Origin of the sequence: Pseudarthrobacter sp. C4D7 (assembly GCF_013359725.1) — a bacterium.
In the GTDB taxonomy this organism is placed as follows: Bacteria; Actinomycetota; Actinomycetes; order Actinomycetales; family Micrococcaceae; genus Arthrobacter.
Genome location: NZ_JABFMW010000003.1, coordinates 1 through 227978, shown reverse-complemented (window position 1 = coordinate 227978; position 227978 = coordinate 1). Strand labels below are relative to the sequence as shown.

Sequence of the window (227978 nt, the reverse complement as noted above, 5' to 3'; positions counted from 1 at the left end):
TTGCTGGCGTAGTAGAACGGGCAGTCGGGCTGGAGCTTCTGTTCCTTGACGGCCTCGGCAGCGCAGCCGTCCAGGAATTCCCTGACCTTGGCGGCAACATCGTCCTTCAGCTTGTCCGTGGCCTGGGTCAGCAGGTTCAGGGGCGCCACCGGGGCGTCCTTGGCCGTGACCGTGGCGCGCGTGGCCGGTGCGGAGAAGTATTGCCCGTCCAGGGAAGCCTCGTACTCGCCGGGGTAGAACACGGCGAAGGAATTGCGGCCATTGGGCATGTTCACCGGGATGCCGTTCACCACGGCCTCATTGCCGTTGACCACGGTGATATCAACGGTGGGCAGCCGGGACGGGACGAACGCCCAGGTGTTGAAGAACAGCCACTCGGTGCCGGTCTTCTGCAGCAGGAATTCACTGTGGAGCCGGCTGCCGTCGATGGTGTACTCCATGGGCACCATCACCTGGTTGCCCGGGCGCTCCTGGGGGTCCCCGATGCTGATGTTCGAAAGCCGGGAGGCGGCGGTCTGCAACCCGCTGCCGTCCAGCATGGCGGCGTTGCTGGGCGGAACCGCGGCCCGCAGGAGTCCGAGCGCACGCCCGCCATCCCCGCTCCGGAGCGCGTCAAGGTACTCCCGGACCGGCTGCTGCGGGCTGGCCACGGTGTTGTTCACAACGTTGATGGCCACGATGGCTCCGGCGACGGCAAGCATGAGGCCCAGCAGCCATCCGGCCGCGATCCTCACCAACGCTTGACTCATCTGCACGTTCTACACAGTAACGTCAGTGCGGACGCACTCTAAAGTTGGCGTCCCCCTAATCCGGCGCACACCCCCTACGTAACGCCCGACGGCGGCGGCCAGGATCCGGGCCATCAGGAGCCTCGGCGAAGTCCCGGGGGCACCGGTGGCAAGGTCAGCGGCGACGGCGGCGGGAGGACGTTCCGAACACGCCGCGAAGCAGTTCGCGGCCCAACTGGGTGCCCATGGACCGGGCCATGCTCTTCAGCCCGCCGCCCAGGGCACCACCGAGGACGCCACCCAGGTCGCCCATCATCCCGCCAGGCTGCGGCTCCGGCTGGCGGGGCTGCGATGGGCGCGTCCGGGGTGCCTTGGCCCGGGACTGGCGCGGCTCGGGTGTCCGTGGCTCGTCATACTGGGGCTCGCTGTATTGCGGTTGGGGCGCCTGCGCGGGCCTGCTGCTGGGCCGGCCCAGGATTTCTTCCTCGATCCGGCGGGCCTCGGCGTCGACGTCATACGCACCAGGAGCGGCAGGAGCACCGGTAGCGCCGGCGTTGGCGGGAGCTCCGCCGGCAGGAGGTGCGGATGCTGCCGGTCCCGTGGACGCCGCGGCTTTGCCGGTGAGCTTCTCGTAGGCGGAGGGGTTGTCCACGGCGGTCCCGTATTTGCCCAGCAGCGCCGAACCGGCCACGGTGCTCCGGACCAGCGCGTCCTCGCTGGGACCCATGTCGGATTCGGGGGCGCGCAGCCGGGTGAGGGCCACCGGGGTGGGTGCGCCCTTCTCGTTCATGACGGTGATGACAGCCTCACCGATGCCGGCCGAGGTCAGGGTCTCTTCCAGGTCGTAGTCGCTGACCGGGAACGTGGACACGGTGGCCTTGAGTGCCTTGGCGTCCTCGGGGGTGAACGCGCGCAGGGCGTGCTGGACCCGGTTGGCCAGCTGGCCCAGGACATCGGCGGGGACATCCTTGGGTGTCTGGGTGACGAAGAAGATGCCCACGCCCTTGGACCGGATCAGCCGGACCGTGGTGGTGATGGCGTCCAGGAAGGCTTTGCTGGCGCCGTTGAACAGCAGGTGGGCTTCGTCGAGGAAGAACACCAGCTTGGGCTTGTCCAGGTCGCCGGCTTCGGGGAGGTCCTCGAACAGGTCCGCCAGCAGCCACATCAGGAACGTGGAGAACAGCATGGGTTTGGTCTGCAGGGTGGGCAGTTCCAGGCAGGTGACCACGCCGCGGCCGTCGGGGGCGGTGCGCAGCAGCTCGGCCGTATCGAACTCGGGTTCGCCGAAGAACTTCTCCAGCCCCTGCGCCTCCAGGTTGATGATTTCGCGCAGGATCACGCCCGCGGTGGCCTTGGACAGGCCGCCGAGTTCCTCCAGCTTGTCCTTGCCCTCGTCCGAGGTGAGGAACTGGATGACGGCGCGGAGGTCCTTGAGGTCGATCAGCTCCAGGCCGTTCTTGTCCGCAAAGTAGAACACCAGCTGCAGGCTGGACTCCTGGGTGTCGTTCAGTTCCATGATCCGGGAGAGCAGGATGGGCCCGAACGAGGTGATCGTGGCGCGGACCGGTACCCCGTTGCCGTCGCCGCCCAGGGCCAGGAACTCTACGGGGAACGTCTTGCCTGACCACGCCTGGCCGATGCTGTCGGTGCGGGCCTTGAGTTTGTCGCTGCCGGCGGCGGCCGTCGCCAGGCCGGAGAGGTCGCCTTTGATGTCGGCCAGGAACACGGGCACGCCGGCCGTGGAGAGCTGTTCGGCCATCATGTGCAGCGTGACGGTCTTGCCGGTGCCTGTGGCGCCGGCCACCAGCCCGTGCCGGTTCATCATGGCCAGCGGCAGCCGCACCGGCGCGTCTTTGTGGAGTTCGCCGTCGATGATGGCGGCTCCCAGTTCGATGGTGGCGCCTTCCAGCGTGTAGCCCTGCTGGATGGTGGCAAGCTTCTCTGCTGTGGTTTTGGTGGCCATGGCGCTAGCTTAGCGGCGGGTGCGCCTGATGCGGCGGCATCCGGCCGGTCAGTTCGCCCGTGCGTCCCGTGGGACGGTGGGCAGTTCCTTGGTGAAGGCCAGCGGCCCGATGGTTTCCGGGTCCGCGTCCAGGTCGAACTGCGCCTGGTAGCCCGTGTTGAGGTAGAGGTGCTTGGCTTCCGGCTGGCGCGGCCCGGTGGTGAGATACAGCCCGGTGTAGCCGCGGGCAGCGGCGAGGGCTTCGAGCTCGGCCAGGACCAGTCGGGCCAAACCACGACGGCGGTGGGCTGAGTGGGTCCAGATCCGCTTCAGTTCCGCCGTGGTGCTGTTGTACCGGCGGAACGCGCCGCCGGCGATCGACTCACCGTCCTCCTGGACGATCAGGAGCGCGCCGTCCGGTCCCTCGAATTCCGCTGCGGGGTAGCGGGCCAGTTCCTCTGTGGCAGCGCCCCGTCCGAACAAGTCGCCATACCGGGTGTCATATTCGACCGCGAGCTCGTCCAGGAGCGGCCGGACCCGAGGATCGTGCATGGGCAGGCTGAGGACCGAGAGGCTGGCGGGATCAAGGGGTTTGGGCTGGAGGCCGGGTTCTGCGGTCACTGGTGGTTCCTTGTCAGGGTCAGTTCTTTCCGGCGGGTGCCGGTTGGTGAGCGGCTGGTTCTGGACTCATTGTGGCGGAGTCCGGGGAAGAAATGTCCCGGGCAACACCGAGGATGCTCCGGGCCAGGGCATCGTTTTCGCGGAACGGCGCCGCGTTTGTGTTGGGCCGGGCGAAGGCGCCGGCACCCCAGCCGGATGTTCCCGGTCCGATGCCGAACAGGGTGGCCTGGGCCCGGCCCTCCGCGTCCACCACGTGGTGCCCGGGCGAGACCAGCAGCTTCCCGGTGGAGTGGATGCCGTCCGAGGTCAGCAGTTGCTGTTCGCTGCCCAGCCCGCCGTCATGCAGCGAAGAAAGCACCGGGTTGAGGGAGCGGGCCACCGACGTGGCCGGCAGCCGCGCCTCGATCAGCGCGGTGGCGGAAACCGAAACGCCGGACTGTGGGGACGTGGCGCGGAAGGTGCCGCTGGCGTCGTCGGTGGATACCTCCAGACCGGGGCCGATGAACTGCAGCAGCCCTGCGCGGTGCAGCGCCAGCATCTGGTGGAGGCGGTGCGGCGGTGGACCGGAGTCCACGAAGCTGAAGAAGCCGTGCCACCAGCCGTGGATGACCTGCTGCGAGCGGGCATTGAGGCGTTCCGCCGGAACCACGCGTCCCACCTCCATGTACACATGCAGCAGGGCCAGGAACAGGGCCAGGGTTTCCGGATGGTCCGGGCCGTCCCGTAAAGAGAGATCGTGCTCTATATACCCGGCCACGGCGTCCTGCAGCTCCTGGTGGCCGGCAAAGTGGACACCGTCGAAGGGCCGGTCCAGCCGCTCCAGGTCCAGGTGCAGGCCCGGGTCCGGCACGGCAGCCGCCACGAGGTCCGTGCGCTCGCCGCTGTACCAGTCCACCCCCGCATAACGGGCGGCAAACACTTCCCATTCCATGGCTGCGCGTTCCGGGCTGCCCGTGAGGAGTTCGCGGTAGTAGCAGTAGCCTGCTTCCTTGGCAATGAGCGGCCAGAGGTGCTGCCGGAAGTCCAGTTCGCCGTGGGCGTCCAGGAGGGCGTCCACGGCACCAGCAGTGAAGAACCGCAGCGGCCCCGGAGCCTGGCCGCGCAGGGGTGCGGAAATCTTGGAGTGGTACGGAACCCCACGGCGCGACCCTGCCCACAGCCGTGGTTCCCGTCCGGACGGAAGGTAGCGCAGCCCGCCGTCGTCCGTTTCCTGGAACCTGCCGCCGCGCCCCTCCATGAGCAGGACCAGCAGGTCAACAAACGCCAGGCCCATCCCGGCGACAATCACGTCCTGCCCGGCGGCGATGGGGGAATAGTCGACGTCGGTGGTGTAGCTGGGTGCCGCGTGGTAGCCGCCGTGCCGGGCGGCGAAGTCCGCGAACATGGCGGAGGCGGCGTCCGGGCGGGAGTCAGTGTGCCCCAGGGCGGTGACGACAATGTCTGCGTGCAGCGTCCGGCCATTGGCCAGCTGCACCTCATGGCCGCCATCCACAGCGGCAATGCCGAGGGCAGTGGTCCGGTGCACCGCCACGCTGCGGCCCAGCGACTTGGCGGCCCGGCGGAAGAACCACTCCAGGTACTGGCTCTGCAGCCGGCGGGTGGGGAAGGTGGTGCCCGTCAGCGCGCGGAGCTGGTCCCACAGCTGCTGCGGGAAGTCCGGCACGTCGATGATGGTGGCATCCAGGACGCCTGCGGCCCACTCGGCCAAACCGGGGCCGGGGGCGGCGGGGCCGGCGCAGTCCACCGACTCGTCCGTGAACATGGTGATGTCCTCCGCCATGGAGTTCAGCAGGAGGCCGGGGTCCTGGTCGTACCGCCAGATCCGGCCCGAACCGGGGACGTGCGGCTCCACCACATGGATCTGCAGCGGGCCCGCGAAGACGTCAGGCCGGTTGGCCGCTATCCGTTCCAGCACACCGGCCGTGCGCGGTCCGCCGCCAATGAAGACGATGGCCGGGATGGTGGCTGGCATGGATGCTCCTGACAGTGGGGGCTGGGATTGAGTGCCCATGCTAGGCAGCCGTGACGACGGCGGTCGAGCGCCTGGTCACGGCCGTTAACTCCGCGTCACGGCGCGTTACGGGACGCAAAGAATCGACTCATGACGCCGTACGAAGCCCCGTGAACTATTGCAACCGGCCGCCTTGCTGGCCCGTTCCGGCCGGTCCTAGATTTGCAGCCAGCAAGGGGCCGAACGGTCCCACCCGGGGCAACGGCCCGTCCGGATCCCACGACGAGAAGCGAGGTGGCACATGAGTTCAGCAGCAACGACCGTGGCGCAGTCACAACAGCCGCAGCCGGCACCGCCGGCGGAAACGCCACCGAAAACCCGGCGGCCCGAAGATGGGGCGGCCGCCCGGAAGGCCCCGGACTACTCGTCCTACCGGGTGGTGGCAGCAAAGCATCCGTGGCGCTGGGTGGGGACCGCCGTCGTCGCGCTCGGCGTCCTGGCCGTGGCATGGTCGCTGGCCACCAATCCGCGCTGGGAGTGGGGGGTTGTGGCCCAATGGTTCACCGCCCAGTCCGTGGTCAACGGCCTGGTGGAAACGCTGAAGCTGACCGCCATCTCCGGCATCCTGGGGTTCGTGCTGGGCTTCATCCTGGCGCTCATGCGGCTGTCCGCATCGCCCCTGCTGGTCTCGGTGTCCTGGACCTTCTCCTGGATCTTCCGGTCCACGCCGCTGCTGGTCCAGATGCTTCTTTGGTACAACCTGGGCTACCTGTACGAGAAGATCAGCTTAGGGATCCCGTTCACCGATGTCCGCTTCTTCGAGGTCCAGACCACCACACTGATCAGCCAGTTCGCGGCAGCAGTGCTGGGGTTGACCCTGAACCAGGCGGCGTACTCGGCGGAGATCATCCGCGGCGGCATCCTGTCCGTGGACCAGGGCCAGCTGGAAGCCGCGGCCGCCCTGGGCATCCCGGCCTGGCGCCGTTCCACCCGGATCGTCCTGCCGCAGGCCATGCGCGCCATCCTGCCCACCGCGTTCAACGAGATCATCGGCCTGGTCAAGGGCACCTCGATCGTCTACGTCCTGGCCTACTCCGAGCTGTTCTACACGGTGCAGGTCATCTACAACCGCACGCAGCAGGTCCTGCCGCTGCTGCTGGTGGCCACGCTCTGGTACATCGTGATCACCTCCGTGCTGAGCGTCTTCCAGTACTACATCGAACGGCACTACTCCAAGGGCGCGGTGCGGAACCTGCCGCTGACGCCCCTGCAGAAGGCCCGCAAATTCTTCGCCACCCACGCGGCAGTCCCCACCCGGAGGAACTTCTGATGACTGAGACCCTTACCGCCCCCACGGCCACCCGCGGCCTGGTGGAGATCACCGGCGTCCGCAAATCCTTCGGCCCCACGGAAGTCCTCAAAGGCGTCAGCCTCACCGTGGAACCCGGGGGAGTAGCCGTGATCGTGGGCCCCTCCGGATCCGGCAAGTCCACCCTGCTGCGCACCATCAACCACCTGGAGAAGGTGGACGGCGGCCACATCACCATCGACGGCCGGCTGGTGGGCTACGAAGTCCGCGGCGACCGGCTGCACGAACTGCGGGAAAAGGAGATCCTGAAACAGCGCACCGACATTGGCATGGTGTTCCAGAACTTCAACCTGTTCCCGCACCTGACCGCGCTGGAGAACGTGGCGGAAGCGCCGGTCGTCGCGCACCAACCCGGCAAGGCGCGCCGCTCCAAGGCGGAAGCCCGCCGCCGCGGCCTGGAACTGCTGGACCGGGTTGGCCTCAAGGACCGGGCCGACGCCTACCCGCGCCAGCTCTCCGGCGGCCAGCAGCAGCGCGTGGCGATTGCCCGCGCCCTGGCCCTGGACCCCAAGATCCTGCTGTTCGACGAGCCCACCTCCGCCCTCGACCCGGAGCTGGTCAACGAGGTCCTGGACGTTATCCGCGAACTGGCCACGTCCGGCACCACCCTGATCGTCGTCACCCACGAGATGGGCTTCGCCCGCGACGTGGCGGACACCGTGGTGTTCATGGACCAGGGCCAGATCGTGGAACAGGGCACCCCGCAGGACATCTTCAGCAACCCCCAGGAACCGCGCACCAGGAGCTTCTTCTCCAAGGTGCTCGAACCGGCCTTCAACATCTAAGGAACACCCATGGCTCTCCCCACCAGCGGCCGCCGCCGCGCACCCGCGGCGCGTCCCGCCGTCGTCCTCCTTGGCACCGCACTCCTTGGCGCAGCCGCGCTCGCCGGCTGCGCCGACCCTGGCGCCTCCGCTGCCGGCAACCCCAGCGGAGGGGCGCAGGCGACGGCGGCCCGCAACGGCGTCGTCTACAACACCTCGCCGGACCAGCAGCGGATCCGGGCGGACAAAGACCCCGCGCTCGCCGCCGAGGTCCCGGAACTGATCGGCAAGGACGGCAAGCTCACCGTCGCCACCACCGCCGGGTCCATCCCGCTGTCCTTCCACGCCACTGACGACAAGACCCCCATCGGCTCCGAGCTGGACATCGCCCAGCTGGTGGCCGACAAACTCGGCCTGGAACTCGACGTCCAGGTCACGTCCTGGGAGAACTGGCCGCTGAAGACCCAGTCCGGCGACTTTGAGGCCGTCTTCTCCAACGTGGGCGTGAACAAGGACCGGGTGAAGCTGTTCGACTTTGCCAGCTACCGGGCCGCGTACATGGGGTTCGAGGCCAGGAAGTCCGCCACCTACGACATCAAGGGCGCAGACGACATTTCCGGCTTGAAGATTTCCGTGGGCTCCGGCACCAACCAGGAGAAGATCCTGCTGGCCTGGAACAAGGAACTGGAGGCGAAGGGCAAGGCGCCGGCCACGCTGCAGTATTACTCGTCCGACGCCGATACCATCCTGGCGCTGTCCTCCGGCCGGACGGACCTGAACATCGCGCCGTACCCGTCCACCGTGTACCGGGAGAACACCCGTGACGACCTGAAAGTGGTGGGCAAGGTCAATGCCGGCTGGCCGTCCGAGACCCTGGTGGCCGCCACCACGCTGCGTGGTAACGGGCTAGCTCCGGTGATCTCCGAGGCCCTCAACGAGGTCATCAAGGACGGCTCCTACGGGAGGGTCCTGGAACGCTGGGGCCTGGCAGAGGAAGAACTGCCCGAATCCAAAACCATCACAGCGGAAAACTACTACGCCCCAGCACAGGCTACGGCCGCTCCCTCACAGGCAGGAAAGGCATCATGACAGCAGAACACGCCGCCCGGCCAGGCTTCCTGGCGATCGAGCTCGACGGCGCCGGCTGGGACGGCGCGGACCTCACCCGCGCAGTGCTGGCAGCAGAGTCCGCGGGCTTCCACGCCGCCACCTTCACCGACGCCCCCGGACCGGGACGGACGAACGCGCTGCAGCGGGCCGCGTTCGCGGGGCCGGTGTCCCGGACCATCGCCCTGGTCCCCGAAATTGACACTGTATATACGGAGCCGTTCCACGTTTCCACGCAGCTGGCCAGCCTGGACTACGTCTCCGGCGGCCGCGCCGGGTGGATCGTCACTGCGGCTGAATCCCCGGAGGCCGCTGCCGCCGTCGGCCGTTCCTCCGTCACCGGCCCCGCGCTGGGACAGGAGGCCGCAGCGTCCATCGAGGTATCCCGCCGGCTCTGGGATTCCTGGGAGGACGACGCCGTGATCCGCGACGTCGCCACCGGCCGATACATCGACGTGGACAAGCTGCACTACGCGGATTTCGAGACGCCTGCCGGCTTTGCCGGTGCCGGCTACTCCGTCAAGGGGCCATCCATCATCCCGCGGCCGCTGCAGGGGCAGCCGCCCGTGCTGGTCCCGGCGTCGCTGCTGGATGCCGTTGCCGTGGATGCCCTGGACGCCGTGCTGGTGTCTGCACCCACCCCGGAACTGCTGGCTGCCGAGGTCCGTGACGTGCGCGCCCGGGTGGGTGCCCCGGTTTCCGTGATTGCCGAGCTGGAGGTCGTGCTGGACGCCCGCGGGCAGGCTGCGGCAGCGCGGGGTGCATCGTTCGACGGCGGCCGGGCAGCTTACGCAGGTTCCGCAGCCGGCCTCACCGACTTCCTGGCCGACCTTCTAAAGGAGGCCGACGGCGTGCGGCTGCACCCGGCGTCGCTCTTTGTTGACCTGGAGGAACTTGGCCGCCTGGTGCTGCCGGAACTGCGCCGCCGCGGGGCACTCCGCCCGGTGGTGCAGGACGGCACCTTCCGCGGACTGCTGGGCCTGGACCGTCCGGCCAGCCGCTACGCAACTGCCGCTGCGCCTGCCGGTGCCGGAAAGTAGGGGAAAACAATGACACAGCACACCCGTGCTAAATCCGACGTCTTTACGCCGAGCGGCCAGATCCAGTTCGGCGTCTTTTTCCAGGGCGTCAACTCCGGCACCATCTGGAAGGCCCTGGAATCAGGCTCGCAGACGGACTTCGAATCCTTCCGCCGCGTCGCCCAGACCGCCGAGCGCGGGCTCTTCGCCGCGTTCTTCCTGGGCGAAGGGCTGCGCCTGCGGGAACACCTGGGACGCCCGCACGCCCTGGACGTAGTGGGCCGCCCGGATGCGCAGACCATGCTGGCCGCCCTGGCTTCCGTCACAAAGAACATTGGCCTGGTGGCCACCCAGAACACCACGTACAACGATCCTGCGGACCTGGCCCACCGGCTGGCCTCGCTGGACCTGATTTCCGGCGGCCGTGCGGCGTGGAACATCGTGACCACGGACAACGCCTGGACCGGGGCGAATTTCCGCCGCGGCGGCTACCTGGACCACGCGGACCGGTACAAGCATGCAGAGGCGTTCGTGGAAACGGCCAAGCTGATCTGGGATTCGTGGGAAACGCCGGATGGCCCTGCCCGCCGGGTGCACCATGAGGGCCGGCACTACACGGTGGATGTGACGCCGCGGCTCCCGCGGAGCGCCCAGTACCGGCCGGTGCTGTTCCAGGCCGGAGACTCGCCCGAAGGCCGGAACTTCGCTGCCCGGCAGGCGGACGTCATCTTCTCCGCCCACCCCAAGTTCGATGATGCCGTGGCGTTCCGCAAGGACCTCGTGGAGCGGTCCCTGGCCGCCGGGCGCGGGGCAAACGCCGTCCAGATCATGCCGGCCAGCGAGTTCATCCTGGCGCCCACCGCTGCCGAGGCGGCGGAGAAGAAGGAGTGGGTGCGGAGCCTGCAGATCGGCCCGCAGCAGGCGGTTGCCTATCTGGAGCAGTTCTGGGGCCGCGAGCTTTCCGCCTACGATCCGGACGGGCCGCTGCCGGAGATCGACCCGGTGGTGGAGGAAACATCCGAAACCCGCGGCAGCGGTTTCCACGGCGCCAAGGCCCGGCAGCTGGCGGACCAGTGGCGGGCCGAGGCCAAGGACAAGGGGCTGTCCATCCGGCAGTTTGTCACCTCCAAGACCGCTCGGACCGATGCCACCTTCACAGGCTCCTACACGGCGGTGGCGGACCAACTGGCCGGCTACGCGCGGGTGGGCGCCGTGGACGGGTTCAACATCTCGCCGTGGCTGGTCCCCAGCGGGCTGGATGACATCGTGAACCACCTGGTGCCGGAGCTGCAGGAACGCGGCGTGTACCCCACGGAGTACCGGGGCGCCACGCTCCGAGAACATTTGGGGCTGGAGCTGCCGGTACGCCTGCCTGACGGGGCCTTTGCGGAGGTCCGGGCCTGATGCGCTGGGCTGACTTTGCGGATCGGGGCGGTTTTGCCGGGAGGACCGGGCTCGCTGGAAGGGACGACGACGGCGGCGGGGTGGGTGCCGCCGTCGGCCCGTCCGCGGAGGCTGGTGCTGGCGTGGCTGGCGCGCCCGGGACCATTAGCTTGCAGCTGACGGTGTGGGAGCAGTGGGCCTAGGGCCTGCTGTGCTGAAAGGGGCTGACGGCCGGGCCGCTAGTCGGTTTCCGGGCTTTGGCAGTAAAAGCACGTGCGGGCGTCGCAGTCTTCCGCGGTTTCCTGCTCCGTTGGGCGCTCACTCATGTCGGTCCTTTCCGTGGGGGTGGTGAAGTAGTCCCCTTGCAAGGGTTTGCCCGGGACCCCTGCTGGGATCCCGGGCAAACACGTTGGGTGGTGGCCTGCCGGCCGGTTAGTGGGCCAGGGCCGGTTCGGCCAGCTGGATCTTTTCCGCCTCGGTGGGCACGAAGCCCGCCTGGAGTTCGGAGCGGAGCTTGGCCATGTCCAGCTCACCCTGCCACTTGGCGATGGCCACGCAGGAGACGATGTTGCAGACCGTGCTGGTGAGGGCGCGGGCCTCGCTCATGAAGCGGTCGATCCCAACGATGAGGGCCACACCGGCCACCGGCAGGGTGGGCATGACCGTCAGGGTGGCCACCAGGGCTACGAAACCACTGCCGGTGACGCCGGCCGCGCCCTTGGAGGTCAGCAGCATCATGCCGAGCATCAGCAGGATCTGGCCCCAGCTGAGGTGGATGTCGCAGGCCTGGGCGATGAACATGGAGGCGAGGGTGAGGTAGATGGCCGTTCCGGTCAGGTTGAAGGAGTAGCCGGTGGGGACCACGAGGCCCACAACGCTGCGGTCGCAGCCGATCCGCTCGAGCTTGGACAGCAGGCGCGGCAGGACCGGTTCGCTGGAGGAGGTGGCCAGGACGATCAGGAATTCGTCCTTGAAGTAGCGCAGGATCTGCCACAGGCTGAAGCCGGTAACCTTGGCCAGGATGCCCAGGCCCACCACCACGAAGACGATGCAGGCCGCGTAGAAGGCAAGGATCAGCATGCCGAGGTTGCCGATGGAGTGGGCGCCGTACTTGCCCACGGTGAAGGCCATGGCCCCGAAGGCGCCCAGGGGAGCTACCTTCATGATGTAGCCGAACATGATGAAGAGCAGCTTGTTGAAGCTGTTGACCACCTTCAGGGCCAGCTGGCCCGGTGCCCCGAGCTTGCTGAAGGCGAAACCGCACAGCATGGCAATGACCAGCACGGGCAGGACTTCACCGTCGGCGAAGGCGCCAACGAACGTGGTGGGGATGATGCTCAGGATGAAGTCCACGGGGTTGCTGCTGGGCAGCTGCGTGGTGTACTTCTGCGCCACCGAGGTATCCAGGTGGGTGGGATCGATGTGCATGCCGGCGCCGGGCTGGAACAGCGTCACCGCGGCCAGGCCCAGGGCCAGGGCGAGTGCGGTCAGGGCGTAGAAGAGGCCCAGCGAACGGATCAGGGTGGGGCCCACCTTCTTGGTGTCCCGCAGGGAGGTGATGCCTCCCACGATGGTGCAGAACACGATGGGGGCGATCATGAACTTCACGAGTTTCACGAAGCCGTCGCCGAGGGGCTTGAGGGACGAACCGAGGTCCGGCCACAGTGCGCCTACAACGACGCCGAGCGCGACTCCGATGAGTACCTGGACATAGAGGTGTCCGAGGATGGATTTGATCTTCATTGAACAACTTCCTGTTTGGTGCGGCCCTGGTGACGGGGCAAGGAGATGGAGGTTTTAGGCGGACAGTTCGGCGGCGGGGGCCACGTCGATGTCTGCGGTGGCGATGTGGCGGGCTGCCCGGTGGAGGGCCACTTCGCTGACGGCGCCGGTGTCATCGGTGATGATTTCGGCGGTGATCACGCCGGCGGGGGTCCCGATCCGCAGCAGGCGGGGGGTTCCGGTACCGGTGGAGGGTGCTTGGGCTGCTGCGGTGGCCACGACCGATGACTGCAGCGAGGATGCCAGGGCAACGGCCACGGCTGAGGTCAGGCCGATGGCCGGGTGCGGTGCGAGCATGGACAGCATCCGCACCCGCACGTCGTGGCTGCCGGCGGTGATGGTTGTTCCGTCCGCGGCGGTGTAATCGCCGGCAGGCGCCACAACCCCGACTTTCGGGACAGCGTTCTGCGGCGGATCCTCAGGCTTCCGCAGCCCCATGATGAGGCCGGCCGATGCCCGTGCCGCGATAAGGTCCGGCAGCTGGGCGCTGAGGTTGTCCGTCATCGAGGAAAGGTCGACGCCGGCCTGGTCGGCTGCGAGAAGCACGGCGGGGGCGCCGGCGTCCACCATTGTTGCGTCCAGGGCCCTGCCGTTGACCTGCAGCTGGTCCACCGGGTTGCCGGTGGGCAGCAGTGCTCCGGTGTTCTGGCCCCAGGGGCCGTGGAACGAGAGGCTGACGGGAACGCCGGCGGCACTGCTGCCCGGGACCCGGGCCAGGCCGGACTTGGGAATGTGGCCGCCGGGGGTGGGCACCGATCCGCTGAGCACGGCGCCGGAGGTGATGTGGCGCATGCGGACCTTGGTCATGCCGTCCCGGGCGGGAACGATGCCCGTCTGGACGGCGAACAGGGCAATGGCGGTGGCGCAGTTGCCGCAGTTGGAACTGAGCTCCACGGTGGGGTCACCGATTCCCACCTGGGCGAAAAGGTAGTCGAGGTGCGCCTCGGCGCCGGGGGTTGCCCAGATGACTGCAGCCTTCGACGTGGTGGATGTTCCGCCGCCCACGCCGTCCAGCTGCCGCGCGTCCGCTGCGCCGAAGGCGGCTGACAGCAGTGCGGGGATGTCCTCGCGGGTGGGGGCGTGGAGGGCCACGTCCCTGGCATCGAAGAGCCAGCACTTGCTGGTGCCGCCCCGGTACCAATGTCCTTTGAGTCCCACTGTATTTCTCCCTCGTAGCTTGCAGGTGCTCTACTTCACAGCGCCTTTGTACTTCTACGATCAGGGATCAGTGAGTTCAGCACAATCGAAAATAAATGGACGACTATCTACTTTTGCTAAACTCAAGCCATGGCAATCTTCGATCTGCACCGGCTGCATGTGCTCCGCGAAGTGGGCCGGTCCGGCTCCCTGACCTCTGCTGCCGCCGCCCTGTCCTTCACCACCTCCGCGGTCTCGCAGCAGATCGCGAAACTCGAGCAGGAGATGGGAGTGGTCCTCATCGAGCGCCATCCCCGGGGCGTGGTCCTCACCGAGGCCGGGCACGCCCTGCTGCACTACGCGGAGGATATCGACAGGACCGTCGAAGCTGCGCGGGCGGAAATGGGCGAGTTTGCGGGCCTTCGCCGGGGGCAGCTGCGGCTGGGGACCTTTCCGACGGTTGGGGCGTCGCTGATGCCGGATGTTGTCCTCGCCTTCCGTGCGCAGCATCCCGAGGTGGCAGTGACGGTTGTCAGCGCCCGCCGGGACGGCCTGCTGGAGCGGCTGCGGCGGCGGGAAGTCGAACTCACCTTGCTGTGGGACTACCCCTGGCAGCAGATCGACCATCCTGATCTGACCCTGGTACGGCTGATGAACGACCCAACGGTGCTGCTGGTACCGCGGGACCATCCGGCGGCAGGGCTGGGCTCGGTCCGCATCGGTTCCTTGAGCGACCAGGAATGGGTGGTGCGCGACGAGCACCCCGTGGCCGACGTCCTCAGCCGGGTGTGCCGCGATGCGGGGTTCGAGCCGCGGATCGCCTTTGCGGCCAACGATTACCAGGAGACCCAGGGCATGGTGGCGGCGGGCATCGGCATCGCCCTGGCGCCGAAGCTCGCGCTGACCGCCCTGCGGCCCGACGTCGTGGCCGTTCCGCTGGCCGGCTCCCCGAAGCGGCGGATCCTCCTTGCCCACTTGGCCAGCAGGCGTCTCAGCCCTGCAGCGCAGCAGGCGACGAAAGTGTTCCAGTCCATTGCCAAAGGGCAGGCTTCCTGACGCGGAAACGGCGGGCGTTTCTGCTTGGATCAGCGCTATTTATCGTCCGCTGAGTGCCTCCATTCCCTTTCGGCGTACAATTGTATACATTGGTATGCGGAAACAGCCTGAAGGAGGAAGCATTGGCCACTCCCATTCATCAACGGCTTCGGGAGGACGTTCTGGCGAGCGTCTTTGCACCGGACGAGCCGCTGACGGAGGCGAAGCTCACCGAGCGGTACGGTGCTTCAAGAACGCCCGTGCGGGAAGCCCTCCAGCGGCTGGAACAGGACGGCCTGCTCGAACGGCGCGGCAAGGCTGTTGTTGTCCGCACACACTCCGCTGAGGAGATCATCGACATTTACGAGTCGCGGATCATCCTCGAGCAGGCCGCCGCTTCCAAGGCCGCCACGAAGGCAACACTGCTGGACAAGCGGTCGCTCAACGCGCTGCTGCTGAAGATGCACCACCTGGATGTCGAAGACGGGCAGTTACTCGCCGAGACGAACCGGACCTTCCACACACAGCTGTGGCGCGCCACCCACAGCCCCTCGCTCATCAGCCTGCTGGAGCGGCTGGACCAGCAGGTGCGCCGGTATTCCTTCACCACCCTGACCTACCCGGGCAGGTGGCCGGCGGTGCTGGCGGCCTACACAGAGCTGCTGGCTGCCATAGACGAGGGCGACGCCGAGCGCGCGGGGGAGATCGCCGCCCGCCACATGACGGAGGCCTTGGCTATCCGGTTGAAGATGTACGCCGAGGATCCCCGGACGCTTTAGGCCGCACCAGCGGCCTGGCAACGTCCCCCAAAAGCCCGCCGGCAGATGTTCCTGCATACTCCATCGCAACAGGAAACCCGAAAGTCGGGCGCAGGGCATCAGCCGGTGCAAGAGGAGGGGCAGGCTCCAATGGGCCTGCCCCTCCTCGCTCTTTGTTGCCCGGCGTGCCGGGCCGGCTGCACTGGAACGGACGACGACGGCGGCGGGCGGGTGCCGCCGTCGTACCTTTCTGACGGCCGGCATGCAGCAGGCTCCCTCCGGACGCACAGCTACGGCACAGCAGGAACCGGCCCAGAGCATAGCCCCGTGCGGTTTCCTTGCATCATGACCACTTCACGCACACCCCGCCAGCCCGATCTTGACCAGCCGCACCCCGACCACGACCGGGGGCTGGAGTTCGACCTGAACACCCTGGTGAGCCGCCGGTCCCTGGGACTGTTCCTCGGTGCAGGCGGTGCGGTGGCCGCGCTTGCCGCCTGCACGCCGGCCGCAACCACGGGCTCCGCCTCGCCGGCAGCAACCACGGCGACGGCCGCCGCGTCCTCCGCGACGGCCACGGCCACGGACGCCACCACCACCGCCACCGCCACTCCGACGCTGACCAGGGCCATCGCTGAATGCGGCGTGGAAACCCCGCAGGAAACCGCCGGCCCCTATCCCGGCGATGGCTCCAACGGTCCCAACGTCCTGGAAGCGTCCGGGGTGGTGCGGCGGGACATCACGTCGAGCTTCGGGACTGCTTCCGCGAAGGCCGAGGGCATCCCGCTGACTTTCACCCTGACCCTCCTGGACAACGCCAACGGGTGCACACCGATGGCCGGGGCCGCGGTGTATGCCTGGCATTGCGACCGGGACGGAAAATACTCGCTGTATGACTCGAGCCTGAAGAACGAGAACTACCTGCGGGGCGTGCAGGAAGCCGATGCTATCGGGCAGGTCACGTTCACGTCGATCTTCCCGGGCGCCTACTCCGGGCGCTGGCCGCACATCCACTTCGAGGTGTTCGAGTCCATGAACAACGCAACGGCTGCCGGGCAGGTCCTGGCTGTCTCCCAGATCGCGCTGCCGCAGGCGGCCTGCGACGACGTGTACGCCACCGCCGGGTACGAGCGCAGCGTCACGAACATGACCCGCACCACGCTCAAGTCGGACAACGTGTTTGGCGACGACGGCGGCATCTACCAGCTGGCAACGATGACCGGGTCCGCCGCTGCCGGCTACACGGCGGGGCTCAACGTGACCATCTAGCGCGGCCCGCGGCGGCATGGGTACTGTGGGGCAACCATTCACCCTTGCCGGGGAGGCAGCCATGGGCGGCGTTTCGACCAGCAGCACCGACTACGAATTCCTGACCGTCTGGCGCGTGGCCGGAACACCGCGCGAGGTGGTGGACATCCTGGGCGACGCCAGCACTCTTCCCCGCTGGTGGCCCTCCGTGTATCTGGCCGTGGAGCCGCGGGATCCGGGCAGCCCGGACGGGACCGGCAGGTCGGTTTTCCTCCACACCAAGGGCTGGCTGCCGTACACGCTTACGTGGCAGCTCACCCTCACCGAGCCCGTCACAGAACAGGGATTCGCGCTCACCGCGCGCGGCGACCTCAACGGCTCCGGGCGGTGGACGTTCGAGCAGGACGGACCCGAGACTGTGGTCACGTACGAATGGCGGGTCAGCGCCGCCAAACCGCTGCTGCGGCGCCTGGGCTGGCTGCTCAAACCGGCCTTTGCAGCGAACCACCGGTGGGCCATGGCCCGCGGACAGGAAGCCCTGGCCCTGGAGTTGCGCCGGCGGCGGCCGGGCGCGGATCCGGCCACCATTCCGGAACCGGCAGGGCCCACGTTCGCACGTCTGTCCGGCTGGGTGCAGAAGCTGCGGCGGGCCTGACCGCGGCCGGAGAGTTTGGAGTCTTGCCGGCCGCTACTTCCAGTAACTGTCGACGCATTGCATCGGGTCTCCGCTGTTGTAACCCAGCTTCAGGGCAACTTCCCGCTGCGCGGCGGTGGGGTGGGTTGATCCCGGCTGGGTTGCCCCCACCGCGTTGAGCGCCGCCACGCCCTCCTCGAAATCCCCGGGCTCGAGAATTCCGTCGTAGTACGTGGTGTTCATCCACACCCCGGCGAAGCAGTCGGCGATGGCCTCCTTGTTGGAACCGGTGATGCCGGGCACTTTGCCCGGATAGTACTTCTCCCACTGGAGTGCCAGCTCGTCCTGCACGTTATGGCCGTACTCGTGGGCGATGATGATCGCAGCGGCAAAGTCACCGGCCTTCTTGCTGACGGTTCCCAACACGTCCCCGGTCCACATGCGCTGCAAGGTGGTCACGGGCAGGACGATCAACCCGTCCTCCGTTGTGCCCCGAAGGTTGTAATACGGATCCGAGGAGCAGTAGAAGGCGTTTGGATAATCATGGGCTACGGAGGCCGGCCCGCCGGGGCAGCTCATGACGTACGGGGGATCCTTCTCGTGGACGATCTTGTAGTAGACCGTTGGTGCAGCAAAGTTGTTTTCGACAAACCACTTGGTCCACTCCGTGTGAAGGTCGGTCATGATCCAGTCCACGTAACTCGTCACGGTGTACGAGTATCCCGTCCCGGTGACCTGGCTCTGGGGTGGCGCTGCCCCCAACGGAGCGGCGTCCACGGTGTCCAGGCAATCCTGGTCCGTCGACTGCGCGCATGAGTCCGAGGAGAACGTCGGCACCCCACTGCTGGAGGCGCTGTTCTCAGGGAAGGCCTCCTGGGTTTGGGTGGCCCTCGCCGTTGCCTGGATAAATTCGCCGTCCCAGTCCGGCTCGCCCTGGTTGCCAGCCTGGGAGCTCGTGGAATGTGCCGGATCCGTACGCCCGGGACTGCTGGCCGCGTCCGTCGCCGTGACCGTGGGTGTCTGAGTTGGGGCAGTCGGTTCCGGTGAGCTGGTTGCCGGTTTCGGGCTGGATGACACTGCGGGACTGGGCGCCTCTTTCGCGTCCGGCGGCCCCGATGAGCTGCAGCCGCCGGCACAGAGTGCCATGGCTGCCAGTGCTGCGAGCAGGGATGGCTTTGCGTGTCCGGGCATGTGCACCACCTGGGTGATGAAGATCTGGGGACGGCGGCACGGGCACCACCGCGTGTGGTCCGCTTGAGTGGTGCGGGCACTTAGTAAGCCAGGCTGGCCTCGACGTGGTTCAGGGTTTGAGCATGTGGCCGGGGCTGAGGCCATGTCAACGAGGCGGCCTACCCTTTTTCAATTTGGTGGATGGGTATGCGGGGGTGCCGTAGGCGTGCAGAAGTACGGGGGGAGTGCTGGAAGGCGCGACGACGGCGGCAGGGTGGGTGCCGCCATCGTACGCTTCCGCGGGGGTGCTTTCCTCCGTGACCGTCAGCCTGCAGCTGACAGTGTGGGGGAATCCTGCCGCTGGGTGACGCGCTGGATGAACTCGACCGTTTCGCGTTCCGTTTCGGCGCGGGTGGTGGGTTCGTTGTGCACCTCGTGCCGGACGCCGGGGAAGACGCGGGTGCGGACGTCCGCGTGGCCCGAATCCGCCAGGCGGTTGGCCACGTGGTAGGCGCCTTCGCCGTAGTTGGTCACGGGGTCCTGGTCGCCGGCGAGGATCAGGACGGGGAGTTCGGCGGGGAGCTGTTTGTACCAGTCGTCGTTGGTGACCTGGTCGTAGAGGTCCACGAAGCCCTGCAGGAACCGGGCGCTGAGCGGTGCGCCGAAGTTGTTGAACGGGTCCCGTCCGTGGTCGGCCACCACGTCAGCGTCCAGTGCCACCCAGGCGGTGGGGCCGGCGCCTTCGCCGAAGCGGCCCAGGAAGCCGTCGAACAACTGGGCCACCAGTTCCTGCGGCGCGGGATCGGCGCCGCGCTCGCCGGAGGCAAGCCGGGCCAGTTCCGGCCGGTTGATCCTTTTCTCGATGCCGCGCATCTGGGCGGCAATGCCGCAGAGGATCAGGCCGGACAGCTCGGTTTGCGGGTCCACGGCCATGCCGCGGGCGATCATGGATCCCCAGCTGTGGCCGAACACCACGTAGGGGAGCTGGGGGAGCGCCTCTTTGGCCTTGGCCTGGAGGGTGACCTCATCGGCGACCACCACGCTGGCGGCATCCTCGCCGGCGTCGCCCCAGGTGCCCTGCTGCATGGCCGTGCGCCCGTGCCCGGAGTGGTCGCCCGCCACCACGATGAAGCCCGAGTCCACCAGGGTGGAGATGAGGTGGAGGTAGCGGCGGGAGTGCTCGCCGAGCCCGTGGATCAGCTGGACGATGGCCTTGGGCTGCCCGATGGGTTCGTAGACCCAGGCCTGGATGGTGTCGCGGCCGTTGGCGGACGTGAACTCGATTTCCTGCAGTGACATATTTTCCTCCCGTGCCGGCGCCGTCGCTGGCTCTTGGCGAGCCTAACCATAATGCCGTCATGTGCGTCAATGATTGCTGGTTCATCTGAGCGGCTTCCGCCTAGTCTGAAACCAGTCCCGTCTCTTTGCCCTCGAAGGAAGCCGATGCCGCATCCCGATCGTCCCCTGCGCAAGCTGGGATTCCTCACTATTGGCCTGTTCGATCCCGCCAATCCGGCCGCGGGCCACGAGTCCACGCTGCAGATCATTGAGCTGGGGGAGCGGCTGGGGTTCGACAGTGCCTGGCTGCGCCACCGGCACCTGCAGTTCGGCATCTCGTCCCCTGTGGCGGTGATGGCGGCGGCCAGCCAGCGCACGTCCCGGATTGAGCTTGGAACTGCGGTGACGCCCCTGGGCTGGGAAAACCCGCTGCGCCTGGCGGAGGACCTGGCCACGGTGGACCTGCTCGCCGGAGGACGCATCAATCCGGGCGTGAGCGTAGGGGAGCCGATGCAGTACGACACCGTGAAGCACGAGCTGTACCCGGACACCGCGGATGTGGAGGATTTCAGCTACGCCCGGGTGGAGCGGTTTGCCCGTTTGGTTGCTGGGGAGCCGGTACGGGAGTTTTCCGGCAAGCAGGGCGTGGTGGAGGAGTTCTCCAACCGGGTGGAACCGCATTCACCCGGCCTGCGCGACCGGCTTTGGTATGGGGCTGGCAGCACGAAGTCAGCCGTTTGGGCCGGTTCGAATGGGTTCAACCTGCTCTCCAGCAGCGTGATCTTCCCCGACAAGGACCAGGAGCCTGACTTCGCCTTGGTCCAGCAGTCACAGATCCGGGCGTTCCGGGAGGCTGCTTTGGCTTCGGGGCATGCTGGGGCGCGGGTGTCCCAGGGCCTGGTGGTGATCCCCACCGACTCGGCGACTCCTGCCCAGCGGGAGAAGTACCAGCGGTATGTCGACGAACGCACTCCCCGCACTGCTGCTCCGCAGGGGCCGAGGGGCATAATGTTCGCGGCTGACCTAATCGGCACCAGTGAGGAGATCGCTGAACAGCTCTACGCGCACGCAGGCTTCCAGGAGGTGGACGAGGTGGCGTTCGCCCTGCCATTCAGCTTCGACCACGAGGACTATGTGCAGATCCTTACCGACATTGCCGGAAAGCTGGGGCCAGCCTTGGGCTGGACTCCGGGGAGCGATCACTCGGCGTCGTAGGCGGCGGTCTTGCCCTGTCCATCACCACGTGAAACTCGCAGGTGCACGCCCGGAACCGGACGTGCACCTGCACCGTGCGGAATGGGGTCAGGGCTGCTCGTAAGTACCGACCAGCCGTGCGCGGCCAATGCCGCGCGAAAAGATGTTGAACCCCAGGTAGGCGGGGCTGGCTTCAGCGGGGACGTCGAGCTTCTCCACATCCAGCGCGTGTACAACCACGTGGTAGTGGTGCACGCGGTGGCCTGAGGGCGGCGCTGCGCCCACGAAGCCGGGGAAGCCTGCGTCGTTCGCCAACTGCACAGCACCCTCGGGAAGCCCGGTCTCCGCTGCACCGGAAGACAGGGAGGTGGTGGACGCCGGCAGGTTAAAGGCAGCCCAGTGCCAGAAACCGCTTCCGGTGGGCGCGTCGGGGTCCAGGACGGTGACCGCAAAGCTCTTGGTCTCGGCAGGAAAGCCTGACCACGACAGCTGCGGGGACCGGTCCTGGCCGCCTTCAATGCCCATCTTGCCGCTGCGCTGTGCCGGGGAAAGCGTCTGACCGTCCTCGATGTCGGCGCTGGTCACCTGAAATTCCGGAAGCTGGGGAAGTTCCTTGTAAGGGTCACGGGATGTCTTTACGTGTTGTGCTCCTCGTTAATTGGTTGACGGTCCGTGTATTCCCCAAAGGGTGGGTTGATGGGCTCCAGTGATGGTGTCTGGGCGGTGGTCTCTGCCGTCACGCGGAGGCGCCGCTATAGGCCTGGTCCACCATGGCAGGACCGGCCGGAAGGCTACCGGAGGGGACAACGCGGCCGGCCTTTATGACGGTGCGGTTCCGGCTTCCGTCCCAGAGCACACAGGGCTCCTCGAAGGGATCGCCGTCCAATATCACCAAATCCGCGCACGCCCCCTCCGCGATCCGGCCCAGGTCGTCGCGCCGGAGCAGTGCCGCGTTCGTTGAGGTCGCAGAGCGGAGCGCGTCGTAGACACCCAGCACTTCGCACTGCAGGCGAAGCCCGGCCAGCTGTTCATCCTCAAGCTCCCCCATGAGGTCGGTGCCAAAGCCAATCCGGACCCCGGCGTCGCGCGCCAGAGTGACGGCCTTCTTGCCGGCAGCCAGGACCTCCTGGTTCTTGGCGGCGCCCACCTCGGTAAGGCCGATTTCGGCTCCGCGGCGGCCCATGGCGTCATACGTCACCAACGTGGGCACGAGGTAGACGTCGTGCTCCGCCATGAGCCGGGCGGTTTCAACATCCAGGAGGTTGCCGTGTTCGATGCAGCGGACCCCGTTCAGCACAGAATGGCGGATGGCTTCCGGCGAGTAGGCGTGCGCCGTGGCGTAACTGCCACGCCGGGATGCCTCTTCTGTGACCACTTGGATCTCGGCCGCACTGTACTGCGGCACACGGATCGGATCCACTGGGGAGATCACCCCTCCGGAGGTCATCAGTTTGATGGCGGTGGCGCCGGTCCGGAATCGGTGGCGCACCGCCAGCAGCAAGTCCTCAACGCCGTCCACCACCTCGCACAGGTGGCCGCCATGGAAGCAGCTTCCGTCGTTCGCAGCGCGGATGTCCCCGTGACCTCCGGTCTGGCTCAGCGCGGGACCGGTAAAGAAGTAGCGCGGACCGGGATACAGCCCTTCCTCGATAGCGGTTGCAAGGCCTATGTCACCCCCCGCCACGTCCCGGACTGAGGTGAAGCCCCTGACGAGCGCGGCCTCAAGTCTGCGGGCACCTGCCAGCGCGGAGTAGCTCAAGGGGCCGGTTTCGTTGACGGCAGAAGTCAGGCTGAGCGCATAGGCATGGAAGTGGGCATCGATGAGGCCGGGAATCACCACCCGGCCGCCCGCGTCGACGACGGTTTCTACGGCGGACCCGGCGCCGCCGCCTGCTTCGGCGTCGCCTATGGCGGTGATCCTGCCATCCCGGACGATGATGGAGCCTTCAACGAGTACGGCTGATTCGCCGTCGAAGATCCTGGCGTTCCGTATGGTCAGGTTTCCCTCAGAGTTGGGGATCATGTGCAGTGTTTCCTTCCTGTTTCAGGACGCAGGCTAGCTGGTGGCTGCCAGAGCATCTTCGAGGAGCCGGACAGAGCGTGACGCCACCTCTACGGCGGCGTCCACGGAAGACTGGTCATAGCTGCCTTCAGGGGCCAGGAAGTTCATGGAGCCGATGGTGCGGCCGCCGCTCACCACCGGAACATTGACAATCGCGCCGCACCCCAGCGATTCGATGGTTCCGGAGTCGAAGAAGAAAGCCTTGACCGCTTCCCGGTCAGCGCCCAGGAACGGCTGCTGGCCGATCAGGACCTGCTCCAGCCAGACCGGATTGGTGTCTCCCGCGAGGGTCTTCTTTCCGCCAACCGGGTAGACCTCGGGGTGCGTGGTGTAGATGCGCGCCATGCTGGTGCCTTCGTCGGCGATGACGGAGGCGGTGAAGAGACGGACGCCCACAGTGTCCCGGGCGGAAGCGTAGACGTCGTCGAAGGATTCAAACTGGGAACTCATGGGAGTCCTTTCTGGTTTCGTGGGGATCTTTGAAAGTCTGTTTCTCGTGTGCCGCGGCCCGCAGTACGTTGAGGATCAGGTGGACGGACAGCAACTCGGACGGATTGTCCAAGGGGACGCCCAGCTCCCGGGCACGGCCCAGCCGGGCCTGGAGGGTGTTGCGGTGCACATCGAGCGCCGCCGCAGCGAGGCTGACCGAGCTGCGGTGGTCAAGGAACGCCGCTGCCGCAGCCACTATCGCGTCCCTGTCAGGACTGGTCATTAGCCGCGGCAGGGTCAGTTCAGCCACCAGTGCCACGGCGTCCTGATCCACGAATGCGGTTGCGGCCGCTACGCCCAGGCCGGCGAAGCCCAGGACTGTGCCCTGTCCAGCAGACTGGGCGGAGACTGCTGCCAGCCGCGCCTCCTGAATGACGGACGGAAGCGGCGGAGCCTCCTCCACCCAGCGGGACAACCCGGCCACCAGGCCCAGCTCGGCCAGGGCAGGCCGGAGCCGTGTCTTGAGCCGTAGTTCGAGCTGTGCAACAACTGACTCGTGGGCGGCCGGAACAAGCGCTAGCCAGCCGCCGTCGACCTTGGCCAAGGGGCTGCGTGCAGCTACCTTTCGCCAGAGCAGCCTCAGCACAGCTGTCAGGTCGGGACCAGATGTGTTGGAGTCACCATGGCAGATCCATACGGCCACGTATCGTTCGTGCCGGCGCCAGCCCAGCTGTGAGAGGAGGTGCCGGTGGTCTTCCTCGAAGGTTGCGCCGGAAGAACCGCGGCTTTGGTTCAGCCCGGCCAGTGCCGCGGTGGGGACGGCACGGGCCGCGTCCCGGGAGTCGCCCATCAACCATGCGGCCTTGACGGAAGGGGCAGCGACTTCCAGGATTGAACGGACCAGCCGCAGGTTATGGACACCGGAGGCGGGTACGCGCGCGGTGAGGGCGGAAGGGACGGCGGCGTTGGCAGCCCCCACGTCAACCGTGATGACCTCGGCCTGGTCCCGCGGGTCCATACCGGCTGAGGCGAGGACCACGCCATCGTATTCCAGCGAGACGCCCACCCCGTCCAGTTCCCCGGAGATGGTACTGAGCACGTCAGTCAGCGTGCTGTCCTTGGCCACCGCCCGGGCGAACCGGGCGAGCTCCGCATCCACCACGGACAGGGCGGCGCCGATCTCGGCGGCCAAGGCCAACGCGACTCCGGCAGGGTTTCCTTCCGACGCCAGCAGGGTGATGCCCAGCCGTTCAGCCAGGCCGATCACGGCGCTGGAATATGTGCTTCCGGCCACGACGACGGCGCTGGCCCGCCGTTCCCAGGCATGCCGGAGGGCGGCGGATACGAGCCATCCACCAGAGCCCATTTCTGCAGACAGGACCACAACCGTATTCGGCCGCACCCGCTGGATCGCCTCAAGCTGGGAGACCAGAACGACGCTTTCGATCACTGCGCTGGCGGGGGTGAGGTACAGCGCCGTGGTGCCTCGCAGCGACCCGTGCGCCAGCAGCCCCGCAACGTCGAGCCGGGTGTCCTTCATCGGCCTAACCATGACGCCGCCTCGGATGCTTGAGCGGGATGCCGAACGCCGCCGGTTCGGCCAGGTCCAGCCCCGCCTCCGAATACCATTGCGGGGCGGCATTGAGTTTGAGCACATCCACCACGTTGCCCACCCGAAGGTCTTCCAGGCTGGCCACAGAGCCGTGCTCGGAGTTGAGCAGGGTCACCATGTCGGGGACAGCTGCCGCTACGGCACCGTCCACGAGCACCAGCAAAATCTCATTCTGGATCTCCAGCCGGATGATCTGCCCGGTGGTTTCATCCACCAGCGTCACGCTCGAGGGTTGGGCCGGAAGGCCCAGGTCGGTTGGGCGTGAAAGGCCTTCGATGTGGCTCACCCGCGCCCGTGCAATCCGGGTCACGCCCAGGAAGTCGGAAAGTGACAGGAATTTGCTCTCAGCCGACGTGTCGGCGTCGAGGATCTGACCTATGCGGATCATGCGGCTGACGGATCCGTGGACCCCGTGCTCTGCCAGCTGCCGCGCGGAGCATGGATACATCACGGTGGCGGCCCAACCACCCAGCTCGGTGACAAGTGCGCGGACCAGCGTCTCGGCGCGCTGCGGATCAGCTGCCTCCACCACGGCGCGCTCGCCGGTTACTCCCATAAGCGCTATGGGGCCGATAGCCACCCCGCCGATGTTCAACGTGGTCTGGCTGATGAGCGGAAAGACGCGCCCCATGGGATCGGAGTCGATCACAGGAAGGGAGGACTGCAGCCCCACCATCAGCGGAATGATTCCGTTGATGTTGGCAGCGGCGAGTGAATAAATTGCCCCCACTTTGCGCGCGAGCCTGGTTTCGATCGCCTCGATACAGCCGGTGAATTCGTCTCCTACGGGTGGCATATCAGCAATGAACAAGCCTTGGGTCACCATGCCGACAGCCACCACCAGGTCATCCGGGGCGAGCTCGTCCACGGTGATGAGCTCCACGGACCTGTCTTGCATCGCCTCCTGGATCATGCCGGCGTAGACGTGGATGGCGGTGGGATCGATGGCGCAGGCCAGGAAATGGGCGCCGGTTCTCAGGTGCCCCACGTCTTCGGGGCTGAGGATGGTGCTCATGCCGTGACCCCCAGGGCCTGGCCGGCCAACGGGTTCTCCTCGGAGCTGGACGTTCCGCCAGCAGCCCGGACCCGGATCCGAACGATTCCGGGGTTCCCGTAAGGCATGGCGAAGACGCTCGATTCGATGATGCGGGTGTCTGTAGGGCCGGCACCCAACTGCACTACAGCCGAGCCGGCTTCCTCCTCAGCCCGGTGCTGAACCCGCTGCAGTTCGGCCTGTCCGCTGACCCTCTCGAGCCTGTCGATCCACGCTGTCAGCGGTGTAGCGGCGCAGCCTATGAGGCTCAGGTCCGGGACACCCGGAAGTGTTGGCAGCAGGCCGTGTTCAGGCGGCGTGTCCTGGCTGGTGCGGATGTCGACGACCACTGAGGGGATGTCGGGCCGGACCGGATGGTTGGCCGTGTACGGTTCCACGATCGCCGCGTTGGTGGCGAGGCTTGCTTCATAGCCTTGCCGGATAAGGCTGTGGGCAACGGGCAGGCCGCTGCGGATGGTGCCCACACTGACACCCTCGTCGGTGCAGACAACCACTTCGCCGTCGCACAGCCCGCCCAGCGTTGCCGCGCCGAGGATCGCCATGGCAGGTTCCGGGCGGAGCGCATGCACGGGGGCTACCGCCAGCCGTGCCAGGGGCGCCCGGCCGCCGTCGTTCCTTGCATAGGACAGTGCGGCGGCGGGGAAGTGGCGCCTCCCGGCCTCTTCCAGCATTGCCGCCAGCTCTTCGCCTGATTCCATCAGGGCGCTGTTAAGGACGGCTGTGTAGTCACGGTCGCGGAACACGCTCGAGTAGAAATCACTGGAGATGCTGATCCGCATGTCGCTGTTGTTGGACAGGATGGCATCCGCGATGCGGGTTTCGTGCTCGGCGGAGGCAGTGGAGCCGACGGCGGTGATGGCTACGTTCCGCATGCCCCCGGACAGGATGGAGGGCAGTTCCAGCAGGAACTGGTTAAGGCCCAGCGGTGCCAGCGGCCGTCCCCGCAGGTCGTGGCCGCCGCGGACATGCACGGTCCTGGTGACTGCAGGCTCAATGCTCGCCGGCAACCTCGTGTTGTGGAACTGGTCCGCCGGAGGACGGGGAGAGATGTGGACAGCCATGACGTCTCCCGGCTGGGCCGCGGCGAGGACGCGTCCGACGTCGGCCGTTACGTCTGTGATCAGGCTTCCGAACTGCAGGCGCAAGGAGGACAGGACGCTGTCCAGTGCGTCAGCCAGGCTGCCGGCCTGCCGCTGTTCCGCCACCGAGACGACGGAGCGTCCCTCCAGGACGAGCGCCCGGCAACTGCTGCCCTGGAGCATCAGTCCTACCCGCATTGCCGGGCCTCCTGTTCAAGTTCCTGCCGGGCCCCAGCCCCGCGATACATCCATGTCATATCTCTAGGGTCCACCCTGGACGGTCATCTGGTGGATTTGCGGAAGAACAGTCCATCGGCTGCTACGGCCAGCAGGATGAGGACGCCCGTGACCACTTGCTGGTAGGTGGTATCCCAGTGCAGCAGGTTGAAGCCGTTGCTGATGACGGTGAGGATCATGACTCCCACGAAGGCCCTCCACATGGCGCCCTGCCCGCCCAGGATGCTGGTGCCGCCGATGACCACAGCGGCGATGGCGGTGAGTTCGATGCCGATGGCCATGGCCGGCTGCGCCGAGCCCGCACGCGAGGCCAGGATCATTCCGGCCATTGCCGAGCACAGGCCGCTGATGGCGAAGACCGCAACGTGGATGGAGCCGGTCCGGATGCCGCTGAGGCGGGCGGCTTCCTGGTTCCCGCCTACTGCGTAGATCCTGCGTCCGAATGTGGTGCGCCACAGAACGATGCCCAGCACGGTGGTCATCGCCAGCATCAAGACTGAACCGGCGGTGAGGCCGAAGAGGCTGGGCCAGGTCCAGGTCTGGAAGGAAGCGAGCTGCTCAGGCAGCGGTGCAACAATCGCGCCGCCGGTGATCACGATCGCCAGGCCCCGGTAAATGATGCTCACCGCCAGTGTCCCGATGAACGAATTGACCCTTGTGCTGACCACGATCAGCCCGGTGATCGTCCCCAGCAGGGCACCCACCAGCAACGCCCCGAAGAAACCGGCCGTAACGCCGAATTGCTGGGTGATCATCACGCCCGAGATGGCGGAGACCGCGAGGGTGGCGGTGGAGGAGAGGTCAAAGACCCCGCTGATGATGCACAGCGTGGCTGCCGCGGCGAGCAGGCCCACCACGGCGGCCTGGTCAAACAGGTTGATGAAGTTGCGGCCCGTAAGGAACGTTCCGGTGTTCAGGGCCAGGAACAGCATGATGGCGGCCAGGCCAAAAACGATCCCGAAGTCTTTGAAGTTCAGATTGAATTTTTTCTCTGCCGTCGAGGGCACGGCAACTGACGTTGTGGTCATGTGGATTCACCTATTTCAGAAAAGCGGAAGTCATGACTTCGTCGCGGGAGGCGTTTCGGTCGAACTCGGCAACGATGCGCCCGTGCCTCATGACATGGATACGGTGGGACAGGCCGAGCACTTCCTCGAGCTCGGAGCTGACCACGATGACTGCTGTGCCCTTCGCGGCCAGTTCGACGATGATGCTGTGGATCCGGGCCTTGGCGGCGATGTCCACTCCCCGGGTGGGTTCATCCACCAGGAGCACCGCCGGAGGGTTCAACAGCCATTTGGCGAAAAGTGCCTTCTGCTGGTTCCCGCCGGAAAGGTTGGCTACCGGCTGACCGGGGCGGGCGCCGCGCAGGTCAACGGACTTGCTGACGTCCTTGACGGCCGTCCTTTCCCGCTGGGCCTTGACGAAGCCGGCCCAGGAGCGTGCGGGCAGAGTGGAGAGGGCGATGTTCTCGGCCACCGGGCGGGACATGACCAGACCCTGTTCTTTCCGCGACTCGGGAATGAGGGCGATACCGGCTTTGATGGCGTCCCTGATGGAGCTGGGGCGGATGCGGCGGCCGTTGATTTCGACGTGGCCGCCGGTGGTCCGGTCTGCACCGAAAACTGCGAGGAGGGTTTCGCTGCGGCCGCTGCCCACCAGCCCGGCGATGCCCAGGATCTCCCCGCGGCGGACCTCAAAAGATATGTCCTTGACCTTGGCACTGGTCAATCCGGCTACCCGGACAACCGTCTCGGCTTCGGACGGAACCTGCGGAATGTCCGGGATGAGGAAGTCGACCTCCCGGCCGACCATGAGCCGCACCAGCGACTCCGGCGTATGGCCGGCGGCCTCTTCGGTGACGATGTGCTGTCCGTCGCGCAGAATGGTCACCCGGTCCACCAGTCCCAGGACTTCCTCCAGGTAATGGGAGACGATCAGGACGGTGGTTCCGGCGCGGGCCAGCCGTTTGACGACCTGCAGGAGTTTTTCCTTCTCCGCCTCGTTAAGGACTGCTGTGGGTTCGTCCATGCACAGCACCTTTGCCCCGCGGGCAAGGGCTTTCAGGATTTCCACCTGTTGCTGTTGTCCGATGGGCAGGTTCCCCACCGTCGCCCTCGGGTCCAGCTCAAAACCGGTCTCTTCCAGCAGCCGGGCAAAGTGCTCGCTGTCCCTGTTGGGGGAGAGGAGGCTTCCCCTGTTCGACCAGCGGCCCAGGAAGACATTCTCCAGCACTGACAGATTGGGGATCAGCGCCAGCTCCTGCGAGATAAGGGAAATCCCGTGTGAGATGGCGTCCCGGGGTGTCGTGATCCTGACCGGATGTCCGTCCAATTCCATGGTGCCGGAGTCCGCTGTGATGGCACCGCCCAGGATTTTGAGCAGCGTGCTCTTTCCTGCGCCGTTTTCCCCCATGATGCCGTGGATCTCCCCGGGGATTACCGACAGTGTGACGTCCTTCAGCACCTGCGTTGCACCATAGCGCTTGCCGATCCCGGAGACGGTGATTTCGGGGGCGGTCCTCCGGCTGGCATGCCCGGGTTTTTCCAACTGTTCTATAGCCATGTTGACCTCTGGAAATGGAAGGGAACTTAGGGCCAGGGTCCCCGGGGCCGAAGCGGTGAGGCTGCGGCCCCGGGGTGCCCCCGGAAAGGGGGCTGGGCTAGTCCGAGTACTTCGAGACGTAGTTCAGGGAATCCAGTGCTTCCTTGGTGCCCTTGCCGTTGTTGGGGGAGAGGCTTGCTTCGTCGATGGCGGTTTCCACCTGCTTGCCCCGCGCCTTGGCGAGCCCCAGTTCGGTGGCCTTGGCGCCGTTGGCCACGACGTCGCTGACATAGATGGAGAACCATTTACCGGACCGGACCGCTTCCACGTTGGATACGGACGCGCCGTTGCCGATGAACTTGATGTCACTCTTCCCGGCGGCCGCTGCGGCTCCTGTGATGGCCTGGGATGCGCCGATCACCACGTTGACGTCAGGGGTCGCCTGGGAGACGTTCTGGAACGCCTGCCGGCCGCTGTCCTGCGTGTAGCCGCCTTCCACGCTGGCCACGAGTTTGATCTTCGGATCGGTGGCCAGTTCCGCCTTCACGGCCTCGGTCCGGGCGTTGTCCAAGGGCAGGGACTTGAAGCCTTCAAGGTAGGCCACCTTGCAGGTGTCGCCCGGCACCTGGGCGCAGGCTTCCTTGCCCATTTCGCCGAGCATCTTGCCGTTGCGGGTGGGGAGGTCCACGATGCTGATGGCCCCGGGGATCTGCGGCTGGATGGTGTCGAACTTGGGCCCGATGACCGAGAATTCGACCACCACCGTGATGCCCGCCTGCACGGCCTGGGTCAACGGTGCAATGAGGGCCTGGTTGTCATTGGCCTGGACCACGATCACCTCGAATTGCTTGGAGGTGACGGCGTCCTGGATCTGCTGGACCTGGGTCTGGGCGTTGAAGTTGGAGTCCACGAAGGTAGCGCTGGCGTTGTTGGCTTTGGCCGCCTGTTCCACGCCGAGGTACGTGCCCTGGGCAAAGCCGTTGGATTTGGCGAAACCGAAGAATCCAACGTTGAGCTTCTGGTCTGCCTTCGCAGCCACTGCTTCTGCGGTGCTGCTCTGGGCAGGTGGGGTGCAGGCGGAGGTCAGCAGGGCAAGGCTCATAAGGGCCATCGCTGCGGCTGGACGTTTGGTGATTTTCACGGTCAATCCTTTCAATGCGGCGTTTAGTAGCCGTAGTGGGTCTTGGCGAATTCCTCGGTAATAAAGCCGTTGATGATGTCGTACTCAATGTCCTCGCGGGAGCGCTTGGCGACATCGCCGAAACCGCCGCCGCCCCCGACAGCCAGGCGAACCACGTCGCCGGCCTTGATTTTCCGAGCGTTGGCCTTCAGCGTCCGGACCTCATCCTGGCGGCCTGGGTTGATCACCACTTCCGGGCCCTGGGCGTCGGAGCCGCCGAAGAGGCCCCAGGCCGGTGTCTTGGACCTTTCGAACCAGAGACCCACCACGCAGTCGGCCAGGAACTCGTATTCACGGACCACTCCGTTGCCGCCGCGCCACTGCCCGGGGCCGCCGGAGTTGGGGCGGATGGAGTACTCGTTGATCCGCAGCGGGTAACGGGTTTCCATCATTTCGATGGGCAGGTCCTTGAGGGAACCGTTGACGTTGTTGATCATGGCGGATTCGCCGTCGGTACCCTGCCAGGCGCCCCAGCCGCCCAGGGTGGCTTCCATGCTCACGAAGTTCCGGCCGAAGCGGGGATCGAAGCCGGCGGCGGTGATGATCATCGAGTCGCCGTGGCTCGCGCTGGCCACGCGGTCGGGCATGGCGGGTGCCATGGCCTTGGAGACCAGGTCGATCAGCAGCCCCAGGTGGGAGAAGTACCACTGGCAGGGTGCAGGTGCCACGGCGCCGAGCACGGAGCCGGAGCGGACCTGGGTGGTCAGCGGGCGGAAGGATCCACCGTTGGAGTTGGAGTCCGGGCTGACCAGGAGCTTGTATCCGACGCGCAGGGCCGAGACGGCCTGGGCTGCGCCGCAGTTGACCGGGCCCATGGTCTGGTCGGCGGAGCCGGTGACGTCGAAGTCCACGGTGTCACCTGCAACGGTGATTTTCAGCCTGATGGGGATAGGGGTGTCCAGGTTGATGCCATCGTTGTCCAGCACGCCTTCGGCTTCGTAGACGCCGTCCGGGATGTTGCGGACGGTTTCGCGCTCGATCTCCTCGGTCTGCCGGAAGATTTCGTCGCGGGCGGCATCGAGTTGGTCCATGCCGTACCGGCCCACCAGTTCCTTCATCCGGGTGGTTCCCATCCGGAGTGCGGCGATCATCGCATGCATATCGCCGATGGTCTGGTAGGGGAAGCGCACGTTGGTGCGGATCAGGTCCACCACGGAGGTTTCGATGCCGGCCTCCATGAGCTTGACCGGCCCCATGCGGAAGCCCTCCTGGAAGATGTCTGTGGCATCCATGGAGCCACCCACATCCTTGGATCCCATGTCCATCCAGTGCGCGCGGGTGGCGGCGAAGCCCACAACCGATCCGTCGTTGAAAATGGGCGCGAAGATGGTGACGTCGTTCAGGTGCGTGCCGCCAAGGTACGAGTCGTTGAGGATCCACACGTCCCCTTCCTGCCAGACTTCGCGGCCGTACAGCTCTTCCACGGCAATGGAGCAGGTTTCGAGGTTGCCGAGGAACAGGGGGAGGCCGGCGGACTGTCCGAGGACGCGGTGTTCGGTGTCCAGCAGCGCCACCACGCAGTCCCCGCCCTCGTAGAGGATGGGTGAGTAGGCGGAGCGGATCAGGGTGGCGTTCATGTCATCCGCGGCGCTGGTGAGCGCGTTGCGGATGATTTCCACGGTTACGGGATCCAGGGTTTTGACTGCGGCGATTGTCATTGGTGGTACCTCAATTTCCTTCTGCGTCTTCAGTGCGGATGACCAGCGAGCCGAACTCGTCGACCTTGACGTTGAACCCTGGCGGCACCACGGTGGTGGCGGTCTGCTCCACGATGATGGCGGGACCTTCGAAGGCGTGCCCGGCGGCCAGGTCGTCGCGGCGGACCACGGTGGTTTCGTGTTCTTCGTGGTCAAAGACCACCCGGCGCACTTCGTGCTTGAACTCCGGGCTTTCTGCGGTTGCGAAGAGCGGTGCCTCCAGCCGGCCCAGGTCGCCCACGGCCTGCGTCCGCAGTGCCACGATTTCAATCGGGGCGCCGAGGTTGGAGTGCCCGTAGCGGTCGTGGTACATGGCGGAGAAGCGGGCGGCCAGGTTGGCTACGAAGCCTTCCGATTCGGGTTCGTCGGCGGAGGTCAGGGGAACGTTCAGCGAGAATTCCTGCGACTGGTAGCGCACGTCCACCGAGGCGCTGGTCCCTCGGCTTTCCTCGGGGACGCCCTCGGAGACAAGGGACTTCAGGCCCTCCGCTTCCATCCGGCGCAGGACACCGGCCATGTCGGCGACGTCGATGTCTTCATCGAGGAAGAAGTACGGCTCGGAGAAGTCCTTGCGGATGTTGGTCTGCAGCATGCCCCACGCCGAGAACGCGCCGGGGAACCGGGGAACCACGGTTTCGGGGATCCCGAGCTCCTTGGCGAGGAAGACTGCGTGCATCGGTCCTGCGCCGCCGAAGGCGACGAGGGCAAAGTCGCGCGGTTCGATGCCGCGGGAGATGGTGATGGTCCTGATGGCCTGGGCCATCTGGGAGTTGGCGACGTCGCAGATGCCTTCGGCCATGGCGATCGGGTCCAGGCCGAGCTGGTCGCCCACGGTTTTGAGGGCGGTGATGGCCGCTTCCCGGTCCAGGGCGACCTGGCCGCCGGCGAACCAGTCGGGGTCCACACGGCCGAGCACCAGGTTGGCGTCGGTGACGGTTGGTTCGGTGCCGCCGCGGCCGTAGCAGGCCGGGCCCGGGTTGGCGCCGGCGGACCGCGGGCCCACCCGGAGGCCGCCGGCTTCGAGCCATGCCACCGAGCCGCCACCGGCTCCCACGGTGTGGATGTTGACGACGCTCATGAGCATCGGCAGGCCTTCGAGGTGGGCTTCGGTGGACACGTCGGGTTTGCCGTCGACCACCAGGGAGACGTCGAAGGAGGTTCCGCCCATGTCGACGCCGATCAGGTTGCGGTTGCCGGACACGCCGGCCAGTTCGACGTCGCCCATGGCGCCGCCCACCGGACCGGACAGCAGCGTCTGCAGGGGACGCTTGCGGGCGGACTCGGCGGTGAGCACGCCGCCGGAGGACTGCATGATGTGCAGCGGGGCCTCCACGCCGCGGTCCGCGAGTTTCTCTTCCAGGTCCAGGAGGTAGTTGCGGACCACGGGGCCCGTGTAGGCCTCGACGACGGCGGAGGACGTGCGCTCGTATTCGCGCCATTCCTTGGCTGCTTCATGCGAAAGGGAGATGGTGAAGTCTTCGCCCAGTTCTTCGAGCAGGATTTCGCGGGCACGAAGTTCGTGGGCCGGGTTCTTGTAGCTGAACAGGAAGGCAACGGCCACGGCGCCGTATCCTTCGTCTAGTGCCCGGCGGGCCGCCTGGCGGACGGCAACTTCGTCGAGCGGCCGGATCTCGTGGCCTTGACCGTCGAGGCGGCCGCCGACGCCGATGACGTCCTTCCGCTCGAGGAGGGGAGCGGGCTTGCGGTACTGGGCGTTGTAGAGCTCCAGTCGGGGGCCGCGAGCGATGTGGTAGGAGTCCTCGACGCCGGCGGTGGCCAGCAGCAGCACGGGAACGCCGCGGCGCTCCAGGAAGGCGTTCAGGCCCTGGGTGGTGCCGTGCACCAGGAATTCGATGTCGGAAAGGTCGGTGACAATCGATTCGAGGCCGGCGATGACGCCCGCGCTCAGGTTGCCCGGTGTGGTGGATGCTTTGGTCGCCTCATAGGTCCCTGCGGCCTGGTCGTACGCCACGATGTCCGTAAACGTTCCGCCGATATCCATCGACACCCTGTAGTTCGGCATGTGTATCTCCTCATGGTTCTGGGGTGGAACTTGGTGTGTGGGAAATCACGTTAGAGAGCAGGGGTTTCGGGTGGGGGTGCGCCGTGCACAATCCAGGAGGAAGGAAAAGGGCTTGCTGCCCAAGAGGCCGTCCGGAAGGCCGGTTTCCCGGGGGTTTCAACTAGCCGAGAAAATGGGGGATGGAATTTGCGCGTGGTGCTTGACGCGCTCGGTGAGCCACTCTTCGTCCTTCACGGCGGACCGAATTGGGGCGGTGCTGGGCGGGCAGCCGGGCGCCGCTGCGTCCAGGCCCACCAGCAGCGCTATGCCTCACAGGCGGCGCGGTGAGTGGAAAGTGTCGTCGCCGAATTCGACTATCGGTCAACCGGGCTGGGAGGGCTGGTGACCATTCCGCTGACGCTGGGGATTACTGCTGATTGCCAAGCGCTCGCAGAAGCTGTTCGGCCGGCAGCGCGAGGTGGGGGAGCGGTTCCGGCAGAAGAACGCTGAGCTGTATGAGGCGAGTTTCGGGGCGCAGTTCGTTTCCGGGCTGATCATGCCGGCCATGACGTTCATCGGGAACCTGGTGTACGTGGGGATCGCCGTGGTGGGCGGCCTGCAGGTGGCCTCCGGTGCGATGCAACTGGGTGATGTGCAGGCGTTCATCCAGTACTCCCGGCAGTTCACCCAGCCGCTGGCGCAGCTGGGGTCGATGGCGAACCTGCTGCAGTCCGGGGTGGCGTCAGCCGAGCGGGTGTTTGAGCTGCTGGATGAGAACGAGGAGTCCGTTGAGCCGGCGCCGTCTTCCGGGCCGCTGTTTGGGCGGGGCGGCTGGTGTTCGAGGACATGTCGTTCTCGTGCTCGCCGGACAAACCGCTGATTAGTGGGTTGTCCTTGGTGGCCGAGCCGGGGCAGACGGTGGCCATCGTGGGGCCGACCGGAGCGGGCAAGACCACCCTGGTGAACCTAATGATGCGGTTCTACGAGCTGGACGGCGGGCGCATAACGCTCGACGGCGTTGACGTCACTTCGGTGGCGCGGCGCGAGCTGCGCTCGCGGATGGGGATGGTGCTGCAGCAGGATACCTGGCTGTTCGGCGGGACGATTCGGGACAGCATCGGGTACGGGTGGCCCGGGGTTACTTCGGAGGAGGTTCTGGAACGGCCCGGGCTACGTACGTGGACCGGTTCGTGCGGTCGCTGCCCGAGGGGTACGACGCGGTGCTGGAGGACGAGGGTGGGAACGTGTCCGCGGGGGAGAAACAGCTGCTGACGATTGCGCGGGCCTTCCTTGCGCGGACGTGGGTGCTGATCCTGGATGAGGCGACCTTTTTGGTGGACACCGGGACCGAAGTGCTGGTGCCGAAGGCAATGAGTGCGCCGCGGTCCGACCGGACTTCCTTTGTGATCGCGCACCGCCTGTCCACGATCCGCGACGCCGACCTCATCCTGGTGATGGAGGCCGGCCAGATCGTGGAACAGGGCACGCACGCTTCGCTGCTGGCTGCGGGCGGGGCTTACGCCAGGCTTTATGAAGCGCAGTTCGCGGCTCCGGTGGCGGAGGTTTAGCGTGCGGTAGATATAAAATTGCGGCGGCTCCGAGAACTCACAGCAGGAAACCGTTGGGTGCGCTCGGCCACGCCGATCGATTTTAGACCACGGCCTGAAGTGCCTCTGTCGGTTCGGACTTACAGTTCGTCGACGGTATCCTTGTACGGTGTCCGCTACCGACCGCTCCTCCACCGATGACAAAGAACTTCTTTATGCTATCGAAGGAGCCGAACGCTATAGGACACGAGCGCGCTCCGTGGCGACAATTACCGCAACCGGCGCAGGAGCGTTGGCCGCGGGACTCGTCCTGAATTCTACATCCAGCTTTTCCTTATTTTCCAAATTACTGGGTCTTCTATCGATTATCCTATTGCTGTTTGCCACAGCAGTTTTTGTCATAGCTTCTCTCGTGCACAGCCGTACAGCGGAAACCAACAAAGGAAATTGGTTCGGCATCTTTCTGCGTCCATGGGAGACCCTGTATTCGCCGCAATCCGATGCGAACGAATCGGGACTTATGCGACAATCAGATGCGGTTCTGACGCGCATACTGAAGGCAATGGATGCTGGTATGTGGCTGGCCGGGGCGGCAGTTGCCGCATTGGTCGTTGCACTGGTTTCAATTTCAGTATTACCCCCTCCAAGGCAATCCGTTGAAATAACGTTTGTTGGCGATCGGGCTCAATACGAAAAATGTCCCGACCTACCTCAGTCTTTTTCGGCGTCCGCACTAAAATCGGACCTTGAGAAAGAAGCGAAGTCCCTCCTCGTGAAGGTCGCTCCCGAAACATGCGGCCGAAATAACCGTGAAGAAGTTTCTTTATTCTTAAATCGCGAGAAGCTCCAAATTGTCCTCGGTAAAAGCCTGCCGTGAATATGCAGCTTGTTGTCGGCTGGAGAGCTGTTTTGCCTTTTAACGACTTAGGGTGGCGCGATTCGATCGACTACGTTGTGGGGGATCTGCAGCAGGAACATGGCCGAGTCTTGAGACCGGCATCTCATGCAGAAAATCACGTAGATATACTATTTGTTGCATATGTTGCTGTTGATCACGCTCGAATCGTTGATGAGGGGCTCTTGAATAAGTGCCTATCGAAGGCGGAAACGGATGTCGGAACTGTAATTCTTGTCGCCTGTGACAAGACTAAACGCGGAGCTGACGTCGATACCCATGGCGTCAGAGAGCTGCTTATTAGTCAGGGAGCAGCCTTCGGATCCGACCACCTGGCGTTTAGATTGCCGACTGTTGAACTCTTTCAGGATCAAGCAAGGGCTTGCATTGTCAGTCATGTCCGACGTATGGGCCTAATGACGTACAACGATGAACGTCCCGAGATTCCAACGACAAACAGCGGTTCGGCCAGTCTCATCAGAGCGGAGTATTTATGAGCAATATCAACCACGACATTGAGTGGATGGTGGCCGCACTGGCGCCTTGGGCTATATCTCCACACCCAAATTTTAGCGAAAATGCAATAACGCGGGTTTCCGAACTGGCGCTTGTTACCGAGCGGCGTGATCAGCGCGAGTTAGATCGCTACAAAGTAGAGGAAGTCCAAGATGGTCAAGAATGGCAAGTTGATCTTGTTAAGGCGGCCCGGGAGTCCCTCTTCGAGGAAACTCAAGAGTCGTCAACGGAAAGTCTTTGGAGATTGGCGCTGGACGCCCGCTTGCCATTGGGTGCGCGTGTCTCGGCTGCTCTATATGGCAGCCTTGGCCTAACCGAACTGGAACTTCCTAGTGTTGCCGCCGCTCGTCTCCTCGAACTGTTTGAGCAGCTGAGCGAGAGAAAAAATCCTAACGACCATTCGTCAAGTGCCCGTTTGGGGATTGCGGCAGTTCTCCAACAGCGCGTTGCCCGACTTGAAGACGCGTGTGGTTACACGGAAGCTCGGCTAGCAGTCGAAAGCGTATTAGAGTGGCTTCCCCTGGAGTCCGAAGCATTCGACTATGACTTTCCCGTTTCGCAAGGCATTAGTTGGTCAGCGTCAAAGGTTCAGAAGGATGTCGCGGCATCTCTGCGGTATCACGCCCTTGCTTCGAAGGCGCACCTCGAACAGTTGAGTGGCGACACGTGGGTTCAAGTAGTCAGGGGCCGAGGCAGCTGGGTGGATGAGCGCCTCAACTCACGTGTTGCGGAACGCGACGGAATGATGTTGCGTGATTCTTTTGAGACAACTTTCGAATCGACCACTGGAACGCGCTACTTGATGCGGGATGTGGCATCGGAGAAAGGTTATGCAGCTCTTTTAGTGGCAGAGCTCGCCGGGCATACCAGCCGGATTCGCAGCTGCCGAGAAGCTCTGGCGAAGGTGCTGCTACTTGAAGATCACGAAGATGTCCATAGCGCCCGTGAAGCCTTGCGGCTCCTACGGCAAAGCAGGGCCACAAAGTCGCTGCAGTCCGCATTGAAGTGGATCAGGAGTCAAGGACCCACCGCAGCCCTCGTAGCAGACGCCACGACAGTTATTAGTAGAGCCAGTAGCGATAGGTGGGTCACGGAAGCTGACCTTTCGGTAATGGAGGCCGCCGCCGATTTCTTGGCACCGCAAGACCTGAGTCGGGCCATAAAGGCCACCTTCCTTCTTTCGGAAACTGAGCAACTTTCAGGACGCGCGGATTGGGCTGTACAAGACAAGATATGGAAAACACTTGCTCGCCTGGTCCCAGGCAGCGGAGAAGACGACTTCATAGCAAGGCGAGCAGCCCAGCACTTGGCCAACCCCAAGCTGTTGGCTGAACCTTTTTCTAGTACCCTAGCTAAGGTCGTGGAGTCCATTGATTGGGCTTCAGTCGGTCCTGAGGCGATCAAGCTGTGGAAGGGATGGATTACCTCAGAGACTGAAGCAAAAGCAGACGTAGACGAACTGCGAAGTATTTCCGCTCACTTCATATTGGGTGGCGTCTCGAATTTTGGGACGCTCAAGGACCTCGAGCGTGCTGCATTTCTGGCTGATAATGGACTCCCGAGTGGCGAGAACCCTGAAATTATCGACGAGGCGCGCTCAAGTATAATTGCTGCCTTAGCGGCCGAGATCGAAGGTGCCCGCACCGGGGTTCTGTCATTTGGCGGCCTCTCCTCCAGCAATGTAGCCTCAGCCTTTGCATTCAGGTTTGCGGATAAGGAAGTGTGGATAGCGCTTTCGGATTTTTTGACGAACCCTCTCGTCGATGCCGTCTTCAAGGAAAAGGCCTTAGACCGTTTGGCAAGCAGGGCACAAGAGATCCCCGATCCCGTAAAAAAGGCGCTGCGACATAAATGGACTTCTGTGATCGAAGGGGCCCGCAGCGACCATTTTTTTGGTCCCAAGCCTCTGCCTGTTTTCGCTGCCGCAGTGCGATTGGGGAGTGCGCTCAAGATAATGTCACACTCAGACTCGCTGAGTTCAGTGCTTCGACTGGCGGCATCTGATGACCCGGCTAGAGTTGAAGCCGCTCGAACAATACCGTCTATTCTGTCGTCAGACGATGCAACCTGGGGGCATGTTATGTTGCTCCAGCTAGCGAGAGACAAACATCCGGAAGTTCGTGCCGAGGCAGGCCACTCGTTAGTCTTGTCATTGCGACAGAACTCCGAAATAACCCACTCCGTGAAGGCTCGCATTATCGAGCTCATAGCATCTGACGGAATTCGAGTGCCGCTGAGGATAATTCATGCCATTCAGATGATTGCCCCGAAGCATAGTGAACTTCTTCAGTTCGTAAAACCGGAGCTTGTGAGCCTAGATCAAGATGGTTCTCCGAGAATTATACGGTCGGCAGCACGGGAGGCCCTGGCGCGTATCGAGATAGCAGGCAGCAAAGAGACCACAAATGATTAACTGACGACGATTCGACTCATCCCCTACACGAGGCCATAGTAGGGAAGCGGCGAACTTAGCTGCCCCACGCTAAGAATCGCTCAGGGAGGAGTTTGAGTCCCATTTCGACCCAGCCAACCTCCGGACACGGAGTTGTGAGCTTGTTTGTCGCTGGCAGGTCGGCCCATATATGACTTAAACATCCGGGAGAGGTCCAGCGGAGTTGCAGGTGGGCCTTTATCCATAGGTGGCGTAAGTGCGGGACGTTTCTAATGGCACCGATCTGTGTTGAGGAGCCCCCGTCGTAGCACACTGACACACGAAGCAATGTTTCGGCGTGTCGCCCGTAACCTGTTTAAATGCCTCGTTTCGCACTGGACATCGAGTCCGTCCCCCGTCCCGCCCGGTCCCAGGAGCTGCTGGACGCCGTGAACCACCGGGTGGTCATTGCCGACGGCGCGATGGGCACCATGCTGCAGGGCCGTGACCTGCAGCTGGACACGGACTTCCAGAACCTTGAGGGCTGCAACGAGATCCTCAACGACACGCGCCCGGACGTCGTCGCGGACATCCACGACGCCTACTTCGCCACCGGCATCGACGCCGTGGAAACCAACACCTTCGGCGCCAACTGGTCCAACCTCTCGGACTACGGCATCGACGACCGCATCGAGGAACTGGCAAGAAAAGGCGCGCAGATCGCCCGCGAACGCGCAGAGGCGGCAGAAGAAACAGACGGCCGCATGCGCTGGGTCCTCGGTTCCATGGGCCCCGGCACCAAGCTCCCCAGCCTGGGCCACACCAGCTACGACTACCTCAAGCAGACCTTCGCCCTGCAGGCCGAGGGCCTCATCGACGGCGGCGCTGACGCGTTCCTCATCGAAACCAGCCAGGACCTCCTGCAGACCAAAGCCGCCGTCAACGGCTGCAAGCAGGCCATCGTCTCCAAGGGCATCCGCCTCCCCGTCTTCGTCGAGGTGACAGTCGAAACCACCGGCACCATGCTCATGGGCTCCGAAATCGGCGCCGCGCTCACCGCCCTGGAACCGCTCGGCGTCGACGCCATCGGCCTGAACTGCGCCACCGGCCCCGACGAGATGAGCGAGCACCTCCGCCACCTCGCCAAGCAGTCCTCCGTGGCCATCGCCTGCATGCCCAACGCCGGCCTGCCCATCCTCGGCGCCAACGGCGCGCACTACCCGCTCACCCCCACCGAACTCGCCACCGCGCACGAACAGTTCGTGCGCGAATTCGGCCTGGGCCTGGTGGGCGGCTGCTGCGGTACGACGCCGGAACACATGGCCGCCGTCGTCGAACGTCTTGCCCCCTTCCGCAACAAAGCCGTGGAGACCAAAGCAGACAACGCGCCGGCGAGAATCCCCGAAGAACGCGAGGCCGGCGTCGCGTCCCTCTACCAGCACGTGAACTTCGACCAGGAATCCGCCTACCTGGCCATCGGTGAGCGCACCAACGCCAACGGCTCCAAGGCCTTCCGCCAGGCCATGCTCGAGGAACGATGGGACGACTGCGTGGACATCGCCCGCGAACAGATCCGCGTGGGCGCGCACCTGCTGGACGTCTGCGTCGACTACGTGGGCCGCGACGGCGTGGCGGACGTTAAGGAGATCGTCTCCCGGTTCGCCTCGGCCTCCACCCTCCCGCTGGTCATCGACTCCACCGAACCACCCGTCCTGAAGGCCGGACTGGAACTCATCGGCGGCCGCCCCGTGGTCAACTCCGTCAACTACGAGGACGGCGACGGCCCCAACAGCCGCTTCGCCCGCATCATGCCGCTGGTCAAGGAGCACGGCACCGCCGTCATTGCCCTAACCATCAACGAAGAGGGCCAGGCCCGCACTACCGAGGGCAAGGTGGCCATCGCCTCCCGCCTGATCGATTCCCTCGTGGGTGAATGGGGCATGCGCGTCGAGGACATCATCGTCGACTGCCTCACCTTCCCCGTCGCTACCGGCCAGGAGGAAACCCGCCGCGACGGGATCGAAACCATCGAGGCCATCCGCCAGATCACCGCCAAATACCCCGGCATCAACACCACCCTCGGCGTCTCCAACGTCTCCTTCGGCCTGAACCCCGCCGCCCGCATCGTCCTGAACTCCGTGTTCCTGCACGAAGCCGTCCAGGCAGGCCTGACCAGCGGCATCATCGACGCCGCCAAGATCGTGCCGCTCGCCTCCCTCCCGGAGGAGCAGCGCAAGGTGGCCCTGGACCTGGTCTGGGACCGCCGCGAATACGACGCCGACGGCAACACCACCTACGATCCCCTCGCCAGCATGCTCGACATGTTCGCCGGCGTCGACACCGCAGCCCTCAAGGACCAGCGCGCCGCCGAACTCGCCGCGCTGCCCACGGGCGCTCGCCTGGAGCGGCGCATCATCGACGGCGAAGGCAAGGGCCTCGAAGCAGACCTGGACCTGGCCCGCAGCGAGGGCATGACCCCACTGGGCATCATCAACGACCACCTGCTCGAAGGCATGAAGGTGGTTGGCGAACGCTTCGGCGCCGGCGAAATGCAGCTGCCGTTCGTGCTGCAGTCCGCCGAGGTGATGAAGAACGCCGTCGCCCTGCTCGAGCCGCACATGGAGAAGTCGGACTCCTCCGGCAAGGGCACCATGGTGATCGCCACCGTCCGCGGCGACGTGCACGACATCGGCAAGAACCTGGTGGACATCATCCTCACCAACAACGGCTACAAGGTCATCAACATTGGCATCAAGCAGGGCATCGCCGAGATCATCGCCGCGGCGGAGCAGCACAACGCCGACGTCATTGGCATGTCCGGGCTGCTGGTGAAATCCACCGTGGTGATGAAGGAAAACCTCGCGGAGCTCCAGTCGCGCGGCCTCGCCAAGAAGTGGCCCGTGATCCTGGGCGGCGCAGCCCTCACCCGCGCCTACGTGGAACAGGACCTCGCCGAGCAGTTCGACGGCGTGGTCCGCTACGCCAAGGACGCCTTCGAAGGCCTGTCCCTCATGGAACCCCTGGTGCGCGTTGCCCGCGGTGAGTCCCCGGACGACGTCGGCCTGCCGCCTTTGAAGAAGCGCATCCACAAGGGCGGTGCCAAGTTCACGATCACCGAGCCCGAGGCCATGCCCGGCCGTTCCGACGTCGCCACCGACAACCCCGTCCCCGTGCCGCCGTTCTGGGGCACCCGCATTGTCCGCGGCGTCTCGCTGCACGACTACTCCGCGTTCCTCGACGAGCGCGCCACCTTCATGGGCCAGTGGGGCCTCAAGCCCGGCCGCGGCGAGGATGGGGCCTCCTACGAGGAACTGGTGGAACGCGAGGGCAGGCCGCGCCTGCGCTACTGGCTGGACCGCATCCTGGGCGAGGGCATGCTGGACGCGTCCGTGGCCTATGGCTACTTCCCCGTGGTTTCCGAAGGGGAGCAGGTAGTGGTGCTTCACCACGGCGAGGATCCCGACGGCGTCCTGGGCCAGGCCGGTCTGCTCGCCCCGGACGGTGGTTCAGGCGGTCCGATCGGCACCGACCGCCTGCGCTTCGACTTCCCACGGCAGCGCCGCGACCGGCACCTCTGCCTGGCCGACTTCGTGAAGTCCCGCGAATCCGGGCAGATCGACGTGCTGCCCGTGCAGCTGGTCACCGCTGGCTCCAGGATCGAGGAGTTCACGTCCAAGATGTTCGCGGCCAACCAGTACCGCGACTACTACGAGCTCAACGGCCTGGTCATGCAGCTCACCGAGGCGCTGGCCGAGTTCTGGCATGCCCGCATCCGCAAGGAGCTCGGCTTCGCGTCCGAGGAGCCCAAGGACACAGCAGGGTACTTCAAGCTGGACTACCGCGGTGCCCGGTTCTCGCTGGGCTACCCCGCCTGCCCTGACATGGAGGACCGCCGCAAGGTCACCGAGCTGTTGAAGCCCGAGCGCATGGGCGTCATCCTGAGCGACGAGCTGATGCTGCACCCCGAGCAGTCCACCGACGCGTTCGTGTTCCACCACCCGGAGGCCAAGTACTTCAAGGTGTGAGTTCGGCTGTGGCCCTGGGGACCGCGCTGCCGGCCCCGGCCTCCTATCATTCCGCGCCAGGCAGCGAGGCCAGTTCGGTCAGCGACCCATCGCGTCCCATGCCGAGGATGAAGTCCAGGTCCAACCGGTCCAGGAAGGCGTCATCGTGGCTGACCACGATGACGGCGCCGCCGTAGGCCCCGAGCGACTCCACCAGCTGGTCAACGCTCCGGATGTCCAGGTTGTTGGTTGGCTCATCCAGGATCAGGACTTGAGGCGGCGGGTCGGCGAAAAGCAGCCGGGCCAGGGAAACCCTGAACCGCTCACCGCCCGAGAGCGTGTGCACCGGCCGGTTCACGCTGTCGCCACGGAGGAGGAACCGAGCCAGCTGGTTGCGGATATCACCCGCAGGCACGTCCGGCGCGGCGTCCTGTACGTTTTCGAGGGTTGTTGCCTCTTCCCGCAGCCCGTCGAGCCGTTGACGCAGGTAGCCGGCGCGGTCCGTCAGCAGGCTTCCACCGGCTTCGCCCTCGATGCACGGGACACCGCCCATCAAGCGTTCCAGCAGTGTGGTCTTGCCAGCACCGTTGGGTCCGATGATGGCCACCTTCTCCGGGCCCTGCACCACAAAGGAGCGGTTGGTGCCCCGCAGTTCCGCGATCCGCCGGCCGCGCGGAACGTCCGGGTCGGGAAGGTTCAGGGATATCCGCTCCTGGTCCCGCACCCTCGCTGCGGCGGCGTCCAGGGCCGCTTGCGCGGCCTGCACTTTGGCGTCCATGCCGGAACGCATTCGTCCGGCTGAGACCTGGGCATCAGAGGCCCGCTGGTTCATCAGGATCTTGGATCCCTTCTTATTGTCGTAGCTGGCCTGGCCCGTCCTGGCCCGTTGGGCGAGCTTCGATTCGGCCTCCTGCTTTTGCCGCTTTTCCTTCTTCACCAGTTGCTCAGCGGCACGGGTTGCCTGCGCGGCTGCGGCTTGCTGGCTGTCCATGTACGCCTGCCACTCGCTGTAGGGGCCGCCGAACACCGTGAGCCCTCCCTCATACAGTTCGGCCGTGCTGTCCATGAGTTCCAGCAGTGCCAGATCGTGGCTGACCACCACCAGGCTGCCCGGCCAGTCAGCCAGCATCCCTCCGAGCGCCGAGCGTGCCCGGCGGTCCAGGTTGTTCGTCGGTTCATCCAGCAAGGTGATGGGGGTGCGCCGGATCCGGAGCCCGGAGATGGCGGCCAGCATGGCTTCCCCGCCGGACAGTTCGCCCACGCGCCGGTCCAGCCCGACGCCGGTCAGGCCGATCCCCTCCAGCGCCTCGTCCGCACGGGCCTCGATGTCCCAGTCGTCGCCCAGCACATCGAAATGCTCTACCGCTGCGTCACCGGATTCGATAGCCCGCAGAGCACGGACTTTGTCCCTGATCCCGAGCAGCTCCATCAGGGTGGCATCGTCGTGCAGCGTCAGGGTCTGCGGAAGGTAGCCGACGTCGGCTCCCGTGGTGATACTGCCGGCCGTCGGTGTGAGGGTCCCCGCCACGAGTCGCAGCAGCGTTGACTTCCCGGAGCCATTCGTTCCGACGAGCCCGGTTTTCCCGGGCCCGAAGCTCCCGGATATCCCGGACAAAGCCGGCGAGCCGTCCGGCCACCGGAAATGCACGTCCGTGAGGACGATGGATGGATTTTTTATTGCAGGCATGGTGCTCCCAAAACAGGGTGTTGGGCGGCTGGGCCGCGGTTCGCCGAGGTCAGGTCCGTAGAGCGCGGGTCCTAAGGCGGACGGGGCGTGGCGGTGGGCGGCCACGGCGGCCTGGGGCATAGGCAGGCGTATGCTGCGGGGCAGGAAATCAGTGCAGGGGAAAGAAAGCCGTGGATCGGCATCGGGCTCCCGGTGGTTTCAGCGGGTGAAGCGCTGAACTTGCCGGCCCTTGGGGCATCAGGAAAGTGTCAGCGCGCGGATTGCGTCGCGAAACCTGAAATGCCCGTCAAAACATTGCCTAACACTGGGGAACAGAGGACAACAGTGTCACAAATTCGTTGGCTGGAGGCAACCTGTCTGCGTCACGGTGTGAGCTGGCGCCGGTCCCGCACCAGCGGTGACGGCACACTGGCGGCCTGGCCGTCTGCCCCGGAAGCCCCGCCCGCACCGGAAACCGGCTTCACCCGCCGCAGCGCGGCCAGCACGGCGCGGCCCACCACCGCGATGCCGATCACCGTGGTGACGGCCCGCAGGGTGTCCCAGCCCGCCGTCGACGTCACCAGTGAGTAGAGCAGGAAGCTGCTGAGGTTGGTGCCCAGCGGTGCGCCCGGAACATAGGAAATCCCGGTGCCGCTGCCCACGGCGAAGGGCCAGAACCACAGGTTGAGCAGCAGCCCGAACACATAGGACGCCACCACGCCGTAGGCCGCCAGCATCCACAGCTCTGCCCTGCCCCGCACCCGGCGGGGGAGCAGCCCGGCCCCCGCGCCCACCCACGCGCAGGCAAAAATCTGGAACGGCGTCCACGGCCCGATCCCGCCCCACAGCGCACTGGAGACGGCAATCGTGGCGGCCCCGAGCAGCAGCCCGAACCGGGGACCGAACGCCCGGCCAGCCAGGATCAGCAGGATAAACACCGCTTCCACGCCGCCGACGCCGGTGCTCGCCACCCGCACCGCTGAACCGACTGCAGCCAGCACGCCCAGCAGTGCCACCGTGTGTGCCGAACGCACCGACCCGTCCAGGGAAAGCACGACGGCGACCGCGGCCACGGGTGCAATGGCCAGCGCCGCGTAGGGGGTTGCGGCGGCAGCGTCCTGGGGGAGGGCCGCGGCAAGCAGCGGCCAGCAGAACGCGGCGAGGGCGAGCAGGTTGGCGACGGCGAGGACCGCGAGTTCAGCGCCCCTCGGCATCCGGACCCGGTGTGGCCTCCTGGCGCCCGGTACATCTTCCTGTTCAGCGGCGGACGCCCCAGCCTGGGCTCCGGCAAAAGCGGGAGAGGGTGCCGGGACATACGGTTCCGGGGCAGCGACAGGTTCCAGGGATGGCGCCACTCCGTCACGCATCGGCAGGATGCGGGCACCCAGACCGTGCGCGAAGTCGAGGTCGTGCGTGGCGATCATGACCGCCGCGCCATCCTCTGCCGCCGTGCGCAGGGCATTCGCCACCGCTCCGCGTGCGGCCGGATCGAGTCCGCGGGTGGGCTCGTCAATCAGCAGCACCCCGGGGCTGTCCATGGTCTGCAGGGCGATGGCCAGGATCCTGCGCTCGCCGGCGGAGAGGTCCCGCGGATGCCCGTTCCCGACCGGAATATGAACGTCTCCCCGAAGCCGGGCAACGCGGGCCGCCGCGGCACCGGCAGCAACCGCCGCGCCGTGTTTCTTGCGCGCCAGCCGCCGTTCCGCCGCCCGCAGCTCGCCCGCCACGGTATCCCGGGTGAAAAGGTCATCGGAGGCGTCCGGCACCAGGGCGACCCGGCCGCCGTCGGACATTGTCACCGTGCCTTTGGCTTCAGGGAAGGCCAGCGCCACCAGGAGGGAAGACTTCCCGGCCCCGTTCGGCCCCACCAGCGCCACGATCTCGCCGCGGTGCAGGGCCACAGAAGCGTCGCGGACCAGCGGCGTCCCCTTCCGGTGCACCTCGAGGTGGGTTGCCGTCAGCACGGTGTCATGGCTGTGGGCGGGCAAGACAACTGGCCGGGCATGGGCAGGAGCGGAGGGGGCGGGCGCGGTGCCCGGCACCAGGGCGCCGTCCTCGATGGTCCACCAGGAATCCGCCACCAGCACCAGCGCTCCGGCCCGGTGCTCGGCCACGATGACGCATACGCCGTCTTCGCGGGCCAGGATGCTGAGCACGGCGATGACGCGGCTGCGTGCCGTGGCGTCGAGGTCGGCCAGCGGCTCGTCCACCAGCAGCAGCCTGGGCTGGTCCACGACGGCGGCCGCGATGGCCACGAGCGTTGCCTCACCTGCCGAGAGGGTGCTGACGGCCCGGTCCAACAGCGCGGCGACGCCGATCCGTTCCGCCACCGCCAGGACCCGGGCCTTCGCGGCGGCCGACGGCACGCCCCGGAGCTCGAGCGCCAGGGCGATGTCATCCCGGACCCGGCTGGTGGCGAAGGCTGCGCGCGGGTTTTGGAGGACGACGCCCACTAAACCCGCGGTGTCGCGCGGGGGAGCGGAGGCACGGTCCGTCCCGGCAATCCGTACGGTGCCGGACAGCCCGCCGCCGTCCACGTGCGAAAGGAGGCCCGCGAGGCCGCGCAGGATGGTGGACTTACCGGAACCGGTGGGCCCGGTGATCACCGTGACGGACCCGGCGGGCGGCGCGAACGAATCAACCCTGATGCGTGTGTCAGCGATGCGGAACTGTGCACCGCGCACCAGAAGCGGCGCGCCGTCGTCGTGATTTCCTGAGTGTGTTGCCCGGCTGCCGAAGCCGCGCAGCTCCAGGGCCGCCGCAACCCGGCCGGCATGTTCGAGGGTGCGCTCCAGGATGGGCACCAGGGCGCGGGGGCCGAAGCGTTCGCCCCGCAACCGGAAGGCCAACCGAACCGAGGCTACCGCGTCGGCCAGCGCCGGGAGCGCCGCCCACGCCACCACCAGCATCCGCGCCACGCCCTGCAGGGGGCCCCCGCGGGCCAGGCGGACAAAGCCCCGGGACACATCCACCCAGGCGTTGAGCAGGCCGAAAGCGAGAATGGTCGCGGCGATGGGCAATGCGGACAACACCGCTGCCCACAGCCCCGGACCGGTGACCGGGCCCAGGAACACCACATGGGCGTAGGGAGCCGGAAGCCGCAGCGGCGGCAGGTCCAGCAGGACCGGGCTGCCGGTACCTGTCCCGTTGAAAAGGACCCGGTAGGCGACCCGTGCCGCGATGAACACAGCAGCGAGAACCGCCGCTGCGCGCAACGGCGCGGGCCGAAAGGTCATGACGCGGGTGCTGCCGGTTCGTTGTCCACCGTGTAGAGCAGTTCAAGGCTCTCGCCGGGGTTGAGCTTCAGGCTGTCCAGGCCTTCCTGCGCGTAAGCCCACTCGCCGGCGGCGGGCTTCACCCAGAGCGCCCAATACGAGACAGTGTTTTTGTCATCGCACGCTTCACGGGTGGTGCCACCCTTGTGCTTGATGTCGAAGTCCGCGGCGGGCACTCCGTTGACGCGGCATGCGAAGCTCGTGGGGTACTTGGCGGTGCCCTCGACCTTCACTTCAGCTTTGCCCAGAACGGCCGATGCCAGGGTGGGTCCGTCCACGGACACGCAGGCGGAGGTGTCGGCGGCGGACTGCTTCAGGGCGCCCGAATCGACGATGACCTTTACGCCGGCGCAGGGGCCGGCTGAGGTTGAAGCGGCGCTGGCGCTCGACGAAGCCGCTGCAGATGAGGCAGGGGCCGAGGAGCTTGGCTGGGTGGAGGCCGGCGTGGAACAGGCGGCGAGGGTCAGCAGGAGGCCTGCGGCGGCGAGGGAGCCCGCGGACGCGGTGCGGAGTTTAGTCAATGTCACCTGTCAAGGGTAGGGCGTTGGCGGTCCGGAGCGGATGGCCGTTCCGTTGTGTGACGCGGGCCCTCACCACGCGCAGGTCCGCGGTGGACCATCGCGTGGGCGGCCGCGGCGCCCGTCACGACAACGCCCCCTCTTCAGTCCCTCGTCCGGTCAAGCCTTTCGGTGGCTGCTCATATCTAGGCTTCCCGAATGAGTGCAACGCGTCGTGAGGAGCTTTGCATTCCTTGGAGCCGAATGCTGGAAGTGGCCTGGATGTCCTATCTATGTCGCCGTCTGCTGCTACGGTTCGAGCACCAATTACTTAACAAATGGGGGGACCATGTCTGATGTATCGTCCGGACCTACGCCGGAACCGGAGAAACCAAAGAGAGTGCAGGGACGCTTTACCAAGCACATTGTCTGGGCCTGCATTGCTCTTCTAATTACCGCGGTCCTCCCAACTTCCGTTTTTCCATTTAGTCTTATCCCCGCCGGCGCTGTTATCTGGATATTGCTTGATGTTCTCAAGCAATACAGGACAGCATTTGGAGCCCCTGCAGAGGGATTCGGTGTTAGTGCCGAGAACACCTACCGCACGGGTTTAGGTGCGCCGCCCCTTCCTGCGGCAGGGCTGAAGCAATATTCAGATGAGGTCTATCTGGCGAATGTGCAGATGTTGGCCGACCTGCAGCGACTCGGCGCCATGGATACCTTGGCTGGGGAGCGTCACCAGGCCGACCTGGCTAGAAGTATTTCTTCAGCTGAGCAGGAGTTGGCTGCGATAAAAGCAGAGTTGGATTCAGTCCGAGGCGAGGTTCTGGACGTCCGCCAGGTCGCCGACCGGCACAACGTCGGGTTCTACGACTATGAGCACCCCGCTGAGACATCGGTGAAGCTTGCCGATGAACTGGCCACTGTCCGCTCACGGATTAAGGACAAGCTCCGTGAAAAGACGGCAGTTACTACCGTCTCCGGCTTTACGTTCAACGGCTCGGCCAAAGAGGGAACCAAATTTGTTCGTGACCTTTCCGCGCTCTTGCTTCGGGCGTATAACGCAGAGGCGGAAAACTGTGTGAAGACAGTAAAAGCGGGCAATCTTCACACCGCCGCGGCACGCTTGGAAAAAGCTCGGGAGCAGATTGCCAAGCGCGGCACCATGATCGGTCTCCAAATTACGAACGCGTTCCACTCATTGCGAGAAAAGGAGCTTGAACTGGCGGCCCGGCACCTGGAAGCAGTCGCCATCCAGAAACAGTTGGAGGCAGAAGCCCGAGCAGAAGCTCGCGAGGCTGCAAAGGCGCAGCGCGAGTGGGAAGCTTTGAAGGCCAAGCAACAAAAGGAAGTCGACCACTACGCCAACGTCCTCGTTCAGCTTCAGGCGGCCGGAGACCTTGAAGGTGTCCAGCGCGTTCAGGAACAGCTTGACGAAGCAGAAGCAAAACTCGCGGATGCTGAAGACAATGCATTGAATACCCGTGCAGGGTACGTGTACGTCATTTCCAACCTCGGAGCTTTTGGTGACGGGGTGGTCAAGATCGGAATGACTCGTCGCCTCAACCCGATGGATCGCGTGCGTGAGCTGGGTGATGCATCGGTTCCATTCCTCTTTGACGTCCACGCGCTGTTCTTCTCCAAGGACGCGGTTGGCATCGAGACTATGCTCCACCAGCACTTTGCGGCTCAGCGGGTGAACCTCGTCAACCATCGTAGGGAGTACTTTTATGCTTCCCCATCGGACGTGAAGAACGCTTTGGTGGAACATCATGTGGAACTCGTGGAGTACCAGGAGAACGCGGCGGCCGAGGAGTTCTCGGCATCAAAGGATCTCCGTGAGGCCGGACAATTTGCCGGTGCCAGATAGCTGAAGGCTCTCTAACCTGACCTGACCGAAGTAAAGGGGTCGACGGCGGCACTCGGGTGAGTGCCGCCGTCGACCTTTCTGCTGAGGCGCTGCTAGCCTTCGGTTGCCATGAACGCGTTGGCCGGCACCGCTTCCTCCGGCGCGTCGTACCGCGGGTCATTGGACGACGGATGGGCGGCCACTGCGGCAGCGTGCTCGGCCAGCACCCCGGTCTGGTGGCGGATCTTCAGGCGGTACAGGAGGGTCCCGCCAATCACCACGGCGGCAACGAAGAATACGCCGCCCCACTGCAGGTACCACTCGAACGGCGGCACCGAGTTGTAGATCTCCGGGCGGGGCCAGACCAGGTTAACCGTCATGGCGGCGCCCCACAGGACGGCCAGGATGTTCACGGGTAGCCCCCATTTGCCCATGCTGAACCCGGGCTCGGAACCGTCCGCGACCAGCGGCCACTTCTTCAGGATCCGATTGCGGAGCAGGGGAACCGTGACCAGGAGGTAGGACAGGTAGATCAGCACGATGCTGATGCTGGACAGGATGGTGAAGATGGCCGGCTGCATCACGTTGACCAGCAGCGGGATGACCGCCAGGACGCCGATGACGATCGCTGCTACCGTGGGGGTCCGGCGGACCGGGTCCACTTTGCCCAGCTGCCGGCTGAAGGGCAGGTTGTTGTCACGGGCCATGGCGAACATCATCCGGATGGCGGCGGCGTGGACGGCCAGGGTGCAGACCACCACGGCCACCACGATGCAGGCCAGGAAGGCCTTGCCGAACGGGCCGCCCAGGACGGAGAGCACGATGTGCTGCAGGCCGCCGTCGGGTGAGCCGATCTGCGGGTCTGTGAGGTCCGGTGCGGCCAGGATGCCGAACAGCAGGATCCCCCCGCCCAGCAGGAATGATGCCGTGACGGCGCGCAGGATGGCCTTGGGCGCGGTCTTCTTGGGATCCTTGGTTTCCTCGCCCAGGGAGCTGGCGGTGTCGAAGCCGTACATGACGTAGCCGGAGGCCATGGCGCCGATCAGGAAAACGCCGAAGAAGCCCAGGTCCTTGCCCTCGCCGAAGCCGTTGGTCTGGAAGAAGACCTCCGGCCCGCGGACCACGTGCCAGGCCAGTGCGAGGATCAGCAGCACGGCGGCGATGAGCTCCACGAAGACGCCGATGCTGTTGATCCGGGTCATCAGCTTCACGCCGAACGCGTTGATGAGGGTGGAGATGGTGATCATGATGGTGGCCAGGACCACCCCGTTCATCGCGAAGTCATAGGGGCCCGTGCCGTCGCCGACGAACTGGAAGCCCTCCCAGAGCTGCGGGAGGGTGATCTGCAGGGCCAGGGCCACCGAGCCCAGCGCCATGATGGAGGACAGCAGCAGCAGCCAGCCGGCCAGCCAGGACGAGGTTCCGGAGGACAGCCGCTTGGCCCAGTTGTAGACCGAGCCCGCAACCGGGTAGCGGCCTGCCAGTTCGGCAAAACACAGCGCCACCATCAGCTGGCCGACGAACACGATGGGCCAGGACCAGGCGTACGCCGGGCCGGCCATGGAAAAGCCAAAGTAGAACAGTTGGAAAACACCGGTGAGGATGGAGATGTAGCTGACACCCGCTGCGAAGCTGGCAAACTTGCCGATGCTTCGATCCAGCGTCTGGGTGTAGCCGAATTCGTCCATGCCGCTTGAATCAATACTCTTGCTGGGTTCCAATATGGACTCCTAGATCAGAAAAGCACGATGGGTACGGCCGCCCTGGGGTGCGGCGGAATAACGTTCTGCGGGGGCCGCGCTGTTGGGAGCGCTGCCCCTTTTGACCCGCCGCTCAGGCGAGGGACGTGGTGAGCTCCTTCTTTTCCAGGGCGTCGGCGCCGGCGTAGTCCGCCTTGATCAGGTCGGCACAGCGCTCGCCGATCATCATGACGGTGATGTTGGGATTGACGGTGACGTGTTCAGGCATGACGGACGCATCGGCCACCCGGAGGCCGGTGACACCCTTGACCCGCAGCTCCGGATCCAGCGGCGACATGTCGTCGTCGGCTGGCCCCAGGCGGACGGTGCCCACCGGGTGGTAGACGGTGTTGTGGGTCTTGCGGATGTAGTCCTGCAGTTCCTCGTCGGTCTGGGCCTCAACGCCGGGCGAGAGCTCGCGGCCGGTCCATTCCGCCATGGCGGGCTGGGCGGCGATCTCGCGGGCCTTGCGGATGCCGGCCACCATGACGCGCATATCATGGCCTTCCGGGTCCGTGAAGTAGCGCGGATCCACCATCGGCTTGTCGCGGAAGTCGCGGCTGCGCAGCCGGACCGTCCCGCGGGAGCGGGCGTGGGTGACGTTGGGGGTGAGGCTGAAGCCGTTCTCCGTGGTGGGGTAGCCGTGCCGCAGCGTGTTCATGTCGAACGGGACGGAGCCGTAGTGCATCATCAGGTCGGGGCGGTCCAGGCCGTCCTCGGTGGGGGTGAAGATGCCGATCTCCCACCACTGGGTGGAGGTCTGCACCATAGGCTGCCTGGCCTCGAACTGCACCACGCCTTCCGGGTGGTCCTGCAGGTTCTCGCCCACGCCGGGGGAGTCCACCAGCACCTCGATGCCGTGCTGGGCCAGGTGTGCTGCGGGGCCGATGCCGGAGAGCATGAGCAGCTTGGGGGAGTCGATGGCGCCGGTGGACACGACGACTTCCTGGTGTGCGGTAAGCCGGTGCGTGCGGCCGAATGCTCCGTCGACCACGTCCACGCCGGTGCAGCGCTTGTCCGCATCGAACACGAGCTGGCGGGCGCGCAGGCCGGTCAGCAGGGTGAAGTTGGGCCGGTCGATGATGGGGTGGATGTAGGAGACAGAGCTGGAGGAGCGGGTGCCGTCCGCGCGGCGGTTGATCTGGAAGAAGTTGGCGCCGTTGACCACGGTTGTGCCGGTGTTGAACTTCGCCCGCGGGATGCCCGACTGCTCGCAGGCGTCCAGAAGTGCGACGCCGGCAGGATCCGCCGGGGGCACGTTCATCAGGTGCACGGGGCCGGAGTCGCCGTGGTGCGTTGCGTCGGGGCCGGCATCTTCATTGGTTTCCAGCCGCTTGTACAGCGGCCAGGCGTTGGCGGCGTTCCAGCCGGTGGCGCCGTACTTGGACTCCCATTCGTCCAGGTCCTCGCGCGGTGCCCAAAAGGCGATGCAGGAGTTGTGGCTGGAGCAGCCGCCCATCACCTTGGCGCGGGCGTGGCGCATGAAGGAGTTGCCGTTTTCCTGCGGTTCGATGGGGTAGTCCCAGTCGTAGCCGGATTCCAGCAGTTCCATCCAGCGGTCCAGCTGCAGGATCTCCGGGATATTGCGGTCGTCCGGGCCGGCCTCCACGAGGGCCACGGTCACGTCCGGATCCTCGCTCAGCCGTGCGGCCACCGCCGCTCCCGCGGACCCGCCGCCGATGACGATGTAGTCGAATTCCCGTTGCGTGGCGTCCTCGATGTTGTCGTAGTGCATCTAGTTCTCCTTGCCGTGGTCAGCAAACCAGCCGGTGACCTGCGGGCTGGTGTTCTGGTAGATGTGCTTGGCTTCCTGGTACTCGGCCAGGCCGGTGGGGCCCAGCTCGCGGCCGACGCCGGACTGGCCGAAGCCGCCCCACTCGGCCTGGGGGAGGTAGGGGTGGTAGTCGTTGATCCAGATGGTGCCGTGCCGCAGCCGGGAGGCCACGCGCTGCGCCTTGCCGGCATCCTGGGTCCAGACGGCGCCGGCCAGGCCATAGATCGTGTCGTTGGCGGTGGCCACTGCTTCGTCCTCGGTGCGGAAGGTTTCCACGGTCACCACGGGGCCGAACGCTTCGTCGGTGACCACGGACATGCCGCGCTGCACCTGGTCCAGGATGGTCGGCTGGTAGTAGAACCCGCCGTCGTACTTCTCCCCTGAAGGTGCCGCGCCGCCGGTGCGGAGCCGCGCGCCCTCCTGGATTCCCCGCTGGACGTAGGTGTGGACCTTGTCGCGGTGCGCTGCGGAGATGAGCGGGCCGGTTTCGGCGTCGTCGTCGAAAGGCCCGCCCAGCCGGATGCCCTCTGCGCGGCGGACCAGTTCGTCCACGAAGCGTTCGGCGATGGATTCCTCCACCAGCAGCCGGGCGCCGGCCGAGCAGACCTGCCCGGAATGGACGAACGCGCCGTTCAGGGCGTTGTCCACGGCGACGTCGAAGTCCGCGTCGGCGAACACCACGTTGGGGTTCTTGCCGCCGAGCTCCAGTGCCACCTTCTTGACGGTGGCAGCAGCGGCCGCGGCGATGCGCTTGCCGGTTTCCAGGCCGCCGGTGAAGGAAACAAGGTCGACGTCGGGGTGTTCCGAGAGCGGGGCGCCCGCCTGGGCGCCGGCCCCGGTGACGAGGTTGGCCACGCCGTCCGGCAGGCCGAGGTCCTGCAGCAGCTGCATGGCCAGGATGCTGGTGGAGGGCGTCAGTTCGGAGGGCTTGAGGACGAAGGTGCAGCCGGCGGCCAGCGCAGGCGCGATCTTCCACGCTGCCTGGAGCAGGGGATAGTTCCACGGCGTGATGAGGCCGCAGACGCCCACGGGTTCGTAGACGATCCTGCTAACGACGTCGGCGTCCCCGGCGTCCACCACCCGGCCCGCCTGCTGCCCGGCGAGCCGGCCGAAGTACTCGAAGCAGGCGGCGATGTCGTCCATGTCGATGCGGCTTTCCACCATCCGCTTGCCGGTGTCCAGCGATTCTGCGCGGGCAAACTTTTCCCGTCGCTCCCGCAGCCCGGCGGCGACCTTCAGGAGGAAGGCGCCCCGCTCGGGTGCCGGGACGCTGGACCAGACGCCGGAGTCGAAGGCGGCGCGGGCCGCCGCGATGGCGCGTTCGGCGTCCTCCCGGCCCGCTTCCGAGACGGTGGCCACCAGCTCGCCGTCTGCGGGGTTGCGGATTTCACGGACGGCGCCGGATGCCGCTGGCTCCCATTTGCCGTTGATGAACAAGGTTGCTGCTGTGTTGGGCAGGGCGCTTGTGGCGACGCCTCCGGCCGGTGTGGCGTAAGTCATACGGAGGACAGTAATGCACATTGAACGAGTGTTCAATACTTTTCTTGAACACTCGTTCAATGCTACGGGCGGGTGTTACTCCTGGACGGGAGCGAAGGCAATCTGCTCCGTGCGGGCAATGCTCCGCTGGATGGAGGCGGTGTCCACGCCCAGCAGCGCTGTCAGCCAAACGCCGTTCTGGATCACCACAATGTCCGCCGCCCGTTCCCTGCAGCCCTCCCAGGGGAGCTCCGGCCTGGCCTTGGAGACCAGGGCCGCGAGTCCGTCCAGGTAGCGGTCAAAAGCGGCGGCATTGATTTGGGCGTAGTCCTCGTCCGCCTGGGCGAGGGCCCACAGGTGCAGGCGCAATGACAGGTAGCGCGTGGTCAGCAGATCCTTGCCGGCCACCCGCCGCAGGGCGTTGCGCAACTGCTCCTCCGGCGTCAGGGACGGGTCCGGTGCCACCAGCAGGAGGTCATGCTCGTCCACCCGCCGCAAGGCAGCGCGGATCAGGGTGGTCTTGTCGTCGTAGTAATAGTTGACCAGGCCCAGGGCCACGCCGGCTTCCCGCGCCACGGAGCGCATGCTCACCCCGGAGATGCCGTGGCGGGACAGCAGGTCCATCGCCGCCTCAAGGATGCGGCTCTGCCTGTCCACTTGTTCGCCGGAAGTCACGGCACTGGTCCCCATCTGGCCAGACTATTGCCTAAACGTGCCGAAGCGCACTTTGCCGGACCCGGGCGGGCGTCCGTTGAGCTGCATGCCGTCACGGCCGGGAGTGGTCCGCGCGCTCCAGCAGGCGGGACACCCCGTAACCGATGACCAGCCCCCAGAAGGCGGCGTGGATGTTGAACAGGTTCATGCCGGAGATGGTCACCACGAACGTCACCAGCGAACCCAGCGTAAAGCTGGTGGCGAAGGCCGTAACGAATGCCTGCTGCAAAGCCCGCAGCATCGCGATGCCGCCCAGGGCAAGGACAAACTCCTTGGGCGCGGCCAGCATCAGCCGGGTCAGGGTGGGGGCAAACGCGGCGAACACCAGGGCCAGCAGGCCGTAGGCCACGGCCGCCGTGTATTGGCGCTCCCTCTTCCCGGACGAGGTCAACAAGGCGTTGGTGGGGCCCGTGACGCACGCCGAAACGGCTCCGAACCCGGCGTTCAGCACCGAGAACGCGCCGGAGGCCATGGCGAAGGCATTCACGGGCGGCTGGTGGCCGGCGGCCCGGAGGACGGCGATGCCCTGGCCGTTCTGGACGAACAGCACGGTGAGGGCCAGCGGAACCACCAGTTCGAGCTGGGCGGCCCATGTGAATTCAGGGGCGGTGAAAACCGGAGTGGCCAGGAGCGGTCCGCCGGGCGGCAGGTTGAACTGGCCGCTGACGGCCACGGCAATACCCCCTGCCACCAGGGTGCCCAGGACCGGCGGCAGGAACCTGCCAAGCCTGGGAACCGCGGTGAGGACCAGGAAAGCGGCCACCATGGGGGCTGCCACCGCCGGATTGTTCTGGGTGGAGGCAACGATGTCCGTGCCGAACTTCAGGAACACCGCAGCCACCATGGCCATCACCAGTGGCATGGGCACCAGTGCCATGGCCCGGCGGACCACCCCCGTGGCGCCGAGGGCGAGGATCAGCACGCCGGAGGTGAAGAAGGCCCCGACGACTTCGGGGAAGGACAGGTGCTGCAGGGACGGTCCCAGGAGCACGGTGCCGGGGATGGACCAGGCGAAGCCCAGGGGCTGCCGGTAGATGAGTGACATCAGCAGCGTGGCCGCCCCGCCGGAAAAGAGAATGCCAAAAACCCAGGACGAAAGCTGGCCCTGGGTCAGGCCGCCCGCTGTTCCCACCGCCAGGGTGACGGCGATGGGCCCGGACGCCGCGAAGATGAGCCCGATGGCCCCGTTGGAGACATAGGACAGGCCCAGGTCGCGAAAAACCCGGCGCGGACCCGCGGGCCGGACCCCCGGACGTTCCAGCAGGGGATCCGGCGCCGGCGGGTCCGGCTCCGCGGATGTGGCGCCAGGGCGTCGGCGGGGGTGGCTCATCGGGGCTCCTGGCGGGGTTATCTCCCAGGTTGCGTGCTGCTTCTCGTGGCCCTGCTTAACCAGGACGTAGTCATAAACTACTTCGTCGCCCTTTCCAGCGGTACGGCCCTACGTCTTGGGCAGGCCCGCCGGGTTCAGTTCCGACTTCGGGATGGCCTCGGACGAGAGGCCCCAGCGGTCCAGGATCCTGGCGTAGGTGCCGTCGTCAATCAAGTGGTTCAGCGCAGCCTGCGCGGCCACCGCCAGCCCGTTGCCCTTCTTGGTGGTAAATGCGATCTCAGCCTTCAGTGGCCAGCCGCCCTCCACCGTGCCCACCTGCTTGGTCTTTCCGTCCCGCGCCGCCTTGTACGCGGCGGCGGCGTTCGGTCCAAACGTCAGGTCCGCACGGCCTGACTGAAGGGCGAGGCTCGAGGCCGAGTCGTCGTCGTAATACTGGAACTGGACCGGCGCCAGGCCGTTCTTCCGGTTCTCCTCGTCCCACCGCACCAGGATGGCCTCCTGGTTGGTGCCGGAGCCTACGATGATCCGCTTGCGTGCCACGTCCTTGGCTTCCCTAACCTCGCCAATGCCCGAATCACTCTTGGCGTAGAAGCCCAGGAGGTCGTTGCGGTAGGTGGCGAAATCGAACTTTTCCTTGCGCGCCTCGGTGACGGTGACGTTGGACAGGACGGCCTCGTACTTGGCCGATTCGATGCCCAGCGGCCAGTCAGCCCAGGCGACGGGCAGGACCTCCACCTGCAGGCCGAGTGACTCGCCCACGGCGTAAGCGATATCCACCTCGCTGCCGATCAGGGTCTTGTTGTCCGTGGCGAACAGGCTGAGCGGCGCCGCGCCGCCCGTGGTCACCACGGTGAGTTTGCCGTCAGCCTTGATGGCCTCGGGGACCAGGGCGGCCGCGGCGGGGTCGGCAGCGACTTCGACGCGGTCCTGGTCCGGGGACAGGTTGAAGGTCTTGCCGGTGGAGTTCGTGGCGGACGACGATGATGCCGGGGCCGCCGAAGCACCGGGATCGGAGCAGGCGGCCAGTCCCAGCAGTGCTGAAACGGTAAGGGCCACGACGGCGGACGGCCTGGTGGTGACGGCCATGGTTCCTCCTTTGAAGGGGGTGGAAGCTGCAGCGGAATGTGCGGGTTGCAGCAACTATCCGGCAGCCCCGGAGGCGGAATCAAAGCCCTGCGACACCCTGGGATACAGGGAGTAACCGCAGTTAACCGGACGACCGCGGCGGTCATATTCCCCTCAGGGAATATGGAACCAAGGCCGGAAAGAGGGGATCAGTTCAAAGCGAACTGGTCCCCTCCGCTGGTCCGTAGCGGTCAGAGCCGGCTGGTTACGACAGCGCGGCGAGGACTTCCTTGGCCACGTTCTCGCTGGACTGCGGGTTCTGCCCGGTGATGAGGTTGCCGTCGCGGACCACGTTGGAGGACCAGGCGGCGCCGTTTTCGATGACGGCACCCTTTTCCTTGAGGGCGTCCTCCACCAGCCACGGGGTGTTCTCGCCGGTGCCGCCGCCAAGTTCTTCCTCGTTGGTGAAGACCGTCAGGCGCCGGCCCTTGAACGTGAATGCGCCGTCGTCGTCCGTTGCGCTCAGCAGCCCTGCGGGGCCGTGGCAGAACGGGGCAATGATCTTGCCGGCCTTGTTGGCAGCCACCAGGATGCGGCCCAGGTCCGCGTCCTGGTAAAGGTCGGCCATGGGGCCGTGGCCGCCGGGCATCACCACGGCGTCGTAGGCGGCAACGTCGACGTCGGCAAGGACCAGCGGGTGCGCCAGCTCGCCGTCGATCTTGGCGATGTAGTCCCGGAAGCCCTGGGCTCGTTCCTCGCCGCCGGCCGACTCGGGGGCCAGGCTTACCTGGTCCACGGTGGGCTTCCTGCCGCCGGGGGTGGCGATATGGACCGTGTTGCCGGCTCCGGTCAGGGTCTGGTGCGATACCACCAGTTCCTCTGCCCAGTAGCCGGTGGGGTGTTCACTGCCGTCCTTCATGGTGAGGGAATCTGCGGCCGATACGACCATCAAAATGTTTGCCATGGTGTTTCTCCTGTCCTTGCTGACGTGGGTGTCTATGCTGACGTGAGTGGCTGGAAGCCGCGTGCTACTTGCCTGCTGCTTCAAGCTCAGCGTACGTGGCGTCGTCGAGCGTGATGCCCGCGGCGGCCATGTTCTCTTCGAGGTGCTGTACGGAGCCCGTGCCGGGGATCGGCATCATCACGGGGGAGCGGCGCAGCAGCCAGGCCAGGGCCACCTGGGAGGTGGTGGCGCCCAGGCGCTTGGCGGCCTCATCCAGCGGACCGCCCGGCTGGGCGAGCTCGCCCGCGGAAATCGGCGCCCAGGGAATGAAGCCGATGCCGTTTTCCTCGGAGTAGCGGAGCACATCCTCGGAACTGCGGTCGGTCAGGTTGTACCGGTTCTGGACGGTGGACACCGTAAAGTGCTTCCCGGCGGCCTCCAGCTCCTCAACGCTGACCTGGGACAGGCCCAGGGCGCGCACCTTGCCTTCGTCCTGGAGCTCGCGCAGAACGCCGAACTGCTCTTCGGCATCCACCTTGGGATCGATCCGGTGCAGCTGCAGCAGGTCCAGGGTGTCCACCTTCAACTTCCGCAGGCTAAGCTCGGCCTGCTGGCGCAGGTATTCGGGCCGGCCCACGGGGATCCACTTGTTGGGCCCGGTGCGGGTGAAGCCCACCTTGGTGGCGATCTTCAGCCCCTCCTTGTACGGATGCAGGGCCTCGGCAATGATCTCCTCGCTGACGTTGGGGCCATAGGAATCCGCAGTGTCGATGAAGTCCACGCCGAGTTCGACGGCGCGGCGCACCACGTCAATAGCGGCCTGGCGGTCCTTGGGCTCACCCCAGACGCCGTCGCCCACGATGCGCATGGCACCAAACCCGAGCCGGTGCACGGTTCCCAGGTCCTTGAGGTCGATCGTTGCGGACAGTTCCAGCTGGTTCGTTGAATCATGGCTCATAGGGGCGGCAACATCGTCAGTGTGCTGAGTATTCCGGGCAGGACGAAATATCCCGGGCCCCGCCGTGGTTATGCCTCAAGTGCCTGCCGCGATCCGGCCGGCGCTTTATACGAAACGTTCCTGAAAGGCCGCACCTGACGTGACTCTTCCCCTCTCCATCCTTGACCTGGCAACCATCGGCAAAGGCCAGACGGCGGCGGAGAGCCTGGCGGGCAGCGTGGCCATGGCGCAAAGCGCCGAGAAGCTGGGCTACCGGCGCGTCTGGTACGCCGAGCACCACAACATGTCCTCCATTGCCTCCTCCGCCACCAGCGTGCTGATCGCCCACGTGGCCGCGCACACCGAAAGCATCCGGCTGGGCGCCGGCGGCATCATGCTGCCCAACCACTCCCCGCTGACCATCGCTGAACAGTTCGGCACCCTGGAAACCCTCCACCCGGGCCGGATCGACCTGGGCCTGGGCCGCGCCCCGGGCAGCGACCAGAACACCATGCGCGCCCTGCGCCGTGACCCGATGTCCGCGGACAGCTTCCCGCAGGACGTCCTGGAACTGCAGGGCTACCTCACCGGCCCCACCCGCATCCAGGGCGTGGAGGCCACCCCCGGCAAGGGCACCAACGTTCCGCTGTACATCCTGGGCTCGTCCCTGTTCGGCGCCCGCCTGGCAGCCCAGCTGGGCCTGCCGTATGCGTTCGCCTCGCACTTCGCCCCGGCCGCGCTGCAGGAAGCGGTGGCCATCTACCGCGGCGAGTTCAAGCCGTCCGCCCAGTTGGACGCCCCGCACGTGATCGCCGGCGTCAACGTGATCGCCGCCGACTCTGCCTCCGAGGCACAAGCCATGTTCCAGGCCACCAAACGGGCCCGCGTCTCCCTGTTCTTCGGCGGCGGCCGCGAATTCACCGACGACGAAGCGGACATGATCCTGGACTCGCCGCAGGGCCGGCACATGGCCCAGATGATGACGTACTCCGCCGTGGGCACCCCCGACGCCGTGATCGACTACCTGGACAGCTTCGGCAAGCACGCTGACGCCGACGAACTCATCGTGGCGCACCAGAGCCCCGACACCCGGGACCGGCTGCGGTCCATCGAGCTGCTGGCGGAAGCCGCCGGGCTGGTGCGGGTCTGACATGGCCAACGCAGCCACCACAAAGGACGGCGTAGGGTTCCGGTCCGACCGCGGGCCCATCCTCATCGCCCTGATGCTGTCCACGGGGCTCGTGGCCATCGACTCCACCATCGTTGCCACGGCCGTCCCGTCGATCGTCCGGGACATCGGCGGCTTCTCGTCCTTCCCGTGGCTGTTCTCCGCCTACCTCTTGGCGCAGGCGGTGTCCGTTCCCATCTACGGGAAACTCTCCGACATGGCGGGCCGGAAGCCGATCATACTCACCGGCATTGGCCTGTTCCTGCTGGGCTCTGTGCTCTGCGGCGTGGCCTGGAGCATGCCCTCGCTGATCGCCTTCCGGGCCCTGCAGGGACTCGGCGCCGGTGCGGTGCTGCCCGTGTCCGTCACCATTGCCGGGGACATCTACACCCTCCAGGAACGCGCCAAAGTCCAGGGCTACCTGGCCAGTGTCTGGGCCATCTCCTCCGTGGTGGGCCCCAGCCTGGGCGGTGTTTTCTCGGCCCTCGGGATCTGGCGCGGCATCTTCCTGGTCAACGTCCCGCTCTGCCTGCTGGCTGGCTGGATGCTGGTCCGCACCCTCCATGAAAACGTGGAACGTGCCAGGCACAAGGTGGACTACGCCGGCGCAGTGCTCCTGGCCGGATCGCTGGGCCTGCTCATCCTCGGGGCCCTGCAGGGCGGCCAGGCATGGGCGTGGAACTCGCCCATTAGCACTGGCGTCTTCGCCGTCGGGGCAGTGCTGCTCGTGGCGTTCCTCCTGGTGGAGCGGCGGGCAGCGGAGCCCATCCTCCCGGCCTGGGTGGTCTCCCGCCGCCTGCTCGCCACCACCGCCCTGGTGTCCTTCGGCGTCGGCGCCATGATGATCGGGCTGACCTCCTACGTGCCCACCTTCCTGGAGGGTGCCTTGTCCTCCTCGCCGCTGGTGGCCGGACTGGCCCTTGCGGCGTTGACCCTCGGCTGGCCGCTCAGCGCCTCGCAGGCCGGAAAGTTCTACCTCCGGATCGGCTTCAAGTCCACCGCCCTGATCGGCATCGCCATCGCCGTGGCGGGCCTGCTGATCCTGTCACTGACGGCCTCCACGCCCAACGTGGCGCTGATCGCGGTCAGCTGCTTCGTCGTCGGGCTCGGCCTGGGCCTGCTGGCCACCCCCACCCTCATTTCCGCCCAGTCCAGCGTGCCCTGGCACGAACGCGGCGTGGTGACCAGCACCAACATGTTCGCCCGCTCCATCGGCAGCGCCCTCGGCGTGGCCGTGTTCGGCGCCGTGGCCAATTCCATCTACGGCGGCAGCAACGGCGGCGACGCCGATCCCGCCACGGTCATCAGCGCGTCGGGTGCCGTATTCCTGGCCGCACTGGTGGCCGGCCTGCTGACCGTGGCGGCTGTGCTGGCCATGCCCGCCATCAAGGCAGAGGACAGCGGAAAGTTCGACGCCGAGCCGATGCCCACCAGCGCGGACGGCAGCTCCAGTTAGGCGGCTCCACCTGGGCGGCCGGTGGGCGGAGCCGCCAGATGGTGCCGCTAGCGGGACGCCCGGAAGATCGACGGCGCGGGCCGGGTCCCGGTGGCAAGGTCGGCCAGGATCCGCCCCACCACCGGCGTGAACTTGAACCCGTGGCCGGAGAAACCCGCGCCGATCACGACGGGCCCGATGCGGTCCAGCACAAAGTCCTCGTCCGGGGTGGTGGTGTAGGTGCAGCTGATGGCCTCGAAGGAATCAGGGTCCACGCCGGGCAGCCACTGCCGTGCATAGTCCTGCAGGGCGGCGAGCTGTTTCGGTTCGGGCAGGAAATCCCGCTTGTCCGGGTCCACCACCGGTCCAACGCCGTGCCAGCCGGCCTTGATGCCTTCGCCGGGAGTCTGCATGCCGTAGACGGGGGAGTACCAGCCCTGGTAGTCCGGACCCGGATAGTGGTTGAAGCCGGGCCACACCGCGCCGGGGTCCGCCACCCGGAAGTGCGCCGGCTGCTCCTGCGTCACCCTGAGCTTCGGAATCCGCAACGCCGCGCCGCCCGTGCCCGATACCCGGGCCAGCAGCTTTTCCGTCCAGCCGCCCGCCGTCACCACGGCCTGGGCTGCGGTGACCACCTCCGTGCCCGCAGCCGATTCAAGCACCAGCCGCACGCTGTCGTCGAACACCTCGACGTCCACCACCGTGGTGTGGTGCCTGATCTCCGCGCCCCGGGCTGACGCCAGCCGCTGGAAGGCGGGCAGCGCCGCCTCCGGGTTGAGCTGGCCGCCGTCCGGCATGTGCAGGACCTGCTCGTCGAAACGGATGCCCCGCCAGCGTTCGCCGGCCTCGGCCGGGTCCAGGAAGTCGGCGCCGATGCCGGCTTCGGTGAGGGCCCCGGCAACCTTGGCGAGGTCGCCGCCAGGCCCATGGTTCACCACGCCGGTGCGCGCCAGCAGCTGTACACCGCTGTCCTGCTCCAGTTCGTCCCACAGCGCCAGCCCCTCCGCCAGCATCGCCACATAGTCCGGCTGGTGGTAGCCGGGGTTGAGGTTCCGGGTGGCGCCGTGGGACGCGCCGATCTTGTGCCCGGGCCCGAACTGCTCCACCAGCGTCACCTGCCGGCCCCGGCGGGACAGTGCCCACGCTGCCGCAGAGCCCATGGCCCCGCCGCCAATCACAACGGTATCCAGCACAGTGTTCATCAGCCCTCCAAGCTGCAGTTACGTCTTCCGGCCGGCGCTCAGGCCAGCAGCAGGGCCACGCCGATCATCGCCGGCACCGCCACCACCGTGGTGATCAGCACGGTGTCCTTGGCGACAGTAAGCCCGGTCTGGTAGCGGCTGGCGGCCACAAAAACATTCTGCGCGGTAGGCAGCGCGGACGTCACCACCACCGCAAACAGTGCGTGCCCTTCCATGCCCAGCGCAAAGCGGGCAAAGACATAGGCCAGGGCCGGCTGGACGGCGAGCTTGAAGCCGCTGGCCAGGAGGGTGTCCACGCGCCGCCCGGCAGAGGCCTGCAGGGGAGGGGTGCCGTTCAGGCTCATCCCGAAGGCAATCAGCATGGCCGGGATCGCCGCGCCGCCAATCAGGTGGATCGGCTCCATGACCAGCGCCGGGACCTGGAAACCGGTGCCCGCCACCAGCAGCCCCAGGCCGGACCCCACGATCATCGGGTTGCGCAGGATCATCAGGAAGAAGCCCAGGACCGTGGTGCGGTGCGTGCTGGTGCTGGAGTCCAGGATCATCAGGAACATGGGGGTGAAGAAGGCCAGCTGGAAGATCAGCAGCGGCGCCACATAGCTCGCATCGCCCAGGACATATACCGCAATGGGAATACCCAGATTCGCCGAGTTGGCGAGGGACGCGGACATGGCGGACATCAGGGCTTCGGGGAGGGCCCGCTTCAGCCAGAACCTGGCCAGGGTGAAGAAGATGGCTGCGGTGCAGACGGCGGCTACGGCCGTGACCAGCAGCGGCTCGGCGAAGACCTCCTGCAGGCGGGCCTTGCTCAGCGTTTCGAAGAGGAGGGCCGGGCTGGCAACGAAGAACGTCAGGCCGCTCAGCACGGGGCGGGCGTTGTCGCCGAGGATCCTGCGCCTGCCCACGAACCATCCCACCAGGATGATGCACCAGACCACGAAGAAGCCGGCCAGCACCCCTAGCAAGGATCAGCCGTTCGGGCATGGCCGAGGCAGGGACCGGGACGCACGCTCCGGTTACAGGGTGGCGTTGTTAAGCGCGAACGGAGGGCGCATCATGCCGGGCGTCAGGCCCTCGGCGGGGTCGCTGCCCAGCTGGATGATCCGGTTGTCCTGGTCCACGTGGACCACCCTGGGCTGGTACTCGTGCGCCTCTTCGGTGGTCATTTCGGCGTAGGTGATGAGGATGACGATGTCGTTCTCGTGCATCAGGTGCGCCGCTGCACCGTTGATGCCGATGACGCCCGAACCACGCTCGCCCGCGATGGTGTACGTTTCAAGCCGCGCACCGTTGGTGACATCCACGATGGACACCAGCTCGCCGGGCAGGATGTCCGCGGCCTCGAGCAGGTCGAGGTCAACGGTGACCGAGCCGACGTAGTGCAGGTCGGCGTGCGTGACGGTGGCCCGGTGGATTTTGGACTTGAACATTGTTCGATTCATAACGGCTCCAGTCTAGACCTGCGGGCATTTGCCCGCAGGGACGCACGAAACATAAGGGTGCTCAACCCGGGGCGGCCCGGCTGTGCGCGGAAGGACGCGGACGACGGCGGCCGGTCACCCGGCGTCGTCCGTTGCCACCGCCGCGGCAGCCGCAGCCAGGGTTTCCCGCGCTGCCAGGATGGCCGGCCGCTGGGTGCTGGAGCGGCGCACGGAGGTAAAGATGGTGCGGTGCGGCCTACCGGGCAACTCCAGCAGCTGGGCGGTGGTGCCGCGGCCGGTCCACACCAGGTCCGGCATCAGGGCCACGGCGTTGCCGGACTCGATCAGGCGGGCCTGGGCCTGCAGGTCGGCGGTTTCGAAGCGGACATCCGGCTCGAATCCGGCGCTGCGGCACGCCTGTTCTGCCCAGTGGCGTGATGCTGCGCCGCGCGGTTCCATCACCCAGGCCAGCTCCGCGGTGTCCTCCAGGGAACGGATGGCAGGCCCGCCGCCGGACGCCGGGGGGACGGCCAGCCGGATGGCGTCGGTGGTCAGCCTCACCTTGTCCAGCTCGGGGTAGCGCGGGGCGGCGTGTCCGGGATACTGCTCGGCGATTACCAGGTCGAAGTCCCGCGCCCACGTTTCGTGCAGCGCCGTCTCCGGCTCCCGCTGGATCATCTCGATCCGCACCTCCGGGTATGTGGCGGCCATGCGCGTCAGGGTGTCCGGCATCAGGGCCAGGGCGGCGGACTGGAACACCGCAATCCGCACCGTTCCCGTGACTGTGGTCAGGGACGCCGCCAGGTCCGCCTCCGCCTGCTCCATGGTTTCCAGCAGCTGCGCAGTGTGGGCCACCAGCACCTCGGCCTGGGGCGTCAGCTGTACCCGCCGCCCCGTTTTCCGGAGCAGCTCGACGCCCACTTCCTTCTCCAGCAGGGCCAACTGCTGCGACACGGATGACGGGCTGTACTGCAGTGCCTCCGCCACCTCGGCGAGCGTGCCGCGGATGCTCAGTTCGCGGAGAAGCCTCAGCCTGCGCACGTCAAGCATGATGGATTCCTAACTGAAACTAACGAATATTGGTTAGAAGTAGCCACTTTATCTAACGCAATTGCGCACGCATACTGTTGAAACCGAGTTACCCCCGTCACAGCCAGGTTTCTTGGCGTGCCGCGGCGGGGTCGCACCCCAACCAGGAGTTCCTGATGAGCAGCAAAGATTTGAGCCAATCGATCATGCGGCGCAAGCCCATCGATGACATCGAAGAAGAAAGCAAGCACAGCGGCCTGTTCAAGTCCCTCGGGCTGTGGCAGCTCACCGCCATTGGCGTTGGCGGCATTATCGGCGTCGGCATCTTCTCCCTCGCGGGGCTGGTGGCCGCCGGAAGCGAAGGAACACCCGGGGTGGGGCCCGCGGTGCTGATTTCCTTCCTGATTGCAGGCCTCGCCTCCGCGGCCGCGGCCCTCTCCTACGCGGAGTTCGCCGGCATGATCCCGCGCGCAGGCTCCGCCTACACCTACGGCTACGTGGCCCTTGGCGAGGTGATCGGATGGTTCATCGGCTGGGACCTGCTGCTCGAATACATCGCCATCGTGGCCGTGGTGGCCATCGGCATCTCCGGCTACCTTGACGCCTTCCTGGCCGGCATCGGCATCCACTTGCCCACCTGGATGACGTCCACGGCGGATGAAGGCAAGGGCGGCATCGTCAACATCCCGGCCATCCTGGTCTGCCTGCTGGTGACCTGGATCCTGTCCCGCGGCACCAAGGCCTTCGGCCGGTTCGAACTGGTGGCCGTGGCCATCAAGGTGGTCCTGATCCTCTTCATCATCGGTCTCGGTGTGTTCTACATCGACACCAACAACTACAACCCGTTCATGCCCAGCGGCTTCGGCCCGGTTGTTGCAGGCTCCGCCACCGTGTTCTTCGCAGTCTTCGGGTACGACGCCATGAGTACCGCGGCCGAGGAAGCCAAGGACGGCAAGAAGCACATGCCCAAGGCCATCGTGCTCTCGCTCATCATCGCCATGCTGCTCTATGTTGCCGCCACGCTGGTCCTGACCGGCATGCAGAACTATAAAGAGATCGACCCCAAGGCAGGCTTCGCCTCCGCCTTCAACTCCGTAGGCCTGCCCGTGATCGCCACCATCATCTCGGTGTTCGCAGTGCTGTCCATCCTCACCGTGATGCTCACCTTCCTGCTTGGCGTCACCCGCGTGTGGTTCTCCATGAGCCGCGACGGCCTGCTCCCCGGCTGGTTTGCCAAGACCGACCGCCATGGCACCCCGCAGCGCGTGACCTGGATCGGCGGCATCGCCTCCGCCTTCCTGGCGGGTGTCTTCCCCATCAAAGCCGTGGCTGACCTGACCAACATTGGCATCCTGGCCGCGTTCGTCGTCGTGTGCCTCTCCGTGATCATCTTCCGCTACAAGCGCCCGGATGCCCCGCGCACCTTCCGCCTGCCGCTGATGCCTGTGGTTCCGGCCTTCGGCGTTTTGGCCTCGGCCTTCCTGATGCTCCAGCTGCACTGGGAGACGTGGCTGCGGTTCGTGGTCTGGCTCATCGTTGGCCTGGTCATCTACTTCGGCTACGGCCGCAAGCACTCGCTGATGAACCCCAACAGCCCCCGCCACCAGGAACTCGCGGACATGCACCGTCCGCTTTCCTGACGGCCCGCTCCCGGCAGGTCCTCCACCCGAACAAACCCCGCGTGGCCCTATCAGCTTTGGTTGCCGAACACCCTGTTTGGCAACCAAAACTGATAGCGCAGGCGGGAGGGTGGGAGGCCTGCCGGCGACATTTAAGGAACCTTTGGGCGGCCCGGAAATTCGTTGGTTTTCCTAATCTGTATTGATTGGAAAACATCGCTTTATCTTATGTGAGTAGAAGCTCATACTGGTGGAAAGACCTCCCAGAACACCAGGAAAGATGGGGAAAAGAATGACCCACGTTGCAATGGAACCGGCAGTCACCACAGCGGCCACCCCGCGGACGGTCGACGTCGACGTGCCCCAGGCGAAGGCCCTCGCCGATGAAGCGGTCGCCTTGGTCCGGCGCTGGCTCACCGAAGCCGCCAAGGTTCCGGTGGACGCCTCCGCAGAGCAGCTGGCCGGCGTCCTGAAGGACCCCAACGGCCTGGACTTCACCGTGGGATTCGTGGACGGCGTCGTCCGCCCGGAGGACCTGAACGTCGCCGCCCGGAACCTCGCCAAGCTGGCGCCCAAGGTTCCCGCGTTCCTGCCCTGGTACATGCGCAGCGCCGTAGCGCTCGGCGGCACCATGGCCCCGGTGATGCCACAGGTGGTCATCCCCATCGCCCGCAAGGTGCTGCGCGAAATGGTGGGGCACCTGATTGTTGACGCCACCGACGCCAAGCTGGGCCCCGCCATCGCCAAGATCAAGAAGGAAGGCATCAAGCTCAACGTCAACCTCCTGGGCGAGGCAGTCCTCGGCGAGCACGAAGCATCCCGCCGCCTGGAGGGCACGCACACGCTGCTGGCCCGGCCCGACGTCGACTACGTCTCCATCAAGGTCTCCTCCACCGTGGCCCCGCACTCCGCCTGGGCCTTCGATGAAGCCGTGGAGCACGTCGTCGAAAAGCTCACCCCGCTCTTCCGGCGCGCAGCCTCCTATTCCGCCAGCGGGCAGAAGAACAAGTTCATCAACCTGGACATGGAGGAGTACAAGGACCTGGACATGACCATTGCGGTCTTCACCCGGATCCTGGACCAGCCCGAGTTCAAGGACCTCGAAGCCGGCATCGTGCTCCAGGCCTACCTCCCCGACGCCCTGTCCGCCATGATCCGGCTGCAGGACTGGGCCGCAAAGCGCCGCGCCAACGGCGGCGCCGGGATCAAGGTCCGTGTAGTCAAGGGCGCCAACCTGCCCATGGAGCAGGTGGAAGCCTCGCTGCACGACTGGCCGCTGGCCACCTGGGGATCAAAGCAGGATTCCGACACCAGCTACAAGAGCGTCATCAACTACGCCCTGCACCCCGAACGCATCAAGAACATCCGCATCGGCGTGGCAGGCCACAACCTGTTCGACATCGCTTTCGCGTGGCTCCTGGCCAAGCAGCGCGGTGTGGAGTCCGGCATCGAATTCGAGATGCTGCTGGGCATGGCGCAGGGCCAGGCCGAGGCCGTCAAGAAGGACGTCGGCTCCCTCCTGCTCTACACGCCGGTGGTGCACCCGTCCGAGTTCGACGTCGCCATCGCCTACCTGATCCGCCGCCTCGAAGAAGGCGCCAGCCAGGAAAACTTCATGTCCGCCGTCTTCGAGCTCAGCGAAAACGAAGGCCTCTTCGAGCGCGAGAAGCAGCGTTTCCTCTCCTCGCTGGAGGCGCTGGACAACACCGTCCCGCTGCCCAACCGCCGGCAGGACCGGAACCTTCCCCCGGAGGCCATGCCGCACACCGGGTTCCGGAACACCCCGGACACCGATCCCGCGCTGCCGGCCAACCGCACCTGGGGCCGCGCCATCCTTGAGCGCGTCCCGGCCTCCACGCTGGGCGACGCCGCCGTGAACGCCGCGTTCATCAATGACGAGGAGACGCTCAACTCGGCCATTGCCAACGCCGTGGAAAAGGGGAAGGACTGGGGCGCCCTGTCCGGCAACGAGCGCGCAGATATCCTGCACCGCGCCGGGGAGATCCTGGAAGCCCGCCGCGCGGACCTGCTGGAGGTCATGGCCAGCGAGACCGGCAAGACCATCGACCAGGGCGACCCCGAAGTCAGCGAGGCCGTGGACTTCGCCCACTACTACGCCGAATCGGCGCGCAAGCTGGACGCGGTCGACGGCGCCACGTTCGTCCCAGCCAAGCTCACCGTTGTCACCCCGCCCTGGAACTTCCCGGTTGCCATCCCGGCAGGGTCCACCCTCGCGGCACTCGCCGCCGGCTCCGCCGTCGTCATCAAGCCCGCCAAGCAGGCTGCCCGCAGCGGCGCCGTCATGGTCGAGGCGCTGTGGGAGGCCGGCGTGCCCAAGGGCGTGCTGACCATGGTGCAGCTGGGGGAGCGGGAACTCGGCACCCAGCTGATCAGCCACCCGGCCGTGGACCGCGTGATCCTCACCGGCGGCTACGAAACCGCCGAGCTGTTCCGCTCCTTCCGCAAGGACCTGCCGCTGCTGGCCGAAACCAGCGGCAAGAACGCCATCATCGTCACCCCCAGCGCCGACCTTGACCTCGCCGCCAAGGACGTGGCCTACTCGGCGTTCGGCCACGCCGGCCAGAAGTGCTCCGCGGCCTCCCTGGTGATCCTGGTGGGCTCGGTGGCCACCTCCAAGCGGTTCCACAACCAGCTGATCGACGCCGTCACCTCCCTCAAGGTGGGCTACCCGCAGGACCCCACCAGCCAGATGGGCCCCATCATCGAACCCGCCAACGGCAAGCTCCTCAACGCCCTCACCACGCTGGGCGAGGGGGAGAACTGGGCTGTTGAGCCGAAGAAGCTGGACAGCACCGGCCGGCTGTGGAGCCCGGGCGTGCGCTACGGCGTCAAGCGTGGCTCCTACTTCCACCTGACGGAGTTCTTCGGCCCCGTCCTGGGCGTCATGACCGCGGACACCCTGGAAGAAGCCATCGCCATCCAGAACCAGATCGAATACGGCCTCACGGCAGGCCTGCACTCCCTCAACTCCGAGGAACTGGGGACCTGGCTGGACACCATCCAGGCCGGAAACCTTTACATCAACCGCGGCATCACCGGCGCCATCGTCCAGCGCCAGCCCTTCGGCGGCTGGAAGAAGTCGGCGGTCGGTGCCGGCACCAAAGCCGGTGGACCCAACTACCTGGCCGGCCTGGGTGACTGGCTCCCCGCCGAGGCATCCGCCAAGTCACCGGTAGCCAACGCGGCGGTCCGCCGCATCCTCAACGCCGCAGGTCCCGCCCTTGCGCCGGCGGAACTCGAATCCGTCCAGCGGGCCCTGGCATCCGACGCCGAAGCCTGGGCTGAGGAGTTCGGCACCGCCAAGGACGTCTCCGGGCTGAGCGCGGAGCGCAATATCTTCCGCTACCGCAGCCTGCCGGTCACCATCCGCCTTTCCGAAGGTGCGCCACTGGCACACCTGGTCCGGACTGCGGCGGCCGGCGTGCTGGCAGGTTCGGCACTCACTGTGTCCACCGCCGTCGAACTTCCCGCCCAGCTGCGCTCCGTGCTCACCGCACAGGACATCGACGTGACGGTGGAGTCCGACGCCGGCTGGCTGGCTTCCGCCGGGCGCCTCGCCGCCGCCGGCAAGCTGTCCGGGGGTCGGGTCCGCCTGATCGGCGGGGACGCCTCGGCACTCGCCGACGCCACCGGCGGCCGCCCCGACCTGGCCATCTACGCCCACCCCGTCACGGAGGCGGGCCGCGTGGAGCTGCTGCCCTTCCTGCACGAGCAGGCCGTCAGCATCACCGCGCACCGGTTCGGCACCCCGAACCACCTCTCGGACCAGTTGATCTAAGCCGCAGGGCAGCAAAAGGTCCGGTGGTCGGGCCCGTGGAAACGGGTTCAACCACCGGACCTTTTGTCTGTCCGCTAACCCAGGTACCAGCCCGGCGGTGTCCAGGTGACCGGGACACTGTGCGCCGAGAAGTCCTCGCACCGGGTGCAGGTGTAAGCCACCTCGCCGAGCGCAGATACAGTTCCGTCGCGCCGGTACGTGGGTGGAATGTACGACTCGAGGTAAACGAACTCGTCCGTACGGCACTTGTCACAGGTGGGTTTTCCCACATATCCGGAATCGACGGACGCATGTCCGGTTCCGAGGGTGTTCTGGCGGGTGGACGGCCGTGAAGCAGAGTACGGGCGTGCGTGCGCAGAACCGGGGTGGATGTTCCTGGCTGTCGTCATTGGCTGCCTGTCCCAAGCGATGATTTCCGGCATGCGGATAATCGCTTGTTTTAGTGAACTGGCCTGCTGCTTGACCTTGAAAATCCAGCATAGGTGATGCCGATTCCCCTATCAATGGACACGGACCCCCTAACTCCCCTAAATGCTGGATATTGGGCCGCCGGAGGGTTAAGTTTGGCGGTTAATTGTCCTGCCGACGATTGATTGGGTCAGGGCGTCGATTACTTCGGCATTGGCCAGCGGGTTCCGGATCAGGGTGAAGTCCACGTCCCCTACCGCGGGCAGGTCGAAGCGCCGCGTGATGATCTTGAGGTCCTCGGGCACCAGCGACGTAGGCATCACGGCCACGCCGATCCCCGCCCTGACCGCCGCCAGGACCCCGCTGATCTGCCGAGTGGTGCAGGTGATCCGCCACGTCCTGCCATTGGCCTCCAGTGCGTCGATGGCCAGTTTCCGGCTGAGGCTGGGGGACGGGTAGGCGATCAGGGGGACAGGGCTCCCCGGTTCCATCACTGTTTGCTCCAGGCCCACCCAGGAAAACGAGTCGTGCTGGACCACGGTGCCGTCCTTGGCGCCGGCCACCCACTTCACGAAGACCAGGTCCAGCTGCCCGGCGTTGAGCTTGCGGTACAGCTGGTCGCTTTGGCCCACCGTCAGCTCCAGGTTGATCTGCGGATAGATCTGCCGGAACTCCCGCAGGATCCGGGGGAGCCCGGTGATGGCGAGGTCATCGGCGGTGCCGAACCGCAGCCGCCCCCGCATGGCCGACCCCGAGAAGTAGCGGGCGGCGGCGTCATGGGCGGACAGAATGGTCCGGGCGAAACCGGCCATCGCGTCGCCATTATCCGTGAGCCGGACGTCGCGGGTGTCCCTGGTGATCAGGCTGCGCTTGGCTGCCGCTTCAAGTTTGCGGATGTGCTGGCTGATGGTGGGCTGGGCCAGGCCGAGGCGTTCGGCGGCCTTGGTGAAGCTCAGGGTGTCCGCCACCGCCAGGAAAGACCGCAACTGTGCTGGTTCGAACATGTGGGGTCCGTTTCCCTTTCCTGCAGCCCTTGTTATTGCGTTTTGCAATACGAGTTATAGGGACCATACCTCTCCATAATCTGCTGGGCCAGCCTAGCGTTAAAGCATCCAACCAAGACCGCCCGCAATTTTGAGGACACTCCTGTGGCACCGCCTCCGCCTTCGTCGGCTTCCGTCTCCCAGCCAGTCATCGATGCGGCGGTTTCAGCCCCGCCGGACAACCAGACCCAGCCGCTTCCCGTGGTGGCTGAGCGGCTCCCCTGGAAGCACACGTTCATCTCGCTGAAGGTGCCCAACTTCCGGATTTTCGCCGCCGGGCACTTCATCGCTGTGATCGCCATTTGGATGCAGCGGATTGCCCAGGACTGGCTGGTCCTGCAGCTCTCGGGATCAGTGACAGCCGTCGGCGTGACCGTGGCACTGCAGTTCCTGCCGTCCCTGCTGCTGGGACCGTGGGGTGGCATGATCGCCGACCGGTTCGCCAAGCGGAAGATCCTCATCCTCTGTCAGAGCATGGCTGCCATCCTGGCCGCAACTCTCGCCACGCTTGCCCTCACCGGCGTCATCATGGTCTGGCACGTCTACGCCATCGCCCTGGTCCTGGGCCTGGTGACCGTCCTTGACCAGCCCGCACGCCAGGTGTTCGTCAATGAACTGGTCGGTCCCACGTATTTGCGCAATGCCATCAGCGTGAACTCCACGACGTTCCAGCTGGGTGGCCTGATTGGCCCCGCCATTGCGGGCTTGCTCCTGACGGCGGTAGGCGCCGGCTGGGCGTTCGCGGCGAACGCCGTTGCCTGCTGCTCCACGGTGGTGATGCTGCTGATCCTCCGGAAGGACCAGCTGTACGTCAACGCTCCCACCCCCAAGACCAAGGGAATGCTGCGGGAAGGGCTGCGCTATGCCCTGAGCAAGCCCACCATCTACTGGCCCTGGCTGATGGCCGGATTTATCTCCGTTTTCGCCATGAGCCTGCCGGTGCTGCTGGCCGCGTTCGCGGACCACGTCTTCGAGGTGGGCGCCGGCGGGTACGGGCTGCTCAATGCCCTGGTGGCACTCGGTGCACTGTCCGGCGCGGTGGCGTCCACCCGCCGGAGGCAGCTGCGCCTGCGGTCCGTGGTGTTCTGCGCTGGAATGTACGGCCTGATGCTCTGCCTGGCAGTTCTTGCCCCCTCACTGGTGTGGTTTGGGGCGGTGATGGTGCTGTCCGGGTTCTGGTGCCTCATGTTCCTCACCGGGTCCAACCAGCTGGTCCAGGTCAGCTCCAACATGGGGATCCGCGGGCGGGTGATGAGCCTGTACATCATGGTGCTGATCGGTGGCCAGGCGCTGGGCGGACCGATGCTGGGGTGGATTGCCGAGCACGCGGATCCGCACATGGCCCTGCTGGTATCCGGTGGTGTTCCCGCACTTGCGGCCCTGACCGTGGGTGTCATCCTGGCGCGCAAGGGTGGCCTGACAATCAGGGTGGACACGAAGGACCGCCTGCCGTTGAGAATCGTCAGCCGGCAGGCAGGAACCTAGGGAGCGTACCCGCCGGCGCGAAACAAGACCCCGCCATCTTGATGACGGGGTCTTGTACTTGGTCTCAGCAGATTCCTGGTGCTGGGTTACTTCTTTTTCGCCGCTTTGGTGGGCGTGGAGTCCAGGGAGCCGGCAGGGGCGGATGCGGCCCTCTTGTCTGCGCGCTTTTCCTTGATGGACTTTCCGGACTTCTTTGATGCCGATTGACGCGGGGACTTATCAGACATGATTGCTCCTGTAGCGGAACCGCAAAAGGCTCCTTACTGCAGACCATACACCGTGGGGGAAGCCCAGGGGCCGTGTGCAGCGGGAGGAACTGGAGCGGCTGACGGGAATCGAACCCGCGTATCAAGCTTGGGAAGCTAGCGCTCTACCATTGAGCTACAGCCGCAGTGGGACTGTCCAATATCTTGTCCAATAATCCCTGCGAAAACAACGAGATTCAGACTACCCCAGACTTTGGCAAACTTTGAACCTCGTTGTCACCGCGACACGGCTGTTTCTGGGCACGAGCGCATAGTGAATTGGTCTTTGAACGATGAAAAGCCTGTCCGAAGACAGGCTTGATCGAGGCTACTTGGACATTTCTTGTCTTCCTACGCTGCGGACAGGGTTTGAAGCGCAGGAGTGGGTGGAGCTGTAAGCGCCCCAGTTCGCACCCTCTCCGCGAATACCTTGGCGCTCACGGCATTCCGGGCGATAGCGAACCCAATCATGACCAGCGCTTGCTTCTCTACGGTGTCAGCCACCATTCGGTGACGGTAGAGCGTCGTATCCAAGTTGTTGTTGACGCTCTCAACATCCTGACGCCACCCATAAGTGTTCTTGTACTCGTCAGTGGCTGGCGGGTGCATGCGTAGAACCTGAGTACGGTTGAAATCACGTTCCTTGTCTTCTTCGGTAATGTCCAACCGCTCCGTGTGATGGTTCCCGCACGCGAGTTCAATCTTTGTGTACCACCGGTAGGTTCCGTCAGCATTCTTCCGGGAGTACTGCCCTACACGCTTGCAGGGCACCGCGTGATGCTCTCCTGTATCGAGAAGCTCAAGCTCTACGAAGTCCCCCGCCTCCGTATACAGCGTGTGGACGTGCTTTCCAGAGCACGTGACAGTACTGAACAAGCGTCGCTTGTCACTCTTGGGTACGGGACTAATAACGCTGACGCCTGACTTTTGCATGGCGTCGATGTGCACGCCAGTGAAGGCACCGTCGTAACGCAAGCCAAGAAAACCTTTGGTGCGCTGGCGCAACTTTTGAAGCTCAGCAACAGCGATGCCTGCCTCGCCACCATACCCCTCCTTGGGCACCGGGAACGCGCCAAGAATTACTCGGGAATTGGGATGGTCGTCTGGGCGGACTACTAGGACCAGCTCCTTGAACCCCGAGACCCAGTGACCGTCTTCCCCACCCTCCTTGTACTTGGGTATTGGGCGACGGAGTTTGCCCTCCGCTTCTAGTCGGTCGGCAGTCTTCGAGCGCAGACGAGACTTCGGTACGGTGCCGTCAGCCGCGACTACGTTCGATCGCGGCGGTTTGTTCATGGTGCTGACGTTTTCCGTTAGGCACCCTTGTTGCTGCGCCTGCTCAATGGCTAGGGTTGCAAACCTTTCTCGAATCAGTGTGCTGAAGGCGGACAACCGATCCAAGTTGTAGTGGATAGTGCTTCGGGCAGGCGGGTGTTCTGCGAGTTCGATGCCCCAGTATCGGCGGGAGTGGGAGCGTACTTTGAACCAATTCGTTCGCTCGCGAATCCACGCGGCGGCAGGACGTTCAGCGCCGAAGACTCCTATCAGTGCCATTGCAAAGATATAGATATGATCCGGATGCTGATTTGGGCGTCCAGCTTTGGACCGGTCGCGTTTCGGAATCTCCTTGGAGATGTCCACGATGTAGGAAGCGCGCAGCACAGCAAGAGCAGTACGGTCGGATGTCCAACCGTACTCGCGATCCGCTGGGCTAGCGTGGCTCCTCCTCATAATTAGCCGATTTCGCCCGTCTTCCAGTCATAACCAAGGGCCTTGGCGCAAGCATCAAGGGATGAGTAACCCAGCGTCTGAGTGATTACTTCGAGCCGCTCGCCTTCGATGAGCATGCGAGACCCCGCATAGAGAGAGACGGAGGAAGGCGTAATTCGTGGATCGTTGTGCAGCCCCGCCATCTTGAATACTTCTTTGCAGGCTGACGCAGCGCGATTTTGCGACTTACCTGCGGGACGGTGCGTTGTCCCTTGCGTGAGCTGGAATGTTTCGAAGGTGCGGAAAGGAGGAACCCAACCCCGGAGGTAATTGAGGCGATCAACCACTGCGGCGAAATACGGGTCTGGCAAGTGGACCCAGCGAGGTTCAATTCGATCGGTGCTTCCATGCGCCCATACACGCTGGTTAGCTATATCAACATCACTGGTGGTGATGAGTCCCACTTCGGATGAATGAACACCGGAAAGTAGTAGCGCAAACATGACGGGGCGGCGGGTATTACTGCCAGAGTCCTTGGCATAAAGCCAGACTCGTTCCGCTTCATCTTTGGTGAGGGGACGTGCGAGTCCGGTGGGACGGGGAGCTACATAAACTCTTACAAACAGTCCTGTGTCACTAAGGTTGAGTGCGTCCGCGTCCCGAAAGAACTTCCGCAATGCTGCACGACGAGTATTCATCGTTGACAGTGCAGGGAGTTTTACGTTGCCGCTCCGGTCGCGTCCTTTTGCTTGAATCCATTGCGCTGCCAAATCCTCAGACTGGTCAGCAAGCGCAGGTACTCCCAGTTTGGTGACAAAGGTTGCGTAGCGAGTCAGCAGCTTCTCGAAGGTAAGAAGTGATTCGTCTTGGAGCGCGTTGGTTTCCGCCCAGTGTTTGAGCACAACTTGAACTGCATCAGTGATCAGAATTCCCTGCTCAGGCTTGGTTGTCGCCATTGTTTCCATTCCCACCGACTCGCTTGACTGGTCGATATATAGACCAGTGTAATGTCGAGCAGGCGGGGTTTGACAAGCATGTTTGCCGAAAAGTTTTCTGAGGTCAGCGGGAGCGCCCACTAGTTCGAAGGGGACGAACGGTCTATCGGCAATGTGGTTTACAGTTGAACCATGTCCCGGAGAGAAGCTGTCAAGCCCGCTGAAGTCGCTGGCGAGGGAGCTGATTGGCTCGCCGCTGATTTCACTGGCAATGTCCCCGCTGAGTACGCACGATTGTTCGCGAAGGCCCTCGTTGATGAGATGCACAGGCTGGATATCGGGTATCGCGAGCTTGGAAAAATGGCTGGTGGTATCTCCCATAGCACCATCAATGGAATTATTAAGGGACGTACCATCCCCGACCTCGCCACTATTGCATTGTTGGAGAAGGCGTTGAACAAGGAACTGCTCCCGTCGCAACGACTCCGCAAGAAGCGATAGGTAGTAGCCGTCATGTTCAGTTTTAGAATTATTCCCAGAATAATCTTGCAATTCCGATCTGGAGGCAGATAGCATGGAGCCACTCACCTTTCACGTATGAGTAGTTTCGATCCGCAGGCTGTCACTTGCGGTAGTTGTGTGAAGATGGCCCTAGTTGTCCGCTGGGGCCATCTTTTTTATTGAATCGCACTGGTTTAATTAACGTCCAGTACGCAGAAACACTAAAAGGCCCCACGAGGGAGCCTTTGAAATTCAAGATAAACCACAGTTGGAATAAATGCAACAATTTCGACATGGCAGTTAAGCGACAACATTGTTGAATTTGTGAGTGCGGTAGGAACGTCAACAATATTGAAATAGGGGCGTGGCTACTTTGATTGACGGGCTAACTAGGGGTGGTTCTTGGAGAGCGATTAGTGATGACTCAAAGGAAAGCTAGTTACTTTGACGCCTCAAGCGAAAATAATGCACCTCAAAAAACCATCGTGATTTGCCGGGATAACATGGGTCCAATACCTGCTCAACCGAGACTCACCGGGGGAACCCTTGTCCAATCAGAACTACGCCAACTTCATCTGGAGCATTGCTGACCTGCTGCGCGGCAGCTACAGGCCCCATCAGTACGGCTCCATCGTCCTGCCGTTCACCATCCTGCGTCGTCTCGATGCTGTGCTGGCAGAGACCAAAGAAGATGTACTGGCTGAGTACGAGAAGTCCAAGGACGGTGGCATCCCACTGACGGTGCTGCTACCCCGGAAGTCCAAGCACGCTTTCTACAACACGTCCAAGTACGACTTCCAGAAGCTGACCGGCGACGCAGAGAACGTCCGAGACAACCTGCTGGACTACGTACGCGGGTTCTCTGACAACGTGCGCGACATCTTTGAGAAGTACAAGCTCGAAGAACGCATCGAGGAGCTGCACGAGCACGACCTCTTGTTCCTGATCGCTCAGCAGTTCGCTGCCATCGATCTGCATCCCAGCAAGGTCTCAAACAACGAGATGGGACTGATCTTTGAGGAACTGATCCGCAAGTTCGCGGAATCCTCTAATGAGACAGCGGGTGAACACTTCACCCCGCGCGAGGTCATTCACTTGATGGTGGACATCCTCTTTGCTCCGGACGACAACGATCTCGACAAGGCCAACATCGTACGGTCCATCTACGACCCCACCGCTGGTACGGGCGGGATGCTCTCCGTTGCGGATGAGCACATCAGGAAGATGAACCCGGACGCCACACTGACCCTTGCCGGTCAGGAACTGAACCCTGAGTCTTACGCCATTTGCAAGGCTGACATGGTGATCAAGGGTCAGGACATTGGCTCTATCGTTCTTGGGAACACGCTCACGGACGACGGGCACAGTGGCAAGACCTTCAACTACTGCTTGTCCAATCCGCCATTCGGTGTGGACTGGAAGAAAGCACTTCCCGTCGTGGAAAAGGAACATAAGGAACTGGGATTCGAGGGGCGCTTTGGCCCCGGCCTTCCACGTGTTTCTGACGGCTCGCTCTTGTTCCTGCTCCACTTGCTAAAAAAGATGCGTCCCGTACGTGACGGTGGTGGGCGCGCTGCCATCGTCCTGAACGGGTCGCCGCTGTTCACAGGGGGTGCTGGCTCCGGTGAGTCAGAGATTCGCCGGTACCTTCTGGAGAACGATCTGCTGGAGGCGCTGATCGCGCTGCCTACTGACATGTTCTACAACACCGGCATCTCCACTTACGTGTGGGTCTTGACCAACCGCAAGTCTGAGGAACGCAAGGGAACGGTCCAGCTCATTGACGCTTCCAGCGAGCAGTTCTACAGGAAGATGCGTAAGAGCCTCGGGTCCAAGCGCAAGGAACTGAGCGAACAGCACATTGAGAGCATTGTGAAGCTTTATGGTGCTTATGACGATGCCGGGTCCGAGTACAGCAAGGTTTTCAAGAACGTTGATTTTGGTTACCGGACAATCACCGTCGAGCGCCCCCTCCGAATCAACTTTGCTGTCACCGAGGCGCGGGTAGCTTCTGCTCTGACCTCAAAAGGACTTGCGAAGCTGACCGAAACTGAGGTCGCCGCCGTCCGCGATGCACTATCAGAACTCAACGTTGAGCACGTCTGGACCAACAGGGACGGATTCACGACTGACGTGCGGGCAGCGCTCAAGGCCTGTGGAGTAGTTCTCACCGGTCCCCAGCTCAAGACGCTGGTGGCCGGACTGTCGGCACGCGATGAAGAAGGTGAAATCAGCACCAATGCAAAGGGCTCCCCAGAATCCGATCCGGACCTTCGCGATACTGAAAACGTGCCACTGACTGAAGATGTTGATGAGTACTTCAAGCGGGAGGTGCTCCCGTTCGCCTCAGATGCTTGGATCGATGAGTCTAAGACCAAGATCGGCTATGACATCCCGTTCACGCGTCACTTTTACAAGTATCAGGAGCCGCGCTCGTTGGAAGTTATCGATGATGATCTTGACGCCGTGTTGGGCCGTATCCGTGCGCGTCTGGAAGCGGTGAAGGCATGAGGAGCAACGACTGGGAGGAAGTGCGTCTCCGCTATGTAGTGGATATCAATCCAAGCGTCCCGCCGGAAATACGGCAGTCTCGGGAGGCAGAAGTCTCGTTTCTTCCGATGGAAGCAATTGGGGAAGACGGGTCATTCGACGCGACTAAGACGCGCCGTGTAGAAGACGTGCTGACCGGATACTCGTTCTTCGAGAATGGTGACATTGCCTATGCGAAGGTAACGCCCTGCTTTGAGAACGGGAAAGCAGCGGTTCTGGGCGGTCTGATCGGAGGAGTTGGATTCGGGACCACTGAGGTAACTGTCGTAAGGGCACGGGATGCCGTAGACACCAAGTTCCTCTTCTATGTCCTGGTTGAAGACCGCTTCAAGCAGCTTGGGAAAGCAGAAATGACCGGAGCTGGAGGGCTAAAACGAGTTCCGGAGTCGTTCACAAGGAACTTCAAGGTGAGACTTCCCCTTCTGGATGAACAACGTGCTATTGCTTCCTACCTTGACCACGAAACTGCTGAGATCGATGACTTCATCGCGGATCAGGAAGAACTCATCGCGCTACTGAACGAGCGGCGGGCTGCAACAATCACTCGTGCGGTCACCAAAGGACTCGATCGCACTGTCCAGATGAAGAGCAGCGGTGTCGAGTGGCTGGGAGAAGTGCCGGAAGGCTGGAGCATAGCCTCCCTGCGGCATCTGCTGGCATCGAAGCTAAAGTACGGGGCCAATGAGGCGGCGGAATTTGACGACCCTGACTGGGTGCGTTATTTGAGAATCACTGACTTTGGATACAACGGAAAACTCAAGGACGAGACTTTTAAATCCTTGCCCCCTGAAGTAGCAGCGGATTATATGGTGAAGCCGAACGACATCTTGTTGGCACGAAGCGGGGCCACCGTAGGGAAAGCGTTCATCGTGCCGGAAGACAGTCCACCGAGCTGCTTCGCGGGTTATCTCATCAGGGTGGAGTGTGATTCAAAGTTACTATTGCCGCGCTTCGCTTACAGGTTTTTCCAATCAACACCATTCCTCGACTGGAAAAATGCGTCACAAACGGTTGCCACGATTCAGAACATTGGTGCTGATAAGTACGCCACTTTACCTATGCCTGTACCTCCGGTCGATGAGCAGGAGGAGATCGTTGACTACCTCGACTTCGAGACCGCAGAGATTGATGCTGCCATCGCTGATGCCGAGGAAGCCATCGAGCTGTCCAAGGAGCGCCGTGCTGCTCTAATTTCTGCTGCCGTTACCGGCAAAATTGACGTTCGAAACCGTATTACTGCTGAGCTGGGGGCTGCATAGTTATGGCGTTGTACAACGAGGTTGAGTTTGAGAAGGGCATCGCGGAGTACCTGCATGCCCACGGTTGGCTGTACTCCGCGAACAGTACTGGGTACGACAAGGAACTTGCACTGTTCCCCGAGGATGTTCGCGGGTGGCTGGAGGAAACTCAGCCAGAAGAACTTCAGAAAATCGTCAAAGCGACCGACTCGCCCGACGTGCAGAAGAAGTCATTCAACCGGCTCCTGACTCGCATGGTCAAAGTCATGGATACTCCGCTGGAAAATGGTGGAGGGGCTTTGGCAGTCCTGCGTAAGGGATTCAAAGTCACTCCCGCCTCGTTCCGCATGTTCCAGCCAAAGCCGAACGATGACAAGAACCCGAAGACGACTGCTGACTACGCGAAGACACGACTTCGTGTGATGCGTCAGGTGTACTACTCGACCAGCAACCAGAACAGCGTCGATCTCGTTTTCTTCGTGAATGGCCTTCCCGTAGCCACGATGGAGTTGAAAACCGACTTCACCCAGACGGTGCAGGACGCAATCGCTCAGTACAAAACGAATCGGCTGCCCGTAGATGCGGTGACACGGAAGCGGGAACCCTTGTTTTCGTTTGGACACCGGGCACTCGTTCACTTCGCTATGTCCAGTGAAGAGTGCTGGATGACAACCAACTTGCAGGGTGCCAAGACTCGGTTTCTCCCATTCAACATGGGAAATGACGGGCACAAGGGCAACCCTGTGAACCCGAACGGCAGCGAGACATCGTACATGTGGGAACGTGTACTTCAGCGCGACTCGTGGCTGACCATCCTTAGTCACTTCATGCACCTTCACGTGGAGAAGAAGACTGACCCAATTACGGGCGAGAAAAGCGTTGAGAAGTCTCTCCTGTTCCCGCGTTTCCATCAGTGGGAAGCCGTGAACATGCTTGCCGCGACCGCTGCCGCTGAAGGACCGGGCCACCGTTACCTTATCCAGCACTCCGCTGGTTCGGGCAAGACCAACAGCATCGCTTGGACTGCACATCGACTGAACAGCCTGCATGATCCGAGTGGCAAGAAGATGTTCGATGCCATCATCGTCATCAGTGACCGCAAGGTACTCGATGGTCAGTTGCAGGATGCCGTCAAGCAACTCAACAAGACCGAGGGCGTGTTCGAAGCCATCACTTCGAAGGGCGGCTCCAAGTCCAAGTCGCTGTCCAAGGCACTCCTTGGCGGCAAGCAGATCATCGGCGTAACGCTACAAACGTTCCCCTTCGCTTTAGACGCCATCGAAAAGGAGAAAGGACTCAAGGGTAAGTCCTACGCCATCATCGCGGACGAGGCACACAGCTCCCAGTCCGGCGACGCGGCGAAAACCCTTAAGAAGGTACTTACTTCAGGGAATGATGCTCCTGCTGAGGACGAGGACGATCTGTCGGAGACCGAGCTTTCCACAGAAGACGTGCTCGCAGATGAGATGAACAAGCGTGCGGAGAGCAAGAACCTGAGTTTCTTCGCCTTCACCGCAACGCCGAAGGCCAAGACGTTGGAGCTGTTTGGTAGGAACAATGCTGCTGACGTGCCAGCACCCTTCCACGTCTACTCCATGCAGCAGGCGATTGAAGAGGGCTTCATCCTCGATGTGCTGAAGAACTACACGCCATACAAGACCGCTTTCAAGCTTGCTCACAACGGCGTTGATTACGACGCCGATCAGGTGACCATTGAGAAGTCTGAAGCGGTGAAGGAACTGATGCGCTGGGTCAAGCTGCACCCGCACAATATCAGCCAGAAGGTCGCCGTCATCGTTGAGCACTTCCGTAGCAATGTCCGGCACCATCTCGCCGGTCGTGCGAAGGCAATGGTTGTGACGGGTTCCCGCAAGGAAGCAGTTCGCTACAAGGTAGCCATCGACAAGTACATTGCCGACAAGGGTTACACGGACCTTGCAACGCTGGTTGCCTTCTCCGGTGACGTTGTGGATAAGGAGGTTTCCGCCGACAAGCTCAACGAGAAGAATATGAACCCCGGACTCAAGGGCCGTGAGATTCCAGTGGCGTTTGGGTCCGAGGACGACGAGTACCAAATCATGCTGGTTGCTAATAAGTTCCAAACCGGCTTTGATCAGCCATTGCTGGTTGCGATGTATGTGGACAAGAAGCTTTCTGGCATCACCGCTGTGCAGACGCTTTCGCGCCTGAATCGGGTCACGCCGGGCAAAGACCAGACTTTCATTATTGACTTCGTGAATGATCCTGCCGAGATTCTTGCGGCGTTCCAGCAGTACCACAAGGAGGCGGAGCTGTCCGGAGTCACTGACCCGGACATAGTTCATGATCTCCAGACGAAGCTGGATAACACAGGCATCTATGAGACGAGCGAAGTCGAAGCTACGGCTGCTGCTTGGGTTGGCAAGACTAGCCATGAGGAGCTGAAGAGCTTTGTAGCGCCCGCAAAATCTCGTTTTAAGGCCCGATACCAGAAGGCTCGTGAAGAGGGCGATAAGACGGCTCAGGACGCCTTGGACCTGTTCCGTAAGGACCTTGGTAGCTTCATTCGCGCCTACGACTTCCTATCGCAGATCATTGACTACCAAGACACGGATTTGGAGAAGCGATCGATCTTCTACAAGCTGCTGGCACGCGTCATCAGCTCTGAAAATCAGGACCGAACGACAGTGGACCTGTCCGAGGTCGTGATGACTCATTACAAGCTCAAGAAGCAGGAGCAGGCAGACTTGAAATTGTCTGCTGAAGACTCCGTGGCGTTGGACCCAATGACGGCTGCCGGTAGTGGTGCTGCCCATGAGGTGAAGAAGGCACGTTGGGCCGAAATCATCGAACAAATGAACACCTTCTTTGAGGGGTCCGGGCTGTCTGACGCTGATCAACTCTCTGTGGCAGAGAGTGTGCTGAACAAGGCTCTGGAGAACCAGACTCTGCGTGGTCAGGCACAAGCGAACGGCAAGGTTGATTTCTACTCTTCGCCAAAGATTCTGACGACGGTTGAGGACTCTGTTATCGAGGCCGGGGAGCAGCATGCCAAGGGCATTGGTTGGGTTTTGTCCTCAGACAAGGTGGGCGAGATGGTGGAGTTGCTCAAGAAGATGGGGCTTTTCGAGAAGCTTCGGGATGAGGAAGCGGCATGATGCCATTTAGTGAAAACTCCGCAGAAGGGTTGAGCATTGGCGGCTGATCCTTCTCCTGATGAGGTCCTGAGCGCACTACAAGTGACGGGCTTCCTGCTTGAGCAGGAAGTTCGAAGGATAGTTGAGTCCGCTGGATTCGATGCTGCCATCTCTCGGGCATACCAAGACCCCGACGAGGGTAAATCGCGGGAGATCGATGTCTTAGGCTGGAAGCCTTTCTTCATCCACGATAGATTCGACTGCGTTTTTGGCATGCGGCTAATTATCGAATGCAAGAATCCGAAGTCTCCATATGTAGTCGTAGGGCATGCTGCAACTGAGTACGAGAAACGACAGATGCGGAGCGGTGCATCCTTTTGGACTTCTGGATTCAACGTGGGTAAGATGCCACACCCGCAAATTTCGGGATTGGAAGTAGAGGAACATAGACCGATCTGGGACTTACTCGGATTATCCGATGCTCCGGGCAGTCCTACGAGCGATTCCTTCGTTGGTAATCAACTCATCTCTCTTGAGCGCAAAGGCTCCGAATGGTTCGCTGGTAATTCACATATCTTCGACGGCATTGTGATGCCGCTAACAAAGGCAGTGAACACCTTTAAGCGCATAAACTCAAACCGTGCGCGAGAAGCGTTTCAGGATCATGAGCAGTCCCACAACTCAGTAACCCTGCCAATCCTCGTAACTTCGAACAAGATATTCGAAGTCAACACTGATGCAAACGACGTTGCTGCCGCAGAGGTGCCATGGACAAATGTGATGCGTCAGGTGCACTCCAAGAATATGCGGGCAAACATTAAAATCGAGGTAGTCCAGTCGAAGTACTTGGGTGACTTCCTTGAACAACGAGCCATCGCTTTTGGAGACGAAGTTGCCGACCGGATACGCAAGTGTCCTGAGGTGTTGATGGCTCGTCAGCTTACCGATCTCCCCCAAACGGCAAACCTTGAGCATTTGAATCTGGGGCAGTGTTGAGAAGTGGCGTAGGGAATGCCAAGCATCTGTTTTCCTGTTTAGCCGTTCGCGCTTGTGAACGCCCTAGGGGCTAATCCCGCCATTCAAGCAGTCCGCATGAGATGTCAGGAGCGCGCCAAGCGCCGCAGCAATCGATTCGGGTCCGGTTAGCAATACTCGTGTGCGGTCAGCCCTGCACGCACGTCATTAACGGACAAAAGCATAAAGCATCGGGTGCATGGCGGAGGCTGCTTGTCAGGGCATCCACAGGATTTACACTTCGAGCATTTCGGCTCGTTACAGGTAGAACACCTACCGGGAGAGTCCTTGATCAGGAAGCTGTCATGGCAGACGGAGCCTTGGTAGTACTCGCCGTCGTCACTGAAGGCGAATTGCTCGCTGCGTCCCTTGGTGGCAATCACGAGAACGCACCCGTCGCACAGAACCATGTCGAGTACAACGTTGGTGTAGCTCTTTCCGCTGAGATGCTGGATACCGTACCCGCCACGGACAACTAAGCTTCCGTCCGCGCTAGCCTGTAGACGGTCGAAGGAGCGAGCGATCTCTTCCTGAGTTTTATCCTTGTGGGGTGGGAATAGCTCATCGCTATTTGCCGCGCTGAAGAACAGCCTGCCGTCAGAGTCTGCCTGCATGACAACTCTATTTCCTTCAAGTTCAAGGGATCGATAGAGACATGCCTGCATGGATGCTGCCGAGTTATCGAACAACCATCTCACCCCAGCGGCGGTTACAGGTCCTGAACCGAACGCGGAATCGATCAAATCCTCATGAAGTAAAAGTCTGGACGCGAAACTGTTGGCGACCTTCTCGCGAAGTTCCTTTATGAAGGCTCGATCAGTGATGTCTTCAGTGACATCGGCCCAAGCGTCGCCAACTCGTTGTTGATGGTGGGCAAGTTCATGCAACACGCTGAAGTTGTCGCGCCCGGTGTTTCCGCTTAGGTGGACGAAGATTGCCGGAGGATCGATGTAGGGGTCATAGCACGCCTGAACATTGCATCCCTTGGTTCCCCGCAGCTCATGGAAGATAACGTCAAGGTCGCCACGCGATTCAACATACTCCACAGGGGCGTCCGCAATGTCTTCAAAAACGGCACCGGAATCCAGTATTTCTTGGATCATGGCGTCGGCAATTTTAACGTAGTTGCGGGGCAGTGCCCAAAGTCGGTAATCAGTAAGAGTTGTAAGCATTGCCAGCTACTCCTGCATCAGACGCGAAAACGCTTCGTTGATGCGGTTTTGCGCCGCTTGTCGTTCATCGCCAGCTTTGGAACTGCGAGCTGCAATCAATGCATTCTGCATGAGTAAGTTTCTTGCATCACGCTGCTTCAACGCCCTGCGCTCTGCCAAGCTTACGATTTTGTCCCGGTGGGTTGGTTGCATCAGTTCGGTTACTACTTCAGAACTGACCGGACGAAGGAGTTGGGAATCAGTGAGACCCGTGATCTCGCGCATTACGGATATCTGTGCAGAAGTCGGCAACGCATCGCCGCGATAGAGGTCGGCAGCGTCCCCGCGTTCAGGAATGTTCAAATTTTCACGAATCTTCTTGGCGGTCATTTCAGCTTCCATGAGAGCTTCTGTCTTGAATACCGCCTCTCCAGCCGTGACAGACGGCCACGAATCAAAGCAAAACTTGCGAAAGCTGCTCAACAAAAAGTCGATGAATGGGGTCGTGTCATCGGATTCCATCTCAGCGCCCATTTCAAAAGGGCTGTCCACGTCGTCGTCGAAGGCTGATCGTTCCAGTCTCAGTGCTGCGCTTTCAGAGCAGAGGTTCCCGATACGACGGTCCAGAAGGTGCATGCCGATCCCTGTTGGTGCAGGCGACCAGACTGCAATGTCTGCATTTATGGGCGACTCTGCGGCGCGAACGATGGAAGCAGGCTCTCTGGCTTCGGCGGCATCGCAGGTGATCGGAAGGATAGACACGAAGGAGTCATGGACACGCGTAATTAGACCTAGAGCAAGGTCTTGAATCTCATCTGCCAGCACCCACACGTCACCAGCTTTTGGTGCGGCGGGGGTGCCGCCGTCGATAATTCGTACAGCCTCGCTGGGAAGCTGGCTGCGATCAAGGAGTTTCAATGCAGGCGTGCCGATCTGTGAAGTGGGCAGTAAATCAGTGTATCAGTAGTAGCCGAGAACAGAGTTCTTGTTCCAAAGATCAGTGAATGCATCCGCCTCTGGGTTAACAAGCTCACCTCTGTGATCCAGAACGTCCTCCTTGAAGAGCGCCTTCTGGATCGTGCAGCGGTAACGTACGATCCACCATCCCTCCTTAGTCAACCCAATGTCATCATTTCTGGGGGAGTGGACGGGTGTGATCTTCTCGTCATCACGTGGTTTATCCGTGGTACGACCAATAGCTTGCACCGTAAACGATTTCTTTGAAGCTTCCGCAATTCCGTATCGACGGGTGATCTTCTCTTTGTGGTCGTCCCGAACGTTGATCTCCGTGGGGTCAGCGACGTATACATCGCATACCTCGGGGTTCGGTTTCTTAGCCATGCTTCAAAGATAGCGCCTAATCCCGACAGGATTTTCTGTGTGTCTTTGGCAGCGCGTTCCCAGAATCGCTTTAGCGCGTTTCGAGGGAATTTTGCCTACGCATGTTCTAGGGGCTACAGGGATTATTGACCAGTCCCAGCCGCAGTGCCGCCGCTCGCGCGGGGCAGAACTTAGCTTAGCGCAGATCTGCAGGCTCCCCGCCAACACGGGCCGGCGGCCCCTCCGTGTCTTGCCGGCCCGAACGTCATCCAGTAACTCTTCAATAACGTCGGCGGTGCCGGCTAGGCCTGGGTGCTGGGCGGTGGCTAACCTGATCCGGGTAGCGGCCGCTTTGGGGGAGGCAGCTATTGCGGCAGCCGACGTCAACCACAGGAATTTTTTCATGGCAATCGCAGAGCACGAGGTCCTCATAGAGCGCGACGCCATGGCCGTGTACCAGTACCTCCTTGACGCCACCAACCTTCCCGCCTGGCGCAGCGACGTCCGCAGCGTGAAGCTCATGCAGGGCCCCGGCGAAGCCAAGGGCGCCGTGTACCGGAAGATGGTGGCCGGCCGCTCCGGGCTGAGCATCCCCGCGGAGCTGGAAATCACCCATGCCCGGCCTGGCGCAGAGATACAGTTCCACGTGGTCTCCGGCCCTGCCACCCGGTGGGGCGGCTACTACCTCAGCACCGAGGACGCCGGCACCCGGGTCCGGTTCGCCATGGAAGCCAAACGCGAGGGGCGGTTCGGGTTCCTCAGCAGGTGGACCTTCTTTAGCCGGATGCTGCAGCGCCGCGTCAGTTCAGATGTGGCCCAGCTGGACCGGCTGAAGAACGTCCTGGAACTCCAGCCGGCCATCTGAGCCGGTTCCCGCGGTCACTGGGCCAGGCGCTGCCCGGTCCATGGTCCGGGGACGTTCGACGGCGACGCGAGGCTCCCGGAACCCAGGTCCCAGTACTGCACGGTGTCGTTGGCCCGCCGGAGTGCGACGCCGGTGGAGTTCAGCCCGGTGACGTTCCGCAGGGCCCGGATTCCCGTGACGTCCGTCCAGCCGGTGGCCACCGTTGCGCGGGCCTCGGCGCGGAGCGCGGTGGTGCCCCACCCGCGGTAGAGCTGCACGGTGCCGTCGGTCCTGAGGCCCAGGATGTCCTGGAAGCCGTCCCCGTCGTAGTCCACCATGGACAGCCGGGACGCGTAGACGCCCGTAGCGACGGTGGTGCGTTCTGCAATGTCGCCGGTTCCCTTGTTGGCGTAGAGGTAGAGGTTTCCCCCTCCGTCCAGGGCCAGGATCTGCGGCATCCTGTTGTTGGAGCACCAGCCTCCCACCGCCAGGGTCAGGGTGTTCCATCCGCCCACGCCAAGGGTGACGGGCGCCTGGAATCCGCCACTGGCGATGCCGCGGTACAACGTGAGGTTGCCGCCGGCCCACTGCGTGAGGACGTCGTAGGCGCCATCGCGGTCCCAGTCGGTGACGAAGACTTCCTTCGCCCCGCTGAAGCCGGAGCCGATCACCTTGGCGGGGGCGTACGTGCGGGGCCCGGTGGAAGCCCGGTTCAGCAGCTGGCCTGCGGAGTCAACGGACACGAGGTCGGCCGGGCCGGTGATTGCCGCTGCGGCGAGGTTGAGGGTGGGTGGCATGTGCTTCACCAGCGGATCGCAGAGGCTGGACGGCGGCGACGGGAGCGTACCTCCGGATGAGGCGCCGCCCGGGGAATCAAGTGTGCCCGCCGGAAGCGTGGTGTAGCCAAAGAAGTTCACCACACCCCAGATCCGGTAGGTGGAGTTTGTGTAGGAAATCCCGGCGCCCATCACGTTGAAACGGGGATCCAGGAGCATGGCGTTGTGGCCGGGTGAACCCTTCCACCACTCGACGAGCTGTGCCGCGTCACGGTCGGTGCGGATGGCAATGACTTCACCGGCGCTGTTGGGGCTCATGGCCCGTGGGTCGGTCCAGAAACTGGCCCGGTGCTCGATCACTTCACGGGTGGCGATATTGTCCGACCAATCCTGCGACAACCCCGCCACGGTGGGGTGGTACTTCACCTTGTTCAGGCCGTTGGCCACACGGTACTCGTTGATCTTGGTGAAGACGGTAAGGATGGCGGCCGAGTTGCTGTCCGGGACCAGGGCTTCCGTGGACATGCGCGCGGGAGCAGGCGCGGGAGCCGCAGGCTGCGTGGCACCGGGCGCCGCCAGCTCCTGGTCCGGCGCCCACAGGGGCGGGATGGAAACAGTCTGCGGTGCCGGCGCCGCGGAGACGGGAGCGGGCGCCGGCGGTGGCGCCGCTTCCGTGTCGGGCTGGGCGGTACCTGCGGACGGGGTACGGGCCGCGGTAGAACCGGACACCGTTGTGGTGGCCGGTGCGGAGGCGGGCTCCGTCAAAGGTGACGCCACCCGGATGGCCGGATCCACGGCCGGGGTGAGGCTCCCGCCGGAGCTTGCGTCCTTGCCGGACGTCCCGGCGTCGCGCACCAGCGGCGCCGCCAGCGAGATGCTCGCGGCCCCCGCCTGGTTGTGGGGCAAGGGCGCGGGAGGCGCGGCAGTGGACGAAGAGACCAGCGCCAACGCACAGAGCACGCCAAGAAAAGACGGTGCCACTAATTTATTCACAACATCCCCAGCTCTGTTATGCCATCCGGGAGACCATTCCGGCGGCGTTCATTCGCAACATTAGCCCCACGAGGCCACAGCAACAACGGGAAAGTGTGGGTGTGGATAACCGATACGGTAATTTGGGACGGTGCTGATCTCTGACCGCGACATTCGTGCCGAAATTGATTCCCAGCGGATCGTGCTGGAACCGTTCGACCCCGCGATGGTCCAGCCGTCCTCGGTGGATGTTCGGATCGACAAATTCTTCCGCTTGTTCGACAACCACAAGTACGCGCACATCGATCCCGCGCAGGAGCAGCCCGAGCTGACCCGGCTGGTGGAGGTGGAGCAGGACGAGGCCTTCATCCTGCACCCGGGGGAGTTCGTCCTTGGGTCCACGTACGAGACTGTGACGCTCCCCGACGACATTGCTGCCCGCCTGGAGGGGAAATCCTCCCTGGGCCGGTTGGGGCTGCTCACGCACTCCACCGCAGGCTTCATCGACCCCGGCTTCTCCGGCCACGTCACCCTTGAGCTCTCCAACATGGCCACCCTGCCCATCAAGCTGTGGCCGGGTATGAAGATCGGCCAGCTCTGCTTCTTCCGGCTGAGTTCGGCCGCGGAGTTCCCGTACGGCCAGGGCGAGTACGGAAATCGCTACCAGGGCCAGCGCGGGCCCACCGCCAGCCGCAGCCACCTGAATTTTCACCGCACCAGGATCTAGCAGCGCGCAAACCCGCACCGCCTGGCGCGGACGAAGGCTAGAGCTGCGGTGCCACTGCCGGCCTTCGGAGGAACGGCCTGGCCAAGGGTTCCACGTACCGTGCAGCCAAGGGGCCCAACACTGCCATCAGCAGCACGTAGGCGGTGGCAAGCGCCGCGAGCTGGTGCGGTACCGCACCCGAAGCGACGGCCAGGCCCGCGATCACGATGGAGAATTCGCCGCGGGCAATGAGGGCAGCCCCGGCACGGAAGCGGCCGGGCCGGGCAATTCCGGCCTGCTTTGCCGCCCAGATCCCGGTCAGCATCTTTGTTCCGGCCGTGGCCACCGCCAGGACCAGTGCCCATCCGAAGACCGGGGGGATGGACGACGGATCGGTGTTGAGTCCGAACGCCACAAAGAAAATGGCCGCAAACAGGTCCCGTAGCGGTTCGAGGATCCGGGTGGCGTTGTGGGCAGTGGAACCCGAAATGGCGATCCCCAGCATGAACGCCCCCACAGCCGCGGACACCTGCATGGCAGAGGCCGCACCAGCCACCAGCAGGGCTGCGCCGAGCACGTTGAGCAGGAAGACCTCGGAGTTCTCGCTGTGCACGGCCTTGGAGACGTGGTGCCCGTGCCGCAGCGCCACCATGAGGACCACGCTGACCACGGCCAGGGCAATCCCCACCGTGGTCAGGCCGCCGAGGAAGCTCACCCCTGCCAGCGTGGCCGTGAGGATGGGGAGGTACACGGCCATGGCCAGGTCCTCGAAGACCAGGATGGAGAGCACCACCGGGGTTTCGCGGTTGCCCAGCCGGCCAAGGTCCGTGATCACCTTGGCCGCGATGCCCGATGAGGAGATATAGGTGACGCCGCCCATGACCATGGCCCCCACCCCGCCCCACCCCAGGGCAAGGGCCAGCAGGGCGCCGGGCAGGAAGTTCAGGACAAGGTCCAGGACGCCGGCCTGCCACGAGCGGCGCAGGCCGGTGAAGAGCTCCGCCGCCGTATATTCCAGCCCGAGCATAAGCAGCAGGAGGATAACGCCGATTTCGCCGGAGAGGTGTGCGAACTCGTGCATACCTTCGAGCTTGATGATGCCGCCGGCTCCAAAGGCCAGTCCGCCCAGCAGGTAGAAGGGGATGGGTGACATGCCGATTCGTCCGGCCAGCCGGGCCAGGAGGCCGAGGCAGAACACGACGGCCCCCAGTTCAACGAGGGTCTGGGCCAACGGGTCCATGGGGGACTAGCCGCGGCGCAGGATGTCGGCCGCTGCGTCGAGGCCTTCCTGGGTGCCGACTGCCACCAGCAGGTCGCCGGGGTGAAGGACGACGTCGGGACCCGGCGAGGGCAGCACCTCGCCTTCGCGCATGATGGCCACGATCGATACGCCGCACCGGGTGCGGATACACGCCTTGCCCATGGGCTGGTTCTGGAACGGGGAGTCCGCCGCAATGGAGAACTGCCGGGTGACGATGCCCGGGACGTCCTTGTGCTCTTCGGCGAGCTTCATGGCCAGGTGCGTCCCGCCCAGGAGGTTGCCCAGGGTGGCTGCTTCATCGCTGGTGAGCGGAATGGAGGCCTGGCAGGTATCGGGGTCGTCCCAGGTGGAGACGATGAGTTCCGTCTGGCCTTCCCGGAGCTCCACCACGCCGATGCGGCGTCCGGAGGCGGTCATGAAATCCTTCCGGCGGCCCAGTCCGGGGAGGTTGGTTTCGTCCACGTTCATGACTCCAGCCTAGTCTTTCCTGCAGCACCCCGCCGGAGCCTGGACTGGGGCGGAATCTGGTTTCAGCTGGTGGGAACCACGGCGATGGGCGCCCGCTCCGGCGCCTTCACCGGCAGCAGCACCAGGAGCCCTGCCAGCAGGACCACCATGATGCCCAGGATGCCCCACCGCTGCGCCTGCCCCGCGGGCACCAGCGGCGTGGCCACGGTGATGCAGAGGGTGAAAAGAGCCGGCGCCAGGAAGCTGACGGCCCGGCCGGTGGTGGCGTAAAGGCCGAACAGTTCCCCTGATTCCCCGTGCGGAGCCAGCCGTGCCAGGTAGGCGCGGGAGGAGGCCTGCGCGGGACCGACGAACAGGCAGAGGAACAGCCCGAAAACCCAGAAGGTGGTACTGCCGGCCCACTCCATGCCGAAGATGGAATAGTTCCCGTTTCCCAGGGCAAGGATGGCGCCGCCGGCGATCAGGAGGCCCACCAGTGAACCGCTGATGACGGCTTTGGGGCCCACTTTGTCATCCAGGAAACCACCGATGACCGCACCGATGGCCGCCACCACGTTCCCGAAGATGGCGAAGAAGATGACCTCGGACAAGGCAAAGCCGAAGGTCCCCGCCGCGATGATGCCGCCGAACGTAAAGACGGCGGCGAGTCCGTCGCGGAACACGGCACTGGCCAGGAGGAAGTAGATGGTGTGGGGGCTGGTGGCGTAGATCGCTTTGATCCGCCGGAACAGCAGCCCGTAACTGGCGAGGAAGCCGAGGCGGGCAGCCTGCCCGGAGCGCGGCAGTTCAGGGACGGCGAACAGGACGGGGAGCGCGAAGACGAAGAACCACAGGGCGGAGAAAACAGCCACCAGCCTGATGTTCAGGCTGTCCTGCGTGGATGAGCCGAACCACTCAAAGGCAGGCTGGACGAAGAGTTGGAGGACGATCAGGAGTGCCACGATGCCGCCCAGGTAGCCCGCGCCCCACCCGAAACCGCTGACTTTTCCGATGTTTTTTGGCGTGGAGACCTGCGCAAGCATGGCGTTGTAGTTGACGCCGGCGAATTCGAAGAAGACGTTGCCCAGTGCGATCAGGGATGCGCCCAGAAGCAGGAATTCCGGCTGCGGGAAGACGAAGAAGCACAGGGCCGTAAGGATGGCGACGGCGGCCGAGTTCACTCCCAGCCACAGCTTCCGCCGGCCTCCTGCGTCCGAACGCTGGCCGGTGACCGGTGCCAGCAGCGCAATGGCCAGCCCGGCAACAGCCAGGGCGCTGCCCAGGACTGCCGAGGCACTGTCCTCGCCGCCGAACGCCTTGGACGTCAGGTAGACGGTGAAGACGAACGTGGTCATGACGGCGTTGAAGGCCGCCGAACCCCAGTCCCATGCGGCCCAGGCCAGGACCTGCCCTTTGGTGGAGGAACCGGTTCCGGCAACAAGATCCGAGGCGGGCTGCATCGCCCCGGGAGCGCTGGCGCTGTTCATAGGATGCATCGTATCCGCCCGTGGCGAACAGTCGGGGAGCACGGGCCCTTGACGCCGGGGATTCGGCACCCCGCTCCCGGAAAACGGACAAGGCTACCGCACCGGCCTTGATAAACTGAACCCTCCCGGACCTTACTTTTTGCCGCCTGCTCCAACTTTTGACAATCGAATCCCTGACGTTGCGGAGAATACAGTGATCACAGTCCTAGCCGTGCACTTTTCGGTGGCTGTCCTCGCGCCCTTCCTCTTCCGGATCTGGGGCCGCAACGCCTTCTACGCGCTGGCCGCAGTCCCGGCGGTTTCCTTTGGCTGGCTGATGTTCCAGCACAACCCCATCTACTCCGGCCCCGGCGCAATCGACGAGTCCTTTGAGTGGATCCCCAGCCTGCACCTGGAACTGGCGTTCCGCATGGACGCCCTGGCCTGGGTCATGTCCCTGCTGGTGCTCGGCGTGGGGTCTCTGGTGCTGGTCTACTGCGCGCGCTACTTCAAGCGGAAAGACCAGGACCTCGGTGCCTTTGGTGCCCAGCTGCTGGCTTTTGCCGGTGCCATGTTCGGCCTGGTCACAGCGGACGACCTCCTGCTGCTGTTCATCTTCTGGGAACTGACCACCATCCTGTCCTACCTGTTGATCGGCTTTGCCCGGACCAGGCTTGCCGCCCGCCGCTCCGCCCTCCAGGCCTTGATGGTCACCACCGCCGGCGGCCTTGCCATGCTGGTGGGCCTCATCATGCTGGGCAACGCCGCCGGCACCTACCGGATCTCCGCCATCCTGGAGCAAGCGCCGTCGCTTGCCGCCGGGCCGGCGGGCACTTTGGTGAGCGCCGCCGTCGTCCTCATCCTGGTGGGCGCCATCACCAAATCCGCGCTGGTCCCCGTCCACTTCTGGCTCCCGGGCGCCATGGCGGCACCCACCCCCGTCAGCGCCTACCTGCATGCTGCGGCGATGGTGAAGGCCGGCATCTACCTGGTGGCGCGGCTTGCCCCCGGGTTCTCGGAAACGGCTTTCTGGCAGCCCGTCGTCCTGGGGCTGGGCCTAGCCACCATGCTGGTGGGCGGCTACCGGGCGCTGCGGCAGACCGACATCAAGCTGATCCTGGCCTACGGCACCGTCAGCCAGCTGGGCTTCCTCACCATGGTGGTGGGCCTGGGCACGCCGGACGCCGCACTCGCCGGCCTGGCCATGCTGCTGGCGCACGGGCTGTTCAAGGCCACGCTGTTCCTGGTGGTAGGCATCATCGACCACCAGGCCGGGACCCGCGACGTACGCAAACTCTCGGGCGTCTTCCGCTCCTCCCGCGCACTGGGCATCGTGGCCGGCATCGGGGCCGCGTCCATGGCCGGACTTCCGCTGCTGGCCGGCTTCGTGGCCAAGGAATCGGTGCTGGAAGCCTTCGTCCACCACGCCACGGACCCGCACTCCGGACCGTGGGGCATGGTGGTCCTGGTGGGAATCGTGGTGGGCTCCATCCTCACGTTCGCCTACAGCGCCCGCTTCATGTGGGGTGCGTTCGCGGTCAAGCCCGGCGTGGACCCCACCCCCTTCAAGGCCATCAGGCCGTCCTTCCTGGCCGCGCCCGCCGTCCTGAGCCTCCTGACCATCGCCTACGGTCTATGGCCGGTCCCGGTGGACGCCTGGATCCAGCCGTACGCCGCGCTGTTCGCGTCAACAGCGCCCGACGCCGGAACTCCCGCCGCGCAGGCAGGGCACCTTGCGCTGTGGCACGGGTTCACCCCGGCGCTGGGGCTGACCGCCGTCACGTTCGTGCTGGGCGCCGCCATGTACATCGGCCGCAGCGCGGTGGCCCGCGCCCAGTCCCTGGTGCCGGCCTGGGTGGACGGGGACCGTGCCTACCAGCTGACCATCGGCGCCCTTGACGACGCCGCCGTCTGGATCACCGGCCGCACCCAGCGCGGTTCGCTGTATTACTACCTGGCGGTCATCCTGAGCGTGGCCTTCATCCTGCCGCTGGCGGCCATCCTGCTGGGCGGAAACCCGCTGCCGCAGGACATCTACCTGGTGGACCCGAACTCGCCGCTGCAGCTGGTGGCCGGGCTGGGAATCGTCATCGGTGCCCTGGCAGCGGTCAAGGCCAACAAACGCTTCCTTGCGGTCCTGATGGTTTCTGTCACCGGGTACGGCATCGCGCTGGTATTCGCCCTGCAGGGCGCCCCGGACCTGGCGCTGACCCAGATGCTGGTGGAGACCATCATCCTGGTGGCCTTCGTCCTGGCCATGCGCAGCCTGCCGCCCGAGCTGCGGGACCGCACCGGCGGCAGGTACCGGGTGGTGCGCGTCATCATCGGTGCGGGATTCGGCATCACCATGGTGTTCGCCGCGATCTTCGCCATGGGCGCACGTACCGCCACTCCCATCTCGCTGCAGTTCCCGCAGCTGGCCTACGAGGGCGGCGGCGGCCTGAACGTGGTCAACGTGACGCTGGTGGACATCCGCGCCTGGGACACGTTCGGGGAGATCAGCGTCCTGGCGCTCGCGGCCACCGGCGTCGCAAGCCTGATCTTCGTGCGCGGCCGCGGCGACCGCCTGCAGGCCTCCGCGTCCGTTGCCGAAGGCACGGTGGGGCGCTACCGCGGGGTGGATCCCGGTTCCCGCGATGCAGCGGCGCTGGCCATCAGCCGGAAGTTCGCAACCGCGGCCCGTGACGCCTGGATCGTTGCCGGCCGGACCCTGGCCCCTGAGCGGCGCTCCATCATCTTTGAGGTGGTCACCCGCCTGATCTTCCACTCCATGGTCATTTTTTCGCTGTACCTGCTGCTGGCCGGGCACAACCTGCCGGGCGGCGGCTTTGCGGGCGGCCTGACAGCGGGCCTTGCCCTGACCATCCGCTACCTGGCCGGAGGGCGCTTCGAACTGCGGGAAGCGGCGCCGATCAGTGCCGGCGCCCTGCTGGGAAGCGGCCTTGCCCTGGCGGCAATTTCAGGGGTGATGCCGCTGCTGCTGGGCGGCCAGGTGTTCCAGTCCGCCATCATCCAGATCTGGCTGCCCGTGTTTGGCGACATCAAGTTCGTCACCTCAACCATCTTCGATATTGGCGTGTACATCGTGGTGGTGGGCCTGGTGCTGGACGTGCTCCGCAGCCTCGGGGCCGAGATCGATGAACACATGGAGGAACGGTCCGCCGGCGGCGGCCACGAACCGGACCATGACCACGGCGGCCCGGAGCCGGACCGTGCGGACGGCCGGGCCCAGCTGGAACAGGAACCGGATGGGGTTCCTGCCGAGACCACTGCAAAGGGCCACGCATGAGCGTCAACCTGACCCTGCTGATCGTCATGGGCGCCCTGTATGCCTGCGGGATCTACCTGATCCTGGAACGCAGCCTGACCCGGGTCCTGCTGGGGCTGATGCTGCTGGCCAACGCCACCAACCTGCTCATCCTGGCCACCGGCGGCTACGCAGGACTGGCACCCCTGTTTACCAAGGGCACGCCCGCCCAGGAATACAACGATCCGCTGCCGCAGGCGCTGATCCTGACCTCGATCGTCATTTCCTTCGCCGTTACGGCCTTCATGCTGGGCATCATCTACCGCACCTGGGTGCTGGCCCGCCAGGACGACATCCAGGACGACGTGGAAGACCTCAGGGTGGCCGAGACCCCCAGCTACGATGCGGAGGACGACGCCGAGGTGCCCGCGGAAACCTCCGAATTCCCGCTCACCATGCTCGGCTCCGACGGCCGGAACGTGTCCGACCACGGAACGCCCGGCATGGACGCGGACCAGGAAGCCGACCAGCCGGTGGCCACACTTGTGGCCGGCGGCCGGGAAATGCCCGCAGAACACGCTGCCGCGGAGGAAAAGCCCGGCTCCCTCAACGTTGACCCCAGCCCGGAAGGAGGCGGTAAGTGAACATCGCAAGCTTTGCCCCGCTCGCCGTCGTACTTCCCATCCTGGGCGCCGCCCTGACCTTCCTGCTGATCCGGCACTCCCGGGCCCAGCGCGCGGTAAGCATCGCGCTCCTGTCCCTGACCCTGGCCCTCGAATGCCTCCTGCTGGCCTCCGCCTGGAACAGCGGCACCGCGGCGGTGACCCTCGGCGGCTGGATCCCTCCGTTCGGCATCGTCATGGTGGTGGACCAGTTCTCCTCCCTTATGCTGGTGGTGTCCTCCGCCGTGAGCCTGGCCGTGCTGGTGTACGCCACGGGCCAGGGCATGGCCGACGGCGACCACGACGCACCGGTCTCGATCTTCCACCCCACCTACCTGATCCTGGTGGCAGGGGTGTCCAACGCGTTCCTGTCCGGCGACCTGTTCAACCTCTACGTCGGCTTCGAGATCCTGCTGACGGCAAGCTACGTGCTGATGACCCTGGGCGGTACCGGACCGCGCATCCGCGCCGGCGTCACCTACGTAGTGGTGTCCGTGGTGTCCTCGGTGCTGTTCCTGATCGCCATTGCCATGGTCTACGGGGCCACCGGTACCGTGAACATGGCGGACCTGGCCATCAAGCTGGGCGAACTGGACCAGGGCACCAAAACCCTGCTGCATGTGATGCTCCTGGTGGCGTTCGGCATCAAGGCCGCCGTCTTCCCCCTCTCCTTCTGGCTTCCCGACTCCTACCCCACGGCCCCCGCCCCGGTCACCGCAGTGTTCGCCGGCCTGCTGACGAAGGTGGGCGTCTATGCGATGGTCCGGACCGAGACGCTGCTGTTTCCCGGCGACACCCTCAACACGCCCCTGATGGTGGTGGCGCTGCTGACCATGCTGGTGGGCATCCTGGGCGCCCTGGCCCAAAGCGACATCAAGCGTCTCCTGTCGTTCACCCTGGTCAGCCACATCGGCTACATGGTGTTCGGCTTGGCCATGTCCTCAGTGGTGGGCCTTGCCGCGGCGGTCTTCTACGTGGCGCACCACATCACCATCCAGACCAGCCTCTTCCTGGTCACCGGCCTCATTGAGCGCCGCGGCGGCAGCTCCTCCGTGGACCGGCTGGGCGGCCTGGCAAAGCTCTCGCCCATGCTGGCCCTGCTGTTCTTTATCCCCGGGATGAACCTGGCCGGCATCCCGCCGTTTTCCGGGTTCCTCGGCAAGGTGGGCCTCCTGCAGGCCGGCATCCAACTGGGCACGCCTCTGGCCTACGCCCTGGTGATCGGCGGGGTGGTGACCAGCCTCCTGACGCTGCTGGCCATCGCCAGGGTCTGGAACCGTGCCTTCTGGCGGCGCCCCACGGACGCCGAGCACCCGGACCCTGTGCTCCTTTCCACTCCGTCGGCGCGGGTTTCCGGTCCGGGGGCGAAGGTCAATGACAGGGTCACGCTCCTGCCACGCACCATGGTGGGTTCCACCGCGGGACTGGTGGTGCTCGGCGTCGCGCTGACCGTTTTTGCCGGGCCGCTGTTTGGCCTGTCGGACCGGGCTGCCCGGGACATGCTGGACCGCACGCCGTACATCGAGGCGGTGCTGGGCGACGGCACGGCCGTTCCGGGCAACACCAGCGGGGGAGGTACGCGATGAGCCGCAGACGGATTTCCCTGCACCAGGAGCTGCCGCTCCTGGTCTGGCTGGTGATTGTCTGGGGAGCCCTGTGGCAGGACTTCAGCCCCGGCAACCTGCTGTTCGGTGCCCTCCTGGCCGTTGGCGTGGCCCGGCTCTTCTACCTGCCGCCGGTGGAGCTCAGCGGCCGCTTCAACATCCTGTACGCCGTGCCTTTCGCCCTGGCCTTCGTGGGCAAAGTGGTGGTGGCCAGCGCCCAGGTGCTCTACCTGGCAACCGTCCGCGGCCCCAAGGTGACCAACGCCGTCGTCGCGGTAAGGCTCCGGAGCCATCAGGACCTGATCGTCACCGCCACCGGGCATGTGATCTCCCTGATCCCCGGGTCCTTGGTGGTGGAGGTGGACCGCTCCACCTCCACCCTGTACCTGCACGCGCTCAACATCACCTCCAAGGAGGACGTGGAGGGCCTGCGGGCCGAAGTCCGCAGCATTGAAGCCGGCCTGATCCGCATCATGGGCAGCCACGAAGAACTTGAAGAAGTGCGAACGGAGGCCACCGCATGATGGACGTTGTCCTGGCCGTCACGGCCGTCATTTTCTCGCTGGCAGCCGCCGGCGCCATTCTCCGGATTGCCCGTGGCCCGTCGCTGCTGGACCGGGTGCTGGCCGCTGATGTGCTGCTCGCCATCCTGGGCGGGGCGCTGTGCATCGACATGGCCGTGAACCGGCACCTGAACAACCTGATGCTGGTGGTGGCCATCTCCATCATCGGGTTCATCGGGTCCGTGACCGTGGCCCGGTTCGTGGCTGACCGGAGGGTGAAGCCGAATGAATCCTGACTTCTCCGGGCCGGACGCCTGGATCGACCTTGTCTCTGCCGTGTTCATGGTGGTGGGTGCACTCATGTCCCTGGGCGCGGCGATCGGCCTGCTCCGCTTCCCCGACCTGCTCAGCCGCATGCATGCCGCCACGAAGCCCCAGGTCCTGGGCCTGTTCCTGCTGCTGGCCGCCATTGGGCTGCAGATGAGGACCTGGTGGGTGTGGCCGGTGCTGGTGGTGGCGTGGATCTTCCAGCTGCTCACCGTTCCCGTGTCCGCCCACATGGTGGGCCGGGCCGGCTACCGCACCAAGCACCTGCACCGGGAGCTCCTGACCGCGGATGAGCTGGAAGCCGTGGTGCAAAAAGCCGCCGCCGAGGCTGCCCTGGAGGACAGTCCCGACGACGGCCGGTAACGCTTGTGGCACGACGCTAGACGATGTCCTGCGTCTTGGCGAACCGGGTGATGGCACGCTGGGTGCCGCGGTTCGCGAGCACCTGGATGATGGCGCTGACGGACGCCGAAATCAGCGCGAACGTCAAAGCCGACCGCAGGCTGGTGGGGACGTCCTCGTTCTTGCCCGTGGGCGCTTTCTGTCCCGTGGTCTTTTCCCAGATGGTGTTGACCAGCTTGGTGCCGGCCAGGCCTGCTCCGAGGCTCACGGCCGTCCCGAGCAGTTTGATGAGAAGGTTCATTACGGGTACTCCTTGTGCGCGGAAAACGGACTGCCACCAGCCTAGCCTTACACCGGACTAACCCGCGGGCGGCTCGGTGCGGAACCTGATCATCTTGTGGGTGCCGTCGCAGTACGGCTTGATGGCGGACGCCCCGCACCGGCACAAGGCAACCGTCCTCCGCTCCCTGGGGACAGGGTCTCCGGAGGGTGTCACAAGCTCGAAGTCACCCCTGACAATGAGGGGGCCGTCGGGGCACACCACGATGGAGCCCGCGGCGGAATCCTGGGTTTCGGCGGGTACCGTCCCGTCGTGCCCGGGGTTGATTCCCTGCACTGCAGCAATGGGCGCTCCCGGCTTCTCGGACGGCCGGGCCAAGGACCGGCCTGTCACGCTGCCGCCGGCACAGCGGTCCGGAGCGAGGTTTCCCCCGCCTCCCAGGAGGCCATGAGGTGGGCAGAGACGAGGCTGTCGATGGCCATGACTGCTGTGGCACCGAAAAGGACGTCTGCCAGGAGTTTCGGCTCGGCTTCCACCAGGCCACCGGCAAGGTCCCGCCCGGCAATCTGTTCGTGCACGGCGTCGGCCTCCACATGCTCGTCAAAGTAGTGGGTGATCTCCGCGGCGAAACCGTGCCGGCGGAAGCCGTTGCCGTAGAAACGGTTGGGCTGGGAGGACGTCATCTCATAGATGGCCAGGTGGCCGGCGATGGCACCCCGGAGCCGCCGGTTCAGCCCGCACAACGACATGAGGTTTACGGATGCGAGGGAGATGGCCGGGACGGTGTCGACGTAGGCGCCGTAGCTGTCGTCCAGGCCCAGGCCGCGCATGGTCCTGGCAAACAGCGCGCTGTGCATACGCTCCGGCCGGCCGCCGCCGTATTCGTCCGCCTGGATCTCCACCAGCGCCGCCTTCGCCCGGCCCTGGAGCCGCGGGATGGCCCAGGTATGGGGGTCCGCTTCCTTCAACTGGTACACGGACTTGTGGACCAGGAACTCCTTGAGCTGCTGGAGGCTTGCCTTCCGGGCGACAAAGCGGGAGACGCTGGGGCCGGTATCCGCGGCGGCCAATCCGAAGAGGACGTCGGCTACGGCGTCGCTGGTCATGGCAATCCCGGCGGGAAGTTCGACATCGCCGGCGGCCTGGTGTGCTGCTGCGCGGAGGGCGTCCTCGAAGGGCTCCTCGATCAAGCGCCTGACCCTGATCAGCTCCGGTTCCCACTCCCAGCTGTCGGTGACTCCGTCCAGTCCTGAGTAATGCAGTTCGTAGAGGCAAAAGAGGGACAACTGAATGTCTTCGTCAGTCAGGATGTCTCCGGACGCGGCCACGCGCTCCGCCGCTACCCGGTGCAGGCGGTCCAGCTCTGCCTTCGCCGTGGCGGGTGCCTTCGCCAGGGCGGCAAAGAGTGCGCTGCTGATGGGGCCTCTGGTGTCCGGGATTCTCATGCTGCTCCTTGGTTGCGGCGCCGGTTCCGGGCACGGACGCGGATGATGCTTCCGTCCCCTGACCTCGTCGTACCCCGGCCACAACATAGTAAGCATGATTACTAAATAAAAGCTAAGCTGCCTGGCGCATTCCGCACCTGGCCCCTAATCCGACAGTGACGAACCCAAAACGTCCCGCAGCGCCTCGACCACCAGGTTGTGGTCCTGCAGCTGCGGCAGTCCTGATACAGCCACGGAAGCCACCATGCCGACGCCGGTGACGCTGATGGGAAAGGCGCCCCCGTGCGCGGCATAGCGGGACTGGTCAAACCAGGCGTTGTCCTCGATCCGGCCGCCGCCCAGCCGGCCACGCAGTCCCACCAGAAGGGAGGGCGCCTCATACCGGGCCGCAGTGCGCTGCTTGGCGCGGATCCAGTGCCCGTTCTCCGGAGTGGCGCCCGGCAGCGCGACGTGGAACAGCACCTGGCTGCCCTTGGAAATGTCGATGGCTATGGGCAGTGCCCGTTCCTTGCCCAGCTCAACCAGGAGCAGCCCTAAATTCAATGCGTCATCCAGCGAGAATCCGGGAAACTGGAGCTCCCGGACCTCCGCCTCGACGCGGACAATCAGCGCCTCCAGCGAACCTTCCGGCTGGGCGTTGACCGAATCGGGATCGAACCCGGTCATATCAGCTGGATTGGCGCTCATGACCCTCAATCTACCCCTGCCAGGTGTAAACTTGACCTCGCCCAAAGCGGGCATAAAAAGCGTTACCCAACCATCAGCAACACTACAAACGACAGGGGAGCGCCGCCGTCGGACATCCTGGCACCATGCCGGGCACCGCAGGTGGGCGCTGAGAGTGCGGACAGCCGCAGACCCTCGAACCTGATCCGGTTAGTACCGGCGCAAGGGAGTCGAGTTCTCAAGGTGTCGCGGTTCCACGGCCACAGGCCGCCGGCCGGGTCCACTTTCCCCTCCTGTTTCCCCAGGAGGATCACATGAGTACTGCAGCAATCAAGAAGACCACCAGTAAGTCCTGGCGCGTCGTGGACATCGTCGTGGCCGCGTTGGTGGCCATCGCCGGCGGCGTTATTTTCTGGGCCTGGGACCAAGGCGCCGCCGCCCTGTCCGCCCCCATGAACGCCGCCTACCCGCCCCTGACCGGATTGCTCGCCGGCGGCTGGATGATTCCCGGCGTGCTGGGAATGCTCATCATCCGCAAGCCGGGGGCCGCTCTGTTCTGCGAGACCGTAGCCGCCACCGGCGAGCTGCTCATGGGGTCCCAGTATGGCGCTTCGGTGCTGTTCTCCGGGTTCATCCAGGGCCTGGGCGCGGAAATCATCTTTGCCATTTTCGTGTACCGGAAGTTCAACCTGCCCGTGGCCCTGCTGGCGGGTGCCGCGGCAGGATTCTTCTGCGGCCTGAACGATTCGTTTGCACCGTGGGGCTGGAACATTGCCTACTCCGGCTCGGACAAGCTCGCCTACATCGTGCTCACCACCGTTTCCGGCGCCATCCTTGCCGGCGGCCTGTCCTGGCTTGCCACCCGTGGCCTGGCGCGCACCGGCGTGCTGAGCTCCTTCGCGTCCCGCAAGGCAGCCACGGAGCCAGTCTTCTCCTGATGAAACCAGCCCATGACGCCCCCGGCACGGTCCGCCCTGCCGCCATCACCGCCCGCGGCTGGGGCTGGCGGCACGCCGGAAGGGCCAGGCCCGCAGTCCACAGCCTTGACCTGGACATCGCTCCGGGAGAGCGGGTGCTCCTGCTGGGCCCTTCCGGGGCCGGAAAATCCACGCTGCTGCACGCGCTCGCCGGCGTTCTGGGGGATATTAACGACGACGGCGAGGCAGGCGACGCGGACGAGTCCGGTTCGCTGCTGGTGGACGGAGCCCCGCCCCGGGCACGGCGCGGCCGCGCCGGTCTCATGCAGCAGGACCCGGAAACCCAGGTGGTCCTGTCCAGGGTGGGGGACGACGTCGCCTTCGGCGCCGAAAACCTTGCGGTGCCCCGCGACGCCATCTGGCCGCGCGTTCACGAGGCACTTGCCGACGTCGGGCTCGCCCACCTCCCGCTGGACCACCCGACGTCGGCCCTCTCCGGCGGCCAAAAGCAGCGCCTGGCGCTGGCGGGCATCCTGGCAATGCGTCCCGGACTCATCCTGCTGGACGAGCCCACCGCCAACCTGGACCCGGACGGCGTGCTGGAGGTTCGCGACGCCGTAGCCCGCTCCCTAGACAAAACCGGGGCGACGCTGGTGGTGGTGGAGCACCGGGTGTCCGTGTGGAAGGACCTCGTGGACCGGATCGTGGTCCTGCAGCCCGGCTCCGCCGCGGATCCTGCAGTGCTCCTGGACGGGCCGCCTGACCGCGTGTTGACGGAGGCGCAGAGCATGCTGGCCGCGGCGGGCGTGTGGGTGCCCGGGTACGTGCCCGCCACGCGTTCCCGGGATGCCGTCCCGTCGCACGGCGCGGGCAGCCTCCTGCTGGCTGCTGAAGAACTGGGTGTCTCGCGGGAACGTCCCCGCCGGAAGGGTTTCCGGACGGTCCCGCCAGTTCCGGTCCAGGAGGGCATCGCCGCCCAGGTCCGCTCCGGGCAGGCCCTGGCCATTACCGGTGCCAACGGCGCGGGAAAGTCCACGTTCGCGCTGACCCTCGCCGGGCTGCTGGAGCCGGTTTCCGGAACGGTTTCCGCGACGCTGGACCTCAGCCGGGGCGCCGGCATCAACCCGTACAAGTGGAAAGCCGAGCAGCTGATTTCGCGGGTGGGCACGGTGTTCCAGGAGCCCGAGCACCAGTTCGTTACCGGCAAGGTGCTGGACGAGCTGCTGTTTGGCCCCCGGCACCTGGGGCACGGCGAGGACCGGGTTGAGGAGTTGCTGGAGCGGCTGCGTCTCACCCAGCTGGTGGACGCCAATCCCTATACGCTCTCCGGTGGTGAAAAGCGGCGCCTGTCCGTTGCCACTGTCCTGGCCGCCAGCCCCCAAGTGCTGATCCTGGACGAGCCCACCTTCGGGCAGGACGCCAACACCTGGGCCGAACTGGCCTCCTTCCTGTCCGAGCTCCTCGATTCCGGCACCGCCGTGGTTGCGGTAACCCACGATGCCGAGTTCACGGAGGCCCTGGGCGGGGCCGAACTGCGGATGGCAGCGGCGGAAGCGGTGGCGCAATGAGGCAGGAACTCACCCTCAGGGGCAACCGCGCCATCCTGGCCCGCGCCAACCCATTGAGCAAGTTTGCGGCCGTTTTGCTCATCACCGCGGTCCTGGCGCTCTCCATTGACTGGGTCTCGGCATCCGTTGCCCTGGTCTTCGAACTTATGGTGTTCCCCCTTGCCGGCCTGACCCTGTCCCTGCTGTGGCAGCGCGGGTGGCCGCTGATCCTCGCGGCCGCGATCGGCGGCTGGAGCACCTCCATTTTGGCGGCGGACAGCGGCAGGATCCTGGTCGACGCCGGCATCTGGACCATGAGCGAAGGATCCCTCCAGCTGGGCATCGGGTTCATGCTGCGCGGCTTTGCGATCGCCCTCCCTGCGGTGCTCCTGATGAGCTGCACCGATCCCACGGACCTCGCCGATGCGCTCGCCCAGAAGGCGCGGCTGCCGCACCGGTTCGTCCTGGGCACCCTCGCCGCGATGCGCCTGGTGGGACTCATGGCCGAGGAATGGCAGACCATCGGAATGGCCCGCCGTGCCCGCGGCGTGGGCTCCCGCGGCAGCCTGGGCCAGCGGGTGAAAGCGACGCTGGGCCAAAGCTTCGGCCTGTTGGTGCAGGCCATCCGACGTGCATCCAGGCTCGCCGTAACCATGGAGGCGAGGGGCTTTGGCGGCGGCCCGCGGACCTGGGCCCGGGCATCCACCTTCTCCCTGCTGGACCTTGGGGTGGTGGCCGGCGGCATCGTGGTGGCCGGATCCGCCCTGGTCGCAGCCCTTTCCGCCGGGACCTGGAACATGGTCTGGCTGGGGAACTGAGCCTGCGCGCAAAAGCTGCGCATGCTTTCCTATCGCACAGAACGGGTATCGGCGCATTCCTGATCCGTGTCGGGCTGCAGGGGCGGTCATGGAACGCCCGGATAACTCATTAATGATATATTCGCCTTATGACCCAGGAGACCGCTGAACACGTTGCCGCCATGCTGAGGAACGCCCGTGGCGAGAAAGGGTGGACCCAAGGCCAGCTGGCCGCCGAGCTCGGCACCAGCCAAAGCGCCGTCGCCCGGATGGAACAGGGCAAGCAAAACCTGAGCCTGAAAATGATCCAGCGGCTGGAGACCATCTTTGACCGCACCATCGTGAACGTCGCCAAGCCACAGATGACGCACCTGCGGGTGGAAGGCGGACGCACCCTCTCCGGTGCCGTTGACGTCAACAGCAGCAAGAACGCCGGTGTCGCCCTGCTCTGCGCCAGCCTGATCAACCGCGGCACCACCGTCCTCCGCCGGCTGGCCAGGATCGAGGAAGTCAACCGCATTGTCGAGGTGCTGACCAGCATCGGCGTGGAATGCACCTGGCTCAACGACACGGACCTCCGGCTGCGCCGCCCCGCCGTGCTGGACCTGGACGCGATGGACGTCGATGCTGCCCGCCGGACCCGGAGCGTCATCATGCTGCTGGGTCCCCTGCTGGACGAATCGGGAAAGTACCGGTTGCCCTATGCCGGTGGCTGCGACCTGGGCACCCGGACCGTGGAGCCGCACATGCAGGCGCTGCGCGAGTTCGACCTGTCGGTCGAGGCGACGGCGGGTTTCTACACGGTGCAGGCGCCGCCGGCGGACAGCCGGGACCGGTCCTTCGTCCTCACCGAGCGCGGGGACACCGTCACCGAAAACGCGATCATGGCTGCGGCCCACCGCGCCGGGACAACCGTGATCCGCAACGCCAGCCCCAACTACATGGTCCAGGACCTCTGCTTCTACCTGCAGATGCTTGGCGTGTCCATCGAAGGCGTGGGAACCACCACGTTGAAGATCACCGGGCAGCCAAAAATCGAAGCGGAGATCGAATACTTTCCCTCTGAAGACCCCATCGAGGCCATGAGCCTCATTACGGCCGGCATCGTCACCAACTCCGAGGTCACCGTTCGCCGGGTTCCCATCGAATTCATGGAAATCGAGCTGGCCTCGCTGGGCCAGATGGGACAGCAGCTGGAAATCTCCGGTGAGTACAAGGCCCGCAACGGCCGCACCCGCCTGGTGGACGTGACCACCAAGCCCTCCGTGCTGCGCGCGCCCGAGGACAAGATCCACCCCATGCCGTTCCCCGGGCTGAACATCGATAACCTGCCGTTCTTCGCAGTCATCGCCGCGAACGCCCACGGCCAGACCATGATCCATGACTGGGTGTACGAGAACCGGGCCATCTACCTGACGGAGCTGAACCGGCTGGGCGCGCAGGTGCAGCTGCTGGACCCGCACCGGATCTACGTCAACGGACCTACCAAGTGGCGCGCCGCCGAGGTGGGCTGCCCGCCTGCGCTCCGGCCCGCCGCCTGCATCCTGCTGGCGATGCTGGCTGCCCGCGGAGTCTCCGAACTGCGGAACATCTATGTGATTGAGCGCGGCTACGAGGATCTGGCGGAGCGGCTGAACACCATCGGCGCCAAGGTGGAATACTTCCAGGACTGACGGATTCACGCTTCGTCACGAAGTGCGGGACCCGGCTCCAATGCCTGCCTGCTGCCGCAGAATATTCGTATGCGTACATTCGGCGTGGAGGAAGAACTCCTGATTGTGGATCCGGAGTCCGGGGAGCCGCTTGCCCTGGCCGACGCGCTCCTGGCGGGCCACCGGGTGGCAGCTGACGATCTTCCCCCGGACCTGGACGTGGACCTTGATGGCCGCCAGTCTGGCAAAGAGGGGGCGTACGACGACGGGAACGGCCTGAGCGCCGAACTCAAGCTTGAGCAGATCGAGACGCAGACCCGGCCGTGCCGCGATCACGGCAGCCTGCTGGACCAGATCCGGGCCGGCCGCGCGCTGGCTGACCAGGCCGCCCGGAAGCACGGGGCCCGGGTGGCGGCGCTGGCCACCTCGCCGGTGGCGTCCACCAGCCACACCACGCCGGACCCGCGCTACGCCAGGATGCTTGAACGCTTTGGCCTTACCGCCCAGGAGCAGCTGACCTGCGGGTTCCACGTCCACACCTACGTTGAATCGCCGGAGGAAGGCGTGGCGGTCCTGGACCGTATCCGCGACAAGCTGGCGGTGCTCACGGCGCTGAGCGCGAACTCGCCGTTCTGGAACGGCGTCCCCACCGGCTTCGAGAGCTACCGTACGCAGGCCTGGAACCGCTGGCCCACGGCTGGCCCGGCAGGCATCTACGGAACCTATCCCGCCTACCGCCGGGTGGTGACCCGGCTGCTGGACAGCGGCGTGATGCTGGATGAGGGAATGCTGTACTTCGATGCCCGGCTGTCCCGCAACCACCCCACGGTGGAGGTGCGGGTGGCGGATGTGTGCCTCCGCGCCGGGGACGCAGCACTTATCGCCGTGCTGGTCAGGGCACTCGTGGAATCCGCCGGCCGGGAGTGGCGGGACGACGTGGACCCGGCACCCGTTCCCACCGTCCTGCTCCGGATGGCTTCCTGGCAGGCCAGCAGCGCCGGGCTGGGCGGTGACCTCCTGGACTTCGGCAACTTCCGCCCGGCCCCCGCGGCGGACGTGGTCCGTTCCCTGGTGGACTACCTGGCGCCCGTCCTGGAGGAACAGGGCGAGCTGGCGTTGGCACGGCAGGGCGTGGAGGACATCATTGCCCGCGGTACCGGGGCCGCCGAACAGCGCCGCGCCCGCGACAAGGCCATGGCGGGCCAGCCTCCGGAAGACATGGGGTTTGGTGCCGTGGTCCTGCAGTCCGTCCACCTGACGATGCGTGATGCGCTGGACCTTGCAGGCATGGAGGCCGCACCGGATCTGCTGCGCGTTCGGCAGGCCTAGGCGCAGCGACGCGCAGTTTCCGCTGTGACGCGCAGATTCCATCACGCTGCGCTTATATGGTGCGCGCCAGGGAACCTGCGCGTCGGCAGTGAAGACGCGCGTCGAACGCCTAGATCTGCTTCAGCGCCTGTTCCAGGTCACGGATCAGGTCTTCCGGGTCTTCCAGGCCCACGGAGAGCCGGACCACGCCGTCGCTCAAGCCGATGGCAGCGCGGCCCTCCGGCCCCATGGCGCGGTGGGTGGTGGTGGCCGGGTGCGTGATCAGTGACTTCGCGTCCCCAAGGTTGTTGGAGATATCGATGATCCGCAGCCCGTCCAGCAGCGCAAAGGCCGCCTCCTTGCCCGAGCGTCCGCCGGAGGAAGCAAGCTCGAACGTGAGGACCGTGCCCCCGGCGCTCATCTGCTTCGCCGCCAGCTGGTACTGCGGGTGCGATTTCAGGAGCGGGTATTTCACCCAGCCCACCGCCGGCTGTTCCTCCAGCCATTCCGCGAGCCGCAGGGCAGTGGCGGAGGAGTGGTTGACGCGCAGGCCCATGGTCTCCAGGCCCTTGGTCAGGACCCAGGCATTGAATGCCGAGAGCGCGGGTCCGGTGTGGCGCATCAACTGCTTGACGGGACCCTCGATGAACTCCTTGGTGCCCAGGATGGCGCCGCCCATCACCCGGCCCTGCCCGTCGATGTGCTTGGTGCCCGAGTAGACGATCACGTCGGCGCCGAGGTCCCCGCAGCGTTGCAGCAGGGGAGTGGCGAAGACGTTGTCCGCCACCACGGTGGCACCGGCCGCGTGCGCCAGTTCGCTGACGGCGGCGATGTCGACGATTTCCTGCATGGGGTTGGACGGGGACTCGAAGAAGACGGCGGTGGTGGGCTTGGACAGGGCTTCGCGCCACTGGTCCAGGTCCGGGCCGTCCACGAAGACCGTTTCCACACCCCACCGGGGCAGGATTTCGTTCAGGATCACGAAGCAGGAACCGAACAGCGAGCGCGCCGCCACCACCCGGTCGCCGGCAGCCAGCAACGCACCCAGGGCGGTGAACACCGCAGACATGCCCGACGCCGTCGCGAAGCATGCTTCGGTGCCTTCGAGCAGCCTGAGCCGCTCCTGGAAGGTGGCGACGGACGGGTTGCCGTAGCGGGAGTAGACGAAGCGTTCGTCCTCGCCGGTGAAGGCGCGTTCGGCTGCTGCGGCGGATTCGTAGACGAACCCGGAGTTCAGGAAGATCGCCTCGGATGTTTCCTGGAAGTTGGAGCGGTCAAGGCCGCCGCGGACTGCCTGGGTATCGGGGCTCCAGCCGGCGGCGTCTGGGTTGAAGGTCACTTAGTTCTTTCCGAGGTTGGTGGGGAGGCCGCGGTTCTTCCAGCCGTTGACGGTGCGCTCGCCGAAGCGGTCCGGTTCGCCTTCGAAGCCCTCCAGGACGCTGTATGCGGTGAAGCCGGCCTGCGTGGCGGCAGTCGCGGCGGCGATGGACCGCTGGCCGGACCGGCACAGGAAAAGCAGTTCCGCGTTGGGATCCTCCGGCGCCTGCTCCTGGAGGTCCTTCACAAAGTGCGGGTTGGGAATGCCGCCCGGGAAGGTCCACTGGATGAACAGGGGATCGTTGTCCGTGGCTTTGGTATCGGGGATGCCGATGTGGGCCCATTCGCCCTCCGTGCGGACGTCCACCAGGATGGCGCCCTGTTCCAGCTTGGCCCATGCTTCCTGGGGCGTCAGGTCTCCTGCGTAGCTCATGCGTGGCCCTCCCCGTCGAAGCCGTCCTCAAGGTCGGCGTCGAGCTGGTCCACGGCGCTGGCGACGGCGGCGTCCGCCGAAGCGATCGCGGCCGGAAGGACGATTGCCTGCGCCACGATGACGCTGGTGCCGTTGAACGTTGCAGCCGGGCTGCCGTGCAGCACGTAGCCGTCAGCGAGTGCGGCGGAAATCCGCTCACAGAATTCACGGGTGTCCGCGCCGGTAATCAGGCGGTAGGACAGTCTTTCGTCAGGGGCGGGTGCGTCGGACACGACGGATCTCCTTCTTTCACGCTTGCAGCTCGAATTGGTCGATATGCCGAGTATTCACCTGAGGCACCCCGCCGTGGAAGGAGGGTTGCCGACCGGCCAGTCAGGGCTTGGCGCCGGTACTCATTACTCCCCAAAAACGTAACACCTGCCGCGCCAAGCCGCATCGCCGCCGTCGTCATGTTCCGTCATTGAGCAGGCCCGGGCGCGGCACGCGCACCGCCGCGGGCCGATAAAGTTCTTACCGGGGGGCGCCGGCCCCGTATCCAGCGCAACAAGTACCTGGGGGTCTTTGTCAGCATGCGGGCACACGTATCGCACCACCACTCCGCCACCGCGCGGAACCGTCCGCAATCCGCCGGAGTGTTCCTGGCCGCGGCACTCATCGTCCTCCTGGCCCTGGTGGCCCCGGCGGCACCCGCCCAGGCGGCAGGAGCCTCGCCGGACAAGGGCAAGCCCTGGTTGGGGGCGGTCCTTGAATGGGGCGAGGACACTGCCGCGGGTTTCAGCGACAGGCTGGGCGCCACCCCGGCGGTCTTTGGCCACGACATCACCATCCCGTACCGCGAATCCGAGCGGAATGACATTGATGGCTTCCTGCGGCAGACGGCAGCCGAAGGCGCGCACGCCATGCTCACGGTCAAGCCGTCAGTGCCGCTGGACCAGCTCGGCGCCGGAGAAGCGGAGGCATTCGCGGCGCAGGTACACGGCGTGGCGTCCGGGTTCAAGGGGCAGCTGCTGGTCAGGTTCGCTCCCGACATGAATACCAGCTGGGTGGCCTGGGGCCAGCAGCCTGCCTCTTACCGGCAGGCCTTCCAGGCCGTGGCGGCAGCGTTCAGGAAGTACGACGGCGGCCGGGCCGCCATGGTGTGGGCGCCTTACCTGGGCAAGGACTACCCCTTTGAGCGGAACCGGAATGCGCCGCAGCCGGGAAGCGACGGGTTCGCGCTCCTGGATACCAACGGCGATGGAACCTGGAACGGCAGCGACGGCGCCTATGCCCCCTACTATCCTGGCGACGACGCCGTGGACTGGGTGGGGCTGGCCGCCTACCATGACGACACTGCCGGCGCGGCGGCCGTCAACTCCCTCCCGCATGCGGGAGAACTTGAAGACATGCTGACAGCCTCCGGCGGCGAAAACTTCTACGGCACCTACGCCGAAGGACGCAGGAAGCCGTTCCTGCTCCAGACATCGGCGTTCTACAGCCCCGCGTCCGGTGGGGCGCCGGAGCGGGACATCAAGGTGGGCTGGTGGGACCAGGTGGTGGCCACCGCCACGTCGCCCGCTTTCTCCGGAACGGCCGCCGTGGTCTGGGACGAACGGACCAGTACGCGGGATACCGGCGTGGCCAGCATCAGCTGGCTGTTGACGGGAAGCCCGGATATAGCCAAAGCTGCCCGGGACGCCCTGAAAGCATCGCCCATGGTCACCGGTCCCGTCACGGAGGTGGCGTCCGGAAGCGCCTACGTGCGGGCCAACACGCTCGCCGGCGCGGCGCCCTGGACGGTAGCCGCCGCCATGGTCATCCTCCTGGTGGCCCTGTGGCAGGTTCCGCGCCGGATCAACGCGGCCACGTCATGGAGTTACCGTGATCCCGCCAGCAGGGATTCCAGGGTGGACCTGCTGCGGGGGCTGGCCATCGTCTTCGTTGTGGTCAACCACTTGGGCATGGCTTCCCTGTTCCAGCTGCTCACGCAGGAGGCCGTGGGCTTTGTGTCAGGCGCTGAGCTGTTCGTCCTGTTCTCCGGCCTGGTGCTGGGCATGGTGTACGGCCCCAAAGCCAAGGAGGACTTCGGCCGGGTGGTGGACCTGACATCGCGCCGTGCCGGAAAGCTCTACGTGACCGCGCTCGCCGTGCTGGTCGGCGTCTTCCTGCTGTCCCTGCTGCCGTTCTTCCACACTGAGGCCCTGACCACGTTCGTGGACCAGGGGACCGGCGGCGCCGGGCACAGCGGCGCCGGCCGCACCTACGACCTCTACGCCGGCATGTCATCGCTGTTCCAGTTCCCGGTCCCGCCCCAGGTGCTGCCGGCCATCGTGCTGCTGCAGTTCGGGCCCTGGCAGTTCAACGTCATGGGCCTCTATGTGGTGCTCCTGCTGGTCAGCCCGCTGATCCTGGCTGCCCTGAACCGCGGCAAGGCGTTCTGGGTGCTGCTGGCGACGTTTGCCGTATACGCCGTGGGCGCCGTGACCAGGTTCAGGCTGCTGCCGTCCCAGTTTGAGGACTCGTTCCCCCTGCTGGTGTGGCAGGTGCTTTTTGTGCTCGGTTTGGTGGCCGGCTATTACCGCCGCAGCATCGTCACCTGGCTGGCGGGGCACACCTGGGTGGTGGCCGCCTGCACCGCCGCCGCGTTCGCGCTGGCCTTCCTGTCCTGGGGAAATCCGTACCTCGCCAACAATTACGACGTCCGCTTGGCCCTCATGCCGGACTCCGCCTACCGGGCCATGTATGACGCGCTGTTCGGCCGCACCTACCTGGCGCCCGGCCGGCTGTTCAACGTGCTGGTCCTGGTGGTGGCCGCCTATGCGTTCCTCAGCGCGTACTGGAAGCCGGTGCAGCGTGCCCTGGGCTGGTTCCTGATACCGCTGGGCCGGGCCACGCTCTACGTCTTCATCATGCACGTGGTGCTGATCGCCGTCGTCGCGAACATCCCAGTGCTGCAGCAGCAAAGCATCCTCATCAACACCGTGGCCTACGCCGTGGTCCTGGGCCTGCTGTGGCTGATGGTCCGCACCAGGTTCCTGTTCCGGATCATTCCCACGTAGAGGGCGCAGACGTTTTGCCCGGAGGAGAGGTCCCCCGGGCATGAAAAATGCTGCGGCACAAGGAGTGCCACAGCATGTGATTCCGCTCCGCCGGTATCCCGGCGCCCATGAATGACTTATACGAGGCGCGGGTAGCTGCTGAGGATGTAGTCCGCAGCGGCCGGGCCTTTCATGCGCAGTCCATTGTGCCGGGCAGAGACCCGGTGCTTCATGGCTGCCCAGAACGTGGACTCGGTGCCGGTGGGCTGCTGGTTGACGACGCACCAGCTGGTGTACAGCCCGTACAGGCGGTCGCGGTCCAGGCTGGATCCCGAGGTGTGGTCTGCGTAGGTGGCTTCGTGGAGGAAAACATCAAACTGCGAATTGGCCATGACGGCGTCCCTTCGCTCGGTGCGTGGGTGCCGCCGGTAGGCTCCAGCGGCGAACCTCGATGCCCTGCACAAGGTGGCAAAGGATTTCTGTAGCAGCTTCGCCGGAAACCCGGGAAGTCCAAGCATTCTTGGCATGTCTACGATGTAGACTTTACCTGTAGACCTGATATGAGGCAACTGTCCCACTTGCTGCGGGACGCTGCGCCGGAACTAAGGAACCTTGCAATGACGTCAGCCAGTACTTCCCGGCCCGCGCAACCCAAAACGAGGTTGAGCCGGGACATTGTGCTGGCCAAGGCCCTGGAGCTGGTGGATGCCGAGAGCCTGGAGGCGTTGACCATGCGCCGCCTGGGCCAGGAGCTCGGCCGGGATCCCATGAGCCTCTACCGCTACGCAGAGAACCGCGCCGCCCTGCTGGACGGCGTGGCCGAGCTGGTCCTCGAGGAACTGTCCATCCAGGCGGACGACCCCGACTGGAAAGCCCAGCTGAGCCTGTTCGCGCACGACCTGCGCAGGCTTGCGCTCCAGCACCCCAACGTGGTGCCGCTGCTGGTCACCAGGCCCCTGTCCACGCCGCTTGGGATGCGGCCACTGGGTACGCTGCGGCCGCTGGAGCAGATCCTTTCCCTGCTGGTGGGAGCGGGATTCGGGCCTGCCGAGGCGCTCCATGTCTACCGCGCCTACTACGGCTACCTCTACGGGCACATCCTGAACGAGCTGCAGGAGTATGTGGTGGATCCGGAGGAGAACGAGGTGCTGCTGCGCCTGGGCCTGCACCGCCTGCCCGCGAAGGAGTTTCCCAGGCTTCGTGCCCTGGCTCCCGCGCTGGCCGAGTACGACGGCGCGGCGGAGCTGGACCAGGGGCTCGGCATCCTGCTGTCCGGGCTGGAAACGCAGCTTTCACGGCAGGCGGCAGGCCCCGCAGCCTAGGGTCCCGGGATCCGGCGCGAGGGGAGGGTCTGGGGCTATTCGAAGGACGCCCGGCGCCGGTCCTGCGGGCGGGTGTTCCAGACGTCCGGACGGTTCACGCGGAACCGGCGTCCCGTCAGTGCCTTGGCACCCAGCCGGACATAGTTGGCCTTTTCGCCAGGCTGCCACGGTTCCAGGCCGAGCTCGTCGACGGCATCCTTGACGGCCTGGTCTTCGATGATCCCGGTTTCGCCCCGCGCCACCACGCTCCACGCCTGCTCCGAGGCGGCGTCGTAGCCGTCAATCTCGAGGGCTGCCGACCGTTCCATCCGGGCGTCCCAGAGCTTCGAGCCAGGGCCCGTGCGGAAGACAATGCTCCGCTGGTGGACGGCGTAGTTGACGGGGAAAATCTCGGGATGGCCGTCCACTACGATGGCCAGCCTGCCCACCGTGTCATTGTCGAGGAGTTCCCAGCAGTCGTCGAAGGACAGGTTTTCAATCGGCAGGTTTCGCGAGTCCATGGTCCACACCTTACGGGTGATGCAGGAGCGGGAAAAGGGATTACGCCACTTGTTGCGCCGTTACTGGATGCCGGCGAAAAGTTCACCCAGCTCGGCTGTCAGTTCCTTCTGGAGGGACGGGGTGCCGATCTCCTTGCCGTCGATCCGGTTCACGGGTGCCAGCAGGCGGACGCTGGAGATCAGCCACACAGCGTCCGCGTCCATGAGGTCCCGCGGTTCCAGTGGTCCGTAGCCCAGTTCCCAGCCGGCTGCTTTGGCGGCAGCGAAGAGGGCACCCTGGGAGGTGCCGGCCAGGATGCCGCTGTCCAGCTGCGGGGTGATGAGGCGCTTCACCGTTGTGCCGTCGTCGGACTTTTCCACATGCGCAAGCAGCACCGTTGAAGTGGGGCCCTCCAATACGCGGCCGTCGGAGGAGTAGAAGATGACGTCGTCGGCGCCCTGCTTACGGGCATGGCGCAGCGCCGCCATGTTGACGGCGTAGGACAGCGTCTTGGCGCCGAGGAGCAGCCAGGGTGCCCGCTCCGACACGTCACTGTCGTAGCCGCGGTCAAGGAGGATGACATCGATTCCCGTCTCACGTTGGCGCCGGCCTGCCGCCCCGGCCGGAGTGGCCTGGACCCAGGCGGTGGGCGTGGCCGCGCCTTCTGCGCCGCGGGTGACCACCAGCTTGACCACCAGCTCATCCGTTGCCGGGTCTGCCGGCGGGTTTTCGGAACGGTGCCGGGCCAACGACGCCGCAATGACGCGGCGCCATGCGTCCTGGTCCGGGATGGCCAGGTCCAGCGCCTCTGCCGAACCCGCCAGCCGGTCCAGATGAGCCTGCATCTTCCGCACCGTTCCACCTACTGCCAGCATGGTTTCGAAGACGCCGTCGCCCCGCGTGACCCCCTGGTCCGTGACCAGCAACTGGGGTTTGGACGCATCGGCCACCCTGCCGTCAGGGAAAGCGGGATCGAGGAAAGCGAGTACCACGGGGGCTGGAGAGGTCATGGCACCAGCTTAGTGCTGTGCCACGGATAAGCTGGGCTGAGTGCACCGGCCGGAAGCCGTCCTCCGGAGCCCAATCTCCCCGGGGGTTTTAGACGTGTTGTGGCCTTTTTCGCTCGCCGGCACCGCGCCAACGTGGGTGGTGGTTCTCCTGGGCTTCGCCGACCTGGCCATCAGGATCCTGGCGTTGGGCATCATCCCCGGCAACAGGCGCCCCACCACCGCCATGGCCTGGCTGCTGGGAATTTTCTTCATCCCGTTCGTGGGCATCGTGTTGTTCCTGCTGTTTGGCAACTTCCGCTTGTCCAGCCGCCGCCGGGCACAGCAGCAGCAGGTCAACGAGCGCGTCCAGGCCGGCATCACTGCGCTCGCCGACGCCGAAAGCGACTATCCCGGCCCGGAATGGGTGAAGTCCGCCGCTGAACTCAACCGCACCCTGGGCTCCCTTCCCATGGTGGATGGAAACTCCGTGGACCTTATCCCGGGCTACCCGGATTCCATCCTGGAGATGACCAAGGCTGTGCGGAAGGCGAAGAAGTTCGTCAACGCCGAGTTCTACATCATGAGCTCGGACCACGTCACCAATGATCTGCTCACGGCGATGGAGGAGGCCGCAGACCGGGGCGTGGAGGTGCGGCTCCTGTTCGACCACATCGGAACCCTCCGCATCCAGGGGTACCGGAAGCTGCTCAAGCGCCTCCGCGCGGGCAAGATCCAGTGGAAGCGGATGCTGCCGCTGCTGCCCATCCACGGCCAGTGGCGCCGCCCTGACCTGAGGAACCACCGCAAGATCATGGTGATCGACGGCGAGATCGCATTCACGGGTTCGCAGAACCTGATCGAGCCCTCGTACAACAACCCGCGGCACCGCAAGGCAGGCCGCGAATGGGTGGAACTGATGGCCTGCCTGCGCGGACCGATCGTGACCACCCTGAACGTCGTCTTCGCCACCGACTGGCTGAGCGAAACCGACGAGTCGCTGGAGCACCAGCTGCAGCTCCCGGCGAACCCGGAGCCCGGCAATGTCACGGCCCAGGTGGTGCCCAGCGGCCCCGGGTTCATCACGGAAAACAATCTGCGGCTCTTCAATACCCTCATCTACTCGGCCCAGCACCGGATTTCCATCTGCAGCCCCTACTTTGTGCCGGACGATTCACTGCTCTACGCCATCACCACCGCAGCCCAGCGCGGCGTGGACGTGGAACTGTTCGTCTCGGAGAAGGGGGACCAGTTTCTGGTCCACCATGCCCAGCGGTCCTACTACGAGGCACTCCTTGAAGCCGGGGTCCGGATCTACCTTTACAAGGCTCCGTTCGTGCTCCACGCCAAGCACTTCACCATCGATGACGAGGTGGCAGTCCTGGGGTCCAGCAACATGGACATGCGGTCCTTCTCGCTGAACCTGGAAGTGTCCGTGATGCTGCTGGGCGAGGACATCGTGAACAAGATGAGGGCGGTGGAGGACACCTACCGGGACATCTCCCATGAACTCAAGCTCACGGACTGGCTCAACCGGCCCCTCGCCGCACGCTACGTGGACAACGTGGCGCGGCTGACGGCCACGGTCCAGTAGGCGGCAGGCCGCCGGGGGTCAGTCGTCGGGAAAGGCGGCGCCCAGGGTGGAAAGCACCCCGTACGCCTTGGTCCGGATCTCTTCGTATTCGTCGTCCGGAACAGAGTCCGAGGTGATGGCACCGCCGACGCCGAGCGACACCTCCGCCGTGCCGTCACCGGCCGCATTGATCACCAGCGTCCGGATGGCAACGGCGAGGTCGGCCGCCGCGTTGAGGGAGAAGTAGCCGATGGCTCCCGAGTAAAGCCCGCGGGGCCCTGCCTCCAGGTGGTCCAGGATGGCCATGGTGCTGATCTTGGGCGCCCCGGTCATGGACCCTGCCGGGAAGCAGGCGGCCACGGCCTCGGCCCGCGGCGCACCCGGGAACAGGCGGGCGTCAATGGTGCTGACCATCTGGTGGACCGTGGCATAGCTTTCGATGGCGCAGAGCCGGCTGACCGTCACGGAACCGGGCTCCGCGAAATGGCTGAGGTCGTTGCGCAGCAGGTCCACGATCATGATGTTCTCGGCCCTGTCTTTCAGCGAGGTGGCCAGGTCCCCGCGCAGCCGGTTGTCCTCCTGCGGGTCGGCAGCCCGGCGCCGGGTGCCTTTGATTGGCTCGGCGCGCATGCCGCCGTCGGAGGCGATCTTCAGGAAGCGCTCGGGCGAGGTGCTGGCCACGGCGAGGTTCCCCAGCCGGAGGTAGCTGGCGAAGGGGGCAGGGTTCCTCCGGCGCAGGGCCAGGTAGGTGGTCAACGGATCCAGAGATGATGCCTGGATCCTGGCTTCGAGGGTGGTGGTCAGGCAAACCTCATACGTGTTGCCCTGGCCGATCTGGTACTGGGCGGCGGTGATTTTCTTCCGGTACTGCGCGCCCGTGTCCCGGCTGCGGAAATCCGGGGTTGCGGAAGGCGCGACGCCGGTGCTGCCGCCTGCAGGCTGGGCACCGCCGGCAGCCGCTTCCACCGCTGACCTGGCCTGTTCCAGCCATTCGCCTGCGTCGGGGGCCTCCAGCGCCAGCAGCCAGACTGCGCCCTCGGCGTGGTCCAGCACCACGGCCCGGCCGGCGAAGATCAGGGCAGCATCAGGGGTGGTGGCGGCCATGTCGCTGCCGCCCGTTTCGCGCTTCAGTTCGTAGCCCAGGCAGCCGAGCCAGCCCAGCGTGAACTCGCAGGGATAGCTGTCCGGGGTGCGGACGGCCCGGCGGCCCCAGACGGTGTCCAGCCAGCGGAAAAAGGGGCCGGAGACCTTGGCAGTGGAGGAGCCGGTGCTGATGAGGCTCACCCCGGACCGGTGCGTCATGAGCTGTCCGAACGTGCCCGTGTCGTCCGCCATGATGCTGAACCGGCTGCGCTCTGCAGCAGTCCGGGCCGCGGGATCGGCGCCGTTGGCGCCAGGGCCGGCCTGCCCGGGGCCAGCCAGCCCGGGGCCACCCGGGACGGTGCCTGCGTTGGAGGAGTCCAGCCAGACTGCGTTGGCTGACCGCCCGTACAGGGACTGGAACAGTGCCGGTGCGTCCGGGAGGATGTCCAGGCGTTCGGCGTGCAGGCGCAGGCCGCGGCGTGCGGACAGTTCCGGGGCCAGGGCGGGCGCCAGGACCGGCAGGTAGGGGAGGAGCTTCAGCAGGTCCGCCGGGGCTGATCCGTCGGCGTGGTTCTGGACGCGAAGGTCTGCGTGGGCGGGGACGTCGTCCCGGCCCAGCCACTCCTCTTCCTGGGCGGCCCACTGGTCCCAGTACGGCTCGTAGGTTTCGCCGTCGCGGCCCAACGCCCGGGTCCGGCGGACGTCGTCCGGAGACTCGGCCCAGATGACGGCGCCAAGCATGGGCCGGGCAGCCTCGGCGGCGGCCCCCACTCCCTCCACGATGACGATCTCCGCGGGCAGCGTGACCCGGGACTCGCCGTCGTAATGGTTCTTCCAGTCCCAGCTGGTCCAGGTGGCCGCCTCGCCGCGGCTCAGCGGCGCGAGGACCGTGCTGACATAGCGCTCCACGCCTGCCGCCAGCCCATCCCACCCCGGGTAGATGTCCTCAAGGTGGAACAGGGACACCTTGTGGTGGGCGCGGAGCCGGGCCGCCAGTTCGACGGCGAGGGTGGTCTTTCCTGCGCCGGAGCGCCCGTCGACGGCGATGATGACGGGGGCTGGGCTCATGGACTAGAGCGTACCTTTTCCGGTGCCGTGCCGCTGCCGGCCGGCACCCCGGTCCTAGTGCGGCTGAAGCTGCGTGTTCTGCAGGACTGCGGCCCTGATGTGCTGGACCAGGCCCGGCAGTGCGGTGTGGATTTGGTGCCAGACGGCGTCGAAATCTTCCTTGCCGCCGTACCAGGGGTCCTCGATGCCCTGGTCCAGCAGGTCCCGCCCGGCCATGGCGGGATCGAAGCTGCGCAACATCCGGATTTTGTCCAGCGATTCCTGGTCCGGGGCTGCTTCGCTGAGCCAGGCATAGTGGTCGATGTCCAGCGCCAGGATCAGGTGGCGCTGGTGGAACCACTCCGGCTCCCATTCCCGGGCCACGTGGTGTTCCGAGGCCACCTGGGTCACCGCAAGGCGACGGGCGGCGCGCGGATCGATGGGCCGGCCGGCCTCGTACCCGGTGGTGCCGGCGGAGTCCACCTCCACCAGCCCGTCAAGGCCCTCGCGTTCAAGCGCTGCCTGCAACATGAGTTCTGCCATGGGTGACCGGCAGATGTTGCCCGTGCAAACAGTGATGACGCGGTATGCGCTCGACGTTGAGGTCATGGCACTAAGCATGCGCGCTTCCCCTTGCCTTTGGCTAGCTGCCTGTTCACAAAGTTTGACTGCCTTGTAAAGAAGCATTACCCATCTTGAAAATGGCCTTTCCGCGGCGAGGATGCCGGCCTGCCCGCAAAGTGACCGCCGCCTGTCAGTGGATCAGGGCCAGCAGGATGCCCACGCCGACGAAGAGGAGGCCGAACACCCTGTTGAGGACCAGTTGGCCCCGCTCGGTGTTGGTGAAGCGCTGGAAAGACCGTGCGGCGGCGGCAAAGAAAAACCACATGACCAGGATGTCGATGACCACGATCGTGGCCGTCAGGACGGCGTACTGGGTGAACAGGGGTTCTTCAGGCCGGATGAACTGGGGAGTGAACGCCAGGAAGAAGATGATGGCCTTGGGGTTGAGCAGGTTGACCCAGAAGCCACGCCGGAAGATGGACCAGGCGGGTTCGTTGCGGAGGGTGTCGGCCTGCTCCGGGGCAACGGTGGGCTTGCTGAGGAACTGGCGGATGCCCAGGTACACCAGGTAGGCCGCCCCGGCGTAGCGGATCACGTTGAAGGCAACAGGGGAGCTGGCCACCAGCACGCCAACGCCCAGCGCAACGATCAGGACGTGCACCACCAAAGCCGCCTGCTGGCCAAGGATTCCCCAAATGGACCGGCGGAAACCTGCATTCAGCGAGTTGCTCATGGTGTTGATGGCCCCGGCGCCCGGGGTGAAGCTGATCAGGGCGCCGGCGCCCGCAAGGGCCAGCCACAGGGAGAATTGCACTACACAATCTTACGGGGCCACCAGCGCGCGCTTCCGTCAGCCGCAGGGAAGCCAGGCCGGGCGGGCGGCGCCGCAACCTAGGCCCGGGCGATGACCTCGCCGTTGGGGATCAGGAACCAGCCGTCGTCGGTGGAGCCCCAGCGGTGCCACCCGGCCGAAATCCTGGCAAGGTCCGCTGCGTTGGCGAATCCGTACTCCAGCGCCTGTTCTGCGAAAGCGGAATGCAGCACCCGTTCGCCCCAGACCCGTGCCTGCCAGCGGCGCTGCTGCGCCGTGGCGTAGAGCCAGTTGCTGCTGGTGGGGGCGACGTCGGTGAACCCCGCGGACTGTGCCCAGCTGACCAGCCGCCGGCCGGCGTCGGGCTCTGCTCCGTTGCGCCGGGCAATCCGCTGGTACAGGTCCATCCATTCGTCCAGCTCGGGGACCTCTGGGTACCAGCTCATGCCGTGGAAGTCCGCGTCGCGGACCGCAACGATCCCACCGGGCTTGGCCACCCGGCGCATCTCGCGCAGCGCCTCCACGGGGTCGGTCAGGTGCTGGAGCACCTGGTGGGCATGGACGACGTCGAACGTTTCGTCCGGGAAGTCGAGGTCGTAGATGTTGCCGGCCACGAAGTCGACGTTGGGCACCTGCCGCTCGGCGGCGAGCGCCTGGGCCTGGGCGATGACATCCGGTGCGCGGTCCAGGCCGGTGACCCGGCCTGGACTGACGAGGGCGGCAAAGTCGCAGGTGATGGTGCCGGGCCCGCAGCCCACATCGAGCAGGGTGGACCCCGGGGTGAGGTACGGAAGGACGAATGCGGCCGAATTCTGGGCAGTCCGGGCGGCGTGGGCGCGGACTACGGATTCATGGTGGCCATGCGTGTAGACGTCGTCTTCAGGCTGCTGGTGGCTCATAACCAAACGCTACCCCTTCGGGCCGGGAGCTAGCCGGATTCTGTCCTGGCCGCCACGGTGGCGTCGATCATGGCCGTCATGAAGCGCGTGACGGTATCCAGTTCCTCGTCGGAGAAGCCGGCCATGGCGCTGCCCATGCGCTGCGCCAGCGGGGCGAAGATGGCGCCGCCTTCCTGGAAGGCCTTGGGGGTCATTTTCAGCTGGACCTGGCGCCGGTCGGTGCTGTGGCGTTCCCGGACCACGTGGCCGGCGCTGTCCAGCCGGTCTATCAGCGCGGTGGTCGCAGGGGAACTCAGGTGCAGTTCTTTCCGCAGCAGGCCGGGCGTGACCACATTGCCCCTGGCGGTGTGGCGCATGATCACGGCGAGGGCGTTCATGTCCGTCCGGTGCATGTCCTTGCGGTCGCCGGCGGCATCCACGTACCGGTTCGCTTCAAGGGTGAACTCCTGGAGGATCCGGAGGAGCGGATGGCCAAACTGGGGTCCCGCCTGGGTCAAGGGGGACGCGTCGGGAGCGTTGTTTCCTGCCATGTCCACCTCCCTGCCTCCGGTTTTCCGGCCTTTTTCTGCGCCAGCGTACTGACGGATATTACTCCAGCGCCCTAGGAGAACGGCTGCTGCCGTCGCGGGCACTGGTTGTCGCCTCCAAAAAAAGCTTGACTGGCACTTATCTCTGTTATGGAGATAATCTATGCTGGAACAAATACTACTCCCCCTGCTCACCGATGGAAGGCATCATGAAACGAACAAAAGAGGCCCGGGAACGTGTCCCGTTCTGGCTGCGCTGGCTGGTCCCCGTTGTCCTGGTGCTGACCTGGCTGGGTCTGGCCGGGGTCGGAGGACCCACTTTTGGCCGCCTGGAGGAGGTCTCCTCCAATGACCAGGCATCCTTCCTCCCTGCCAGTGCCGAGGCCACCGAGGCCCAGGACTGGCAGGCGAAATTCCGGGACTCCGATGAGGTCCCCGGCATCATCGTGATTGAGCAGGACGAGGCCTTCACCCCGCAGCAGCTGGGTGGTCTGGCCACCCTCAAGACCGACCTCGAGAACCTCAAGCTGGGCAGCGCGGTGATTGGCCCGATCCCGTCCAAGGATGCCAAGGCCGTGCAGTTCGTGGTCCCCGTCGGATCGTCGGCGGAACTCAAGGACGCCGTCAAGGAACTGAGGTCCACGGTGGCAGAAGCGGCGCCGGAAGGTGCGCGGACCTTCGTGACCGGTCCCGCAGGGCTGGCGGCTGACCTCACTGCCGCGTTCGGCGGCATTGACGGCATCCTGCTGCTCGTGGCTTTGTCCGCCGTCTTCGTGATCCTCCTGGTCGTCTACCGGTCGCTGCTGCTGCCGATCATGGTGCTCCTGACCTCGGTGTTTGCCCTGTGTGCGGCCATCCTGCTGGTGTTCGGCATGGCCAAGGCCGGCTGGATCCAGCTCAACGGGCAGAGCCAGGGCATCCTTTCCATCCTGGTGATCGGCGCCGCCACGGACTACGCCCTGCTTTTCGTGGCCCGCTTCCGCGAGGCCCTCACCCACACCACCAACCGCACGGCCGCCGTCCTGACGGCCTGGAAAGCATCCTTCGAGCCCATTCTGGCGTCCGGCGCCACCGTGATCATCGCGCTCTTGTGCCTGCTCTTCTCCGACCTGAACTCCAACAAGGCCCTGGGCCCGGTGGCTGCCGCAGGCATCCTGTGCGCACTCTTCGCCGCGCTTACTCTGCTGCCTGCCCTCATGGCTTTGCTGGGCCGGGCCGCGTTCTGGCCTTTCCGGCCCAAGCTCCTCCCCGCTGACGAACGCGAACCCGAGCTGGTCACCGGACTGGAAGGGCAGAAGGGCCTGTGGCGCGCCACAGGTTCGCTGGTCTCGCGGCGGCCCAGGACCGTCTGGGTGGCCTCGGTCCTCCTGCTCCTCGTCGCCGCCGGCGGCCTGTTCCAGCTGAAAGCCAACGGCGTGCCGCAGACGGACGTCATCCTCACCGCCTCCAACGCGGTGGACGGCCAGGACGCGCTGGCCCGCCACTTCGACGCCGGCAGCGGCAGCCCCGCCGTCGTGGTTGCGGACCAGGGCAAGGCGGCGGAGGTGCTGGACAAGGTGAAAGCCGACGACGGCGTGGGCGAGGCCTACCTGCTGGGCCGCGGCAGCGTGCCCGTCACCGGCGCCCCCGGCGCTCCCACCGCACCGGACGTCCGGGACGGGAAGGTCCTCATCAACGCCACGCTGAAGAATGCTGCAGACTCGCTGGAAGCGGAGGAGACCATCAAGTCCCTGCGCACCGAGGTGAAGGCCGTTGATTCCAGCGCCCTGGTGGGTGGCGTGACTGCCACCGCCCTGGACACCAACACCACCGCGCAGCGCGATCTGCTGGTCATCATCCCGGTGGTCCTGGTGGTCATCCTCTTCATCCTGATGCTGCTGCTGCGCTCCATCGTGGCCCCGGTCCTGCTGGTGCTCTCCGTGGTGCTGTCCTACGCGGCCGCACTGGGAGTCTCCGCCTTCGTGTTCAACAACCTCTTCGGGTTCCCGGGAGCCGATGCCACCGTTCCGCTGTTCGGCTTCGTCTTCCTGGTGGCCCTGGGCGTGGACTACAACATCTTCCTGATGAGCCGCGTCCGTGAGGAATCGCTCAAGCACGGCACCCGGCCTGGCATCCTGCGGGGCCTGGTGGTCACCGGCGGCGTCATCACCTCGGCCGGCGTGGTGCTCGCCGCGACGTTTGCCGCCCTGGGCGTCATCCCCATCATGTTCCTGGTGCAGCTGGCCTTCATCGTGGCCTTCGGCGTCCTGCTGGATACCGTGCTGGTACGCTCGCTGCTGGTCCCGGCCCTGGCCTACGACATCGGTCCGAAGATCTGGTGGCCCAGCAAGCTGGGCCGGGCGGATGGCCCGGACGCTGTGAAGCCGCGGGAGCCCGGCATCGAGCCGCGGGAAGAAGTCTCCGCCCGCTAAGGCCTGCGTTCCCCGCGTGCTGCACCTGTTGCCGCCACCATTCCACGGTGGCGGCAACAGCCGTTTCCGGCGGCGTATCCGGTCCTCCTGAAGCCGGCCGCCGAAGCCCTGTCGGTGGGCCCGGCCCGTCGATAGACTGCCAGTGCGCCCGGACGGACGCGGAGCCTCAAAGGAGAGATGCACCATGACCGAGAATCCTGAGATTGCAGCCGAAGAGCCCCGCAAAGGCGGCAGTGCGCCCGGCCTGGAGGGGGAAGGCGGGCAATACGTGGACGGCGACTACGGCGACGCCGGCACCCTCAACGAGTCCGACCGGGACGCCCCGGACGGCGAATACGAAGAAGGCGACTATGGAGCTGCAGGCACCGCGGGGGACGCCCGGACGGAGCGCGCCGTCCGCGAGGGCCTGACCGAGGGGCAGGTCCAGGCGGCCGACGGGGACCGCCCCGCGGAGCACTGAAACGGAGCGTTGAAGCAGCCCGGCGGCGCCGTTCTCCCACAGCGAACTGCGGCGCCGCCGTCGTCATCTCCCGCCCAAATGCCCGGAATAACGGGGATTTCTGGCTGTCCCACCGACCATCGCACGCAAAGTTGAGCCGCTTCCACTCAACTTTGGATTGACATCGTCGGCGCCCTGAGTAGACTTGAGTGCAGAACGCTCAATGCTTAGGGCGCCACCCAGTTTCCAAGGAAAGAAGGAAGCAACACATGTCACGTGCAGTAGGTATCGACCTCGGAACAACCAACTCCGTCGTCTCCGTTCTCGAAGGTGGCGAGCCCACCGTTATTGCCAACGCCGAGGGTGGCCGCACCACGCCGTCGGTCGTTGCATTCTCCAAGTCCGGCGAAGTCCTGGTTGGCGAAATCGCCAAGCGCCAGGCCGTCAACAACATCGACCGCACCATCGCCTCCGTCAAGCGCCACATGGGCACTGACTGGAAGGTGGACATCGATGGCAAGAAGTACACCGCGCAGGAAATCTCCGCACGTACGCTGATGAAGCTGAAGAACGACGCCGAGTCTTACCTGGGCGAAAAGGTCACCGACGCCGTCATCACCGTCCCGGCCTACTTCAACGACGCCGAGCGTCAGGCCACCAAGGAAGCCGGCGAAATCGCGGGCCTGAACGTCCTGCGCATCGTCAACGAGCCCACGGCAGCAGCACTCGCCTATGGCCTGGACAAGGGCAAGGAAGATGAACTCATCCTGGTCTTCGACCTCGGCGGCGGCACCTTCGACGTCTCCCTGCTGGAAGTCGGCAAGGACGAAGACAACTTCTCCACCATCCAGGTCCGCGCCACCGCCGGTGACAACCGCCTGGGCGGCGACGACTGGGACCAGCGCGTCGTCGACTACCTGCTGAACCAGCTCAAGGTCAAGGGCATCGACCTCTCCAAGGACAAGATCGCCCTGCAGCGCCTCCGCGAAGCTGCCGAGCAGGCCAAGAAGGAACTCTCCTCCTCCTCCAGCACCAACGTCTCCCTCCAGTACCTGTCCGTCACCCCCGACGGCCCGGTGCACCTGGACGAGCAGCTGACCCGTGCCAAGTTCCAGGACCTCACCAAGGACCTGCTGGAGCGCACCAAGAAGCCGTTCCACGACGTCATCAAGGAAGCCGGCATCAAGCTGTCCGACATCAACCACATCGTGCTGGTCGGTGGCTCCACCCGTATGCCCGCCGTCTCCGAGCTGGTCAAGGAACTGGCCGGCGGCAAGGAGCCCAACAAGGGCGTCAACCCGGACGAGGTCGTGGCCGTTGGTGCCGCACTGCAGGCCGGCGTGCTGAAGGGTGAGCGCAAGGACGTCCTCCTGATCGACGTCACCCCGCTGTCCCTCGGCATCGAGACCAAGGGCGGCGTCATGACGCACCTGATCGAGCGCAACACCGCCATCCCCACCAAGCGGTCCGAGACCTTCACCACCGCAGACGACAACCAGCCGTCTGTGGCCATCCAGGTCTTCCAGGGCGAACGCGAGTTCACCCGGGACAACAAGCCGCTGGGCACGTTCGAACTGACCGGCATCGCCCCGGCACCGCGCGGCGTACCCCAGGTTGAGGTCACCTTCGACATCGACGCCAACGGCATCGTCCACGTCTCCGCGAAGGACAAGGGCACCGGCAAGGAACAGTCCATGACCATCACGGGCGGCTCCAGCCTCTCCAAGGAAGACATCGACCGCATGGTCAAGGACGCCGAAGAGCACGCAGCCGAGGACAAGGCCCGTCGCGAGGCAACCGACACCCGCAACACCGCCGAACAACTGGCCTACTCCGTGGACAAGCTGATCGCCGACAACGCGGACAAGCTGCCCGAAGAGGTCAAGACCGAGGTCCAGGCCGACGTCGATGAGCTGAAGAAGGCGCTCGAAGGCACGGACGACGCCGCCGTCAAGACCGCGTTTGAGAAGCTGCAGGCATCCCAGACCAAGCTGGGCGAGGCCATCTACTCGCAGGCAGGTTCCCCGGACGGCGCAGGCGCTCCCGGCGCTGAGGGTGCCCCCGGTGCTTCGGCAGGTTCCTCCGACGAGGACATCGTCGACGCCGAGATCATCGACGAAGACGAAGCGAAGAAGTAACCCATGCCGCACCACGGTAACGAGGAAGAGCACAACGCATCCGCCGGCCAGGAGCGCGGGCAGAACGGCGAACCGGTCATCCGGGACAACCGCAAGGTTGACCCGGTGACCGGGCAGGCCCGGCACCCCGAGGGCGGTCACGCCGCAGGGGCCGGTTCCCAGGCCGGAGCTGATTCCGACGGCGACGCGCTGGCCCAGGCCGAGGAGATTCTCAACGGCGTGGACGTGCCGGCCGAGGACTCCGTGGCCCAGGGGGCGCCGGCTGGATCAGCCGGCAACCCCGAGGCAGCCGAACTGCGCAACGACCTGCTCCGCCTCCAGGCTGAGTACGTCAACTACCGCAAGCGGGTTGAACGCGACCGCGCCGTCGCAGGGGAAATGGCCGTCATCGGCGTCCTGAACTCCCTGCTCCCGGTCCTGGACGACGTCGACGCCGCCCGGCAGCACGGTGACCTGACCGACGGTCCCTTCGCCGCGATCGCCACCAAACTGGAGAACGCGCTGAAGACCTACGGCCTGGTCCGCATCAACGAGACCGGCGTGGAGTTCGATCCCACCATCCACGAGGCCCTGATCCAGCAGCCCGGCGAGGACATCGAGGTTGACACCGTCAGCCAGGTCCTCCGCTCCGGCTACAAATCAGGAGACCGCGTGCTCCGCGCAGCCCAGGTCATCGTCGCTGTACCTGCGTAGTTCACCCCAACGCCTCCGCGGATGAGGGGGCCCCGCCCCTACGCGTGGCGGCTTGGTCCTGCGGACCTAAGCCGCCACGCTTCGGCAGGCCCGATGCCACTCCCGGGCCCCCTCATCCGCTCCGGCGTTCGGCGTTCGTGTCACCTAAGGTGAGATGACCACTAAGCTCGGAGCGCTGCATGGGCCCCGGGAGTGGCATCGGGCCTATCGGAGCCGGGTGGCTGGGGATCGCAGATCCCTGCCACCCGGCGTAGGGGCGGGGGCCCATGCAGCGTGTAGAGCTTTAGTAAGTACAAGAAAGGAAACGCCATTGGCTAGCCAGGATTGGGTGGACAAGGACTTTTACAAGATCCTTGGTGTTGCCAAGGACGCTTCCGAAGCCGATATCAAGAAGGCCTACCGGAAGCTCGCGCGGCAGCACCACCCTGATACGAATGCGGGGAACGCTGCTTCCGAGAAGAAGTTCAAGGACATCTCAGAGGCTTATTCGGTGCTTTCGGATCCCGACGAGCGCCAGCAGTACGACGCCATCCGGGCCATGGGCAGCGGGGCGCGTTTTGCTCCCGGCGGTCCTGCCGGCGGCAACGGCGGGTTCGAGGACATGTTCGGTGGCCTGTTCACCGGCAACACCGGACGCCATGCCGGCGGCTTCAACCCCGCCGGAGGCGGAATCCCGCCTGAGTTCGCGGATCTTTTCGGCGGGTTCGGCGGCTCGCCAGGGTTCCAGCGGACTCCGCAGAAGGGTGCCGACCGCACCGCGTCCACCAGCATTTCCTTTGCCGGCTCCATTCGCGGGACCACCATTGGCCTGCGCGAGCCCAGCGGGGAGGTCATCGACGTCCGCGTTCCGGCCGGCATCAAGGACGGGCAGAAGGTCCGTGTCCGCGGCAAGGGCCAGCCCGGTGCGGCCGGCAACGGCGACCTGGTGGTGTCCGTCTACGTCCAGCCCCACGCCTTCTACACGCGCGACGGCGACAACCTGCGCATCCACGTGCCCGTCACCTTCCCCGAGGCTGCTTTGGGAGCGGACATCGAAGTTCCCACCATCGACGGCGAAAAGGTGAAGGTCCGGGTTCCGGCGGGGACGCCGTCGGGCCGTACCCTGCGGGTCAAAGGCAAAGGCGTGAAGACGTCCAAGGCCACCGGCGACCTCCTGGTGACCATCGACGTCGCGGTTCCCAAGAATCTCAACAAGGATGCCGAAGCTGCGGTCAAGGCGTTCGCCGAGGCAACGTCGTCGGCGGATGTCCGTGAGGGCCTGGCAGCCAAGGCCCGGCTCTAGGAGCGGAGGTGAGCCGTGGACATCAGTGCTGACCAGCCGATCTTCGTGATCTCCGTGGCGGCCGAGCTGGCGGACATGCATCCGCAGACCCTGCGGCAGTACGACAGGCTGGGCATCGTCAAGCCCAGCCGCGCCCCGGGCAAGTCGCGGCGCTACTCGCAGCGGGACGTGAACATGCTGCGGGAAGTCCAGCGGCTGTCCCAGGAGGGTGTGTCCCTGGAAGGAATCAAGCGCATCCTGGAACTCGAAAACCAGGTGGCTGCCCTCCAGAGCCGCATCTCTGAACTCACCGAGGAACTGGGGCGCCGTCCGCGGGCGGTGGATTCCCGGATCTTTGCTGCCGGCGCCGCCGGTGACGTGGTGAGCCTGGCGCGCGGGCAGCGGCCCCGGCCCAGGTCCCAGGCCATGGTGGTGTGGCGGCCGCGGGCCATCGGCAAGTAGGAACCAGGCAAGGCAGGTACCGGGTTCCGGCGCGGCGCCGAAATAGAGTACCTGCTACTCGTGACGGAAAAGCCCCCTGAAACTTGAATGGACCCATCGCCGGATCAGCGGCGGTGGGTCCGCAAGTTCTGGGGGTTTTCCGTGTTTAAGGTTCTCAGCAAAGTTCATGACAGCAAGGCCCGGCCGTGAGCCCGGGAATGGAGGCGGTGACGGCCTTCAGCGGCTCTATGCCGGGGCAGATCCTGCTTGCCCTCGGGCAGACCATCGTGGTGGTCTGTGTCTGCTTCGACATGGTCCGCGAGTTGTCCGTCCCCAGGTCGCACCGGCGGTTCGTGGCCAGCACTGTGTTCCGCACCCTGGCCATCCCATCGATCATGGCCAACGCCTTGACGGTCTTCATCGCGTTGGTGGTGTCGTCCTGGGTGGATGTGGTGATGGGCATGTTCGTGCTGGTGGCCATCGTTTTCCGCTTCCACTACAACCAGGACGAGGACAACTGGTGGAAGGGCAAGGGGAAGAAGCTCGCCCGCTGGGCACGCCGGCAGTTCGCCGGACGCACGTCCGCTGCCCCGGCCATGGGCTAGCACTCCCAGGACCGGGGCAGTTCCGGGCCGGCAACCCTAACCGTTGATGACCTGCGGGACGCCGAGCGCCTTGAGGCCTTCGACGCCGAACTCCACCCCATAGCCGGACTGCTTGGCTCCGCCGAACGGGATGCGCGGGTCCACGGCGCCGTGCCGGTTGATCCAGACGGTTCCTGCCTGGAGACGGGCGGCGACGTCCCGGGCGGCCTGCAGGTCCGGGGACCAGACGGAGGCGCCGAGGCCGACGTCGAGCCCGTTGGCCTTCTCCACTGCTTCATCGATGGTGCTGTAGCGGATGATTGGCAGGGCAGGGCCGAACTGTTCCTCCGCGACCAAGGGGTTGCCGTTGTCCATGTCCGCCACGAGGGTGGTGGGGTAGAAGTAGCCGGGCTGGTCAGTGTCCGGGTTCCCGCCGAGGAGGATGCGTGCTCCGGAAGCCTTCGCTGCCTCCACAAGGTTCGCGACGACGTCGTACTGTGCCTGGTTCTGCAGCGGTCCCAGGACGTTGTTTTCGTCCAGGCCGTTGCCCATCGGCATGGCCTTGGCCACGTTGGTGAGTTCGTCGCACACGGCGTCGTAGATGTCCTCGTGGACGTAGAGGCGCTTGAGCGCGGCGCAGGTTTGGCCGGTGTTGATGAAGGCACCCCAGAAGATGTCCTGGGCGATGGCCTGGGGATCGGCGTCGGGCAGGACGATGCCGGCGTCGTTGCCACCGAGTTCCAGGGTGAGCCGCTTGACGGTATCGGCGGAGGACCTGATGATCGCCTTGCCTGTCGTGGTGGACCCCGTGAACATGACCTTGCCGACCGCCGGGTGTTCGGCCAGCCGGGCTCCCACGTTGCGGTCGCCGGACACCACGGCCAGGAGGCCTTCCGGCAGTTCCTCGTTGATGACCTTGACCAGGGCCAGGACCGAAAGCGGAGTGTATTCGGACGGCTTGACCACCACGGCGTTGCCCATCCGCAGGGCGGGGGCGAGCTGCCAGACGGTGATCATCATGGGCCAGTTCCACGGCCCGATGGCGCCGACGACGCCGATGGGCCGGTAGTGCAGCTCGGCGCGGGTTTCGCCGTCATCCACGAGGGTTTCCGGTTCCAGCGGCAGGCCGGCGGTGGCGCGGAGCCAGGCGACGCAGGCGCCGACTTCGAAGCGGGCGTTGGGGCCGTTCAAAGGTTTGCCCTGCTCGCGGGAGAGCAGTTGGGCAAGTTCCTCGGCGGAGCGTTCGACGGCGTTGGCTGCTTTGAGGAGCGCGGCGGACCGGGCCTCGTGGCCCAGGGCAGCCCAGGCGGGCTGGGCCGCGACGGCTGCGGCGACGGCATTTTCCAAATGGTCGAGATCGTGGATGGGGGCGTCGCCCACCGCCTCGCCGGTGGCCGGGTCAAAAATGGTCCGGCCGGTGCCGGCAGCGGGAGCGATGGACGCCAGGAGCGCATCATAGGTTTCCAAGGGATACTCCACTTCGAGTAGGCAAGGACGCCAGCCGGTCGGCATAGCGGCTTACTCCCAGTGTGGTTGGCGGGCCGGTCCAGGCTCTTGTCTTTGTGCGCAGGACAGTTGTGCTGGAGCGAACGGAGCCGGCGGTGTGGGCGGTCAGTAGCTGGCGGGGGTGCCGCCGGCCGGCGTGATGTACTTCCCGGCGAGAGCTTCCGAGCCGCGGGCCAGGATCGCGACGTCGGCCCCCACCAGAATGAAGGCGGCGCCGTTCGCGAGGTAGTGCCGGGCGGTGTCGGGGTTGAAGGCGTTGACCCCGGCCGGCTTGCCTGCCGCTTGGGCGGCGGAGAGGCAGTGGTCGACGGCGGCGCGCACCTGGGGGTGTTCCTGCTGGCCCAAAAGGCCCATGGACGCCGCGAGGTCTGAGGGGCCGATGAAGACCGCATCCACGCCGTCCACCGCGAGGATGTCCTCGACAGCCTCGACGGCAGCAGTGGATTCGATCTGGACGGTGACGCTGATCGTGTCGCTGGCGCGGGCCAGGTAGTCCGGGACCCGGTTCCAGCGGGCGGCGCGGGCCAGGGCAGAGCCAACGCCGCGGACGCCCTGCGGCGGGTAGCGCGTGGCCGCCACCGCGGCCTCCGCTTCGGCCACCGAGTTGACCATGGGGATCAGCAGGTTCTGCACGCCCAGGTCCAGGTACTGCTTGATCAGCACGGTGTCGTTCACCGGCGGCCGGACCATGGCGTGGACCGGATAGCCGTTGACGGCCTGCAGCTGGGCCAGGATGGACTCGAGGCCGTTGGGGCTGTGCTCGGCGTCCACCAGCAGCCAGTCCAGGCCGGACCCGGCGCAGAGTTCGGCGACCAGCGGGCTTCCGGAGCACACCCACATCCCGGCGAGTGGCCGGTCCGCCTCAGCGAGTGCGGAGCGGAAGGTGTCTTCTATTCGAAACGGCATGTCACGCTCCCCAGGGGGCCGTAGTCGGCGTGGACGGTGTCGCCCTTGTAGACCCACATGGGGCGGGTGAAGGACCCGGCCAGGATGATGTCCCCGGCCTTCAACGCGTCGCCGTGGGCGGCGATCTTGTTGGCGAGCCAGTGGACCCCGTTGGCGGGATGGTCAAGGACACCTGCGGCCACGCCGGTTTCCTCCACGGTCTGGTTCTTGTAGAGGATGGCGGAGACCCAGCGGAGGTCCACGGCATCGGGTTTGACCGGGTTGCCGCCGATCACCATGGCGCCCATCGCAGCGTTGTCAGAGATGGTGTCCACGATGGTCCGGCCCTCCATCTCGATCCGGGAGTCCAGGATCTCGAGGGCCGGCACCACGTAGTCGGTGGCTTTCAGGACATCGAAGATGGTGACGCCCGGGCCCTTCAGCCCCTCCTTCAACACGAAGGCCAGTTCCACCTCAACCCGCGGGTGCGTGTACCGGTCCCACTCCACGGAGCAGCCGGTGTCCAGCACCATGTCATCGAAGATGGCGCCGTAGTCCGGCTCTGTGATGCCGGTGGCGGCCTGCATGGCCTTGGACGTGAGGCCGATCTTGCGCCCCACCAGGGTCCGGCCGGCGTCCTGGTTGCGGCGCCGCCACAGCTGCTGCACCGCGTAGGAGTCCTCCACCGTCATGTCCGGGTAGCGGGCTGTCAGGCGGGGGACAGGGGTGCGGGTCCGGCCGGCTTCCACCAGCTCGTCCGCGATGGCCTCAATCGTCTTTGGCTCCAGCATGGCTAGACCTGGACTCCCAGCTTGAAGCCCTCGGCGGCTTCACCTTCGGGCTTGCGGGTGTAGGAGAAGCCGTCCGCGCCGACCGTGACGGCCATTTCGGACTTCTCCTCGCGGACGATGACCGGCTGTGGGTTGCCGTCGAGGTCCAGGACCAGGGAGGCTTCGGTGTACCAGGACGGGACCACGGGGTTGCCCCACCAGTCGCGGCGCTGGTTGTCGTGGACGTCCCAGGTGATGGTGGGGTTGTCAGGGTCGCCGGTGTAGTAGTCCTGGGTGTAGATCTCGATGCGGTGGCCGTCCGGGTCCAGGATGTAGAGGTAGAAGGCGTTGGAGACGCCGTGCCGGCCGGGGCCGCGTTCGATCCGGTCGCTGATGCGCAGGGCGCCCATTTTGTCGCAGATCTGGATGATGTTGTGCTTCTCGTGCGTGGCGAACGCGACGTGGTGCATGCGCGGGCCGTTGCCGCCGGTCAGGGCGGTGTCGTGGACGGTCTGCTTGCGGTGCATCCATGCGGCGTAGGTGACGCCGTCGGAATCCTTGATGTCCTCGGAGACGCGGAAGCCCAGGTCCTCCAGGTATTTGCGACCCTTGGGGACGTCCGGGGTGACCTGGTTGAAGTGGTCCAGGCGGACCAGTTCGCCGGCGGAGTAGAGGTCGTAGCGCTGGGTGAGGCGTTCCACGTGCTCCACGTCGTAGAAGAACTCGTACGGGAAGCCCAACGGATCCTCGACCCGGACGGAGTCGCCGACGCCCTTGGTGAAGCCTTCCTTGCGGCGCTCCACCCGGCAGCCGAGTTCCTTGTAGTAGGCCTCCGCGGCGTCCACCTCGGCGGGGGATTTCACCCGGTAAGCGAAGGCGGCGACGGCGGCGACGGGGCCCTTGCGCAGCACCAGGTTGTGGTGGATGAACTCCTCGAGGGAGCGCAGGTAGATCGCGTTGTCGTCTTCTTCGGTGACGTGCAGGCCGAGGACGTCCACGTAGAACTCACGGGACTTGGCGAGGTCGGTGACGACGATTTCCATGTAGGCGCAGCGGACGATGTCCGGGGCCGGGACGGTGGGGGTGGGGACGAAGTTGGTCATGGGATTCTCTCTTCTTTGAAAGGGGTCTTGGAAAGGAGGACGGCGGCCGGCTGGCTTAGGCGCCGAATTTGGGGGTGTGGACGGTGCCGAGCGTGATGTGTACGGCCTGCTGGTCGGTGTAGAAGTCGATCGAGCGGTAGCCGCCCTCGTGGCCCAGGCCGGAGGCCTTGACGCCGCCGAACGGGGTGCGCAGGTCGCGGACGTTGTGGCTGTTCAGCCACACCATGCCGGCCTCGACGTTCTGGGAGAAGTTGTGGGCGCGGGTCAGGTTCTGGGTCCAGATGTAGGCGGCCAGGCCGTACTTGGTGTTGTTCGCCAGGGCGAGGGCTTCGTCGTCGGAGTCGAAGGGGGTGATGGCCACGACGGGTCCGAAGATCTCTTCCTGGAAGATCCGGGCGTCGGGGGCGACGTCGGCAAACACCGTGGGTGCAATGTAGTTTCCTTCGGGCAGGTGGTCGGGGCGGCCGCCGCCGGCCAGGAGCCGGCCCTCGGACTTGCCGATCTCCACGTAGGATGCCACCTTCTCGTAGTGCTCCGGGTGGACCAGGGCGCCCACCTGGGTCTTGGGATCGTGCGGATCACCCACCACGATGTTCTTGGCCCGGGCGGCGTACTTTTCGCAGAACTGGTCGTAGATGGCGCGCTCCACCAAGATGCGGGAGCCGGCGGTGCAGCGTTCGCCGTTGAGGGAGAAGACGCCAAACAGGGCGGAATCGATCGCGGCGTCCAGGTCCGCGTCGGCGAAGACGACACAGGGGGACTTGCCGCCGAGCTCCATGGAGAGGCCCTTGAGGTTGGTGGCCGCGTTCCGGAAGATCGTCTGGCCGGTGGTGGTCTCGCCGGTGAAGGAGATCAGCGGCACGTCCGGGTGCTTGACCAGGGCGTCGCCTGCTTCCTCGCCCAGGCCGTTGACCAGGTTGAAGACGCCGTCAGGCAAGCCGGCGTCCTTGAAGATGGTGGCCCACAGGGAGGCGGAGAGTGGGGTGAACTCGGCCGGCTTGAGGACCACGGTGTTGCCGGTGGCCAGCGCAGGGGCCAGCTTCCAGGACTCGAGCATGAACGGGGTGTTCCACGGGGTGATCAGTCCTGCGACGCCGATCGGCTTGCGGTTGACGTAGTTGATCTGCGAGCCGGGGACCTTCATGGCGTCATCAAACTGGGCCACGATCAGGTCGGCGAAGAAGCGGAAGTTCTCGGCGGCGCGGAGGGCCTGGCCCTTGGCCTGGGTGATCGGCAGGCCGGTATCGAACGTTTCGAGTTCGGCGAGGCGTGCTTCCTGGGCTTCGACGGCGTCGGCGATTTTGTTCAGGACACGGGCACGCTCGCGGGGCTTTATCCTGGGCCAGGGGCCATTCACGAACGCGTCGCGGGCTGCGGCGACAGCGAGGTCGATGTCCTCCTTCTGGCCGGCGGCGGCGGTGGCGTAGTTCCGGTTGGAGACGGGGTCCAGGACGTCGAAGGTCTTCCCGGAGACCGAGTCAACGAACTGGCCGTTGATGTAGTGCTGGATGTGGGTGGGCAGGTCCTCGGGGACGTAATGCGTGCTGGTCTCGACTGAGGTCGTCATCGTTGAAGTCCTAACTCGGTGTGTCAGTGGTTGGTCTGGGCCAGGTACGCGTCCAGGGTGGCGGAGCGGTGGAGCCTGGCGGCTTTTTCGATCTGTTCGGCGTCCGCCCCCGTTTCGATGAGCTTCAGCAGGTGTTCGTGTTCATCGACGGAGTCGCGGGCGCGTCCCGGGACGAAGCGGAAGGTTGAGGACCGGATGGCCGCGAGCCGGTTCCAGCCGCGGTGCACCAGGTCCAGGATGTGCGGGTTGGGACAGTGCTCGAACAGGACACTGTGAAAGTCCTGGTTGAGCCGCGTGAACCGGACGGGGTCGAAGTGGTCCAGGCAGGCGCGCATCTCCTCGTTCACGGCGCGGGCCCGTGCAATGGCGGATCCGTCGATCAGCGGTGCGGACAACGCGGTGGCGGCGCCTTCCACGATGCTGAGGGTCTGCATGGTGTAGAGGTACTCGGTGGGGTCGATGCCGGCCACGGTGGCGCCCACGTTGCGCTCGAACGTCACCAGGTCCTCTGCTTCCAGCCGGCGGATGGCTTCGCGGACCGGCACCACGCTGAACCCCAGATCCTTGGCAATGGAGCCCAGCACCAGCCGGTAGCCGGGGGTGTAGGTGCCTTCAACGATCCGGGCCTTGACCGCCTGGTACGCCTGCTCCGACTTGCTGCCGGCAACCATGGTGGCCTCACTCATTGTGGTTTCCTGCTTCCCACTCCTGATACCGGGCCTGCCATTCAGTGTTCATCGGGTACAGGCCGTCCACGCTGTTGCCCTGCCTGACCATCTCGAAGATGAAGGCTTCTTCCTTCTCCTGCTGGATGCAGTCCGCCACCAGTTCTTCGGCGATGGCCGGCGGGATCACCAGGATGCCGTCGGAATCGGCCACGATGATGTCGCCGGGCTGCACGGTGGCACCTCCGCAGGCGATGGTGATGTCCGTGTCCCACGGAATGTGGCGGCGGCCCAGCACCGCCGGATGCGGGTTGGCGAAGTAGGTGGGCATCTCCAGGTCCGCCACGGCGGAGTAGTCGCGGACGCCGCCGTCGGTGATGATGGCCGCGGCACCGCGGACCTGGGCACGGAGGGCCAGGATGTCGCCCACAGTGCCGGTTCCCTTCTCGCCCCGGGCTTCCATGACCAGGATTTCGCCCTCGTTGACCGAGTCGATGGCCTTCTTTTGGGCGTTGAAGCCGCCGCCGTGGGTCTTGAACAGGTCCTCGCGGTTGGGGACGTAGCGGAGGGTCCGGGCCAGGCCCACCACGCGGCGGTCCGGGCGGGTGGCCTGCAGTCCGTCGATGCTGACGTTGTTCAGGCCGCGCTTGCGCAGCTGGGAGGACAGGGTGGCGGTGGCGACGGACTCGAGCTTGGCTTTCAGCTCCGGGGTGAGGACAGTCCCGACGGCGGCACTTGCCTCACGCGGAAGCCCGGCGGCTTCGCGGGATCCGTAGGCTTCCTCCCGCTGCAGGTCATCGACCTTGGGCTGGGCACCAAAGTCCGCGAACGGCGTCGTGCCTTCCTTCACCGTGGTGGCCAGCCGCCCGGTGGTGAGGGCGCCGTCCACCGTCTCCACTTCCACTTCCAGCACGTCGCCCGGCTTCGCGACCGAGGCGCCGGCCGGGGTGCCGGTGAGGATGATGTCGCCCTCCTCGAGGGTGAGCAGCTGGGAGAGGTCCGCGACGAGCCGCGCGAACGGGAAGAGCAGGTCCCCGGTGGTGTCGTCCTGGACCAGATCCCCGTTGTGCCAGGTGCGGATGCGCAGTTTGGCGGGGTCGACGGCGTCTGCCGGGATCAGTGCCGGGCCCACCGGGGTGAACCCGTCGCCGCCTTTGGAGCGGAGGTTGGAGCCTTTGTCGGCGTAGCGCAGGTCGTACACGCCAAGATCGTTGCTGGCGGTGACGGCTGCGACGTGGCTCCAGGCGTCCTCGATCGAAACGCGGCGGGCGGCCTTGCCGATCACCAGGGCGATCTCGCCCTCGTAGCCCAGCAGCTCGCAGCCGGCCGGGCGCTCCACAGGGCTTCCGCTGACGGCCAGGGAGGTGGAAGGCTTGAGGAAGTAGGACGGCTGTGCCGGGGTGCGGCCGCGCTGGGCGGCCCGGCTGGGGTAGTTGATGTGCACTGCGATCACCTTGCGTGCTGCCGCCAGGGTGTCGCCGTTGACCTGCTCCAAAGCCTTCTCCTCATCAGGTACGAAATCGTATACGATCACTATCGCCCACCCGGTCTGGTCCGTCAACCCCTGGTTTTCCGGGCTTTTGACGGGCATGCCGATGGCACTTGTCGCCCGGATCACATCGGGCGTACAGTGGAAGCCAGACTTATAGTTTCGATTATCGAATCATGTGTTCTGATATAGAACACATTAGAAACCCGGTAGTCATCCACGACGAAGTGAGGAAAGCCCGTGCAGTTCCACCATCACGGATACGTATCCGGTGACCCGCGTGTCCAGCCGGCGGCCGGCGTCGGCCTTGACCGCCCCGAGGAGCTTCCCGATGACGTGGACGTCCTGATCGTGGGCACCGGCCCCGCCGGCATGCTCGCCGCGGCCCAGCTGTCCATGTTCCCCAACGTGACCACCCGCATCATTGAACGCCGTCCCGGCAGGCTGGCCATTGGGCAGGCTGACGGGATCCAGGCGCGCAGCGTGGAGACGTTCCAGGCTTTCGGGTTCGCGGAGCGGATCATCGCCGAGGCGTACCGCATCACCGAGATGGCGTTCTGGAAGCCGGATCCGGCCAACCACGCGAACATCATCCGCACGGCCCGGGCGGTGGATGACGAGATGGGCATCAGTGAGTTCCCGCACCTGATCGTTAACCAGGCCCGCGTGCTGGATTACTTCGCGGAGTTCGCCGCGAACTCGCCCACCCGCCTCAGGCCTGATTTCGGCTACGAATTCGAGGGCCTGGAGGTCGCGGACAGCGGCGACTACCCGGTCACCGTGACGCTTCGGCACACGGCCGGGCCCAACGAAGGGCAGGCGCGGGTTGTCCGCGCCAAGTACGTGGTGGGCGCGGATGGTGCGCGCAGCAAGGTGCGCCAGGCCATCGGCTGCACCCTGGCCGGCGACCAGGCCAACCACGCCTGGGGCGTCATGGACACCCTGGCCGTCACCGACTTCCCGGATATCCGCACCAAGTGCGCCATCCAGGGCGCCGAGGGCAGCATCCTGCTGATCCCGCGTGAAGGCGGCCACCTGTTCCGCATGTACGTGGACCTGGGCGAAGTGGACCCGGCCAGCCAGCACTCGGTCCGCACCACCACCATCGAGGAGATCATCGCCAAGGCCAACGCCATCCTCCATCCCTACACGTTGGATGTCCGGAACGTCGCGTGGCACAGCGTGTACGAGGTGGGCCACCGGCTGACTGACAGGTTCGACGACGTCCTGCCGGCCGAGCGCGGCACGCGCACCCCGCGGGTGTTCATCACCGGGGACGCCTGCCATACCCACAGCGCCAAGGCCGGGCAGGGCATGAACGTGTCCATGCAGGACGGCTTCAACATCGCCTGGAAGCTGGGCCACGTGCTGGAAGGCCGCAGCCCGGAAAGTCTGCTGTCCACCTACTCCGAGGAGCGGCAGGTGGTGGCGAAGAACCTCATCGATTTCGACAAGGAATGGTCCACCATGATGGCCAAGAAGCCGGAGGAATTCGAGCACCCCTCCGACCTTGAAGACTTCTACGTGCAGACCGCCGAATTCCCCGCCGGGTTCATGACGCAGTACGACCCGTCCCTGATCGTTGGCAGCAGCGAACACCAGGACCTGGCCACCGGATTTCCTGTGGGCAAGCGCTTCAAGTCCGCGCCCGTGGTGCGGGTGGGGGACACCAACCCCATCCATCTTGGCCACCACGCCACCGCAGATGGCCGCTGGCGGATCTATGTCTTCGCCGACAACGCGCTGCCGGGCACCAACTCCGCCACGGACCGGCTCGCCGGGTGGTTCGCGGACTCCCCGGAGTCCCCGCTGGCCGCCACCCCTGCCGGCGCCGACCCGGACGCGTGGTTCGACCTGAAAGTCATCTACCCGCAGCCGCACACCGCCGTCGACATCAATGCCGTGCCGGCCGTCTTCAAGCCCCAGGTGGGCCCCTTCAAGCTCACGGACTACGAAAAGGTCTACGCCACCGACCCCAAAGCAGACATCTTCAACCTCCGCGGCATCGACCGCAACGGAGTTGTCGTGCTGGTCCGCCCGGACCAGTACGTGGCCAACGTCCTGCCACTGACCGCAACCGCGGACCTGGGAGCATTCTTCGCACCACTGCTCAAGGGTGCTTCCGCGGCGCCGCGTCAGGCCGTTGCGGCGGCTGCCCGGTAGTCGGCCGCGGCGTACACGCCGAGGATCCGCACCTCGGTGGTGAAGAAGTCCAGTTCCTCGAGGGCCAGCTTCAGCGGCAGGTCCTCGGGGTGGCCTTCGACGTCGGCCATGAACATGGTGGCGGCAAACTCGTTGCCCACCATGTAGCTCTCCAGCCGGGTCATGTTAACCCCGTTCGTGGCGAAGCCGCCCAGTGCCTTGTAGAGGGCGGACGGGACGTTGCGCACGCGGAACACAAAGCTGGTGACGGCCGGTCCGGGAAGTTCGTCCCGGGCCGGCAGCGCCTTTTCGCGGGCCAGGACCACGAAGCGGGTGGTGTTGGAGGGGTCGTCCTCAACCCGCGAGGCCAGGACCTCCAGGCCGTAGATCTCCGCCGCCAGCGGGGGAGCGAGGGAAAGCTTGCGGGGATCGTTCCACTCCGCCACCTCCCGGGCCGAACCAGCGGTATCCCCGGCAATGACGGGTTTGAGGCCGTGTTCGCGGATCAGCTTGCGGCACTGGCCCAGCGCGTGGATGTGGCTGTGGACCTCGGTGGCGTCCTCAATGGTGCTGCCCGGGATGCCCAGCAGGTCGAAATGGATGGGCAGGAAGAATTCGCCCACGATCTGCAGGTTGGACTGGGGCAGCAGGATGTGGATGTCCGCCACCCGGCCGGCGATCGAGTTCTCGATGGGAATCATGGCCAGCTCCGCCTCGCCGCTGGTCACCAGCTCAAAGGCATCCTCGAAACTGGCGCACGGCACGCTTTCCATATTCGGGAACATCTGCTGACACGCGATATTGGAGTTGGCGCCGGGCTCACCCTGGTACGCAATCTTGGAGGCCATGATCCGTATGGTTTCACGGGCCGGGGCCAGGTCCCAATTGCCGGCCTCCGGTTACCGTGGCATGACGCGCAGCCAGAGGTATTGCCGGGGAAGGAGGGTGGCGCCGTCGGCCAGCTGCAGGGTTGCCTCGGAGAGAAGGTCGACGGCGGCTGAGGAGAAGCCGCCGAACGTTTCCGCAGGGAGCGTTTGGGCGGAGTCGCTGAAGTTGGCCAGGGCCAGGATGGTGGGATCACCCTCCCGGGCCCCCGGCCGCTGGTAGCCGAGTACTGAGCGGTTGTTGGTGCCGAAGTCGACCAGCGTGGTCCCCGCCAGTTCCGGGGTGCTGGTGCGGACCTCGATCATCCGCTTCAGTCCCGCAAAGACTGCGCCTTCCGGTGTGGCCGGGTCCAGCCGGCGGGCGTACTGCTCGGCCGGGAAATGCGGCCGGTGCACCCACCGGCTGTCCTCCTCATGCCCGGGTTCTGACGCGTAGCCATAGTCGTTGACCTGCCCCACCTCGTCGCCCAAGTACAGCAGCGGGACGCCGCCGGTGCTGAACGGCACCGAGTGGGCCAGGAGAATCCGTTCCACCGCCTCAGCCGGGTCCACCTCCATGCCGCACAGGGACGCCGTCGTGCCTGAAATCCGGCAGTCACCGGTCTTGGGGTTGTCCTGGAACGGGACGCCGCGGGCGAAGCTGCCGGGGAACCGGTTGACGTAGAAGGAGTTCAGGAAGCGGCGGTGGTCGAAGCCGTTGATGCCCAGTTCTGCCGCGTCCTCGTCCGCGAAGGTCCAGCCGATGTCGTCGTGGCTGCGGACGTAGTTCACCCACGCCGTGCCATCCGGGATGTTGTGCCGCCGGTGCACCGCCTGGGCCAACAGCGAGACGTCCCTGGTGGCCAGGGATTCCCAAATGAGCGCCATCTGCAGCGGGTTGTAGGAAAGCTGGCATTCCTTGCGGTCGATGTAGAGCGCCACCTCGTCCGGATGCACGATGGCCTCGGACTTGAACAGCAGGGACGGTGCCGCCAGCCGGCACACGGCGTTGAACGCCCGCAGCAGGGTGTGTGCCTGCGGCAGGTTCTCGCAGGGGGTGCCCAGCTGCTTCCAGATGAAGGCCACGGCGTCCATGCGCAGGATGTCCACGCCCTGGTTGGCCAGGAACAGCATCTCGCCCGCCATGGCCCGGAAAACAGCGGGGTTGGCGTAGTTCAGGTCCCACTGGTAGGTGTGGAACGTGGCCCAGACCCACCGGCCGTCCGCCATCCGGATAAAGGACCCCGGGTGGTTCTCGGGGAAGATTTCCCGCACGTCCGCTTCGTAGGCGTCCGGCAGGGTCCGGTCCGGGAAGATCCAGTAGTAGTCGCTGTATTCCGGGTCGCCGGCGGCTGCCTTCCGGGCCCACTCGTGCTCATCCGAGGTGTGGTTGAAGATGAAGTCCACCACCAGGCTGATGCCGTTGTCCTTCAGCTCGGCGGCCAGGGAACGCAGTTGCTCCATGGTGCCCAGTTTTGGGTTGACCTCGCGGTAGCTGGAGACCGCGTACCCGCCGTCCGAGTGCGGTTCCGGGGCCAGGAACAGCGGCATGAGGTGGAGGTAGGTGAGGCCCAGCTCCTTGAAGTACGGGATGCGCTCCCGAACCCCCGCCAGGCTTTCGGCATAGCGGTCCACGTAGCAGACGCCGCCCAGCATCCGGTTGGACTGGAACCAGTCCGGGTTTTCCTCCCGCTCCGCATCTAGGACCTTCAGCTCCGCCGGCCGTTCCTGCCAGGACCGGGCACTCTGCACCACCAGCGCGGAGAGCTGCTCCAGCCAGTCCGTCCGGTCACCGTACAGGGAATGGAAGAGGCTGCGGAGCGTAGGGAAATGCCTGTCGAGGCGCCGGTCAAAGCCTGGATCCGCTGCGAGGCCGAGCTTCCGTTCCCGCGCCAACGCGGACAGCACAAAGTCGCGGGCTTCCTGGTCCTCGTTAACGGTTCCCTGCATGGCCACAGCCCCTTCCGGCCGCCGCCGGGACGTCCGGCGGCATGTGTACTGAAGTATTCCACGTCACACTGCGGTGACTTTGATTGATTCAGGTGCGGCCGGTGGTTGCCTGCAGGGCAGCGCCCACCACGCCCGCCGAGTTTTCCAGGCCCGCCGCGATGACCGGGCTGCGCAGCGACAGGCGGGGCAGGAATTCGTGGCTGCACGCCGATATTCCCCCGCCGATGATGATGAGGTCCGGCGAGAACAGGAACTCCACATGTGAGAGGTACCGCTGCAGCCGGCTGGCATATTCCACCCAGTCCAGGCCCTCGTTTTCGCGGACGACGGCGGATGCGCGGGATTCCGCCTTGAAGCCGCCGACTTCCAGATGGCCCAGCTCGAAGTTGGGTACCAGCCTGCCGTCCACGATCAGGGCCGAGCCAATGCCGGTGCCCAGGGTCAGGACCAGCACAACGCCCCGGGTGGCTGCCCCGGCGCCGTACTGCGTTTCGGCCAGGCCGGCGGCGTCCGCGTCATTGACGACGCGGACGGGCCGGCCAAGCCTGGATTGCAGGTAGGACTGGACGTCCAGCCCGATCCAGCCGCTGTGCAGGTTTGCCGCAGACCTCGCCACTCCCTGCTTCACGATCGAGGGAATGGCGACGCCCACGGTGTGATCGGTGGCCCCGGGGTTGCCGGCGTCGAGTTCCGTGACGAGCCGGGCCATGGTTCCGGCCACGGCGTCGACGCTGCCGCACGAAGGTGTCTGCAGGCGGCGGACAGCGCCGGCGGGAGTGCCGTTGGCAACATCAATGAGGGCGCCCTTGATCCAGGTGCCGCCAACATCGATGCCGATGTGGAAAGCCCGCCGGGGCAGGGTGCTGACGGCGGCCGTCACCGGAGCCATGCCGTGGCGGAGCCGGGCAGCGTGCCTGCTTCCAGCGGAGAGCTCGAAACCAGCACCTCACCATCGGGCAGCCCGGCGGGCTCCGTGCCGAAGTTCGTGATGCAGGTCCAGCCGTTGGGGCGGCGGAAGGCCAGCACGTCATCCCGGCCGGTGTCCAGCCACTCCAGCGTTTCGGCGGCCTGCAGTTCACCGCGCAGCGCCAGGGCCGTGCGGTAGAGAGCCAGCGTGGAACCCTCCTTCGCTTCCTGGGCTTCCACGGAGCTGCCGGCAAACCATTCCGGCTGTGGCAGGTGGGAGCCGCCGGCTCCGAAGCCGAAGGAGCTTCCCGCAGTTGTCCAGGGCAGCGGGACCCGGCAGCCGTCGCGGCCGATCTCCACGCCCTTGTTGCGGAAGAAGGACGGATCCTGGCGCTCTGAGTCGGCAATTTCGCAGCCGACTTCCTGCAGGCCCAGTTCCTCGCCCTGGTACAGGTACGCGGAGCCGGGCAGGGCGAACATCAGCAGGGATGCCGCGCGGGCCCGGCGAAGGCCAAGTTCCACGTCCACGTCCTGCTGCCTGCCGCCGGTAAGCAGCCACTGCTTTCCCGCCTGCCCGGCCATGATGCCCCCGGCGGAGTCCGCGGCCGCGGGCAGCCCGTACCGGGTGGCGTGACGGACCACGTCGTGGTTGGAGAACACCCAGGTGGAGGATGCGCCGGATGCGTCCGCCTCGGCCAGGTTCTTCGTGATGGTCCCCCGGAACTGGGCGGCGTCGAAGTCGGCCTGCAGCAGGTCGAAGTTGAAGGCCTGGCCCAGGCCCTCCGGGCTGGCGTAGCGGGCCCGGCGGTCCGCGTGCACCCATGCCTCGGCCACTGCGGTCCGCGGCGGGTTGTACTCGTTGAACACCTTGCGCCATTGCGCATAGATGTCGTGGACGTCGTCCCGGTCCCAGTACGGGTGCCGGCCCTCGAGGTACAGTGCTTCGCCCTGGGCCTCGAGGTCTGCCGTGCTGGGCAGCGTGTCCTCGAGGTTCTTGGTCAAGGCATGGGCCACGTCAATGCGGAAGCCGTCCACGCCCCGGTCGGACCAGAAGCGCAGGGTTTTGAGGAAGTCGTCCCGGACTTCGGGGTTGTCCCAATTGAAGTCGGGCTGTTCCCTGGCGAAGATGTGCATGTACCACTGGCCGGGGGTGCCGTCGGGTTCGGTGATGCGCTCCCACGCCGGGCCGCCGAAAACGGATTCCCAGTCCGACGGCGGCAGGTCACCGTTTTCGCCGAGCCCGTCGCGGAAGATGTAGCGGTCGCGGGCGGCGGACCCCTTGGGTGCGGCCAGTGCTTCACGGAACCACTCATGCCGGTCCGAAGAGTGGTTGGGCACGATGTCCACGATCAGTTTGATGCCGGCCGCATGCAGGGCGTGGGCCATCCGGTCAAAGTCCTCCAGCGAACCCAACCGCGGGTCCACGTTGCGGTAATCGTCCACGTCATAGCCGCCGTCGGCCAGGGCTGAGGGGTAGAAGGGGCTCAGCCAGACGGCGTCGATGCCCAGGGTTTCCAGGTACGGGACCTTGGCGGTGATGCCGTTCAGGTCGCCGATGCCGTCGCCGTTGGAGTCGGCGAAGCTGCGGGGGTAGATCTGGTACACGGACGCTTGGCGCCACCAGTTGGGATCGTCCATCCTGGATGCGTCGGTGCGGGTGGCCACGGTGGCAGTGGTGGGCAAGATTGTTCCTTCAGTGGTGGTGGGTGGGGGTTGTCCCGGCGGGCGCGGAGGTTACTTGACGGCGCCCTGGGTGAGGCCGGACATGACCCAGCGCTGGGTAAAGAGGTACACGACGATGGCCGGTGCCATCGCCATCAGGTAGGAGGCGAAGGCAACGTTGTAGCTGTTGCTGAACTGCGTCTGGAACATCTTCTGGAGCACCGGGATGGTCTGCAGTTCCGGATCGGAGATGATGAGGGAGGGCATCATGAAGTCGTTCCACGAAGCGATGAAGGCGAAGATGCCGACGGTGGCGCTCATGGGGCCGAGCAGCGGAAAGATGAGCCTCCAGAAGACCTGCCACGTTCCGGCGCCGTCCATGCGCATGCTCTCCTCCAGTTCCAGGGGGATGGAGCGCAGGAATGCCGTGAACAGCATCGTGTTGAACGCCAGGGCAAAAACGATGTGCAGGATTGCGACGCCCAGCGGGTTGTCCAGTCCTACCAACCCCGTGAGCTGGATCTGCGGCAGCGCCACCACGGGGAAGGGGATGAACATTGCCGCAAGCAGGTAGAAGAACGACCAGCGGAACACCCTGCGGTCCCAGTTGCGGACGATTGCGTAGGCTGCCAGCGCCGATACAACAATCTCGCCGGCGACGGCGGTGACGGACACGAACACGGAGATCATGAAGCCGCGGGGGAAGTTGGTGAGTGTCCAGGCCTGGACAAAGCTGTCGAGGGTCAACGGGCTGGGCAGGGAGAACGCGTTGCCGTCCACTGCCTGTCCCGTGGTCTTGAACGCCATGCTGATGGTGACATACAGCGGGACGAGCACACCGAGGGTGCAGAGGATCAGGATGGCAGTGGCCGGCCAGTTGGTGCGTTCCGGGCCGCCGCCAAACCGGCGCTTCCCGGTGGCCAGTGGTTGTGCTGGGATGGTCTGGGTCGCGTTGCTCATGCTGCGATCCCTCCTTTGCTGCGGGTGAAACGAAGCTGGATAAGTGCAATGGCGACGCTGATGAGGAAGAAGATTACGGCGTTGGCCATCTGGTAGGCGTAGTCGCCGCCTTCGAAACCGCGGAAGATCGCCATGGCTACGCTGCGGGTGGAGACGCCGGGGCCGCCGTCGGTGAGGCCGACGATGATGTCGTAGGCATTGAGGTAGTTCTTGAAGCCCAGCACCGTGTTGATGACCGCGTACCCGGCGACCAGGGGAAGGGTGATGTGCCGCAGGTTGTGCCAGGGCGAAGCGCCGTCAATGGAGCTGGCCTCGTACACCTCCGGCGGAACGGTCAGGAGGCCGGCGATGTAGATCAGCATGGCACTGGGAACCGACTGCCACGCGGTGACGAAAACGATCCCCACCCAGGCAAGATCCGGGTTCGCCAGGATGCTTGAGGAGAGCACCTCAATTCCCAGCCCCTGGCCCAGCAACGGCAGCGAATTGGAGAAGAGGTACTGGAACACGAAAGCGATGACGATGCCGGAGATCACCATCGGGATCACGAACACCGTGCGCAGGGCGGCCCGGAAGCGGACCCGGGAGGTGAGTCCCAGCGCCAGGAGGAAGGCCACGATGTTCACCAGGATGACCGTCACCAGCGAGAACGCCAGCGTAAAGCCGTAGGACCCAAGGATGCCGTCGTCCTGGAAGACGGCGATGAAATTCCGGAAGCCGATGAACTGGAAGTCGCCGAACCCCACGGAGTTGGTGAAGCTGTACACGAAGCCCAGCACGGCAGGCAGCGTGACGGCGAGCGTGAAGATCGCCAGGGAAGGGAAGAGGAAGAAGTAGTAGAGCGGATCAACACGGCTTTTGCGCGCCCGTGGTGCCTTGGCCGCTGGGGGCGCCGTCACCACCGCCCTGGTCGAAGGTCTCGTCATTGATGACATGGATGGTCCTCGTTTCGTGCCTTGGATCGGAAGTGTGGTTACGCGCGGAAAGCCAGGCGGGCCCAGTCGGCGTCCATCCGGCGCAGCGTGGCCTCGGGATCAGCGCCGCCCATGATCGACTGGATGTAGTTGGCGGCCGGAATCGTGTTGGGGATGAACTGGGAGGCGCCCATGTAGAAGCGGCCCTCGTCGTAGTACTTCTGCATCTCGGTGATCCGCGGGTCCGTGACCGGCGGGGCATCCTTGACGGTGCCAAAGCCCAGGAACTTGGCGTTGTACGGGTTCTGGATCTCCGGCTGCATCAGGTACTGGAGGAAGGCCCGTGCGCCCTGCTGGCCATTCGAAACCTGGGGGACCCAGAGCGAGAGGTCGATGTTGACGCGGACCTTGAGGTCGGCAGGGTTGTCGGTCATGGGCAGCGGAAAGGTGCCGAGGTCAAGGTCGGTTGCGGCCTTTTCGATTTCCCCGAAGGCCCACGGACCCTGGAAATACATCGCTGCCTGCCCCTGGGCCATGGCGGTGTTGCCGTCCCCGTAGCCCCGGCTGGCGGCGTCGGGATTGACGTACTTCTTCAGCTGGACCATGCGCCGGACGGGCTCCAGCAGGGTTTTCTGGAACGAGACCTCGGAATCGGGCCCAACTTTTTCGCCCACCTGGTGCATGGACTGGTAGAAGCCCCGCACGTCCACCATGCCGCCCACCGTGTAGTCGAAGAGGCCCTGCGCAATGGTCCAGGGGTCCCGGAACGTTCCGTAGATGGGCGTGATTCCAGCTGCCTTGAGCCGCTCGCACACCTCGATGAGTTCATCCCAGGTGGTGGGGACTGAGAGGCCGTTTGCTTCGAAGATACGGCGGTTATAGATCACGGAGGCGGCCATGACCGAGTAGGGGATAACACTGGTGCGGCCAGGGTAGGTGGGATACCAGTTGGTGAGGTCCAGGACGTCGTCCCGAATGGAGCCCGCTTCCGGCAGGTCGGAGAGGTCAGCGAGGGCCCCGCGTTCCATGAACCGTGCCATCTCGAGGTTGTAGTTGAGGCAGCCGAGGTCCGGGGGACTGCTGCGGACAAAGCTGGCGGAAAGATTTGTGGCCATGTCATGCAGGACGCGATACCGGTCCTGCGACGCGGTGAACTTTGCCGCGAGGTCGCGGAAGTACGGGACCGCCTCCGGCTTCGACTGGTGGAACGTGATGGTCGGGGCGGCAGCTGCCGGCGCGCACCCGGCCAGGCCGATGGCGGCCAGCGAACCTCCGGCAGCGGCGAGGAAAGTGCGTCGGGAGACTCGCGTCCCTGCAGGCGTCAAAGGTGGCAACATCGGCTCCTATGGGCTTTCGAAGAGAATTTATTTGGATCTTATATTTAGGTCCTATATGAGGATGGGGGATGGGGGGGCTATCGTCAAGGGGTGGACGGAACAACGGCGAGCTCGACCCAGCTGTTACGGCAAATCAATTCGGAAGCACTGTTGCGGTTTGCCCTTCAGGAGCAGGTGTTTACCGCGGGCGAGGCCATGGCCGCGACCGGGCTCACGCGCGCCACCGTGCTGGGCGTCTGTGACGGGCTGGTGGACGCCGGGTGGCTCGAGGAAGTGGTGGACGGCGCCGGGGTGCCCGCCTCCAAGGGGCGGCCGGCCCGCCGCTACCAGCTTCGCGAGGCTGCGGGCGTCGTGGTGGGACTGGACGCCGGCGAAAGCTGCCTCACCGCCCTCGTGGCAGACCTGCGCGGCCGTCAGCTTGGCAAGCGCCGCCGGAACATCGACTCGCATGCGCTGGGGCGGGCCGGACGCGTTGCGGCTGCGCAGGAACTGATAAGCCGCACACTCAGTGATGCGGGATGCGGCGCCAGTGACGTCCTGCTGACGGTGGTGGGCGTTCCGGCGCCCGTGGACTCCGCCGGCTTGTCTCCGGCCGGAGGGGAGTTCTGGCAGCTCATGAATGCCGGCTTCGCCAAGGCGCTCCCGGGCGCGGTCAGTATCGAGAATGACGCCAACCTCGCCGCCGTGGCAGAGCAGGCCCAGGAGCCGTCGGCCAACGTGGCAACCCTGCTGTCCGGGGAACGCTTTGGTGCTGGATTGATCGTGGACGGGCGCCTGCTGCGCGGGCGCCAGGGCGGCGCCGGCGAAATGCGCTTCCTGGACGTGTTCGAGAGCAGCCCGGGCCTCGGGGACGGGGGCTCGGACGGGTTGGGGGCGCTGGCGCGGAAGTGGGCCCGGGCGGAAATCCAGTCCTACGCGGGAACCACCTCCCTGCGGGAGCTGTCCGGGGATGCCATCCAGGCCGAGGACGTGTTCCAGGCCGCCCGCGGGGGCGATCCCTTGGCGGCGGACATCATCGGCCGGCTTGGTGCCCGGCTGGCCCGGATTGCCGTAGTCCTCTCCAGCCTGCTCGACATTGAGCGGGTGGTCATTGCCGGCGGAATCTCAAGCGCGATCGGACCGGTCCTGGAGCATGCGCGCAGGCTGCTGCCCGCCGATACCGGCCTGCCGCTCCCGGCCCTGGTGGCGAGCACCCTCGGCGCGGACGCGGTGGTCCAGGGGGCCGTCGAATCCGCATTGATACAAATCAGGCGGGAGCCTTTAGCGATTTTCCCCAAGGCTGCCCGCTCCGGACCCCGGACCGTGCAGGAAGGGCCGGCCGCATAAAGCTACAGGACGTTGCGGATGGCCTGTTCGAAACTGGTGACGTGATCCAGGGCGAGCTTGCCCGCCCTGTCCGCGTCGCCGTCGGCCACTGCCTCCAGCAACTCCACATGCTCGGCGATGTGGGACGCAACTGACGGTACCTTTTCCAGCACCATGCACCAGATGCGCGTGGCCAGGTTGTCGTACCTGATCAGGACATCTTCAAGGTGCGGATTGGCCGCGGCCCGGTAGATGAGCCGGTGGACCTTGATGTCGTAGCGCATGAGGTCGTAGGGGTCGTCGTCATCGCCCATGGTGGCGATCGCTGCCGCCGTCTCCCGGATCTCCGCCCGCAGCGCCGGCGTCGCCAGCTTGGCGGCGCGCCGTGCGGCCAGCGGCTCCAGGGACTCGCGCAGCTCCGAGACGTCGGCGAGTTCGGTGATGTCCACGATCGTGGCAAATGTTCCGCGGCGGGGGTAGGAAACGACGAGGTGGTCGCTTTCCAGGCGCTTGAGCGCTTCCCGGACCGGCGTGCGGCCGATGCCGAGTTCGGCGGCCAGCTTGCCGTCGTTGATTGCCTCGCCCGGACGGATGTTCAGCATGATGAGGCGGTCGCGGAGGTGGCGGTAGGCCTGCTCGGAGAGCGAGAGGTCACCCTCGCCCACAAGGTTGTTTTCCAATGTGACGCTCATAATCGAGCTCTCCCAGGGTTGCTATTGACGGAACTGTGATTTCAAACATACTATTACGACAGTTCTAATATATCAGTTACGGATCAGTTATGGATCAGTAACTCCGAAGGGCTTGAAGGAGAACAATGCAGGACGTACTGAACGCCTCGCTTGCCACGGTCGACGCCGACGTCGCCGCCGCTGTGGCACAGGAACTGCACCGCCAGCAGTCCACCCTGGAAATGATTGCATCGGAGAATTTCGCTCCCTCCGCCGTGATGGAGGCCCAGGGTTCGGTGCTCACCAATAAGTACGCCGAGGGATACCCGGGCAAGCGCTACTACGGTGGCTGCGAGCACGTGGACGTTATTGAGCAGCTGGCCATTGACCGCGTGAAGGCCCTCTTCGGCGCCGAGTTTGCCAACGTGCAGCCACACTCCGGCGCGCAGGCCAACGCCGCCGCCATGTTTGCCCTGCTGAACCCCGGCGACACCATCCTGGGTCTCTCCCTGGCCCACGGCGGACACCTGACGCACGGCATGAAGATCAACTTCTCCGGCAAGCTGTACAACGTCGTTCCGTACCACGTCCGCCAGGAGGACCTGCGGATCGATATGGCCGAGGTGGAAGCCCTGGCCCTGGAGCACAAGCCCAAGCTGATCGTGGCCGGCTGGTCCGCCTACTCCCGCCAGCTGGACTTCGCCGAGTTCCGCCGGATCGCCGACCTCGTGGGTGCCTACCTTATGGTGGACATGGCGCACTTCGCCGGGCTCGTGGCCGCCGGCCTGCACCCCAACCCCGTTCCGTACGCGGACGTGGTCACCACTACCACCCACAAGACCCTGGGCGGTCCCCGCGGCGGCGTCATCCTGGCCAAGGAGGAGTACGCCAAGAAGATCAACTCCGCCGTCTTCCCGGGCCAGCAGGGTGGTCCGCTGGAGCACGTCGTCGCCGCCAAGGCCGTGGCCTTCAAGCTCGCCGCAGCCCCCGAATTCAAGGAACGCCAGGAGCGGGTCCTGCAGGGTGCCAAGCTGCTGGCCGAACGCCTCCTCCAGGAAGACGTCGCAGCCGCAGGCATTTCCGTGGTCAACGGCGGCACCGACGTCCACCTGGTCCTGGTGGACCTCCGCAACTCCGAACTGGACGGCCAGCAGGGCGAAGACGCACTCCACCGGATCGGCATCACGGTCAACCGCAACGCCGTCCCCTTCGACCCCCGCCCGCCGATGGTCTCCTCCGGCCTCCGGATCGGCACCCCCGCCCTGGCCGCCCGCGGCTTTGGCGCCGCCGAGTTCACCGAGGTAGCAGACATCATCGCCGCGGCCCTGATTGCCTCCGCCGGCACGGGCACCCTCCCCGGGGACACCGCCGTCGAACTCCGGGAACGCGTGACCGCCCTGGCCGAAAAGTTCCCCCTCTACCCGCATCTCTCCGCCGACGCCAACCTGGCCGGCATCGAGGCAGACCTGATTGGAGCCGCCCAGTGAGCACCCAGCACCTTCCGGAGCACCCGGACTTCCTCTGGCGGAACCCGGAACCCAAGTCCTCCTACGACGCCGTGATCGTCGGCGGCGGCGGCCACGGCCTGGCCACCGCCTACTTCCTGGCCAAGAACTTTGGCATGACCAACATCGCCGTCCTGGAAAAGGGCTGGCTGGCCGGCGGCAACATGGCCCGCAACACCACCATCATCCGCTCCAACTACCTCTGGGACGAGAGCGCGGCCATCTACGAGCAGGCCCTCAAGCTCTGGGAAATCCTGCCCGAAGAACTTGAGTACGACTTCCTCTTCAGCCAGCGCGGCGTCATGAACCTCGCCCACACCCTGGGCGACGTGCGTGAAAGCATGCGCCGCGTGGGTGCCAACAAGCTCAACGGCGTGGACGCCGAATGGCTGGACCCGCAGCAGGTCAAGGAACTCTGCCCCATCCTGAACATCCGCGACAACATCCGCTACCCCGTCATGGGCGCCACCTACCAGCCCCGCGCCGGCATCGCCAAGCACGACCACGTGGCCTGGGCCTTCGCCCGCAAGTGCGACGAGATGGGCGTGGACATCATCCAGAACTGCGAAGTGACCGGATTCGTCAAGGACGGCAACCGCGTGGTGGGCGTCAAGACCAACCGCGGCACCATCAACACCGAAAAGGTGGGCCTCTGCGCCGCAGGCCACAGCTCGGTCCTGGCTGAGATGGCGGGCTTCCAGCTCCCCATCCAGTCCCACCCGCTCCAGGCCCTGGTCTCCGAACTGCACGAGCCCGTCCACCCCACGGTGGTCATGTCCAACCACGTGCACGTCTACGTCTCGCAGGCGCACAAGGGTGAACTGGTCATGGGCGCCGGCGTGGACTCCTACAACGGTTACGGACAGCGCGGCTCCTTCCATGTGATCGAGCAGCAGATGGCGGCCGCCGTCGAACTCTTCCCCATCTTCGCCCGGGCCCACGTGCTCCGGACCTGGGGCGGCATTGTGGACACCACCCTGGACGCCTCGCCGATCGTCGGCCTGACCCCCGTGGACAACATGTTCGTGAACTGCGGCTGGGGAACCGGTGGATTCAAGGGAACCCCCGCTGCCGGCCTGACCTTCGCGCACACCATCGCCACCGGCGCCCCGCACAAGCTGAATGCGCCGTTCTCGCTGGACCGCTTCGAAACCGGCGCCCTCATCGACGAACACGGCGCCGCCGCCGTGGCCCACTAGCCGCCGCCACCAGAAAAGGACTAACGCACATGCTGCTGATCCCATGCCCCAACTGCGGCCCGCGGGACGAAACCGAATTCCACTACGGGGGACAGGCCCACGTCCCGTACCCCGAAAACCCCAACGAGCTCAGCGACACCGAATGGTCCCGCTACCTCTTCTACCGCGAGAACCCCAAGGGCATCTTCGCCGAACGCTGGGTCCACAGCACCGGGTGCCGCCAGTGGTTCAACATGCTCCGCGACACCGTGAGCTATGACATCAAGGCCGTCTACCCGATGGGGGCAAAGCGGCCCGACCGCACCCCGGCCGGCGCACCCGAATCCGGGACTGCCAGCACCGGCCCTGACAGCACGACTACCGGAAGTGCCGCACCCAGCACCTCCACCACGAGCATCCTCAGCACCACCGCCCCGGAAGGAGCGACCAAGTGACTTCCCAGAACGCCCGCCTGGCTACCGGCGGCCGCATCGACCGCACCATCTCCTGGCGCTTCACCGTGGACGGGGAGGAATTCACCGGCCACCCCGGCGACACCCTGGCCTCCGCACTGCTGGCCAACGGCCGCATCGCCGCCGGCAACTCCCTCTACGAGGACCGCGCCCGCGGCATCATGTCTGCCGGTGTGGAAGAATCCAACGCCCTGGTCCGCGTGGAAGCCCGCTTCCCCGGCCACGTGGCCGAATCCATGCTGCCCGCCACCACCGTCTCCCTGGTGGACGGCCTCCAGGCCACCCTGCTCAACGGCCTGGGCAAGCTGGACCCGGAGGACGACCGCGCCGAATACGACAAGAAATACGTCCACACCGATGTCCTGGTGATCGGCGGCGGCCCTGCCGGGCTTGCCGCAGCCCGCGAGGCTGTCCGCACCGGTGCCAGGGTCATGCTGCTCGATGACCAGCCCGAACTCGGCGGCTCGCTGCTTTCCGGTTCCACCGCCCCCGGCCTCGCCGAGACCATCGAGGGAAAGCCTGCCCTCGAATGGGTGGCCGACGTCGAAGCCGAACTGGTCTCCGGGGCGGAATCAACGGTCCTGAACCGCACCACCGCGTTCGGCGCCTACGACGCCAACTACGTCATCGCCGTACAGAACCGCACCGACCACCTCACCAGCCCGGCAGCCGCAGGGGTGTCCCGCCAGCGGATTTGGCACATCCGTGCCAGCCAGGTGGTTGTCGCCCCCGGCGCCCACGAGCGCCCCCTGGTGTTCGAGAACAACGACCGCCCCGGCATCATGCTCGCCTCCGCTGCGCGCAGCTACCTGAACCGCTACGCCGTGGCCGCCGGTAAGCGCGTGGTGGTCAGCACCACCAATGACAGCGCCTACGCCGTCGCAGCCGACCTCGCCGCCGCAGGCGTCAAGGTCGCCGCCGTGGTGGATGCCCGCCCGGCCCTGACCGCAGCGGCAACTGCCGCCGTCGAATCCGGAATCCGGGTGCTGATCGGCAGTGCAGTGGCCAACACCTCCGCCGGCGCCGACGGACGCCTGGACGGCGTCACCGTCCGCAGCATCAACGACGACGGCGAGCTCACCTCCGGCGTCGAACAGATCGCAGCAGACCTGCTGGCTGTGTCCGGCGGCTGGAGCCCGCTGGTCCACCTGCACTCCCAGCGCCAGGGCAAGCTGCGCTGGGACGAGGAGCTGGCAGCCTTCGTGCCCAGCACCGAGGTCCCCGCCCAGCAGACCATCGGCGCCGGCCGTGGCTCCTTCGCCACCGAAGACTGCGTTGCGGAGGGCATCTCCGCCGGCGCCAGGGCGGCCATCGCCGCAGGCTTCGAATCCGTCGTCGAACCCTCCGTGTTCGGCGACCCGAAGGCCTCCGCCCCCACCCGCCAGCTGTGGCTGGTCCCGGGTGAGAGCGGCACCCCGGATGACTGGCACCACCACTTCGTGGACTTCCAGCGCGACCAGTCCGTGGCGGACGTCCTCCGCTCCACCGGTGCAGGCATGCGCTCGGTGGAACACATCAAGCGGTACACCTCCATCAGCACCGCCAATGACCAGGGCAAGACCTCCGGCGTCAACGCCATCGGCGTCATCGCCGCAGCCCTGCGCACCGCCGGCGAGGCCTCCCGCGGCATCGGCGACATCGGCACCACCACCTACCGCGCCCCGTTCACCCCGGTGGCCTTCGCCGCCCTGGCCGGACGCCAGCGCGGGGAATTGTTCGATCCCGCCCGCGTCACCTCCATCCACCCCTGGCACGTGGCCAAGGGCGCCCTGTTCGAGGACGTTGGACAGTGGAAGCGGCCCTGGTACTACCCGCAGGCCGGGGAGGACATGGACGCCGCCGTGCTGCGCGAATGCGCCGCCGTCCGCGAATCCGTGGGCTTCATGGACGCCACCACCCTGGGCAAGATCGAAATCCGCGGCAAGGACGCGGGGGAGTTCCTGAACCGGATGTACACCAACGCGTTCAAGAAGCTCGCCCCAGGCTCGGCGCGCTACGGCGTTATGTGCACCCCGGACGGGATGATCTTCGACGACGGCGTGACCCTCCGCGTGGACGACGAAACCTACTTCATGACCACCACCACCGGCGGCGCCGCCAAGGTGCTGGACTGGCTGGAGGAATGGCTGCAGACCGAGTGGCCGGAACTGGACGTGCAGTGCACCTCCGTCACCGAACAGTGGAGCACCATTGCCGTCGTGGGGCCCAAGTCCCGTGAGGTCATCGCCAAGGTAGCCCCCGAGCTGGCTGCCAACGGCGGCCTGGACGCCGAAGCCTTCCCGTTCATGACGTTCCGCGAAACCACCCTCGCCTCCGGCGTGCGGGCCCGGATCTGCCGGATCTCGTTCTCCGGTGAACTTGCCTACGAGATCAACGTTCCGGCCTGGTATGGGCTGAACACCTGGGAATCCGTGGCCGCCGCCGGGGCCGAATTCAACATCACCCCCTACGGCACCGAAACCATGCACGTGCTGCGCGCCGAAAAGGGCTACCCGATCGTGGGGCAGGACACCGACGGCACCGTCACCCCGCAGGACGCCGGCATGGAATGGATCGTCTCCAAGGTCAAGGACTTCATCGGCAAGCGCTCCTACACCCGGTCCGATGCCCAGCGCGAGGACCGCAAGCACCTGGTCAGCGTCCTCCCGGTGGACGGCACGCTGCGGCTGCCCGAAGGCACCCAGTTGGTGGAGAAGGGACGCTCCACCAACCCCGCCTACGGCCCCGTGCCGATGGAAGGGTTCGTCACTTCCAGCTACCACAGCGCAGCGCTGGGCCGCTCGTTCGGCCTGGCCCTGATCAAGAACGGACGCAACCGCATCGGCGAAACGCTGGTGGCAGCCGCCGGCGACCAGCTGGTGGACGTGGTTGTGGCAGAAACAGTGCTTTTTGACTCTGAAGGGACCCGTAAAGATGGCTGAAACAGCAGCATCCCCGACCTCCGCACAGGCCAACGCCGAGAAGAACCTCGCCGCCCGCGTCAGCCCGGCACGCCAGCTGGCGGACGGGTTCGCGGCCGGCTCCCTGGCCGGCACCGTTGAGATCTCCGAGGTGCCCTTCCTGACCATGGTGGGCCTCCGGGCCCTCGCCGGATCCGCTGCGGCGGAGCGCCTGGCCGGTGTCACCGGCGGCCTCCCCGCCCGTTCCGGTGCTGTTGCCGGCAGCGGCGACGTGTCCGTCCTGTGGCTCGGCCCCGCAGAATTCCTGGTGGTGGCACCCACAGAGGCGCACGAATCCCTCGGCGGAGACCTCATCCCCGCCCTCCGGGAGGCGCTGGGCGGCGACGCTGGCCAGGTGGTGGACCTGTCCGCCAACCGGACCACGTTCGAACTGACGGGCCCCCGTGCCCGCGACGTCCTGGAAAAGGGCTGCTCACTGGACCTGCACCCGCGGGTCTTCAAGGCCGGCACCGCCTTCTCCACGGAAATCGCGAACATTCCCGCCATCCTGTGGAAGACCGGTGACGAGTCCTTCCGGATCTTCCCCCGTGCTTCCTTCGCCGAGTTCCTGGGCCGGTGGCTGCTGGACGCCATGCGGGAGTACGCCTCGCCAGAGGTCCCCTGATGGCGCTCAGCGTCCTTGACCTCTTTTCCGTCGGCATCGGGCCCTCCTCGTCACACACGGTGGGCCCGATGCGGGCGGCGAAGCTGTTCGCGGACGGACTGAAAGGCGACGGCCAGCTGGCCGCCACCGCAAGGGTCCAGACCGAACTGTTCGGCTCCCTCGGCGCCACCGGCCGCGGCCACGGTTCGGACAAAGCGGTGGTCCTGGGGCTGAAGGGCCTGGATCCGGAAACCGTGGACACCGCCACCGCCGAGGACCAGGTGGCAGCCGCCGCGCTGGACGCGGAACTGCACATCGCCGGGGCGCACCGGGTGGACTTCAACTGGGAAGAGGACGTGGTGCTCCACCGGCGCAAGTCCCTTCCCGCACACCCCAACGGCATGACCTTCCGCGCCCTGGACCATGCGGGCGCCGTGCTGAGCGAGCGGAGCTTCTACTCGATCGGCGGCGGCTTCGTGGTGGACGGCGACGCCGAGGGGGCGGACAAGGTGGTGCCGGACGACACCGTGCTGCCGTACCCGTTCTCCACGGCGGATGAGCTCCTGCAGATCTGCAGCCGTGAAGGCATGTCCATCTCCGAGGTCATGCTGGCCAACGAACTCACCTGGCGCAGCGAAGCGGAACTCCGCGAACAGCTGCTGGGGCTCTGGGCCGTCATGCGCGAATGCGTGGAGAACGGCTGCAACGCCGAAGGCATCCTGCCCGGCGGGCTGAACGTCACCCGCCGCGCTCCCGCCCTGTTCCGTACCCTGACGGCCTCGGCCGCCACCGCCGAAGCAGCGGCAGCGTCGCCGTCGCCCGTCCAGGCACCGGCGGATCCGCTGCTGGCCATGGAATGGGTGAACCTCTTCGCCCTGGCCGTGAACGAGGAGAACGCCGCCGGCGGCCGGATCGTCACCGCCCCCACCAACGGGGCCGCGGGGATCGTGCCGGCCGTCCTGCACTACTACGTGAAGTTTGTTCCAGGGGCCGACGACGACGGTGTGGTCCGCTTCCTGCTGGCGGCGGCCGCCGTCGGAATCCTGTTCAAGCTGAACGCCTCCATCTCCGGTGCCGAAGTGGGGTGCCAGGGCGAGGTGGGCTCCGCCTGCTCGATGGCTGCGGCCGGGCTCTGCGAGGTGCTCGGCGGAACGCCCGCCCAGGTGGAGAACGCCGCCGAGGTGGGGATTGAGCACAACCTGGGCCTGACCTGCGATCCCGTGGGCGGCCTGGTGCAGATCCCGTGCATCGAGCGGAACGCGATCGCCAGCGTGAAGGCGATCAACGCGGCCCGCCTGGCCCTGCACGGGGACGGCAGCCACAAGGTCTCGCTGGACAAGGCGATCAAGACCATGCGCGACACCGGAGCCGACATGAAAACCAAGTACAAGGAAACCTCCCGAGGAGGCCTCGCCGTGAATGTGATCGAGTGCTGAGCCATGACTGTTACTGAAACCCATATCCCCGCCCCCAAGGCACCCACCACCGTGGAACACGTCCTGACCCTGGACTGCCCGGAAGGGCCCGGGATCGTCCACGCCGTGTCCGGGTTCCTGCTGGAGCACGGCTGCGACATCATCGACAACAAGCAGTTCGGTGAACGCTCCGAGGGCCACTTCTTCATGCGCGTGCACTTCGCCTCCGAAGGCGATGCGTCCACGCTGGAGGAACTGCGGTCCTCCTTCGCCCCGGTGGCGGAAAAGTTCGGCATGCGCTGGCAGCTGGAACGCCACGGGTCCAAGCGCAAGGTGCTGATCATGGTGTCCAAGTTCGGGCACTGCCTCAACGACCTGCTCTTCCGGGCCCGGATCGGCGAACTTCCGGTGGAAATCGTTGCGGTGGTGTCCAACCACCGGGACCACGAGACGCTGGTGGAGTGGCACGGCATCCCGTTCCACCACATCCCGGTCACAGCCGACACCAAGCCCGCCGCGGAAGCCGCGCTGATGGCGCTCGTGGACGGGCTCGACGTCGAACTCGTGGTGCTGGCCCGCTATATGCAGGTGCTCAGCGACGACCTGACCCGGAAGCTCGACGGCCGGGCCATCAACATCCACCACTCGTTCCTGCCCAGCTTCAAGGGTGCCAAGCCGTACCACCAGGCCTACGCCCGCGGCGTCAAGACCGTCGGCGCCACGGCCCATTACGTCAACGCGGAACTGGACGAAGGGCCCATCATCTCCCAGCAGGTGGTGGATGTGGACCACACGTACGGGCCCGAGGACCTGGTGGCCGCCGGCCGCGACACCGAATGCAAGGCCCTCTCCAACGCGGTGAAGTGGCACTGCGAGGGCCGGGTCATCCTGCAGGGCAACCGCACGGTGGTGCTCCGCTAAAGAGTCTAAACTGAAAAAAACTGTCAGCGCGGCTGGCTGCCTTCGGGCGGCCGGCCGCGCTTTTTTGTCTGCCCGGCTGCCCAGGAACCAGTGCCGCAAGATCCCGTACTGCGCTGACAATCAACAACCCGTCGCTGGTGAACAAAGGACTTCGGCGCCCCGCTGCCAGGCTGGATTCCACAGCAATTTTCCCGAACTCATGACCGTTAAGAAGGATCAAATGAGTATTTCGAATTCCGAGCCCCGGACCACTGACGCTCCGGCCAGGGAGCATTCAACGGCACTGCGGGCCGGCAGCATCGGCGTCCTGGGCATCCTCTTCTTCGTCCTGTCGGCCCAGGCGCCCCTCACCGGGATTGTAGGCGCCTCGCCACTTGCCGCAGCGCTCGGCAACGGTGCCGGCGCACCCGGCGCCTACCTGATCGTGGGCATCGTCATCGTGATTTTCGCCGTGGGATTCGTGGCGATGAGCCGCAAAATCCAGGCCAACGGCGCGTTCTACGCCTACGTCACCGCGGCGTTCGGCAGGAAGACCGGCGCCGGTGCGGCCTGGTTGGCCCTCCTTGCCTACAACACCGTCCAGGCGGCCATGTACGGACTCTATGGTGCCGCGTTCTCGGGCCTGCTTGCCTCGATTGGGCTGGGGGTTCCGTGGTGGCTGCTCGCCCTGGCCACCATGGCCGGCGTCCAGGTGCTGGGCTCCCTGAACATCGAGCTCGGTGCCCGCGTGCTGGCCCTGCTGGTGGGGCTCGAGGTGGCCATCCTGCTGCTGTTCGGCTTCACCGTCCTGCTCCACGGCGGCGGCCCGGAAGGCATCAGCGTGGCCGCGTCCTTCTCGCCCGAAGCCATCGGGGCCGGAGCGCCGGGCGTGGCCATCATGTTCGCCGTGGCTTCGATGTTCGGCTTTGAGTCCACGGCCATCTATTCGGCCGAGGCCAAGGACCCGCACCGCACGGTGGCCCGTGCCACCTACCTGTCCGTGGGCGTCATCTCCGTCTTCTTCTCCTTCATCTCCTGGATGCTGGTCAGCTACTACGGCCCGTCCCGGGTGATGGACGCGGCCGGGGCAGCCCTGGAATCCGGCGATGCCACCTCCTTCGTGCTCGGCCCCATGGTGGAGCTCTTCGGGCCCTGGGCCGGCGTAGTGGCAGGCATCCTGCTGGTCACCTCGCTGCTTGCCGGCATCATCGCCTTCCACAACGGCATCAACCGCTACCTGCACTCCCTGGCCTTGCGCGGTTCCATGCCTGCCGTGCTGGCCCGGACCAACCGGCACCGGGCACCTGCCGCCGCCGCCTGGATCCAGACCGCGGCCGCCGTCGTCCTGGTGCTTCCCTTCGCCATCCTGGCCCTGGATCCGGTCCTGACCCTCTTCTCCTGGTTCAGCGGCCTGGCCGTGGCCGCACTGCTGGTGCTCTACATGCTGTGCTCGGTGGCGGTGGTCAGCTTCTTCCGCCGCGGACGTGCGGGGGCGCAGCTGTGGCAGACGCGGATCGCCCCCGTCCTGGCGACGGTGCTGCTCGCCTGGGTCCTGTCCCTGGTGGTCAGCAACTTCACGGCGCTCATCGGCGGAAGCGCCGAAACAGCTGTGGCCCTGCTGGCCGCCGTGCCCGTCGTCTTTGCAGCGGGGGTGCTGGTGGAGTCAGCCATTGAGCGCCGCAACCACGCAGCGACCCTGGGACACGCGCTTATCCAGCGCTGACAGCTTTTCCCTCACTGGCCCGGCGTGGACTGGCAGGTCCGCGCCGGGCCAGGACGCGTGCCGCGGCGAAGATCCCTGCCACCACGGCCGCCCCCAGCCAAGCAGCCCCTGTGCTGCGGGGCCACACGCCGGACAGGCCCAGGAACGCCGGAACCGTGGCCGTGACCTGGCTGGCCAGGACCAGGGCCCATCCGGTGAACGGCTCCAGCCGCGCCGCGCCGAGGGCCGCGGAAACGAACAGCAGCCCCCACAGGACCGACCAGCCCACCCAGAGCACCGCGAGCAGCGGATCCGTAGCGAGCCAGGCACCTGCCAGCAGCAGCCCGAAGAACGCCACCATGCCGCAGAACCAGCCCAGCCCCGTCGAGCCCAGCCCCAGCAGGACATCCAGCCCGGCATAGGCGTACGTCAGCCCGAAGAGGAACATCCCGGCGGACGTCAGGAGGACATCGCTTCCGGCGCCGCCACCGGCGAGATAGACGACGCCGAGGACCAGTTGGGTGCCGCCGAGCAGCAGGCTGAACGTGGCGGCGTCGCGGCGGGGGAGCCGGCCGAGCGTGGCCAGACCGTTGACCAGCAATGCGGCGCCGGAAAGGAGCAGGCAAATGAAGGGCATCAGCGGTGCTCCGGGCCAAGGGAGGACGCGGAAATTTCTTTCGTTATGTGGAATCCGTGTGTCACATTACGGAGATTAGCCGAACTGGCCCGTCCCGCCTACTGATCCCCGGTCGTAATCCGATAGGTTGAAGAGTAAACCTATGGGGCGACGTTGCTTTTGCGCCGTCCTTCGTTTCGGCACAGAGGTAGGGAACAGTTCATGGACGCACGGCTCGAAGCCATCAAGGACACCGTCCTCGCGCGGAACCCCGGCGAAGCGGAGTTCCACCAGGCGGTGGTGGAGGTTTTTGAGAGCCTTGGTCCGGTCCACGACAGGCACCCGGAGTTCCTCGAGGCCGCCATTTTGGAACGCCTCTGCGAACCCGAACGCCAGATCATCTTCCGCGTCCCGTGGACCGACGACTCCGGCCGCGTCCAGATCAACCGCGGTTTCCGGGTGGAGTTCAACTCCGCCCTGGGCCCGTACAAGGGCGGCCTGCGGTTCCACCCGTCCGTCTACCTAGGCATCGTGAAGTTCCTGGGATTTGAGCAGATCTTTAAGAATGCCCTCACCGGCATGCCGATCGGCGGCGGCAAGGGCGGCTCCGATTTTGACCCGCGTGGCCGCAGCGACGCCGAAGTGATGCGCTTCTGCCAGTCCTTCATGACCGAGCTCTACCGCCATATCGGCGAATACACGGACGTCCCGGCCGGCGACATCGGCGTGGGTGGCCGCGAGATCGGCTACCTGTTCGGCCAGTACAAGCGCATCACCAACCGCTACGAATCGGGCGTCCTCACCGGCAAGGGGATTTCCTGGGGCGGCTCCCTGGTCCGGCCCGAAGCCACAGGGTTTGGGACTGTCATCTTTACCCAGGAAATGCTGAAAACCCGCGGCGCGTCCTTCGATGGCCAGCGCGTGGTGGTGTCCGGCTCCGGCAACGTGGCCATCAACGCCATCGCCAAGGCGGAGAGCCTCGGTGCCACCGTGGTGGCCTGCTCCGACTCGTCAGGCTACGTGGTGGATGAGGCGGGGATCGACGTCGCGCTCCTCCGCGAAGTGAAGGAAGTGCAGCGCGGCCGCCTGACGGACTACGCCGAACGCCGCGGGGGCGTCACCTACGTGGACGGCGGCTCGGTGTGGGACGTCGACGCCACGGTGGCGCTGCCCTGCGCCACCCAGAACGAGCTCGACGGCGACGCTGCCGCCCGCTTGGTGCGCAATGGCCTGGTGGCCGTCGGCGAAGGTGCCAACATGCCCTCAACCCGCGATGCCGTTGCCGTGTTCCAGGAGGCGGGCGTGCTGTTCGGTCCGGGCAAGGCCGCCAACGCCGGCGGGGTTGCGACGTCCGCCCTGGAGATGCAGCAGAACGCCAGCCGCGATTCGTGGTCCTTCGAGCACACGGAGGAGCGGCTCACGGAGATCATGGTCGGTATCCACGACCGCTGTGCCGCGACGGCCGACGAATATGGCGATCCCGGCAACTATGTGCTCGGCGCCAACATCGGCGGGTTCGTCAAGGTGGCCGATGCCATGCTGGCGCAGGGGCTGATCTAGAAAAAGCGTTGCTCAGGCGCCCCGGCGCCACTCGCTGGGCGGGACGCCAAAGGCGTCGCGGAACGTGCGGCTGAAGTGCGCGGCATCGAGGAAACCCCAGCAGGCGGCCACTGCGCCCACGGACTTGCCGGCATGCAGCGGATCCCGGAGGTCCCGGCGGGCCCCTTCAAGGCGCTGCGTCCGGATCCAGCTGGCTACGGTGGTTCCCGTCTCATGGAAGACGTTGTGCAGGTGCCGGGTGGAAATGAAATGCGCTGCGGCGATGCTTGCCGGGGACAGCAGGGGGTCGGCGATGTTGGCCTCGATGTATTCGCGGACGGAGACCGCCAGCAGTGCCTGCGGCTTCATGCGGTCCGGGGTGATGTCCATTTCCGCATGCAGCATGGTGGACACCAGATCCAGGGCATTGACGGCAAGCCGTGAGCCGCTGGGACCTTTGAGGACATCGAGGTTCGCAGACAGTTCCCGAATGAACTGGCCCACGATTCCGCTCAGGCCTCCGCTGCCCATGCGCACCGCAGCCAGTTGCCCAACGTAGTCGGCGGGCAGGGAGAGTGCGTCGCAGGGGAACATCAGCACCATAATCCTGGTGCTGTCCTCGAAGGCGAGCGTGTAGGGGCGGTTGGTGTCATAGATCGCCAGGTCCCCGGGCTGGAGGACGGCCTCGCGGTTGTCCTGGATCAGCAGGCCTGTGCCTTCAAGCTGGAGGTTTAGCTTGAAGTAGCGTTCATGGGCCTGGGCGATTAGGGCCGGAGTTCGGTGGACCTCGTGGGAGGCGGCGGTGACCTCCACGATGGACATCCGGTCCAGCACCCGGGCGCGCATTCGGCCCTGGAAGCCGTCCACATCGGCGGTGCGGGCGGTGAGGGGAACGAACGATTCCGCCACCAGGTGTTTCCAGTGGTCGAACGATGCAGCCACCCTGGTGGTCAGATCCTGGGGCGGTGTGCAGGCGGTAGATAAAGCTTGCATGGTTGTTCCTTGCGACGGATGGCCACTTCACGTTTTCCCCCGGAACTGTGTCCCGCGACACGGTCCACTCAGGCTAGTGGCAGGATGCCTGTTTTTCAACGGTTGGCGAAAATAAAAAGGCGGCCTTTCCAGCCGTGCCCCAGCCTCGCGTGCCATGATCGGGCCATGAGGTCCATGACGGCTGCCGGCGGCCACCCCCGGAACTTCAATTCCCGCGCGCACCACTCCCGGCTCCGGCTGCTGGTGATGTTCGCCGTCGGCCTGGTCGCGGCAGTGGTGGTTGGTGCGCTGGGGGCCTGGAACTACGCGCCCGCCCTCGGCTGGGCCGCCGCCTCAGCCACCTACCTCGTGTGGGTCTGGAGCGTGATCGGACACCTGGGCCCGGCGGCCACCGCGGCGCATGCCAGACGGGAGGATCCGGGCCGGGTCTTCTCTGATGCGCTGGTTTTGGGGGCGACAGTTGCCAGCTTCGCGGGGGTGGCCTTGATCCTGCTTGACGCCTCGGGTGAACAAGGGGGAGCCAAGGACGCTACGGTAGCCATGGCGCTGGGCAGCATCGCCCTCTCATGGTTTCTGGTCCACACTCTCTTCACCCTTCGATACGCGGCCATCTACTACCGGGACGGCACCGGCGTGGAATTCAATGAGGAGAGCCAGCCCAGGTACTCCGATTTCGCCTACCTGGCCTTTACGGTGGGCATGACGTTCCAGGTATCCGATACCGACCTGAAGACCACCGCCATTCGCTCAACGGTGCTGCGCCAGGCGCTGCTGTCCTACCTGCTGGGCGCCATTGTCCTGGCCACCACCATCAATCTGGTGTCGGGGCTGATCCACTAGGCTCCACGGCCGGGCGCGCACTGAGCCGGGCGCGCCGAGCCGGGCGCTTAAACGCCAATGGGTGCAACTCCGAGAGGAGCTGCACCCATGAATGCGAGCGTCTGCTAGTCCTTCTTGAAGGCATCCTTGACGTGCTCGCCGGCCTGCTTGAGGTCCGACTTGGACTGGTCCGCCTGGCCTTCGGCCTTCAGGCTTTCGTCGCCCGTGGCGTTGCCGGCGGCTTCCTTGCCCTTGCCGCCGAGCTTCTCTGCAGCATTGCTGATCTTGTCATCCAAACCCATGGAGATGCTCCTTACAGTCCGTGCTCGCTCCGGCAACTGCCGGAACCTGACCCCTAATAGTAAGCATACTTTCGAGTTTGGGGCTCATTATCTTCCGGGTTTTTTGCCCAGCAGGGAAAGATAGCCCTCGAGCTGGGCTGCATGGCCAAAGTCCGTGTGGCCGTCCGGTGCAAGGGCGGCTTCGATCTGCGCCCCCAGCAGCATGTTCAGCAACAGCCCGGCAAGGACGGAATCGTCGACGGCGGCGTCTACGTCACCGCTGTCCCGCGCCTCCGCCAGGAAGCGCCGGATGGTTGCCAGCCATTCGGCCATGGATTGCTGGTGAATGGCGGCCTTCCGGGGATCGTTGATGGCCCTTTGCCAGAAGGGAACCACGATGCGCGCCTCGTTGACGCGCTCGTCATCCAGGGGGAGGACCTCCAGGCAAAAAGCCCGCAGGGCGTCCAGTCCGGTCCGGCCGGCGCTGACCTCCGCAATGCGCAGGTTGGTCCTGTTGAACACATGGCTGAAGGCAAATTCGAGCAGGGTGTCCTTGGTGGGGAAATAGGGTTTGAGGGCGCCGTTGGCAAACCCGGCCTCCGTGGCGATCTCGCGCATGGTGGCACTTTCGAGGCCCTGCCGGGCAATGATCCGCCAGGTGGCATCCACCAGTTCCAGCCGGCGCTCGTCATGGTCAACTATCTTTGGCACCGCGGCCGCTCCCGGAAATTATTCGCTCAAAACCCTTGTGGGCCATGTTACGGACGTTTATTCTCTACAACTATAGAAAATAAACCAGTGGCCGGTAACGGCCCGGACAAAGGCTCTCCCATGACGCTTGCACCAACTGAAACTGCTTCAGCCTTCCGCCTCGCCACCGCGGAGGAAATCCTTGACGTCCGCGCCATCCTCCAGCGCGAAGGCCACCTGGGCCAGCAGCAGCGGATCGCCTACCTGGGATTGCTGGATCCGGCCCGGGGGAGCGGCGCGCTGACGTCCGGGCGCCGGTTCCGGGTCTTCATCCACGATGTCTCCGGAGCTGCGCCGCGTGACGTCGTCGTCTCCACCACGCAGCAAAAGGTGCTCTCCGCCGTCGAACTCGACACCGCGGCGACCGGCGAACTGCCGGTTCTGGAGGAGGAATTCGAGGTGGTGGAAGCCCTCCTGGCCACCGACGGACGCTGGCTGAAGGCGCTCGCGGACAGGGGGCTCGACGTCGGCAAGGTCCGGGTGGCGCCGCTGTCCGCCGGCGTCTTCGAATACGGCGAGGAGAAGGGCCGCCGGATCCTCCGTGGCCTGGCGTTCGTGCAGGACTTCCCGGAGGACAGCGCCTGGGCGCACCCCGTGGACGGGCTGGTGGCCTATGTGGACGTAGTCAGCAAGGAAGTCACCCAGGTCATTGATCTCGGCGCCATGCCCATCCCGGCCGAGCACGGCAACTACACCCACCCCGAACGGACCGGACCCATCCGCGATACCCAAAAGCCCATCAACATCACCCAGCCCGAAGGCCCCAGCTTCACTGTCGCCGGCGGAAACCACGTGGAATGGGAAAAGTGGAGCGTGGACGTCGGCTTCGATGTCCGCGAAGGCGTGGTCCTGCACAACCTGGCCTTCCAGGATGGCGGCCGGAAGCGGCAGATCATCAACCGTGCCTCCATCGCCGAAATGGTGGTCCCGTACGGCGACCCCTCGCCCATCCGGTCCTGGCAGAACTACTTCGACACCGGCGAATACCTGGTGGGCCAGTACGCCAACTCGCTGGAGCTGGGCTGTGACTGCCTGGGCGAGATTACCTACCTCAGTCCCGTCATCAGTGACGCGTTCGGCAACCCGCGGGAAATCCGCAACGGCATCTGCATGCACGAGGAGGACTGGAGCATCCTCTCCAAGCACTCCGACCTCTGGAGCGGCGTCACCTATACCCGCCGCAACCGCCGTCTGGTGATCTCCTTCTTCACCACCATCGGCAACTACGACTACGGCTTCTACTGGTACCTCTACCTTGACGGCACCATCGAATTCGAGGCCAAGGCCACCGGCATCGTCTTCACGTCCGCGTTCCCGGAAGGCGGGTCGGACAACATCTCCCAACTGGCGCCGGGCCTGGGTGCACCTTTCCACCAGCACCTCTTCAGCGCCCGGCTGGACATGGCCATCGACGGGTTCACCAACCGGGTGGAGGAGGAAGACGTCATCCGCCAGGCCATGGGGCCCGGGAATGAGCGCGGCAATGCCTTCTCCCGCAGGCGCACCGTCCTGGCCCGCGAATCCGAGGGCGTCCGGGAAGCCGATGCCCGGGCCGGCCGTACCTGGATCATCTCCAACCCTGAATCCCGCAACCGGTTGGGGGAGCCGGTGGGCTACAAGCTGCACTCCCACAACCAGCCCACGCTGCTGGCTGACCCGGACTCCTCCATTGCCCGCCGCGCAGCCTTCGCCACCAAGGACCTCTGGGTTACCCGCTACGCCGAGGATGAGCGTTACCCCACGGGTGACTTCGTGAACCAGCACGCCGGCGGCGCGGGCCTCCCGGCCTATGTGGCGCAGGACCGGGACATCGACGGCCAGGACATCGTGGTGTGGCACACCTTCGGCCTCACCCACTTTCCCCGGGTGGAGGACTGGCCCATCATGCCCGTGGACACTGTGGGATTCAAGCTGCGGCCTGAGGGCTTCTTTGACCGCAGCCCGGTCCTGGACGTCCCCGCCAACCCCAACAAGCAGGTATCGTCCTGCCACAGTGAGGGCGGCAGCGGTGCCTGCCACTAGCCTCGCCCCCGCCACCGCAGGGAGTACGACGGCGGCAGGCCGGGTCCGTGCCACAGGTCCCGTCCTGCATCCCCGGCTGGTGGCCGTGGTGACCGCCTTCTCCTGTGCGGCCCACGTCTGGCTGGCCGCATCCGGTCACCACGGTGCCTGGATCAGTGTCCTCATGCTGGCGCTCGCCGCCGTCTGCGTTCCCTGCACCTTCCATATCTGGCGGCACTGCCGGGTGGGAGCGCTGCACCGGGTCACCGCCGCTGCCGTGGCAATGGCTGCCCTGCACGCCGCCCTGCTGCTCACCGCCGGTGGCTCCGGGCATGCCCATGGTGCCCGGCCGGCGTCGTCCGCTGCTGTTGGCGCCGGCAGCACGGACCTGCTGCTGGTGATTGCCCTGGAACTGGCCACAGCCCTGCTCGCTGCCACGCTGGTGGCGCGGTTGCGCCGCCCGTAGTGCTGGGTCAGCCGGCCGGGACGCCGAGTGGCCGGGCGACGTGGAGCTGTTCGTGGTCCACAAGCCACTGGATCGATTCGAAGATGGCCTGCTCCGGCTCGTACCGGGGCGCGTAGCCCAGCACCGAAGCCGCTTTCTCGATGCTGAAGCACTGGCTGCGGTAAAGGTGGTTCCAGCTCGCATCCGCGTGCTCGTGGGAAGTGTCCTCCCGGAACCGCTCCCAGGAGACCGGCTCCAGCACGGCGGCGTGGCCGAACCAGGCGGCGGCGATGTCCACGTAGCCGCGGACTGTCAGCGCGGTGGGGGCAACGATATTGAAGTCCTCACCGGCGGCGGCCTCACGCCGGGCAAGGGCCTTCTCGAATGCCTGCGCGACATCATCGGCGTGCACGTGGTGCATGAGTTCGGTGCCGCTGCCGGGAACATGGACGGGCTGCCCGGCGGAGATCGTCTGCCAGACGGTGGGATCGAGGTTTCCGAGCGGTCCCACCGGCTGCCAGCCCGGCCCGACGATGTGGCCGGGATGCAGCGACGTGGTGGCCAGTCCGCCGCGGGCGGTTTCCTCCTTGAGCATCAGGGCGATCCTGTTCTTCTGGACGCCGTACTCGCCAAAGGGTTCGGCGGCCGAATCCGATCCCTCCCGGATGGGAAGCTTCAGGCTCTGCCCGTACCGCCAGACGGAGCCGCAGTGGAGCAGGTGCCCCACCTCTCCGCGCAGCCGCTGCACCAGTGCAGTTGCCGATTCGAGGGTGAAGCAGACCAAATCCACCACGGCATCGGGTTTCAGTGCAGCCACCCGGTCCGCGAACGTTCCGTCCTGGTCCTCTGCCTGCCGGTCCGCGCCGACCTGGTGCACCTGCTGCCATTCGGGTGCATCCGTGTAGGGCGTGCTGGTGCCGCGGCTGATGTTGGTGACCTCGTGGCCCGCCCGGACCAGCCGGGGAACCAGGTATGAACCGATGTGGCCGCTGCCGCCGATGACGGTGACTCTCATTGCTCTCCGATCGTTGCGTTTCCTCAACGGTAGGGCCGCGGCGGCAGGAGAGGGAGGGTCTGGCAGTCCTCCCTTTCCTGAAGGTTGGCGCGGAGTGGCTGGTCAGGCGGGTTTGGCGAACTCCGCTGCGCTCATCACTTCGTAGCAGACGTAGGTCCCGCCGCCTTCCACCCAGGCGTCATGGCCGGCCGGTATGGAATAGGCGTCCCCGGCATTGATGGTCATCTGGTTTCCGTCGGCCATCTGCACGGTGAGCGTCCCGGCGACGCAGACGCCCAGGTGGTTCACCTGGCAGGTGTCCGTGTGGACCACCGTCTTGACGGTCTCCGACCAGCGCCAGCCGGGCTCGAAAGTGAAACGGCCCAAGGTGGCGCCGCCGATGTTGACCACGTCTACCTGGTTTGGGGCGGCCGGCGCTTTTCATCCGGCTGGTCAAAGGATTTGGACTCCAGGCTCTTCACCGTTACTGCGGGCATTTCTGGCTCCTTCGTAAGGAGTGTTTATTGAGTTCGTCCGGGGCTGTTCGCTGCCGGGAAATGGGGCGGGCAGGGCGGGGTGTGCCCCGTCCAGAGCCTGCCGCCCCGTGGATTAACGCTCTCAATCTGCTCCTGCGCGCAGCCCATGTCAATGACGGAATTCCGGCTCTTTGCCGCCGTTGACGTTCCCCTGACCGGCCCGCGCACGATGCGTCCGGGGCGGTACTTCTGCGCGGTACTCCTGCGCGTCGCGTGACGCCTGAAACTCGCACGCAATTGGCTGAAACCACCATTTAACACAGCCGAAACCCAGCCCGGGATGGCCGCCATACTCTGGTATCAGACGGCGCAAGCCGCCCCTCTGCCGGCCGTGGTTTCTCCCCCCACGTCCCACTTAACGGAACGGCCCTGACGGCAACTTACCGTTCTTTTCGCATCTTGAAAGGGGTTTCCCATGGACTCGGGAAATGTCGCTTGGATTTTGGCCAGCTCGGCGCTGGTGTGCATGATGATCCCCGCCCTGGCCCTGTTTTACGGGGGCATGGTGGGATCCCGCCGCATCCTGAACATGATGATGATGTGCTTCGGCGGCGCCAGCCTGGTGGCCGTCCTCTGGGCACTGTTCGGGTACTCGATGGCCTTCGGAAACTCCGTGGGCGGACTGGGACTCATCGGTGACGTCACCGAGTTTCCGGGCATGGGGCAGCTGCTCGCCAAGGACGATTCAGCGTCCATTCCGGTCATCCTGTTTGCTGCGTTCCAGCTCTTCTTCGCCTGCGTCACCACCGCCCTGGTGGCCGGTGCCGCCGCGGGCCGCATGAAGTTCGGCGCCTGGATGCTGTTCGCCGGCATCTGGGCCACGGTTGTCTATTTCCCCGTCGCCCACTGGGTGTTCGCCTTCAACTCGGCGGACGGCAGCACTGTTGGCGGGTGGATCGCCAACGGTATCAAGGCCATCGACTTCGCCGGCGGCACCGCGGTGCACATGAATGCCGGCGCCGCGGCCCTGGCCCTGGCCCTGGTCCTGGGAAAGAGCTCAGGCTGGCCCAAGATGGAGCACACCAAGCCGCACAGCCGGCCGCTGGTACTGGTGGGAGCAGGCCTGCTGTGGGTCGGCTGGTTCGGCTTCAATGCCGGCTCCGCCCTCTCCGCCGGCCAGTCGGCGGCGGTGGTGTTCCTGAATACCGCCGTTGCCGCGTCCGCAGGCCTGCTTGCCTGGGCCCTGGTTGAGCGGGTCCGCCACGGCGCAGCCACCAGCATGGGCGCTGCCTCCGGCTTGATTTCCGCGCTGGTGGCCATCACCCCTGCCTGCGGTGCAGTCAGCCCGCTGGGTGCCGTAGCCATCGGGGCTGTGGCCGGGGCCGTCTGCTCGCTGGCCATCGAGTTGAAGTTCCGGCTGGGCTTTGACGATTCCCTCGACGTCGTCGGCGTGCACCTGGTGGGCGGCATCCTGGGTACGCTGCTGATCGGCCTCTTCGCCACCGACGCCGCGCCCAACGCAGTAAGCGGGCTCTTCTACGGCGGCGGGTTCGAGCTGCTGGGCATCCAGGCCCTGGCCACGGTCACGGTGCTGGCCTACTCCTTCGGCATCACCTGGATCCTGGCGAAGATCCTGGACAAGGCCATGGGCGGCCTGCGCATCAAGCCCGAGGACGAACTGCGCGGCATCGACCTCGCCGCACACTCCGAACTGGCATACCTGACCGACGAGGACCCGGTGGAGCTGGGGTCACCGCAGCGGGTCTAGTTCCGGTCCCGACCTTCCAGCAAACAGCAGGGGCCAAACCCTGGGCCGGTGCCGGCAGCCGCCGGCATGTGGTTCCAGGGTTTGGCCCTTCGTTGTGGGCAGCAGAGTCAGTGTTCCGTGCAGGCCAGGATTCCGTCGCGCACTTCCAGTACGGCCGCCCGGACGTGGCTGAGCCGGGTGCGCGGGTCCGGTGCCATGGTGTCGATGTCCTCGCCGCCCCAGTGCGGATGCGTGAAGTAAACCACCAGCGCGCGCTGCGGCCCGCCGTCGCGCGTGTCCCCGGTGTCAAGCGGCACCACGTCCGCATGGCGTCCGACGACGGGCCTTCCCGCCACCGATTCCGGCACCGTGAGGATCAGCCCGCCACGGTGCTCCTGCCGGACCCAGCGACCCGTTGCGTCCTCTGAACGGTAGACCGCCTGGCCCCGCCACTCGTCCACGATCATCCAGTAGCTGCCGCCCAGCCGGAAAACCTTGGGCCCTTCGTGCGGGCGTCCGGAAATCACCACGCCCTCACGGCGCCACGACGACGGATCCTCCGGAGTGCCGCTGACCGCGCTGAACGTGTTGGAGCCGCGGGCCTCGTCCTTGTACCAGAGGCGGTACCGGCCGTCACCGCACCGGGCAACGGCAGCGTCAATAACCCGGGGGGAATCGAGATCGATCCGGCCCAGGTACTCCCAGTGATGGAGGTCGGTGCTGACGAACTGGACGATGTCCGCGGCTCCGGTCCAGTCCGTGCGCCTGCCGCCCAGGACCGTCAGGTACATGATCCACCGGCCGCCAACACGGACGACGTCGGGCGCCCAGAGGGTTGCCGGCAGGTCCGTTCCCGGCGGGATGAGTCCCTCCGCGGTGCCTTGGTAGCGCCAGGTTGCGCCGCCGTCGGAGGATCTGGCCACCCCGATGGCCGTGCCATGCACCCACTCCACCCCCGCCAGCCCCGGAGCCGTGGCGCGGCGCTGCGTATAGAAGAGAACCCACTCGCCCCTGAGGTGGTCCGCTACCAGGACGGGGTCCGTGGGGCCGTCCCAAACGGGGTCCCGGTACGGAGTGGTGAAGGCGTCCGGGCGCAGCGGAACCAGGGGCGGCGCTGCAGGGGCTTCCGTGGCGGGCAGCTGGTGCGGCACAGTTTTCTCCAACGTTGTAGTTTTACGTTGAGCACCAGCTTAGACGGTGAGTCCCGGGAGGGCTTTACTCCTTGAACAGCCCGGCCAGGTCCTCGGCAGTGATGGCTCCGCTCGAGAGGGCATCGCCTTCCATGACGTCGGCGAACAGCTGCGACTTGCGGGTCTTCAGGGCCATGACCTTTTCCTCGATGGTGTCCTTGGCCACGAGCCGGTACACCATCACGTTCCGGGCCTGGCCGATCCTGTGGGTCCGGTCCACGGCCTGCGCCTCGGACGCCGGGTTCCACCACGGATCGAGCAGGAAGACGTAGTCGGCCTCGGTGAGGTTGAGGCCAAAGCCGCCGGCCTTGAGCGAAATCAGGAACACCGGTGCGCTGCCGTTCTTGAACTCGCTGACCACGTCGGCACGGTTCCGGGTGCCGCCGTCGAGGTAGCAGTACTCGATCTCCTCCTGGTCCAGCCGCTCGCGGACCTTGCCCAGGAAGCCGGTGAACTGGCTGAAGATCAACGCCCGGTGCCCCTCTGCCACCAGGTCCTCCAGCTGCTCAAACAGGACATCCAGCTTCGAGGACCGCACCGCGGCCAGGGACGGGTCCACCAGCGAGACGTCCAGGCTGAGCTGCCGCAGCAGGGTCAGCGACTGGAAAATGGTGAACCGGTTCTTGTTGACGTCCTCGATCAGACCCAGGATCTTTTGCCGTTCGCGCTGCAGATGCGTCTGGTAGACCTTCTGGTGGCGCGGATTCAGCACCACTTCAAGGATCTGCTCCTGCTTGGGCGGCAGGTCCTTGATCACCTGGTCCTTGGTGCGGCGCATCATCAGCGGCCGGACGCGGCGCCGGAGCTTTTCCAGCTGCCCCTTGTCGCCGTTCTTTTCCACCGGCTTCTGGTAGTACTCGGCGAAGCGTTTGGGGCTGGAGAACAGGCCCGGTGCCACGATGGACGTCAGCGCCCAGAACTCCATCAGGTTGTTTTCCAGCGGTGTGCCGGTGATGGCCAGCTTGAATGCCGCCGGGAGCTTCCGCGCGCACTGGTACGCCTTGGACTGGTGGTTCTTCACGAACTGCGCCTCGTCCAGCACCAGCCCGTTCCAGGTGCGGGAGGCGTAGGCCTCGTAATCGATCCGGAACAGGGCGTAGGACGTGATCACGATGTCTGCGCCGTCCAGGGCATCAGCCACATCCTGCCCGCTCTTGGCAAAGGTCTCGCCGACAGTCCGGATGGTCAGGCCGGGAGCGAAACGTGCGGCTTCCAGCGCCCAGTTTCCCACCACGCTGGTGGGCGCCACCACCAGGAAGGGCGCGACGGCGGCGGCCCGGTTTTCCGGGGCAGCGGCAGCACCGTCGTCGGGCGTTTCCAGGGACGAAGCAGCCGCGACGGCCAACTCCTTGGCGGCGCACATCAGGGCCAGCGCCTGGACGGTCTTGCCCAGGCCCATGTCGTCGGCCAGGATGCCGCCCAGCCCGTGCTTGTACAGGAAGCTGAGCCAGTTGAACCCTTCGAGCTGGTACGGGCGCAGCTCGGCGTTGAGTGACGCCGGCAGCGGCAGCCCGTCCGTGCCGCCCTCCAGGAGGCCGCCCACCGCTGACCGCCAGGCTGCGGCCTGTTCGTCCACGATCCCCAGCTGCGCCAGCTCATCCCACAGCCCGGCCTGGAACCGGCTGATCTGCAGGGGAGCATCCTTGTTGTCCTGCAGTGACCGGGCTTCCTCGATCAGCGCCCGCAGCTGGTGCAGCTCCGGCAGGTCCAGCGAGAAGTAGGCGCCGCTGGGCAGCAGCATCTTGGTCTGGCCCGCGGCGAGCGCGGAGAAGACGGCAGCGAAGGACACGGGCTGGCCTTCAAGGGAGATTTGGATGCCGAGGTCGAACCAGTCCCGCTGTTCGGTGGCCTTGGTGGAGATGGACACCACCGGCGCCTCTTCAGCCTCGCGGTAGTCGGCGATGTCGCCGGCCGTCTCCACGTCCACGTCAGGTGCTTCCCGCAGCCGGGGCAGGACTTCCTCAGTGAACGCCAGCGTATCCAGGCCGGTGAGCTCGGCGGACGCCGCCAGCCGGGGAGTACCCCAGCCGCCCGTGGCAGATTCGCCCAGGCCGGGCACCACCTCCCAGGGCTGGCCGATGCCGTCCAGGATGCGGGCCTCGGCCGTGTCGTCGCGGTAGCCCTGGTCGCCCGGATGCCGCCACAACGGCTGGGCGGTGACCAGCTTTCCCGTCTTGTAATGCCACTCCCAGTGCAGCCGCACCCGGTGGTCGGCGCCGTAGTTGGCCAGCAGCGAGAGGGTGGGAACGGCCAGTTCGGGCAGTTCCACGGACTCGTCGCGGGTGGTCACGCGGGCGGTCTGCTTGAGCTTGGGATAGAAGCCGGTCAGGAACCGCGACTCGTCCCGGGCCGGAATATGCAGCATGCTGCCGGCGGTGACGAACGACAGCAGTTCCTCGCTCAGCCCGCTCTCCAGCGGGGCCAGCGTGATCACTCCGTCCGGATCAGGCACCCCGGGAAGGGCAGCCTCTCCGGCCGTGAAGAAGATGCCGCGCGCGGGCCGGCCGATGGTGCCCACCGCTGCCGGGTCAACGTCGGCCCCCTCAACGGTGATGGTGGGGGAGAGTTCCAGGCCGCCGTCGGACGTGGTGGCTTTTGCTCCGGCGGCCTCCGCGGCAGGCTCCGCCACCGGAGCCCCGTACCGGCTGAGGGAAAGCCCGACGGCGGCGGGGGACTCGGCCACCCGGACCGGCTCGGTGCCGCGCGAGTGGACCAGATGGAGCCCGATCTTCCGGGCATCGGACAGCAGGCTCCACAGGTTTTTGCCGGCGTAGGAGTTCAGGCCCAGCCAGAGGCCGGCTGAGTTGTGCACCCGGCTGGCGGAGGAGGAATGGCCGGCCAGGAACTCCTGCAGCCACTCCACGTGCGCCTGGTTCGATTCGCGCCGGAAATTCAGGTAGCTCAGCGTGTTCCAGGAAACGTCCCCACGGATCCACTTGCCCTTGGCCCCCATGGTCACGGGTCGGACCTTCAGCTGCCGGACGCCGCGGACCGGGTCGCGGCGGCCCGTGTAGGAGAAATGCGGCGGCGGTTCCTCGATCTCGAACTGGAGGGCCAGGGGAACCCCGCTGGTGGAGGGGGCTGCGCCGGGCTGGGAGATCAGCGGGCTGAGGGCCTGCTCCCAGTCGGGGAGGGCGGCGGACGGTGCCCGGGATACCTGCATGGAGGTGGAGGGTGCCAGCAGCTGCACCCGGATGGCGGGGTTGTCCTCGGCAGCGAACAGCAGGGCCGCCACGTGCTTGCAGTCCTTGCGGACCGGGCAGCTGCAGACGCCCACCGTGCAGCTCCAGCCGCCGGCCCGCCGGACCAGCTTGGCCGTCGTGGAGTATGGCAGCTCCGCACCGCCCCGGACCTTGCCCAGCAGGAGTCCTGTGCCGCCGTCGAAGGACATGCCCGAGACCCTGCTCGCCATGGCATACGCCAGCCCGGCCGCCAGGGAGCGGTCGTTGATGGCGGGTGTCTGTATTGCCAGGTCCGCACTTTCGTCCGGTTGGGATGGCATGGTGAGCGCTACTTTCGGCAGGCCACGGCGGAGCCGGGTCCGGTGGGTGGTTATCTGATCCATCTTAGTTCGCCCGGCGGCAGCCCCATGCCGCCGGGTCCTGCGCTGGCGGTCCCGAAAACTTCGCTTGACGTTCATGTGGTTCCCGGTGCTGCCGTGTGCCGGCCGCCGTAGCGTGAAAGCGTCCGGAGTGCCACCACCGTCCAGCAAGGATCACCATGACCCGCACGCCCCAGCCCGTCGTCCTGACCAGCAGCAGCATCGAAGGCAGGGATGAGGAGGTGGTGGAAGCCAATGCGGCCATTATCGAAGCCATGCGGAAGGCCTCGCTGCGGCTGGAGGACATGTCCGCGGTGGCCGTCCGGAGCTGCCTGGTGGATTTCTACCTGTCCCAGGCGCTGGAGGGTGGCTTCGCGCAGTACGCCGTCATGGCGGGCGGCCGGATCGCCACGGATCCGCTGGTCCGCGAGGGCATGGCAGGGATGGGCGCCACTGCACACCTGGACCTGTTCAACCGGGCTGCGGAGGCCTACGGTGCCCTGACCGCCGGGACGGAAGCATCCCACCTGGCCGGCGGAGACCTGGCCGGCGGGGCCGTTGCTGCCGCCATCCTGCGGGTCCAGGAGCTGGACGGCGAGTTTGAGGAGTTGCTGGAACGGGAGAACATCACCGCCCTCAATGCCCGCTGGCTCCGCGGCCAGCCGGACCTCCTGGTGCTGGACGATGAGGAAGTGGGCCCCTACATCCAGCGGCTTGCGGCCATGGTTCCCCACGTGGCCGGCCGTACAGCAGTTGGTGCCTCCCCCCTGCGGATCTTCGGAGCGCAGTGAAACAGCCGGAGCGGACCGGCGATCCGGAATGCTTTCCAGCGAAGTGGGGCCGGTAAAAGAAATTCCGGAACACCCGTAACCTTTCCGCACCCTGAGGCGATGTAGTCCGTGATGGGTCCGCCCGGCGGGCCCCGTCCGATGTGTTGTCTAGGTTTTGGAGAAACAAATGTCTGTGTTCACCGTTCTCGTCACCAGCAAGGTCGCCGCCGGAGTCCTGGCCGCCGGAACCCTGGCCGTCGGAGGAACCGGCGCCGCCGCCGTCTCCGGCGCCCTTCCCGCCCAGGCCCAGCAGACCGCCCACGAACTCTTCGGCGCACCCGCCCCCAAGTTCGCAGCCGAAGCAGCAGCTGACGCCCAGGCCACTCCGGCCCCCACCGCCACCGTTGCCGTGGCCGACGCCATGAAGGGCGCCGACGCCACCGCCGAAGCAACTGCAGAAGCAACCGCCAAGGCCTCCGCAACCGCCGAGGCCTCCGCAACTGCCGAGGCCTCCGAGGGCAAGGCCGGCGCCGACGTCAGCGGCTCGGCAACGGCCAACACTGCCGTTGACGCCGCCGGTCCTGCAGCACTGGGCCTCTGCACCGCCTTCACCCACGGCGGCCTGGACGCTTCCTCCCAGGCGTTCTCCTCGCTGTCCCTCGCGGCCAAGGGCGACGCCAACATCAAGAGCTACTGCACCGACGTCGTGGCCAAGGCCGACGCCGCAGCCAAGGCCACTGCCGGAGCCAAGGGTTCGGCCTCGGTTGAGGTTGGGAAGCCCGAACTTCCGGCCGTTCCTTCCGCTCCCGCAGTGCCCGCCGTCCCGGCCGTCCCCGGCGTTGACGGCGCGGACACTGTTCCCGCCGTCCCCGCCGTCCCCGCCGTGGGCGGCAACACCGTCCACACCCCGTCGGTTTCCGCCCGCTAAGACCCATTGGCTAGTCTGGGCTGCGGCCGCGGCCGCGGTCCAGGCAGCCGGGCGGGGGCGCGGACCGTTGCAAGCGCGCCCCCGGCAAACACGCAGACAGGCAGCCGGAACAGCTCGGTAGACTGGCAGTCCGAACCGGAAACCGGGACCAGGCGCGAGCCCGGCCCCGGGATGGAGGAGCCGCTGGTGCTGGACACTTTGGCCCAGGAAGAGATCGACATATTCGACAACGCAGCCGGAACCGATCCGGCCGTGTTGTTCGCTGCTGCCTACCGCGCCTTCGCAGGTCCGGTGCAGGGATATCTCAAGGCCCGTGGACTCGATGATCCAGAAGCGGTCACCCAGGACGTCTTCCTGGCCTTCTACTCCAGGATCGGCACGCTGACGGGCGGCTTGCAGGGGGCAAAATCACTGGTCTTCTCGATCGCCCACGCCCGCATGGTGGACCATTACCGGCGGGTGGAGCGCAGGCCCCCGCTGACCCCCTACGATCCCCGGCACGACGGCCGGACCACGCCGTCCGCCGAGGACCACGCCGTGGAACGGACGGCCGGTGCCGAAGCCATGCTGGCGGGCCTCAGTAAAGAACACCAGGAGGTCCTGGCCCTTCGCGTCGTGGCGGACCTGTCCATCGACCAGGTGGCCGCCATCATGGGCAAGAGCGCCGGAGCCATTAAGCAGCTCCAGCGCCGGGCCCTGCAGAACCTCAAGGCACAAACGCTCAAGAGAAACCAGGCACAGCATGAGTGACACCGCAGGATCCCGCCACCACGACGCCGTTGACCAGCTGCTGCTGGAAGCAGGCATGCAGGACGACGGCCAGCTCCGCAGCGCCCTGACCAGCCTGCGCGGCCTGGCGGCAGAGACTCCCGCGCCCTCCGCCGACATTGCGGCGCTGATGGCCGGCGCGCCGGCTGAGGCCACCGCCGTGCTTCCCATGGGTGCGGCTGCCACCAGCGCGCCTGCCAGCACAGTGCTTCCCACGGCCCGGACCGCCGCGGAGCCCGCTGCCGCCGAGCCTGCTGCCGGGCAGCCGGCCGACCAGTTGGCGGCCCGGCGCAGGACCAGGCGCCGCATCACGCTCACCACGTTGTCGGTGGCTGCCTCGCTCGCTGCCGGCGGTGCCGTGGCCGCTGCATCCGACCAGGGCTTCCGCGATTCCCTCTCCCAGCTGAACCATGCCGTCACCTCATTCGTGACGGGTTCAACCGTCGCCCCTCCGGCCAAGGACGCCAGGCAGGTTCCGGTCCCCGGGCCGGCCGCACCCCGGCCGTCGGCAACCAGCAGCGCGGGTGCCGTCCCGCCGGCACCCGCGCCCGCCCCTGCACCTGCCACCGCGGCGCCGTCGGGCGTTCCGGCGGGGCAGGCAAGTACATCCGCCCACCGAACGCCCGCGCAGAAGCCTGCCGAGGTTCCCGCGGAACCGCCGCTGCCCACGAATGTTCCCGGCGATGTCAGGAAGGGCCTGGAACAGGGCCCCAAGCTGCCCGTTCCGCTGCCCACCGAAGTCCCGATTCCGGGCAAGGCCCCGGATCTTCCCCTCAAATAGGGCTGTCCTGGGGCCCGTCCCTGCCCTGCGCTCCGCCTAATAGCCTTGGCCTGCCGCTGTGATCATTGCACCGGCCGGATCGGACAGGTACCAGACTCCGCCGACGCCCTGGCCCAGCACGTCCCCCGGCTTGGTGTCCTTGGCGAAGTAGTAGAGGGGCATGCCGTTCAGCGTCACCTGCTTCCTGCCGTCAGGGGTGGTCAGCGTGCCCAACGTCCCGGTCACTCCTTCCGCGGTGGGGGACCCCGACGCAGTGGTCAGCGGCGGCCACTGGACCAGGCAGGATCCTGTGCAGGCGCTGCTGCCGGAGCCCTTGGTGTCCTTGGTGAAGAAATAGAGGCTCATCCCCTTCCCGTCCACCACGATGCTGCCCGCCGCGGAGGAGGCGGTCCTGAGGTCGACGGCGGAACTAGCCTGCGATGGTGCCGTAGAGGTTATGGACGGGCTGGGGGCCGCCGGCGCGGTTCCTGCACTGCTGCCGCAACCGGTGAGGGCTGCGGCCAGGGCCAGGATGGCAAGGCCTGGCCCGGGATGGTGTTTCATGGTGTGCTCCTTGAATGGGTTGTTCCCGGCTGCTGCCGCGGCGCTGGATCAAGATGCGCCACCCCCTACGACGCCCCCGGGTGGAAAATGGTTCACAGGTACGCGGCGGCGCCGTGCGGTTGAACCACTGGCCGGTCCCTGTCGTGTTAACAGCCGGGAGTGCAGATGCCGGGGCGTTCCCGGAACAGTGATGTGGGCAATGGTGCCGGCAGGACGGGAGGAGCGGCATGCCGCTCGACGAGAACGTGGTGGAGGCCATCTACCGTGAGCACGGCACCGCCCTGCGCCGCTTCGTCCTCAGCGCCACCCGCGATCCACAGCTGGCGGAGGACGTGGTGCAGGAAACCGTGCTCCGTGTCTGGCAGCATGCCCCGGACATCAACGGCAGCTTCCGCAGCTATTTGTACCGCACAGCCAGGAACATCATGATCGACAACTACCGCCGCAGCCGGCGCCGCCCGCACGAGACGCTCGAAAGCAGCCTCACGGACCCCGGCGAGGAGATGGGACGCGTCGACGAACTGCTCAACCGGGTCCTCATGGAGGAAGCGCTGCTGCGGCTCAGCACGGAACACCGGGACGTCCTGGTGGCCCTGCACTACCGCCGGTTCACCGTCAACGAGGCCGCGGTCCAGCTCAACATCCCCAGCGGCACCGTCAAGTCCCGCGCCTACTACGCGCTCCGGGCACTGCGCACCATCCTGGACGAGATGGGGGTGGAACGGTGAGCGCCAATCCCCACCACCTGCTGGGCGCCTACGTGCTGGGCGGCCTCGACGATGCGGATCTCAGCCTTTTCGAGGCACACCTGGACGGCTGCGCCGCCTGCCGCAAGGAGCTGGCAGTCCTGGAGAAAGTGCCCATGCTCCTGGATTCCCTTCCCGTTCCGGACGCCGTGGCGCTCAGCGGCAGTCCAGGCAGCAGTGCCGTGCCCGGCGTCAATGCGGGGGCGGATGCCAACGCCCCGGCGCGCCTGTTCAACGAACTGGCGCGCCGCCGTCGGACATTACGACGGCGGTGGGCGGTGTTGGCAGGTGCCGTTGCCGCCGCATGCCTGGCAGCGGGTCTGGCCGTGGGGCCGCTGCTTGCCAGGCCGCCGCAGCCTGATGCCACCTACTCTGTGGCGTCCGGCGGAGGGCTCCACGTAAACATCGACATGGCGCGGAAGACCTGGGGGACCGAGCTCGCAGTCAGTGGCAGCAGCCTGCCGGCGGACGGCACCCTCTCGCTGTGGGTCCGGGACCGCGCAGGCGCTGAGGACCGGGCCTGCGCCTGGACCGCAACCCCCAGCGGAAAGGTCAAGGTCACCGGGGCCACGCCCATCCAGCTGGGCAGCATCTCAAGCGTTGAACTGCGCGACGGAGCCCAGCGGGCCGTGGCCGTTATCACCGTCCCCTAAGCCAGCGGATCCGGTGCCTGGTCTCCTGGGTCAGCGGCACGTTCCAGTGTCCTGAATTCGGCCACCAGCGCGGGGTCCTCACAGGCGCGGGCGAACGCCTCGATGCGGCGTTCGATCTCGTAGCCCAGCAGCAGGCTGCCGATCCGTTCCATGACCGGCCGAAGCAATGCCGGGCGGCACGAAAAGGTGTATTTCCAGACTGCCCGGGTGCCGCCGTCGTCCCCGGTGAACCGCCAACCGCCGCCGAAGTTCGTGAAGAACCACGGCCCGGACACCATGGTCATTCCCACGTTCCGGGGCGGCGCGTAGGACACGTACTGGCTCACCATGGCCAGGCCCAGCCGCGACCTTGTGCGGGTGCGCACACCCTTGCCGGCTGCCTTCGCCCCGTCCAGGAAGCTTTGTGCGGAAATGAACGGGTCCCACGTGAGCCGGAAGTCCCCGGTGGTCTGGGAGAGGGCGAATGCAGTCTCCGGGTCGATGCGGATAAAGCGTTCAGCGCGTACCTGGGGCATGCCCCCACCTAACCACGCGGCGGGCTGCTACTTGGTCATTTTGGCCATGCGTGCGCGCATGATCATGTACGCGCCGTAACAGATCAGCCCCGCTCCCACCGCGGCCAGGAGATAGGGGCCCAGCGGCTGGTCGCGGAGGGCACGCAGGCCGCCGTCGAGGCCGGTGGAGTCTTCCGGGTGCTGCTTGATAGTGGCGATGGCGATGAGCAGGCCGGCCAGGAGAAGCACCGTCCCCTTCGCCAGGTAGCCCGTCACTCCCAGTGCCGTGACGGCGGTTCGGGCGGGCCCGGGAGCAGGCATCCGCAACTGCTTCTGGAAGGACTTCTTCGGGCCCCGGATCCCGTAGACCACTCCCGTCACGGCCACGGCGACGCCGATCAGGACCAGAAGGGAAATCCCGCCCGGGGCCTGCATCAGGGACACGGTGAAGTCGCTGGTGGCCTTCCGGTTGTCATCGCCGGTGCCGGTGCCGGTGGCGAAATGCCACAGGGTCAGCGCCAGGACGGCATACACGATGGCCTGCAACGCAGCCTTGGCCTTGTTCTTGATCTTCTTTTTGGTGGGCTGGTGGTTGAAGTCGAAGATCGCGTCCCCGGCCTGCCAGAGCGACAAGGCCGCGCAGGCGGCGAAGCTTCCCCACAGCAGGAACGGGCCCACCGCCATGGTGGCAAGCTCGGACACAGCGCCGCTGAAATCCGCATGCCCGGTGCCGCCCAGGGCCAGCCGGATGGCGATGGCACCCACCAGCAGGTGCAGGATGCCGCTGACGGCGAACCCGGCCCGGGCCAGGAACTCGAGGACGCGCGAATTGGTGACATCCTCGGCCGTGTCAACGACCTGCTTGAGTTCTTCTTTGATCGTCTTTCCTTTGGACAGGCGCGGTAGTGCGCTGGTGTGCGTGCCCCTATTACAAGCCCAATCGTGCCACGCCGGCCCGGCCCGGAACAGTTCCGCCGGCGTGTACCGGGCGATGGGGAGGTATCCCCATCGCCCGGTTCCGGCACCTGTGCAACCATAAGGACCAGCGATTGACACGTACCGCACTCTTTTCCGGGGGAAACCATGACTTTTTACGGCGCAGACATCAGCCAGCTGCGGGCGCTGGCCAAGGCCGCCGACCAGGCGGCATCACTGTTGAGCAGCCGGGCAGGGTCCTTGCACAGCCAGATCCAGTCCGCGCCGTGGAAAGGCCGGGACGGTGAACGCTTCCGCCAGGAGTGGAGCGCCAGCCACCGCCCCAGCCTGGACAAGGTGGTGGCCAGCCTGCGGGCGAACTCAAAAATCCTCATGAACCATGCCGACGAGCAGGAGAAGGCGTCCACCTCCGGGAACGGGGGTTCCGGCAACAGCACCTGGGACCGGGTCACGTCCTTGGCCGAGCAGGCGAGAGAGTGGTTTAAGGAGAAAGCCGAAGAAGCGAAGGCTGCGGCCGCGCACCGGCAGGAGCTTGAATCAGGGCTGGAACGGATGCTCAACGCCAGCCCGGAAGAGCAGGCAAAGTGGTGGGCCGGCCTCTCCGACGCCGACAAGCAGTATCTGATCCAGGGCGAAGGCGCCGATGGGCCCTTCGCCGAAGACCTCATGCGCATGGACGGCGGCATTCCCGCCGCCGCGCAGGAGCTGGCTAAGAAACACCTGCAGGAACTGGCCAAGGCGGATATTCCGGTCTACTCGGAAACGGGCAAGGCCTCCATTGAAGCCAGGGTGGCGTGGGTCCATGGCGGTGCCGAAGTGGGCACCGAAGTGGTGGAAAACGCCGACGGCTCCGCCACCATGAAGGTGTACGGAAACATGGGCCTCGGCGTCAATGACACCAGCGGCACGGCGGGTGCGACGCTGACCGGTGAGGTCTCCCGCGAGTACACGTTCGCCAGCGTGGAGGAAGCCATGGCGGCCCGCGAACAGATGTACCGCGACCTTCCGCCGGACAGCATCGGTGAAATCAAGGATGTGGCGGGCAATCCCCCCGGATACATCCTGGACACCATCAACGATGCCGCCAAGGACAACGGGTCCTCCGGACAGACCGACAAGGCCAAGGGCACCTTCTCGCTGGATGCCAAGGGCGAGTCCGGCGCGGCGTCAGGTGGTGCCAAGCTCGACCTCGCCTACGAGCGGAACCTGACGGACGGCACCTCCACGGCCAGTGGCGAGGTGTCCGCCCAGGGGCAGCTGAAGCTGGACGGCCGGGTCTTCGAGGCATCCGGCAAGGGCGGCCTGCAGGTCAACATGGACAAGCACAACAACATCGATTCCGTCTCCGTCTCCATGGACGGAACCGTGGCCCAGGGCGTCACGTCCGGCCTGAAGACCGAGGGGGCGAAGTTTGACTCCACCGTGACGGCCGGAACCCAGGGCACCGTGAAGATCGACGTGGATTACTCCCCGGAGAACCGCCCGATCATTGACAGCTACCTGCGCAACGTGGCCCTGGGCAATGACTCGGGTGCCGCCCGCGACGCCGCCCGGCTGTACGAGGCCGGCTCCGCCACCGTCCAGGTGAACTCCGTGGTGAAGGCCACCAACGAGGCCGGGTTCAACGTCAAGGTGGGTGAAGTGGAGGTCAAGACCGAGAACCAGGCCACCACCAACGTGTCCACGTACTATAAAGTCCCCAACGACACCAAGCTCGAGAGGCTCTGAAACCTATGTCAGTGCACATCGAATCCCCGCTGGGCTTCACCGCAGATTTTCCGGAGCACACCCAGGTCCTGGATGATTCCACGGCCGGGCCCAACAGCGAGCAGTTCGGTCTCCTGGGCGGCGTCCTGGTCACCGTGATCAAGGACGACACGTCCGTGCAGGATGCGCCGCAGGCCAACGGCTGGGCGCATCTGATGTCCGGCTTCTACCTGGAAGAGCGCGGCGGCACCCTCCTGGCAGAGGGAGAGCTGAACCTGCCCGGCAAGGCAGCCTACGCCGTGGTGGTGGGGTACGACGACGACGGCGGGCCGGCCAAGGTGGCAGCCACCGTGGGCGTGTGGGAAAGCAGCCGGTTCATCGGCGTCGTGGTCGTCTGGCCGTACCTGAACCCCGAAGCGGAGCCGCGCCTGGACATGCTCAAGGAGATCGTCGCCGGTATTACGGTGGGCTAGCAGCTCCCACCGGCGCGGCTTTCAGCGACGGCGGTAGCAGAGATCGAAGATCAACCGGCCGGCCTCGTGGGCCTTCGCCTCGAAGCTGGTCCGGATCCGGCCCTCGAAGCGGGGAGCCCAGCCGCCGGTTTCATCCACGCCCTCATTGGGTCCGGTGTGTTCGGTGCTGACCGGGGCCCGGCCCTCACGCACCGGCGCGCCGCCCACCACCGATTCGACGCCGGACTGCCACACCTGGGTCAGCGGGCTTTCGGGCCCGCGGCGCTCGCCGGTGTGGAGGTTATCGAAATCCGCTGAACCTGCCATGACGTCGCGGACATGGACTGCGTAGTTGGACCAGTCGGTGGCGATCCGGAACAGGCCGCCCGGCTTCAGCGCCCGCGCGGCCAGTCCGGCGAATTCCGGCTGGATGAGGCGGCGCTTGTGGTGCCTTGACTTGTGCCACGGATCCGGGAAAAACACCCACAGTTCGCTGACGGAGCCCTCCGGCAGCATGGTGGCCAGGACCTCGGGCGCGTTCGCTTCCACCACGCGGACGTTGTCCAACCCCCGGCTGTTGATCTTGATGATGGTGTTGGCCAGGCCCGGCGTGTAGACCTCCACCGCCAGGAAATTGGTGTCCGGGTTCTGTTCCGCCGCATGGCAGATGGCGTCGCCCAGGCCCGAACCGATCTCAACGATGAGCGGGGCCTCGCGGCCGAACTCAGCTGCGGCGTCAAACGTGTAGTCCGGGTGCACCGACGTGTTGGCCACATGCCGTGGCACGCCGATTGCCCACCGTTCGGCGTGCTCGGCCCACGCAGCTTGCCGGCGGCCCTGGAGGCGGGTGCCGCGGCGCACGAAACTGACCGGGCGGCCGCCGTAGGTGCCGAAGGAGGCCTGGGTGCCGGGCGTCACGGGCCTGGGGACATGCGGCTGCTGGGGGTTTTCAGGGGATTCGCTCATCCCCTCCAGAATAGCGCCGCAGGCACGGTGGAGGATCTGGGCGCCTGGATGCTTCTATATTCGTCAACCATCGGTTGGGTTGGGTCCGGGCCGAGACGTAGGCTCCAGTACCCACTTATCTTGTGGAGGCTAGGCTGGGCTTCAAGCGGTCTGCGAACTGCGAACTGCGAACTGCGGCCAAACTAGAGGGGGCAGTACGAAAACATTGGTTTCCGTGAGGTAATCGGTGAAGACGGTACGACACCAGATGCCATAACTACCGAAACGACAAAAGAGGGTGCACTCCCGCCGCGGCTAAATCCGTTCATCCTAGTTCTGTGGGCATTGTCCGGGGTCTTTATCCTGGGAGGACTATTGGCGCTCCTAAATGGCTCCTTGGAAGTGAGCATGACAGATCACGTCAGCATGGCCTACATCCTCTTCACCTTCGCACCCCCCAGCGTCTTCATCGGCGTTGCCACCGTTCTCGGACTGATGTTCTGGCACGCTTGGCACTGGCAACGCGCAAAGGGCTAGTCCCGGGGGCGAAAATTCGGCAGAAGATCAACGGCCCGCGCAGGGGCAAGATTCTTCTCCTGATAACACTCCCCAAGATCAAGGATGAATCAGAAAGTTTTTCTTGACTTACAGGAAGGTGCCGATAGGCTTTTATCACTTCGCTGGTTAAACCTCTTAAAAGGTTGCGATAAAGGTCTAATTTCGGAAAAGTCCCGGCGAAGACAATCACTGCCATGTAAGGTCCATTTCAGCCTGGGGGAATAATGAGAAATGTAATCACGCGTGCCGCTGCCGTTGTCGCAATTGCCGGAGGAGCGGCATTTTCCGGTATAGCGGCCGCTAGCGCCGCTACGCCTTCTCCGAATGTCGTAGGAGTTCTGCAGACCGAAACATTCAGGGCCGAGCGCAATTGCCAGGATAGGTACCAACAGTTGCTGACTTATAACGCGGTGATCGTCAAACCCTGCACGCACGTAGGTGGGGCGTTCGGCGAGTACTACCTACAGTTCCGGATGACGTACCTCTAGACCCGAGCACGGTTTGGGGCGCCTCGCGAGTGCTCCAAACCGTGCCAAGTGTCAGCTCCTTTCCACCACCAGGCGGCCGGCCCGAACCGACCTGAGACGTAACCGCTGCAGCTGAGAAAATCTAGATTTATCTTAGAATTGGGGCTAAGCTCTACTTAAGAAATAGGGGGATAGATGCTGCGTCAATTGAACCTTTTGCCTGCCTGGGCGAAGATTACATGTCTTTTGTGCCTTGCATGTGGCGTCGCATTTGTTATCGTCACGGTGGTTACACTTAGTCGCGGTTCGAACGTTACCGATACACTCTTCAACCTACTTCTGATCGCCGCCTTCGTTGGGCTTGCAGCTGCAGTCGCTTCGAAGGCTAAGCCGTCTTCTCGAGGAGACGGCGAAGAATCAGGAAAGCGGCGAGGACCCCTTTTCTTTTGAGCATTCGGCAGATCTAGAACCTCCTTGCCACAATCAACCCGCTGAAAGTATGGCTTCCGGCGCCCCACTCAGTGTTCGATAAAGTTGCCGTGTTATGTAGCGCTTGAGGCTCCGCATGATTTCCTTCTTGGTTTTCCCCTGGCTTGTCCGCTTCATCACGTAGCCTCTGGTAATTGGATCTCGGTTCATTCTGATGAGGGCGATTGTGTAGATGGCTTTGTTGAGTTGGCGATCGCCTCCGCGGTTTAGCCTGAATCTGGTGGTGCCACCTGATGAGGCCGGGACTGGGCAGGTGCCGGCCAGGGCGGCGAATGCGGCTTCAGATCGTACTCGCCCGGTGTGTGACCAGGCGGTGAGGATGATTGCGGCCAGGACTGGGCCGATGCCGTAGTCCTGCAAGAGCCCCGGCTGTACTTGCTGGACGAGTGTTTCGAGTTCTGTGTGGTTCTTGGCCATTTGTCTCTGGAGGGTCAGGATTTGCTGAGCCAGCCTGACCGCTTCGCGGCGGCATGTTTTGGTTCCGAATTCCTCGTCTCGTTCTCTCCAACCTGCGATGGTGTTGATTTGGGTGATGGTCAAAGGCTTGCGCGCATCCAGGCCGAGGTCTACGACGCGCAGGAGTGCAGTTAGGGCGTTGATGGCTGCGGTGCGTTCTCGTGCCATCGTCCCGCGTGCGTTGGAGAGAATCCGTAGGGCCATGTGATTCTGACCCGAGCGTGGTTCCGGCAGGTGCTCTACCGGGAGGCTGAAAACAGCTCGTGCTGCACGGGTCGCATCCATGGCATCGGATTTACCCTGGTAGCGGCCCAATCGCTGGTTCGGAACGGGAGCTTCGGTGACTTGGAAGCCGGCGTCGGAGGCTTGTTGCCGTAGCTTCGCACCGTACGATCCGGTTCCTTCCATGGAGAGGAGCACGTGCTCGTGCGGCACACCAGTGTTCCTCAGGATCCAAGACAATGCGCGGTTGCCTCCGGTTGAGGTGGCTGGGAATGTTTCGTTCGCGATCTCGCCGCCGCTTCGTGTGCTGATGATGGCAAGGGTGTGGGTTTTGGCGTGGGTATCAATGCCGACGACGAAGGCGAACTGTTCTGCAACGATCATCTGTTCCTCCTTGGTACCGGGAAATGAAGGCGCATCAGCGGGGTTACGGCGTGGCAGGTCTGTAAAGGGCCACACCCGCTGCGCGGATGGGCATGCTTCTAATCAGGCCAGCGCTGTAGACAGAGCCGATGCTGGGCCCGGACAGGGTGGACATATCCAAGCAAGCGCACTCCACAAGAAACTCATGTCGGAGGCAATACCATGGGCGAGTCACACCCCAGCCGGCCACAGCACCAGACTGCCAGCCGCTCACAGAGCAACCGGGTAAAGACTTACAGACCATGGGCTGCGTCCGGACCCGTAGGTGCTCAGAACACGCCCACGAGGTTGAGGGCCGGACCGAGAGCCAGCATGAGGACCAGGCCGCCGATGCACGGGGCAACTGCCGCTGCGGACCAGCTGCCGGAACCCCGTGGCAGCTGTTTCATCGCCCGAAGTGCCAGCCGGATCCCAAGCGATGCGAAGAGGACAGGCAGGCCGAACAGCACGAAGGGTGCTACCCAGGGAGTGGGGGAGTGGCCGTTGTCCGCATGGGTCATGAGCATGGCAACCCCGGCGAGCGGCCCGGTCAGGAACATGCTGACGGGAGCAAGGATCGCCAGGACCAGGCTGTTGGTTGCGTTGCTTCCGGACCGGGGGTTGCCGGGTTCTCCTGCCATCACCCGGGGTACGGCGTCCATTGGTGCCTGACGGGGTTGTGGCTGGGGTGTGGTGTCCATGGTGCTCCCGTGGGTTGGTGCGGCCATTGGCCTGGCCGCGGCTGGTTTCAACCTATGAAGCCGCACCCAGTGCCGGCAGGTGTGCCGGACCGTATGTGGAAAACTCCGCGCCGCTGCCCGCCTGCAAGAATGGGCGGATGATGGACGCAACTAATGCCGCGGCAGGGAAGCAGCGGCCGGTGGAACCCTCCGAAGACGCCCGGCGGAGTGCCAGGACCGGCAGCAGCGCTGTGGACCTCAGCACGCTGGTGGACGCCGAAATCGACGAGCTGCCGGCAGCGGAACCCACCCGCGTGGGGAGCCGGCGCGCCCTTGCCTACCTGGGCGTCTGCCTGGTCCTGATCGGCCTGAACCTGCGGAGCGTCTTTTCCAGCCTTTCGGCCGTCCTGCCGGAGGTGACCTCCCAGGCCGGGCTGCCCGGCTGGTCCGTGGTGGTGCTGACCACGGTCCCCGTGACGCTGCTGGGCGTGTTCGCGCCGCTTGCCCCCATCCTGGCCCGCCGGTTCGGTGCGGAGCGCGTCCTGCTGGGCGCCATGGCATTGCTGACCGCCGGGCTCCTGCTGCGGCCCCTGGCCACCGGGACGGCAACGGGCGGGAGCGGCCACCTTCCTGCCCTTCTGCTGGGCACCGCAGCCTGCGGCGCCGCCATCGCCCTGTGCAACGTGCTCCTCCCGGGCCTGGTGAAACGCGACTTCCCGCACCGGCTGGGGCTCATGGGCGGCCTCTACACCACCGCCATCTGTGCTTCCGCCGCACTCGGGGCCGGCTTCACCTACCCGGTGTACACGGCGACGGGGGAGTGGACCAAGGCGCTGTGGGTCTGGGCGCTGCCCGCCGCCGTCGTGCTTCTCCTGTTCCTCCCCGTGGCCCTTCGCCAGGGCACGGTCCGGCACCAGGCCGTCCGGGACGGCGTAAATGTCTGGCGCTCGCCGGTCGCCTGGCAGGTCACCATCTTCATGGTGCTGCAGGCCATGATGTCCTTCAGCGGCTTCGCCTGGCTGGCGCCCATCCTCCGGGAACGGGGCGTGGACGGGGCCACCGCAGGGCTGATCGTTGCCGTGTGCATTGTGCTGCAGATGCTGGGCTCCCTGTTCGCCCCTGCGCTGGCCGCGCGGTTCCGCGACCAGCGCGCCATCAACACGGTGGTGGCGCTGATGACCGGCGGCGGGTTCGTGCTGAGCATCCTGGGTCCGATCAACCTCATCTGGGTGTGGGCAGGCCTGCTGGGCCTGGGGCAGGGAAGCCTGACCGCCGCGGCCCTGACCCTGATCATGCTCCGCACCCGCGACGGCCACACCGCAGCCCACCTCTCCGGCATGATGCAGGGTGTTGGCTACGGGGTGGGCTCCACGGGAACCCTCATGGTAGGCCAGCTCCACCAGGCAACAGGGTCCTTTGTTCCCGCCGGCGTGCTGTTCATGGTGGTTGGCCTGCTCGCGGCGGTCTTCGGCTACCGGTCCGGCCGGAACCGGTTCGTGGAGTAGGGCCCGGCCGTGCAGGACTCCACGCTTCCGGGAACCCGCGACGCCGCCGGGATTTTCCGGCCCCCCTATCTCTGGGTGACCGTGGGAACCTGCGCCCTGGTGTTCCTGGCGGCCTTCGAGTCACTGGCGGTGACCACCATCATGCCCCTGGTCAGCCGGGAGTTGGACGGTGCAGGCCTCTACGCGCTGGCCTTCGCCGGCCCGCTGGCCACGGGCGTGATTGGCATGGTGGGGGCCGGTAACTGGTCCGACCGCCGTGGTCCCGCCCTGCCGCTGTACACCTCCGTTGTCCTCTTCGTGGCGGGCCTGCTGATCGCGGGCACCTCGCTGTCCATGCCCATGCTGGTGGCCGGCCGCCTGGTACAGGGACTCGGCGGCGGGGCCCTCACCGTTGCGCTCTACGTGCTCGTGGCGAGGTTCTTCCCAGGCCCGCTGCACGCCAGGATCTTCGCCGCCTTCTCGGCCGCCTGGGTGGTCCCGTCCCTGGTGGGTCCCTTCGCCGCCGGCGTGGTGGCGCAGGTCTTCAGCTGGCACTGGGTATTCCTGGGCGTGGTGGGCCTGGTCATTCCCGCGCTGGCCATGATCGTGCCGGTGCTGCGCGGAATGGACGACCACGACGCGGACGGCCAGCCGGCCGGAACAGGCCAGCCGCGAAAAACCGCCCCGCCCTGGGCCCTGGGCCGTCTGGGGTGGGCGGCTCTGGCCGCGCTCGCCGTCCTGGGGCTTAACCTCTCGGCAGACGCCGACATCCCCGGCTTCCCGGCAGCCACGGCCCTCCTGGCGGGCGCCGCCGTCGTCCTTGCCCTGGTGGCTGTGCGGCCCCTGGTGCCCTCCGGCACCCTTGCCGCACGCCGCGGGCTGCCCAGCGTGATCCTGGCGCGCGGGCTGGCGTCGGCTGCGTTCTTTGGCGCCGAGGTCTACCTTCCCTATCTGTTGATCGCCCAGTACGCGTTCCCGCCCACGCTGGCAGGCCTGACCCTGACCGGCGGCGCGCTGGCCTGGGCGGGGGCTGCGGCCGTCCAGGGCAGGCTGGGCACCCGGCTTCCGCACGGCCGCGCTGTGCAGTCGGGGGCGCTTATGGTCCTGGCCGCAATCACCCTGGCACTGGCCACCACGGCGCTGCACTGGCCCGCCGCCACAGCCATCGGCGGCTGGGTCCTGGCAGGGGGCGGCATGGGCCTGCTCTACCCGCGCCTAAGCGTGATGACCCTGGCGTTGTCCGCCAAAGAGGACGAAGGCTTCAACAGTTCTGCCATGTCTATCTCGGACTCCCTGGGCGGTGCGCTGTCGCTGGCCACCACAGGCATTGTGTTCGCGGCGTTCACGACGCCGGTCCAGTCCTTTGCAGGCGTGTTTGCCTTCACCGCCGCCCTCGGATGCGCCGCGGCCCTGGTGGCGCCGCGCGTCACCACCCCAGCACCTCCGGCAGGTTAGGAAAGGCGCGTGGCGCGCAGCACGACGTCGGCGATGGTCGCTTCCTGCCCGTCCGGCCCGGTCGCCGGGCGCTCCCGGCTGGTGAGGACCTCCACCTGCCACCCGGGCTGGTCCAATCCGAGTTCCTGGACCAGCTGGTCCCCCGTGTAGAACATGCCAAGGTGCTTGTGGTGGTCGTTGCCCCACGGCGGCAGCCGGTCCGGGTGGTGCCCCACCACCAGCAGCGTGCCGCCGGGCCGGACGGCCGAGGCTGCTGCGCGCAAGGGAACCCGCCAGTCCAGCTCCTGGGAATGCAGGAACTGCGAGGTCACCAGGTCAAAGGCAGCTTCCGGCCGCCACTGCGTCAGGTCAGCCTGTTGCCAGATGATCCGGCTTTCCATGGTGCTGTTCGAGGCATGCACGCTTTCCCGCGCCAGTTCGGCCAGCTCGTGGGAGCGTGCCCGTTCCAGGGCAACGGCGGACACGTCGACGGCGGTCACGGCCCAGCCCTGCTGTGCCAGCCAGATTGCGTCCGCGCCTTCGCCGCACCCCAGTTCAAGTGCTGTCCCCGGACGCAGGCCGCCGGCTTCACGGACCAGCTGCGGGTTCGGGTTTCCGCTCCAGAGCCTTGTCTTGCTGCGGTATCGTTCGTCCCAGGCGGACGCTGGGTCGATGCCGCCGCCAACGCCTTCCGGCACGCCGCCGCCGTCGTGCGCGTGCCCGTCGTGCTGCTGCGTTTCCTGGTGCTTGTCCATGCCTCAACCCTGCCCCGCCAGGTCCCCGGAGGCAACGCCGACGACGGGTTTCCGTCGCAGGGATGCTAGACTGGAGGAACTTGATGTGCAGTGATGCCACCTGCTCCGGATCCGGAGGTACCTTCCGGGGAGCGGGCTTTCTTCATGTGAGAGGCACATCCTGCGTCGATGAACGCGTTCCATTTGGTCCCGGCCGGCTGTCCTCATTTACAGCGCCCGGTTGATCACCTGACTTTTCTTCGGCGAAACCCCTGGTCCAACCGGCATCGGGGGCCGATATCCGCCCGGATACCGCCAGAAAGACCGTAAAAAACTACATGACTACTTTTGCTGCCCTCGGTACTCCCAAGGCCCTTGCAGACACCCTTACCGCCCAGGGAATCGTTGAACCGTTCCCCATCCAGGTGAAGACCCTCCCGGACACGCTGTCCGGCCGTGACGTCCTGGGCCGTGGCCGGACCGGATCCGGTAAAACCATCGCTTTCGCTATCCCGCTTGTAGCAAGACTCGCTGAGCGGGAAGCCAAGTACTTCCGGAAGCCCGGCCGCCCCATGGGCCTGGTCCTGGCACCCACCCGTGAACTGGCAACCCAGATCAATGCCACCATCGAGCCGCTGGCCAAGGCCGCCGGCCTGAACACCACCGTGATCTACGGCGGCATCTCCCAGGCCCGGCAGGAGAAGGCACTGCGCGCCGGCGTCGACATCGTCATCGCCTGCCCCGGCCGCCTGGAGGACCTGATCCGCCAGCGCATCCTCACCCTTGAAGGGGTGGAGATCACCGTCCTGGACGAGGCCGACCACATGGCCGACCTGGGCTTCCTGCCCGTGGTCAAGAAGCTCATGGACATGACCCCCAGCCAGGGCCAGCGCCTGCTCTTCTCCGCCACCCTGGACAACGGCGTGGACAAGATCGTCCAGCGCTACCTGTCCAACCCGCTCACCCACTCCGTGGACGATCCGCAGGCCGCGGTGACCACCATGGAACACCACGTGCTGGTGGTCAACGACCAGACCGTCAAGAAGCAGCTGATCGTGGAGCTCGCCTCCGGCGCCGGCCGACGCGTGCTCTTCATGCGCACCAAGCACCACGCCCGCAAGCTGGCCAAGACCCTGACCGACGCCGGCATCCCCGCCGTCGACCTGCACGGCAACCTCTCGCAGAATGCCCGTGACCGCAACCTGGCCGAGTTCTCCAACGGCGACGTCCGCGTCCTGGTGGCCACCGACGTCGCCGCCCGCGGTGTGCACGTCGACGACGTCGAACTGGTCATCCACGTGGACCCGCCCACCGAGCACAAGGCGTACCTGCACCGTTCAGGCCGTACCGCGCGTGCCGGTTCCGATGGCACCGTGGTCACGCTGACTCTGCCCGAGCAGCAGGCTGACGTGAAGAAGCTCATGAAGGCCGCCGGCGTGGACGTCTCCTTCGAGCGCGTTTCCGCAAATTCGCCCATCGTGGCCGAACTCGTCGGTGACATCGCCGAGAAGGTGGACCCGCGGACCCGGGCTGCGCTGCTGGCAGCCAAGGCACCCAAGCAGGGCGGCGGCACCTCCACCGGCGCCAACGCCGAGCGCAAGCGGGCCCGCCGCCAGGCTGCTCCCACCACCGGTGGGCGTGGCGGACGTGGCGGCCGCGGCAAGGTTTCGGCCGAACCCGCCCGCAGCGACTCCACCCGGGCCGAGCGCCGGGCTGTTGCCTTTGAAGGCCGCACGGAAGCCCGCGCAGCGTTCGACCGCAACGCGGAGCAAAACGAGGACCGCGCAGTGGCAGCAGCTGCTGCCCGACGCAACGCCCGTGGCCGCGGCACGGCTTCCACGCACAGCAACGACGTTCCCGCAGCAGGTGGCCGCTCATCGGCCGGCCGCGGATCGAACGGACGTGCAGCCGAGGGCCGCAGCGATTCCCGGATCACCCGCAGCGACGCTCCCCGCGGCGGCACGGGACGCCCGGCTTCCAGCGGACGCCCGGCCTCCGGCGGACGCCCCGCGTCCGGTGGTGGCCAGCGCAGCGGACGCCCCGCAACCGGCCAGCGTGCCGCCGCGGGCGCGTCAAGCCAGCGTTCGGCCGGCGCCGGCGCAAGCAAGGCCGTTTGGTCCTCCAACACCGGCGGAACCTCGGGCGGCTCCTACGGTTCCGGCAGCGGCGGCAATGGCGGCTCGGGCCGTCCCGCCCGCAGCGGTCCCCGCCGTGCCTCGGCCCCGGCCTCGAACGAGCGCCGCGGCCGCTAATAGCCCAGAGCCACCCATCGAGTGCTCCGTAGTTGTCGTTATTACGCGTCTAAACGACAACTACGGAGCACTCGATGCGTTTAAGGACCGTCTACCAGCCGCGGGCACGCCACTCATCAAGGTGCGGCCGCTCGGCGCCCAAGGTGGTGGGCTTGCCGTGGCCGGGATGCACGACGGCGTTGTCCGGGTAAGCGCCGAACAACCGTTCAGTGACGTCGGACAGGAGCTGGTTGAACCGCTCCGGGTCCTTTTGGGTGTTGCCCACGCCCCCGGGAAACAGGGAGTCCCCGGAGAAGATGTGCGCAGGGCCCTGGGGGTCCTGGTACACGAACGCGATGGAGCCTGGGGTGTGGCCGCGCAGGTGGACGGCGGTGAGCTCGAAGCCGTCGAACGTCCCGACGTCCCCGTGGCTTAGCCGCACCTCCACGTCAACCGGCAACGCGTCGGCGTCGTCCTCACCCGCGGCGGCCGGGGCGCCCGTGGCATCCACCAGTTCCTTCAACGCGCGCACGTGGTCCCAGTGCTGGTGCGTGGTGGCCACCAGGGCCAGCCTCGGGACCGCCGACGTGTCCGTGGCCCCGTCCGCCAGCAGCTGCCGGATGGCGGGGAGATCGTCAGCGGCGTCAATCAGCACCTGCGCGCCGCTCTCCTTGGCGGTCAGCAGATACACGTTGTTGTCCATGTCGCTGACGGAGACGCTGCGGATGGTGAGGGCAGGCAGGTCGTACAGAAGTGAGTCCATGGGCTTCAGTCTAGGGAAGCGGCTACAGGTCCAGCGGCATGGTGGCTGAGTAGACCTGCTTTGACGGCGGGGCCGCGAGGATTTCGTGCAGGGTGTTCTTCCCTTCGGGAGTCTGGCGCCAGGCGGCGTAGTCGTCGTGGTCCTGGGCTGTTGCCCAGGTTTCCACCACCAGGATGTGGCAGGGATCCGCGTCGTCAACCATCGCTTCGATGCCCTGGTTCCCGGGCCATGCCCGGGTGGCAGCCAGGGTTTCGCTGAGGTACCTCGCGGCCTCTCCGCGGCGTGCGGGATCGATCTGGACGTCAAAGTGGACGATGGCAGTCATGGGGCTCCTTGGCAGAGGGTGGACAGTTCCGGAACGGGGACGGCTGAGCCGCACCCACTGCGTGCAACAGGTAAAAGCGGCACTTTCTTCCACCTCTGCTGAATCGTTTAAAGCAGGAAGGCTTGACGGGAAGCGACAGTGAGGAGATTCATATAAGTGGTCCATTCCGGGATCAAGTTGCTAGCGTCGAAAGTCAAGCCAGACTCTTCATGACGCCGGCTGATGCTTTTCCCCATGCCGCGCGCGGCATGCAGGGCCGGCGTCTGGACCACAGCCTCAAAACTGAAATGGGATCCAATGAGCCAGAAAGCAGCACCCCCCGCGGACAGCGCGGGGCCTGAAAAGAAAGAGTTAAAGCCGCCGGCCGGTGCCGGGCACGTCCAGTCGGCTGCCACTGAAGCGAAGACACGCGTCAACAAGACCGTCTTCCTCGGCTCGGCCATCGGTGTGGTGGGCATCGCCTTGTGGGCAATCCTCGCCAAGAACAATGCCGACGCAGTGATCGGCGCCATGGTGGGCTGGGTGTCCACCAACATGGGCTGGTACTACTTCCTGATTGTCACCGCGGTGGTCATCTTCGTCCTCATCGCCGCCTTGTCCCGGGTGGGCAAGACCAAGCTGGGCCCGGACCACTCCAAGCCGCAGTTCGGAATGTTCACGTGGGCCGCGATGCTGTTCGCGGCAGGAATCGGCATCGACCTGATGTTCTTCTCCGTCTCCGAACCCGTCAGCCAGTACCTGGCACCCCCGCAGGGCGAAGGTGGAACCGCGGAAGCCGCCCGCCAGGCGCTGGTGTGGACGCTGTTCCACTACGGCATCACCGGCTGGGCCCTGTATGCCCTCATGGGCCTGGCGCTGGGCTACTTCTCCTACCGCCACAACCTGCCGCTGAGTATCCGCTCGGCCCTGTATCCGATCTTCGGCAAGAAGATCGAAGGGCCCATGGGGCACGCAGTGGATATCGCTGCGCTGCTGGGCACCATCTTCGGCATCGCCACCTCCCTGGGCATCGGCGTCGTCCAGCTCAACTACGGGCTGAACTTCATGTTCGGCATCCCGGAAAACCTGGCAGTGCAGATCGGCCTGATTGTCCTCTCCGTGGTGATGGCAACGGTGTCCGTGGTGTCCGGCGTCGAAAAGGGCATCCGCCGGCTGTCCGAGCTGAACGTGATCCTGGCCGTGGTGCTGATGCTGTTCATCCTGGTGACCGGCAAGACCAACTTCCTGTTGGACGGGATCATCCAAAACATCGGCGACGTCATGAGCCGTTTCCCGGCCATGACCCTGGACACCTTTGCCTACGACCGGCCCACGGACTGGATGAACGCCTGGACGCTGTTCTTCTGGGCCTGGTGGATCGCCTGGGCGCCGTACGTTGGCCTGTTCCTGGCCCGCATCTCCCGTGGCCGCACCATCCGGCAGTTCGTGCTGGGAACCATGACCGTCCCGTTCCTGTTCATCGTGCTGTGGATCTCGATCTTCGGAAATTCCAGCCTGGACCTGATCATGAACGGCAACGCCGCGTTCGGCGAAACGGCCATGAACTTCCCGGAGCGGGGCTTCTACAGCCTTCTGGCGCAATACCCGGCCGTTCCCGTCACGGCCGCGGTGGCAACCTTCACGGGGCTGCTGTTCTACGTCACGTCCGCTGACTCCGGCGCCCTGGTCATGTCCAACTTCACCTCGCACCTGAAGGACGCGGACTCGGACGGCCCGGAGTGGATGCGCGTCTTCTGGGCAGTGGCCACCGGCCTGCTCACCCTCGCCATGCTGACCGTGGGCGGGGTGACCACCCTGCAAAACGCCACCATCGTGATGGGCCTGCCGTTGTCACTGCTGCTGGTCCTGATCATGCTGGGCCTCTACAAAGCGCTCCGGGTGGAGAACTCGCTCAACGACAGCTACCGTGCCAGCCTTCCCGGCATCATCACCGGCCGCGCCGCGGACCAGCGCTCCGGCCGGACCTGGCGGCAGCGGCTCTCCCGCGCCATGAGCTACCCCGGCAGGAAGCAGACCACCCGCTTCGCCGAGACAGTAGCCATCCCTGCGCTGCAGGAGGTGGAAGCGGAACTGCGTGAGCAGGGCGCCGAAACCACGCTGACCATCTCCACCGTGGAGGCCTGCGGGATCCCCAGCATCGACCTGCAGCTGGCCATGGGGGAGGAACGGGCCTTCAAGTACCAGATCTACCCGGTCCAGTACGAGACCCCCAGCTACGCCACCCGGCGCGCCGACCCGGACGACCACTACTACCGCATGGAGGTGTTCTCCCTGGAAGGCAGCCATGGCTACGACCTCATGGGATACACGAAGGAACAGGTCATCACCGATGTCCTGGACCACTACGAACAGCACCTTGAATTCCTGCACCTGAACCGTGCAGCGCCGGGAAACACCCTGCTGGTTGAGGACCAGGTGGCAAAAGACAATTGGGAATCCGACTTCGACATGCAGGAGGAAACAAAGTGAGCACGTCTACGCTTTTCATTGGCGGCAGCTGGACGGCAGCGTCCGACGGCGGCACCCGGGAGATCCACTGCCCCGCGGACGGGGAGCTGGTTGGCTCCGTCGCGGAAGCCACGGCGGCCGACGCCGAGCGCGCCATTGCGGCTGCACGCGCCGCCTTCGACGGCGGTGAGTGGGCCGGAAAGTCCGCGCTGGAGCGGGGAACGTTCCTGCTTCAGGTAGCCAACCGGCTGCGCGAACGCAAGGACGACTTTGCCCGTGCAGAGACGCTGGACACGGGCAAGCGCCTGGCGGAAAGCGAAATCGACATGGACGACATCGCCAACTGCTTCGAGTACTTCGGCAAGCTGGCCGGCCAGGACTCTGGCCGGGTGGTGGACGCAGGCAGCCCCACCGTGGTCAGCCGCATCGAGTACGAACCGGTGGGCGTCTGCTCCCTCATCGCACCGTGGAATTACCCGCTGCTGCAGGCCGCCTGGAAGATTGCGCCCGCGCTGGCAGCCGGCTGCAGCTTCGTCCTCAAGCCCAGCGAACTGACGCCGCACACCTCCATCCTCATGATGGAAGTCCTCCAGGAGCTGGGACTGCCCAACGGCGTCGCCAACCTTGTCCTGGGTAACGGCAAGGTGGTGGGCCCGGTCCTGTCAGGCCATCCGGACGTGGACCTGGTCTCCTTCACCGGCGGTCTGGAAACCGGAAAAGCCATCGCCGCCTCGGCGGCCGGCACCGTCAAGAAGGTTGCGCTGGAACTCGGCGGCAAGAACCCGAACATCATCTTCGCGGACGCCGACTTCGACGCCGCCCTCGACAACGCCCTCAATGCGGCGTTCGTGCACTCCGGCCAGGTGTGCTCGGCAGGGGCCCGGCTGATCGTTGAAGAGTCCATCGCGGAGAGGTTTGTGGATGAGCTGGTCCGCCGCGCCAAGCAGATCAGGCTGGGCGGCCCGTTCGATTCGGCCGCCGAAACCGGCCCGCTGATCTCCGCCGCCCACCGGGACAAGGTCACCGCCTACGTGGAGAAGGGCATTGCCGAAGGTGCCCGCCTGCGCTGCGGCGGCACGTGGGGCGAAGGCGAGCTGGAAAAGGGCTTCTACTACCTGCCCACCGTTTTGGACCAGGTGAAGACCGGCATGTCCGTGGTGGTGGATGAGGCCTTCGGGCCCGTGGTCACCGTGGAAACCTTCAGCTCCGAGGCCGAAGCCGTGAAGATCGGCAACGACACACACTACGGCCTGGCCGGTGCCGTCTGGTCCCAGGATGCCGGGAAGGCCCAGCGGGTTGCCCGGGCGCTGCGCCACGGAACCATCTGGATCAACGATTTCCACCCCTACCTGCCGCAGGCGGAGTGGGGCGGCTTCGGCCAGTCGGGCGTGGGCCGCGAGCTGGGCCCCACCGGCCTGGCCGAATACCAGGAAGCCAAGCACATCTACCAGAACATCGATCCGCAGGTCACCGGCTGGTTCAGCGACCATGCCGCCGCTGCAGAGGGGAAGTAGAACATATGGCAAACGGAACCAAGACTGAATTCGACTACATCGTGATCGGCGGCGGCTCCGCGGGGGCTGCCGTGGCATCCCGCCTGAGCGAGGACCCGTCGCTGGAGGTGGCCCTGGTGGAGGCCGGCCCCGATGACCGGAACCTGCCCGAGATCCTGCAGCTGGACCGCTGGATGGAACTCCTGGAGTCCGGCTACGACTGGGACTACCCCATCGAGGAGCAGGAAAACGGCAACTCCTTCATGCGGCATGCCCGCGCCAAGGTGATGGGCGGCTGCTCCAGCCACAACTCCTGCATCGCTTTCTGGGCGCCCCGCGAGGACATCGATGACTGGGAGCAGAAGTTCGGCGCCACCGGCTGGAACTCCGAGCTGGCCTACCGGCTCTACCAGCAGCTGGAAACCAACGAGGACGCAGGCCCGGACGCGCCCCACCACGGCGATTCCGGCCCCGTCCACCTGATGAACGTCCCCGCCAACGATCCCACCGGCCGCGCCATGCTCGAAGCCTGCGAGCAGTCCGGGATCCCCAAGGTGAAGTTCAACACCGGCGAGACGGTGATCAACGGCGCGGGCTTCTTCCAGATCAACCGCCGCGCGGACGGCACCCGTTCCTCCAGCTCCGTGTCCTACATCCACCCCATCATGGACCGGAAGAACTTCACCCTGCTGACCGGCCTGCGTGCCAAGGAGCTGACCTTCGACGACGCCAACCGGTGCACCGGCGTGGCCGTGGTGGACAACGGCTTCGCCAAGACCCACCTGCTCACTGCCCGGTCCGAAGTGATCGTCTCCACCGGCGCCATCGATTCGCCCAAGCTGCTCATGCTCTCCGGCATCGGCCCGGCGGCCCAGCTGACTGAGCTCGGCATCCCGGTACGCGTCGATTCCCCCGGCGTGGGCGAGCACCTGCAGGACCACCCGGAGGGTGTCATCCAGTGGGAGGCCAAGCAGCCCATGACGGAGACGTCCACGCAGTGGTGGGAGGCCGGCATCTTCACCACCACAGAGGAGGGCCTGGACCGCCCCGACCTGATGTTCCACTACGGCTCGGTCCCGTTCGACATGCACACCCTGCGCCAGGGCTTCCCCACCACGGAGAACGGCTTCTGCCTGACCCCGAACGTCACGCACGCCCGGTCCCGCGGCACGGTCCGCCTGCGCAGCAAGGACTTCCGCGACAAGCCGAAGGTGGACCCGCGCTACTTCACCGACCCGGAAGGCCACGACATGCGGGTCATGACCGCCGGCATCCGCAAGGCGCGTGAAATCGCGGCGCAGCCGGCACTGGCCGAATGGGTGGGCACGGAGCTGTACCCCGGCGAGGCCATCCAGAGTGACGAGGAGATCGCGGACTACATCCGCAAGACCCACAACACGGTGTACCACCCGGCCGGGACGGTCCGGATGGGAGCGGACGACGACGCCATGTCGCCGCTGGACCCCGAGTTGCGGGTCAAGGGGGTCACCGGCCTCCGGGTGGCTGATGCGTCCGTCATGCCGGAGCTGACCACCGTGAATCCGAACATCACCACCATGATGATCGGCGAACGCTGTGCTGAGCTGGTCCGCGAGGCACGCACCGCCTGACGGTCAATGCCCGGCTGGGTGGCCGGAAGGCCGGCAGCAGGAAAGGCGGCTTCCCGTGGGGAAGCCGCCTTTCCGCTTAATCGGTAACGTGCTATTCGCGCCCTTCGGACACCCACTTGGGGTCGGCGGAACGGGATCCGACGACGGCGTCCGAGGCCGCATCCAGTGCCTCCAGGTGGGCAGGGGTGAGGTCCAGGGCCAGTGCACCGAGGTTTTCATCGATGCGTGCGGCCTTGCGGGTGCCCGGGATGGGCACCACGGGCAGGCCGAGCCGGCTGCCCTGGGCGAACAGCCAGGCGATGGCCACCTGCGCCGGCGTGGCGTTGAGCTGGTCCGCCACGGACCTGATGGCATCCACCACCGCCTGGTTGGCGTCGGCGGCCTCCGCGGCGAAGCGCGGAATGTTCCGGCGGAAGTCCTTGGCGCCCAGGCTGGCCGTGTCCACGGTGCCGGTGAGGAAACCCCGGCCCAGCGGTGAGTACGGGACGAAGCCGACGCCCAGGCCGGCTGCGGCCGGAACGACGTTGCGTTCCACGTCCCGGCTCCAGATGGACCATTCGCTTTGGACCGCGGCGATCGGGTGGACCGCCGACGCGTCCTGCAGTTCCTGCGCTGTCACTTCGGACAGTCCGAGGTGCTTGACCTTGCCCTGCTGCACCAGCTCTGCCATGGTGCCCACGGTTTCCTCAATGGGCACGCGGACATCGCGGCGGTGCATGTAGTAGAGGTCGATCACGTCCGTGCCGAGTCGCTGCAGGCTGCGGTCCACCGCCTGGCGGACGTACGCGGCGTCGCCCCGGATATCCGTGTAGCCGTCGGTGGGCGTGCCTACCAGGGCGAACTTGGTGGCCAGCTGCACCTCGTTCCGCCGGTCCTTGAGCAGTTGGGAAATCAGTTCCTCGTTGCTGCCGCCGCCGTAGATGTCCGCGGTGTCGATGAAGCTGACACCGGCGTCGACGGCGTGGTGCAGCGTCCGGAGCGCTTCGGCCGGGTCAACCTCGCCGTAGACGGGCGTGAGGGCCATGCCGCCGAAGCCAAGCCGGCTGACGGTGAGCCCGTCGCCGAGCTGGACGGTGCCACCGTGTTCGGGCCTGGCGGGGTGTGTGGTGCCTTGTTCAGCGGGTGGGTTTGCCATGGTTCTCCTGTTCGTTTTCCTGCAGTGAAAATTACAGCCAGGGGATGATCCTGTCCGCGGCCGGGCTGGTGGCCTGGATCAGCCGGGCATTGGCTTCATCGGGTCCGGTGGCCCAGGCAACTGCGGCATCCCGTTCCATGCCGAAGGAGATGTGCCGGTCCACCAGGCGCTGCAGCCGGAGGGTGGGCGGGGTTTCCAGGAACCACACCTCGTCCAGCTGCGCCCGCACTTCCTTCCACGGTTCCCGGTCCGCCAGCAGGTAGTTTCCCTCCGTGATCACCAGTTGGACCTCGGCCGGGATGGCGATGGACGCGGCCACCGGCTCGTCCAGGGTGCGGCGGAATTCCGGCGCGTACACCACAGCCTCGTCCCGGAGCGCCAGGCGGCGCAGCAGCGACAGGTAACCGCCGGCGTCGAACGTATCAATGGCGCCCTTGCGCTGCCGGAGTGGCGTCCCGTCAATGATCGCGTTGCCCAGGTGGAAACCGTCCATGGGCACCACCACCGAGGTTTCCGGGCCAAACTGCTCCTGCAGCCAGGCGGCAAAGGTGGACTTGCCGGACCCGGGCGCCCCGGCGATGCCCAGGATGGTCCGCGTTCCGGGCAGCAGCCGGTGCCGCAGGGAATCCACGGCCAGGGCGATCTCGGGGGAGTGCATGGCAAAAGCCTAGTCACCGCTGCGGACCGGTGGTGCATCTTTCTGGGACGGCAGCGCCTTCAGGCCGGCGGCGCAGCCCACGATTCCAGCGATGAACAGCAGCTTCACCACGTTGAAGGGTTCCACCCCGGTGGCCATGGCCCAGCCCACGGTCAGTGCCGCACCGATCCCTACCCAGATGGCGTAGGCGGTGCCCAGCGGGATGCTTCGGATGGCCATGCCCAGGCCCAGCATGCTCAGGGTTGCGGTGACGGCGAAAACGGCCGTGGGCACGGGCCGGCTGAAGCCATCGGAGAGGCCAAGGGCCGTGGCCCACACTGCTTCTAGGACCGCGGACGCCAGCAGCACCACCCACGGAAGGCTGCGTGCCATCATCACGCCACCACCTTCAGGCCAACCACGCACGCGGCGATGCCGGACAGCAGGAGCAGGCGCGCCGCCGTCGGGCGTTCCACCTTGGTGGCAATCGCGTAGGCGGAGGTCAGCACTACGCCCACGCCTACCCACACGGCGTAGGCGGTGCCCGTGGGAATGGACTGCATGGCGATGGCAAGCCCGCCGGTGCTTGCGGCCACGGCCACCAGGAAGAGGGCTGCGGGGGCGGCACGGCGGCGTCCGGAAACCTGGGCGGTACGGTGCAGGGCCGCTGCCCAGACGGCCTCCAGCGCGCCGGAAAGAATGAGGATGATCCACGACATGGCAATTCCTTTGGCCAGTCTTGTCGCGTGCCGGGTACTGAACCGTCGTCCGGAGGCCCGGGTGGGAGCCTTGGCCTCCAAGGTAGCAAGGCGCGGCGCCGGCGGGCCACCGATGGTGCCCAACCTCACCACCTGGGCAGGTTCCTAGCTGGCGGGATCCAGGGGGTCGATGGACACCACGGCCAGGAAGCCGCGGCCCAGGACTTCGGGGGAGTCGCTGTCCGAGCCCACCACGGCGTCGTAACGGCCAAGCTCCAGCGGTTCCCCGGTGCTGCCGCCCACCTTCGCCTGTCCCTGCAGCAGCACGCCCAGCTGTCCGCCGAACACCGGGTGTGCGCGCTTCTTGGACAGCTCAATGATGGAGGTATACCCCTTGTAGGCGGCAGCGCGGGTGATGACGTTGAGGTCCCGGATATCTCCGGTGGGGAGCTTCGCGGCGGTGGCAGCGCCGCCGTCGAACCGGAAGGGCCGGTACTTTTCCATGGGGTGCTCTGCGCCGTCCACGGTGAGCACCAGCAGTTCACCCTCGATGACCGTCAGCACGCGCTCCATGCCCGGAAACGCGGAAAAATCTCCGGCCTTGGCCACGTCCGCGATGCTCACCCGCCAGTCCCAGCCGCCGTCCGGTGCGGCCTGGCGGGCGAGTTCCCTAGTCACCCCGCCGCCGTTGCGCCATGGTTCGGCCTTGAGCTCAGCGAAGCGGATGATCTGCATCAGCCCAGCCTAGTTCCCCGCCGTGGGCGCCCGTCGCAGATGCGGCCGGTTCCTGCTAATCTCCTCCGGGGGTCAACACGAAAGCAGCCTGAAGGAGCCCGGGAATGTTCGTCAAAGTGTGTGGTCTCAGTACTGCAGAAGCGGTCCGCGAAGCAGTGGACGCCGGCGCGGACGCGGTGGGATTCGTCCTCACCGCCAGCCCCAGGGTTGTCTCACCGTCGCAGGCGGCCGCCCTGCTAGGCGCGGTTTCGGCGGGTGCCACCCCCATCGGCGTGTTCCGTGATGAGCCCGTGGCCGATGCCATCGCCATCGCCCGCGCCGCGGGCCTGGAATGGATCCAGCTGCACGGCGCCCGGTCCCGGGCGGACGTGGCCACAGTGCACGACGCCGGCATGAAACTGGTCCGGGCCATCACCATGGGTGCGGCCCAGGACGAGTTCGAAGACTGGGGCGAGGACCTGCTCCTGATCGACGCCGCGGTTCCGGGTTCCGGGAAATCCTGGGACTACGCCTCCGTGGCGGCCCTTCCAGCACTCCAGGGGCGGAAGTGGCTGCTGGCCGGCGGCCTTGAGGCCGCGAACGTGGCCCAGGCGTCATCGGCCGCGCACGCCTGGGGCGTGGATGTGTCCTCCGGCGTTGAGTCATCCCGCGGCGTGAAGGATTTGGCCAAGGTCCGCGCCTTCGTCCAGGCCGCCAAGGCAACCGCCGCGGCGTAGCGGGTTCAGGGCAGGATCAGGGGAATCCCCTACCCTTTTGCCGCAGGCGCGGGGGCAGAATGGGTTCATGAAGACACTGTTGAACATCATCTGGCTTGTTTTTGGCGGCTTCTGGCTGGCCTTGGGCTATTTCCTGGCGGGTGTGGTCTGCTGCCTGCTGGTCGTCACCATTCCCTGGGGCATCGCCTCGTTCCGGATCGCGGCCTACACCTTCTGGCCGTTTGGCCGGATGGTGGTGGACCGGCCCGGCGGCAACGGTGTCTTCTCGCTGCTGGGCAATGTGATCTGGTTGCTCGTGGCCGGCATCTGGATTGCCATCGGGCATGTGGTGACTGCCTTCGCCATGGCGGTGACCATCGTTGGCATCCCGCTGGCCATCGCCAACCTCAAGCTCATCCCGGTGTCCCTGATGCCGCTGGGCAAGCAGATCGTGCCCACCAGCACACCGTTTGTGAGCACGTACCGCTAGTTGTCAGCGCGGTCCGGCAGGGGACGGAACGCGCCGTCCCGCAGGATCGCCACGGAGTCGCTCTGGTCCAGTTCAGCCGCGATGTCCACGTCCCCTGCGTAGCCTGCGCCTGTCAGTTCGCGGCCGCTGGAGCACTGCTCCAGCGTCTCCCGCAGGCGCGGTTCGGCGGCTTCGAAAACGGCCATCGCCGCCACGGCCTCCGGTGCATAGCCGTGCCTGCCGTCGCCGGCTTCGTAGCCGCCTTTCCCGGCTGCCGCCAGCCCCGCGATGAAGGCTCCTGCGCCGATTTGGTCCTCCACGGCAGGGCGGAGGGTGCCGTCAGGCCAGCGTTCGCCCGCGGCGACCACAGCAACCACTGCCCCGGCAGGAAGGGTGGCGGCCACCCATTCCGCCGTGGCTGCAGCATTCCGGAGGCAGACCGCGGCCACCAGCGGCACGTCCGCCGCCAGGACATGGCAGAGTTCCGAGCCGTTGGGGGAGGGCAGCACCAACCGGTCCAGCGCATCCGCGGTGCGCAGGCTGGCGGGGGACAGGCTCAGGCCGCCGCCGTTGCGGGGGCCCGCCAGCTGGGCACGGTGGTGGGCGGCGAAGTCTTCCGCCGTGGTGTCCCGCCAGCGGTAGGGAAAGACCTCAGCTCCCCGGTCCAGTGCCACGCTGACGCAGGTGCTGAAGGACAGGACATCCACCACCACTGCGAGGTCCGCGGCGGCCGACACCGCCCTGGCGCCGTCCAGTCCCCAGTCCAGCCTGACGGTGAAGGGGAGCTGCCGGTGCGCGGCATGGGCAGAGTGGGTGTGCCGTGGGCTGGAGCCGGGTGCGTTCACGCCAGTTCACCTTCCAGGTTGCGTTGGGCCGCGGTTTGCCACAGGTCCTGGGCGCGCCGGTGGTGGAAGAGCGGGTCCAGGTCCAGGAGTTGGCGGACGACGGCGGCCCGGCCGGCTGCGAAGTCGGCGTCGCCGATGTGCGCGTAGTCCCTCCGAACGGCTGCAACGTAGCGGGCGTATTCCTCCGGCCCGGCACCGAGGATGGAGAGGTCCGCGTCGCTGAGGAGGGCGCCGTCGCCGTCGCCCGGTTCCGGCCGGTGGTCCGAGGTCAGCAGGACCAGCCGGACCACCTCCGCCACCTCGGTCGCAGGCAGGCCGGCCGCCGTGAGGCGTTCGTCGGCCAGCCGCGCGGATTCTTCTTCATCCTGTCCTGCTGCGCCGCGGTACACGGCATCGTGGAACCAGGCGGCCAGCAGTACCGTCCGCGGTGGCTCCGCCGGTTCGGTGAGCAGGTCCAGTGCCTCCAGCACGGAGAGCAGGTGGGTGCAGCCGTGGTAGTGGCGGTGCGGTTCGCTCCACCGGTCCAGCAGGTCCAGGAAGAGGGCGTCGTGGCCCGGCATGAGGGCTTCCCAACGGACCAGGAGGGGAACCTTCAACGACTTGTTCCGCCGGCGCGCGGGGATCCGCAGCCCGCTGGCGATGAGCCGGCGGACCAGCTCCCGGCCCTCCACCGGCACCGCGCCCGCCGCTACCAGGTCATCAAAGCGGCGCTCGGGCACGTCGTAATGGTCGCCGTCGAACGCCCGCTCCGGGATTCCCGCGGCCGCCGCGAACGCATGCAGTTCGTCGAGGGATGAGTCCGAGACCAGGTGCGAAAAATGGGTTCCGTGTGCAGGCCACAAAGGCGGGTCGATGAAGATGGCCATGGAGGGAGTCTAGTGCTGCCCGGATGCAATGCCGTGCGCCGGTCCGCGGCCTTTCTGTAGACTTTCAGGCTGCAACGAGGCATAGGCAGACGACAACATCAGAGACGAATGACCAGAGCAGTCTGAGCGCTTCACAGCGCACTAAAGGAGAAACTGAGAATGTCCGCCACACCCGGCACAAGGACCATCGGCAAACCCGCAGGGGAACTACCGCCCGCCCCTCCTAACGGGAAGGAACACCCGCCCGGCGCCGGCAGAAGCGAACTGGCCCGGTGGGTCTTCTGGCCCGCGGCCAGCATCATCATCGTTTTTGTCCTCTTCGCCACGGTGTTTCCGGCGGCCGCCACCGACCTGTTCGGCGTTATTCAAAGCAACGTCATCAAGTGGTTTGGCTGGTACTACGTGGCAGCCATCGCGCTCTTCGTGGTCTTTGCCCTTTGGATCGGGCTCAGCCGCTACGGGGACATCAAACTGGGCCAGGACGAGGACGAACCCGAGTTTTCGGTCATGTCCTGGTTCGCCCTCCTGTTCGCCGCGGGCATGGGAATTGGGCTGGTCTTTTTCGGCGTGGCTGAGCCGCTGAACCACTTCGCTGCACCCCGGCCAGGTGTAGAGGGCTCCCCCCTGGTGCTCGCCCAGCAGGCGATGACCCAGACGTATCTCCACTGGGGGCTCCACGCGTGGGCCATCTACGTGGTGGTGGGAGTATCCATCGCCTACGCCGTCCACCGCAGGAACCGGCCCATCTCCATCAGGTGGACCCTCGAGCCGCTCCTGGGCCGGAAACGCGTCTCCGGTGGATGGGGCAACCTGATAGACATCGTGGCCCTGGTAGGGACACTTTTTGGCGTGGCCACCTCACTGGGCCTGGGCGTCCTGCAGATTTCATCCGGACTGGAACAAGCGAACATCATCCAGGCCACCACCATGACGCAGATCGGGCTGATCCTCTGCATCATCACCTTGACCATCGTCTCCGTGGTGTCCGGTGTGGGCAAGGGCATGAAATGGCTGTCCAACACCAACCTGATCCTTGCCGCGCTGCTGATGCTCGTCGTCCTGTTCACCGGACCCACCCTCTTCCTGCTTCGTGAGTTTGTGCAGTCCATCGGCAACTATCTGCAAAACGTCGTCGGCCTGACCTTTAACACCCTGGCGTTCTCCGGGGCGGAAGGGGAAACCTGGCAGGCGGCCTGGACAACGTTCTACTGGGGTTGGTGGATCTCCTGGGCACCCTTCGTTGGCATTTTCATCGCACGCATTTCCAAGGGCCGCACCGTCCGCCAGTTCGTTGCCGGCGTCCTCCTCGTCCCCACCACTGTCGGCTTTCTGTGGTTTTCCGTTCTGGGCGGCGCGGCCATCTACCGCGAGCTTTTTGGCGCCGGCGGACTGATCGGTGACGACGGGAGCGTGGACACCGAAGGCGCACTGTTCAACCTGCTTGGCAACCTGCCGGGTGGAACTGTCCTTACCGTGGGTGCCATTCTCCTGATCGCGATCTTCTTCATTACATCCGCAGACTCCGGCGCCCTGGTCATGGGCATGATTTCCACCGGCGGCGACGTCGAGCCCAGGAACTGGCTGCGTATTTTTTGGGCCTTGGCCGCCGCCGCTGTTGCCATCGCACTGCTCGTGGCCAATGGGTTGCAGGCAATCCAGACCGCAGCAATCCTGACGGCGGTGCCGTTCAGTGTGGTCATCATCCTGATGTGCATCTCGACGGCCAAGGCATTCCATCGTGAGCACGCAGCCCTTATGCGCGCCCAGCGCAAGCTGGCCCGCGACCAGGTGGCTGCCCACGTGACTGAACAAGTGCACGACTCCATGCACGAATCGGTCCAGGAGCACTACCAGGAGCACCTGGCGGACCAAGTGACGGAAGCGGTGGAGGCGCAACTCAGCGAACGGCTTGCTGCCGGTAACGTGTCCGGAGCCCCGCGGCCTGCAACGGACAGGGACCGGCCCGCTACGTAGAGCGGCCCCTCTTGCCGGTGTTGTGGCAACCGCTTCCAGCAAAGCGGCTGCCACAACACCGGCACAGTCCGCCTCCAGGCATTGTGCCGGCCTGTCGGTGGGGTGGATCGCTCCAAGCACTTCCGTTCAATTTCGCAATTGCGGGCCTATCCAGGCTGATAATCCGCAAATGCGAAGTATTGTCTACCTATGGTTCTCATCCGCGTTTCTGAAGCTGCCCGTTTTCTAGGTGTCAGTGACGATACGCTCCGCCGGTGGACGGAGCAGGGAACCCTCACCGCGCTCCGGGATCCCTCCGGCCGCCTGGCGGTGGACGGGCTCGAACTGGCAGCGCACGCGCAAAAGCTGGCCCAGCTCCCCGATGACCCGAAAAGCGGCAGCAGTTCCGCGCGGAACCGGTTCGTGGGGCTGGTGACCAACGTGGTCACGGACAAGGTCATGGCGCAGGTGGAACTCCAGTGCGGGCCCTTCCGGGTGGTGTCGCTGATGAGCAGCGAAGCCGTCCGTGAGCTGGGGCTGGAACCCGGCGCGGTGGCCACGGCCGTGGTCAAGGCAACCACCGTGATCATCGAATCACCCAAAGGCCGGGCCACCGCATGAGCCGGCAACCCGTCCGGTCCGGGCACGCACCAGTCAGGAAGCGCGTGCTTTCGCTCGGTGTCCTACCGGTGCTTGCGCTGGTGCTGGCGGTCCTCCCGGGCTGCGCCGCAGGGGGCTCCACGACGGATGGCGGGATCATCGCAGGAGACAAGCCCGGCGGCGCCATCACCGTCTTCGCGGCTGCCTCACTTAAACAGGCCTTCACCGACCTTTCGCGTACTTTCGAAGCGGAACATCCGGGCACCACAGTCACCCTGAGCTTCGCCGGTTCCTCGGACCTTGCCGGCCAGATCAGCCAGGGCGCGCCCGCCGACGTCTTCGCCTCCGCGGACATGACCAACATGAAAAAGGTCCAGGACGCAGGACTCACGGACGGTGCGCCGGAGGAATTTGCCACCAACACCCTGGCCATCGCCGTGCCGCCGGGCAACCCGGCCGGGATCGCGTCCCTGCAGGACCTGGCCAGGCCGGGCATCAAACTGGTCACCTGCGCCCGGCAGGTCCCCTGCGGCGCTGCCGCGGCCACGGCGGCGCAGGCGGCAGGCCTCGCGCTGAGCCCGGTCAGCGAGGAAAACGCGGTCACTGACGTCCTGGGCAAGGTCACCTCCGGCGAGGCAGATGCCGGGCTGGTCTACGGGACCGACATCAAGGCCGCCGGGACCAAAGTGGCCGGCATCCGCTTCCCGGAATCGGGCAGTGCGGTCAACACCTACCCGATTGCGGGCATTGCCGGCAGCCGGAACCAGGCCACGGCCCAGGCCTTCATGGACCTGGTCACCGGCCCGGAGGGCCAAAAGGTACTCGGCGCGGCAGGGTTCGGCCCGGCCGGTTCCGGACCTTCCCCTTCCGCCCAGGCCCCTTCCGCCACCGCCGCTTCCGCCTCGACTCCTTCCGCTCCGGCCGATTCCGGCCCGGGCAGCCGGTGATGAATCGGCCGGCGGCGCCGCGGACGGACCGCCCGCGCACGCACGCCGCAGCTTACTCCGGCATCCCCGCCTGGGTGCGTGCGCTGGCAGCGGTGGCCGCCGTCGTCGTGGTGCTTCCGCTGCTGGCCATGATGCTGCGCGTTGACTGGGCACGGTTCGTTCCGCTGGTGACATCAGAACCGTCCCTCACGGCGCTGGCGCTGAGCCTGCGGACCTCCGCGGCGAGCACCCTGCTGTGCATCCTGCTGGGCGTTCCCCTCGCCCTGGTCCTGGCCCGCGACTCCTTCCGGCTCCAGGGGCTGCTGCGCTCGCTGGTGCTCCTGCCGCTGGTGCTTCCCCCCGTGGTGGGCGGCATTGCCCTGCTGTACACGTTCGGCCGGCAAGGGCTGCTGGGGCAGACGCTGGAGGTGCTGGGGCTGCGCATCGCCTTCTCCACCACTGCGGTGGTCCTGGCCCAGACGTTCGTGGCGCTGCCCTTCCTGGTGGTCAGCCTGGAGGGGGCGCTGCGCACCTCGGGCTCCCGCTATGAGGCCGTGGCTGCGACATTGGGCGCACGCCCGGGCACGGTGTTCCGGCGGGTCACGCTGCCGCTGGTCCTGCCCGGGCTGGCATCCGGCGCCGTTCTCTCCTTCGCCCGCAGCCTGGGCGAGTTCGGTGCCACGCTGACGTTCGCCGGCAGCCTCCAAGGGGTGACCCGGACCCTGCCGCTGGAGATCTACCTGCAGCGCGAAACGGACCCGGACGCCGCCGTGGCCTTGTCCTTGGTCCTGGTGGCCGTCGCCGTGGCCGTGGTGGCCCTCGCCTACCGGCAGCCCGGGGCGGGGCGGCGCGGACGTGAACGGACGACGGCTGCCACACCGGCCGGAGGGGACGTCCGGTGACGCTGTCCTTCCAGGCAGCCGTGGCCGGGCGGGGTTTCGACGTGGACCTTGCCGTCCAGCCCGGCGAGACCGTGGCCGTCATGGGTCCCAACGGCGCCGGCAAATCCACCCTGCTGGCAAGCATCGCCGGGCTCCTGAGGCCGGACCGCGGCCGGGCGGAACTCAACGGAAAGACCCTCTTCGACCTCGACGGCGGCAACCGGACCTGGGTCCCTCCCCATCACCGCGGCACGGCCCTGCTCGCCCAGGAGCCCCTGCTGTTTCCCCACCTCAGCGCGGTGGACAACGTCTCCTTCGGGCCCCGCAGCGCCGGCGTCCCCAAGCGGGATGCCAGGGAGCAGGCCATGCGCTGGCTAGCGGATGTGAAAGCGGAAGACCTCGCCGCGCGCCGTCCTGCCGAACTCTCCGGCGGCCAGGCCCAGCGCGTGGCCGTGGCCCGTGCGCTCGCGGCAGATCCTGCGCTCCTGCTGCTGGATGAACCGCTGGCCGCCCTGGACATCCATTCCGCCCCGCTGCTGCGCCGCCTCTTCAAACGGGTCCTCGCCGGGCGGCAGGCCATCATTGTCACGCACGATGTCCTGGATGCGCTGATGCTCGCAGACCGTGTGGTCATCCTGGAAAACGGCAGGATTGCCGAGGAGGGCCCCACGCGCGAGGTCCTGGAACGTCCCCGCAGTTCCTTCGCCGCCGGACTGGCTGGGCTGAACTTCGTTCCGGGCACCCTGGACGGCGCGGGGGTCCGGACCGGTGACGGGCTGAAGGTCTCCGGCCACGACGAGGAAGCCGGGCACCTGACAACGCCGGGCCGTCCGGGCGTGGCCGTCTTCCCGCCGTCGGCCGTTTCCGTATTCCTCACTGCCGCGCACGGGAGCCCGCGCAACTCGTTCCCCGTCACCATCACGGATCTCGAGCCACACGGGGACCAGGTCCGCGTCCGCGCCGGCAGCCTGGCCGCGGACATCACTCCCGCTGCCTCCGCGGACCTTGGCCTGGTGCCCGGCATGGCAGTGCACTTTGTGGTCAAGGCGGCCGCGGTTTCCGTGTACGGAACGTAGCCCCTGTCCCGGGCCGGGGCGGGCGGCCTGACGGCAGGACTTCCGGCTCTGGACAGGCGTTTCGCCGTGGGCAAACATGGCTGGAGAACGTCGCCGCGCTAAGTTGAGCGTAGTACACTCAACTTAGCTACCAAGCCCCCGAAAGGAGCTCTCTTTGGACGTCAAATTCACCACCAAGAGCCAGGAGGCTCTTTCCGCGGCGGCTATGAACGCCTCAACGGCCGGCAACCCGCAGGTGGAACCGGCCCACCTCCTCAAGGCCCTGATGGACCAGCGGGAGGGTGTGGCCGTCGCACTCCTCAAGGCCACGGGCACGGACCCGGATGCTGTCAGCGTCCAGGCGAGCAGTGCCATCAAGGCCCTGCCTGCCACCTCGGGCGGTTCCAGCCAGCAGGCACAGCTGTCCCGGCCCGCATTGCAGGCCATCCAGCAGGCCAAGGAGGAAGCGGACCGGCTGGGCGATTCGTTCGTCTCCACGGAAGTCCTCCTGATCGGCCTCTCCGCCGGCAACGATGCCGCTGCACGGCTGCTGCGTGACGCCGGCGCCTCCCGCGAGGCGCTGCTCGCTGCCCTGCCCGGATTCCGCGGCGACCGCAAGGTTGACAGCCCGGACCCCGAAAACACGTTCCAGGCCCTGGAGAAGTACGGCACGGACCTTACCGCCATGGCCCGGGCAGGGAAGCTGGACCCCGTGATCGGGCGCGACTCCGAGATCCGGCGCGTGGTGCAGGTGCTCTCCCGGCGCACCAAGAACAACCCGGTGCTGATCGGTGAACCCGGCGTAGGCAAGACCGCCGTCGTCGAAGGGTTGGCCCAGCGGATGGTGGCGGGTGACGTCCCGGAAAGCCTCCGCGGCAAGACGCTCATCTCCCTGGACCTTGGGTCCATGGTTGCCGGCGCCAAGTACCGCGGTGAGTTCGAGGAACGCCTGAAGGCCGTCCTCGAGGAGATCAAGGGCTCCGAAGGCCAGGTGGTCACGTTCATCGACGAGATCCACACCGTGGTGGGTGCCGGCGCCACCGGCGATTCCTCCATGGACGCCGGGAACATGCTCAAGCCCATGCTGGCCCGCGGCGAGCTGCGGCTGATCGGCGCCACCACCCTGGACGAGTACCGCGAAAACATCGAAAAGGACGCGGCGCTGGAACGCCGCTTCCAGCAGGTGTATGTGGGCGAGCCCAGCGTGGAGGACACCATCGGCATCCTCCGCGGCCTGAAGGAGCGCTACGAGGCGCACCACAAGGTCTCCATCGCAGACTCCGCGCTCGTGGCTGCCGCAACGCTGTCCAACCGCTACATCTCGGGCCGCCAGCTGCCGGACAAGGCCATCGACCTCGTTGATGAGGCGGCATCCCGGCTCCGGATGGAAATCGACTCCGCTCCGGAAGAGATCGACCAGCTGCGGCGCCAGGTGGACCGGCTCACCATGGAGGAACTGGCCCTGACCGGTGAATCGGACCCCGCATCCGTGGAGCGCCTGGCGGCACTTCGCGCTGACAAGGCGGACAAGGAAGAGGAGCTCTCGGCCCTGAACGCCCGGTGGGAAGCCGAAAAGGCAGGCCTCAACCGGGTGGGCGATTTGAAAGCCAAGCTGGACGAACTCCGGTCAACCGCTGACAAGGCCCAGCGTGAAGGAGACCTGGAAACCGCCTCCCGGATCCTCTACGGGGAAATTCCGGCGCTGGAGCGCGAGCTGAACGCCGCCGCAGAGGCAGAGGCGGCGGTGACGGACAAGTCCGCCCAGATGGTCGCGGAGGAAGTCACAGCGGAGGACATCGCCGAGGTCATCTCCGCCTGGACCGGCATCCCAGCGGGGCGCATGCTGCAGGGCGAAAGCCAGAAGCTGCTTCATATGGAGGAGGAGCTGGGCCGGCGCCTGATCGGCCAGGCCAAGGCCGTGACCGCCGTGTCGGACGCTGTCCGCCGCGCACGGGCTGGCATCAGCGATCCGAACCGCCCCACCGGCTCCTTCCTGTTCCTGGGCCCCACCGGCGTGGGCAAGACCGAGCTGGCCAAAGCGCTGGCAGACTTCCTGTTCGACGACGAACGCGCCATGGTGCGCATCGACATGTCCGAGTACAGCGAGAAGCACAGCGTCGCCCGCCTGGTGGGTGCTCCTCCGGGATACGTGGGCTACGAGGAAGGCGGCCAGCTGACCGAGGCCGTCCGCCGCCGTCCCTACTCCGTGGTGCTGCTGGACGAGGTGGAGAAGGCGCACCCGGAAGTGTTCGACATCCTCCTGCAGGTGCTCGACGACGGCCGCCTCACCGATGGGCAGGGCCGCACCGTGGACTTCCGCAACGTGATCCTGGTGCTGACCTCCAACCTGGGCAGCCAGTTCCTGGTGGACCAGTCCCTGGACGCCACCGCCAAGCGGAACGCCGTCATGGCCACCGTCAACGCGTCCTTCAAGCCGGAGTTCCTCAACCGGCTCGACGAAGTGGTGCTGTTCGACGCCCTGACGGTGGATGAGCTGGCCCATATCGTGGAGCTGCACGTGGATGAGCTGGGGCGGCGGCTGCGCGAGCGGCGGCTCACCCTTGAGGTCACCGACGGCGCCAAGGCATGGCTGGCACTGTCCGGCTACGATCCGGCCTACGGCGCCCGGCCGCTGCGCCGCCTGGTGCAGCGCGAGATCGGCGACCGGCTGGCCAAGGCCATCCTTGCAGGCGGGATCAGCGACGGTGACACCGTGCTGGTTGACACCGCCACGGACCTTGGCGAGCTCACCGACGGGAACGTGGACGCACTCACCGGTGTACCCAACTCCGGCCTCTCAGTGCGGCGGAAGGACTGACCGGCGGGTCCTGATGGGGATGTGTTGCCCTGGCGGCCCGGCCGTCAGGGCAACACGCTTGCGGTGACCACGTTGCCGCCGTCGGCAGTGACGTAGCAATCCACCCTGCGGTCCCCGGATTCCCAACTGGTGTTGCTGGGGAAGCTTCGCTGGTAGTTCAGCTGGAACTGCTTTGCCGCCGGGCCCAGCCTGGATGCCTGGCAGACCTCCAGGGCTTTGGCCTTGAGCGCCTCTGCGCCAGGATATTCCGCGGTGTCCGGGTAGTGGAGGGTGGCTACCAGCTGCGCGGAATGGCCGGCGTCGCACGGCACCACCGTGGAGGCCAGGGCCTGGGGGTCGAAGTCCTTGAAGCAGTCACCTACCGCGTAGGCCGCCGGTGCCACCCCGTCCCGCGGCAGGGGCTGCGGCGTGGCGGGCGGAGTAACAGCGGTCTGCAGGACGCCCGGCACAGGGCCTTTGGCCGTTTCGTTTCCAGGGGCAGAATTCAGCCACACAGCGAGCCACACCAGGGAGCCGGCAACGGCGAGGACAACGACGGCGAGCAACCCCTTCCAGAACGCGGGCCTGCTGGTCAGCCGCGGTTCGGGCGCAGGATTTTGGTGCGGACGTGGCCAGGTCACCGACTCCGGAGCGGGTGCCGCGGCAAGGTCCCCATCCGGGACCACCGGGAGGCTCCCGGTCCGCGGGGGCAGGGCCGGCTTCGGCGGGATGTCCTGGTGGTTCACGGGTGCGCATCCTCCTGGTTTCGGTACCGCGGCTCGCCAAAGTCCACACAAAATCGGCAGTTCTTTAGTGACTCTACCCAAGAAAATTCCCGTAATCCCGCGGGCGGAGGTGCGTCATGGTACCCCACGCGGCCGTCCGGGCCGGGAGGCGGCAAGCAGGGCCCGCCGAAAGCATGTAATCTAGGTGTACGACAAATTGACCAAACATTCCGGGGCCTCACCGATCGCCAAGGTGACCACCTCCGGTCCAAGTACAAAAGGGGGTCACGCCATGGGGCGCGGCCGTCAAAAGGCAAAAGCTACCAAGCAGGCTCGGGATATCAAGTACTACTCCCCGAACACTGATTACTCGGCACTTCAGCGCGAGCTGACGGGTCCGGGGAGTCGGTCAACGAGCCATTACTCGAATGAGCCGGTCGAACCGGACTATTCGGCTTATGTGGACAAGTACGCGGATGATTTGGATGACGATGACGACGAGGTTGACAGCCGTCGCATCGGTTAGTTGTCGCAAGCCCGCCGTTGCCCTTCGCGCGGCTGCTGTGATCTCCTTCTTGTAACCCGATTTCGGGTGACCGCTTACGCTACGGAGCCCGTTGCTATTCCGGATGACCGGAAAGGCAACGGGCTTTCCGTGTCTGTCCGCTGCCCCGGCTTGGTAACCTGACCGCATGAGTGTTCGGACCACCTACGCCACCGGCGAGCCCTGCTGGGCAGACCTGCAAACCCCCGATGTCGCGGCCGCCAAAGACTTCTATGCCGGCCTCTTTGGCTGGACCTTCCAGGACTTTCCCACCCCGGACGGGCGCAGCTATGCGCAAGCGTTTGTCCGCGGCCAGCTGGTGGCCACCATCGCGCCGCAGAGCCCCTTGCAGCTGCAGGCCGGCACCGATGCAGCGTGGAACATCTATTTCGCCACAGCAGATGCCGGGGACATGCTGGCGGACGCCCGCCACGCAGGAGGGACGGCCGAATTCGGGCCGGAGCAGGTGGGTGATGCCGGTGTCCTGGGTTTTCTCGCCCCTCCGGGAGGGGGAACCACCGGCATCTGGCAGGCCGGAAGCCATTTCGGGAGCCACTTGTTCAACGAGCCGGGTGCCCTGGCCTGGGCTGAGCTTTTCACGCCTGAGCCCCATGCCGCCGTCGGCTTCTTCCAGCAGCTTTTTGGGCATGAGGTCACCGAATATCCGCAGGACGACGGCGGCACCTACAGCACGCTGCTCGTCGCCGGGAACGAGGTGGCAGGGATCATTCCCGCCGATGCGGACGACGACGCCGGCTGGCAGGTCTACTTTGGCGTGGCGGATGTGGCGGCAGCCGCAGCGGCCGCCACAGCGGCAGGCGGCCAGGTCCTGGTGGAGCCTGACGGGGATTCAGCCGAGGGAGCGCTGGCCACGGTCATGGACCCGCAGGGCGGTGTCCTCAACCTGATCCAGATTGCGGCTTAAAAGACGACTGCTCCGTACTTGTCGTTATGGAGCCTCATAACGGCAAGTACGGAGCAGTCGATGAGCAGCTAGGCGTACGCGTTGACCAGGCGCACAGCGCCGCCATCCACGCCCTTGGCGCCCTGGACATAATCCGGCCCGGCCTTGGAAATCGAGTCCGAATCCTCGGCCACCGTGCCCATGATCCAGGACGGCAGGCCGCGTTCGTTCAGGCGGGCGACGGCGGCATCAGCGGCCTGCGGTGACACGATGGCCACCATGCCCACGCCCAGGTTCAGGGTGCGCTCCAGGTCGGCCAGCGGAACGTTGCCCAGCTCGGACACGAGCTTGAAGATGGCGGGCAGTTCCCACGTGGCGCGGTCCACCGTGGCCACCAGGCCCTGGGGGAGGACGCGGGCCAGGTTGGCGGCGAGGCCGCCGCCGGTGACGTGGCTGAAGCCGTGGACGGCGCGGCCGGCAGCGGAACCGTCGACCGGGAAGGTCCGGGCCAGGTCCAGGCAGTCAGCTGCGTAGACGCGCGTGGGTTCCAGGAGTTCCTCGCCCAGCGTGCGGCCGAGTTCAGAGACCTGGCGGTCCAGGGCCCAGCCGGCGTGGTTGATGACGCGGCGGACCAGGGAGTAGCCGTTGGAGTGCAGGCCCGAGGAGGCCATGCCGATCACCACGTCACCGGCGCGGACGCGGTCAGGCCCCAGCAGGGAATCGGCTTCCACAACGCCGGTGGCTGCGCCGGCGACGTCGTATTCATGTTCGCCCAGCAGGCCGGGGTGCTCGGCGGTCTCGCCACCCACCAGGGCGGTGCCGGCCACGGAGCAGGCAGCGGCGATCCCGCGGACGATCCCGGCGATGCGCTCGGGGACCACCTTGCCGCAGGCGATGTAGTCGGTCATGTACAGCGGTTCGGCGCCCACCACCACGATGTCATCCACCACCATGCCCACCAGGTCGAACCCGATGGTGTCGTGGATGTCCATGGCCTGGGCGATGGCCACCTTGGTGCCCACACCGTCCGTGGACGTCGCCAACAGCGGCTTCTTGTAGGTGAGCAGCCGGGAGACATCGTAGAGGCCGGCGAAGCCGCCCACCCCGCCGATCACCGAGGAGTTGTGGGTGGCCTTAACGGCATCCTTCATGAGCTCGACGGCGCGGTCCCCGGCTTCTACGTCCACGCCTGCTGAGGCGTAGGTGATGCCGGAGTTCTCTGCTGCGGTGCTGGCGGAAGTCATACGGACTCTTTCTTGTCGGCGCTGGTGGCGGCGGGTACGTCGGGCACAAGGTCGGCGTCGGTCAGCAGGTTCTCGAATTCGGCGTCCGGCCCCGGGTCGCACCCTGTGGCGCCGGACTTCTCTGCCGGGTCCTCGGTGTCGTCAATGGCCAAGGCGGCTGTTTGGCCGGGAAGGGCCGAGGGGGAGGGCTTGAGTCCGCCGAGGTCGGTGCGCTCCAGCAGGTTCTTGCCCAGCTTGTCCGCATCCGGAAGCTTGATGGGATATTTGCCGGTGAAGCAGGCGGTGCAGAGGCGTTCGCGGGGCTGCCTGGTGGCGCCGATCATGCCGTCTTCGGAGATGTAGGCCAGCGAGTCAGCGCCAATGGCCTGCGAGATCTCCTCGATGGTGGCGCCGTTGGCGATCAGCTCGGCGCGGGACGCGAAGTCGATGCCGTAGAAGCACGGCCACTGCACCGGCGGGGAGGAGATCTTGACGTGCACGGCGGCGGCGCCGGCTTCGCGGAGCATCCGCACGATTGCGCGCTGGGTGTTGCCGCGGACGATCGAGTCGTCCACCACCACAACGCGCTTGCCGCGGATCACGGACTCCAGGGCGTTGAGCTTGAGCCGGATGCCCAGCTGGCGGAGGGTCTGCGAGGGCTGGATGAAGGTGCGGCCCACGTAGGAGTTCTTGACGAAGCCGTGCGCGAACGGAATGCCGGATTCCTCTGCGTAGCCCACGGCTGCAGGAGTGCCCGATTCCGGGACGGGGATGACGATGTCCGCTTCGTGGGTGTTTTCGCGGGCCAGCTGGCGGCCCATCTCAACGCGGGACTCGTAAACGGAGCGGCCGGCGATCGCGGCGTCCGGGCGGGCCAGGTACACGTATTCAAAAACGCAGCCGGCGGGGGTGGGCTCCGCGAACTTCTTGGACCGCACGCCTTCCTCGTCGATGGCAATGAACTCGCCCGGCTCGATCTCGCGGATGAAGCTGGCGCCAACGGTGGCCAGAGCGGACTGTTCGGAGGCGACAACCCAGCCGCGTTCCAGCCGGCCCAGGACCAGCGGGCGGATGCCGTAGGTGTCGCGTGCCGCGTACAGGGTTCCTTCGTCCATGAAGACGAAGCAGAAACCGCCCTTGATCTTGGGGAGGAGCTCCGTGGCGGTCTCTTCCAGGCTCTTGCCTGGCTCGCCCTCCAGCAGTGCGGTGACCAGGGCGGTGTCAGAGGTGTTGCCCTGTTTCATTTCGCCGGTGAGCTGGCCGCCGTTGCGTTCGGTGATCATGGCGTTGAGCTCGGCTGTGTTGGTCAGGTTGCCGTTGTGCGCCAGGGCCACCGTGCCGGTGGAGGTGGCGCCCAGGGTGGGCTGGGCGTTGGCCCAGTGGCTGGCGCCGGTGGTGGAGTAGCGGCAGTGGCCCACGGCCAGGTGCCCGGTCAGGGTGTTCAGCGTCGTCTCGTCGAAGACCTGGGACACGAGGCCCATGTCCTTGTAGACGTTGATCCGCTTGCCGTCGCTGGTGGCTATGCCAGCCGACTCCTGACCGCGGTGCTGCAGTGCATACAGCCCGTAATAGGTAAGTTTTGCTACTTCTTCGCCGGGTGCCCAAACGCCGAAGACGCCACAGGCATCCTGGGGTCCTTTTTCGCCGGGAAGAAGATCATGGGAAAGTTTTCCATCGCCGCGTGCCACTGATCGATTATCGCACGACATGCAGTATGACTTTCCCCCGCTTCGGTTTGTGACCCGGCTACTCGTGGGTATCGGTGCCGGCCTCGGCGTCCGGGACGGCCTCCACGACGGCCCGTTCCCGCCGCTTGACGCTGCGGCGGTCCAGGACGAGAGCCAGCAGGGCGCCAAGAAGGGCTCCGGCAGCGGCGAACATCACCAGGAAGAATCCGAACACGGCGCCCGGGTCGAACGAGGCATCACCGGGTACTGCATACGCCACCACTGCGGCGGCAACGATGCCTGCCAGTGCACCCACGATAAGGAAGGGAACATATTTGGGCGCGCGGCGGACGGTTACTTCGCGCCGCTCCGCAGGGGTTTCGTGAAAAGCCATGGCATCCAGCCTACTGCGGTCCTTAACGGTGCGCGTAACGGGAGGCTGCGGCAATGCCCAACAGCCCGTGCCGGGCCGGAACACCTGGTAGCCGCATTGACTGTAACTGATATATCTATTGACATGAGGTGCGGGCGCTGCAATATTGCAGTAAGCGCTATGCGCATCCAGTTGTGTAATGCGCAATTGCTTTCAAGGTCTGGAATGGAATGGCGGGGTCCGCGACGGGGCATCTCGGCTAGATTGGCACGTGGTGCAGACTCACCGGATCCGGCCGGATCCAGGAAAGGAACATAAGGACCATGGTTCACAAAGTTCAAGCTGTTGTTGTCCGGGAAAAGGATGCCCCGGTGTCGCTGGAAACCATTCTGGTGCCGGATCCGGGCCCGGGTGAGGCCCTGGTGGACATCCTGACCTGCGGTGTCTGCCACACGGACCTGCACTACAAGCAGGGAGCCATCGGCGATGACTTCCCCTACCTGCTGGGCCATGAGGCCACCGGTGTGGTCAGTGCCGTCGGCCCGGACGTGACGTCCGTGGCGCCGGGGGACCGGGTGATCCTGAACTGGCGTGCCGTCTGCGGCGAGTGCCGGGCCTGCGCCAAGGGCCAGCCGCAGTACTGCTTCAACACCCACAACGCCACGCAGAAGATGACCCTCGAGGACGGAACGGTCCTGTCCCCGGCCCTGGGTATTGGTGCGTTCGCGGAGAAGACCCTGGTCGCCGCCGGCCAGTGCACCAAGGTGGACGCCGACGCTGACGCCGCGGCGGTGGGGCTGCTGGGCTGCGGCATCATGGCCGGCATCGGTGCCGCGATCAACACCGGAGACGTAAAGCGTGGGGAATCCGTGGCAGTGATTGGCTGCGGCGGCGTGGGCATCGCGGCCATCGCCGGGGCGAAATTGGCGGGCGCGACGACGATCATCGCCGTTGACATCGACGACAACAAGATTGAAATGGCCAAGTCCCTCGGGGCCACCCACGGCGTGAACTCCAAGCAGGAGGACGCGGTGGAAGCCATCCGGGCCCTCACCGGAGGGCACGGCGCTGACGTGGTGATTGACGCCGTCGGCCGTCCCGAAACGTACAAGCAGGCCTTCTACGCCCGTGACCTTGCCGGCCGCGTGGTCCTGGTGGGCGTCCCCACGCCGGAGATGACGCTGGAACTGCCGCTGCTGGATGTCTTTGGCCGCGGCGGCTCGCTGAAGTCCTCCTGGTACGGCGACTGCCTGCCGTCACGGGACTTCCCCATGCTGGTGTCCCACTACAAGCAGGGCAACCTGGACCTGGAGGCGTTTGTCTCCGAGCGCATCACCATCGACCAGGTGGAGGAAGCCTTCGGCAAGATGCACGAAGGCAAAGTGCTTCGTTCAGTGGTGGAAATCTGATGGCTGTGACCATCGAGAACCTGGTCACCTCGGGCACGTTCTCGCTCGACGGCGGAACCTGGGACGTGGACAACAACGTCTGGATCGTGGGCAACGACGAGGAATGCGTCATCATCGATGCGCCCCACGACGCCGCCGCCATCATCAACCAGGTCCGCAGCCGGAAGGTCAAAGCCATCCTGCTGACCCACGCGCACAACGACCACATCGGTGCTGCCCGGGAGATTGCTGACGCGCTGGGCGCCCCGATCCTCCTGAACCGGGAGGACCTGGTGCTCTGGGAGCAGGTCTACCCTGACGTGAAGCCGGACCGCTATCACTCCGACGGTGATGTATTCGAAGTGGGCGGGGCAACGCTGAAGGCGATCCACACGCCCGGCCACTCCCCGGGGTCCACCTGCTTCCACCTCGAAAGCGAAGGGACAGTGTTCACCGGGGACACGCTGTTCAACGGTGGCCCGGGTGCCACCGGCCGGTCCTACAGCGACTACCCCACCATCCTGAAATCCATCCGCGAACGGCTGCTGACGCTGCCGGCGGAAACCGTAGTCCGCACCGGCCACGGTGATAACACCACCATCGCGGCGGAGCAGGAAACGCTGGCGAAGGTTTCCCAGTAGCGGAAGTCGGCAACGAGTGCCTTGGAGGCGCGCCGGGGTTGCCCGCGCGCCGCCCCCGGCAATTTAAAATACAGCCCGCCCCGGGGTTACCCGGGGGC

Annotated in this window: 195 protein-coding genes, 1 tRNA gene, 2 pseudogenes and 3 riboswitches (1 of these 201 running past the window's edge); of the genes and pseudogenes, 93 read left to right on the top strand and 105 right to left on the bottom strand. The window is 65.8% G+C overall.

Annotated elements, in window-relative coordinates; genetic code table 11:
• The 4 genes from HNO81_RS04565 to HNO81_RS04550 all read right to left on the bottom strand — a co-directional run.
• Positions 1-749 carry the 5' portion of a hypothetical protein gene (locus tag HNO81_RS04565; protein WP_175316943.1) on the bottom strand. It extends 244 nt beyond the left edge of the window, so only the first 749 of its 993 coding nucleotides appear in the window; the start codon lies at positions 747-749; its stop codon lies off the left edge, out of view.
• A 154-nt stretch (positions 750-903) separates the two neighbouring features.
• Positions 904-2691, bottom strand: coding sequence for a helicase HerA-like domain-containing protein (locus tag HNO81_RS04560; RefSeq protein ID WP_175316942.1), 1788 nt, complete (start codon positions 2689-2691; stop codon positions 904-906).
• Between the two features lie 48 nt (positions 2692-2739).
• Positions 2740-3291, bottom strand: coding sequence for a GNAT family N-acetyltransferase (locus HNO81_RS04555; protein ID WP_175316941.1), 552 nt, complete (start codon positions 3289-3291; stop codon positions 2740-2742).
• Positions 3292-3310: 19 nt separating this feature from the next.
• Positions 3311-5263, bottom strand: a complete 1953-nt coding sequence (locus tag HNO81_RS04550) for an FAD/NAD(P)-binding domain-containing protein (RefSeq protein ID WP_175316940.1) — start codon at positions 5261-5263, stop codon at positions 3311-3313.
• Between the two features lie 280 nt (positions 5264-5543).
• Between HNO81_RS04550 and HNO81_RS04545 the strand changes: the two genes are divergently transcribed.
• The 5 genes from HNO81_RS04545 to HNO81_RS04525 are packed head-to-tail and all read left to right on the top strand — an operon-like array spanning position 5544 to position 10905.
• Positions 5544-6572: an amino acid ABC transporter permease gene (locus HNO81_RS04545; protein WP_175316939.1), complete on the top strand. Its 1029-nt coding sequence runs from the start codon at positions 5544-5546 to the stop codon at positions 6570-6572.
• The gene (locus HNO81_RS04540; RefSeq protein WP_305791418.1) at positions 6572-7396 is read left to right on the top strand and encodes an amino acid ABC transporter ATP-binding protein; all 825 of its coding nucleotides are present in this window, start codon (positions 6572-6574) and stop codon (positions 7394-7396) included. Before HNO81_RS04545 ends, HNO81_RS04540 begins: the two co-directional genes overlap by 1 nt.
• A 9-nt stretch (positions 7397-7405) precedes the next feature.
• On the top strand, positions 7406-8464 hold the full coding sequence (locus HNO81_RS04535) for a transporter substrate-binding domain-containing protein (RefSeq protein ID WP_175316938.1): 1059 nt from the start codon (positions 7406-7408) through the stop codon (positions 8462-8464).
• Positions 8461-9522 (top strand): LLM class flavin-dependent oxidoreductase, encoded by a 1062-nt coding sequence (locus tag HNO81_RS04530; RefSeq protein ID WP_175316937.1) that lies wholly within the window; start codon positions 8461-8463, stop codon positions 9520-9522. The genes HNO81_RS04535 and HNO81_RS04530 overlap by 4 nt, the downstream gene beginning before the upstream one ends.
• Positions 9523-9531: 9 nt before the next feature.
• Entirely contained in the window at positions 9532-10905 is a 1374-nt protein-coding gene (locus HNO81_RS04525) for an NtaA/DmoA family FMN-dependent monooxygenase (RefSeq protein WP_175316936.1), read from the top strand.
• 411 nt (positions 10906-11316) lie between these two features.
• On the opposite strand, the gene dctA is transcribed toward HNO81_RS04525, so the two are convergent.
• Both dctA and HNO81_RS04515 read right to left on the bottom strand, forming a co-directional pair.
• Positions 11317-12627: a C4-dicarboxylate transporter DctA gene (gene dctA / locus HNO81_RS04520; RefSeq protein WP_175316935.1), complete on the bottom strand. Its 1311-nt coding sequence runs from the start codon at positions 12625-12627 to the stop codon at positions 11317-11319.
• 54 nt (positions 12628-12681) lie between these two features.
• Positions 12682-13824: a PrpF domain-containing protein gene (locus HNO81_RS04515; RefSeq protein ID WP_175316934.1), complete on the bottom strand. Its 1143-nt coding sequence runs from the start codon at positions 13822-13824 to the stop codon at positions 12682-12684.
• 129 nt (positions 13825-13953) lie between these two features.
• On the opposite strand from HNO81_RS04515, the gene HNO81_RS04510 reads away from it, so the two are divergent.
• The 4 genes from HNO81_RS04510 to HNO81_RS04495 all read left to right on the top strand — a co-directional run bounded on the left by HNO81_RS04510 (position 13954) and on the right by HNO81_RS04495 (position 17499).
• A complete protein-coding gene (locus HNO81_RS04510; protein WP_175316933.1) occupies positions 13954-14859 on the top strand; it encodes a LysR family transcriptional regulator in 906 nt (301 codons plus the stop codon).
• A gap of 122 nt (positions 14860-14981) precedes the next feature.
• Positions 14982-15617: a GntR family transcriptional regulator gene (locus HNO81_RS04505; RefSeq protein WP_175316932.1), complete on the top strand. Its 636-nt coding sequence runs from the start codon at positions 14982-14984 to the stop codon at positions 15615-15617.
• A 324-nt stretch (positions 15618-15941) separates the two neighbouring features.
• Positions 15942-16865: an intradiol ring-cleavage dioxygenase gene (locus tag HNO81_RS04500; protein WP_175316931.1), complete on the top strand. Its 924-nt coding sequence runs from the start codon at positions 15942-15944 to the stop codon at positions 16863-16865.
• 61 nt (positions 16866-16926) lie between these two features.
• Entirely contained in the window at positions 16927-17499 is a 573-nt protein-coding gene (locus HNO81_RS04495; protein ID WP_175316957.1) for an SRPBCC family protein, read from the top strand.
• 33 nt (positions 17500-17532) lie between these two features.
• On the opposite strand, the gene HNO81_RS20380 is transcribed toward HNO81_RS04495, so the two are convergent.
• Positions 17533-18186, bottom strand: a complete 654-nt coding sequence (locus tag HNO81_RS20380; RefSeq protein ID WP_175316930.1) for a neutral zinc metallopeptidase — start codon at positions 18184-18186, stop codon at positions 17533-17535.
• 1 nt (position 18187) lies between these two features.
• Between HNO81_RS20380 and HNO81_RS04485 the strand changes: the two genes are divergently transcribed.
• Positions 18188-18502: a hypothetical protein gene (locus HNO81_RS04485; RefSeq protein ID WP_175316929.1), complete on the top strand. Its 315-nt coding sequence runs from the start codon at positions 18188-18190 to the stop codon at positions 18500-18502.
• A gap of 470 nt (positions 18503-18972) precedes the next feature.
• Here HNO81_RS04485 and HNO81_RS04480 read toward each other — a convergent pair whose 3' ends face one another.
• On the bottom strand, positions 18973-19947 hold the full coding sequence (locus HNO81_RS04480) for an alpha/beta fold hydrolase (protein WP_175316928.1): 975 nt from the start codon (positions 19945-19947) through the stop codon (positions 18973-18975).
• A 144-nt stretch (positions 19948-20091) separates the two neighbouring features.
• Here HNO81_RS04480 and HNO81_RS04475 point away from each other — a divergent pair, with 144 nt between their 5' ends.
• Complete coding sequence (locus HNO81_RS04475) at positions 20092-21141, top strand: LLM class flavin-dependent oxidoreductase (protein ID WP_175316927.1); 1050 nt, start codon at positions 20092-20094, stop codon at positions 21139-21141.
• Between the two features lie 87 nt (positions 21142-21228).
• On the opposite strand, the gene HNO81_RS04470 is transcribed toward HNO81_RS04475, so the two are convergent.
• The 11 genes from HNO81_RS04470 to HNO81_RS04420 form a co-directional block, all read right to left on the bottom strand.
• Positions 21229-21705, bottom strand: coding sequence for a YbhB/YbcL family Raf kinase inhibitor-like protein (locus HNO81_RS04470; protein ID WP_175316926.1), 477 nt, complete (start codon positions 21703-21705; stop codon positions 21229-21231).
• 151 nt (positions 21706-21856) lie between these two features.
• Entirely contained in the window at positions 21857-23143 is a 1287-nt protein-coding gene (locus HNO81_RS04465) for an amidohydrolase family protein (protein ID WP_175316925.1), read from the bottom strand.
• A 33-nt stretch (positions 23144-23176) separates the two neighbouring features.
• Positions 23177-23632, bottom strand: a complete 456-nt coding sequence (locus HNO81_RS04460) for a GAF domain-containing protein (RefSeq protein WP_175316924.1) — start codon at positions 23630-23632, stop codon at positions 23177-23179.
• Positions 23616-25163, bottom strand: a complete 1548-nt coding sequence (locus HNO81_RS04455) for a helix-turn-helix domain-containing protein (RefSeq protein ID WP_236820746.1) — start codon at positions 25161-25163, stop codon at positions 23616-23618. Before HNO81_RS04455 ends, HNO81_RS04460 begins: the two co-directional genes overlap by 17 nt.
• Entirely contained in the window at positions 25156-26238 is a 1083-nt protein-coding gene (locus HNO81_RS04450; RefSeq protein ID WP_175316923.1) for a DUF917 domain-containing protein, read from the bottom strand. The genes HNO81_RS04455 and HNO81_RS04450 overlap by 8 nt, the downstream gene beginning before the upstream one ends.
• Positions 26235-27554 carry a methylhydantoinase gene (locus HNO81_RS04445; protein WP_175316922.1) on the bottom strand — a complete coding sequence of 440 codons (1320 nt, stop codon included), beginning with the start codon at positions 27552-27554 and terminating at the stop codon, positions 26235-26237. The genes HNO81_RS04450 and HNO81_RS04445 overlap by 4 nt, the downstream gene beginning before the upstream one ends.
• A gap of 83 nt (positions 27555-27637) precedes the next feature.
• Complete coding sequence (locus HNO81_RS04440) at positions 27638-28621, bottom strand: ABC transporter permease (RefSeq protein WP_175316921.1); 984 nt, start codon at positions 28619-28621, stop codon at positions 27638-27640.
• Between the two features lie 10 nt (positions 28622-28631).
• Entirely contained in the window at positions 28632-30158 is a 1527-nt protein-coding gene (locus HNO81_RS04435; RefSeq protein WP_175316920.1) for a sugar ABC transporter ATP-binding protein, read from the bottom strand.
• A 97-nt stretch (positions 30159-30255) separates the two neighbouring features.
• Positions 30256-31278: a sugar ABC transporter substrate-binding protein gene (locus tag HNO81_RS04430; RefSeq protein WP_175316919.1), complete on the bottom strand. Its 1023-nt coding sequence runs from the start codon at positions 31276-31278 to the stop codon at positions 30256-30258.
• A 23-nt stretch (positions 31279-31301) separates the two neighbouring features.
• Entirely contained in the window at positions 31302-32975 is a 1674-nt protein-coding gene (locus HNO81_RS04425; RefSeq protein ID WP_175316918.1) for a hydantoinase B/oxoprolinase family protein, read from the bottom strand.
• Positions 32976-32985: 10 nt separating this feature from the next.
• Positions 32986-35037, bottom strand: coding sequence for a hydantoinase/oxoprolinase family protein (locus HNO81_RS04420; RefSeq protein WP_175316917.1), 2052 nt, complete (start codon positions 35035-35037; stop codon positions 32986-32988).
• A gap of 378 nt (positions 35038-35415) precedes the next feature.
• Between HNO81_RS04420 and HNO81_RS04415 the strand changes: the two are divergent.
• The 5 genes and pseudogenes from HNO81_RS04415 to metH form a co-directional block, all read left to right on the top strand.
• Positions 35416-36584 (top strand): annotated as a pseudogene (locus HNO81_RS04415) (ABC transporter ATP-binding protein); the annotation flags it as partial.
• A 148-nt stretch (positions 36585-36732) separates the two neighbouring features.
• On the top strand, positions 36733-37440 hold the full coding sequence (locus tag HNO81_RS04410; protein ID WP_175316916.1) for a hypothetical protein: 708 nt from the start codon (positions 36733-36735) through the stop codon (positions 37438-37440).
• Positions 37437-37955, top strand: coding sequence for a hypothetical protein (locus HNO81_RS04405; RefSeq protein ID WP_175316915.1), 519 nt, complete (start codon positions 37437-37439; stop codon positions 37953-37955). Before HNO81_RS04410 ends, HNO81_RS04405 begins: the two co-directional genes overlap by 4 nt.
• On the top strand, positions 37952-40387 hold the full coding sequence (locus HNO81_RS04400) for a hypothetical protein (protein WP_175316914.1): 2436 nt from the start codon (positions 37952-37954) through the stop codon (positions 40385-40387). Before HNO81_RS04405 ends, HNO81_RS04400 begins: the two co-directional genes overlap by 4 nt.
• A gap of 338 nt (positions 40388-40725) precedes the next feature.
• Complete coding sequence (gene metH / locus HNO81_RS04395; protein WP_175316913.1) at positions 40726-44370, top strand: methionine synthase; 3645 nt, start codon at positions 40726-40728, stop codon at positions 44368-44370.
• A gap of 46 nt (positions 44371-44416) precedes the next feature.
• On the opposite strand, the gene HNO81_RS04390 is transcribed toward metH, so the two are convergent.
• From HNO81_RS04390 to HNO81_RS04380, 3 genes are all read right to left on the bottom strand, one after another.
• Positions 44417-46036, bottom strand: a complete 1620-nt coding sequence (locus HNO81_RS04390) for an ABC-F family ATP-binding cassette domain-containing protein (RefSeq protein ID WP_175316912.1) — start codon at positions 46034-46036, stop codon at positions 44417-44419.
• Between the two features lie 362 nt (positions 46037-46398).
• Positions 46399-49251, bottom strand: a complete 2853-nt coding sequence (locus HNO81_RS04385; RefSeq protein ID WP_175316911.1) for an ATP-binding cassette domain-containing protein — start codon at positions 49249-49251, stop codon at positions 46399-46401.
• Complete coding sequence (locus tag HNO81_RS04380; RefSeq protein ID WP_175316910.1) at positions 49248-49817, bottom strand: hypothetical protein; 570 nt, start codon at positions 49815-49817, stop codon at positions 49248-49250. The genes HNO81_RS04385 and HNO81_RS04380 overlap by 4 nt, the downstream gene beginning before the upstream one ends.
• A gap of 319 nt (positions 49818-50136) precedes the next feature.
• Between HNO81_RS04380 and HNO81_RS04375 the strand changes: the two genes are divergently transcribed.
• Positions 50137-51657: a DUF4041 domain-containing protein gene (locus HNO81_RS04375; RefSeq protein WP_175316909.1), complete on the top strand. Its 1521-nt coding sequence runs from the start codon at positions 50137-50139 to the stop codon at positions 51655-51657.
• Positions 51658-51749: 92 nt separating this feature from the next.
• Here HNO81_RS04375 and HNO81_RS04370 read toward each other — a convergent pair whose 3' ends face one another.
• The 8 genes from HNO81_RS04370 to HNO81_RS04335 all read right to left on the bottom strand — a co-directional run bounded on the left by HNO81_RS04370 (position 51750) and on the right by HNO81_RS04335 (position 61638).
• Positions 51750-53324 (bottom strand): APC family permease, encoded by a 1575-nt coding sequence (locus tag HNO81_RS04370; RefSeq protein WP_217509094.1) that lies wholly within the window; start codon positions 53322-53324, stop codon positions 51750-51752.
• A gap of 145 nt (positions 53325-53469) precedes the next feature.
• Positions 53470-55110, bottom strand: coding sequence for a GMC family oxidoreductase (locus HNO81_RS04365; protein WP_175316908.1), 1641 nt, complete (start codon positions 55108-55110; stop codon positions 53470-53472).
• Positions 55111-56649, bottom strand: a complete 1539-nt coding sequence (locus tag HNO81_RS04360; RefSeq protein ID WP_175316907.1) for an aldehyde dehydrogenase family protein — start codon at positions 56647-56649, stop codon at positions 55111-55113.
• A 75-nt stretch (positions 56650-56724) separates the two neighbouring features.
• Entirely contained in the window at positions 56725-57318 is a 594-nt protein-coding gene (locus HNO81_RS04355; RefSeq protein WP_175316906.1) for a TetR/AcrR family transcriptional regulator, read from the bottom strand.
• A gap of 76 nt (positions 57319-57394) precedes the next feature.
• A complete protein-coding gene (locus HNO81_RS04350) occupies positions 57395-58672 on the bottom strand; it encodes a benzoate/H(+) symporter BenE family transporter (protein WP_175316905.1) in 1278 nt (425 codons plus the stop codon).
• Between the two features lie 108 nt (positions 58673-58780).
• Positions 58781-59758, bottom strand: coding sequence for an ABC transporter substrate-binding protein (locus tag HNO81_RS04345; RefSeq protein ID WP_175316904.1), 978 nt, complete (start codon positions 59756-59758; stop codon positions 58781-58783).
• A gap of 244 nt (positions 59759-60002) precedes the next feature.
• On the bottom strand, positions 60003-60701 hold the full coding sequence (locus HNO81_RS04340) for a type 1 glutamine amidotransferase domain-containing protein (RefSeq protein WP_175316903.1): 699 nt from the start codon (positions 60699-60701) through the stop codon (positions 60003-60005).
• Between the two features lie 64 nt (positions 60702-60765).
• Positions 60766-61638: an aldo/keto reductase gene (locus HNO81_RS04335; protein ID WP_175316902.1), complete on the bottom strand. Its 873-nt coding sequence runs from the start codon at positions 61636-61638 to the stop codon at positions 60766-60768.
• A 139-nt stretch (positions 61639-61777) separates the two neighbouring features.
• Here HNO81_RS04335 and HNO81_RS04330 point away from each other — a divergent pair, with 139 nt between their 5' ends.
• Together HNO81_RS04330 and HNO81_RS04325 are read left to right on the top strand one after the other, a co-directional pair.
• Positions 61778-62767 (top strand): LLM class flavin-dependent oxidoreductase, encoded by a 990-nt coding sequence (locus tag HNO81_RS04330; protein WP_175316901.1) that lies wholly within the window; start codon positions 61778-61780, stop codon positions 62765-62767.
• A gap of 1 nt (position 62768) precedes the next feature.
• Positions 62769-64241 carry an MFS transporter gene (locus HNO81_RS04325; protein WP_175316900.1) on the top strand — a complete coding sequence of 491 codons (1473 nt, stop codon included), beginning with the start codon at positions 62769-62771 and terminating at the stop codon, positions 64239-64241.
• Positions 64242-64288: 47 nt separating this feature from the next.
• Here the strand turns inward: HNO81_RS04325 and HNO81_RS04320 are convergent, their stop codons facing one another.
• The 4 genes from HNO81_RS04320 to HNO81_RS04305 all read right to left on the bottom strand — a co-directional run bounded on the left by HNO81_RS04320 (position 64289) and on the right by HNO81_RS04305 (position 67893).
• Positions 64289-65422 carry an FAD-dependent oxidoreductase gene (locus HNO81_RS04320; RefSeq protein WP_175316899.1) on the bottom strand — a complete coding sequence of 378 codons (1134 nt, stop codon included), beginning with the start codon at positions 65420-65422 and terminating at the stop codon, positions 64289-64291.
• A gap of 38 nt (positions 65423-65460) precedes the next feature.
• Positions 65461-66387 (bottom strand): AEC family transporter, encoded by a 927-nt coding sequence (locus HNO81_RS04315; RefSeq protein ID WP_175316898.1) that lies wholly within the window; start codon positions 66385-66387, stop codon positions 65461-65463.
• A 51-nt stretch (positions 66388-66438) separates the two neighbouring features.
• Positions 66439-66864 carry an aspartate 1-decarboxylase gene (panD, locus tag HNO81_RS04310; RefSeq protein WP_175316897.1) on the bottom strand — a complete coding sequence of 142 codons (426 nt, stop codon included), beginning with the start codon at positions 66862-66864 and terminating at the stop codon, positions 66439-66441.
• Positions 66865-66978: 114 nt separating this feature from the next.
• On the bottom strand, positions 66979-67893 hold the full coding sequence (locus tag HNO81_RS04305; protein ID WP_175316896.1) for a LysR substrate-binding domain-containing protein: 915 nt from the start codon (positions 67891-67893) through the stop codon (positions 66979-66981).
• A 155-nt stretch (positions 67894-68048) separates the two neighbouring features.
• Between HNO81_RS04305 and HNO81_RS04300 the strand changes: the two genes are divergently transcribed.
• Complete coding sequence (locus HNO81_RS04300) at positions 68049-69512, top strand: amino acid permease (protein WP_175316895.1); 1464 nt, start codon at positions 68049-68051, stop codon at positions 69510-69512.
• Positions 69513-69783: 271 nt separating this feature from the next.
• Positions 69784-73290 carry a bifunctional proline dehydrogenase/L-glutamate gamma-semialdehyde dehydrogenase gene (locus HNO81_RS04295; RefSeq protein ID WP_175316894.1) on the top strand — a complete coding sequence of 1169 codons (3507 nt, stop codon included), beginning with the start codon at positions 69784-69786 and terminating at the stop codon, positions 73288-73290.
• A gap of 74 nt (positions 73291-73364) precedes the next feature.
• Here HNO81_RS04295 and HNO81_RS04290 read toward each other — a convergent pair whose 3' ends face one another.
• Entirely contained in the window at positions 73365-73679 is a 315-nt protein-coding gene (locus tag HNO81_RS04290) for a hypothetical protein (protein ID WP_175316893.1), read from the bottom strand.
• A gap of 168 nt (positions 73680-73847) precedes the next feature.
• Positions 73848-74702: a LysR substrate-binding domain-containing protein gene (locus HNO81_RS04285; RefSeq protein ID WP_175316892.1), complete on the bottom strand. Its 855-nt coding sequence runs from the start codon at positions 74700-74702 to the stop codon at positions 73848-73850.
• Positions 74703-74846: 144 nt separating this feature from the next.
• Between HNO81_RS04285 and HNO81_RS04280 the strand changes: the two genes are divergently transcribed.
• Complete coding sequence (locus tag HNO81_RS04280) at positions 74847-76226, top strand: MFS transporter (protein WP_175316891.1); 1380 nt, start codon at positions 74847-74849, stop codon at positions 76224-76226.
• 86 nt (positions 76227-76312) lie between these two features.
• Here the strand turns inward: HNO81_RS04280 and HNO81_RS04275 are convergent, their stop codons facing one another.
• The 4 genes from HNO81_RS04275 to HNO81_RS20375 form a co-directional block, all read right to left on the bottom strand.
• Entirely contained in the window at positions 76313-76453 is a 141-nt protein-coding gene (locus tag HNO81_RS04275) for a hypothetical protein (protein ID WP_175316890.1), read from the bottom strand.
• Positions 76454-76543: 90 nt separating this feature from the next.
• A tRNA-Gly gene (locus tag HNO81_RS04270) sits at positions 76544-76617 on the bottom strand.
• Positions 76618-76822: 205 nt separating this feature from the next.
• Positions 76823-78133: a hypothetical protein gene (locus HNO81_RS04265; RefSeq protein WP_175316889.1), complete on the bottom strand. Its 1311-nt coding sequence runs from the start codon at positions 78131-78133 to the stop codon at positions 76823-76825.
• Between the two features lie 71 nt (positions 78134-78204).
• A complete protein-coding gene (locus tag HNO81_RS20375) occupies positions 78205-79137 on the bottom strand; it encodes a site-specific integrase (protein ID WP_175316888.1) in 933 nt (310 codons plus the stop codon).
• Between the two features lie 171 nt (positions 79138-79308).
• Between HNO81_RS20375 and HNO81_RS20370 the strand changes: the two genes are divergently transcribed.
• The 5 genes from HNO81_RS20370 (at position 79309) to HNO81_RS04235 (ending at position 87517) form a co-directional block, all read left to right on the top strand.
• On the top strand, positions 79309-79617 hold the full coding sequence (locus HNO81_RS20370; RefSeq protein ID WP_175316887.1) for a helix-turn-helix transcriptional regulator: 309 nt from the start codon (positions 79309-79311) through the stop codon (positions 79615-79617).
• Between the two features lie 546 nt (positions 79618-80163).
• On the top strand, positions 80164-82128 hold the full coding sequence (locus HNO81_RS04250) for a class I SAM-dependent DNA methyltransferase (RefSeq protein ID WP_175316886.1): 1965 nt from the start codon (positions 80164-80166) through the stop codon (positions 82126-82128).
• On the top strand, positions 82125-83426 hold the full coding sequence (locus HNO81_RS04245) for a restriction endonuclease subunit S (protein ID WP_175316885.1): 1302 nt from the start codon (positions 82125-82127) through the stop codon (positions 83424-83426). Before HNO81_RS04250 ends, HNO81_RS04245 begins: the two co-directional genes overlap by 4 nt.
• 2 nt (positions 83427-83428) lie before the next feature.
• On the top strand, positions 83429-86542 hold the full coding sequence (locus HNO81_RS04240) for a type I restriction endonuclease subunit R (RefSeq protein ID WP_175316884.1): 3114 nt from the start codon (positions 83429-83431) through the stop codon (positions 86540-86542).
• A gap of 36 nt (positions 86543-86578) precedes the next feature.
• Positions 86579-87517 (top strand): hypothetical protein, encoded by a 939-nt coding sequence (locus tag HNO81_RS04235; protein ID WP_175316883.1) that lies wholly within the window; start codon positions 86579-86581, stop codon positions 87515-87517.
• 146 nt (positions 87518-87663) lie between these two features.
• On the opposite strand, the gene HNO81_RS04230 is transcribed toward HNO81_RS04235, so the two are convergent.
• From HNO81_RS04230 to HNO81_RS04220, 3 genes are read right to left on the bottom strand one after another with little or no spacing between them, the layout of a single operon-like run.
• Positions 87664-88707: an ImmA/IrrE family metallo-endopeptidase gene (locus HNO81_RS04230; protein ID WP_175316882.1), complete on the bottom strand. Its 1044-nt coding sequence runs from the start codon at positions 88705-88707 to the stop codon at positions 87664-87666.
• 6 nt (positions 88708-88713) lie between these two features.
• Positions 88714-89604 (bottom strand): hypothetical protein, encoded by an 891-nt coding sequence (locus tag HNO81_RS04225; protein ID WP_175316881.1) that lies wholly within the window; start codon positions 89602-89604, stop codon positions 88714-88716.
• A gap of 42 nt (positions 89605-89646) precedes the next feature.
• Positions 89647-90027, bottom strand: a complete 381-nt coding sequence (locus HNO81_RS04220) for a hypothetical protein (protein WP_175316880.1) — start codon at positions 90025-90027, stop codon at positions 89647-89649.
• A gap of 382 nt (positions 90028-90409) precedes the next feature.
• On the opposite strand from HNO81_RS04220, the gene HNO81_RS04215 reads away from it, so the two are divergent.
• A complete protein-coding gene (locus HNO81_RS04215) occupies positions 90410-90871 on the top strand; it encodes an SRPBCC family protein (protein WP_175316879.1) in 462 nt (153 codons plus the stop codon).
• Positions 90872-90885: 14 nt separating this feature from the next.
• Here the strand turns inward: HNO81_RS04215 and HNO81_RS04210 are convergent, their stop codons facing one another.
• Positions 90886-92607 carry a CAP domain-containing protein gene (locus tag HNO81_RS04210; RefSeq protein WP_371818157.1) on the bottom strand — a complete coding sequence of 574 codons (1722 nt, stop codon included), beginning with the start codon at positions 92605-92607 and terminating at the stop codon, positions 90886-90888.
• 142 nt (positions 92608-92749) lie between these two features.
• Between HNO81_RS04210 and dcd the strand changes: the two genes are divergently transcribed.
• A complete protein-coding gene (gene dcd, locus HNO81_RS04205; protein ID WP_175316878.1) occupies positions 92750-93325 on the top strand; it encodes a dCTP deaminase in 576 nt (191 codons plus the stop codon).
• 37 nt (positions 93326-93362) lie between these two features.
• Here dcd and HNO81_RS04200 read toward each other — a convergent pair whose 3' ends face one another.
• The 3 genes from HNO81_RS04200 to HNO81_RS04190 form a co-directional block, all read right to left on the bottom strand.
• Positions 93363-94544, bottom strand: coding sequence for a cation:proton antiporter (locus HNO81_RS04200; protein WP_175316877.1), 1182 nt, complete (start codon positions 94542-94544; stop codon positions 93363-93365).
• A gap of 6 nt (positions 94545-94550) precedes the next feature.
• Complete coding sequence (locus HNO81_RS04195; RefSeq protein ID WP_175316876.1) at positions 94551-95033, bottom strand: cation:proton antiporter regulatory subunit; 483 nt, start codon at positions 95031-95033, stop codon at positions 94551-94553.
• A gap of 62 nt (positions 95034-95095) precedes the next feature.
• Entirely contained in the window at positions 95096-96499 is a 1404-nt protein-coding gene (locus tag HNO81_RS04190) for an MFS transporter (RefSeq protein WP_175316875.1), read from the bottom strand.
• A gap of 193 nt (positions 96500-96692) precedes the next feature.
• Here HNO81_RS04190 and HNO81_RS04185 point away from each other — a divergent pair, with 193 nt between their 5' ends.
• The 6 genes from HNO81_RS04185 to mnhG are packed head-to-tail and all read left to right on the top strand — an operon-like array spanning position 96693 to position 103184.
• On the top strand, positions 96693-99767 hold the full coding sequence (locus tag HNO81_RS04185) for a Na+/H+ antiporter subunit A (protein WP_175316874.1): 3075 nt from the start codon (positions 96693-96695) through the stop codon (positions 99765-99767).
• Complete coding sequence (locus HNO81_RS04180; protein WP_175316873.1) at positions 99764-100369, top strand: Na(+)/H(+) antiporter subunit C; 606 nt, start codon at positions 99764-99766, stop codon at positions 100367-100369. The genes HNO81_RS04185 and HNO81_RS04180 overlap by 4 nt, the downstream gene beginning before the upstream one ends.
• Positions 100366-101973, top strand: a complete 1608-nt coding sequence (locus HNO81_RS04175; protein WP_175316872.1) for a Na+/H+ antiporter subunit D — start codon at positions 100366-100368, stop codon at positions 101971-101973. Before HNO81_RS04180 ends, HNO81_RS04175 begins: the two co-directional genes overlap by 4 nt.
• Entirely contained in the window at positions 101970-102515 is a 546-nt protein-coding gene (locus tag HNO81_RS04170; protein WP_175316871.1) for a Na+/H+ antiporter subunit E, read from the top strand. Before HNO81_RS04175 ends, HNO81_RS04170 begins: the two co-directional genes overlap by 4 nt.
• Complete coding sequence (locus HNO81_RS04165; RefSeq protein WP_175316870.1) at positions 102512-102790, top strand: monovalent cation/H+ antiporter complex subunit F; 279 nt, start codon at positions 102512-102514, stop codon at positions 102788-102790. The genes HNO81_RS04170 and HNO81_RS04165 overlap by 4 nt, the downstream gene beginning before the upstream one ends.
• On the top strand, positions 102780-103184 hold the full coding sequence (mnhG, locus tag HNO81_RS04160; RefSeq protein ID WP_175316869.1) for a monovalent cation/H(+) antiporter subunit G: 405 nt from the start codon (positions 102780-102782) through the stop codon (positions 103182-103184). The genes HNO81_RS04165 and mnhG overlap by 11 nt, the downstream gene beginning before the upstream one ends.
• A gap of 16 nt (positions 103185-103200) precedes the next feature.
• On the opposite strand, the gene HNO81_RS04155 is transcribed toward mnhG, so the two are convergent.
• The 4 genes from HNO81_RS04155 to HNO81_RS04140 all read right to left on the bottom strand — a co-directional run bounded on the left by HNO81_RS04155 (position 103201) and on the right by HNO81_RS04140 (position 105575).
• On the bottom strand, positions 103201-103464 hold the full coding sequence (locus HNO81_RS04155) for a DUF4235 domain-containing protein (RefSeq protein WP_159630162.1): 264 nt from the start codon (positions 103462-103464) through the stop codon (positions 103201-103203).
• Between the two features lie 57 nt (positions 103465-103521).
• On the bottom strand, positions 103522-103770 hold the full coding sequence (locus tag HNO81_RS04150) for a CDGSH iron-sulfur domain-containing protein (RefSeq protein WP_175316953.1): 249 nt from the start codon (positions 103768-103770) through the stop codon (positions 103522-103524).
• Between the two features lie 62 nt (positions 103771-103832).
• Entirely contained in the window at positions 103833-104888 is a 1056-nt protein-coding gene (locus HNO81_RS04145) for an iron-containing redox enzyme family protein (RefSeq protein WP_175316868.1), read from the bottom strand.
• A gap of 144 nt (positions 104889-105032) precedes the next feature.
• Positions 105033-105575, bottom strand: a complete 543-nt coding sequence (locus HNO81_RS04140) for a heme-degrading domain-containing protein (RefSeq protein WP_175316867.1) — start codon at positions 105573-105575, stop codon at positions 105033-105035.
• 83 nt (positions 105576-105658) lie between these two features.
• A riboswitch (TPP riboswitch) is annotated at positions 105659-105800 on the top strand.
• Between the two features lie 68 nt (positions 105801-105868).
• On the opposite strand from HNO81_RS04140, the gene HNO81_RS04135 reads away from it, so the two are divergent.
• The 5 genes from HNO81_RS04135 (at position 105869) to HNO81_RS04115 (ending at position 111796) form a co-directional block, all read left to right on the top strand.
• On the top strand, positions 105869-106492 hold the full coding sequence (locus HNO81_RS04135; RefSeq protein ID WP_175316866.1) for an ECF transporter S component: 624 nt from the start codon (positions 105869-105871) through the stop codon (positions 106490-106492).
• Positions 106492-108039, top strand: a complete 1548-nt coding sequence (locus HNO81_RS04130; RefSeq protein WP_175316865.1) for an ABC transporter ATP-binding protein — start codon at positions 106492-106494, stop codon at positions 108037-108039. The genes HNO81_RS04135 and HNO81_RS04130 overlap by 1 nt, the downstream gene beginning before the upstream one ends.
• Positions 108036-108836, top strand: coding sequence for an energy-coupling factor transporter transmembrane protein EcfT (locus HNO81_RS04125; RefSeq protein WP_175316864.1), 801 nt, complete (start codon positions 108036-108038; stop codon positions 108834-108836). The genes HNO81_RS04130 and HNO81_RS04125 overlap by 4 nt, the downstream gene beginning before the upstream one ends.
• 128 nt (positions 108837-108964) lie before the next feature.
• The gene (locus tag HNO81_RS04120; protein ID WP_175316863.1) at positions 108965-110488 is read left to right on the top strand and encodes a UDP-N-acetylglucosamine 1-carboxyvinyltransferase; all 1524 of its coding nucleotides are present in this window, start codon (positions 108965-108967) and stop codon (positions 110486-110488) included.
• 69 nt (positions 110489-110557) lie between these two features.
• Positions 110558-111796, top strand: a complete 1239-nt coding sequence (locus tag HNO81_RS04115; RefSeq protein ID WP_175316862.1) for a glutamate--cysteine ligase — start codon at positions 110558-110560, stop codon at positions 111794-111796.
• Positions 111797-111905: 109 nt separating this feature from the next.
• On the opposite strand, the gene HNO81_RS04110 is transcribed toward HNO81_RS04115, so the two are convergent.
• The 3 genes from HNO81_RS04110 to HNO81_RS04100 are packed head-to-tail and all read right to left on the bottom strand — an operon-like array spanning position 111906 to position 113797.
• Entirely contained in the window at positions 111906-113114 is a 1209-nt protein-coding gene (locus HNO81_RS04110) for an O-succinylhomoserine sulfhydrylase (protein WP_175316861.1), read from the bottom strand.
• Positions 113115-113525: a rhodanese-like domain-containing protein gene (locus HNO81_RS04105; protein WP_175316860.1), complete on the bottom strand. Its 411-nt coding sequence runs from the start codon at positions 113523-113525 to the stop codon at positions 113115-113117.
• Positions 113522-113797 (bottom strand): DUF1737 domain-containing protein, encoded by a 276-nt coding sequence (locus HNO81_RS04100; protein WP_175316859.1) that lies wholly within the window; start codon positions 113795-113797, stop codon positions 113522-113524. Before HNO81_RS04100 ends, HNO81_RS04105 begins: the two co-directional genes overlap by 4 nt.
• 13 nt (positions 113798-113810) lie before the next feature.
• Positions 113811-113925, bottom strand: a riboswitch (SAM riboswitch).
• A gap of 169 nt (positions 113926-114094) precedes the next feature.
• Between HNO81_RS04100 and opgC the strand changes: the two genes are divergently transcribed.
• Positions 114095-116563, top strand: coding sequence for an OpgC domain-containing protein (gene opgC, locus HNO81_RS04095; RefSeq protein WP_175316858.1), 2469 nt, complete (start codon positions 114095-114097; stop codon positions 116561-116563).
• Positions 116564-116679: 116 nt separating this feature from the next.
• Here the strand turns inward: opgC and HNO81_RS04090 are convergent, their stop codons facing one another.
• Complete coding sequence (locus HNO81_RS04090; protein ID WP_175316857.1) at positions 116680-116934, bottom strand: hypothetical protein; 255 nt, start codon at positions 116932-116934, stop codon at positions 116680-116682.
• Positions 116935-117159: 225 nt separating this feature from the next.
• Between HNO81_RS04090 and HNO81_RS04085 the strand changes: the two genes are divergently transcribed.
• Positions 117160-117864, top strand: a complete 705-nt coding sequence (locus HNO81_RS04085; RefSeq protein WP_175316856.1) for a TetR/AcrR family transcriptional regulator C-terminal domain-containing protein — start codon at positions 117160-117162, stop codon at positions 117862-117864.
• A 35-nt stretch (positions 117865-117899) separates the two neighbouring features.
• On the opposite strand, the gene HNO81_RS04080 is transcribed toward HNO81_RS04085, so the two are convergent.
• Both HNO81_RS04080 and HNO81_RS04075 read right to left on the bottom strand, forming a co-directional pair.
• Positions 117900-118364, bottom strand: a complete 465-nt coding sequence (locus HNO81_RS04080; protein WP_175316855.1) for a pyridoxamine 5'-phosphate oxidase family protein — start codon at positions 118362-118364, stop codon at positions 117900-117902.
• 60 nt (positions 118365-118424) lie between these two features.
• Positions 118425-119354, bottom strand: coding sequence for an aminodeoxychorismate lyase (locus tag HNO81_RS04075; protein WP_175316854.1), 930 nt, complete (start codon positions 119352-119354; stop codon positions 118425-118427).
• Between the two features lie 94 nt (positions 119355-119448).
• Between HNO81_RS04075 and cls the strand changes: the two genes are divergently transcribed.
• Positions 119449-120924 (top strand): cardiolipin synthase, encoded by a 1476-nt coding sequence (gene cls / locus HNO81_RS04070; protein ID WP_371818156.1) that lies wholly within the window; start codon positions 119449-119451, stop codon positions 120922-120924.
• A gap of 18 nt (positions 120925-120942) precedes the next feature.
• On the opposite strand, the gene pabB is transcribed toward cls, so the two are convergent.
• From pabB to HNO81_RS04045, 5 genes are all read right to left on the bottom strand, one after another.
• Complete coding sequence (gene pabB, locus HNO81_RS04065; RefSeq protein WP_175316853.1) at positions 120943-123054, bottom strand: aminodeoxychorismate synthase component I; 2112 nt, start codon at positions 123052-123054, stop codon at positions 120943-120945.
• 54 nt (positions 123055-123108) lie between these two features.
• Positions 123109-123642, bottom strand: coding sequence for a low molecular weight protein-tyrosine-phosphatase (locus tag HNO81_RS04060; RefSeq protein ID WP_175316852.1), 534 nt, complete (start codon positions 123640-123642; stop codon positions 123109-123111).
• Between the two features lie 145 nt (positions 123643-123787).
• Positions 123788-124411, bottom strand: a complete 624-nt coding sequence (locus HNO81_RS04055; protein WP_175316851.1) for a LysE family transporter — start codon at positions 124409-124411, stop codon at positions 123788-123790.
• Between the two features lie 77 nt (positions 124412-124488).
• The gene (locus tag HNO81_RS04050) at positions 124489-125307 is read right to left on the bottom strand and encodes a methyltransferase domain-containing protein (RefSeq protein ID WP_175316850.1); all 819 of its coding nucleotides are present in this window, start codon (positions 125305-125307) and stop codon (positions 124489-124491) included.
• A gap of 29 nt (positions 125308-125336) precedes the next feature.
• Positions 125337-125837, bottom strand: coding sequence for a MarR family winged helix-turn-helix transcriptional regulator (locus HNO81_RS04045; protein WP_175316849.1), 501 nt, complete (start codon positions 125835-125837; stop codon positions 125337-125339).
• 206 nt (positions 125838-126043) lie between these two features.
• Between HNO81_RS04045 and HNO81_RS04040 the strand changes: the two genes are divergently transcribed.
• From HNO81_RS04040 to HNO81_RS04010, 7 genes are all read left to right on the top strand, one after another.
• The gene (locus tag HNO81_RS04040; protein ID WP_175316848.1) at positions 126044-128245 is read left to right on the top strand and encodes an efflux RND transporter permease subunit; all 2202 of its coding nucleotides are present in this window, start codon (positions 126044-126046) and stop codon (positions 128243-128245) included.
• 184 nt (positions 128246-128429) lie between these two features.
• Entirely contained in the window at positions 128430-128705 is a 276-nt protein-coding gene (locus HNO81_RS04035) for a hypothetical protein (protein WP_175316847.1), read from the top strand.
• Positions 128706-128953: 248 nt separating this feature from the next.
• Positions 128954-130822 (top strand): molecular chaperone DnaK, encoded by a 1869-nt coding sequence (gene dnaK, locus HNO81_RS04030; RefSeq protein WP_175316846.1) that lies wholly within the window; start codon positions 128954-128956, stop codon positions 130820-130822.
• A gap of 3 nt (positions 130823-130825) precedes the next feature.
• Positions 130826-131515, top strand: coding sequence for a nucleotide exchange factor GrpE (locus tag HNO81_RS04025; RefSeq protein WP_175316845.1), 690 nt, complete (start codon positions 130826-130828; stop codon positions 131513-131515).
• A 310-nt stretch (positions 131516-131825) separates the two neighbouring features.
• A complete protein-coding gene (locus HNO81_RS04020; RefSeq protein ID WP_175316844.1) occupies positions 131826-132797 on the top strand; it encodes a DnaJ C-terminal domain-containing protein in 972 nt (323 codons plus the stop codon).
• Between the two features lie 15 nt (positions 132798-132812).
• Complete coding sequence (locus HNO81_RS04015) at positions 132813-133238, top strand: heat shock protein transcriptional repressor HspR (protein WP_175316843.1); 426 nt, start codon at positions 132813-132815, stop codon at positions 133236-133238.
• A gap of 197 nt (positions 133239-133435) precedes the next feature.
• Entirely contained in the window at positions 133436-133822 is a 387-nt protein-coding gene (locus HNO81_RS04010) for a hypothetical protein (protein WP_175316951.1), read from the top strand.
• Between the two features lie 36 nt (positions 133823-133858).
• Here the strand turns inward: HNO81_RS04010 and HNO81_RS04005 are convergent, their stop codons facing one another.
• The 7 genes from HNO81_RS04005 to HNO81_RS03975 form a co-directional block, all read right to left on the bottom strand.
• Positions 133859-135268, bottom strand: a complete 1410-nt coding sequence (locus HNO81_RS04005) for an aldehyde dehydrogenase family protein (RefSeq protein ID WP_175316842.1) — start codon at positions 135266-135268, stop codon at positions 133859-133861.
• Between the two features lie 144 nt (positions 135269-135412).
• On the bottom strand, positions 135413-136213 hold the full coding sequence (locus HNO81_RS04000) for an HpcH/HpaI aldolase/citrate lyase family protein (RefSeq protein ID WP_175316841.1): 801 nt from the start codon (positions 136211-136213) through the stop codon (positions 135413-135415).
• Positions 136198-136983, bottom strand: a complete 786-nt coding sequence (gene hpaH / locus HNO81_RS03995) for a 2-oxo-hept-4-ene-1,7-dioate hydratase (protein WP_175316840.1) — start codon at positions 136981-136983, stop codon at positions 136198-136200. The genes HNO81_RS04000 and hpaH overlap by 16 nt, the downstream gene beginning before the upstream one ends.
• A 2-nt stretch (positions 136984-136985) precedes the next feature.
• Positions 136986-138065 carry a 3,4-dihydroxyphenylacetate 2,3-dioxygenase gene (gene hpaD / locus HNO81_RS03990; protein ID WP_175316839.1) on the bottom strand — a complete coding sequence of 360 codons (1080 nt, stop codon included), beginning with the start codon at positions 138063-138065 and terminating at the stop codon, positions 136986-136988.
• 55 nt (positions 138066-138120) lie between these two features.
• Positions 138121-139632: a 5-carboxymethyl-2-hydroxymuconate semialdehyde dehydrogenase gene (gene hpaE, locus HNO81_RS03985; RefSeq protein ID WP_175316838.1), complete on the bottom strand. Its 1512-nt coding sequence runs from the start codon at positions 139630-139632 to the stop codon at positions 138121-138123.
• Positions 139633-139655: 23 nt separating this feature from the next.
• Positions 139656-140318 carry a GntR family transcriptional regulator gene (locus HNO81_RS03980; protein WP_175316837.1) on the bottom strand — a complete coding sequence of 221 codons (663 nt, stop codon included), beginning with the start codon at positions 140316-140318 and terminating at the stop codon, positions 139656-139658.
• Positions 140311-141792 carry a fumarylacetoacetate hydrolase family protein gene (locus tag HNO81_RS03975; RefSeq protein WP_175316950.1) on the bottom strand — a complete coding sequence of 494 codons (1482 nt, stop codon included), beginning with the start codon at positions 141790-141792 and terminating at the stop codon, positions 140311-140313. Before HNO81_RS03975 ends, HNO81_RS03980 begins: the two co-directional genes overlap by 8 nt.
• 234 nt (positions 141793-142026) lie before the next feature.
• Here HNO81_RS03975 and HNO81_RS03970 point away from each other — a divergent pair, with 234 nt between their 5' ends.
• The gene (locus HNO81_RS03970; protein ID WP_175316836.1) at positions 142027-143949 is read left to right on the top strand and encodes an FAD-binding monooxygenase; all 1923 of its coding nucleotides are present in this window, start codon (positions 142027-142029) and stop codon (positions 143947-143949) included.
• On the opposite strand, the gene HNO81_RS03965 is transcribed toward HNO81_RS03970, so the two are convergent.
• From HNO81_RS03965 to HNO81_RS03935, 7 genes are all read right to left on the bottom strand, one after another.
• Positions 143922-144776 carry a prephenate dehydratase gene (locus HNO81_RS03965; RefSeq protein WP_175316835.1) on the bottom strand — a complete coding sequence of 285 codons (855 nt, stop codon included), beginning with the start codon at positions 144774-144776 and terminating at the stop codon, positions 143922-143924. The two genes, HNO81_RS03970 and HNO81_RS03965, sit on opposite strands and share 28 nt — an antisense overlap.
• 51 nt (positions 144777-144827) lie before the next feature.
• Positions 144828-146741 carry an amylosucrase gene (locus HNO81_RS03960; RefSeq protein WP_175316834.1) on the bottom strand — a complete coding sequence of 638 codons (1914 nt, stop codon included), beginning with the start codon at positions 146739-146741 and terminating at the stop codon, positions 144828-144830.
• A gap of 88 nt (positions 146742-146829) precedes the next feature.
• Complete coding sequence (ppgK, locus tag HNO81_RS03955; protein ID WP_175316833.1) at positions 146830-147630, bottom strand: polyphosphate--glucose phosphotransferase; 801 nt, start codon at positions 147628-147630, stop codon at positions 146830-146832.
• The gene (locus HNO81_RS03950; RefSeq protein ID WP_175316832.1) at positions 147618-149330 is read right to left on the bottom strand and encodes a glycoside hydrolase family 13 protein; all 1713 of its coding nucleotides are present in this window, start codon (positions 149328-149330) and stop codon (positions 147618-147620) included. The genes ppgK and HNO81_RS03950 overlap by 13 nt, the downstream gene beginning before the upstream one ends.
• Before the next feature lie 51 nt (positions 149331-149381).
• Positions 149382-150269 (bottom strand): carbohydrate ABC transporter permease, encoded by an 888-nt coding sequence (locus HNO81_RS03945; RefSeq protein WP_175316831.1) that lies wholly within the window; start codon positions 150267-150269, stop codon positions 149382-149384.
• Positions 150266-151204: a carbohydrate ABC transporter permease gene (locus HNO81_RS03940; protein ID WP_175316830.1), complete on the bottom strand. Its 939-nt coding sequence runs from the start codon at positions 151202-151204 to the stop codon at positions 150266-150268. Before HNO81_RS03940 ends, HNO81_RS03945 begins: the two co-directional genes overlap by 4 nt.
• A 38-nt stretch (positions 151205-151242) precedes the next feature.
• On the bottom strand, positions 151243-152520 hold the full coding sequence (locus HNO81_RS03935; protein ID WP_175316829.1) for an ABC transporter substrate-binding protein: 1278 nt from the start codon (positions 152518-152520) through the stop codon (positions 151243-151245).
• 150 nt (positions 152521-152670) lie between these two features.
• On the opposite strand from HNO81_RS03935, the gene HNO81_RS03930 reads away from it, so the two are divergent.
• Positions 152671-153846, top strand: coding sequence for an ROK family protein (locus tag HNO81_RS03930; protein ID WP_217509077.1), 1176 nt, complete (start codon positions 152671-152673; stop codon positions 153844-153846).
• A 2-nt stretch (positions 153847-153848) separates the two neighbouring features.
• Here the strand turns inward: HNO81_RS03930 and HNO81_RS03925 are convergent, their stop codons facing one another.
• A complete protein-coding gene (locus tag HNO81_RS03925; protein WP_175316827.1) occupies positions 153849-154517 on the bottom strand; it encodes a GntR family transcriptional regulator in 669 nt (222 codons plus the stop codon).
• Between the two features lie 125 nt (positions 154518-154642).
• Between HNO81_RS03925 and glyA the strand changes: the two genes are divergently transcribed.
• From glyA to HNO81_RS03885, 8 genes are all read left to right on the top strand, one after another.
• On the top strand, positions 154643-155983 hold the full coding sequence (gene glyA / locus HNO81_RS03920; RefSeq protein ID WP_217509076.1) for a serine hydroxymethyltransferase: 1341 nt from the start codon (positions 154643-154645) through the stop codon (positions 155981-155983).
• Entirely contained in the window at positions 155980-157200 is a 1221-nt protein-coding gene (locus HNO81_RS03915) for a sarcosine oxidase subunit beta family protein (protein WP_175316826.1), read from the top strand. Before glyA ends, HNO81_RS03915 begins: the two co-directional genes overlap by 4 nt.
• A 29-nt stretch (positions 157201-157229) precedes the next feature.
• Positions 157230-157634, top strand: coding sequence for a sarcosine oxidase subunit delta (locus HNO81_RS03910; protein WP_175316825.1), 405 nt, complete (start codon positions 157230-157232; stop codon positions 157632-157634).
• Positions 157631-160573 (top strand): 2Fe-2S iron-sulfur cluster-binding protein, encoded by a 2943-nt coding sequence (locus tag HNO81_RS03905; protein ID WP_175316824.1) that lies wholly within the window; start codon positions 157631-157633, stop codon positions 160571-160573. The genes HNO81_RS03910 and HNO81_RS03905 overlap by 4 nt, the downstream gene beginning before the upstream one ends.
• Positions 160566-161216 carry a sarcosine oxidase subunit gamma gene (locus HNO81_RS03900; protein ID WP_175316823.1) on the top strand — a complete coding sequence of 217 codons (651 nt, stop codon included), beginning with the start codon at positions 160566-160568 and terminating at the stop codon, positions 161214-161216. The genes HNO81_RS03905 and HNO81_RS03900 overlap by 8 nt, the downstream gene beginning before the upstream one ends.
• A complete protein-coding gene (locus HNO81_RS03895; protein WP_175316822.1) occupies positions 161216-162631 on the top strand; it encodes an L-serine ammonia-lyase in 1416 nt (471 codons plus the stop codon). Before HNO81_RS03900 ends, HNO81_RS03895 begins: the two co-directional genes overlap by 1 nt.
• A gap of 3 nt (positions 162632-162634) precedes the next feature.
• Entirely contained in the window at positions 162635-163531 is an 897-nt protein-coding gene (gene purU / locus HNO81_RS03890; protein WP_175316821.1) for a formyltetrahydrofolate deformylase, read from the top strand.
• A 220-nt stretch (positions 163532-163751) separates the two neighbouring features.
• The gene (locus HNO81_RS03885; protein ID WP_175316820.1) at positions 163752-165233 is read left to right on the top strand and encodes an APC family permease; all 1482 of its coding nucleotides are present in this window, start codon (positions 163752-163754) and stop codon (positions 165231-165233) included.
• Here the strand turns inward: HNO81_RS03885 and HNO81_RS03880 are convergent.
• On the bottom strand, positions 165220-165849 hold the full coding sequence (locus tag HNO81_RS03880; RefSeq protein WP_175316819.1) for an AmiS/UreI family transporter: 630 nt from the start codon (positions 165847-165849) through the stop codon (positions 165220-165222). The genes HNO81_RS03885 and HNO81_RS03880 overlap by 14 nt on opposite strands.
• A gap of 201 nt (positions 165850-166050) precedes the next feature.
• Between HNO81_RS03880 and gdhA the strand changes: the two genes are divergently transcribed.
• Complete coding sequence (gdhA, locus tag HNO81_RS03875; protein ID WP_175316818.1) at positions 166051-167388, top strand: NADP-specific glutamate dehydrogenase; 1338 nt, start codon at positions 166051-166053, stop codon at positions 167386-167388.
• Positions 167389-167400: 12 nt separating this feature from the next.
• Here gdhA and HNO81_RS03870 read toward each other — a convergent pair whose 3' ends face one another.
• Positions 167401-168360: a helix-turn-helix domain-containing protein gene (locus HNO81_RS03870; RefSeq protein WP_175316817.1), complete on the bottom strand. Its 960-nt coding sequence runs from the start codon at positions 168358-168360 to the stop codon at positions 167401-167403.
• A gap of 165 nt (positions 168361-168525) precedes the next feature.
• Here HNO81_RS03870 and HNO81_RS03865 point away from each other — a divergent pair, with 165 nt between their 5' ends.
• Positions 168526-169200 carry a DUF1345 domain-containing protein gene (locus HNO81_RS03865; protein ID WP_175316816.1) on the top strand — a complete coding sequence of 225 codons (675 nt, stop codon included), beginning with the start codon at positions 168526-168528 and terminating at the stop codon, positions 169198-169200.
• Between the two features lie 104 nt (positions 169201-169304).
• On the opposite strand, the gene HNO81_RS03860 is transcribed toward HNO81_RS03865, so the two are convergent.
• Together HNO81_RS03860 and HNO81_RS03855 are read right to left on the bottom strand one after the other, a co-directional pair.
• Positions 169305-169481 carry a CsbD family protein gene (locus tag HNO81_RS03860; protein WP_175316815.1) on the bottom strand — a complete coding sequence of 59 codons (177 nt, stop codon included), beginning with the start codon at positions 169479-169481 and terminating at the stop codon, positions 169305-169307.
• Between the two features lie 87 nt (positions 169482-169568).
• Positions 169569-170171: a TetR/AcrR family transcriptional regulator gene (locus tag HNO81_RS03855; protein WP_175316814.1), complete on the bottom strand. Its 603-nt coding sequence runs from the start codon at positions 170169-170171 to the stop codon at positions 169569-169571.
• A 120-nt stretch (positions 170172-170291) separates the two neighbouring features.
• Between HNO81_RS03855 and HNO81_RS03850 the strand changes: the two genes are divergently transcribed.
• The gene (locus HNO81_RS03850; protein WP_175316813.1) at positions 170292-172232 is read left to right on the top strand and encodes a primary-amine oxidase; all 1941 of its coding nucleotides are present in this window, start codon (positions 170292-170294) and stop codon (positions 172230-172232) included.
• The gene (locus HNO81_RS03845) at positions 172219-172677 is read left to right on the top strand and encodes a hypothetical protein (RefSeq protein WP_175316812.1); all 459 of its coding nucleotides are present in this window, start codon (positions 172219-172221) and stop codon (positions 172675-172677) included. Before HNO81_RS03850 ends, HNO81_RS03845 begins: the two co-directional genes overlap by 14 nt.
• Positions 172678-172684: 7 nt before the next feature.
• Here HNO81_RS03845 and HNO81_RS03840 read toward each other — a convergent pair whose 3' ends face one another.
• On the bottom strand, positions 172685-173671 hold the full coding sequence (locus tag HNO81_RS03840) for an NAD(P)-dependent oxidoreductase (protein ID WP_175316811.1): 987 nt from the start codon (positions 173669-173671) through the stop codon (positions 172685-172687).
• A gap of 102 nt (positions 173672-173773) precedes the next feature.
• On the bottom strand, positions 173774-174061 hold the full coding sequence (locus tag HNO81_RS03835) for a cupin domain-containing protein (RefSeq protein ID WP_254703297.1): 288 nt from the start codon (positions 174059-174061) through the stop codon (positions 173774-173776).
• A gap of 540 nt (positions 174062-174601) precedes the next feature.
• On the opposite strand from HNO81_RS03835, the gene HNO81_RS03830 reads away from it, so the two are divergent.
• On the top strand, positions 174602-175894 hold the full coding sequence (locus HNO81_RS03830; protein WP_175316810.1) for an ammonium transporter: 1293 nt from the start codon (positions 174602-174604) through the stop codon (positions 175892-175894).
• A gap of 107 nt (positions 175895-176001) precedes the next feature.
• Here the strand turns inward: HNO81_RS03830 and HNO81_RS03825 are convergent, their stop codons facing one another.
• The gene (locus HNO81_RS03825) at positions 176002-177036 is read right to left on the bottom strand and encodes a glycoside hydrolase (RefSeq protein ID WP_254703296.1); all 1035 of its coding nucleotides are present in this window, start codon (positions 177034-177036) and stop codon (positions 176002-176004) included.
• Between the two features lie 52 nt (positions 177037-177088).
• The gene (locus tag HNO81_RS03820) at positions 177089-180565 is read right to left on the bottom strand and encodes a DEAD/DEAH box helicase (protein WP_175316809.1); all 3477 of its coding nucleotides are present in this window, start codon (positions 180563-180565) and stop codon (positions 177089-177091) included.
• A gap of 218 nt (positions 180566-180783) precedes the next feature.
• Here HNO81_RS03820 and HNO81_RS03815 point away from each other — a divergent pair, with 218 nt between their 5' ends.
• From HNO81_RS03815 to HNO81_RS03800, 5 genes and pseudogenes are all read left to right on the top strand, one after another.
• The gene (locus tag HNO81_RS03815) at positions 180784-181395 is read left to right on the top strand and encodes a hypothetical protein (RefSeq protein ID WP_175316808.1); all 612 of its coding nucleotides are present in this window, start codon (positions 180784-180786) and stop codon (positions 181393-181395) included.
• A gap of 166 nt (positions 181396-181561) precedes the next feature.
• Positions 181562-182302: a protein tyrosine phosphatase gene (locus HNO81_RS03810; protein WP_175316807.1), complete on the top strand. Its 741-nt coding sequence runs from the start codon at positions 181562-181564 to the stop codon at positions 182300-182302.
• A 244-nt stretch (positions 182303-182546) separates the two neighbouring features.
• Positions 182547-182606, top strand: a pseudogene (locus HNO81_RS20365) (hypothetical protein); the annotation flags it as partial.
• Positions 182594-183052 carry an RNA polymerase sigma factor gene (locus tag HNO81_RS03805; protein ID WP_371818159.1) on the top strand — a complete coding sequence of 153 codons (459 nt, stop codon included), beginning with the start codon at positions 182594-182596 and terminating at the stop codon, positions 183050-183052. The pseudogene HNO81_RS20365 and the gene HNO81_RS03805, both read left to right, overlap by 13 nt.
• Positions 183045-183851 carry a hypothetical protein gene (locus HNO81_RS03800; RefSeq protein WP_175316805.1) on the top strand — a complete coding sequence of 269 codons (807 nt, stop codon included), beginning with the start codon at positions 183045-183047 and terminating at the stop codon, positions 183849-183851. Before HNO81_RS03805 ends, HNO81_RS03800 begins: the two co-directional genes overlap by 8 nt.
• Before the next feature lie 36 nt (positions 183852-183887).
• Here HNO81_RS03800 and HNO81_RS03795 read toward each other — a convergent pair whose 3' ends face one another.
• Complete coding sequence (locus HNO81_RS03795) at positions 183888-184394, bottom strand: hypothetical protein (protein ID WP_175316804.1); 507 nt, start codon at positions 184392-184394, stop codon at positions 183888-183890.
• Positions 184395-184621: 227 nt separating this feature from the next.
• Here HNO81_RS03795 and HNO81_RS03790 point away from each other — a divergent pair, with 227 nt between their 5' ends.
• Entirely contained in the window at positions 184622-185122 is a 501-nt protein-coding gene (locus HNO81_RS03790; RefSeq protein ID WP_175316803.1) for a sigma-70 family RNA polymerase sigma factor, read from the top strand.
• A complete protein-coding gene (locus tag HNO81_RS03785; protein WP_175316802.1) occupies positions 185119-185793 on the top strand; it encodes a zf-HC2 domain-containing protein in 675 nt (224 codons plus the stop codon). The genes HNO81_RS03790 and HNO81_RS03785 overlap by 4 nt, the downstream gene beginning before the upstream one ends.
• Here HNO81_RS03785 and HNO81_RS03780 read toward each other — a convergent pair.
• Together HNO81_RS03780 and HNO81_RS03775 are read right to left on the bottom strand one after the other, a co-directional pair.
• Positions 185790-186308, bottom strand: coding sequence for an SRPBCC family protein (locus HNO81_RS03780; RefSeq protein ID WP_175316801.1), 519 nt, complete (start codon positions 186306-186308; stop codon positions 185790-185792). The two genes, HNO81_RS03785 and HNO81_RS03780, sit on opposite strands and share 4 nt — an antisense overlap.
• A gap of 27 nt (positions 186309-186335) precedes the next feature.
• Positions 186336-187184, bottom strand: coding sequence for a DUF1206 domain-containing protein (locus HNO81_RS03775; protein ID WP_175316947.1), 849 nt, complete (start codon positions 187182-187184; stop codon positions 186336-186338).
• A gap of 186 nt (positions 187185-187370) precedes the next feature.
• Here HNO81_RS03775 and HNO81_RS03770 point away from each other — a divergent pair, with 186 nt between their 5' ends.
• On the top strand, positions 187371-188951 hold the full coding sequence (locus tag HNO81_RS03770) for a hypothetical protein (protein ID WP_175316800.1): 1581 nt from the start codon (positions 187371-187373) through the stop codon (positions 188949-188951).
• A gap of 5 nt (positions 188952-188956) precedes the next feature.
• Positions 188957-189403, top strand: a complete 447-nt coding sequence (locus HNO81_RS03765) for a hypothetical protein (RefSeq protein WP_175316799.1) — start codon at positions 188957-188959, stop codon at positions 189401-189403.
• Positions 189404-189424: 21 nt separating this feature from the next.
• Here the strand turns inward: HNO81_RS03765 and trmB are convergent, their stop codons facing one another.
• A complete protein-coding gene (gene trmB / locus HNO81_RS03760; protein WP_175316798.1) occupies positions 189425-190348 on the bottom strand; it encodes a tRNA (guanosine(46)-N7)-methyltransferase TrmB in 924 nt (307 codons plus the stop codon).
• 387 nt (positions 190349-190735) lie between these two features.
• Here trmB and HNO81_RS20290 point away from each other — a divergent pair, with 387 nt between their 5' ends.
• The gene (locus HNO81_RS20290) at positions 190736-190864 is read left to right on the top strand and encodes a hypothetical protein (protein WP_256398496.1); all 129 of its coding nucleotides are present in this window, start codon (positions 190736-190738) and stop codon (positions 190862-190864) included.
• 971 nt (positions 190865-191835) lie between these two features.
• On the opposite strand, the gene HNO81_RS03755 is transcribed toward HNO81_RS20290, so the two are convergent.
• Positions 191836-192903, bottom strand: a complete 1068-nt coding sequence (locus tag HNO81_RS03755) for an IS110 family transposase (RefSeq protein WP_175316797.1) — start codon at positions 192901-192903, stop codon at positions 191836-191838.
• Between the two features lie 308 nt (positions 192904-193211).
• The gene (locus HNO81_RS03750; RefSeq protein WP_175316796.1) at positions 193212-193622 is read right to left on the bottom strand and encodes a hypothetical protein; all 411 of its coding nucleotides are present in this window, start codon (positions 193620-193622) and stop codon (positions 193212-193214) included.
• Between the two features lie 137 nt (positions 193623-193759).
• Between HNO81_RS03750 and HNO81_RS03745 the strand changes: the two genes are divergently transcribed.
• Complete coding sequence (locus tag HNO81_RS03745) at positions 193760-195106, top strand: MFS transporter (protein WP_217509075.1); 1347 nt, start codon at positions 193760-193762, stop codon at positions 195104-195106.
• Positions 195107-195115: 9 nt separating this feature from the next.
• Positions 195116-196540: an MFS transporter gene (locus tag HNO81_RS03740; RefSeq protein ID WP_175316795.1), complete on the top strand. Its 1425-nt coding sequence runs from the start codon at positions 195116-195118 to the stop codon at positions 196538-196540.
• Here HNO81_RS03740 and HNO81_RS03735 read toward each other — a convergent pair.
• Complete coding sequence (locus HNO81_RS03735) at positions 196537-197274, bottom strand: bifunctional 2-polyprenyl-6-hydroxyphenol methylase/3-demethylubiquinol 3-O-methyltransferase UbiG (protein ID WP_175316794.1); 738 nt, start codon at positions 197272-197274, stop codon at positions 196537-196539. The two genes, HNO81_RS03740 and HNO81_RS03735, sit on opposite strands and share 4 nt — an antisense overlap.
• 317 nt (positions 197275-197591) lie before the next feature.
• Between HNO81_RS03735 and HNO81_RS03730 the strand changes: the two genes are divergently transcribed.
• Complete coding sequence (locus tag HNO81_RS03730) at positions 197592-199505, top strand: DEAD/DEAH box helicase (RefSeq protein ID WP_175316793.1); 1914 nt, start codon at positions 197592-197594, stop codon at positions 199503-199505.
• Between the two features lie 91 nt (positions 199506-199596).
• On the opposite strand, the gene HNO81_RS03725 is transcribed toward HNO81_RS03730, so the two are convergent.
• Positions 199597-200247 (bottom strand): MBL fold metallo-hydrolase, encoded by a 651-nt coding sequence (locus tag HNO81_RS03725; protein WP_175316792.1) that lies wholly within the window; start codon positions 200245-200247, stop codon positions 199597-199599.
• 22 nt (positions 200248-200269) lie between these two features.
• A complete protein-coding gene (locus HNO81_RS03720) occupies positions 200270-200572 on the bottom strand; it encodes a putative quinol monooxygenase (RefSeq protein WP_175316791.1) in 303 nt (100 codons plus the stop codon).
• A gap of 297 nt (positions 200573-200869) precedes the next feature.
• Between HNO81_RS03720 and betT the strand changes: the two genes are divergently transcribed.
• From betT to HNO81_RS03705, 3 genes are read left to right on the top strand one after another with little or no spacing between them, the layout of a single operon-like run.
• A complete protein-coding gene (betT, locus tag HNO81_RS03715) occupies positions 200870-203041 on the top strand; it encodes a choline BCCT transporter BetT (protein ID WP_175316790.1) in 2172 nt (723 codons plus the stop codon).
• Complete coding sequence (locus HNO81_RS03710; protein ID WP_175316789.1) at positions 203038-204534, top strand: aldehyde dehydrogenase family protein; 1497 nt, start codon at positions 203038-203040, stop codon at positions 204532-204534. Before betT ends, HNO81_RS03710 begins: the two co-directional genes overlap by 4 nt.
• A 5-nt stretch (positions 204535-204539) precedes the next feature.
• Entirely contained in the window at positions 204540-206123 is a 1584-nt protein-coding gene (locus tag HNO81_RS03705; protein ID WP_175316788.1) for a GMC family oxidoreductase, read from the top strand.
• A gap of 91 nt (positions 206124-206214) precedes the next feature.
• Here HNO81_RS03705 and HNO81_RS03700 read toward each other — a convergent pair whose 3' ends face one another.
• The 5 genes from HNO81_RS03700 to HNO81_RS03675 all read right to left on the bottom strand — a co-directional run bounded on the left by HNO81_RS03700 (position 206215) and on the right by HNO81_RS03675 (position 209328).
• On the bottom strand, positions 206215-207258 hold the full coding sequence (locus tag HNO81_RS03700; protein WP_175316787.1) for an aldo/keto reductase: 1044 nt from the start codon (positions 207256-207258) through the stop codon (positions 206215-206217).
• A gap of 31 nt (positions 207259-207289) precedes the next feature.
• Positions 207290-207916, bottom strand: coding sequence for a nucleoside/nucleotide kinase family protein (locus tag HNO81_RS03695; RefSeq protein WP_175316786.1), 627 nt, complete (start codon positions 207914-207916; stop codon positions 207290-207292).
• A 9-nt stretch (positions 207917-207925) separates the two neighbouring features.
• Positions 207926-208291 (bottom strand): multidrug efflux SMR transporter, encoded by a 366-nt coding sequence (locus tag HNO81_RS03690; protein WP_175316785.1) that lies wholly within the window; start codon positions 208289-208291, stop codon positions 207926-207928.
• On the bottom strand, positions 208291-208614 hold the full coding sequence (locus tag HNO81_RS03685) for a multidrug efflux SMR transporter (protein WP_175316784.1): 324 nt from the start codon (positions 208612-208614) through the stop codon (positions 208291-208293). Before HNO81_RS03685 ends, HNO81_RS03690 begins: the two co-directional genes overlap by 1 nt.
• A gap of 9 nt (positions 208615-208623) precedes the next feature.
• Positions 208624-208689, bottom strand: a riboswitch (guanidine-III (ykkC-III) riboswitch).
• A 69-nt stretch (positions 208690-208758) separates the two neighbouring features.
• Complete coding sequence (locus tag HNO81_RS03675; protein ID WP_175316782.1) at positions 208759-209328, bottom strand: HutD family protein; 570 nt, start codon at positions 209326-209328, stop codon at positions 208759-208761.
• Between the two features lie 104 nt (positions 209329-209432).
• Between HNO81_RS03675 and HNO81_RS03670 the strand changes: the two genes are divergently transcribed.
• Together HNO81_RS03670 and HNO81_RS03665 are read left to right on the top strand one after the other, a co-directional pair.
• The gene (locus tag HNO81_RS03670) at positions 209433-210044 is read left to right on the top strand and encodes a phosphoribosylanthranilate isomerase (RefSeq protein ID WP_175316781.1); all 612 of its coding nucleotides are present in this window, start codon (positions 209433-209435) and stop codon (positions 210042-210044) included.
• Positions 210045-210111: 67 nt separating this feature from the next.
• Positions 210112-210513, top strand: coding sequence for a YccF domain-containing protein (locus tag HNO81_RS03665; protein WP_175316780.1), 402 nt, complete (start codon positions 210112-210114; stop codon positions 210511-210513).
• Here the strand turns inward: HNO81_RS03665 and HNO81_RS03660 are convergent.
• The gene (locus HNO81_RS03660; protein WP_175316779.1) at positions 210510-211337 is read right to left on the bottom strand and encodes a 2-phosphosulfolactate phosphatase; all 828 of its coding nucleotides are present in this window, start codon (positions 211335-211337) and stop codon (positions 210510-210512) included. The genes HNO81_RS03665 and HNO81_RS03660 overlap by 4 nt on opposite strands.
• Entirely contained in the window at positions 211334-212203 is an 870-nt protein-coding gene (locus tag HNO81_RS03655) for a DUF4031 domain-containing protein (protein WP_175316778.1), read from the bottom strand. The genes HNO81_RS03660 and HNO81_RS03655 overlap by 4 nt, the downstream gene beginning before the upstream one ends.
• A 159-nt stretch (positions 212204-212362) precedes the next feature.
• Here HNO81_RS03655 and HNO81_RS03650 point away from each other — a divergent pair, with 159 nt between their 5' ends.
• The 6 genes from HNO81_RS03650 to clpB all read left to right on the top strand — a co-directional run bounded on the left by HNO81_RS03650 (position 212363) and on the right by clpB (position 220436).
• Complete coding sequence (locus HNO81_RS03650) at positions 212363-214177, top strand: BCCT family transporter (RefSeq protein WP_175316777.1); 1815 nt, start codon at positions 212363-212365, stop codon at positions 214175-214177.
• A 189-nt stretch (positions 214178-214366) separates the two neighbouring features.
• Positions 214367-214777, top strand: coding sequence for a molybdopterin-binding protein (locus HNO81_RS03645; protein ID WP_175316776.1), 411 nt, complete (start codon positions 214367-214369; stop codon positions 214775-214777).
• On the top strand, positions 214774-215703 hold the full coding sequence (gene modA / locus HNO81_RS03640; protein WP_175316775.1) for a molybdate ABC transporter substrate-binding protein: 930 nt from the start codon (positions 214774-214776) through the stop codon (positions 215701-215703). Before HNO81_RS03645 ends, modA begins: the two co-directional genes overlap by 4 nt.
• Complete coding sequence (locus tag HNO81_RS03635) at positions 215703-216584, top strand: ABC transporter permease (protein ID WP_175316774.1); 882 nt, start codon at positions 215703-215705, stop codon at positions 216582-216584. The genes modA and HNO81_RS03635 overlap by 1 nt, the downstream gene beginning before the upstream one ends.
• Positions 216581-217639, top strand: coding sequence for an ABC transporter ATP-binding protein (locus HNO81_RS03630; protein ID WP_175316773.1), 1059 nt, complete (start codon positions 216581-216583; stop codon positions 217637-217639). Before HNO81_RS03635 ends, HNO81_RS03630 begins: the two co-directional genes overlap by 4 nt.
• 154 nt (positions 217640-217793) lie before the next feature.
• On the top strand, positions 217794-220436 hold the full coding sequence (gene clpB, locus HNO81_RS03625; RefSeq protein ID WP_175316772.1) for an ATP-dependent chaperone ClpB: 2643 nt from the start codon (positions 217794-217796) through the stop codon (positions 220434-220436).
• A gap of 44 nt (positions 220437-220480) precedes the next feature.
• Here clpB and HNO81_RS03620 read toward each other — a convergent pair whose 3' ends face one another.
• Positions 220481-221161 carry a septum formation family protein gene (locus HNO81_RS03620; protein WP_175316771.1) on the bottom strand — a complete coding sequence of 227 codons (681 nt, stop codon included), beginning with the start codon at positions 221159-221161 and terminating at the stop codon, positions 220481-220483.
• Positions 221162-221432: 271 nt separating this feature from the next.
• Between HNO81_RS03620 and HNO81_RS03615 the strand changes: the two genes are divergently transcribed.
• Both HNO81_RS03615 and HNO81_RS03610 read left to right on the top strand, forming a co-directional pair.
• Complete coding sequence (locus HNO81_RS03615; protein ID WP_018760828.1) at positions 221433-221666, top strand: DUF3073 domain-containing protein; 234 nt, start codon at positions 221433-221435, stop codon at positions 221664-221666.
• 166 nt (positions 221667-221832) lie between these two features.
• Positions 221833-222609: a VOC family protein gene (locus HNO81_RS03610; protein ID WP_175316770.1), complete on the top strand. Its 777-nt coding sequence runs from the start codon at positions 221833-221835 to the stop codon at positions 222607-222609.
• A 68-nt stretch (positions 222610-222677) separates the two neighbouring features.
• Here the strand turns inward: HNO81_RS03610 and purM are convergent, their stop codons facing one another.
• Genes purM through HNO81_RS03595 form a run of 3 tightly spaced genes read right to left on the bottom strand, consistent with a single transcriptional unit; the run spans position 222678 to position 225872 of the window.
• Positions 222678-223832, bottom strand: coding sequence for a phosphoribosylformylglycinamidine cyclo-ligase (gene purM / locus HNO81_RS03605; RefSeq protein WP_175316769.1), 1155 nt, complete (start codon positions 223830-223832; stop codon positions 222678-222680).
• The gene (gene purF, locus HNO81_RS03600) at positions 223829-225499 is read right to left on the bottom strand and encodes an amidophosphoribosyltransferase (protein WP_175316768.1); all 1671 of its coding nucleotides are present in this window, start codon (positions 225497-225499) and stop codon (positions 223829-223831) included. Before purF ends, purM begins: the two co-directional genes overlap by 4 nt.
• A 58-nt stretch (positions 225500-225557) precedes the next feature.
• Positions 225558-225872, bottom strand: coding sequence for a hypothetical protein (locus HNO81_RS03595; protein ID WP_175316767.1), 315 nt, complete (start codon positions 225870-225872; stop codon positions 225558-225560).
• Positions 225873-226174: 302 nt separating this feature from the next.
• On the opposite strand from HNO81_RS03595, the gene HNO81_RS03590 reads away from it, so the two are divergent.
• A complete protein-coding gene (locus HNO81_RS03590; RefSeq protein ID WP_175316766.1) occupies positions 226175-227260 on the top strand; it encodes an S-(hydroxymethyl)mycothiol dehydrogenase in 1086 nt (361 codons plus the stop codon).
• On the top strand, positions 227260-227880 hold the full coding sequence (locus HNO81_RS03585) for an MBL fold metallo-hydrolase (protein ID WP_175316765.1): 621 nt from the start codon (positions 227260-227262) through the stop codon (positions 227878-227880). The genes HNO81_RS03590 and HNO81_RS03585 overlap by 1 nt, the downstream gene beginning before the upstream one ends.
• Positions 227881-227978: the final 98 nt, after the last annotated feature.

What these genes read in the sequence shown, in the direction of transcription:
- HNO81_RS04560 (WP_175316942.1), bottom strand. Translation starts at nt 2,691, where the DNA reads ATGGCCACCAAAACCACAGCAGAGAAGCTTGCCACCATCCAGCAGGGC.
- HNO81_RS04550 (WP_175316940.1), bottom strand. Translation starts at nt 5,263, where the DNA reads ATGCCAGCCACCATCCCGGCCATCGTCTTCATTGGCGGCGGACCGCGC.
- HNO81_RS04545 (WP_175316939.1), top strand. Translation starts at nt 5,544, where the DNA reads ATGAGTTCAGCAGCAACGACCGTGGCGCAGTCACAACAGCCGCAGCCG.
- HNO81_RS04540 (WP_305791418.1), top strand. Translation starts at nt 6,572, where the DNA reads ATGACTGAGACCCTTACCGCCCCCACGGCCACCCGCGGCCTGGTGGAG.
- HNO81_RS04535 (WP_175316938.1), top strand. Translation starts at nt 7,406, where the DNA reads ATGGCTCTCCCCACCAGCGGCCGCCGCCGCGCACCCGCGGCGCGTCCC.
- HNO81_RS04530 (WP_175316937.1), top strand. Translation starts at nt 8,461, where the DNA reads ATGACAGCAGAACACGCCGCCCGGCCAGGCTTCCTGGCGATCGAGCTC.
- HNO81_RS04525 (WP_175316936.1), top strand. Translation starts at nt 9,532, where the DNA reads ATGACACAGCACACCCGTGCTAAATCCGACGTCTTTACGCCGAGCGGC.
- dctA (WP_175316935.1), bottom strand. Translation starts at nt 12,627, where the DNA reads ATGAAGATCAAATCCATCCTCGGACACCTCTATGTCCAGGTACTCATC.
- HNO81_RS04510 (WP_175316933.1), top strand. Translation starts at nt 13,954, where the DNA reads ATGGCAATCTTCGATCTGCACCGGCTGCATGTGCTCCGCGAAGTGGGC.
- HNO81_RS04500 (WP_175316931.1), top strand. Translation starts at nt 15,942, where the DNA reads ATGACCACTTCACGCACACCCCGCCAGCCCGATCTTGACCAGCCGCAC.
- HNO81_RS04495 (WP_175316957.1), top strand. Translation starts at nt 16,927, where the DNA reads ATGGGCGGCGTTTCGACCAGCAGCACCGACTACGAATTCCTGACCGTC.
- HNO81_RS04480 (WP_175316928.1), bottom strand. Translation starts at nt 19,947, where the DNA reads ATGTCACTGCAGGAAATCGAGTTCACGTCCGCCAACGGCCGCGACACC.
- HNO81_RS04475 (WP_175316927.1), top strand. Translation starts at nt 20,092, where the DNA reads ATGCCGCATCCCGATCGTCCCCTGCGCAAGCTGGGATTCCTCACTATT.
- HNO81_RS04465 (WP_175316925.1), bottom strand. Translation starts at nt 23,143, where the DNA reads ATGATCCCCAACTCTGAGGGAAACCTGACCATACGGAACGCCAGGATC.
- HNO81_RS04460 (WP_175316924.1), bottom strand. Translation starts at nt 23,632, where the DNA reads ATGAGTTCCCAGTTTGAATCCTTCGACGACGTCTACGCTTCCGCCCGG.
- HNO81_RS04455 (WP_236820746.1), bottom strand. Translation starts at nt 25,163, where the DNA reads ATGGTTAGGCCGATGAAGGACACCCGGCTCGACGTTGCGGGGCTGCTG.
- HNO81_RS04450 (WP_175316923.1), bottom strand. Translation starts at nt 26,238, where the DNA reads ATGAGCACCATCCTCAGCCCCGAAGACGTGGGGCACCTGAGAACCGGC.
- HNO81_RS04445 (WP_175316922.1), bottom strand. Translation starts at nt 27,554, where the DNA reads ATGCGGGTAGGACTGATGCTCCAGGGCAGCAGTTGCCGGGCGCTCGTC.
- HNO81_RS04440 (WP_175316921.1), bottom strand. Translation starts at nt 28,621, where the DNA reads ATGACCACAACGTCAGTTGCCGTGCCCTCGACGGCAGAGAAAAAATTC.
- HNO81_RS04435 (WP_175316920.1), bottom strand. Translation starts at nt 30,158, where the DNA reads ATGGCTATAGAACAGTTGGAAAAACCCGGGCATGCCAGCCGGAGGACC.
- HNO81_RS04425 (WP_175316918.1), bottom strand. Translation starts at nt 32,975, where the DNA reads ATGACAATCGCCGCAGTCAAAACCCTGGATCCCGTAACCGTGGAAATC.
- HNO81_RS04420 (WP_175316917.1), bottom strand. Translation starts at nt 35,037, where the DNA reads ATGCCGAACTACAGGGTGTCGATGGATATCGGCGGAACGTTTACGGAC.
- HNO81_RS04400 (WP_175316914.1), top strand. Translation starts at nt 37,952, where the DNA reads ATGAGCAATATCAACCACGACATTGAGTGGATGGTGGCCGCACTGGCG.
- metH (WP_175316913.1), top strand. Translation starts at nt 40,726, where the DNA reads ATGCCTCGTTTCGCACTGGACATCGAGTCCGTCCCCCGTCCCGCCCGG.
- HNO81_RS04390 (WP_175316912.1), bottom strand. Translation starts at nt 46,036, where the DNA reads ATGCCTGCAATAAAAAATCCATCCATCGTCCTCACGGACGTGCATTTC.
- HNO81_RS04385 (WP_175316911.1), bottom strand. Translation starts at nt 49,251, where the DNA reads ATGACCTTTCGGCCCGCGCCGTTGCGCGCAGCGGCGGTTCTCGCTGCT.
- HNO81_RS04375 (WP_175316909.1), top strand. Translation starts at nt 50,137, where the DNA reads ATGTCTGATGTATCGTCCGGACCTACGCCGGAACCGGAGAAACCAAAG.
- HNO81_RS04370 (WP_217509094.1), bottom strand. Translation starts at nt 53,324, where the DNA reads ATGGACGAATTCGGCTACACCCAGACGCTGGATCGAAGCATCGGCAAG.
- HNO81_RS04365 (WP_175316908.1), bottom strand. Translation starts at nt 55,110, where the DNA reads ATGCACTACGACAACATCGAGGACGCCACGCAACGGGAATTCGACTAC.
- HNO81_RS04360 (WP_175316907.1), bottom strand. Translation starts at nt 56,649, where the DNA reads ATGACTTACGCCACACCGGCCGGAGGCGTCGCCACAAGCGCCCTGCCC.
- HNO81_RS04355 (WP_175316906.1), bottom strand. Translation starts at nt 57,318, where the DNA reads ATGGGGACCAGTGCCGTGACTTCCGGCGAACAAGTGGACAGGCAGAGC.
- HNO81_RS04350 (WP_175316905.1), bottom strand. Translation starts at nt 58,672, where the DNA reads ATGAGCCACCCCCGCCGACGCCCTGGCGCCACATCCGCGGAGCCGGAC.
- HNO81_RS04345 (WP_175316904.1), bottom strand. Translation starts at nt 59,758, where the DNA reads ATGGCCGTCACCACCAGGCCGTCCGCCGTCGTGGCCCTTACCGTTTCA.
- HNO81_RS04340 (WP_175316903.1), bottom strand. Translation starts at nt 60,701, where the DNA reads ATGGCAAACATTTTGATGGTCGTATCGGCCGCAGATTCCCTCACCATG.
- HNO81_RS04335 (WP_175316902.1), bottom strand. Translation starts at nt 61,638, where the DNA reads ATGAGCCATGATTCAACGAACCAGCTGGAACTGTCCGCAACGATCGAC.
- HNO81_RS04325 (WP_175316900.1), top strand. Translation starts at nt 62,769, where the DNA reads ATGGCCAACGCAGCCACCACAAAGGACGGCGTAGGGTTCCGGTCCGAC.
- HNO81_RS04320 (WP_175316899.1), bottom strand. Translation starts at nt 65,422, where the DNA reads ATGAACACTGTGCTGGATACCGTTGTGATTGGCGGCGGGGCCATGGGC.
- panD (WP_175316897.1), bottom strand. Translation starts at nt 66,864, where the DNA reads ATGAATCGAACAATGTTCAAGTCCAAAATCCACCGGGCCACCGTCACG.
- HNO81_RS04305 (WP_175316896.1), bottom strand. Translation starts at nt 67,893, where the DNA reads ATGCTTGACGTGCGCAGGCTGAGGCTTCTCCGCGAACTGAGCATCCGC.
- HNO81_RS04300 (WP_175316895.1), top strand. Translation starts at nt 68,049, where the DNA reads ATGAGCAGCAAAGATTTGAGCCAATCGATCATGCGGCGCAAGCCCATC.
- HNO81_RS04295 (WP_175316894.1), top strand. Translation starts at nt 69,784, where the DNA reads ATGACCCACGTTGCAATGGAACCGGCAGTCACCACAGCGGCCACCCCG.
- HNO81_RS04290 (WP_175316893.1), bottom strand. Translation starts at nt 73,679, where the DNA reads ATGACGACAGCCAGGAACATCCACCCCGGTTCTGCGCACGCACGCCCG.
- HNO81_RS04285 (WP_175316892.1), bottom strand. Translation starts at nt 74,702, where the DNA reads ATGTTCGAACCAGCACAGTTGCGGTCTTTCCTGGCGGTGGCGGACACC.
- HNO81_RS04275 (WP_175316890.1), bottom strand. Translation starts at nt 76,453, where the DNA reads ATGTCTGATAAGTCCCCGCGTCAATCGGCATCAAAGAAGTCCGGAAAG.
- HNO81_RS20375 (WP_175316888.1), bottom strand. Translation starts at nt 79,137, where the DNA reads ATGGCGACAACCAAGCCTGAGCAGGGAATTCTGATCACTGATGCAGTT.
- HNO81_RS20370 (WP_175316887.1), top strand. Translation starts at nt 79,309, where the DNA reads ATGTCCCGGAGAGAAGCTGTCAAGCCCGCTGAAGTCGCTGGCGAGGGA.
- HNO81_RS04245 (WP_175316885.1), top strand. Translation starts at nt 82,125, where the DNA reads ATGAGGAGCAACGACTGGGAGGAAGTGCGTCTCCGCTATGTAGTGGAT.
- HNO81_RS04240 (WP_175316884.1), top strand. Translation starts at nt 83,429, where the DNA reads ATGGCGTTGTACAACGAGGTTGAGTTTGAGAAGGGCATCGCGGAGTAC.
- HNO81_RS04230 (WP_175316882.1), bottom strand. Translation starts at nt 88,707, where the DNA reads ATGCTTACAACTCTTACTGATTACCGACTTTGGGCACTGCCCCGCAAC.
- HNO81_RS04220 (WP_175316880.1), bottom strand. Translation starts at nt 90,027, where the DNA reads ATGGCTAAGAAACCGAACCCCGAGGTATGCGATGTATACGTCGCTGAC.
- HNO81_RS04215 (WP_175316879.1), top strand. Translation starts at nt 90,410, where the DNA reads ATGGCAATCGCAGAGCACGAGGTCCTCATAGAGCGCGACGCCATGGCC.
- HNO81_RS04200 (WP_175316877.1), bottom strand. Translation starts at nt 94,544, where the DNA reads ATGGACCCGTTGGCCCAGACCCTCGTTGAACTGGGGGCCGTCGTGTTC.
- HNO81_RS04195 (WP_175316876.1), bottom strand. Translation starts at nt 95,033, where the DNA reads ATGAACGTGGACGAAACCAACCTCCCCGGACTGGGCCGCCGGAAGGAT.
- HNO81_RS04190 (WP_175316875.1), bottom strand. Translation starts at nt 96,499, where the DNA reads ATGAACAGCGCCAGCGCTCCCGGGGCGATGCAGCCCGCCTCGGATCTT.
- HNO81_RS04180 (WP_175316873.1), top strand. Translation starts at nt 99,764, where the DNA reads ATGAGCGTCAACCTGACCCTGCTGATCGTCATGGGCGCCCTGTATGCC.
- HNO81_RS04170 (WP_175316871.1), top strand. Translation starts at nt 101,970, where the DNA reads ATGAGCCGCAGACGGATTTCCCTGCACCAGGAGCTGCCGCTCCTGGTC.
- HNO81_RS04165 (WP_175316870.1), top strand. Translation starts at nt 102,512, where the DNA reads ATGATGGACGTTGTCCTGGCCGTCACGGCCGTCATTTTCTCGCTGGCA.
- mnhG (WP_175316869.1), top strand. Translation starts at nt 102,780, where the DNA reads ATGAATCCTGACTTCTCCGGGCCGGACGCCTGGATCGACCTTGTCTCT.
- HNO81_RS04155 (WP_159630162.1), bottom strand. Translation starts at nt 103,464, where the DNA reads ATGAACCTTCTCATCAAACTGCTCGGGACGGCCGTGAGCCTCGGAGCA.
- HNO81_RS04145 (WP_175316868.1), bottom strand. Translation starts at nt 104,888, where the DNA reads ATGAGAATCCCGGACACCAGAGGCCCCATCAGCAGCGCACTCTTTGCC.
- HNO81_RS04140 (WP_175316867.1), bottom strand. Translation starts at nt 105,575, where the DNA reads ATGAGCGCCAATCCAGCTGATATGACCGGGTTCGATCCCGATTCGGTC.
- HNO81_RS04135 (WP_175316866.1), top strand. Translation starts at nt 105,869, where the DNA reads ATGAGTACTGCAGCAATCAAGAAGACCACCAGTAAGTCCTGGCGCGTC.
- HNO81_RS04130 (WP_175316865.1), top strand. Translation starts at nt 106,492, where the DNA reads ATGAAACCAGCCCATGACGCCCCCGGCACGGTCCGCCCTGCCGCCATC.
- HNO81_RS04125 (WP_175316864.1), top strand. Translation starts at nt 108,036, where the DNA reads ATGAGGCAGGAACTCACCCTCAGGGGCAACCGCGCCATCCTGGCCCGC.
- HNO81_RS04120 (WP_175316863.1), top strand. Translation starts at nt 108,965, where the DNA reads ATGACCCAGGAGACCGCTGAACACGTTGCCGCCATGCTGAGGAACGCC.
- HNO81_RS04115 (WP_175316862.1), top strand. Translation starts at nt 110,558, where the DNA reads ATGCGTACATTCGGCGTGGAGGAAGAACTCCTGATTGTGGATCCGGAG.
- HNO81_RS04105 (WP_175316860.1), bottom strand. Translation starts at nt 113,525, where the DNA reads ATGAGCTACGCAGGAGACCTGACGCCCCAGGAAGCATGGGCCAAGCTG.
- opgC (WP_175316858.1), top strand. Translation starts at nt 114,095, where the DNA reads ATGCGGGCACACGTATCGCACCACCACTCCGCCACCGCGCGGAACCGT.
- HNO81_RS04090 (WP_175316857.1), bottom strand. Translation starts at nt 116,934, where the DNA reads ATGGCCAATTCGCAGTTTGATGTTTTCCTCCACGAAGCCACCTACGCA.
- HNO81_RS04085 (WP_175316856.1), top strand. Translation starts at nt 117,160, where the DNA reads ATGACGTCAGCCAGTACTTCCCGGCCCGCGCAACCCAAAACGAGGTTG.
- HNO81_RS04080 (WP_175316855.1), bottom strand. Translation starts at nt 118,364, where the DNA reads ATGGACTCGCGAAACCTGCCGATTGAAAACCTGTCCTTCGACGACTGC.
- HNO81_RS04075 (WP_175316854.1), bottom strand. Translation starts at nt 119,354, where the DNA reads ATGACCTCTCCAGCCCCCGTGGTACTCGCTTTCCTCGATCCCGCTTTC.
- pabB (WP_175316853.1), bottom strand. Translation starts at nt 123,054, where the DNA reads ATGAGCCCAGCCCCCGTCATCATCGCCGTCGACGGGCGCTCCGGCGCA.
- HNO81_RS04060 (WP_175316852.1), bottom strand. Translation starts at nt 123,642, where the DNA reads ATGACCTCAACGTCGAGCGCATACCGCGTCATCACTGTTTGCACGGGC.
- HNO81_RS04050 (WP_175316850.1), bottom strand. Translation starts at nt 125,307, where the DNA reads ATGAGCCACCAGCAGCCTGAAGACGACGTCTACACGCATGGCCACCAT.
- HNO81_RS04045 (WP_175316849.1), bottom strand. Translation starts at nt 125,837, where the DNA reads ATGGCAGGAAACAACGCTCCCGACGCGTCCCCCTTGACCCAGGCGGGA.
- HNO81_RS04040 (WP_175316848.1), top strand. Translation starts at nt 126,044, where the DNA reads ATGAAACGAACAAAAGAGGCCCGGGAACGTGTCCCGTTCTGGCTGCGC.
- HNO81_RS04035 (WP_175316847.1), top strand. Translation starts at nt 128,430, where the DNA reads ATGACCGAGAATCCTGAGATTGCAGCCGAAGAGCCCCGCAAAGGCGGC.
- dnaK (WP_175316846.1), top strand. Translation starts at nt 128,954, where the DNA reads ATGTCACGTGCAGTAGGTATCGACCTCGGAACAACCAACTCCGTCGTC.
- HNO81_RS04025 (WP_175316845.1), top strand. Translation starts at nt 130,826, where the DNA reads ATGCCGCACCACGGTAACGAGGAAGAGCACAACGCATCCGCCGGCCAG.
- HNO81_RS04010 (WP_175316951.1), top strand. Translation starts at nt 133,436, where the DNA reads ATGGAGGCGGTGACGGCCTTCAGCGGCTCTATGCCGGGGCAGATCCTG.
- HNO81_RS04000 (WP_175316841.1), bottom strand. Translation starts at nt 136,213, where the DNA reads ATGCCGTTTCGAATAGAAGACACCTTCCGCTCCGCACTCGCTGAGGCG.
- hpaH (WP_175316840.1), bottom strand. Translation starts at nt 136,983, where the DNA reads ATGCTGGAGCCAAAGACGATTGAGGCCATCGCGGACGAGCTGGTGGAA.
- hpaD (WP_175316839.1), bottom strand. Translation starts at nt 138,065, where the DNA reads ATGACCAACTTCGTCCCCACCCCCACCGTCCCGGCCCCGGACATCGTC.
- hpaE (WP_175316838.1), bottom strand. Translation starts at nt 139,632, where the DNA reads ATGACGACCTCAGTCGAGACCAGCACGCATTACGTCCCCGAGGACCTG.
- HNO81_RS03980 (WP_175316837.1), bottom strand. Translation starts at nt 140,318, where the DNA reads ATGAGTGAGGCCACCATGGTTGCCGGCAGCAAGTCGGAGCAGGCGTAC.
- HNO81_RS03965 (WP_175316835.1), bottom strand. Translation starts at nt 144,776, where the DNA reads ATGGCCTCCAAGATTGCGTACCAGGGTGAGCCCGGCGCCAACTCCAAT.
- HNO81_RS03960 (WP_175316834.1), bottom strand. Translation starts at nt 146,741, where the DNA reads ATGCAGGGAACCGTTAACGAGGACCAGGAAGCCCGCGACTTTGTGCTG.
- ppgK (WP_175316833.1), bottom strand. Translation starts at nt 147,630, where the DNA reads ATGGCTCCGGTGACGGCCGCCGTCAGCACCCTGCCCCGGCGGGCTTTC.
- HNO81_RS03945 (WP_175316831.1), bottom strand. Translation starts at nt 150,269, where the DNA reads ATGAGCAACGCGACCCAGACCATCCCAGCACAACCACTGGCCACCGGG.
- HNO81_RS03940 (WP_175316830.1), bottom strand. Translation starts at nt 151,204, where the DNA reads ATGTCATCAATGACGAGACCTTCGACCAGGGCGGTGGTGACGGCGCCC.
- HNO81_RS03935 (WP_175316829.1), bottom strand. Translation starts at nt 152,520, where the DNA reads ATGTTGCCACCTTTGACGCCTGCAGGGACGCGAGTCTCCCGACGCACT.
- HNO81_RS03925 (WP_175316827.1), bottom strand. Translation starts at nt 154,517, where the DNA reads ATGAGCGTCACATTGGAAAACAACCTTGTGGGCGAGGGTGACCTCTCG.
- glyA (WP_217509076.1), top strand. Translation starts at nt 154,643, where the DNA reads ATGCAGGACGTACTGAACGCCTCGCTTGCCACGGTCGACGCCGACGTC.
- HNO81_RS03910 (WP_175316825.1), top strand. Translation starts at nt 157,230, where the DNA reads ATGCTGCTGATCCCATGCCCCAACTGCGGCCCGCGGGACGAAACCGAA.
- HNO81_RS03900 (WP_175316823.1), top strand. Translation starts at nt 160,566, where the DNA reads ATGGCTGAAACAGCAGCATCCCCGACCTCCGCACAGGCCAACGCCGAG.
- HNO81_RS03895 (WP_175316822.1), top strand. Translation starts at nt 161,216, where the DNA reads ATGGCGCTCAGCGTCCTTGACCTCTTTTCCGTCGGCATCGGGCCCTCC.
- purU (WP_175316821.1), top strand. Translation starts at nt 162,635, where the DNA reads ATGACTGTTACTGAAACCCATATCCCCGCCCCCAAGGCACCCACCACC.
- HNO81_RS03885 (WP_175316820.1), top strand. Translation starts at nt 163,752, where the DNA reads ATGAGTATTTCGAATTCCGAGCCCCGGACCACTGACGCTCCGGCCAGG.
- HNO81_RS03880 (WP_175316819.1), bottom strand. Translation starts at nt 165,849, where the DNA reads ATGCCCTTCATTTGCCTGCTCCTTTCCGGCGCCGCATTGCTGGTCAAC.
- gdhA (WP_175316818.1), top strand. Translation starts at nt 166,051, where the DNA reads ATGGACGCACGGCTCGAAGCCATCAAGGACACCGTCCTCGCGCGGAAC.
- HNO81_RS03870 (WP_175316817.1), bottom strand. Translation starts at nt 168,360, where the DNA reads ATGCAAGCTTTATCTACCGCCTGCACACCGCCCCAGGATCTGACCACC.
- HNO81_RS03865 (WP_175316816.1), top strand. Translation starts at nt 168,526, where the DNA reads ATGAGGTCCATGACGGCTGCCGGCGGCCACCCCCGGAACTTCAATTCC.
- HNO81_RS03860 (WP_175316815.1), bottom strand. Translation starts at nt 169,481, where the DNA reads ATGGGTTTGGATGACAAGATCAGCAATGCTGCAGAGAAGCTCGGCGGC.
- HNO81_RS03850 (WP_175316813.1), top strand. Translation starts at nt 170,292, where the DNA reads ATGACGCTTGCACCAACTGAAACTGCTTCAGCCTTCCGCCTCGCCACC.
- HNO81_RS03840 (WP_175316811.1), bottom strand. Translation starts at nt 173,671, where the DNA reads ATGAGAGTCACCGTCATCGGCGGCAGCGGCCACATCGGTTCATACCTG.
- HNO81_RS03830 (WP_175316810.1), top strand. Translation starts at nt 174,602, where the DNA reads ATGGACTCGGGAAATGTCGCTTGGATTTTGGCCAGCTCGGCGCTGGTG.
- HNO81_RS03820 (WP_175316809.1), bottom strand. Translation starts at nt 180,565, where the DNA reads ATGCCATCCCAACCGGACGAAAGTGCGGACCTGGCAATACAGACACCC.
- HNO81_RS03815 (WP_175316808.1), top strand. Translation starts at nt 180,784, where the DNA reads ATGACCCGCACGCCCCAGCCCGTCGTCCTGACCAGCAGCAGCATCGAA.
- HNO81_RS03810 (WP_175316807.1), top strand. Translation starts at nt 181,562, where the DNA reads ATGTCTGTGTTCACCGTTCTCGTCACCAGCAAGGTCGCCGCCGGAGTC.
- HNO81_RS03800 (WP_175316805.1), top strand. Translation starts at nt 183,045, where the DNA reads ATGAGTGACACCGCAGGATCCCGCCACCACGACGCCGTTGACCAGCTG.
- HNO81_RS03795 (WP_175316804.1), bottom strand. Translation starts at nt 184,394, where the DNA reads ATGAAACACCATCCCGGGCCAGGCCTTGCCATCCTGGCCCTGGCCGCA.
- HNO81_RS03790 (WP_175316803.1), top strand. Translation starts at nt 184,622, where the DNA reads ATGCCGCTCGACGAGAACGTGGTGGAGGCCATCTACCGTGAGCACGGC.
- HNO81_RS03780 (WP_175316801.1), bottom strand. Translation starts at nt 186,308, where the DNA reads ATGCCCCAGGTACGCGCTGAACGCTTTATCCGCATCGACCCGGAGACT.
- HNO81_RS03770 (WP_175316800.1), top strand. Translation starts at nt 187,371, where the DNA reads ATGACTTTTTACGGCGCAGACATCAGCCAGCTGCGGGCGCTGGCCAAG.
- HNO81_RS03765 (WP_175316799.1), top strand. Translation starts at nt 188,957, where the DNA reads ATGTCAGTGCACATCGAATCCCCGCTGGGCTTCACCGCAGATTTTCCG.
- trmB (WP_175316798.1), bottom strand. Translation starts at nt 190,348, where the DNA reads ATGAGCGAATCCCCTGAAAACCCCCAGCAGCCGCATGTCCCCAGGCCC.
- HNO81_RS20290 (WP_256398496.1), top strand. Translation starts at nt 190,736, where the DNA reads ATGACAGATCACGTCAGCATGGCCTACATCCTCTTCACCTTCGCACCC.
- HNO81_RS03755 (WP_175316797.1), bottom strand. Translation starts at nt 192,903, where the DNA reads ATGATCGTTGCAGAACAGTTCGCCTTCGTCGTCGGCATTGATACCCAC.
- HNO81_RS03750 (WP_175316796.1), bottom strand. Translation starts at nt 193,622, where the DNA reads ATGGACACCACACCCCAGCCACAACCCCGTCAGGCACCAATGGACGCC.
- HNO81_RS03745 (WP_217509075.1), top strand. Translation starts at nt 193,760, where the DNA reads ATGATGGACGCAACTAATGCCGCGGCAGGGAAGCAGCGGCCGGTGGAA.
- HNO81_RS03735 (WP_175316794.1), bottom strand. Translation starts at nt 197,274, where the DNA reads ATGGACAAGCACCAGGAAACGCAGCAGCACGACGGGCACGCGCACGAC.
- HNO81_RS03730 (WP_175316793.1), top strand. Translation starts at nt 197,592, where the DNA reads ATGACTACTTTTGCTGCCCTCGGTACTCCCAAGGCCCTTGCAGACACC.
- HNO81_RS03725 (WP_175316792.1), bottom strand. Translation starts at nt 200,247, where the DNA reads ATGGACTCACTTCTGTACGACCTGCCTGCCCTCACCATCCGCAGCGTC.
- HNO81_RS03720 (WP_175316791.1), bottom strand. Translation starts at nt 200,572, where the DNA reads ATGACTGCCATCGTCCACTTTGACGTCCAGATCGATCCCGCACGCCGC.
- betT (WP_175316790.1), top strand. Translation starts at nt 200,870, where the DNA reads ATGAGCCAGAAAGCAGCACCCCCCGCGGACAGCGCGGGGCCTGAAAAG.
- HNO81_RS03705 (WP_175316788.1), top strand. Translation starts at nt 204,540, where the DNA reads ATGGCAAACGGAACCAAGACTGAATTCGACTACATCGTGATCGGCGGC.
- HNO81_RS03700 (WP_175316787.1), bottom strand. Translation starts at nt 207,258, where the DNA reads ATGGCAAACCCACCCGCTGAACAAGGCACCACACACCCCGCCAGGCCC.
- HNO81_RS03695 (WP_175316786.1), bottom strand. Translation starts at nt 207,916, where the DNA reads ATGCACTCCCCCGAGATCGCCCTGGCCGTGGATTCCCTGCGGCACCGG.
- HNO81_RS03690 (WP_175316785.1), bottom strand. Translation starts at nt 208,291, where the DNA reads ATGATGGCACGCAGCCTTCCGTGGGTGGTGCTGCTGGCGTCCGCGGTC.
- HNO81_RS03685 (WP_175316784.1), bottom strand. Translation starts at nt 208,614, where the DNA reads ATGTCGTGGATCATCCTCATTCTTTCCGGCGCGCTGGAGGCCGTCTGG.
- HNO81_RS03675 (WP_175316782.1), bottom strand. Translation starts at nt 209,328, where the DNA reads ATGCAGATCATCCGCTTCGCTGAGCTCAAGGCCGAACCATGGCGCAAC.
- HNO81_RS03670 (WP_175316781.1), top strand. Translation starts at nt 209,433, where the DNA reads ATGTTCGTCAAAGTGTGTGGTCTCAGTACTGCAGAAGCGGTCCGCGAA.
- HNO81_RS03665 (WP_175316780.1), top strand. Translation starts at nt 210,112, where the DNA reads ATGAAGACACTGTTGAACATCATCTGGCTTGTTTTTGGCGGCTTCTGG.
- HNO81_RS03655 (WP_175316778.1), bottom strand. Translation starts at nt 212,203, where the DNA reads ATGGCCATCTTCATCGACCCGCCTTTGTGGCCTGCACACGGAACCCAT.
- HNO81_RS03650 (WP_175316777.1), top strand. Translation starts at nt 212,363, where the DNA reads ATGTCCGCCACACCCGGCACAAGGACCATCGGCAAACCCGCAGGGGAA.
- HNO81_RS03645 (WP_175316776.1), top strand. Translation starts at nt 214,367, where the DNA reads ATGGTTCTCATCCGCGTTTCTGAAGCTGCCCGTTTTCTAGGTGTCAGT.
- modA (WP_175316775.1), top strand. Translation starts at nt 214,774, where the DNA reads ATGAGCCGGCAACCCGTCCGGTCCGGGCACGCACCAGTCAGGAAGCGC.
- HNO81_RS03635 (WP_175316774.1), top strand. Translation starts at nt 215,703, where the DNA reads ATGAATCGGCCGGCGGCGCCGCGGACGGACCGCCCGCGCACGCACGCC.
- HNO81_RS03615 (WP_018760828.1), top strand. Translation starts at nt 221,433, where the DNA reads ATGGGGCGCGGCCGTCAAAAGGCAAAAGCTACCAAGCAGGCTCGGGAT.
- HNO81_RS03610 (WP_175316770.1), top strand. Translation starts at nt 221,833, where the DNA reads ATGAGTGTTCGGACCACCTACGCCACCGGCGAGCCCTGCTGGGCAGAC.
- purM (WP_175316769.1), bottom strand. Translation starts at nt 223,832, where the DNA reads ATGACTTCCGCCAGCACCGCAGCAGAGAACTCCGGCATCACCTACGCC.
- HNO81_RS03595 (WP_175316767.1), bottom strand. Translation starts at nt 225,872, where the DNA reads ATGGCTTTTCACGAAACCCCTGCGGAGCGGCGCGAAGTAACCGTCCGC.
- HNO81_RS03590 (WP_175316766.1), top strand. Translation starts at nt 226,175, where the DNA reads ATGGTTCACAAAGTTCAAGCTGTTGTTGTCCGGGAAAAGGATGCCCCG.
- HNO81_RS03585 (WP_175316765.1), top strand. Translation starts at nt 227,260, where the DNA reads ATGGCTGTGACCATCGAGAACCTGGTCACCTCGGGCACGTTCTCGCTC.